Raw genomic sequence first — 230,686 nt, forward strand, 5'->3', positions numbered from 1 at the left:
CTGGGGCGGCAACGGCTTCATGTGGGACAACCCCGCGGGCCAGCTCTACCGCGACGGGCGCCTCGGCTCCATCGGCGGCGGCGCCGACGAGGTCATGCTGGGCATCATCTGCAAGACCATGGGCACGCTGCCCGGCCGCTGACGGTTCAGGGGCTCGGGAGCAGGCTCATCACGAAGATGTCCGAGGGGCCGCTGGGGGTCTGCCCCGCGAACTCGGCCCCGGCGTTCCCCACCAGGTAGATCTTGCCGCGCGGGTCGAACGCCACGTCGCGGGCGACGTCGGTCCCTGTGGAGCCGAACTGGCGCACGCCGACCAGCGCCCCGTCCACGTCGAGTTCGGCCAGGAAGGCGTCCGCGCCGCCGGCGGAGATCTCGCCGGAGAACGTGCCTTGGGTGACGCCCACCGCGAACACCCGCCCGTCGGGCGCTGCGCTAATGGACATGCTGTCGTCGATGCCGCTGGTCCCGAACTGCGTGGTGTACAGCACGGCGCCGTCGGCGTCGTAGGCGCGCACGATCACGTCGTTGCTGCCGGCGCTCGTGGCCATGGGGTACGTGCCCTGCGTGCGCCCCAGGAAGTACGCGTTGCCCGCGGCGTCGGTGGCGATGCTGACTCCGAATTCGATCGCCGCCGTGCCGTGCTGGTCCTGCCAGAGCAGCGCACCGTCGGCGTCGAACGCCATGGCGAACGAGTCGTAGCCGCCCGTCCCCGTCTGACCGGGGAGCGTGCCGGTCACGTAGCCGCTCACCACGACGTGCCCGTCCGAGGTGATCGCCACCCAGGTTGCCTGGTCGTAGCCCGCGGTCCCGAACTGCCGGGTCCACAGCAGCGCGCCGGTCGGGTCGTACTTCTGCAGCACGCCATCCGCGTCGCCGAGGGCCGTCTGGTCGCCTAGCGCGGCGCGCACCTGGCCGGCCACGTACACGTTCCCGGCCGTGTCCACGGCCAGCGAGCCCGACACGTCCTGCGTGTTGGTGCCGAACTGCACCGTGCGCTCCACCGTCCCGTCGGGAGCGTAGTGCCGAGAGACGAAGTCGAAGCTGCCGAGCTGGCTCGCGCCGATCAGGCCCTGCGCGGTGAGCAGCACGTGGACACGACCGTCAGCCCCGCGCGCGAGGCCGCTGACCACGTCGTACAGAGTGCTGCCGAGCTGGTCGACGGCACCCCCCGCCCCGTCGCCATCGAAGTGCAGCACCGCCACGTCCGTGTTGCCGGCGAGCGTCTGGCCAGGGAACGCAGCGGTCGCGTTGGCGCCCACGTGGACCCCGCCGTCGCCATCGAGCGCGAGCACGTATCCATCGTCCGTGCCCGTGGTGCCCATGAGCACGGTCCACTCGGCCAGGTCGCAGCGCCGGTCGCTCGTGGGCGTGGGGGCCACCGCCTCGAGCTCGGTGGCCTCGCACACGGTGGCCGGCGTGCAGCTCGCGGCGTTCACCGTCAGCGAGTAGCTGTCCACGCCGCACGCCGTGCAGCCCCGGTCCTCCGTTGCGGTGGGTGCGCTCGACACGAACGTCCCCGGCTCACAGTCCGAGACCGCGACGCACACGGTGGCAGGGTCCGCGTCGTGATCCCACGTGAGCGCGGCGCAGGCCACCGGCATGGCGTCGCCACCCGCGCAGTAGGTGCCGCCCAGGCAGGCCCCGCACACCCGGTCGGTGGTGGCGGTGGGCGGCGTGGTGGCGACCGACCCCACGGCACAGACCGTCCAGGGGATGCAGACCCCCGAGCCATCCGTCGCGAACGAGCCGTCGTCGCACATCAATTCGGTGTCGGCGCCGCGGCAGCCCATGCACGACAAGACCAGCGCGGCCGCGACCGCGAGGAGGGGGGAGGGCTTCATCCCGCCGTTGTACCAGGACACGCTCGCGGTGGCTCTCCTGTTGACCGGCCCGCGCCTGCGCCTCAGAACAGGCGCCATGTCCGAGCTCACGCAAGCCGCCCTCGAGTCCGCCCTCGCCGCCGTCGTCGACCCCACCTTCGGGAGGCCGCTCGGCGAGCTGGGCACGCTGTCCGGCGTCACGCTGTCGGGCACCGTGGGTGCCGCGCACGTGCAGCTCTCCTCGCCGGCCGAGGAAGTGAAGCTGGCGGTGAAGCAGGCCATCGACAAGGCCGCGGGCGCCATCGGCGTGACGCTGGTGGAGGTGACCTTCAGCGTGAAGGTGCCCACGCGCGACGCCACCAGCGAAGACCCGCTGCCGGGCGTGAAGAACGTCATCCTGGTGATGAGCGGCAAGGGCGGCGTGGGCAAGAGCACGGTGGCCACCAACCTGGCGCTGGCGCTGCGCCGCATGGGCACGCGCGTGGGGCTCCTGGACGCCGACCTCTACGGGCCCTCGCTGCCCACCATGCTGGGCATCACGGGCCGCCCGCACAGCACGGACGGCAAGCGCATCGAGCCGCTGCAGCGCTTCGGGCTCAAGCTCATGAGCATCGGCTTCCTGCTGGACGAGCCGAAGCAAGCCGTCATCTGGCGCGGGCCCATGCTGCACGGCGCGCTCCAGCAGTTCGTGAACGACGTGGACTGGGGCGACCTCGACTACCTGGTGCTGGACCTGCCGCCCGGCACGGGCGACGTGGCGCTCACGCTGGCGCAGAAGGTCAAGGTCACCGGCGCCGTGGTGGTGACCACCCCGCAAGAGGTGGCGCTGGCCGACGTGTACAAGGGCGTCTCGCTCTGCCAGAAGGTCAACATCCCCATCCTGGGCGTGGTGGAGAACATGAGCTTCTTCATCGACAGCGCGGGCGTGAAGCAGGAGATCTTCGGCTCGGGCGGCGGCCTCAAGGTGGCGGAGTACGCGAAGGCGCCGCTGCTCGGGCAGATCCCCATCGACAGCCTGGTGCGCGAGTGGGGCGACAAGGGCACGCCGGTGGTGCAGTCCGCGCCCGAGTCGTCGGCCGGGCAGGCGTTCGCGGCCGTGGCCGACGCGCTGGCCACGCTCATCGCCAAGCAGCACTTCGACCGCACGGGCAAGAGCACGGCGCCGGCCACCGAGGGCCGCAAGCGCCTGAAGATCATGCGCTGACGGGGCGCGGGACCCGACGGAAAGTGTGCAGCACCTGTGAAGCGCCTGTGTAGGAGGTTGCACAGGTGTGCCAGGCGCAGCGCGCAGCCCGCTGCGCGCTTCGTGGCTTTCTTGAAGCATTTCGAGACAAGCTGCCGTGGTACGTGCTTTGCTTCGGTGCGGAGGCACCATGAGCAGCAACAAGGTGGGATTCGGAGGGGAGGAGCTGGAGCGGCGCGGCTTCTTGCGCGCCATGGCGCTGGGCGGCGCGGCCCTGTCGAGCGGCGGGGTGACGGGCTGCGTAGGGTCCGCGCTGCAACCCGCCCCCGTGAGCCTCGACCAGGCCGAGCGGGAGGCCGCGCGCGTGGCCAGCGCGCTGGTGCAGCTGGACACCCGGGTGGAGGGGCGCCGGGGCGTGTACTCGGCGCAGGGCTTCGGCGTGGATGACGCGTTCAGCCCGCGCGCGCTGCGAGCGCTCACCTACACGGGGCTGGTGCTGGACCTGCCCCAAGAGGTGCGCCGCAGCCAGCCGCTGGTGCAGCTGAGCAGTCAGCTGGAGGCGGAGCTGGACCAGACCATGATGGACGGGCTGTGGGTGCTGGCGCACTCGGGGGACGACGCCCGCGAGCGCCTCGACCGCGCGGTGCGCAACAACCCGGGCTTCGTGATGGACTTCGTGGAGCGGCTGGACCTGGGCGCCTCCGAGCAGGGGCTCGGCACCGGCAGCCGCATGCGGCTGCGGCGCGTGGCTGCCGAGATCAACAGCCGGCTGCGGGTGGAGTCGCTCGACTCGCTGCTGGGCGACGTGACGTCCAAGATGGCACGCGTGATGGAGGTCTCGGGCAGCGAAGCGGCGCACAAGCGCCTGGCCGTGACCCAGGCCACGCTGGACATGTTCGCCACGCAGGAAGGGGCGCTGGAGCTGGCGGCGGCGGAGATGCCCACGAGTCGGGGCGCACCGCTGACGCGCGCCGACCAGCACGTCGTGCAGTACTCGGTTCCATACCTGGAGCAGCGCCATCGGCGGCGGCGCACCACCGCCTTGGCCATGGCGGGCATCGGCGCCATCACCTTGGGCATCGGAGTGGCCGCGGTGGCTGTCTCGGGCGAGATCGGCGGCGCCGCAGCCATCACCATCGGCTCCATCCTGCTGGTGCTCTCCCTCGTGATGGGCTGCTTGGCGGCGCGCTCCCGCCGTCAGCTGCGCCGCCGCAGGGAGCTCGAGCCCACGCCGCTCCCATGAGCGAGGCGGTCGCCATCACCGGCTGGGGTGCGGTGTCGGCGCTCGGGGTGGGGCGCGCGGCGCTCTGGCCGGCGCTGCGCGACGGGCGCACGGGCATCCGCGCCATCGAGCGCTTCTCCACGGAGGCGCTCACGGTGCACCGCGGGGGCTGCGTGCCGGGCTACGACGCGCCCGATGAGTCGCCCGCGGCGCTGTGCGACACGTTCTCGTGGCTGGCCGCCGAGGAGGCGCTGCGGCACGCGGGGCGCTGGGGCTGTCCGCTGTCGCGCGCCGACGGTGCACGGGCGGCGCTCGTCTTCGGGACCAGCATCATCGTGGACACCACGCTCGAGCGCCCGGCTGCGCGCTTGGCCGAGAAGCTGGGGCTCGGCGGCCCTGTCTTTACGGTCAGCACGGCGTGCACCTCGTCCACCTATGCCATCGGGCTCGCACGCGACTTGCTGCTGGACGAGCGCCAGGGCGTGGACCTGGTGCTGGCGGGCGGCGCCGACGTGCTCACCATCGAGCTGCAGGCGGGCTTCCATGCCCTCGGCGTGCTCACGCGCGAGACCTGCCAGCCGTTCGGGCGGGTGAAGGGCACCAGCCTCGGCGAGGGCGCCGGCTTCGTGGTGCTGGAGCGCCGCGCGCAGGCCAAAGAGCGCACCCGCGCCACGCTGCTGGGCTACGGGCTGAGCGGCGACGCCTACCACGAGACGTCGCCCGAGCCGCGCGGGCGAGGCGTGCTGCAGGCCACGCGCGCTGCGCTGCGTGACGCGCGCGTGGACGTGGGCAGCGTGCGCTACGTGAACCTGCACGGCACCGGCACCGAGGCCAACGACCCGGCCGAGTGCATGGCCATGCGCGAGGTGTTCGGTGCGGAAGGCGTGGAGCGCGCGCTCTTCAGCTCGACCAAGGGGCACCTCGGTCACGCCCAGGGAGCGGCCGGGGTGCTGGAGCTGGTGGCCACGCTCGAGGCGCTGGAGCACGGACACTTCCCGGGCACGGCGGGACTCGATGCGCTGCGGCCTTCGGTCAACTTGCCGGTGCTGAGTGGCGCGCGTGTCGCGGTGGATCCGAGCGCTCCCTTCGTGTCGTGCAATTCGGCCTTTGCGGGGTCGAACGCGGCGCTGGTGGTGGCGCACGGATCGCCCTTGGGTGCTGGAGAGAGCGCCTCTCCAGCGCCCGCTCACCCCAGGCTGCCACCGCTCTTCGTGCACGGCGTGTTCGTGGACGTGGCGGAGCGGCATCTCACCGAGCTGCGCGCACCCGCGCGCGCCGACACGCGCGGCCACGACCGGGCCACGCAGCCTTGCTGCACGGCGTCTGGGCGCGCTCGCCCACACCGGGCTCGTGCTGCGCGGCGCCGCCCGCGAGCGCACCGGGCTGTTCGTGGGCATGCTGCGGCCGTCGCCCGAGAGCAGCGCCGCGTTCCGTGACAGCATCGATGAGCGCGGTGCAGCGCGCCCCGACGTGAGCGCCTTCGCGCGCGTGGTGCTGAACGCCGCGCTCGGTGCGGTGGCGAAGACGCTGGACGTGCGCGGGCCCGAGAGCAGCCTGGTGTCGGGCGAGGGCAGCGGCCTCGCCGCGCTGTACGCCGCCGCGCGCGTGCTCGAGACGCAGAACGACGTGGATCAAATCGTAGTCGCCGCGGTGGACGTGCTCGATGCCGCGCCCTCTCCGCCGGGGCAGCGAGGACTCCCCATGCGCGACGCGGTGGTGGCGCTGGTGCTGAGCAAGCAGCCGCCTGCGCACGGAGAAGTGGCCGTGCGCCTCGCGGGGCTGGGCATCGCGGGCGGGGGGCAGGGCGGGCTGGCCAGCACGCGTGCAGGCTGGGACGCCGGCACGTGCGCGCCCGTTGGCCCCCGAGCTGCCCGCGAGCGGCGGTCTGGTTGCGTTCGCCGCCGCCGTGAAAGGCATGGTGGCGGGAGAAGCGCAGCGCGCGTGCGTGTCGTCTGCGGGAGGCACCGTCAGCGTCGCCGCCCTGCTCGAAAGGATGAAGACATGAGGCCCGAGACCGAGAGCTACCTCGCCACCCGCAACGCCCTCCTCGCGGAGGTGTGCGCCATGCTGGTGAGCGCCCTCAAGCTGGACGCTGACCCGCATGACATCGACCCCGACGCACCGCTCTTCGGGACGGGCTCGGGCTCGACTCGGTGGACGCGGTGGAGCTGGTGGTGCAGCTCGAGACCCGCTAAGGCCCCACGCCCGCGGGCACGCAACACGTGGCGGCGATCCTGCGCACACCCAACATCCTGGTGGACACCGTCTTGTCCGCGCGCATGGGGGCGGCGTCATGAGCGCGACCGCCGCAGGGAGCCGCGCGCTGCGCGAGCACGTGGGCATCTCACGCTCCACGCAGACACTGCCCGTGCGCGTCACGGGCGCGGACACCTTCACGCTGCTCGAGCAGCTGTGCTCGTCGGACCTCAGCGTGCGCGACGGCCGCACGTTGCACTCGCTCATCCTCACGCCCGACGGGACGCCGGCCGCAGACCTCTTCGTGTGCGCCGACGACGAGGACGCGCTCTTGTTGGTGGAGGGCATGACGTTCGCCCAGCTGAGCGCCGCAGCAGCCGAGACGCCCTGCGACGACGTGCGTCTCGACGACCTCTCCCTCACCCACGCCGTGCTGGCGGCAGACGGCCCCTATGCGTTCGAGCTGCTGGCCGACGTGGTGACGCCGGACGTGCTGGGGCTGCCCTACGGGAGCTTCTTCGCCATCCCGGGGGGGCACTGCTTCCGCGCCGGGAAGACGGGGGAGTACGGCTACCTGCTGCTGCTCGAGCACCGCGCCGCCGAGCGCACCTGGCAGGGCTTGCAAGCGGGGCTGCCGCGCTTCGAGGGGGCCGAACTCACGCTCGCCGACCTCGACCTCGCGGCGCTGGAGAACGGGTTCTTCTCGCTTCGGCATGCACCGGACGCGTCGCTCGGCCCCCTCGAGCTGCAGCTCTCGTGGCGCTTGTCCCGGCACAACGGCTTCCGGGGCGCGGCGGCGGCGCTGCACCCCGCGAGCCACCGCACCGTGCACTTCGTTGCGCCTCACGCCGTTCCTCGTGGCGCTGAGGTCACGCTGGATGGCGAGCCGGTGGGCACCGTGCACGCCAGCGCTCTCTCGCACGTGCTGGGCGCGCACGTGGGGCTTCTGCATGTCCAGAAGAACGTGGCGCACCCGGGCCTGTTCCTGCTCGCCACAGCCGATGCGTCGAGCGTCCCGCTGGCCACGTGCTCGGTGCCCTGGCTCAAGAACCGCAGCCTGTACGTGAACCCGCGCGAGTCTCGCTACGTGGGCCGCCACGAGCGGGTGTTCCCGCCGCTGGTGCCCGAGCCGCTGCAGCAGTTGGTGCATGCCCTCGCGGAACAGGGGCTCCCATGACGGCCACGCCGCGGCGCTTCGAGGGCCGCACCGCGCTCGTCACGGGGGCATCCCGCGGGCTCGGTCACGCCATCGCCGTGCGCCTCGCCCAGGAGGGCGCGCACGTGCACGTGGGCTATCGCCTGTCGCCCGAGCCGGCCGCTGCGGTGGTGGCGGCGTGCTCGCGGCGGGGGGCAGCGCCTGCGTGCGCCCGCTCGACGTGCGTGACGCGGACAGCGTGCGCGTGGCCGTCGAGGCCATCGGCGCGCTGGACATCCTGGTGAACAACGCGGGCATCACGCGCCCCCAGCCTTTCATGATGGGCACCCACGAAGACGACGCCGAGGTGGTGGACGTCAACCTGCTGGGCGCCATGCGCTGCACGCGCGCCGCCATTCGCGGGCTCACGCAGGCGGCTCGCTCGGGCCGCCCACCGAGCGGAGTCAGCGTGGTGAACGTGGCGTCGGTCGCCGGTGTTCGCAGCAGCCCCGGGCAGGCCAGTTACGCCGCGTCGAAGGCGGGCCTGATAGGGCTCACGTCCACCCTGTCGCGCGAGCTGGCCTCGCTCTCCATCCGAGTCAACGCGGTGGTCCCCGGCCTGTTCGACGCGGGCATGGCGCGCACCCTCGACCACCACAAGAAGCGCGCGCTCGTCGGCTCCATCGCGCTCGCCCGCATGGGAGAGGCCGCAGAGCTCGCGGCCGCGGTCGCGTTCTTGGCGTCGAGCGAGGCGTCCTACATCACGGGGCACGCCCTGGTGGTGGACGGAGGCATGACGGTGTGATCGCGTTCCTCGCACCGGGCCAGGGCGCCGAGTGCCGCGGCATGGGGCTCTCAGTGGCGGGAGTTTCCCGCGCGGCGACGGCGGTGCTGGACGAGGCGTCGAGCGTGCTCGGGCAGGACGTGGCCGCGCTGCTCACACGCGGCGGCCGCGAGCTGCTGCGCCCCGACGTGGCCCAGGTGGCAGTGGCGGCGGTGGCCCTTGGCGCCGCGGCGGCCTTGCGTGAACACGGGGTCACCCCGGGAGTGTGCGCGGGGCACTCGGCGGGAGAGCTGGCCGCCGCCTCCACCGCAGGGCACTTCGGTGTGCGCCACGCGCTCACGGCCTACGCGGTGCGCGCGCGCGCCATGGCCGCAGCCGCCAAGGCACGCCGCTCTGGGATGGCCACGCTGGACGGCAGCCCGGAAGACCTCGGCCGCGCGCTCGCGCTGGGTGGGGAGCACGGCACGCTGGTGGACGCGGGGAGCCTGGCCCCCGGCCGCTGGTTGCTGTCGGGTGATGAAGCCGCCCTGCGGTTCGCCAGCGCCCACGCGCCGCTGGTGCCGCTCGAGGTGTCCGGGGCCTGGCACAGCCCGCTCATGGAGCCCGGCATCGCGCCGTTCCGCGCCGCCCTGCAGGCCGCGCCCTCGGAGCCCACGCCGCTGCCCCACGCGCTCTTCCTGTCGAACGACGACGCCCAGCTCACCCCGCCCGCCGTCGTCGTCTCCCGTTTGTGTGCACAGCTCACGCGGCCCATGCGCTTCGCGGGCACCCTGCAGACGCTCGCCAGCCTGGCTCCCACCCACGTGGTGCTGCTGGGACCGGGTCGCACCCTGCGTGCGCTGCTGCGGCTGAACTTCGGCAGCGCGCTCCCATTCACCCTCCACGGCACCGAGTCTGCGGACGAGCTCGCGGACACCCTCCGGCATCTCACATGACCACACGCACCAAGCGACGGGGGCTGGGCCCCGACATCCTGCGCCTCTTGCTCCCGCACGGGCGCCCCTTCTTGTTCGTGGACCGCGTGCTCGGCTACCAGCTTGGCGACGCGCCGGAGCTGCACGCCTGCCGGCACATCTCGCAGAACGAGGCCCGTCTTCGAGGGCCACTTCCCCGGGTGGTCGCTGTGGCCCGTGTGTCTACACCATCGAGGGCATGGGGCAGGCCGCGCAGCTGCTCTCCATCTTGCTGGCCATCGAGCGGGCCGGCGAGCGCGCGGGCGACCCGGAGCTGGGCCTGCGCGCGCTCGAGGCCATGGACGCCGAGCGCAGCGGGCGGCCCACCACGGCCCCCGAGCCTGCGGGCATGACGCTGCTGCGCGAGCTGCGCGACCTGCGCTCCCTGGGCGTGGCCACGCGCGTGGACGTGCGGCTCACCGAGCCCGTGCTGGCGGGCTCCATGCTGGAGTATCGGGTGGCCATCGTGCGTGAGCAGGACGGCCTGGTGACGTACAGCGTGCGCGCCGAGGTGCGCGGCGGCGTGGTGGCGCGTGGCGAGCTGGGGGCCTCCGGAAACCTGGCGCTGCCGAGGACCGAGTGACGCCTGCGCGCGCCTGCGCCCACACGTCGGCGCGCGTGGAGAAGGCGTGCGCGCTGGTGGCGCTCGCGCTCACCGTCACGGCGCTCTCGGGCTGCAGGCCCATCGTGGCGTGGTTCGGGCGTGACCCCGGGCGCGTCACGCTGGTGGAGGTGCTGGACCGCCGCGGCCGCCAGCGCGTGGTGGTCGATGGCGTGGAGGGCCCCTGGTACGACGCCGTGGGCGTGGCCTCGCTCGTGTTCACGGCGGACGGCCACGTGGCCTACCCGGCGCGCGTGGGCAGCCACTGGCACATGGTCCACGACGGGCGCGTGGGCCCCGCCCACGACGGGGTGGGCGAAGCGGTGTTGAGCCCCGACGGGACGCACCTGATCTACGCGGCCGCCCGCGGCGAGCGCTGGACCGTGGTGGTGGACGGGCACGAGCAGGGCGAGTGGAGCGCGCTGCAGAGCGGCAGCCTGCGCCTCACGCCAGGCCCTTCTGCGGGCCCAGCTCGGCGCGCGTTGCGTTGGTCGTTCATCGGCTACCGCGGCGAGGACGCCTTCGTGGTGGTGGATGGCAACGTGGCCGGGCCCTTCGACGCCGCGAGCCCTGCGCTGCTGGATCCGCGGCGCAGCGCCTTTGCCACCGTGCGCCACGAGCGCGCGCGCGTGTTCATCGACGGCGCCGCGGGGGTGCCGTTCGCCCAGGTGCGCGACCTCCAGCTGGTGGAGGGCGCGTGATTCCTGGGTCACTCTTCTGCAGGCAGTGTCGTGATGGTCGAGGGCGTGGCCGGCGGCGAGCACCCCGCGCTGCGCCACCTGCGGCTCCACCGAGCGGGCGCTGGTTCGCCATCCGCTCGGGAGGCCACCGGGAGACGCGGCGGGGCGATCGTGCTGGAGAACAACGCCTCCCGTCGTGGGCGCAGTGCAGCAGGCGGCCTTCCTGAGCGACGCGCGGGTGGTCTGGATCGGCGTCACGGCCACGCACGCTCAGGTCCACGTGGAAGGCGAGGCCCAGGCGCTGCACGCCTCCATCTCGGCGCTGGTCACGCACGGCGCGCACTACGCCTACGTGGGCGAGCGCGAGGGCCAGCACCACGTCACGGTCGACGGAGTCCCCACCGCGCGGGAAGACGAGCCCATCGACTCGCTGGTGCTGAGCGCCACCGGCGACGTGGCCTACCACACGTGGCGCGTGCTCGACCCACGGGCGCCCCCCGCCGACGTGATCGTCGCGCCCAGCGGTCCGTGGCCCGCGCCCGGCTTCGTCGAAGGCTCGCTGGTGTGCCTGAGTGACTCGCCGCACTGCGCGCACCTCGCCGTGGTGGACGAGGAGCTCCAGATCGTCATCGACGGCACGCGTCACGTTCCGTTCGACCTCGAGGAGGCGGTGGCCAGCGCGGCGCGCAGCGTGAACCGTCCCGTGCTCGGCGACGACGCCTGGCTGCGAGAGTGGTTGCTGGGTGAGCTGCGCTGGTTCCTGGGCACCGCCGGCGGCTGACGCGGCAGCCCCAGCCAGCTCGCACCCCACGCGAGCTGCCGGTGGTCATCTTCACGCGTGGCGCGGGCTGAGCAGCCGCCTTCCCAGCGGCTCGGACCTCACCCGCCCCACGTGCCGTCCCGCCGCGCGGTGGCCCCACCCAGGGCCGCGATGCGCGCCTCGAGCGGGGGGTGCGTGGCGAACAGCGCGCCCACGTTCCCGGCGATGCCCATGGCCTGCATGCTGGCCGGCAGCTCGGGCGGGGCGCTGGTCTTGAGGCGCCGCAGCGCGCTGATCATGTGCGGAGCGCCCTCCAGCTTGGCGGCGCCCGCGTCGGCCTTGAACTCACGGTAGCGGCTGAACCAGCGCACGATGATGGTGGCCAGGATGCCCAGCGCGAACTGCATGACCATCACGATCATGAAGTAGGCCGGCCCGCGCCCGTGGCGCCGCTCCCCGCGCGACATGGCGGTGTCGATGACGTCGCCCAGCACGCGCGGAAGAAAGTAGACGAAGGTGTTGGTGACGCCCTGCACCAGCGTGAGCGTGGTCATGTCGCCGTTGGCGGCGTGCGAGATCTCGTGCGCAAGCACCGCCTCCACCTCTTCGCGCGTCATGCTGTTCAAGAGCCCGGTGCTCACGGCCACCAGCGAGCTGTTCTTGCTCATGCCGGTGGCGAACGCGTTCATGTCCGGCGACGGGTAGATGGCCACCTCGGGCATGCCGATGCCGGCCGCCTGCGCCTGGCGCTGCACGGTGGCCAGCAGCCAGCGCTCCACCTCACTGCGCGGCTGCGTGATGACCTGCGCGCCCACGGAGCGCTTGGCGATGCTCTTGGACATGGCCAGCGAGAGGAACGCGCCGCCGAAGCCCATGACCATGGAGAGCACGAGCATGCCCGCGTAGCTGCCGAGGCCGAAGTCGGGCGGGATGACCCCCAGCACGCGCAGCACCGCCAGCAGCGCGCTCAGCATCATGAGCACGGCGAAGTTGGTGAGGACCAGCAGGGTGACTTGCTTCATGGTGAGGCAATGTGTGTCGCCACTACCGCTCGCGCTAGGTCTGTGGCGGGGCCCACGGGGCGCAGGGCCAGCGCCAGCCCTCCCACGCCCGAGCGGGCCACCAACGCCGTGAGCAGCTCCCGCGCTCGCACTTCGTCTCCCTCGGCTGCCAGCGCGTGGGCCTCGATGGTGTCGCGCTGCGTGGCCAGCGCGGGGTCCGCCTGGGCCAGGTCGCTGCGCGCCGCCACCAGCTGCCTGGCGCTGCTCACCCCGCCACAGACCACCTGGCCCAGCGCGCGCGTCAGGTCTATCCACGCGTCCACCGCCGGCGTGGTGGGATACGGAGCCGCGTCCAGCGCCTCCGTGGCGTCCTCGAGCGCGCCCTCGTGCAGGAAGGTCATGGCGCGTAGCTGCGCCCGCAGCGCCGCCTCGGGGGGCAAGAGCACGTCCGCCGGGATGCGCTCCAGCTGACGGCGCGCCTGCGCTCCGAGCGCGTGCCGGGTCAGCGGGCCTGCCGCGAACAGGGTCAGCAGCGCGTGCTGGCGTGCATCACCCGCCGCCAGCCGCTCGAGCCGCGCGTCGATGCGGGCGGCCGCCACGTCGCGCCGGTCGGGCAGCCCCAGCTGGGTGGTCAGCACGTGCAGGCCCCGCAGCGCTCGGTCGCGCCGGGCGCTGGCCAGCGCCACCAGCGCCCCGAAGCACAGCGCCACGCCGCCTGCCGCGAGCGCCGTGGCGCGCACGTCCACGCTGGCCTGCGAGAGCGCGAGCCACGCGAGCCCGCCCGCCAACAGCGTCACCACGCCGGCGCTCAGGAAGGTGCGCGCCATGCGTGCCAGCGGCACGTAGCTCACCGGCACCCCCCACGCGCGTGCCTCGAACCACGGTGCGAGCGCGGCCACCAAGAGCGCGGCGCTGAAGACGGCGTTCATCGCCCTCAGCTTACGCTGGGCGTGGACGAGCGTCGCGGCCCGCGTTCGACTTCGCCGCTCTCGCGCGGCAGCTCGGCCGCCTGTCGCTCGAAGTGCGCGCGGTACGCCGCGAGCGCGCGGCGACGCTCGCGCCAGCCTCCGTTCGGCACGAAGCCGAAGGTCTCACCGGTGAGCTGCTTGAGCTCCTCGGCCGCCAGCGTGCGCTCTTTCACGCGCAGGCTGCGTGCCGCCTCGAGCAGCCACTCCGCGCGAGTGCGCTTCTCGCGGCGCTTGTACCAAGACCGCCAGCGGGCCGGCTTCTGACCCAGGTCGCGCGCGGTGATGGCCTGGAGCACGCGCTCGGTGGACTGCACCACGCTCGGGTCCGCGTGCTGCAGCAGCGTGGCGATGTGCGGCACGCAGCCCGGGTCGCGCAGCACGCCGAACGTGCGCAGCAGCGCCACGATGGGTGGGTCTGCCTCGTTCAGGGAGCCATAGAGCGCCGCCATGGCGCGCTTGCGCGAGAGCAGCCCGCGGTGCGCCCTCATGGCCAGGATGGCGATGTTGGAGACGCCGGGGTCCGCGTCGCCCACGAGCGGCGCCGCGTGCTCGGGCAGGTTCTCGGGGTCCAGCTCGGCGAACACCAGCAGCGCGAAGTAGCGGATGTCCGCGTCCGGATCGCGCAGCAGCCGCTCCACGTGCGGGACGGCCAGCGCGCCGAAGTCCACCAGCGCCGAGGCCACCCCCGACACCCCGCGCCCCTTGGGCAGGCGCGTGGCGGTCTGTTGCCGGTTGAACCACACGGAGCCCGGGAACGCGCGCACCAGCTCCACCAGGGCCGGCTCGCCGAAGCGCAGCAAGCCCTGCACGGCAGGCCCCTCGGCGCCGGGCGTGGCGACGGACAGCTCCACCACGAGACGCGTGATGCGGTCGATCTCGGTGGAGATGCGGCCCTTGGGCGCGGGCGGCCGCTCGGTGGCGCTGCCCACGGCGCTCAGCCCGGTGACGCCCACGAAGTCCTCGGTGACCGCGTTGCGACCGGACAGGCTGTCGCGGTTGCGAGGCGAGCTGCGATCCGCCGTGATGTCGACGCCCAGCTCACGCGCCGGCACGGCACGGGTCTCGACGCGCCCGATCACGGGGCGCGAGGGTCGTCGCTTCTCATCCATCAGAGTTCCCACAACATACCTCTGCCACCGGAAAATTATAAGGGGTTTGCGCACGAGCGGCCACTGCGCCATCACACCGGCGTGAGCGCATCGAAGGAGCTCGAGCTGGATGTGACCCTGCGTGCGGAAGACGTGCGCGCCGGGTTGCTGCGCACGGTGCTCCGCCAGACGCGTCTCGCGCGCCTCTGGCCCATCTGGCTGGGCCTCACCGCGGGCATGGCGGTGTACGCGCTGCAGACGGCCATCGCCTTCCACAACGTGCCCGTCCCGCTGCTCGTCTTCGCGCTGTCGCTGGCGGGCGTGGGGTTGGGCGGCCTGTGGCTGGTGGGCCGGCTGGGCGACCGCATGTTCGAGAGCCTGCCCAGCCCCGGCGCCAACTGGCGCTTCTCCACACGCGGCATCGCCCTGCGCAGCGGTGGCGTGAGCCAGCTGCTGGCCTGGCCCGAGCTGCGCTACGAGCTGCGCGAGGAGCGGCTGCTGCTGCACCCCACGCCCAGCACCTTTCACGTGCTGCCCTTTGCGGGCCTCAGCGTGGCGCAGCGCACCGACGTGCAGGCCTGGCTCGAGGCCAACGCCAAGCCCGTGCCGCAGCCGCGCCGCCCCTGGCTGCCGCCGCTCATCGCGCTGACGCTGGGCATCCTGACGGCCCTCTTCCTGCGCACGCGTTGAATCTCCGAACGGCGCTGCTAGAAACCGGCCCATGTTAGAGCTGCAGAAGGTGTTGGTCACCGTGATCGGGCCGGACACACCCGGCATCACCGCCGCCATGAGCGGGGTGCTGGCCGAGAACCACGCGCGCCTCCTCGACATCGAGCAGGTGGTCGTGCAGGGGCAGCTCACGCTCTGCATGCTCATCGGCGTCTCCCCCGCCACCGCCGTGGGTGAGCCCGTGATCAAGGACCTGCTGTTCCGGGCCAAGTCCATGGGCCTCGACCTGCAGTTCAAGATCATCGACCAGCGCGTGGGGGCGTTGCCCGCGGCCACCACCGAGGGGCACCTGCGCTACGCCGTGACCGCCATCGGTGACAGCCTGGACGCCGAGGGGGTGCACATCCTCACGCGCGAGCTGGCCGCGCTGGGCGCCAACATCGAGTCCATCCGCAAGCTCAGCGGGCCGCACCTCATCTCGCTCGAGGTCATCGTCTCGCTGCCCGGTGGGGATTGCCGCGCGGCGGAGCTGCGGCGCGCGCTCATGCAGGGGCTCGAGCCCACCAACATCGACGTGGGCGTGCAGCGCGAGCGCCTGACGCGGCGGGCCAAGCGCCTGATCGTCATGGACATGGACTCCACGCTCATCCAGATCGAGGTCATCGACGAGCTGGCGCGCATGCACGGGGTGGTGGACCGCGTGGGCGACATCACGCGCCGCGCCATGGCCGGTGAGCTGGACTTCGCCGCCAGCCTCACCGAGCGCGTGGGCCTGCTGAAGGGCCTGCCGTATGCGCGCGCCCTCGAGCTGGCCACCCGGCTCCCGCTCACGCAGGGCGCCCCCGAGCTGCTCAAGGTGCTGCAGCGCCTGGGCTACAAGACCGCCGTCATCTCGGGCGGCTTCAGCTTCGCGGCCAACGTGCTCAAGGAGCAGCTGGGCCTCGACTACGCGTTCTCGAACGAGCTCGAGGTGGTGGACGGGCTGCTCACCGGCCGCGTGGTGGGCGCCATCGTCACCCCCGAGCGCAAGGCCGAGCTGCTGCGCGAGATCGCCGAGCGCGAGGGCATCGCCCTCGACCAGACCATCGCCATCGGCGACGGCGCCAACGACCTGGGCATGCTCACGGCGGCGGGCCTGGGCATTGCCTTCCACGCGAAGCCCAAGCTGAAGGCCGCGGCCGACACGGCGGTGAGCGCCGGCGGGCTGGACCGCATGCTGTACCTGCTGGGCCTGCCGTGGCGGGATGTGGAAGAGCTGCTGGCCGAGACGCCGCAGGGGTGAGCCGTCCGGGTGGCTCGGATGCCACCTTCGGCCAAAGGCTGGCCCCATCTGGGTCTTCTGCGGAGCGTAGCAGGTGGCTGCACGTCGGGGTGGTTTGGTTTGGGGTTGAATGTCGGTACACTGCGGCGCGACATAGCGTGGGTTCCGTACGGAGGCAGAGATGAGAGCCAGCGATTTCGGGTTGTTTTGTGTGACTTTGGGCGTGTTCACCCTTGGAGGGGCGTCCGCGACCCAGGCTCAGGCATGTCCCGAACCCGACCCAACGTGGACGCTGGCAGACTATCAGACGATCGGCTGCGCTGGCTTCATGGCCATTTTTAGTGGAACCAACTTGCCGAATAATTTCCCCGGTACCGGTGCAGACGAGTGCTTCATCGGGCTCGGCGGCAACGACATCATCACTGGCGGTGGTGGGGATGACTGCATCTACGGGGGGCCGGCAACGATACCATCAACGGCGGGCGGCGCAACGACACCGTCTGGGGTGGGCGGGGATGACAACATCTTCGGCCAACGCAACAGCGACGACCGGCAGGGGGCGACGGCGACGACACTATCTTCGGTGGTGATGGGGGACCACCATCCACGGAAACGACGGAAACGACATCATCAATGGTGAGGGCGGTGCGGACTCCCTCTTTGGTGATGGCGGGAACGACAACCTCTACGGTGGCGCCGGCAACGACAGGCTCCGCGGTGGCGACGGCAACGACACGCTCCACGGAGAGGCGGACAATGACGACCTGTTCGGCGAAGCGGGCGCGACAACTTGTTCGGTGGTGCCGGACAGGATGATCTGGATGGTGGCGCAGAAGACGACTACTGCAACAGCGGCGCATCGTGGTCTCCATGGGGTTGCCAGCCATCACCCGGGCGGTGGCCTTCCCCACCTGCGGCAGCCGAAGGGGTGGTTCGTTCAGCGCCTGCGAGAACCTGGCGACATATGCCCTTCTCGGCGTCGTGGACGGCGTGACCACGGCAGGTGGCCGCCCTGCGTTGCGCTTCACCACGCTTGGCGAGGTTGGCACTCAGGGCTTCGAGATCCTGCGCGTCGAGGGCAGCCGCCTCGTGGCCGTGGGGCCCGCGCTGGTGCCGGCGCTGCCGGATGCCCCTCAGGGCGGCACGTACTTCGTCGCCGACCCGGGCCTGCGACCTGGCGCGACCTACCGCATCATGGAGGTCGAGGTGAACGGGCAGCGGCACGACCTGGGCGAGCACCGCGTGGCCCGCCGGCGCGGCGAGCGTGACGCTGACGGGTGGGTCGCCGCGGTGCCGCACGCGCGTGACCTCACCGCGTGGCGCTGCCCAAGGCTGGCGACGAGCCCGACGGTCCGCCCGTGGCGCTCTACCTGGGCGTGGCCGAGAGCGGCATCTACCGCGTGACCATGACGCAGGTGGCGGCGGCGCTCGAGCTAAGCCTCTCCGCCGCGCAGGCGCACCTGGCGTCGCACGGCTTGGCGCTCACTGTGGCGGGCCAGCCCGTGGCGTGGTGGGGCGACGTGTCGCGACTCGCTCTACTTCTACGGCGAGTCGCGCGACAGCATGTACCTGGCGGACAACCTGTACCGGTTGACATTGAGCCAGGGCGTGCGCGCGACCACCCGCAGCGGGGCTGCGGCCTCGGGCGGCGAGGGCGCCACGTCGGAGCAGCGTGTGCGCGCCGAGGTGGACGTGTCGCCGCCGTGACCGTCATGAACCCCAGCGCCGCCAACGACTTCTGGTTCTGGCAGTACTTGGGGCCCGGCCACAACGCGGACTTCCCCATCACGCTCGCCCTCGCCCAGCGGCACCAGGACGGTTCAGCTGGCCATCGAAGCTGCACGGCGCCACCACGCGCGCGCCACGGGCGAGCACAGCGCCATGGTGCGGGTCAACGGCGTTGTGGTCGGCACGTTCGCCTTTCGAGGGCATCGTTCCGCGCGTCATCACCTTGGACGTCCCGGCGTCCCTGCTGGGACCATGGGCCAACACGGTCCGCCTCGCGGGCGGCGGCGCAGCGCACAGCATCGTGTGGGTGGACGCCGTGAGCGTCCTCTACACGCGGACTCTGGACCAGGTGGGTGGCAGCTTGGGGTTCACAGCGAGCGCCGCCGGGTCCATCTTGCTGCAAGACCTGGCAGACACCGCCGTGACCGTGTTGGACGTCACCAACCCACGCAGCCCGGTGCTCCTCGAGGGCCTCCAGGTGGCTGACGAGGGAGGCGACCTCTCGCTCCGGCTCAACGGTGAGGCGGGCCACCGCTACCTGGCGGCCGCCAACGGGGTGCGCGTGCCAAGCCTCAGCGTGGACTACCCGTCCGACCTGCGGAGCGCCGCGGGCGCGGAGTACCTGATGATCGCCCGCGTGCCCTCTTCTCGGGGGCCAAGGCGCTGGTGGACTACCGCGCGGCCCAGGGCCTCACCACGCCGCTGGTGGACGTCACCGACGTGTTCGACGAGTTCGCGTACGGCACGCCCGACCCGCACGCGATCCGCGCGTTCCTGCAGCACGCCAGCGAGCACTGGGCCACGCCCCCGCGCTACGTGGTGCTGGCTGGCGCCGGCTCCTACGACTACCTCAACATCCGCGGCCTCAACGGCAACTTGATGCCGCCGCTCATGGTCAACACCGCGAGCGGCCTCTTCGCCAGCGACACCACCATCGCCGATGTCGACGACGACGGGCAGCCGGACCTGCTCCTGGGGCGTCTGCCCGTGACCGACAACGTTGCGCTCGAAGCGTTCGTGGCGCGGCTCACGGAGTATGAGACGAGCCTCGACGTGCAAACCGACCGCACGCTCTTCCTGTCCGACGCGTCGCACCCTTCCTTCGACACCGGAACCGATGCACTCTCCGCGCTGGTCAACGCGCTCTCGGACGCGGGCCTGGTCGAGCAACTGTACCGCTCGGACCTCACCCTCGAGCTGGCCCGCACACGCCTCTTCGAGGCGCTCGGCGAGGGCGTCTTCTGGGTGAACTACACCGGACACGGTGCGCTCAACTCGCTGACCAGCGACGGCCTGCTGACGGCCACCGACGTGCCCACGCTGACCGCGGGCGAGCCGGCCATCTTCACCACGATGACCTGCACCACCTCGCGCTTCGAGGTGCCCGGCTTCGAGAGCTTCGGCGAGACGCTCAGCAACTCCAACCTGGCGATTGGCGTCTGGGGCGCCACGGGCCTCAGCGCGGATGACCTGGCTCAGCCCATGCTGCAGGGCTTCGCGCGGGGCCTCTACGGCGACGCGCGCACGCTGGGCGAGGCCATCGACGGCGCGTACGACACGCTGGCCACGGAGAACCCGGCCGGCGCGCGCGACATGCTGGCCATCTACCACCTGCTGGGTGACCCGGCGACGCGGCTCAAGGACCGCGGCCCCGAGGACATCATCATCCCCGAAGCCGACATGGGCGTGCCCCCGATGGGCGACGCGGGCACCATGATGGAGCGACACGGGCGTGGACCTGGCCGGGACGCCGGCGAGGCGCCCCGGCGGCGGCAACAGCGGCTGCAGCGCGGGCTCCCAGAGCAGCCACGGCGCCGCCCTGTTCGGGCTGGTGCTGGCTCTGGTGGGGCTCCGGGTTCGCCGCCGGCAGCGCTGAGCGCTCGACGGCATCCCACCATCGCAGTCGAGGCCCCGTGAGGGGCCTCTTCTCGTGGTGCCATTGACCTGGGTTCTTGCCCGAACGCCGCGAGCGGCGTACGAAGGAAGGGCCATGCTTCGCTTCCGAGCCGACGTTCGGCCGCTCCTGTTCAACGCGGTCTACTTTGGGTTGCTCACGTGGGCGTTCGTCTCCGTGCCCCTCGGCAACCTGTGGGTGTCGCTGCCGCTCTTCGCGGCGCTCTGCCTGACGTCCTTCATGGGCGCCGTGCAGACCCACAACGCGGTGCACTGCCCCATCTGGAAGCAGCGCTGGCTGAACAAGATCTACCAGGTGGTGCTCACCTGCACCTACGGTCACCCCGTCAGCAGCCTGGTGCCGGGCCACACGCTGAGCCACCACAAGCACACGCAGTCGCGCAAAGACGTCATGCGCACCACCAAGGCGCAGTTCCGCTGGCACCTGCTCAACGGCCTGTTCTTCCTGTTCATCGTGGCGCCCTACACCATGAAGGCCGACGCCGCGTACACGAAGATGATGCGCACGCGGCACCCGCGCTGGTTCCGCCAGATGGTGTTGGAGCTGAGCGTGCTGTGGGCCGCGCAGATCGCGCTCTTCGTGGTGGACTGGCAGAAGGCGCTGGTCTTCTGGTTCATCCCGCACATCTACGCGCAGTGGGGCCTGGTGGGCATGAACATGCTGCAGCACGACGGCACCGACCCGGACCACCCCTACAACCACTCGCGCAACTTCGTGGGCAAGGCCGTGAACTGGTGGGCCTACAACAACGGCTTCCACGGCCTGCACCACATGCAGCCGGGGCTGCACTGGTCGGTGCTCCCCGAGAAGCACGCCGAGCTGGTGGCGCCGTACATCCACCCCAACCTCGACCAGAAGTCGCTGCTGGTCTACCTCTTCAAGACGTTCGGGCTCAACCAGCGCCTCGACTACCTGGGCAACCCCATCCCGCTGCCGGAGTCCGGCCCGGACGAAGAGTGGATCCCGGATCCGCGCACCACGGCGCAGGACCTCGGCGCCGAGGGCATCGAGCCCGCGCTCGCGGGCACCTGAGCCCGAGGCTCGCGCAGTCGTTGCGCGCCGCCGCGCGGGTCGCGCAACGGGCCGATCGCAGCGCGACCGGAACGTCCGTGTTCGCGCTTGCTATCGGTTGGTCCATGGGTTGCAATCGAAGGCACCATGACCGACACCACCGAGACCGAGACCCCCATCCGCCGCATCGTCGTCGGCACCGACTTCTCCGAGCCGTCCTACCCCGCGCTCAAGGCAGCCGCGTCCACCGCGCGGCGTGAAGGGCGCCACGGTCTTCCTGGCGCACGTCATCGACCCGCTCCCGCACATCGGGCCCGGCCTCGACGCGGTCATGGGCACGGACGCGCTGCGCGAGGGCATGGAGGAGTACGCCAAGCAGCACCTCAAGGAGCTGCGCGAGTCGCACTTCGCGGGCCTGTCGGTGGAGACCCACATCCTCTACAGCCCCAACGCGGGCATGGCCATGACCGACTTCGCCGAGCGCGTGAACGCCGACCTGATCGTGGTGGGCACGCATGGCCGCAGCGGCATCCAGCGCATCATGCTGGGCAGCGTGGCCGAGAAGGTGACGCGCCTGGCGCCGTGCTCGGTGTTGGTGGTGCGCGCCTGACGGTTGCCCGCTGCGACGCTGGGCCTCGTCAGTGCCGCCAGGGCTCCACGCGCATCACCGCGAACTCGGCCTGCGGCGTGAGCACCTGCTGCCCCACCCGCAGGCGGAAGCGCGCCGCGAAGTGGTTGTTCCAGGACTGGTAGGCGTCCTGCGCCGTGAACCCCACCTCGAGCTCGCTCTCGCCGGGCGGCAGGCTGGTCACCTGGCTGCTGACGCTCGGCAGCGGAGCCTCGAGGGCGTTGTTGATGAAGACGCCGTCCAGCACTTCGAGGGGCAGCGCCGCCCCACTGTCGTTCCACACATGGAAGCGGGCCCAGGCGATGCGCGCGGGCTCGCCGCCGTGCGTGTGCCGCCGGTGTTCGGTCTCCCCAGGATGGCCACCTGCCGGCCCACCGCCCAGCGATTGCCGGACACCACCACCTGGTGCGCCGTGTCGTTCTGCGTGTCCACGTTGACGTGCAGTTCCCCCGGCGCACCGGTCGCCGCCCGCGGCACCACCGTCACGCGGAAGCCCCACTCCTCCGGCATGAGCTGGGTGGTGCAGGCCGCGCGGGTCGGCGCCGGGATCGTGCCGCATGCCACCACCCGACGACAGCCAGCCACCGCCGCGCGCGCCGCCGGGTCGGCCTCGCTCAGGGCGACGAACGCACGCCGCAGCGCCGCGGTGACACGTGCCGGATCGGCGCACAGGTCGGGCACCGTCTGGGCATGAACAGGCAGCGCGCCCAGGGCGCAGAGCAGCAGCAACGAGCAGAGTGGGCGCATGGGGGAGCTATACGCACCAGCGCGCCATTCGCGCTAGCGCGGCGTCAGCGGAGCGCGGCCGCCACCCGCTCGCGCAGGGTCTCCGGGCTCCAGTAGGGGAGGGCGCCCGTGCCCAGCTGTGCCTCGAGCTCGTGGACGCCACGCGTGATCAGCGCGTTGATGGGCGCCTGCCTGCCGTGCGCGCGTGCGAGCGCCGTGATGGCGCCGTTGAGCTCGTCGATCTCCGTGAGCCGGCCGCGCTCGAGGTCCTGGAGCGTGCTGGTCTTGGCGGCCGGGTCCACGGCCAGCATGGCGCGCGAGACGCGGAAGAAGGCAGCGTCCGGCAGGCCCAGCGCGAGCGCCACGAGGCGCGGAGAGAGCACCCCCAGCTGGCCCACCGGGCGGCCTGCCGCGCGCGCCACCTCGAGCCCCTCGCGAATGGCCGCCGCAAAGACGGTGCGCGTGGTGCGATTGGCGAGCATGGCCGCGAGCGGCAGCCCCGTCAGCGCGCACAGCCCGTTGTTGAGGTTGAGCAGCAGCTTCCCCAGCTGCACGGCCGGCATGTCCGCGCGCACGCGGGCGTCGAAGCCCCGCGCACGCACGCTCTCGCGCAGCTGCTGGACGCGGCGCTGGCTGTCGGGGCGCTCCCCCGGCCCGAACACCAAGGGGCCAGCGGTGGCCTGGCGGAAGCCCGCCTCGGTGGGGATCACGTTGAACGTCATCATGCCGGGCCACGTCGGGGCCAGCGCGGCGCGGCGCCACGTTGTCAGGCCGTTCTGGAGCGACGGTGCGGGGCAGCGCGCACGGCCGGGGCGCGGTGTGCGCGACTTCACCGCCACGAGGCACACTCCACCGGGAGCCGGCCGCGGACCGGGGCGGCCTGCGATCCGGCAGCGCCCCCAGCCCCACCTCGGCCCGCGCGGCCGCCCCATGAAGCCCGCCCCGGCGCCGACGATCACGCATGCATGCCGGCAGCCTGCCGCCGGCGCGGGGGGGGGGCCCCCGCCCCCCCCCGCCGCCGGCGCCGGAGGCACAACCCCGCCCCCGCCGCCGTGGCGCACGTCCACGCCGTCCACCAGGAAGATGACCATCTCCGCGATGTTGGTGGCGTGGTCGCCGATGCGCTCCAGGTACTTGGCGCAGTTGCTCACGCGCATGCCGTCGTCGATGGCGGTCGGGTCGGCGCGCATGAAGGCGATGCTGCCGCGCAGGATCTCCCCGTAGATGGCGTCCACCTCGTCGTCTTCGGCCAGCACCAAGCGCGCCTTGGCCGAGTCCTCCTCCACGAAGGAGTCGAGCGCGTGGCGCAGCATGGTCTTCGACAGCATGGCCATCTCGGAGAGCCGCTTGGTGGGCTCCGGCAGCGACCCGCGCGCCGCCAGCTCGCTCGCGCGCTCGGCCAGGTTCACGGCCTCGTCGCCGATGCGCTCGAGGTCGGTCACCACCTTCACGGCCGTGATCGCAAAGCGCAGGTCGCGCCCCACGGGCTGACGCAGCGCGAGCATGCGCATGGTCATCTCGTCCACGGCCATCTCGTCTTCGTTCATCTGCCGGTCGGCGCGCATGACGTCCTCGGCCAGCTGCACGTTCTGCTCTTCGAGCGCGCTGACGGCCCAGATGATCATCTGCTCACAGCGGCCGCCCATGGCCAACAGGCGACCCTTGAGCTGCCGCAGCTCGGCCTCGAACTCGTGACTGGTGTGGGAGAGCAATGCCATCAGCCGAATCTACCGGTGATGTACTCTTCCGTCTTCTTTTGTGACGGCCGAGTGAACATTGTTTCGGTGTCGCCGTATTCGATGAGCTCGCCCATGTAGAAAAACGCCGTGAAGTCGCTGACGCGCGCGGCCTGCTGCATGGAGTGAGTGACGATCACGATGGTGTACTTCTGCTTGAGCTCGCGCAGCAGCTCTTCGATGCGCGCCGTGGCGATGGGGTCGAGCGCGCTGGTGGGCTCGTCCATGAGGATGACGTCCGGGCGCACCGCCAGGGTGCGCGCGATGCAGAGCCGCTGCTGCTGACCGCCGCTGAGCCCCAGCGCCGACTCGGGCAGGCGGTCCTTGAGCTCGTCCCAGAGCGCCGCGCCCTTGAGCGACTCTTCCACGCGCTGGGCGATCTGGTCCTTGTCCTTCATCCCCGCGATGCGCAGGCCGAAGGCCACGTTCTCGAAGATGGACTTGGGGAACGGGTTCGACTTCTGGAACACCATGCCCACGCGGCGGCGCACCTCGACCGGGTCCACCTGCTTGCCGTACACGTTGTACCCGTCGAGCTGGATGTCGCCCTTCACGCGGCACGACTCGATGGTGTCGTTCATGCGGTTGAGCGCCCGCAGGAACGTGCTCTTGCCGCAGCCCGAGGGCCCGATGAACGCAGTGACCGTCTTGTCGTAGATGTCGAGGTCGACGTTCTTGATGGCCTGGGTCTCACCATAGAAGATGTTGACGCCACGCGTCTGCATCTTCACGGTGCGCGGCAGCGCGATGGACGCCGATTTCGAGGAGTGGGGCAGTGGGCTCACGCGCGTGTCGCTCGGGTTCGGCTACGGATCACGATAGCCAGGAAGTTGAGGGTGAACGTCAGCGTCAGCAAGACGAGCACGGTCCCGAAGAGGGTGGGCTTGGCGGCGTCGACGTTGGGAGACTGGGTGGCCAGCGCGTACACGTGGTAGCCCAAGTGCATGAACATGTCCCGCAGGTCGGTGGGCAGGTAGGGCAGGAAGTTGGCGGCGCCCACGAAGATGATGGGGGCCACCTCGCCCGCGCCGCGGCTCACGGCCAGGATGACGCCGGTGAGGATGCCGCCCACGGCGTTGGGCAGGACCACCTTGTAGACCGTCTGGAACTTGGTGGCGCCGAGCGCGAGCGACGCCTCACGCAGCTCGCGCGGGACCTGCCGCAGCGCCTCTTCGGTGGTGACGATGACCACCGGCAGCGTGAGCACCGCCAGGGTGAGCGAGGCCCACAGGATGGAGGGCTTGCCCCACACCGGCGTGGTGGTGTTGTCGTACAGGAGCGAGTCCATGGACGAGCCGATGAACAGCACGAAGAAGCCGAGCCCGAAGAGGCCGAACACGATGGAGGGCACGCCCGCCAGGTTGTTCACGGCGATGCGCACCGCCTGCGCCATGCGGCTGCGCGACGAGGCGTACTCGCTCAGGTAGACCGCCGTGGCGATGCCCACCGGCACACCGGCCAACGTCATGAGCAGGGTCATGAACACGGTGCCGTAGATGGCCGGCCAGATGCCGCCGCCGGTCATGTCGGCCGTGGGGCTGCCGGTCAGGAACTCGCCCGAGATCACGGGCGCGCCGTGGAAGACGATCTGCCCGAGCAGCACCACCAGCAACGTGAGGATCACCAGCAGCGCCGCTGCGCTGAGGCCTGCCAGGAGCCAGTCTTTGCGCGTGTAGTTCATGGGGTCAGGCCGCCGTCAGCCGCTTCTGGAGGCGGCGAATGGCGAGGTCGCCGATGACGTTGAGCACGAAGGTGACCGCGAACAGCAGCACCCCCAGCATGAAGAGCACCCGCCAGTGCGGGTCGCCCACCGCGATCTCGCCCAGCTCGGCGGCGATGCTGGCCGTGACCGTGCGCACGCTGGTGGCGAAGTTGAACGGCTCCATGATGGCGGCGTTGCCCGAGGCCATCAGCACGATCATGGTCTCGCCGATGGCGCGGCCGAAGCCCAGCACCACGCCGGCTGCGATGCCGGGGATGGCGGCCGGAACCACCACGCGCAGCGCCACCTGATACTTGCGGGCGCCGAGCGCCAGGGCGGCCTCCGAGAGCGAGCGCGGCACCGCCTGGAGCGCGTCCTCGGCGATGGTGAAGATGACCGGCACGATGGTGAGCGAGAGCGCGATGGCGGCCACCACCGCGTTCAGCCGGAAGCGGAAGCCGAACAGGTCTTGCGCCCAGGTGGCCACCAGCATGAGCGCGAAGAAGCCGAGCACCACGGACGGGATGCCGGCCAGCAGCTCCACCATGGGCTTCACCACCTCGCGCACCTTGCGCGGGGCGTAGAGCGCCACGAACAGCGCCGCGCCGATGCCGAGCGGGACGCTCATCATCATGGCCAGCAGGGTGACCTTCAGCGCGCCCACGAAGAGCGGCAGGATGTTGTACTTGGGCGGCGTGCCGACCGGCTGCCAGATGTAGACGGGCTCGTCGTAGCCGTTCCACTGACGCGCGAACACCAGGTCTTGCAGGCTCACCTCGTGCGCGAACTCCGCCTCCCAGAACATGGGGACGGCCTCACGCCCGATGAACACGAAGATGAGCACGATGGCCGCCACCGCGGTGAGGGCCATGAAGGTGATCACCTTCTCGGCCACGCGGTGCCACATGGGCGTCTTGAAGGTGGTCCCGAGGGGGGGCGCCTTGCGCTCCGCTATGTCCGTCGGGACACCCGACGGGGTGGCGTCGGCGCCGTGGGACTTCGCGGAGGTCAGAGGAGACATGGCAGGGTCGGCTGTGCTCATCGTGGGGGATCCCTCGGGACCGGGGTTCACTAGGGAGCGGCAGGGGCGGCGGCGGCAGGCACGGCGGCCGCAGGGGCTGCGGCGGGCTCGGCAGCGGCAGGCTCGGCTGGGGCAGCGGCGGCCTCGGGGGCGGCGACAGCGGCAGCGGCGCCCTCACGCGGGAGCGGGTAGTAGCCCACGCCCTCCACGATGGACTGGCCGGCCTCCGAAAGCACGAACTCGATGTACCGCTGCGCGATGCCCGTGGGCGCGCCCGCCGTGTACACATAGAGGAAGCGGCTGAGCGGGTAGGCGCCGCTGGTGGCGTTGGCCATGTTGGGCTCCACCGGCTCGCCGCCCTCGGCCGCCACGCGGATGGCGCGGGCGCCCTCGGAGTAGGCGATGCCGCCGTAGCCGATGCCGTACGGGTCGCGGCTGATGGCGTTGATGACTGCCGCGGTGCCCGGCAGGGTCTGCACGTTGGCTGCGAAGTCCATCTCCTCGAGCACGTGCTCCTTGAAGTAGGCGTAGGTGCCCGAGTTGTTCTCGCGGCTGTAGAGGATGATCTCGTGGTCGGGCCCGCCCACCTGGTTCCAGTTGGTGATCTGCCCGCGGAAGATGCCGCGGATCTGCGGGATGGTGAGCGACTGGATCGGGCTCGCGGTCTGCACGTAGACGGCCAGGGCGTCGAGCGCGACGCGCGTCTCGTGAGCTTCCCCGCCACGGCGCTCGAGCACCTGCGCGCGCTCGCGGTCCTTCATGGGGCGGCTGGCGTTCGCCACGTCGGCGGTGCCGTTGATGAGCGCGGCGATGCCGGTGCCGCTGCCGCCGCCGGAGACCTGCAGGGTCATGCCGGCGTTGGCGGCCATGAAGCCCTCGGCCCAGCGCTGGGCGAGGATGACCATGGTGTCCGAGCCCTTGATCGTGAGCGTGGTGGACTCGGGAGCGGCGGTTGCCCCCGTGGCGCCGGGCTCATCAGGCTGGGCCTCGGTGGGCTCGTGACGGCCGCTACAGGCGCCGAGGCTGGCCAGCACGACCAGCGTGCCGGCGAGGGTGGCGCTGGCCAGGGCACAGCCCATGGACCGCTCGAGACAGGGAGGAACTCTGAAAAGATGAATGATTTCGCATATAATCTGAGTTGAAAGGCGCTTGCTGGATGTGAACCCAAACGTGGGGGTGGATTGCAACAGCTGTGTGACAAGCGCGCGACGAGCCGGGGTCAATGACCCCGCGCTAGCGCCCATCGGGGGGCGGTTGGTAGGCTCGGGGCGTGTTCAAGCTGTTCACGAACCACAAGGCCGGGCTGGCGGTGACCGCTCGGACGCTGGGGCTCTCCCACGACGGGGGCCATTCGCTGAGCGGCGAGCACGACGGCATCCCCGTGGGGGTGCGCCTCTGGACGCAGAGCAACGGCGACAACACCAGCTATTACACGACGGTGCACGCAGGCCACCCCGTGCCGCTGCGCATGAGCCTCTCGGCCAGCCGGGTGGGTGCGGTGGGGCGCTTCGTCCGGTCCGCCCTCGGGGGCGAGGACATCGTCACGGGGCATCCCGAGTTCGACACGCACTTCCACGTGCGCGCCAGTGACCCGCAGCGTGCGGTCACCTTGCTCACCCAGCCGGCGCTGCGCGACGCCATGCTTTCTGTCCTGGGAGCGCGGCGCAACAACCTCATCGTGTCGGACCTGACCAGCAGCATCACCCTCAACGGCTGGCACTCCGATGTCGAGGAGCTGCGCGCCATCCTCAATAGCACCTATCCCGTGGCGTCTGCCGTGCGGCACGCCCGCGAGGTGGTGCCCCTCAGCGACGCCGAGCGGCGCGCCCTGGACTCGCTGGCCGGCACCGCCACGGCGACGGGCCTGGCCCTGAACCCGCAGCAGCTCACGGTCACGGGCGCGCGGGGGCGCCGGCAGCTGGCGGTGCGCACCATCTATCAACCCGACGCGGGCTGGATCACCGAGTTCGAGGCGCGCTTCCCCGAGTCCCTCGGCGTGGGGCTGCGCCTGCTGCCGCAGCGGGGCCTGTTCAGCGCCATCGGTGAGCTCTTCGGCACGCAGGACATCGAGGTGGGCCACGCGCTCTTCGACTCCACCTTCAAGGTGAAGGGTCAGCCCGAGGCCAAGGTGGCGGAGCTGCTGAGCGGGACCGTGGCGGACCGCATCCTGCACCTCAGCCAGGTGGCTCGCGAGCTCCACGTGGGCGACGAGGGGGTGCGCGCCATCGCGGCGGGCCTGATGGACGAGACCGCCTCGCAGGTGCGCTCGATCGACGTGGTGGATGGGCTGGCCGGTGCCATCTCGGAGCGAGCCTGGGGCGGCGCGTCGGCGCCCTACCGGTGATGGCCACGTGAGCCACTGGATCGACGAGGACCTCGCCGAGGTGAAGACGCTGACGCTCGAGTCGGGCGGGGTGCGCGTGGGCAAGTGCCTGGTGCCCTGGGATGCCGTGCTGGGCGCGTTGGCGCTGCCCGCCGAGGAGCCCAAGCAGCTCCACGTCCTGGCGCCACGGCGCCCTCCTGCGCCGCCATGGTTCACGGTCACTGCGGAGCAGCTGCCGGCCGAGCTGCGTGAAGGGGGCCTCGGTGGCCTCGCCCAGCGCATCGAGGCGCGCGCGCGCGTCGGGTCCTACCGTGATCATGCCGGGCAGCGGCCCGTCCTCGGCCCCAGCGACCTGCTGGCGCGGGTGCTCTCGCACGACGACCTGCCGGGCGCGCTCGAGGTCCCGGTGGGTCACGGGCCGGGCGCGGGCTTCAACCGCTTTCTGGCCTCGGCCGCCAGCGCCACGGCAGGCACCGCCACGGCACTGGTGGCGGGGCTCACGCTGTTCCCCTCGCTGGCAGGGGTGATGGGCGGCGTGGGGATGCTCATGGGGGCGGCGGCGCCAGCGGGCTGGCACCTCCTGCAGCGCCGCATGCGACGCAAGCCCCGTGTCTTGGTGCTGGCGCCGGACGGCTGCGTCATCGGCTTCCCGAGCGGCGTGCGCGCGTTCGCGTGGGGCGAGATCGAGGGCTTTGGCGAGACCGCGGCGGCCCTGCCGGGGCGCTTGCGGCCGCTCTACCCGCACCTCGAGGTCACGCTGCGCGCGGCGGAGCCCTTGGGCAGCGACCCCGCACAACCCACCGCGCGCACGTCGCGTGGGCGGCTCGCGGCCGCGTGGTTCGATGCCCCCTCCCGCTCATCATTCGGGTGGCCGAGGCGTACCGGGTGCGGCAGAGCCGCGCGCGATGATCACCCTGCGCTTCATGGGCGGCACGCTCGAGGTGCAGGGTCTCGCCGAGGACGCGGCGCCGCCCACCAAGGCTTTCGTGTGGGACGCGCGCTCGGCCAGCTTCCGCGCGCCGGCGCTGCACTACGCGGACGCGGTGCGGGCGCTGCACCACGCGGGCACGCCCTATGACGACCAGGCGCGCAGCTACCCCGAGCTGACCCAGACGCTGCGCGTGCACCGCGAGCCGCGCCCCTACCAGGCCGAGGCGCACGAGGCCTTCCTGCGCGCGCGGGCGCGGGGCGTGGTGGTGTTGCCCACGGGGGCCGGTAAGAGCCACGTGGCGGTCATGGCCATCGCGGCCAAGGCGCGCGCCACGCTGGTGGTGGCCCCCACGCTCGACCTGGTGCGCCAGTGGTACGACCTGCTGCGCGCGTCGTTCGGAGGCGAGGTGGGCGTGGTGGGCGGAGGCGATCACCGCGTGCTGCCGCTGACCGTCACCACCTACGACTCGGCGCACCTGCACATGCCGCACCTCGGGGCGCGCTTCGGGCTGGTGGTCTACGACGAGGTGCACCACCTGCCGGGCGAGAGCTATGCGCTCGCGGCGCGCGGCTACCTGGCGCCCTTCCGGCTGGGGCTCACGGCCACGCTCGAGCGGGCCGACGGGCGGCACGCGGAGCTCACCGACCTGGTGGGACCGGTGGTCTACCGCAAGGACATCGTGGAGCTGTCGGGGGACTACCTGGCGGGCTACGAGACCGAGCGCGTGAGCATCGACCTCAGCCCCGACGAGCGCGCGCGCTACGAGAAGGCGCGCGGCATCTACCGCGGCTTCGTCATGGCGCAGGGCATCCGCATGAGCTCGCCGCACGGCTGGGGCGAGTTCGTGCAGCGCTCGGCGTGGTCCGACGAAGGGCAGCGCGCCATGGCCGCGTACCAGGAGCAGCGTCACATCGCGTTCGCCGCGGAGGCCAAGCTCGAGATGGTGGAGCACCTGCTGCACCGCCACCGCGCGGACCGCACGCTGCTCTTCACACAGGACAACGCCACCGCCTACGACATCTCGCGGCGCTTCCTGGTGCCGGCGATCACGCATCAGACGCGCGTCACGGAGCGCAGCGAGATCCTCGAGGGGCTGTCGGCGGGCCGCTACCGCGCGGTGGTCACCTCGAAGGTGCTGAACGAGGGCGTGGACGTGCCCGACGCCAACGTGGCCATCATCGTGTCGGGCAGCGGCTCGGTGCGCGAGCACGTGCAGCGCCTGGGGCGCGTGCTGCGCAAGGTGGGCGACAAGCGCGCGGTGCTCTACGAGCTGGTCACCGCCGACACCCACGAGACGTTCACCAGCGAGCGGAGGCGCGAGCACAGTGCTTACCGCTGACATGGTGCGCGCCCGTCGGAAGGGCACCACGCTCACGCTGGTGCCGCTCCTGCCGCCCGGGCAGAAGGGCGAGCTGGCGCGCCAAGAGCTGCTCGAGCTGGCCGAGCGCACGCTCACCACGCTGCGCCGGTTCGTGGGGCACACGCGCGAGGAAGTGGACGCCGCGCTCGACGCCATCGCGGTGCGCGCGCAGCTCAAGAAGGTGCGCGACGGGCTGGTGAAGCTGGCGTTGGACGCGTGCGAGTTCTCCGCCGAGGCCGGTGACGACGCGCGCGCGCTGCGGGCCGAGCTGTTTGCGGAAGCGGCCGCCCGCCGCATGGCCGCCAGCGCGCAGAGCGACTTCTCGGTGGCGGCCACGTTGAGCGATTTCGCGGCGCGCCATGGCACGGACGCCGACGCCCTGCGGGTGCGGCTGTACGCGGACCTGCGCGGCCAGCACGAGCTGCTCGCAGGCCCAGCCATGAGCGCGCAGGGCTGCTCTCCGCCTACGAGCTGGGGCAGGCGCAGGCCGTGCTGCTGCGCGCCAGCGAGGTGCGCGTGACCGTGTCGGACCCGCACGCCCCCACGCTGCGCTACCTGTTCCACAAGCTGAAGTTCCACGGGCTGATGCACACCATCACGCCGGTGGCGGGCACCGAGGTGCAGACCACAGCGAGCGCGTCGGCCGCCGATGCGTCGGCCACAGCCCCTGCCGCGCCCCCGAAGGCGAAGAAGTCCGCGAAGGCCCTTGCCACGAAGGTCGCCAAGACCACCAAGCGCTCGAAGGTCACCGCCGCCACGCCGGCCCCGCTGGCCACGCGCTACGCCATCACGCTGAGCGGCCCGCTCAGCCTGTTTCAGGCCTCCACCAAGTACGGCCTGGCGCTGGCGCTGGTGCTGCCCGCGCTGCGCGCTTGTGCGGCGTTCGAGCTCGAAGCCGACGTACTCTGGGGACCGACGCGCGACCCGTTGGTGTTCTCGCTCAGCGGCGGACGCAGCACCGCGCGGGATGCCGGAGGCGGCGACGTAGAGCGCGCTGGCGACGGTGACACCGAGCTCGACGTGGGCCCGCGCACAGCGAGCGCCGTGACCCCTGCGGAGCGCCCCGAGGTGGAGGCCCTGCTGGCCTCGTTCGACAAGCAGGACTGCGGCTGGACGGCCGCCCGCGCGGGCGAGATCCTGAACGTGCCGGGCCTCGGCGTGTGCGTGCCCGACCTGACCTTCACGCACACCGAGACGGGCCAGGTGGTGCACCTCGAGGTGCTCGGCTTCTGGAGCCGCGACGCGGTGTGGAAGCGGGTCGAGCTGGTGCGCGCCGGCCTCGCCGCGCCCATGATCTTTGCTGTCCCGGCCCGTCTACGGGTCAGCGAAGAGGTGCTCGAGGATGACCTCCCGGGGTCGCTCTACGTGTTCAAGAGCGTGCTGTCGCGGAAGGCGATCCTGGAGCGGCTGGAGGCGCTTCGGAGCCAGAGCTGACCTGTGACGGTCCCGTTCATCGTTGTCGTTGTCGCGGTCGTTGTCGTTGTCGACTGCGGCGACGGCGACGTCACCGTCTGCGCTCAGGGCATCTAGTCCGCTCGCCATTCGCCCTCGCACGAGCGGAACGGCTGGCGGTTGGACCGTCGCCGACATCGGCCACGTCGCCGTCGCCGTCGCCGTCAAGGACCACGCCCACGACCACGTCCACGCCCACGTGGACGACACCGGAATGCCACGTCCGGGTGGGGCGGATCCTGCCGTCCATGGGCTCGAAATGGACCTGGTCGGCCGGGCGGCCTGTTCGCGCGCAGCACAGGAATTGCGCCGTATTTTCGACCACTTACGACCGCAGCTTACGGTTGCTCGCGGACCCCGCAAAGAGTACACTGCGGCCGACTTCGCGGGCCTGTGTCCCGCTCGATCCAAGGGCTCCATGGCCAACGACGAAAACGCACCCGAGGGCACCCCGCCCCCGGCCCCCTCCTCCGACTACGATCAATCCGCCATCCAGGTCCTCGAGGGCCTCGAGGCCGTGCGTAAGCGGCCGGGCATGTACATCGGCGACCCGCACGACGGCTCCGGTCTGCACCACCTCGTGTGGGAGGTCGTGGACAACGCCGTGGACGAGCACCTCGCGGGCCACTGCGACCACATCTCCGTCACCATGCACCCCGACGGGAGCATCACCGTCATCGACAACGGGCGCGGCATCCCGGTGGGCATGCACTCGAAGGGCGTCAGCGCGGCCGAGGTCGTCATGACCCAGCTGCACGCGGGCGGTAAGTTCGACAACGAGAGCTACAAGGTCTCGGCCGGCCTCCATGGCGTGGGCGTGTCGGCCGTGAACGCCGTCAGCGAGTGGCTGCGCCTCGAGATCCGCCGCGAGGGCCGCATCTGGTACCAGGAGTACCGGAAGGGCGTGCCGCAGGCCCCCATCGAGCCCATTGGCGAGAGCAAGACCACGGGCACCAAGGTGTCGTTCATCCCGGACACCGAGATCTTCTCCATGACCACGTTCAGCTTCGACACGCTGAGCAACCGTCTGCGCGAGATCTCGTTCCTGAACGCGGGCTTCGAGATCACCATCACGGACGAGCGCCCCGAGGGCAAGACGGTGCTGCACCGCTTCGACGGCGGCATCCGCGAGTTCGTGGAGACGCTCAACAAGAACCGCACGCCGCTGCACGAAGACGTCATCTACTTCCAGGCCGAGAAAGACGGCATCAGCGTCGAGATCGCCATGCAGTGGAGCGACGCCTACAGCGAGTCGATCTACCCGTACACCAACAACGTCCGGAACAAGGACGGCGGCACGCACCTCACCGGTCTGCGCACGGCCATCACGCGCGTCATCAACAACTACGGCACGCAAGAGAAGCTGCTCAAGGACCTCAAGAACCCGCTCGCGGGCGAAGACGTGCGCGAGGGCCTGACCTGCATCATCAGCGTCAAGCACCCGGACCCGTCGTTCTCCTCGCAGACCAAGGACAAGCTGGTCTCGAGCGAGGTGCGCGGCATCGTGGAGAGCATCGTCGGCGACGAGTTCGCGGCGTACCTGCAGGAGAACCCGCGCTCGGCCAAGCGCATCGTGGAGAAGACGGTGCTCGCGGCCCGCGCCCGCGAGGCGGCCCGCAAGGCGCGCGAGATGGTGCAGCGCAAGGGCGCGCTCGACCCGAGCAACCTGCCCGGCAAGCTGGCCGACTGTCAGAGCAAAGACCCGATGGAGAGCGAGATCTACATCGTGGAGGGTGACTCGGCCGGTGGCTCGGCCAAGCAGGGCCGCAACCGGCGCTTCCAGGCCATCTTGCCCCTGCGCGGCAAGATCCTGAACGTGGAGCGCGCGCGCTTCGAGAAGATGCTGGGCAGCGCCGAGATCGGCACGCTCATCACGGCCCTCGGCTGCGGTGTTCGCGGCGGCGAGAACTTCGAGATCGACAAGCTCCGCTACCACCAGGTGGTCATCATGACCGACGCCGACGTGGACGGTTCGCACATCCGCACGCTGCTGCTCACGTTCTTCTATCGGCAGATGCCGGAGATCATCGAGAAGGGCTACCTCTACATCGCGCAGCCGCCGCTCTACAAGGTCACCAAGAACAAGAAGGTGCGCTACCTGAAGGACGATCCGGCCCTCAACGCGCACCTCATCGACAGCGGCGCGGACAACCTGCTGGTGCGCGCCGGCAGCGGCTCGGTGCCCCTCATGGGCGACCCACTCAAGGGGCTCTTGCGTGACCTCGAGCGCTTCCGCGGCCTCATCGCCAACGCGCGCAGGCGCGCCGAGGGAGCCGTGCTCCAGGCGCTGGTGCGCGCCACCAACCTGAGCGCCGGCAGCCTGAAGGACCGCGATCACGTGGAGGCCGCCTCGGCCGCGCTGCGCCGGTACATCGACACGCACCACGACGACCTGGCGCCGCTCAAGACCGTGTTGGTGCGCGACGAAGAGCACGAGCGCTTTTCGCTGCACGTCACCACGCGCGCGGGCATCGCCGAGCGCCTCACCGTGCTGGACTTCGACCTGCTGAGCGGCGGCGACATCGCCGAGCTGCGGCGTATTCAAGAGGGCATCGTGGCCATCGGCGCCGCGCCCTACAGCGCGGTCACGCTCGACAAGAACGGCAACGAGACCAGCGACGCCATCACGCTGCCCACCATCGACGAGCTGTGGGACTACATCGACACCCGCGCGCGCAAGGGCACCAGCATCCAGCGCTACAAGGGCCTCGGCGAGATGAACCCGGGTGAGCTGTGGGAGACCACCATGGACCCGGACGCGCGCACGCTGCTGCAGGTGCGCATCGACGACGCCGTGGAAGCCGAAGAGATCTTCAGCGTGCTGATGGGCGACCAGGTGGAGCCGCGTCGCGCCTTCATCGAAGACAACGCCCTCAACGTCACCAACCTGGACATCTGATGTTCTACGACCTCGGCGAGCGCCGCGTGACCGTCCTGGGAGATGTGTTCGTGGCCCCCACGGCGGCCGTGATCGGCAGCGTGGTGCTGCACCAAGACAGCAGCGTGTGGTGGGGCGCCGTCCTCCGCGGCGACTCGGACATCATCACCGTCGGCCCCGAGACCAACGTGCAGGACAACGCCGTGCTGCACGCCGACCCGGGCTTCCCGCTCACGCTGGGGCGCGGCGTCACCATCGGGCACCACGCCATGGTGCACGGCTGCACCGTGGGCGACCACAGCCTCATCGGCATCCACGCGGTCATCCTGAACGGCGCGGTCATCGGCAAGCACTGCGTCATCGGCGCCAACGCGCTCATCGCCGAGGGCAAGGTCATCCCCGACGGCTCGCTGGTGATGGGCTCGCCCGGCAAGATCGTGCGCACGCTGGACGAGAGCGCGTGGGCGGGCCTGCACCGCTCGGCCGCCGTCTACGTGGCCAACGGGCGGCGCTATCGCGAGCAGCTCACCATGCGCGGCGCATGAAATCGCATGCAGGCGGCCCACACCGCCGCGGACCCGCATTGACACCAGCGCGCTCCCCTCTACACTCGGCCACCTATGTCCAGCTCCGACCAGCTCCTCGACAAGCGCATCCTCGACCGCAACATGGCCAAGGGCCTCGTGACCCAGAAGGAGGTGGACAAGCACCTCGCCGCGCTGCCGGACAAGAGCACCAACGCGGAGTACGTGGATCCGGCCGCCAGCCTGGCCGAGGAGCTCGAGGCCATCGAGGGTCTGCTCACCCAGCAGGCTGCCCGTCAGAGCGCGGCCGCGGCCGCCAGCGCCGCCCGCCGCAGCGCGAGCGAAGACTCCGGCGATGATGACGACGACGACCTCGACGACGACGACCTCGATGACGAGGACGACGAAGACGAAGACGAAGCGGACGACGAAGCCACCGAGGCCTGAGCGCCGACCGAGGGAGCAACCATGAGCGGCCCCGAGAGCAACGACGACCTCGAAGACAACGACGCCCCGGCGATCGACTTCAACACCTTCGTGCTCTCGCTGAGCGCCTCGGCGCTGGTGGACATGGGCGCCATCGCGGTGGATGGCGTGAAGGCCGAGAAGAACCTGCCGCTCGCCCGCCACACCATCGAGTGCTTGGTGCTGCTGGAGCGCAAGACGGCGGGGAACCTCACCGGCGAGGAAGAGCGCCTGTTGGCTCAGGTGCTGGACGACCTGCGGGCGAAGTACCGCGCCGCTGGCGGCTGAGTTCGCGGCTAGGCAAGGGTGCCTGCATGGCAGCCACCGCGCCATGGGCCAAGCTGGGCCTGTGAGCCACGCGTCATGACCTTCGCGCATCCCCTGCCCCCCATTGCCATCGAGCACGTGCTGAGCGATCCGGGCGAGGTGCACACGCTCATCGCGAACGGCTCACCGTACTACTCGGTGCAGCGCTACGTGGAGAGCCTGGACCAGCTCCGCGCGCTCTCGGAGGCCGGCCAAGACGACCGCAGGGCGCCGCACAAGCCCATGCTGGTGGCCCCCTGGTTCCGCGGCGACTGGTGTGTGCCCGGCCGGCCGCACGTGCCTGGCGTGGCGCGCTTCCTCGAGCACCCCGCCTTCCACTCGGCCGCGCAGCAGCTGTTCGGCGCTGCCGTGGTGCGGCCCGAGCACGTGTACGTGAACCTCAACCCGCCGCTGCCCAAGGTGGACCCGGGCCACGTGGACGTGCCGTCCTTTCGCGGCGCCACGCGCGCGCGCCTGCCCGTGTGGCTGCTGCAGGTCATGCACAAGTCGGAGCTGTTCGGCGCGTGGTACGTGCCCACGGCCACGGCCGTCTCGTGGTTCTATGCCGGGCAGGGCGGGGGCTTCACCTACTGGCCCGACGGGCCGGACGCGCCGCCGCGCTCGCGCCCGTGCATGAGCAACACCGCGCTCATGGGCGACAACGACCACATGTTCCACGCCGTGGAGGCGGTGGGCGGGAGCGACCGCGAGGTGCCCATGGGCCTCACGCTGGACGCCACGCTGCGCGTCACGGACGAGGGCTACGCGCTCGAGGACCGTGTGCGCGACGCCGCGGGCAAGCCCACCGGCGAGGTGGTCACGCGCAAGTCCTACACGCGCGACGAGGTGCGCATCAGCGTGTCCTGGAAGGCGCTCTGCTTCGCCACCGAGCAGGAGGCCGCGCGCTACGACGCGGGGGAAGACGCGCTCAGCGACGAGCGCATCTTGCAGACCTTCGTGGACGACCTGCGCGCCCGCGGGGCCAGCTTCGAGGAGCCCACCGACCTGCACTCGAGCCCGGAGTTCACCGCGCTCCTCACGCGCACCTACCGCCGCGCGCCACGGGTGTTCAGCGCATGAGCGGCGAGACCCCGAGCGGCCCCGAGAGCGCCATCCCCACGGTGCTCGAGCGCGAGGCCACCCAGACCTCGGTCTACGTGCACTTCCCCTACTGCGCGCGGAAGTGCCCGTACTGCGACTTCGCCACGCGCGGTCTCCCGGCCAGCAGCATCCCGCACGTGGAGTACGCGGACGCGGTGCTGGCCGAGCTGCGCGAGCGCGCTGAACAGCTGCGCGGGGCGCACGCTGCGCTCCGTGTTCTTCGGCGGCGGCACCCCATCGCTGTGGGACACGGCGCAGCTGGGGCGCACCCTTGCCGGCATCTTGGAAGCGTTCCCCGACCGGGCCAGCGACCTCGAGATCACCGTGGAGTGCAACCCCAGCAGCTTCAGCGACGACAAGGCGCGCGCGCTCGCCGACGCGGGCGTCAACCGCGTGTCGCTGGGCGTGCAGTCCATGAACGACGAGCGCCTGCGCTTCCTGGGGCGGCTGCACGACAGCGAGCAAGCGCTCGCGGCGCTGCGCGTGGCCACCTGGAACTTCAAGCGGGTGAGCGCGGACTTCATGTTCGGCATGCCGGATCAAGAGAGCGCCGCCCTGCGCGACGAGCTGGCGCGCGTGCTGGACCTCGGGGTGCACCACGTCTCTTGCTACGCGCTGACCATCGAGCCCGACACGCACTTCGGCGCGCTGCACCGCGAGGGCAAGCTGCGCGTGGCCAGCGAGGACCACTACGCCGACATGTTCCAGGCCGCCGAGCGCGCCTTCGCGGGGCAGGGCCTGGCCCACTACGAGGTGAGCAACTACGCGGTGCCCGGCGAGGAGAGCCGCCACAACCTGCACTACTGGCGCGGCGGCGACTACCTGGGCCTGGGCGCGGCGGCGGTGGGCTGCTTGCGATCGGCGCCGGGGCACGCGGAGCGCTACAAGAACCTCACCGACGGCCACGCCTACGTGCGCCGCGAAGCCGAGCGAGACGGCCCGCGCGAGGCCGAGCGCGAGGTGCTGGACGGGGCCACCCTGCTGCGGGAGTCGCTCATGCTGGGGCTGCGCACGGCGGAGGGCGTGGACGTGGACTTCGCCGAGGCGCGCGCCGGCATCCCGCTCGCCACCGGGCGTGAGCAGGCGCTCGCGCGGGCCACGCGGCTGGGCCAGGTGCAGCTGCGCGATGGGCGGCTGCGTGTGCCCCGTGAACAATGGCTCGCGCTCGACGGCATCGTCGCGTCACTCTTCTAGCGGAACGCCCCCATGACCGAGCGCCCCGCCCCGACCCCCACGCCGCCCGTGCGCGCCGAGAAGCTCACCAAGCTCTACGGCACCACGCGCGCTCTCTTGGACTTCGACGGCAGCTTCGCGCCCGGCGCGGTGACCGTGGTGGAGGGCCCCAACGGCTCGGGCAAGAGCACGCTGCTGGCGTTGCTGGCGCAGACCGCGCGGCCCACCAGCGGCCAGGTGCACTACGGCGCGGAGCTCGCGTCGCCCACCGCGCTGCGCGCCGCCGTGGGCATGGTGGCGCACGACGCCATGCTCTACCCGGACCTCACGGGCCTCGAGAACCTGGCGCTCTATGCAGAGCTCTACTCGGTGCCCACGTCGCAGCAGCGCATCGAGGAGCTGCGCGCGCGCTTCGGCGTGGGCGGCTTCGCCGAGCGGCCGGTGCGCACGTACTCGCGTGGCCAGCAGCAGCGCGTGGCGCTCTGCCGTGCGCTGCTGCACGCGCCCAGCATCCTGCTGCTGGACGAGCCCACCAACGGCCTCGACACCGACTCGGTGAAGCGCCTGGTAGACGCCGTGGTGGTCGAGCGCGCGCGTGGGGCCATCCAGATCCTGGTCACGCATGACCGCGCCTTCGCCGACCGCGTGGCCGACGCCCGCATCGCGCTGCGCGCAGGGCGCCGCATCACCGTGGACCCTGCGTCGAGCGCTCCCTATCGCGCCGAGCCAGGGGTCACGGCATGAGCGCTCGCGCTCCCATCGGGCTCTTGGCAGGCGCCCTGATCATCGCCAAGAAAGACTTGCGCATCGAGGCCCGCACGCGCGAGGTCACGGCCACCACGGGGCTCTTCGCGCTGCTGGTGGTGGTCATGGCGGCGCTGTCGTTCTACCTCACGCAGGACCTCGCGCGGCAGGTGGCCCCGGGGGTGCTGTTCGTCTCGCTCAGCTTCGCGGGCGTGCTGGGCATGGGCCGCAGCTGGGCCCGCGAGCGCGAGCTGGGCGCCCTGCGCGGCCTGCTCATGAGCCCCATCCCGCGCGCCTCCATCTACCTGGGCAAGCTGGTCTCCACCACGCTGTTCCTCGGGCTCATCGCGCTCCTGCTGCTGCCCATCGTGGGCGTCTTCTTCCACCTCGAGCCGGACCTCACGCTGCTGGTGGTGGCGGGCATCACGCTGCTCACCTGCTTCGGCTTCGCCGCCGCCGGCACGCTCTTCGCGGCGCTCACCGTGCAGACTCGCGCGCGCGACCTGATGCTGAGCGTGGTGGTCTTCCCGCTGGTCACGCCCACCTTGCTGGCCGGCGTGCTGGGCGCCCGCGAGGTGCTGGGCGGCGCGCCCATCAGCGAGGCGCTCGACTGGATGCTGCTGCTCGGCGCGTGCGACCTGCTGTTCCTGTCGGCGGGCGTGCTGCTGTTCGACACGCTGCTGTCGGACTGAGGGGCGTCAGCCCGCCGCGAGCCCCGACCACTCGAGCACCCACTCGGTGGCCAGCGCGCAGCCCACGGCCCACGGGATGAGCCCGATGAACGAGCCGATGACGTACTCGCGCAGGCGCACGCTCGACATGCCCAGCGCGTAATTCAGCACCGGCGAGAACGCGAACACCATGCGCAGCACGGTGACCACGGCGATGGGCCGCTCGCCCAGCAGCTCCATGACCTTGCGCATGATGGGCCACTTGATCTCGCCGAGCGGCTGACCGCCCACGCGCCGCACCAGCACGAACGTGAAGGTGACGGAGATGACGCCGCCCACGAAGCCCGCCACGCCGCCGCCCACGGAGCCATAGGCCACCACGGCGGCCAGCATGAACACCAGGCCCGGGATGTGGACCAGCTCGCCCACGCAGAAGACCACCAGGAAGAGCAGGAAGCCCAGCACGCCGAGCTCGCTCATGAACGCCCGGATCTTGGGGACGGTCAGGTGATCGGTGAGCCCGGTGACCTTCCCGAGGACCACCAGGCCCACCAGCACCACGGCGAGCACGATGAGCCGCCACGTCTTCTTCGGTTCTGCGGGCGGGTGCACCACCACGTCGTCGTTGGACACGGCGCGCACCATAGCAGGCCCCGGTCCACTTGCCGTGCGACACCAGCGGGGTACACCCCCAGCTGTGTCCGCGGACGACGACCTCGTGGTTGACCCCGGCGCGCTCCGCATGCGAGTGGCCGACGTCACCGCCACGGAGAACCTCGCCCGCCTGCGCACGCTGGGTCCGCTGCTGGTGCTGGTGCACATCGCCCACGTCGTGGTCTTCCTCTCATTTCAGCCCCTCGTCGACAACGCGCTCACCAGCCCAGAGCGGGCCGAGACCTGGCGGGTGGCGGTGGCCGGGTCGCACGCGGCGGCGGCGCTCTTCAGCGTGCTCTGCTCCGTGGCCATCTGGCGCATCGGCTCGGGCATGAGCGTCCTCGGGCAGCTGCTGCCGCTGGTGGCAGGCCTCGGCTACCTCCTGCTCGGCGCGCTCCTCACCAGCATCGACCAGCTGGTCACCAACTCGATCAGCGCATACCTGGTGGTGGCGCTGGGCGTGGCCATGGCCATTCGCGCCACGCTGGCGCAGACGCTAGTCGGCTATACGCTGGCTTTCGTGGCCATGCTGGTGGGCTGCACGCTGCTGCAGGACGACGTGCCGCAGCGGCTCTCCGTCACGGTGAACGGCCTGACGGCCACCGCCCTGGGCGTGGGCCTGGCGCTGTACGCCAACCGCTCCACGCGCAGGCGCACGCACCAGCGCGTGCTGATCGAGTCGCAGCGGCGCGCGCTGACCGAGACCAACGCGCGCCTGGAGGACGAAATCAAGGAGCGTCGCCGCGCCGAGGCCGAGCTCATGCACCTGGCCACTCACGACGTGCTGACCGGCCTGCCCAACCGGCGCGCCTTTGGTCCCATGCTCGAGCGAGCGGTGCGCGCCGCGCGTGAGGGCTCGCCCAGCACGCTGGCACTGCTGGACCTCGACCACTTCAAGACCGTGAACGACCGGCACGGTCACACGCAGGGCGACGAGGTGCTGCGCGACACGGCGCGTGCGCTGCGAGCAGCGCTGCGCACCGACGACGAGGCCGCGCGCCTGGGCGGCGAGGAGTTCGGGGTCATCCTGCGGGGCACCAACGCGGCCGACGCGGGCGTCTTGCTGGACCGCCTCCGTCACGAGATCGCGGAGCAGCGCTGGGACATCCCCGACCTGCGCGTCACCACCAGCATCGGCTACACCGAGCTGCTCGCCGACGAGAGCGTGGACGCGCGCAGCGCCCTCCGCCGCGCCGACGCCGCGCTCTACGAGGCGAAGGAGCACGGGCGAGACCGCATCGTGGCGGGGTAGCTTCTGGGCTACGGAGCAGGCGAGGGCGCCATGCTGGCCCCCGACGCGACCGGCAGGTAGACGCGCAGCTCGGTGCCCTGGCCCGGCGCGCTGGTCAGGCGCAGCGAGCCCGAGGCGGCCGAGACCGCGCCGTACACGGTGGCCAGCCCGAGGCCCGTTCCCTGCGTGGCGTCGCGCGTGGTGAAGAACGGCTCGAAGATGCGGTCGTGCAGCTCGGCCGGGATGCCGTGGCCCGTGTCGCGCACGCTCAGCAACGTGTAACGCCCCGGATCGAGGCGGTCTCCCAGCACCAGCGCGGCGTCCGAGTCGAGCGTGCGCAGCTGCAGGGCCAGCTGGCCGCCGTCGGGCATGGCGTCGCGCGCGTTCGAGACCAGGTTCAGGATGATCTGCTCGAGCTGCGCTGGGGCGATGCGCACGGACTCGACGTCGGCGGGCGCGTCCACCGCGACCTCGACCTCGTGCCCGGCGATCTGCCGCAGCACCCCCTCGATCTCACCCAGCGTCTCGGTGGGCGCCGTCACCGGGGCGCGGCTGTTGCGACGGCTGCTGAACGTGAGCAGCTGGCGCGTGAGGCGAGCCGCTTGTGAGGTGGCCTGGTCCAGCACCGCCAGCTGCGCCCGGGCCCGCTCCATGGGCACCGCGTCCAGCTCGCGCTTCAGCAGCGTGACAGTGCCACCCATGACGGTGAGCAGGTTGTTGAAGTCGTGCGCCACGCCGCCGGCCATCCGGCCGAGGGCGTCCATCTTGTAGGCGCTGCGGCTCTCGGCCTCGCGTGCCTCGAGCGCCAGCGCCGTGCCGCACACGTGCGCCGCGATCCGCAGGGTGTCCACCTCGACGGCGTCCCAGGAGCGCTTGGTCTCACACGCGTCGAAGCCCATGAAGCCCCACCAATAGGTGCCCGAGAAGATGGGCTGCACCAGGAGCGACTGGATGCCCTGCATCTCGAGCACGGGCTGCTCGCTCTCCGGGAACTGGTCCACGTCACCATAGATGGCACGACCGGCGCGCAGCTCGGCCACCCAGCGCGCAAAGCCCAACTCGGCGAGGTCGGCCTCCTGCAGGTCCGGGTTGTCGATCTGCGGCTCGACACCGGGCGCACACCACTCGAATCGCTGACACATGCGCGCGTCGTTCAGCGAGTGCGGGATGTGCTCGAAGACGTAGACGCGGCTCACCTGCGTGGCACGCCCGAGGATGCCCAGCACCTGTGGCATGGCCTCGCGCACGGACTGCGTCGCGTGGATGCGGTCCGCCACGCGGGCCACCGCGTCCAGGATGGCTCGCCAGTGCGACTCGGTGGGCAACGTATCGGTCATGATCGCTCGCGATGATAGACGTAGTGCCCTGGCAGCCGCCAGGGGCTCAAAGGCCTCGCCCCGAGCGAGGCGAAAAGCCTCTTCTTCACTCGTGGCGATGAGGATTCCGCCGCCCTCCTGGCTCGAGAGGCGCCGCGTCTGGAGTGCCCCCGCCATGGTGGCCACCAGTGTCACGAAGCGCGTGGCGCGCTTGGCCACGGTGCGGCGCAGCTCCGTGGTGGCGCGCTCGAAGCTCTCGTCGTTGCGCCCCATCACCGCGCGCACGTCCAAGATGAACGCGAGCGGCCCGAGGTGGCTGGTGTCCACGGCCAGCGAGGCGCGCATGCTGGCGAGCACATCTTCTGCGCTCGCCGCGCTGGCTTTGCGAACGCCGACCAGGACGCGGTCGAGCGGGTGGTGTTCGATCCGGATGTTCGCGTCTTCGAAGAGCACGTTCATGACGGCCAACAGCCTATCACCGCGCGCCAGGCCGTGGCGCAACTACACCAGCGGCTCGGGCTCCGCGAACTGATCCGGGAAGCTGCGCGTGAGGAGCGCGTGGCGCGCGGCGGCCAGGGGGTCGCTGGGCAGCCGGCAGAAGTAGCGCATGGCGTTGGGCACCGTGCCGAAGGTGCGCGCGATGGCCTTGAAGCGGTCGGAGTCCGCCACGTTCTCGCGGATGGGCGCCTGCGCGTCACGCGCCACGCGGAAGGCCCGCACGTACTCCAGCAGCTTCCCGTGATAGGCGGGGTCCTCGATGATCGCCGAGATGGAGCGCGTGCGCGGGTGCGTGCCCGCCAGCATCTGCTCGACCTGCTTCTCGAGCTCCTCGAGCCCGCCCTCGTGCGCGTCCAGCAGCTGCAGGTCGTAGCAGGGGTTGGCGTGGGTCACCTGCATGAGGTGCCCGATGATGTTGTCCGTGGTGCTCAGCAGGCCCGTGGGGTCCACCATGGACGACGGGTCGTCGAGGAAGCGCAGCAGCTGGTGGAAGTTGAAGTTGATGCCCTTGCTGTCGTAGTAGTCCGCCGCCGCCGGGGCGATGAAGAAGCGCAGCATGTCGTACGCGCCGATGGCCAGCTGCACGCGGCTCGGGAGCTCGTCCACGTAGCCCAGGCGCTTCAGCCGAGCGAGGCGCTCGTCGATCACCACAGGGTGCGCGTACTGGCGCAGCGCTTTCGCGAGGCGCGCGAGCTTCTGGGCCATCTCGGCCGGCGAGCCTGCCGCTTGGGTCATCAGGGTGAGCGGGGACTGGGTGAGGCGTGCGACGTCGTTCATGTTGTGAACCTTCGGTCAGTATATATTGGCACGGAGTGCCTCGAGGTCAAGCCCCACCCCACGATTTCTGAGACTGGTATCGTGCCGCGGTGCGCTCCACCCTGATTGCCATCGTCGTCGAGGACGCCGGACAGCTCAAGCTCCGTGATCCCTTCGAGCCCGACCGTCCCTCGTTGATGCTGGTCCCCAAGCAGGACACGCCGCTCGCCGCGGGCGACTGGGTGCGCGCGCGCCTGGATCACGAGGCCAGCCACGTGCCGCGCGCCTTCTTCGAGGAGCGCTGCGCCACGGCCGGCTCCGCGCGCGCCCATCTCTATGGGATAGCCGCCGACCACGGGTTGGACCCGGTCTTCCCAGACACCGTGCTGGCCGAGGCGCATGCGCTCGTGGCCCAGCCCGGGCTCGACGACCCGGCGTTGCGGGACTACCGCGCGCTGCGCTTCGTGACCATCGACGGGGCCACGTCGCGCGACCTCGATCAGGCCGTGCACCTCGAGGCCGAGGGCAGCGGCTTCCTGCTGCGCTACGCGTTGGCCGACGCGGCCTACTACGTGCGCCCGGGCACCACCCTGTTCGAAGAGGCCGTGAAGCGCGGCGCCAGCTACTACCTGCCGGGCTTCATGATCCCCATGCTGCCGCGGCCGCTGAGCGAAGGCATCATCTCGCTGAACCCCGACGTGGAGCGCCGCGCGCTGGTGTTCGAGATGCACCTCGACGCGGCGGGCCAGTGCCTGCGCACGGAGGTGGTGCGCGCCCTCGTCCGGAGCCACGCGAAGCTGTCGTTCGAGCGGGCGCAGGCCTACCTGGACGACCCGGTGGCGCAGGCCTTCGACGACCCGGCCATCAACAGCAGCCTCACGCTGCTGGCGCACGTGGGCCGCCTGCTCATGCGCGACGCCGAGCGACGCGACGTGGTGCGCTACCGCCGCGAGGAGCTGGGCATCAACGTGGGCGCCGAGGGGCTGACGATGTCGGTGCACCTGCACCCGCGCCTCGAGATCGAGCGCTACAACGAGCAGTGCTCACTGCTGTGCAACGTGGAGGGCGCGAAGCTGCTGCGTGACGGGGTCACCGCGGCGGGCGCCGAGATCCAGCCCATCTACCGTGTGCATCCGTCCCCGGAGCCCGAGAAGGTGCGGCGCTTCGAGGCGCTGCTGGCGGCCATGGTGCGGCTCCACGAGCTCGACGCCAGGGTGTTCGGCTGGCGTGCGGACGGCGACGTGGCGCTCAACGACTTCCTGGACGGGCTCCCGAGCGATGGGCCCCACGCGCGCTTGGCCCAGGCCATCCACCGCCAGGCCGTCATGGTCAACGTGCGCAGCGAGTTCACCGAGGACCCGGGCCAACATCACGGCGTGGGCGCCGAGGTCTACGCGCGCTTCTCTGCCCCCATGCGCGAGATCGTGGGCGTGTTCCTGCACAAGGAGACCTGGGAGCTGCTCTCGGGCGACGTCCCGAGCGCCGACGTGATCGCGCGCGACGAGGCCCTGCGCGACCGCGTGGTGGAGCGCTCCAACGAGGCGAAGCGGATCCAGGGCCGCATCAACCAGCTGGCCCACCTCTACGTGCTGGATCAGCTCTTCGACAACGACCTCGCCCGCCCCGACGAGGAGCGCACGCGCTGGCACGGCACGGTCATGGGGCTGACGCGCGACAAGGTGCACGTGACCTTCGAGGAGCCACCCGTGGACGTGAAGCTCTACATCGACGACCTCGAGGAGCAGCTGCGCACCAAGGTGGAGCTGAGCGACGACGGCGCCTCGTTGCGCCGCGCGAGCGGGCGTGGGGTGTGCCGCATCGGTGAGCCCGTCAGCGTGCGGGTGGCCCGCTGGGACCCGTCTCGCAAGCGCTTCGTGCTGCGCATGGACGTGGACTGAGCAGAGCTCGCGTCAGCCCGCGAACCCACGTGGCAGGCCTGGGCGCGGGACCAGGCTGGGGAGCAGCGCGCCGGGGGAGTCCGCGCTGCGCACGCCCGCTGTGGGGCGATAGGCCCCGAGGTGGATGTCCCGGGCGCGCTTGGCGAGCGCCGCCGCCTCCACCGCGCTGAGGTCGCCCACTCGCCCGAGCCAGGCGAAGAAGAACGGCAGCCCGCGCGTGGCCGCCGCCCGCAGGCCGTCGAAGCCGTAGAGCTCGCCCGGCAGGTGCACCCCCGCGAAGGCCTCCACCGGGAAGTCGCTCCAAGCGGACAGGCCCAGGCGCTCGAAGTACTCGATGGCGAACACCGCCACCGCGTGGAGCGCGTCCTCGGGCACGTCCACGAAGGCGTGGGCCAGCACGAAGGCGTCGGCGCGCGAGGAGCGATCAGAGCCGAGCACGCGCGGCAGGGCACAGACGGTCGGTGGTTCGGATGGGCGGCGGGTCACGCCTCCTTGTCGACGCTCCGCGGGCCGACTTGCGTGCGAAATGCAGAGGCGCTCAGGCCACCCGCAGCGACGTGGCCATCTCGCTGGCGGCCGCGCGCGCGCCCTCGAACGTGGCCTCGGGCCCCTGCACGGTGAGCACGAACACGTGCCCGCCGGCCTCGAAGCGTGTGTGCTGCTGGCGGTGCGGCGCCCCGCGGTGCTCGTAGGCCACCTCCACGATGCCCTGATTGTCCGCGACGGCCCGGCCAACCTCGACCTGACCGTCCCCAATCAGGGCGTCCACGCTGGGGCAGAGCTCTTGGGTGTAGGGGCCGGCCACGAAGATCAGGCATCCGAAGCCCGGCTCACCCTCCCCGGCCTCGGGCACCAGGTCGAACAAGAACGGGCCGTCACGGTCGGGCGACGCCAGGTGGAAGCCCACGGGCCAGGCACAGAGGAAGTGGCTGGTCTCGAGACGGAAGTCCCCGCGGTAGTCCGTGTCCACGGCCACCATGAGGTCGTGCAAGCCGCGCGCGCCCCCGTCCACGATGTAGCGCAGGGACTCGCCCACCACGCGGACGTTGGCCAGGAACGCGCCGTGTGTGACGCGCACGCCGTCTTCGTGGCGGCACAGCACGAACGGGGCCCGAGGCACCAGGGCCACGCGGTGACCGGCGATGCGGACGTGCGCCTGCAGGGGCTCGCCAGACCCGCTCACGGGCTGGCCTGGGTGGCGAGGCGCTGTGCGAGCACGCGCTCCACGGTGTGGACGATGGCCACCGTGCGCGGGTCCAGCTCGATGTTCACCAGGTCGCCCACGTGGCGAGACCCGAAGTTGGTGAGCCGGAGCGTCTCGGGGATGAGGTGCAGCGTGAAGCCGTCCGGATAGGTGCGCCCCACGGTCAGGCTGGAGCCGTCCACCGCGATGAAGCCCTTGGGCAGGATGTACGGCATGAACGCCTCCGGCACGCGCACCCGCATGGCCACGTCGTGGCCCTCGAGCCGCACCTCGGCGATCTCGCCGCGCCCCACCACGTGCCCCGCCACCTCGTGACCGCCCAGCTCGTCGCCCACGCGCAGGCTGCGCTCCACGCTGACCAGGCGGCCCACCTCGAGCGTGTCGAGCGTGGTGAGGTTCAGCGTCTCTTGGATGGCGTCGAAGCCCACCCGGGTGCCGTCGAGCGATGCCACCGTCTGGCACACACCGTCGATGGCCACGCTGGCCCCGAGAGCCAAGCCGGCGGAGAGCTCGGCGCCGAAGTCCACCACGTAGCTCAGCAGCCCCGGCGCGCGGCTGACCTGCACCACCGGAAAGAGGCCCCGTGTGATTCCGCTGTACATGCCGCCGTCATAGCAGGACCGCGCGCGTGGGTCACCTCAGGACCCCGCGCGCAGCCTCGCCCAGGTGGCCACGTTCACGCAGCGCTGACCGCGATCTTGCGGGGGCTCGGGGCATCCCGCTTCGGGAGCGTCACGCGCAGCACGCCATCCGAGAGTTTCGCGTCGATGTGCTCGGCGTCGACCGTCTCGGGGAGCGTGAACGCGCGCCGGAAGGTCCCGCGGACCCGCTCCACGTGGCGGAAGCCGGTCTTCTCGTCCGTGGTGTCGGTGCTCTCGTTGCGCTGGGCCTCGATGGTCAGCACGTTCTTCTCCACGTTGACGCTCACGTTCTCCATGGCCACGCCGGGCAGCTCGGCCAAGATCTCGTAGGCCTCGGGGCGCTCGTGGATGTCCACGGCCGGGCGCAGGTAGCCGTCCGTGACGGCGGCCGGGCGACGCCGGGCGGGGACGGTGCGGTAGAAGTCGGCGAAGGGGTCGAAGAGGGTCAACATGGCGTGGTTCTCCATGGCCGCGTCGCATTTGCGCAGCCGACAGTAGGGGTTGGTCAGATGAGTCCCAAGTGGCCTGTTTATGGGCCGAAAGGGTCTTTTCGGTGACTCGCGGGGCAAGCTAAACACGGCTCCCGGCGTGTCAACGGGGCACCTCGATCCGCCGCGCGGTCGCGAACGGCCTCCCGGTCACGTATGCTCCTGGGAATGAATCCTGCGGGCGCCGTTCGCGTCCAAGGCTCATTCCCGCGCTCGCTCGCACTCGGAGTCTCCATGAAGCACCTTCCTTCTTCCCTCAATCTCCTGTCGCTGGCCGCTGCCTCCCTCCTCACCACGGGCTGCATCACCGTCACCGACGGGACGCCGACGCCCACCACGCCCTTCGGCAGTGACGTCTCCCTGGATGGCCTCTGGGACGTGAACGGGGCCGAGCCCACCGCCCAGTCCTGCGGAGACATCGCCACGGTGCGCGTCGTCGTCTGTTGGGATGCTGCCGCGACCGAGTGCTTCACCACGCAGTCGCTCACCTTTGCCTGCGCCAACGGCGGGTTCGACACGCGGCCCACGCGCGTGCTGGCTGCGGGCGCGTACTACTCCCTCTGGGAGGCGCTCGACTCGTCGGGCAACGTGCTCCAGGAGACCAACCCGCTGCCGCTGGTGGTGACCTCGGTGGGTCACGCCACGCTGGCCACCCCGGACTTCGACGGGGCGCTGCCGTCCACCACGCTCACGGTGCAGGTGCGCTTCCAGAACGCGGCCTTGGGCCCGTTCCTGACCTGTACGGCGGCGAACATCGCCACCAACGAGTTCGACTACACGTTCCACGAGGGCACCGAGTTCACGGACCCGATCATCGCCGGCCCCACCACGCAGAACTGCGGCACGGGCAGCGACGTGCTCTTCACCGAGAACGCGAGCTTCCAGTTCGACAACGGGTCCTACACGTTCTTCGCGAGCGCCGAAGAGACGGTGAACAACTGCACCAGCCTGTGGGACGCGAAGTGCACCTTCACCCTGACGCTGAACACGTCCAACGTGGTGACCTGCAACGCGGCAGTCGTCTCCTCGGGCCCCGGCTGCTGAGCCGGCTGGGTTCCTGGCGCCTTCCCGCGGCTTTGCACCTCGGGAGGCGCGTGCTTACATCCTCTCCGTGTTTCAACTTCCACGCCTGATGCCGCTCACGCGGGGTCTGCTGATCGCCACGGGCGTCAGCTTCCTCCTCCACACGGTCATGCAGGTGTGGGTGCAGTTCCCGCTGGGCTCGTTCACGGCGCTCACCACGGGGCGCCTCACGGTGTGGACGGCGCTCCAGCTGGTCACCCACCCGCTCGGGTGGATCATCATGCCGCGCTCGGCGCTCACGCTGATGTTCGCGCTGCTGATGCTGTGGTGGTCGCTCGGGCCCTTCGAGGAGCGCTACGGCGGCAAGGCCACCCTGCAGCTGGTGATCGGCAGTACGCTGCTGTCCGGGGTGCTCTCCATGCTGGTGGGCCTGCTGGTGAGCCCCGACATCGTCCTGGGTCCCAACACGTGGGTGCTCGCGGGCTGGGGTGCCCTCGGCTGGAGCCTGCGCTACGCGCCCATGAACATCCTCGGGCTGCCGACGCGGGGTGAGGCCTACGTGTGGTTCGCGCTGGTCTTCGTGGCGCTCAACTTCCTGACCGACCCGCGCGTGCCCACGCTGGTGGCGGAGCTGGCGGCCATCGGTGCCGGGGTCGGGTTCGTGGCCTGGCGGCGGCGTCGGCTGCCCCCCGCGCGCGTGTCGTCGGTGATCTCCATTGACTCGGCACGCAAGGGGCGTGACGGGAAGAACAAGCCGGAGTGGCTGAATTGAAGGCCGCGCGGCCGCGCAGGGCGCTGGGGTGGCTGCTCCTGAGTCTCTCGCTCGGGGCCTCGGGCTGCGAGGGCTGCTCCTGCCAGGGGGACCGGCTGGTGACCTTCGGGCTCGACGCGGGCGCGCGCCCTGGGCAGTCGGCGCCCGTGGCCAACGTGCCAGGAGTGAGCGGACCAGACGCAGGCGTGGGCGCCGTGGCGGGCGTGCGCGCGCGTGCGCTGCCGGCCGGCACGCGCCGCGTGGAGCTCAGCGGGCACCCCCTGCAGCGCGACGACGGTGACCTGCGCGCCATCCTCATGGTGGACGTGGACGCCGACGGCGACCAAGACGCCTACGTGCTGCACACGCGCGGCGCGGCACCGGCAGCAGGGGCGGCGGCACCCGCTGCGGGGAGCCCGGGCAGCACGCCCACCGTGGTGCTCTCGCTCGCCCGCGTCGCGCCGGGCGGGGTCACGCTCGCCGAGCTGGGGCACACCCTGGCACCGGCCGACTGCGAGCTGTCCGAGGGCAGCGGCGAGACGCTGGGACCCACGCTGGTGGTGTTGAGCGCGGCCTTTACCTGCGCCACCGGGCCGGCATCGGTGGCGCTCATTGCCAGCCTGGAAGCCCAGCCACGGCTCGAGGAGCGGCTGACCCTGCTGGCCCCTGCACCGGCGGCAAGCACGGACACGCCGGAGCCCGATGCGGCGGCAGCGACGCCCGCCAGCCCTTCGGCACCCTTGCCGGGCGCGACCACGCCAGACCCGAGCGCGCTGCCGCTGGGGCTCGCGCTCCGCGCCGAGGACAAGAACCAGGACGGCACGCCGGACCTGGTGGCGCGCGTCTCCCTGGGCGAGGGCGACGACGCGGTCAGCGTGGACCTCGCTTGGATCGAAGGGGCGAGCGGGCTGGCGCGCGACCGGGCCGAGCCCGAGGCCACGCTGCGCACGCTGGCCAACGCCGCCGCCGACCCGCTCACGCGGCAGCCCGAGGTGGCGCTGCGCAGCGCGCTGCGGGTGCTGGCGCTCTACACCGCGCTGTGTGCCGAGGGCGGCGCCGAGCGCGTGCGGCTGGGTGACGCGCAGGGCCTGCCGTGTGGGCGCTCACGGGGGGCAGGCAAGGCCGCGGCGGTGGTGGCTGCGGCCCACGCGCAGGCGGGTGACGTGTTCGCTGCGGCGCAGGCCCTGGCGCGCCTCGACTCTTCGGCGCTCACGGTCAGCGAGGCCGAGCGCCGCATGGTGACGCGCGCCTACGGGCGTGCTCCCACGCCGCGTGGCCTCGTCATGCGGAAGCTGGCCGACGTGACGGGGCGCGGTGGGCTGTCGTTCCTGGACGACCAGCACGTGCAGCTGCCGGGTGGGCGGGTGATGTCCATCCGCGAGCCTGTGCCCACCGCTGCGCCCCCACCGGCGGCCAGCCCCGAAGACTGCGGGGTCGCGGCTACGGGCAACCAGGCGACCACCAGCCCGGGGGGCGTGCCCACCTCCAATCTGCCGCCGCCGCGCCTCAACGCGGGCTTGGTGGTGGACCCGAGCGGGCGCTTCAGGACGTCGCGCGTGGGGCGCAGCTGCGCGGCCTACGTGGTGGAGCTGTCCGCGCTCGACCCCATTCTGCATGGGCCGCCACGCCTGGCGGTCATCGCCGCGCTCCCCACGCCGCGCTGCGCCGCTGGGGCCCCGGGTGCCATCGAAGCCGCCGAAGACGGGGGCTTCGTTCCTCTCGGCTGGGCGCCCCAGGGCCTGCTCCTGGCGCGTCGCGACGAGCTCTGGGTGGTGCCGCTCACCGACGAGGCGCGCCCGGCGGGCGAGCCCTTCCGCGTGGCCACGGGCGCGCTGCCGCCTGCCCCGGTGAACGGGCCGGCCATCCAGCGCGACGGCTCGCGTTACGTCACCACCCTCGATGCGGGCGTGGTGCTGCACACGCTGGGGCCCGAGCCCAGCCTGACTCTGCTGCGCCCCCCCGGTTGGGGCGAGGTGAGCGGAGACACCGCGGTGCGCGGCGTGGCGCTGGCCCCCGGAGGCAACGCGGTGGTGGTGCAGCGCGGGGCCGCCGTGTATTTGCTGACGTGGTGAACGGCATGCGGCATCCTCTCCCCCACTCGCGCCACACCCTCCGCGCGGAGAAGAACTTGCCCCACGTGCGTCCAGCTCCACGGCCCTCCGCCGCCTCTCGGCTCCTCGCAGGCCTGGGCTCCCTGTTCCTTGCGAGCCCGCGCTCGCTCCGTCTCGCGAGTCCGTTGCTGGCCGTTCTGCTGCTCGTCAGCTGTGGAGGCCGCGAGCCTCGGCCCGCCACCCCGTGCATGTCGGACCGCGAGTGCAACGGGTCCGAGCGCATCTGCCACGAGGGGCGCTGCCGCTTCATCGCCGAGGTCACGGCGGAGCTCCAGGCGCAGCCGGAGCCAGCGCCCACATCCGACGCCGGGCCTGCGGTGGGCGAGACCAGCGATGCCGGGGTGAGCCTGCCCGCTGGGCCGGTGGCGCTCGGCCTGCCCATGTTCATGGGCGATCCGCGGCACACGGGCCGCAGCCCGCACAGCGGTCCCGAGCGCACCCCCACCGAGGCCTACTCCTACGCGAGCACCGGGCGCGTCTTCGCCAGCATCGTGCTGCACCAGGACATCGCCTACGTGGCGTCACTCGGGCGCACCCTGTCGGCGGTGGGCGCGGACGGCAGCCTGCTGTGGCGGTACAGCGCGAGCGGCCGCATCTACGGGACCCCGGCGGTGGCGCCCAATGGCACCGTCTACCTGGCGAGCGACGATGGCTGGCTGACCGCGCTGCGCCCGTCGGGCCAGCCCGCGTTCCGGGTCCAGCTGGGCGACACGCTGGATGGCAGCATCACCATCGGCCCCGACGGCACCCTCTATGTCGCAGGCGACGGGGTGTTCGCGGTCACGCCGCAGGGGCAGATCGCATGGCAGGTGGCCACCGCCGGCCACATCCGAAGCAGCCCTGCGCTGCACCCCGACGGCTTCCTGGTGGTGGGCACCCCCGACGGTTTCGTGCGCGCCATCAACCTGGATGGGCGCCCGCGCTGGGAGGCCCAAGTAGGCGCCAGCATTGACGGAAGCGCTGCGGTGGGGGACGACGGAACCGTCTACATCGGAAATGACGCGGGGTACTTAATCGCGCTGACCCCTGGCGGCGGCGTCCGATGGCGCTATGAAACCGGCGCGGACATTCGAGCGACCCCGGCTGTCTTTCCTGACGGCACCGTGATCGTCGGCTCCTATGACCAACACGTTTACGCCATCCGCCCGGATGGTTCCCTCCGCTGGCGCGTCCCCACTTCTGGGCGCGTGCGCAGCTCTGCCCTCCTGGATGCGAACGGTCGCATCTACGTGGGCTCTCAAGATGACTCCATCTACTGCCTCTCGCCCAACGGCGAGGTCCTCTGGCAGCACAACATCGGCCAGGACGTGGACGCCACGCCGGCGCTCGGACCCGACGGAACTCTGTTCGTCGGCGCCGACGACGGACGCCTCCACGCGCTGCGCTGAACGCTCGCACGGCGAGCCGAGATTTCAATGACGACACTTCATCCCGACGACGTACTGCGCGTCCTCCGCACGCGTGCACCGCGGGCCCTCCAGTTAGGCGAGATCCAGACCCGCCTGTTCGACAACCCCGATGACGCCAAGGCCGCCCGCGGCGAGCTGCTGGCCGTGCTGGACACGCTCTGCGTGCAGGGCTCGGCGCAAGAGATGCCCGGCCTGCGCTTCCGCTTCCAGACCGTGCCCGTGCAGGTGGAGCCTCCGGCGCCGCCCGAGGTGAGCGGGCCCGTGAAGCCGCGCAAGCCCAAGAACAAGTTCGTGGTGCAAGACCGCCACGGCGTCCGGCGCGACGAGCAGCCGACCGACACCCGGGCGCTCGCGCCCATCCCGGCTCTGGCCCCCGTCGTGCCGGACTTCGAGAGCCCGCCCGACAAGCGCGTGGACCTGCGCCCCGCCAACCGGAACGACGGCCGGCCGGCCAATCGGCAAAACGGGCGCAACGACGGCCGCAGTGACAAGCGCAGCGACCGCCCCGACTGGCGCGAGGCCCGTGAGCCGCGTGAGCCCGTGGTGGAAGCGCCGCGCTCGCCCTGGCAGCGCCCCGCTCAGCGCGCCGCCACCGTGGCGGGCTACCTGACTGTGACGCCGCGCGCGTTCGGCTTCGTGGCGGCCGAAGACGGCGGCCCCGACGTGTTCGTGGGCCCCACGTCCATGGGCGCCGCGCTGCACGGCGACAAGGTGGAGGTCGTGGCGCAGCCCTCCGCCAAGGGCCGCGAGGGCTACGTGGTGGGCATCCTGTCCCGCCGCGCCCCGCGCATCACCGGCACGCTGCGCCGCATGGGCAACCAGACCTTCCTCGAGCCCGACGACGTGCGCCTGCGCGGCCCCATGGAGCTGGTGCAGGCCGTGCCCGCCGAAGCCAAGGTGGGTGACGTGGTGGACGCCCGCATCGTGCGCTTCCCGCAGGACGCCAACGAGCGCCCCGGCGTGGTGGTCGAAGGCATCCTCGGCGTGCAGGGCATCACCGCCGTGGAGGTGGCCAAGATCAAGATCCGCGAGAACGTGGTGGAGGAGTTCCCGCCGGCCGTGCTGGCCGAGGCGGCGAACATCCCGCAGCGCGTGGCGCCCGCCGACAAGGTGGGCCGCGAGGACCTGCGCGAGCTCGACCTCTGCACCATCGACCCGGCCGACGCGCGCGACCACGACGACGCGCTCTTCATCGAGCGCAAGAAGGGCGGCGGCTTCCACGTGGTGGTGGCCATCGCCGACGTCTCGCACTACGTGCGGCTCGGCACCGCCATCGACGACGAGGCGCAGGCGCGTTGCACCAGCATCTACCTGCCCGACCGCGTGATCCCCATGCTGCCGCACGAGATCAGCAGCAACCTCGCGTCGCTCGTGCCCAAGAAGGACCGGCTGTGCCTGGCGGTGGACATCACGCTGGACGCCACGGGGCGCGTCACGCACCACCGCTACATCGAAGGCATCATGCGCTCCACCGCGAAGCTCACCTACGAGGGTGTGGCCGACGCGCTGGGGCTCACCACCGAGGGCGGCGTGAAGCAGGCCGCCGCACGCGAGCGGGTGCCCATGCTGCAGGCCCTGCTGGACCTGTCGCGCATCCTGCGGCAGCGGCGCCTCGAGCGCGGCGCGCTCGACTTCGACCTGCCCGAGCCGCGCGTGAAGCTGGACGAGCAGGGCGAGCCCATCGACGTGGTGCGCTCGCGTCAGGACCCCGGCGTGCGCGAGGCCTATCGCGTGGTCGAAGAGATGATGCTGCTGGCCAACGAGACCGTGGCGAGCGACTTGTCGCAGCGCGGCATCCCGGCCATCTACCGCACGCACGGCGCGCCCGCGGCCGAGAAGCTCGAGACCTTCTGCGAGCTGGCGACCTCGCTCGGCGAGCCGCTGGACGCCGAGGCGGCGCAGGACCCGAAGCAGCTCACGGAGTTCCTCGCGCGCATCGAGGGCGAGCCCGCCGCGCCCGTGCTGCGCTACCTGTTGCTGCGCGCCATGCAGCAGGCCATCTACGGCACCGACGACGTGGGCCACTTCGGCCTGGCGGCCAAGCACTACCTGCACTTCACCTCGCCCATTCGGCGCTATCCGGACTTGGCGGTGCACCGCGTGGTGCGCGCCCTGGCCCGCGGCGAGTTCGTGGACGGCGCGCTGCTGCTGCCCATGCTGCGCAAGATGGCGGCCCGCAGCAGCCAGCTCGAGCGCCGCGCCATGACCGTGGAGCGCGACGTGGTGAGCCTCTACCGCTGCCTGGTCATGCGCGACAAGGTGGGCGAAGAGATGAACGCGACCATCAGCGGGCTCGACGAGACTGGCTTCTACGCGAGCATCGACAGCCCCTTCGTGGACGTGTTCGTGCCCTGCGAGCGGCTGACGGATGACTACTACGCGGTGGACCGCCTGGGCGTGCGCCTGGTGGGTCAGCGCGGCGGGCGCGTGTTCGAGATGGGGCAGCCCGTCACCATCCGCGTGGTGAGCGTGGGCCTCGAGCGGCGCCGCGTGGAGGCCGAGCTGGTGGGTGTGCTGGAAGAGCGCCGTCAGCCCGGTGGACGTGGGCGCTCACGCGACGACGGCGGCGGCAAGCCGCGCGGCGAGTGGCAGGGCAAGCGCGGCAAGCCCAAGTCGGCCGAGCGCGGGGACGCGCCCAGCAAGTCGGGCAGCAAGCCCGGCAAGTCCGGTGGCAAGGCGGGCGGCAAGGCGGGTGGTGGCAAGTCGGGTGGGAAGCCCAGCGCGGCCAGCAAGCCCGGCGAGGGCAAGCGCAGCCGCAAGCGCTGAGACGTGCGCACGCTGGCGACTCAGCCGCGCAGTTTGGACCAGTTCTCCACCTCGACACCCTTGAAGCGGGTGAAGTCCTTCACGTTAGGTCCGCGCAGCTGGTCAAGGCAGGGGGCCGCGACGAAGGGCCGGCTTTCCCACCCGGGGGCGGGGGGGGGGGGGTGCTTCGAGATGGGCGATGAGACGATGTTGGTGTCCAGCAGGAAGCGGGCGGTCAAAGCGCGACCTTCCGACCAGGGTCACGATCGCGCGCCGATGCGAACACGTCGTCGTCCAAGCCCAACTCCTGCGGCGGGTGTACGGCGGTGAACCGACGAAAGGCGTCGCCGAAGGGCACGCGCCCACCACGTAGCCGCTCGAATTCGTGCACGGACATCACGACGGCCACGGGCTTACCGCGCCGTGTGAGTTCGATCTCCTCACCGGCCTCTGCTTGGTCCACGATGCTGGGCAAGCTCGAACGAGCTTCGGCGATGGAGTACTGCTTTGCCACGAAATGAATGTACATCTAGATGTACACCTCCGCAAGGGTGCCGAAAGTGATGTCGACTCCGTGCGTGGCTGTCTTGGTGCAGAGTGACATTTGGCGCGACGGTGGGTCGCTGTCTGCGACTGTCCTCGATGGGGACCGACATCGCTCGTTCTGGTTGCAGAGATCGATGGGACCACCCGCGCGACAGTGGCCATGAGAACCTGTTCGTATCGGAAGGGGAACGCCCCGAGTCGAAGGATGTGATGATTGGCATCGCTTCAACGGAGGAATCGCGGTGGCTGACCTATCTCGAGCGGGTTGACGACGCGTCTGCTGAACCCGAGTCGAGACTGCGATTCCGCCAGATCGTCGATGCCCTCCGGGTGCGTCACAGCGCGACACCCACCTGAAGCGCGACACGCAGCCGTGCCTCGCGCGACCGCCTCAGCGCGTGATGCGCTCGATGACCAGCGGCAGCCGTGTGGCGGGCTTGGGGCCCAGCACGAACGCATCGCGCACGCGCGCCACGTGCAGCGTGTGGCCCTTGCGCTCGTTCACGTGCAGGTAGGCCAGCGGCTGACCGGCCTCCACGCGCTCGCCCACGGTGGCGGCCAGCTCGATGCCCACGCGCGGGTCCACCACGTCGTCGGTCTTGGTGCGGCCGGCGCCGAGCGACACCCCCACCAGGCCAAGCTCCAGTGAGTCGAGCGCCTGCACCACGCCGTGCTTCTCCGCCTTGATCACCAGCCGGTGCTCGGCGCTCGGTAGGCGGTCGGGCTCGCTGACCACGCGCGGATCACCGCCCTGCGCGCGCACCATCTTCTCGGTCAGGCGCACCGCGCTCCCGTCGCGCATCACCGCGCGCAGCTGCCGCTCGGCATCGGCGCGGCCCTGGGCCACACCGCCCAGCTGCAGCATCTCCACGCCCAGCGCGAGCGTCAGCTCGAGCAAGTCGGCCGGCCCCTCGCCGCGCAGCGTGAGGAACGCCTCGCGCACCTCGAGCGCGTTGCCGATCATCTTGCCGAGCGGGTCGTCCATGCGCGTGAGCAGCGCGCGCACGTCTTTCCCGGCGCCGCGCCCCACGCGCACTAGGCTCTTGGCCAGCACGCGCGCGTCGTCCACGTTCTTCATGAAGGCGCCGCGCCCCACCTTCACGTCCATCACCAGGCCGTCCAAGCCCTCGGCCAGCTTCTTGGACAGGATGCTGCCCGTGATGAGCGGCACCGACTCGATGGTGGCCGTCACGTCGCGCAGCGCATAGAGGCGCTTGTCGGCCGGGGCCAGGTCCGCCGTCTGCCCGATGATGGCGCAGCCCAGCTTGGCCAGCTGCCGCTGGAACTGCTTGGGCGTGAGGTCCACGTGGAAGCCCGGAATCGCTTCGAGCTTGTCGAGCGTGCCGCCCGTGTGCCCGAGCCCGCGCCCCGCCATCATGGGCACCGGCACCCCGCAGGCTGCCACGATGGGCGCGAGCGACAGGCTGATCTTGTCGCCCACGCCGCCCGTGGAGTGCTTGTCGACCTTCTTTCCGGGGATGGCCGACAGGTCCATCACGCGCCCGCTGTCGCGCATGGCCAGCGTGTAGGCGGTGGTCTCGCGCGGGGTCATGCCGCGGAAGAAGACGGCCATCGCGAGCGCCGCCATCTGGTAGTCGGGCAGCTCGCCCGTGGCGTAGCGGTTCACCAGGGAGCGCAGCTCCACGTCGGTGAGCTCACCCCCGTCACGCTTGTGGGCAATCAGCTCGGGGACCGTGCGGAGCTCGGGGGAGGCGTTCATGCCGGGAGCCTATCGCCAACTGCCCGGTCTCAGAAGCGCAGCGTGGCGGTGGCGCCGTAGTGTCCCGCGCGGGGGTCGGCCTGCGGGACGAGCGAGAGCTGATAGTCACGCTCCGCTGCGCGGTGGCGTCGCCGCGCCCGGACCTTGCGGGGCAGCAGAAACGTGGCCGACAGGATGACGAGGGGCAGGCTGAGCCCCATCAGGGCGATGCCGCCCACCTGCTGCGGGTTGGGGCCGCTGCAGTCCCCGTAGTACGAGTCGCAGTAGTAGTAGGACGAGTTCATCAGCAGCATGGTCCCCGAGACGAAGGCCACGGCGGACCCCGCGAAGGTCATCATGGGCCAGAACAGGCTCGGCCGGCGACCCGGGGGCGGCTGCCGCGCGGGCTCCTGCAGTGAATAGCCCTGCGGAGCGTGCACGTAAGGCGTCCCGCTCCCCGCGTAGCCCGGAACGATGACGTAGGTGGCGCCCGGCGGGGCCTCGAGATCTGCGGGAGCAGACGGCATGGGCTGCGGAGCGGGCGAACGGGGCAACGGGGCCACGGGCCGCGACGGGCTGATCTGCAGCTCCGTGAGCTCGCGGATGTCGAGCGCCAGCACCTCACCCGAGTCCGTGCGGATGACCACCCGCTCGCCGGGGATGTAGACCTCGATCTCACCCGTGACGACACCCCCCGAGACGAGGCGGGCCGTGCCGCGGTCGGCGTGGGCACAGAGTGGGAGCGCGAGCACGGCGGCCAGCGTGGAGATCACCAGCGCACACGCCGCCGCACGCCGTCTCAGGATGGAGAGTGTCATGCGGGACCACCAATGCAGTGCCCGTGCCACGGCGTTCGCCACAGCATTCTCGCGGTCCAGGACGCTCTTGCAGGGGTGTCAACGCGCCTTCCGTGTCGCCCCGGCGCACCGCGCTTGGCACAGTCTGGCCCGGCGGCACACTCGGCGCCGTGGCCCGGCAGCACAGCCCGCTACTCGAAGTCCACCCGCTCCACGAGGCGCATGGGAACCTGCGTGGGCGCGCCGCCCTGGCCGTGCACGGTGATGGACTGCCTCGGGAGGTACTCGACGATCACGCCGCGCACCGCACCACCGGCGCGATAGTGCACCGTGGCGATGGCCGGGCTGCGTGGAAAGGGTTGGCGCCCAGCGTGGAGGGTGCGCTGCCCGCGGGCGCTCGTGCCCATTCGGAGGAAGCGCTCTCGTGCCTCCGCGTGCGCGGCGTGCAGCGCGGCCCCGCGCTCGTTCGAGTAGCGAGCCGCCAGCGGCCGATTGCAGTCGACCCGGCGTAGCGACGTGAGCCAGTTGGCCACCTGGGCCCAGTGCGCGCTTCCGGCCTCCAGCACCTCGACATCGAGCTCCGCCGGCGCGTAGCGCACCACGTAGACGCGACCTGCGGCCACTTCGCCCGTGAGCAGCTCGGGCACCGGTCGGGGGACGCGTGACGACTGGCGGTGTCCCGGCGCGAAGTACAGCTCCACCTCGCCCGCCGGCACGTCGATGACCGTCCACTCACCCGCATCGAGCTGCGCTTGGACCTGGTGTGTGTCCGCGGCGACGACGTTGACCGAATAGCCGCCGCCTTCTTCAGAGGGCCACATGAGCACGATGGAGGCGCGCTCGCTCGTCACCTCGGGGAGAGCTCCCTGGGAGGTAGACGGGACCGAGAGCAGCCACGGGTTGGAGCAGCTCGCGAGCGTGACTGCGACCAGCGACATGATGACCAGCTGGGGGCGGCCAGCCACCCCTCTCCCTGCGACGCACGGCTTCATGCGGCGAAGGGTACACCATTCGTCGGCGCGGGGAGGCGACGGAGAGTCTCCGGTTGAAACGCTCGCGGCACTTGCGCGACCCCACCCCGGACGCACGGGCGACCAGCCCGCCCCAATGACGTAAGGTGAGACCATGACCGCCGCTCCCCGGGTGCTCGCCGCGCCCGCCCTGCTCCTGACCACCTTCGCCCTGCTGGCCACCTCCTGTGCGGGCACGCCGCGCACGCTCACGTACCACCAGGTGCGCAGCGACCGCATGAGCGGCGCGCGGCTGAGCTACTCGGTGTGGGTGCCGCCCGACTTCCGTGACGACGAGCGGCTGCCGCTGATCACCTTCCTGCACGGCGGCGGCGACGACCCGGCCACCTTCGACGACCAGGGCCTCCCTGCGGAATTCCGCGCGGCCAGCGAACGCGGCGAGCTGCCGCGGGCCGTCATCTTCTTCCCGCAGGGCGACAACGGCTTCTGGGCCAACTGGTACGACGGCACGCGCCTCTACCAGGACTGGATCCTGGAGGAGCTCATCCCCGAGGTGTCGCGTCGCTACCACACGCTGCCGTGCCCCGAGGACTGCCACGTGATGGGCGTGTCCATGGGCGGCTACGGCTCGCTGCGCCTGGTGATGGACCGCCCCGGGCGCTTCGCGTCGCTCACCGCCATCAGCGCCCCCATCTTCGACACCGAGCAGATGATGACGTTCGCGACCGACCGCATGACGTCGCTGTTCATCCCGGTGCACCGCGTGTGGGGGCCGGCCAACGAGGCCGAGATCCGCGGGCGCGACCCCTTCCTGGTGTGGCGTAGCGTGGCCGACCTGCACGGCACGCGCGTGGCCATCCACTGGGGCAGCGACGACCGCGAAGGCATCAAGGAGACCAACGAGCGGCTGCACGAGCACTTCGAGCAGCAGGGCATCCCGCACACGGCCGTGGAGTACACCGGCAACCACAGCTGGCGCAGCTGGAGCCCGGTGATCCAGGGCGCCATGCGCGAGCAGCTGGGTACGGCCGCGGAGTAGCGCCGCTGGGCAGGGGGAGGGGGCGCAGGGCCGCTGGCCAAGCCGGCGCCCTCCGGTCAGAGTGCAGCCCGATGGAAGCAACTGCAGCAGGCGGCGCTCAGGCAGCGCCCAAGAAGCCGTGGGCATTGGTCACCGGAGGGAGCCGCGGCATCGGCGCGGCCATCAGCAAGGCGCTGGCGGCGGCGGGCCACCCCATCCTGCTGAACTACCGCAGCAACGACGCGGCGGCGCAGGCGGTGAAGGCCGAGATCGAGGCGGCGGGCGGGCACGTGCGCCTGCTGCGCTTCGACGTGGTGGACCGCGAGGCCACCTTCGCGGCCATCGATGCGCTCATCGCCGAGGGCCTGCCCATCGGCGTGCTGGTGAACAACGCGGGCGTCTCGGCGGACAACGCCTTCCCCATGATGACCCCCGAGCAGTGGGACCCCGTCATGCGCGTGAACCTGGACGGCTTCTACAACGTCACGCAGAAGCTGGTCATGCCCATGATCCGCTTGCGCAAGGGCCGCATCATCACCGTGTCCAGCGTGAGCGGCGTCATCGGCAACCGCGGGCAGGTGAACTACAGCGCCGCCAAGGCCGGGCTGATCGGCGCCACCAAGGCGCTGGCCATCGAGTGCGCCAAGCGCGGCGTCACCGTCAATGCCGTGGCCCCCGGGCTCATCGAGACCGACATGGTGGTGGACGCGCCGCTCGACATCATCAAGAAGCACATCCCCATGCGCCGCTTCGGGCAGCCCGAAGAGGTGGCCGCGCTGGTGGCGTTCTTGGCCAGCGACGCGGCCGGCTACATCACGGGGCAGTGCGTGTCCATCAGCGGCGGGCTCTAGCGGCAGGTGTTGCGCGTCGTCCTGACCATCCTGAACGTGGTGCTGGCGGTGACCTACCCGCTGGCCGTGTGGTGGTCGCTCACGCACACCAGCGCGCGCAACACGGGGCTGCTGGTCATGCTGGTGCTCATCCCCGGCATCGCGCTGCGCCTGCGCGGCAAGACCCGCAGCGAGCTGTGGCCCGTGCTGCGGGTGCCCCTGGTGGTGCTGGGCGTGCTGCTGCTGGGCGTGCTGCTGAACGACCCGCGCTTCGTGTTTGCCATGCCGGTGCTCATCAACGTGGGGCTCCTGATCACGTTCGGGAGCACGCTGCGCACGGACCTGCCCATGATCGAGCGCTTCGCGCGCATGCAGGACCCCAACCTGAGCGAGGCACAGCGCGCCCACTGCCGGCGCTGGACGGTGCGCTGGTGCGTGTTCTTCGTGGTCAACGGCAGCGTGGCGCTCGCGCTCGCGCTGCTGGCCGACGTGCGCAGCTGGGCCACCTACACGGGCGGCATCGCCTATGCGCTGATGGGCGGCATGTTCACGGCCGAGTTCCTGGAGCGGCGCTACCGCTTCCGCGAGTACGGCCCGGGCCGGCTCCTGCCGCACGACTGGCTGCTGAAGAAGGTGTGGCCCCCGCATGCCTGAGACCGACCCGCAGGTGCCGGCGCCCGTGACGGCACCCACCGATGTCGCCGCGCAGCGCCGCTGGCGAGACGTGTCCGAGCACGGCACGCGCGTGGGCATCAAGGCGGTGGTGGTGCTGGCCACGCTCTTCGGCCGCGGCCCCACACGCTTGCTCGGCTTCTTCCTGGCGCTCTACTACACGCTGCGCTCGCGTGTGGCGCGCGAGTCCGGCGACGAGCTGCGGCGCCGCCTGGGGCTGCCGCTCGGCTTCCGGCCGGCGTTCCACCACGTGCTGCGCTTCGTGCAGACCACCATGGACGCGTTGTTCTTCTTGCGCGGCAAGACCCGCTGGTTCCGGGTGAGCCGCAACGGCAAGGAGCACCTGCAGCGCCTGCGCGACACCAAGCAGGGCGCGGTGCTCCTGGGCGCGCACCTGGGCAGCTTCTACGCCATGCGCATGCAGAGCACCGAAGAGGCCCTGCCGCTGTACCCGGTGGTCTACACGCAGCACGCGCGGCGCATCAACGACGTGCTCGAGGACCTGGACCCCGGCGGCAAGACGCGCCTCATCGAGATGGGCGGCGGCGACCAGCTGGACTTCATGCTCAAGATCCGCGAGCGCGTGGAAGAGGGGGGCCTCGTGGCCATCCTGGGGGACCGCCCGCCGCCCGATGGCAAGACGGTGGAGGTGGACTTCCTGGGTGGGCGCGTGCTGCTGCCGGCCGGCCCCTACATCCTCGCCGCGTCGCTGCGCTGCCCGGTGTACTTCACGGCCGGCCTCTACCGCGGCGGCAACCACTACGAGCTGTTCTGCATCCCGTTCGCCGAGCAGATCGTGCTGCCGCGCGGCGAGCGCCAAGAGGCCATCGCGCGCTACGCTCAGCAGTACGCGGACCTGCTGGCCGAGTTCGTGCGCAAGGCCCCCGACAACTGGTTCAACTTCTTCGACTTCTGGAAGCCCGACGCGAACGAGCCGGGGCCCCGTGAAGAAAAGCCCTGAGGCCACGTCCATGCAGCTCTCCATGCGCCGCCCCCTGCTCGCCCTCTCGCTCGCCCTCTGCTGCGTCACCCTCGCCGGTGCCAGCCCCACGTCTTCGCAGGCGCAGCCCGCGGCCCCCACTCTCGAGCGCCTGCTGGCCGGCTTCGCGTCCATGACGGGCATGTCGGCGCGCTTCGTGGAGGAGAAGCAGATCGCCCTCCTGGTACGGCCCATCCGCAGCGAGGGCGTCCTGTACTTCACGGCTCCCGGGCGGCTGATGCGGCGCGTGACCTCGCCCACGGTGTCGGCCGCGCTCATCGAGGGCGACACGCTCACGTTCGTGGGCGACGGGCGCCGCGAAGAGATCCCCATCAGCAGCAACGCGGTGGTGGGCGGCTTCGTGTCGTCGTTCCGGCACGTGCTGGCGGGCGACCGTGCCGCGCTCGAGCGTGCCTTCACGTTGCGCTTCGAGGCCCTCGGCGGTCAGCGCTGGCGCCTGCGGCTGCTGCCGCGCAACGCGGACCTGCGCCGCTTCCTCACCGAGATGGAGCTGGTGGGTGAAGGAGCGCGCGTCGAAACGATGGTGATGCGCGAGGCGAGCGGCGACCTGACCACCACCACGTTCAGCGAGGTGGACACGGCACGTCGGTTCAGTGCCGCCGAGACGCGGGACCTGTTCCGCCTCTAGGGGAAGGCTATAACGGATCACGGGTGAGCCATGGTGGAGCACAGCGGCCCGCGTGGAACCGCCTGGTGCGCCCCGATCTCTGACTGGCTTGGTTATTGCTGACCTTGCGAGCCAATGACGACGAACGTGGATGGCGAGCAAGGACGCACCAAGGGCACCATCGAGCTGGTGCTGGGTTCCCTGGTGAACGAGGACGTGGCGGCCATCATCGCGCCCGCTGGGCAGGCTTGTGGGAGCTTCGGCCGCACGCAGCTCGCCATCCATCGGGCCGCTGGGCCGGGCCTCGCCCAGGAGTACCAAGACTGCGTCGGCAAGCTGCCTGGCGGCCGGCTCAACCCGTTCGACCACATCGTGACCGCCGGCCATGCGCTGCGCGCCCGATACGTGGTGCACTGCGGCCTCCTCGAGGCGCGGGAGGCGGGCGAGCACGCCGAGGCCGCGCTGGCCAGCTGCCTAGAGGACGTGTTCGAGACCTGCCGCTCGCTGGGGGTGGACTCCGTGGCGCTGCCCGCGCTGGGCACTGGGGCCTGTGGCTATCGCACCAGCATGGTGGCGCGCGTTTCCATGCGCTGCGCGGTGGCCGCCCAGCGTCACTTGGCAGGCCCGTCGCGCATCCGCTTCCTGCTGGCGGGCCCGGCCACGTTGGAGAGTTTCCTCCACGCGCTGTCGTCCACGGAGTGAGTCAAAATGACACAGACGTCACGCTGCGGGCGCGTGAGTGTGCGTTTTGTCATGTGGCGTCACATAGCTGACACCAAACCGGCGTGAGGGCGACACATGGGCCTCGTATCCCCGGCGCCATGTCACAGACGACGTGCTCACGCGCCCTGGCGCTAACCCTGTTGCTGACGGCCGCCACGGCCGAGGCGCAGCCCACCCCCATCGCTCCACCGGACGACACGCCCGAGTCACAGGCGGTGGCCACTCCCATCGCGGGGCCCCCAGTGAACCCGGCCGACGTGGATGTCTCGGCCGTCGAAGCCGAAGAGGTGGAGGCCGAAGAGGCGCCTGTCGACGACACCGGCCGCGTGACGGCCTCGCTCGGGCGCGGCGTTCGCATCGAGAGCACCGATGGCCGCTTCATGCTGAACATCCGCGCGCGCGCCCAGCTGCTGGCCACGGCGCTGAGCGACACGGATGCGGGCGGCGACGGCTCCATCACCTTCCAGGCGCGCCGCGCGCGTCTGCTCTTCCAGGGCCATCTGTTCGGGCCCGAGTGGACGTACTACCTGCAGCTCGGCTTCTCCAACCGCGACACCGAGTCCGACCTGCGCCTGCCGCTGCGCGACGCCTACATGAACTGGTCGGGCCTGCGCGACATGAACATCCGCTTCGGCCAGATGAAGGTGCCGCACGACCGCCAGCGCGTGAACTCGTCGAGCGCACTCCAGATGGTGGACCGCTCCATCGTCACGGGCGAGTTCAACTTGGACCGCGACGTGGGCATCCAGCTGTTCTCCACCGACGTGGGCGGCCTCGACGGGCGCCTGGCGTATGCGGTGGGTGTCTTCGGCGGCGACGGCCGCAACCGCATCACGGGGGACTTCGGCCTGCTCTACGTGGGGCGCGTGTCGTATCTGCCCTTCGGCGGCTTCGAGGACTACGTGGAGAGCGACCACGGCCGCGCCCCCGAGCCACGCCTCGCGCTGACGGCGGGCTTTGCCTACAACCAGAATTCGGTGCGCGAGCGCAGCACCTTCCAGGGGACGTACCAGCTCGGCAGCTTCGACTTCATGCACGCCAACTTCGACGCGGTCTTCAAGATGAGCGGCTTCTCGCTCTCGGCGCAGGCGTTCATGCGTCAGGCCCGCGGCGCCAACGTGCTCACGGACCCCATGGACCCGGCCAACACCGAGACCGCGCGCGTGGGCTACGGCGCCTTCGTGCAGGCCGGCTACCTGTTCACCGACAACCTCGAGCTGGTCGCGCGCTTCGGTGAGATCCGCCCGTCACGCAACGGCGTGAGCGCGCTCGGCCGCCAGGGCGAGCTGGGCGGCGGCTTGAACTGGTACTTCCAGAAGCACGACTTCAAGATCCAGCTCGACTACTTCTGGCTCTACGGCGACGGCTTCGACGAGGGCCGCCACCAGGTGCGCATCCAGTCGCAGTTCTTCTTGTGAGGCCGGGCGAGCAGGCTGCGGCTCAGGGCACGACCTCGAGCTGCAGCGTCTGCCAGGTCGTTCCGCCGCGCTCGTCGCGCAGCACCACGTAGAGCGACAGCACGCCCGGCGTGGTCGGCGCGAGGAAGCGGTTGCGGCTCTCGGTGGCGGTGTCGTCTGCGGCCACGCCCGTGCGCGGCTGCACCAGACCCGGCTGCGTGGCCAGCCAGGACACGCGCATCGACTCGCGTCGCGTGACAACCTCGCGCTCGAGGGGGTCGAACGCGACATACGTCTCGGCGCCCTCGCACGTGCGCAAGAGGCGGCAGTCGTCGCTGCAGTCCTCGGCGTTCTCGTCGGGCAAGCAGACGCCATCGCCGCAGACGGCCTCGGTGGGGCACTCGGGCCAGCGCACCACCAGCTCGATCTCCTCGCCCGGCGCCAGGGTGACCAGGTCGTTGTTGCGCACTTCCTCCTCCGTCGCGTCCGCCCGAACGATGAGCATCTGGTCGATGTCGGGGTTCCGGTTGCGGCGCGTGCGCCGACGAAAGTCGGCCGACTGCTCTTGCGACGCTCCCGCGAGGCCGCAGGAGATGCGGTGCTCGTAGAACGAGACGGAGTCCCCGAGCGCCACGCGCACGGGCTGTCGGTAGCCACCCGTCACGTCGGGGTCCGCTGGGCGTCCGGCTTCGCCCGTGCTGGTGGGCGGTGAGTCCGGACCGTAGTAGCGGCAAGCGTCGATGGGCATGGTGGCAGAGACCGGTTCGGCCGCCGAGATGGGCAGCGTGGCCTCCGGATCGCCCTGCACGCAGCGCGCGCTGACGGGACCCAGCTCCGCCTGCGGCTTGATGTCTTGGCAGTGCTTCCAGTCCAACCGTGCGTCCGTGATGGTTCCGTCCGGGGACACGACGAGTGCGCGGTAGACCACGGGATCGTTCGGTGCCGCCTCGGGAGGCGTGGCGCTCACCGCGATGACCTGCTGATCGACGATGACTGTCTCGTCCACGTCGAAGTCCGGGACGCAGCCCGTGAGCACGGCGACGGAGAGGACGGCGAGAGCGCTGGGGCGCGTTAGAAGTTCCATTGGAGTCCGACCACGGGGAGGATGGGCAGACCACGGATGGTCTGACGGGTACTGAAGTCCGGCGAGTAGATGTACTCCTCGACGTTCTTGCGGTTGGTGACGTTCTGCACCTCGAGGTAGACCGACAGCTCGGTCCCGTGCACGTCGGCTTGGTATCCGACGCGGAGGTCGAGCTGATAGAACGGGTCGAGGCGGATGCCGTTGTGCCGGCCGAAGAGCGGCTGGTAGCGGTCGCGCGAGGCGTCGAAGTAAGACCCCAGGACTTGGGTGCGCGGGAAGCCCGACGCGTAGCGAAAGCGCCCCGACAGTTCCAGCCCGAACGACGCGGTCCAGCCGAGCACCGCTGTGGCGACGTGCGTTTGGTCGTAGTCGAACAGGCGCCAGTCCTCGCCGGGAGCGGCGCGGCGCTCGGCGCGCGAGAGCGTGTAGCTCACCCAGCCGAAGACCCCGTGCGGAAGCTGAGCGCGCAGCATGGCCTGGCCACCGAACACGCGTCCGTCGCCCGTCGCGGTCAGCGCGCCCGCGACCTCCGCCGGCTCCTGCGTGGAGCGCATGGCCAGCGCGCTCGACAGGCTCACGAACCCGGTGAGCTCGAGCTCCAGCGCCTCGATGGGCTGGACGGCGACGCTCATCAGCGCCTGAGTGGCGCGCGCCCGCGGCAGAGCGGGATTGCCGAACTGCGCCGAGCGATCCTCGCCGGCGGCGATGCGGCCATAGCGACCGATCGAGCCGCGGATGGCCAGCCCGTCCATCACGTTCACGGCGACGGCGATGCGCGGCTCGAGCGTCAGGTCCTGCGTGAAGGCGCCCGACGCGGGGGTGTTGCCCTCCGCGGGGAGGCGCTTCGAGACACTGTAGGCGTAGGTGTCGAGGCGCAGACCGGGGATGATCTCGAGGCGGTCGCCGAAGAACGAAGCGCTGGCCTCCACGAATGGCGCGATGCCGACCTCGGTCGTGTCGTAGCGGTCGGCCGAGAGCGAGTCAGGGGGCGGCTGACCGAAGGCGCGGATGTCCCCTTCACGCGCGGGCAAGCCCACCGAGCCACGTCGCTCGTGCTGCCCGAGCACCAGCTCGGCGTCGATGCCCGTTCGCAGCGTGAGCCACGTGGCCGCGCGCGTGGAGTAGCTGGCGCGCAGACCGATGCGCACGGAGTCGAGCGCGGCCTCCGCCGAGATGGGGCCGAACGAGCTCGAGCGGCTGGTCTGATCGTAGCCCACGAAGGGCACCACCTCGACCGTGTCACCGCTGCTCGCCTCGTGGCGGTAGCGCAGATAGAAGCGGTTGTAGTCGAGCGAGCGGCTCTCGGTGGTGCGCAGCGCCGGGTCGGCGTTCTCGCGAACGCGCGTGAAGCGGTCGCCGCCCATCAGGCCCACGATGTCGAGCGTGCCGCCGTTGGCGAGGACCAAGCCCGCGCGCGCCTGGCCGTCCCAGAACTGCGGGATGGGGATGAACTCGTCCACGTCCTCGTCCACCGCCTGCGCGATGCGGTCGAGGATGCCGTAGCGCGCCGCGGCGCCCGCGTAGCTGCCGTTCTCCGCGCGGTAGGTCAGCGTGGCCGACACGTCGAAGATGTCGAACCCGACGCTGCCGTGGAGCCCGTCCTCCGTGGGGCCGCGCGACTCCACCAGCACCACACCACCAAGACCGCGTCCGTAGGCCGCGCCCGCACCGCCGGGGATCAGGGTCAGGCCCTGCACGAAGGCTGGGTGCACCGTCGAGCGGATGCCGCCTTCGTGATAGAGGCGAGGGAGCGGCACGCCGTCGATGTAGACGCGTGTGTCTTCGGGGGACGCGCCCCACACGATCAGCTGGCCCGTTCCCGCGCCCGAGCGACCCACGCCGGGCAGGCTCTCGACGACGCGCACGACGTCGCCCCCGGTGCCGGGCACCGAGCGCGCCTGCTCGGCGTCGATGCGCGTGGACACCACCTCGCGGCGCAGCGCGGGCGCGACGACCACGATCTCGAGGTCATCGGTCTCTTCGCCCTCCGCGGCGGGAGGCGCCCGCAGCGCGATCTCGTAGGTGACCTCGAGGCGCTCGCCAGCCACCAGCTCCTCGCGCACCTGCACCGAGTCGATGGTGTCTCCGGTGAGCGTCAGCAGCACCTCGCCGGGCTCGATGCCCTCGAGCACGAAGCGGCCGCGCTCGTCGGTGGTGACGTTGGGGCCCTCGGTGATGCTCAGGGTGACACCCGGAAGCGGCTCGCCCGTGGCGCGGTCGCGCACGGCGCCGGCCAGCGTTGCCGTGGTGATGACCGGCGGCGGTGGCGCGGGCGGCGTGAAGCGGTAGCGATACTGGATGCGGATGGCCGCGGGCACGCCGTCGATCTCGGCGGGGCTGAACCGGAACTGCCGGGCCGCCGCGAGGGCCGCCTCGTCGAACGCGGCGCCGCCGGACTCGATCACCGAGACCGCGTCGACACCACCCGTGGCGTTGATGGTGATGTCCAGCAGGACGTTCACCTCACCCGCGATGTCCACCTGGTCGGCCGGGTAGGTGGCCTCGACGAATTGCAGCAGCTCGGGGGCACGGGTCAACGTGGGGCCAGGCTGCGCCAGCGCGGTGCCGGCCGCGATCAACACCGAGAGCGCGGCCAAGGGGGGAGTGAGGCGTGTCATAGCGTGAATCGAATGGAGACGACGAAGCTGGCGGCCACGGCACGGCCACACTCGAGCGCGGGCTCGAAGCGGCTGGCGAGGGCAGCCTGGACGGCGGCGTCATCGAGCCCGTGTCCGAGCGGCGAGATCACGGTGGCGTTCGTGACGGCGCCCGTGGCGTCCACCTCGAGGCGGACGCGCACACGCCCCTCGATGGCGGCGGCGCGCGCGCCGTCGGTGTAGCGCGGGTGCGCCATGGAGACGGGGCGTGGGCGCGCCGTCTCGCCCCCGCAGGCCTCGGCTTCGCTGCCCGCAGGGGCAGGGGCGGCCGCGACGAGATCCTGAGCAGCCCGAACGCGCGTGCGGGTGGTGCCGGTGCCGCCCACCACGCCGCCCGGGTCACCCACGGCGACCGCGATGCCGCCGGGGCCGGTGTTGCCCAGCACCACGCCGAACGCCATGGGGGGTGGGGGCGCGCCGTCGGTCGGAGCGGGCGCATCGGCGACGGGGTCCGCAGCGACCGCGCGCTCGGTGGTCCGAGTGCGAGCCACGGGCTCCGTGACCGGCACCTCGATGGGGGGCGGCGGTGGCGGCGGCTCCACCTCGTCGGGTGTTGCCGGGTCCTGCACGAACACCTCGTAGCGCTCGGGCGGCGCCGGCGCGCGCTCGATGCGAGACATCACGACGGCCGCTGACGCATGGCCGACGAACGAGAGGACGTAGAAGGACAGAAGGATGCGACGGGACACGGCGTTCTCCTCAGCGCACTTGCTCGACCTGCACGGCGAAGCGCGTGACGTGCTCCTGCCGGGCGAGGTCCATCACGTGCACGATGTCGCCGTGCACGGCCGCACGGTCACCACTGATCACCAGGGTCAGCTCGGGGTTGCCCGCCGCGGCCGTGCGCAGGCGTTGTGAGAACTGGGCCTCCGTGACGGGCTGATCGTTGAAGACCAGCACCCCGCCCGGACGCACGGCCACGATGGCCGTGGATGGCGCGGCGCTGTCGGAGCTGGCGCTGCTGGGCAAGTCCACGTGCAGCGACTGCGCCACCACGTACGTGGCGGACACCATCATGATGACGAGCAGCACGAGCACCACGTCCACCATGGGCGTCACGTTGATGCCGACGATCATGCCGCCGCCGCGACGACGGCCACCGCCGCTGGGCGTGGTACCGGCCATGGCTCAGCGGCTCCCTTCGAAGGCGAGGCAGAGGTGCCGCTCGGCTCGGCTTCGGCGTCAGCCCAGGCTCGCCTTCTCGGCTCGAGCTTGCCGAGCGAGAGCGTCTCGCCCTCGATGTCCGACGCGCGCTTCTGGCCCACGTTGAACGCCACGACGGCGGGGAGAGCCACGAAGATGCCGACGCCCGTGGCGATCAAGGCCTCGGCGATGCCGGCCATGACGTTGTCCATGCCCGCGCCGTTGCCAGCGCTCAGGTGCTGGAAGGCCTCGATGACACCGATGACGGTGCCGAACAGCCCCACGAACGGCGCGTTGTTCCCGAGCGTTCCGAGGAAGGTCATGCTGTTCTCGAGGCGAGCGCGCTCACGCTCGATGCGCGCGTCCACCGCTTCGAGGAAGGCATCCGGGCCACCGCGACGGTAGTCGAGTGCGCCACGCAGCACGTCCACCTCGACCGACTGGAACTTGGCCAGCGTGGTCTCGAGATCCGCGATGCTGCGGCCACGCAGGGCCTGGTCGATGCCCTCGCGCAAGCCGGCGGCTCCGCGCCGGTTGCGGCGGAAGAAGAGCGCGCGCTCGAGGATCGCCCCGATCGAGATGATCGAGAGGCCGAAGAGGAGGTAGAGCACCCAGGCGCTGCCCAGCAGCGCGACGTGCATCAGTTGTTCGACGATGTTCATGGTGGGGCCTGTCTGTGTTCGTGACTAAGGGAAGGTCAGTGTGGTGAGGTAGGTCCCGAGCTCGGTCCCGCCGTTGGCAGAGAGGTCGAGGAGCTGACCCGGGTACTCGTCGGTCAGCTCGAGGGAGTAGGTGCCGTCGCCATGGTCGACGCGGCGGTAGATCTCGACGACGTACGTGACCGCGGGCTGGCCACAGGCGTCGAACAGGTTCACGAAGATGTCCCAGCTGCCTTCGCTCGGGTCCTCTGCGAAGACCACGGTCTCGCGCAGGAGACCGTCGGACACGCAGTTGGCCAGCGCGTTGCGCCCGAAGCGCGGGAAGACGGGGTTGGTCAGGTCCTCCGCCGTCACCGGTCCAGCGCCGGCGCCCGTGGGGCGGCGCGCGTCCACGATCTCGCCGTCGGGCCCGGCCAGCGCCAGGTCCACGTTGGCCTCCGCGGAGAAGCGCAGCGAGACGATGGTGGCGGGCGGGCGCTGGGTCGCGTCGCACGCGTTGCGGTTGTCCGGCACCGGGCTGCGAATGCAGATGGGCAAGTCGACCTGGCGGCCGCCGCGACCTTCTTCGTCCACGGCGACGAAGCGCAGCGCGTGTCGGCCGGGCTCGATCTCGCCGAAGTCCAGGTTGAACGAGAACACCAGCTGGCCCACCACGAACGGGTCGCGCCCGAGCACGGGCCTGCTCCACCAGGTGTCGCCATAGCCCACCAGCTGGACACCGATCGCCCAGGCGTCATCGGTCACGGTGCCGCCGAAGGACCGAGCGCGCTGGCCGGGGTTGAACTCGGTGTTCAGCACGTCGATGGCGACGACGCGCGGACCCGTGGCGTCTGTGGTGTCGGGTGGGAAGCCCGGCAGCGCTTCGCGCCGCAATCGCCCGCCGTTCATGTAGATCGGCTCGTCCACGCCGATGGGCTGCACGTCGCCACACGCCGCGAGCAGTGTGGCACCGGTGAGCAGCAGCAGGGTTGCGGACTTCATCAGAAGACCCCCTGCAGGCGCACCGTGAGGCGGTTGTTCTTGAGGTCCGCCGGGCGACCGTTCGCGCCACGCGCCAGGTGGTCGATGATGAAGTCGTACTGCGCCGTGACGCGGCCGATGCCGGGCCAGCGCACGCCACCGGTCAGCGCGAGCGTGTGCACCGACGAGGGGATGGGCGAGACCAAGCCACGCTGCGAGATCAAGAGGTCGATGTTCGGGTCGTAGAAGTCGTACCGCGCGCCGAAGATGCCGTAGCGCGTGATGTCCTGGACCACCGCGACATACGCGCTGAGGTGGCGCAGGTCCGAACCCGCGGTGATGGGGTCCGCCACCGCGAAGCCTCGGTCGAGGTTGTTGGCCATGCTGACCTCGCCGTAGATGCGCGTGGCCCCGGCGGGGGTGTGGATGGCGAGAGCGACGTCCACACCGAGCGCCCAGCGGTCGAAGGTCTGCGAGGGCGTGGCGCCACGGCCAGGCAGGGAGAAGAGCTCGTCCTGCGAGATGGTGCCGTCCTCGTTGAGGTCGATCCATTGCAGCGAGTTGCTCGTCGCGTCGCGGCCCGGGTGGAAGCCCTTGCCCGAGAGGAAGCTGAAGCCCGAGAGGAACTCGTAGCGCTGCTCGGGGCCCCCACCGAGCTGTACCCCGAGGCGGCCGATCACGTCGGGTGCGCGCGTGGGATCGCTGCGCAGCGTGCCGGCCCGGTCGTCGATGGGGGTGCCGTTCATCACCGCCACCTCGAGGCGCAGTGGGCCATAGGCGCCGCTGACCACCGCGCCCACGTCGGTGGGACCGGGGAAGAGCGCCAGCGAGCCGAGCGAGCGCTCCATGAAGAGCTGCTCGTCCTGACCGAGCTGCAGCTCCACGCCATAGGGCAGCTCGGTGAGACCCACCGTCAGCGCGGCGTGCGGAGGCGCCGAGGCATCTTCTTCATTGCGCAGGAGCAGCGCGACGTTGGCGCGGCGCACCGAGACGGTGGGCCCGTTGGTGGTGCTCCCGTCGATCTCGAGCTCGGCCGCCACCCACTCGTGCGCGGCGCGCAGGCGCAAGCGACCACGCCGGATGCTGAAGCGGTCCTCGTTGAGCGGCGCACCACCCGGCGCTAGCTGGTCCTCGGACAGGTCGGTGCGCTCGTACTGCACCTGCATGTAGCCCGAGAGGCTGAGGCCGATGGGTGCCCGGACGGTGCGCGCGCGTGTGTTCACCGCCAGCGGGGTGCGGGTCTCGGCCAAGATGCCGGGCGGCGCCAGCACCACACCCGCACGTGGCGGGGCGGTGGAAGCCGTCGCGGGAGGAGTGCCTTCGGGTTCCTCTTCTTCGGTGCGCTCCACCTGGGCGAGGCGGGCGCGCAGTCGCGCGAGCTCGTCTTCGAGGGCCGCGAGGCGAGCCTCCCGAGCTTCGTCCGCCGCGTTCACTGTCGGCGGAGGTGGCGTGGGTGGGGGCTCGCTCGGAGGCGAGTCCGAGGCTTCGAATTCGAATTCGACCTCCTCGTCGTCCCCCTCGGAGGCCGGCTGCGCGCTGACGGCGAGAGGGGAGCAGAGGGTGAGCGAGAGCAGGAGTACGCGCGCGGGGAGATGAGGCGAGGAATGGATCATTCGAGGTGCTCGGTAGCGCGGTCTTGGCGGCTACGAACGAGCCCCTGTGCAAGCACGGTGCCAGTCGCGAAAGCTCTTGTATGGAGAAGTTCCCGTCCAGCCTCCTGGCTCAAACCAGCAAATGCTCCGGCACGCACAGAAAGCCCGTGATCCGTGCTGGCGGTGTTCTGGTTCCTCTGTGTGCAGCTCTCTTTGCGGACAATTAGGAACGCCGCCACCGAGGGTTCGATGACGGCGCTTGTCGTGGAACAGCGAGGTCTCAGGGTAGTGGCGGAAGCTCTCCGTTGTCTCCCAGCAGCGGCAGCCGGGCTTCGTTGTCGAAGGGAGCGCACCCCGTGAGGGGACACGCGTTGATCAGCTCGAGCGACGTGCTGGGGGTGCCGGTGAAGCAGCCCGCGTCCACGCCGGCATCCGTGCCCAGGTCCTCGTCGCCTTGGTCGACGGGCGGTCCCAGGTCCACGGGGCCTTGGTCGGGGTTGTTGTTGTCACCGTCACCACCACAGCCGACGACGCCGAGCGCGGCCGCGAGGAAAGTGAGGGTGAGCACGAGTCGAGCGCCGGGGATGCGGATGTTCTTTGTCGTCATGATGTTCACCAAGCCTCGCAGTAGCCGCTGCGGCACACGTCGGTTGCGTTCGGACACTCGCTGTCTTGCGTGCACTCTTCGCAGGTGGTCTCACCTGTCGCGAGGAAGTCGAAGACGCAGTTGCAGGGGGCGGTCGGGGCGTACGAGGCGAGAGCACCGTAGTCCTCCACGCGCGAGACCTGCATCGCGCAGTCGGGCACCGTGCCATCGGCGATGATCAGCTCGAGGTTCGGCACCTGGGCCGTCGGCGCGGCCACACCCGTGATGGCGTTGACGAAGCGAGCCACGCGCGCGTTGGTGATCGCACCCGTGGTGGGGTTCACGGGCGCAAAGAAGCGGTGGTTGGTCCACAGCCAGTACTTGCCGATGCGGACGTTGCGCTTGTCGAAGGCCGTGGGTGTGGAGTCCGCCCAGTAGCCACAGTTCTGGTCGAAGTGCTGGTAGGCCAGCGCCTTGACCGTGCCACGGTTTGCCTGGGCCACTTCCACGCTCACGAAGCCCAAGAGGGACGCGTAGTCGGTGGTCGTTGCGTTGGTGATCGGATTGGTGCCGGTCGAGACGCCGGCGATCATGGCCTGGTTGGTCACGACGTCGGTGCCGAGGAAGCGGGCCGGCGGCAATGTGATCGCCGCCGCGATGGCCAAGAGCGCCGCCGAGGTCGGGCTGCGGGAGAGGAGGAAGGCCTCGTCATCCCAGGGCGCCGCCTGACTCTCGTCACCAAAGCCATAGGCCAGGAAGGCCGCTTCGGCGCTGATGACGGACTGATTGGAGTCCGGGTGCGTGATGAACTGCCAACCCGTGACCGGCCCGACGAAGTTGCCGATAGTGTTCGGGAGTCCCGCCGAGTAGCCCACGCAGGCCTCGGGCTGCGCGGCCATGTAACCGAAGTCGGCCGCGACACCCGCACCCGAGTGGATGCACTGATGCTCGGTGCCGTCCGCGTCCCAGTAGCGGGCCGTGCCGGTGATGTTGACGGGCGTACCCGAGGGCCCGACGAGGGCCGCCATGGCGTTGCAGGCACCGGGGTCGGACCACACGATGGTGATCGGGTCCGCTTCACCACGGAGCGCGACGGCGAAGCTCCCGATCAGCGGGCGCGCGGCGCTGCCGCCGGTGCCGTAGATGGGGTTGACGAACGAGATGGTGGAACAGTCGGGCGTCTGCGCGGCCGCCGAGCGCACGTCGAGCGTACAGACGGTCAGAGCGGCGAGGCCGATCCAAGCCAGTCCTGGGCTCCTACGAGTAAGGTTCATGGGTTTCTCCAGCGTCTCCAAAAGGACAAGTCGAGGGGGCCGAAAAGTCGGCGCGCACCCGCCCTGAGCACGGTGCGTGCCAGCATGTCGACGCGTGCTGATGCACCACTTCAAACCCCTGATATGGCTCACATTTCGAGCACGACTCAGTGCTGGTGCGCGCGTCTCGAGCCCCGCCCCGCCTAGCGATCGCCACGGGCCACACAGCTCCATCACGGGCTTGCCAGCTTACTTCACGGGCACTCGTCGACAGGGCCCACGGTCCGGCGGTGAGCCCCCAACCGGAGCGCGATCACGACGTTTCCGTGAAATGTCACGGGCTGTGGTATTTGCTGGATTTACCGTTGCCAGAGCGGGTGCCCTGAGGATGTCTCCAGTGGACCCCTGAAATCACACGGGATTCTCGGCGCATCTCGCTGGCACAAGCCGTGCTTAGCGCCCGGCCATGCCAACCGCTTCGTTTAGTCTATCCGGCGCTCCCGCGGGTGTCCTCCCCTTCCTGCTGACCCTGGGCGCCCTCGCTTTCGGCTGCTCCGGCTCGAGCAGCAGCGAGGCCGCTGCCACCGAGGGCAACACCATCACCCTCGGCGCGTACACGACGCCCCGCGAAGCCTACGGCGACATCCTGCCCGCGTTCCGTGCGCACCACCGCGCAGCCGGTGGCGCCGACGTGACCATCCGCGAGTCCTATCTCGGCAGCGGCGCCCAAGCGCGCGCCATCCTTGGTGGCTTCGAAGCCGACGTCGCGGCGCTCTCGCTCGAGCCCGACATCGAGCTGCTGCGTGAGGGTGGGCTCATCCGCCACGACTGGCATGCGGGCGAGCACGACGGGATGGTCACGCGCTCCGTCGTCGTCATCGGTGTGCGCCCCGGCAACCCCAAGAACATCCGCACATGGCAGGACCTGGCGCGCCCCGGCATCGAGGTGCTCACGCCAAACGTGCGCACCAGCGGTGGCGCCATGTGGAACGTGCTCGCCATCTACGGCGCTGCGATCCGCGGGCATGCTGGCGTGCCTGCGGGAGACCGCGCCGCCGCCATCGGCCTCTTGGCGGACATCCTGCGCAACGTGAAGATCATGGACCGCGGCGCGCGCGACTCCATGCTCACCTTCGAGCGCGGCGTGGGCGACGCCATCATCACGTACGAGAACGAGATCCTGGTGGGCCGCGCCGACGGCCGCGACTACGAGTACGTGACCGGCGGCTCCACCATCCTCATCGAGAACCCGGTGGCCATCGTCGACGCGAACGTGGACCGCCACGGGACGCGTGAGGTGGCGCAGGCGTTCATCGACTACCTGACCACGCCCGAGGCGCAGCGCGTGTTCGCGCAGCACGGCCTGCGCCCCGTGGTGGAGAGCGTGGCCACCGAGACGCAAGCACGCTTTGCCGCGGTGGAAGACCTCTTCACCATCCGTGACCTGGGCGGCTGGGCCGAGGCGCAGCGCCTGCTGTTCGCCGAGAACGGCGTCTACGACCAAGCGCTCGCGCGCGGGCAGCAGGAGAACCGATGAGCACCCCCAGCCACGCGCTCCATCCGAGTGGCGGTGAGCGCGCGCTGCGCCTCGGCGTCGCGTCCTACGCCATCGCGTTGGTGGCCATCCCGCTGGTGGTGATCGTGCACGTCGCGTTCGCCGACGGCTTCGACGCCTTCTGGCAGCATGTCACGGCGCCCGTCGCGAAAGCGGCGCTGTGGCTCACCTTGTGGACCGCCGTGCTGGTGGGCGTGCTCAACACCTTCCTCGGCACCGCCACGGCTTGGGTGCTGGTGCGCTACCCCCTGCCGGGTCGCGCGCTGCTCTCGGCCCTGGTGGACCTCCCGCTGGCCGTCCCCACGCTCGTTGCCGGCGTCATGCTGGCCATCCTGTACGGCCCCTCCTCGGTGGCGGGCGAGCGCTTCGAGGCCTGGGGCTTCGAGGTGATCTTCGCGCCCCCCGGCATCGTCATCGCGCTGCTGTTCGTGACGCTGCCCTTCGTGGTGCGCGCGGTGGAGCCGCTGCTCGCCGAGATCGACCCCGCCGAAGAAGAGGCCGCCATCGTGCTCGGCGCCGGTCCGTGGCGAACCTTCCGCACGGTGTTCCTGCCGGCCATCATGCCCGCCGCCATCTCGGGCGGCATCCGCTCGCTGGGCCGCGCGCTCGGTGAGTTCGGCTCCATCGTGGTGGTGGCCGGCAACATCCCGTTCGAGACGCTCACGGCGCCGGTCTTCCTCTTCGGCGAGATCGAGAGCGGCGCCCCCAAGGCGGCCGCCGCCGTGTCCACGGTGCTGCTGGTGTTCGCGCTCTCGCTGCACGGCGTGGCGCGCTACCTCGAAGAGCACACGGGAGCTCGCGATGCAGCGCGTTGATGCAGAGCCCCTGCGCATGACGCCCGTGCCCACGACGGCCGCCCTGCCCACGGTGTCGCGGCCGCGCACCATCCTGGGTCAGCTCACGCTGGCTGCGGTGGTGCTCGCGTACCTCGGCGTCATCCTGTTGGCGCCCATCGTGGCGCTGGTGGTCGAGACCGCGAAGGTGGGCTTCGGTCCCGCCTTCGAGGCCGTCATGACGCCCGACGCGCTCTCGGCGCTCGAACGCTCGTTCCTGCTCGTGGTCATCGCGCTGGCCGTCAACACCGTGGTGGGCACGCTCGGCGCCATCGTGATCGTGCGGCACCGCTTCCCGGGCCGGCGCTTGCTGAGCGCCCTCTTCGACCTGCCGCTGGCCGTGTCGCCCGTCATGATCGGGCTCGGCTTCCTGCTGCTGGTGGGGCGCGACGGCCTCTTCGAGCCGGCGCTCACCACGCTGGGCCTGAAGGTGGTGTTCTCGCTGCCCGGCCTGGTCATCGGCACGCTGTTCGTGACGCTGCCCTACACGGTGCGCGAGATCGCCTACGTGCTCGAGGAGATCGGCACGAGCGAAGAGGAGGCCGCCACCACGCTGGGCGCGTCTCCGTGGCAGACCTTCTTCCGCGTCACGTTGCCCAACATCCGGCTCGCGCTCGGCTACGGGCTGCTGATGACGGCCGCGCGCACGCTGGGCGAGTTCGGCGCCGTGCTGGTCTTGGGCGGCAGCATCTCGGGGCAGACCCAGACCGCCACCACCTTCATCCACGACGCCATCGAAGAGCGCCACCTCGCGGGCGCCTACGGCATGGCGATGGTCCTGGCGGTGGTCAGCGTCGCCCTCTTGTTGGTGTTGGAGTTCGCAAAGAGTCGTAGGCAGCCGGCGACGGCAGGCAAGGCAGGCACATGAGGATCCGAGTCGAAAATCTCTCGAAGCGCTTCGGCAGCTTCGTGGCCGTCAACAACGTCAGCTTCGAGGTGGAGAGCGGCTCGCTGGTCGCGCTGCTGGGCCCCTCGGGCAGCGGCAAGAGCACCATCCTGCGCATCCTGGCGGGGCTCGAGTCCGCCGACTCGGGGCGCGTCTGGTTCGACGACGAGGAGGCCACGCACGTGCACGCGCGCAGCCGCGGCATCGGCTTCGTGTTCCAGCACTATGCGCTCTTCCGGCACCTCACCGTGGGCGACAACGTGGCGTTCGGGCTGGACGTGCGAAAGGTCCCCAAAGAGATCTCCGCCAAGCGCGCCAGCGAGCTCTTGCAGCTGGTGGGCCTCGGCGGCCTCGAGCACCGCTACCCCGCGCAGCTCTCCGGTGGTCAGCGGCAGCGCGTGGCGCTCGCGCGTGCCCTCGCCCCCGAGCCCAAGCTCCTGCTGCTGGACGAACCCTTCGGGGCCGTGGACGCCAAGGTGCGCGAGGAGCTGCGCCAGTGGCTGCGACGCCTGCACGACGAGGTGGGCGTCACGTCCATCTTCGTGACGCACGACCAGGACGAGGCCTTCGCCGTGTCGGACCGTGTGCTGGTCATTCATCAGGGCGGGCTCGAGCAGAGCGGCACGCCCACCGAGATCCTGGACGAGCCGGCCACCGAGTTCGTGGCCAGCTTCGTGGGCGAGGTGAACGTGTTCGCGTCCGTGGTGGAAGACGGCAAGGCGGTGGTGGGCGAGCTGCACGCACCGCTGCGTGGCCAGCACGCCGAGGGGCCCGTGCGCCTGGTGATCCGGTCGTACGACCTCAAGTTCTGGCGTGACGACCAGGGCATCGCGACGGTGGAGCGCGTGGTCACGCTGGGCGACCGCGTCCGCATCCACGCCACCCTCGACGGGGCCGGGCCGATCGTCGCGCAGTTCCCCCGACGCAGCAGCTTGCTCAAGGGGATCGAGCCTGGCTCGCGGATTGCTGTGGAGGTCACCAGCGCCCGCACCTATCCCGTGGAAACCGCGCAAGCCCAGGTGTAGCCGTGAAATATGATGGAAAATCCAGCGCCCGAGTGTCACGTTTCCGTGAATGGGCGCTCGCAAGCCAGGAAAGCCGGACATGAGTCTCGAGTCCCAGCTGTGGCGCGAGGTCTGCCAGCACCTCGAGCTCGAGGAGTCCGTTCAGCGCGTGTTCGACATCCTGGCCGAGCACGTGCCGGTGGTGGCGCTGGTCATTCGGCGGCTCGACCTGGACCCACTGCGGCTCACCACGGTGGCCATGGGCACGGCCGAGCACGGTGACGCGCAGGCCGACGCCCGCAAGCGCTGGCCCTCGCGCACGGACCTCGACCGCGTGGCCGCGCGCGAGCTGACGCACCTGCTGGACCAGAAGCGCTTGGCCATCGTGTCGCGCCGGGAGCCCTTCCTGGCCGAGGCGCTGGTGCCCAAGACGGTGGTGGGCACGGTCATCGCCATGCCGCTCGCGGCGGGCGGCAAGCCGGTGGGCGTGGCGTTGCTGCTGGTGGACCCGGAGGTGAACGTCGGCCACGACCACCTCGACATCCTCGCGCCGGCCGCGTGGCCGCTGGGCGTGGCGTTCGAGAACGACCTGCGCCTGCACGAGCTGGCACGCATGCGCGAGGCCCTCGAGGCGGACCGCGAGGCGCTGTTGTCGCGCCTCGAGCGGCAGGACATCAGCGAGGTGGTGATCGGCGAGCTGGGCGGCCTGTCCAACGTCATGCAGCGCGTGGAGCAGGTGGCCAAGACCGATGCGCCCGTGCTGGTGCTGGGCGAGACGGGCTCCGGCAAGGAGGTCATCGCGCGCGCCATCCACTCGCGCTCGCGGCGGTCCAAGGGGCCCGTGGTGCGCATCAACTGCGGCGCCATCCCCTCGGAGCTGGTGGACTCGGAGCTGTTCGGCCACGAGCGCGGCTCGTTCACGGGCGCGGTAGCCACGCGCAAGGGCTGGTTCGAGCGCGCCGACGGCGGGACGTTGTTCCTGGACGAGATCGGCGAGCTGCCGCTGGCCGCCCAGGTGCGCCTGCTGCGCGTGCTGCAAGACGGCACGCTCGAGCGCGTGGGCGGCACGCAGACCATCAGCGTGGACGTGCGCATCGTGGCCGCCACGCACCGGCACCTCGAGACCATGGTGGCCGAGGGCACGTTCCGTGAAGACCTCTGGTATCGCCTGAGCGTGTTCCCCGTGCGCCTGCCCGCCCTGCGCGAGCGCACCGAGGACATCCAAGTGCTGGCCTCGCACTTCGCCGACCGCGCGGGCAAGCGCCTGGGCGGAGCCCCGCTCACGCTGACGGCGTCGGACATCGAGCTGCTGCACACCTATCAGTGGCCTGGCAACGTGCGCGAGCTGGCGGCCGTCATCGAGCGTGCCGCCATCCTGGGCAACGGCCGCCGCCTCGAGCTGCGCACCGCCCTCGGGTCCTCCACGGAGGCGCCGCCCGCGCGGCCCACGCCGGGGCGCACCGACACGTCACGCCCACCCGCACAGCAAGCCGCTCCGCCCGGCAAGATCACCAGCTTGGACGACGCCATGGCCAAGCACATCGAGCGCGCGCTCGAAGCCTGCCACGGCCGCATCGAGGGCCCCTTCGGCGCCGCCAAGGTGCTGGGCATCAACCCGCACACGCTGCGCGCGCGCATGCGCAAGCTGGGCCTCGAGTGGCAGAAGTACCGCGGGGCCGACGGGCAGCCGGCGCAGGAGTAGTCAGACGGGTCAGAGCGTCGCTCCACGGTCGTGAACGTGGAGGTTGACGGCGACGGCGACGGTGACGAAACCGCTAGGAGATCACGGTGACGGGCGCGCTCGGGTACACGTGCTCGCGCGCGCCGTCGTAGCGCACGCGCACCACGTTGCCGGGCGCTAGCTTCGCGAAGGTCGGCGAGCCCACGAAGAGCGTCTCTTGGTCCATGAAGGCGGCGCTGCCGTCGTCGGGGGTGACCTCGAACAGGACCACGATGTAGTACTCGTCGCGCTCCTTGCGCTCACGCACCACCGCGCGCCGCAGCACCCGCCCACGCCCGAGCGCGCCGAATTCGGAGGTGTACGTGGCCCGCAGGTGGCGCAGGAGCATGTAGATTCGATACAGCGCGAGCAGCCCAGTGAGGACGCCGAGCACGGCGTATCGCCACGACTCGCTCGCGTTCGCCGCCCCCCACCCGGAGAGCCCTGCGGCGAGCCCGATCCAGACGAGGTGGAAGGCCACACCCGAGAGCCCAATCGGCAGGTGGCGGACGAGCTCGAGGTGGCTCGAGAGGAGCAGGTTCGAGACCGCCCGCTCCGCTTCGTCGCGCGGCACGGACGCCAGCTGGGCGTAGAGCGCGATGGCTTCGTCGCGCTTGTCGTCGAACACCAGCTGCTTGACCCGCTCGATCTCCTCGCCCGCCACGGCTTGCGCTTCGAAGGTCGCGGGTGCGAGCTCTGCCGCCGCGGAGGTGAGCGTCAGGCTCACGTTGCAGTAGATGCAGATGGCATGTCGGGCCGGCTCTTTGCCAGAGACGGGCGCACCGCAGTTGGGGCAAGTGGACATCGAGACCAGCATGCCCAGGGTTGTCGCTCCGCCTACAGCGTGATGTCCAGCTGCAGGTGCACCACGTGGTCGGCGCGGCCGAACTCGGCGCCCGGAGGCATGCGCGCAATCCAGTCGGCCTGCAGCTTCAGCTTGTGGTCGTTGAAGTAGTAGTTGGCGCCGGCTGCGATCTCGAGGCCGCGGGTGTCCACCTCGCTGATGTACGCGGGCGCCGTGCCGCTCAGCGCGTACAAGCGTGAGACGCGCCCCACCAGCTCGAAGGGCGGGTCGAACACATAGGACCCTTGCAGGATCCAGCCGTGGCCCGAACGCGTGTACTCCACCACGGGGTTGCCGTCGTCGTCGGTGGACAGGATCTGGTCGTTGGAAGCGCCGCGGTAGATGTACTCGGCTTGCAGCGCGAAACCGCGCCACTTGAACACCAGGTCGAGGGCGGCCTGCACGTAGTCCGTGGTGCCGCCCGTGAAGGTGGTGCCCGTGGTGCTGCGCGAGCGGTTGGTGTTGAGGTTGGCGGCGAAGGCGGCGCCGAGCGCGAGGCCCGGCTGCGCGCGACGCTTCAGGTCGCCCTCCGTGTCGTCGTCGATGTCGCCGAGCGGGCGCAGCTCCACGCGCGCCACCAGCAGGGCGCCGGGCTCGCGACCGAGGCTCAGGTTGGTGCCGCCGCCGCCGAAGACGCCCACGCGCCAGGCCACGGGTGACTCGTCGCCCAGGAAGTGGTCCGAGTAGAGCATCACGCCCACGTCGCGATCGAGCGTGAGCTCCAGCACGGGGCGCGGCCGGTCGGCCATCTGCAGGCCCGACTCGCGCACGGTGCGCAGCCGGTCGAAGGGCACGAAGAACTGGCCCGCGCGCAGGCTGAAGTCGCGGTGCACCTTCCAGTCCAGGTAGGCATCGAAGATGGGCGAGATGGCGCCATCGCGGAAGTCGCGCCCGGCCACGGCCAGCTGGATCATGTAGGTCAGCTCGGGCACGCGGATGTGCCCCGAGAACCACAGGCGCGCCGTGCCGATGTTGACGAGCTGGTCGAGGTCTCGATCGCCCATCGCGTCCTCGTTCGGGATGCTCAGCTGGTAGCGCAGCTGGATGCGGCTGCGGACGTTCAGTGAGAACACGTCGCCCACGGTCAGCGTGACGCCCGACCCCTGCGCGCCGGTCAGCGTGTAGGCAGGCACCTCGGCTTCAGCGGCCGGCTCCGACGCGAGCTGGACAGGCGGGACGTCCGCCACCGGAGCCGGCGCACCGGACTCTGCAGCAGGCTCGGCCGCGCCCCCCGTGACGGAGGGCTCGGCCGTGTCGCCCCCCGCGGGTTGGGCGCTGACCGGAGCCGTCAGGAGCGAGTAGAGCAACGCCACGATGGACGCTGCCGAAGCACGCCTCGAAGGCGCAACTGAGCAAGGGATGGGCATGGGTTGGAAAGTCCTCGCGGCCGCCAGAGCAGGGAACGTGCCAGCGAATTCGTCGGTTTTTCCAGACACCAGCCAGCAAGCATCCGTTACCCGACACGGATTATCGCGCAACCAGCAAATACGCTGGCGAGGCCGTGAGGCGTGGTCAGGGCACCAGGCTCAGCCCGCCGGCGTGAGCGTGCACGTGGCGGCGGGGGGACCCGTGACCACCGGGCGGCGCGTTCCGTCCGAGGGGCTCCGTGCGGCCCCCCGGACGCACGTACTCACGGCGCAGCGCAGGCCCGCTCGCCGGCACCACGTACTCCATCCCCACGCCGAGGCCCCACCAGAAGTAGTGCCGGCCGTCAGCCTCGTCCCAGCTGTTCGAGATCAGGAAACCGTCCTCGCCGGGGTTGCGTTGCAGCAGCTCGGGCCCCGCCTCGCCCGGGATGATGTGATAGGTGACCGCGGCCGCGGTGTCGGAGACCTCGAGCGGCGCGCCTTCCCCGTCGACGCAGCCTGCCAGCGTGTAGCTGGCCGTCTGACGGTCGAGCGGGAGGTCGGCACCGACCGTGCGACCTCCGTGGATCATGGACCCGCCGCACCCGGCGACGAGCGCGAGACCAGCGAACGCAGAGCAACCGAACAGATTGACTAGACGCATGATATCCCCCTGGTAAAAGGTGATTCAAAGTACGCTTGCTGTTCGGCCAGATCTAGGGGGGTCGAGCGCATCACGGCACTCACGCCGGGAATCACTGGAAAGGCTGAGGTTCGGCCGTGAAGTTGCCGCTCATGTTCAGCGCCACGCCCCCGCAGCCGAGCGGGTAGGCGTCCAGCAGGTAGGCCACGCGCGCGGGCCCGGGCGGTGGGGCGGCGTCCAGCTCGAGGTCCGCCACCAGCGTGATGGCCTCCCCCGGCGACAGCAGCACGCCCTCGAGGTAGTCGCACACGCTCGGGCCGAGGCCGGGCCCACAATGAGGGCACCCGAACGACGTGCCGCGCCCGATCAAGGGGAACATGTCGCCCTCGCCGAAGTCGGCCGCCGCGTGCAGCAGCCCGAAGAGCGGCACCACCACGGGCGCGCTGCCCCGGTTCGCGAGGCGCACGCCGGCGAAGTAGACGTGCTCCGCCGACACCAGGACCACCGGCTCCTGCACCACCAGCCCCGCGGCGTTGGCGTCCACCGGCAGCGGCGCCATGGGGCCCCCCAGCTCCGGGGCCGTTCCGGTGAGAGGCACTTCGAAGCGCACGCGTCGGACGATGATGGGGCGCACGCCACCCGGCCGCGTGACGTGCAGCTCGAACTCGCCCCGCGCGGCCACCTGCGGGACGGACTCCTCGAAGGCGCGCGTGAGGCGCAGCTCCTCTCCGGACCGCAGCAGCACACCGTCCATGGGCATGCACGACGTGTCCGCCGGCGGGGCGTCGTCGGCCGTGCCGAGGCGCAGGGTCTCCTCTCCCTCGGAGTCCACGAACGTGGCCGCTCGCAACGCCGACTCGCCGGTGAGCACCACCCGGTCGCTCGGGCCCACGTTGCGCACGCGGACGCCCACCATGTACCCGCCCGCGAGGGCCTCCATGAAGCCCTGCACCTCGAGCCCGCGCTCGATGTGGACCGCCTCGGTGGTGGCTTCCGTGACGTCCCGCTCTTCTGGGGCCACCGCCATGGGCGGCGTGGCCGCGCACCCCAGCGCGCTGCCCATGGAGACCAGGATGCACGCGCGGGACAGCCACAGGGACGCGCGACGAATGGAAGAGGTGATGGTCACTCGATCGGCAGTGTATCTGCGGTGAACTCGCCCCGCAGCCATGTGTCGCCCTGGCAAGGCAGGCCAGGCGCCCCGAACTCGTAGCCGACTTCGATCGGTCCGAGGCCGTCCTGCTCACACAGGTTCGCCTCGGCCAGCAGCGTCGCGGCCTCGCCGGGGGCCAACATGACGCCCGCGAGTCCCGTGCACATGGTCGGTGTGGGGCGCCAGGAGCAGGTGTACCCACGGCCTCGCATGGTCAGGGTGAACGATCCGTCGGGGAAGCTCATGGACGTCGCCAAGAGCCAGCTCTCGAAGGACAGCACGACCGGAGCCGCGGTGGTGTTGCGAACCCGGACCCCGATGGCGTGCTGCCCATTGGACTCGAAGACGTAGCCCGCTTCCACGCGCGGCGACCCGGAGGCAGCTGGGCCCACTGCGGCCCCCTTGTCGTGAGGCAGGGGAACCTCGACGCGGAAGCGCCGCAGCGTGACGGCCGATGGCCGCGCAGCGGGGAAGAGAAACATCCCCAGCGTGCCCTCGAGCGCCACCAAGTCGGGCGTGGTGACGACCACCGAGACCAGTCGCGTGTCCTCGCCGGGGCGCAGCAGTACGCCTCTCAGCTCCTCTTCCGATTCGCTGACGTCGAGTGGCGCGGATGGCAGCTCTTCCCAGCGCAACGCGTCGATGGACGCCGCACCGCCGTCGCCTGCGCGGAACACGTCCAGCTCGTGGAAGCCGAAGCTCGGCGCGATCACGAACGCGCGCAGGGCGCGGTTGTGGACGTGGAGCCCCACGACGTACCCGCCTGGAACAGGCTTGCTGAAGACCTCTACGTGAACGCGGGGCAGACGCGGCACCTGTCTCCCATCTCCTTCGGGTGCACGCGTGCTCGATGCTGCGGGTCGCACAGGATGGGCTGCCGGCCCGCAGCCGAGCGCGCAGAAGGTCGTGAGCACGCAGAGAGCGCGCATGCGGGGTCCCGAGACTTGCATCCCCCGTCAGACCCCAGCCAGCGCGAAAAGTTCGCGGGCACCCACGCCCTCCAACGAGAAACGGCGGACCCCAAGCTGGGACCCGCCGTTCTCCTGTCACTCGCCCATCAGGCGAGCACTACGCTCACTCGGTCTCTTCGAATTCCGCGTCGATGACGTCGTCGTCCGCGCCCGCGCTGGCACCGGCCGCCGCGCCGCCGGCACCGGGAGGGGCACCGCTCGGGCCGTAGGCCGTCTGCGCGATGTCGCTCATGGCCGCCTCGAGGGCCGTGATGCCCGACGTGATGCGGTCGTTGTCGGACGCCTCGATGGCGCTGCGCAGGCTGGCCACCTTGCTCTCGATGTCCGCCAGCTTGTCGGCCGGGACCTTGTCCTTGAGGTCCACCAGCGCCTTCTCGACGCCGTAGCAGAGCTGGTCCGCCTTGTTGCGGTTCTCCACCGCGTTGCGGCGCTTCTTGTCTTCCTCTTCGTTCGCGGCGGCCTCGGTGACCATGCGCTCGATGTCGTTCTCGCTCAGGCCGGAGTTGGCCGTGATGGTGATGGCCGTGTCCTTGCCGGTGGCCTCGTCCTTGGCCGCCACGCTCAAGATGCCGTTCGCGTCGATGTCGAACGTGACCTTGATCTTGGGCATGCCGCGCGGGGCCGGCATGATGTCCGAGAGCTTGAAGCGCCCGAGCGTGCGGTTCTGCTTGGCCTCCGCGCGCTCACCCTGGAGCACGTGGATCTCCACCTGGGTCTGGTTGTCGTCCGCGGTGGAGTAGGTCTCCTCCTTGCGGGTGGGGATGGTGGTGTTGCGCGGGATCATGACCGTCATCACGCCGCCGAGCGTCTCGACGCCGAGGCTGAGCGGGGTCACGTCGAGCAGCACCATCTCCTTCACGTCGCCGGAGAGCACGCCGGCCTGGACCGCCGCGCCGAGGGCCACGACCTCGTCCGGGTTCACGCCCTTGTTGGGCTCCTTGCCGAAGAACTTCTTCACGGTCTCCTGCACGAGCGGGATACGCGTGGAGCCACCGACCAGGACGACCTCCTGGATGTCGGCTGCGGTCTTGTTGGCGTCCGCCAGCGCCTTCTTGACGGGCGTGAGCGTGCGCTGGATGAGGTCCTCGATCATCTGCTCGAGCTTGGCGCGCGTGATGCGGATGTTGAGGTGCTTCGGACCCGAGGCGTCGGCCGTGAGGAACGGCAGGTTGACCGTGGTCTCGAGCTTGTTGGAGAGCTCGATCTTGGCCTTCTCCGCCGCGTCCTTGAGGCGCTGGAGCACCATCTTGTCGGAGCTCGCGTCGATGCCGGTGTCCTTCTTGAACTCGGCGATGAGGTAGTCGATGATCTTGTCGTCGACGTCGTCGCCGCCCAGGTGGGTATCACCGTTGGTGCTGATGACGTCCACCACGTTCTCGCCCACCTCGAGGATGGAGATGTCGAACGTGCCGCCACCGAAGTCGTAGACCGCGATGATGTGGTCCGTCTTCTTGTCGAGGCCGTAGGCCAGGGCGGCCGCGGTGGGCTCGTTGACGATACGCTTGACGTCCAGACCGGCGATGCGGCCCGCGTCCTTGGTGGCCTGGCGCTGCGAGTCGTTGAAGTACGCGGGGACCGTGATGACGGCCTCGGTGACGGTCTCGCCCAGGTAGTTCTCGGCGGCCCGCTTCAGCTTGCGCAGCACGTGCGCCGAGATCTCGGGGGGAGCCAGCTCCTTGTCACGGATCTGGACGCCCACGCCGCCGTCCTTGCGGCGCAGCACCTTGTAGGGGATGCGGTTGGTGTCCGCGGAGGCCAGCTCCTCGAAGCGGCGCCCGATGAAGCGCTTGGCCGAGTAGACCGTGTTCTCGGGGTTGGTGACGGACTGGCGCTTCGCGATCTGCCCGACGAGGATCTCGCCTTGGTCGTCCCAAGCCACCACCGAGGGCGTGATGCGATCTCCCTCTTCGTTGACGATGACCTTGGGCTCGCCGCCCTCCATCACCGCGACGACGGAGTTGGTCGTGCCGAGGTCGATGCCGATGATCTTGCCCATTGTCGCTAACTCCTCTGATTTGTTTGGTAAAGGGCCGCGCGCCTCGGGGGTCCGAGGGGCAGCCAGCAGCCACGGCGCACCTTAACCACGTCGCCCCCGCGGTCAACCGTGAGCGGCCTCAGCCCGCGAAATGCGTGAGGACGTTGCGGTCGAGGGCGTCGTGCAGGAGGGTCAGCGCGCCCTCGTCGGCCAGCACCACGATGCCGCTGCCCTTGACGATGACCATGTCGCCCTTGGGGTTGTAGACGTAGGTGCCGTCCGGCTGGTGGACGGCCAGCACCAGGGCCCCCGTGTTGCGGATGCGGGTCTGCGACAGGGTGCGCCCGAAGATGCTGGACCCCTCGGGGATGGCGATCTCCTCGATGCGCAGTTGGTTGCCGTCGCGGTCCTGGAGGATGCGGTCCAGGAACTCCACCGTCTTCGGGCGGATCATCTCGTTGGCCAGGCGCATGCCGCCGATGTAGTTGGGGGACACCACCGAGTCGGCGCCGGCGCGGTAGAGCTTGCGCTCGGTGCTGGCCTCCACGGCCTTGGCCACGATGCGGGCGGTCTTGTTCAGCGCCCGGGCCGAGATGGTGACGAAGAGGTTGCTGCGGTCGTCGCTGAGCGCCGCGATGATGCCGTGGCACTGGGTGATGCCCGCGCGCTCCATGACCGCGTCGTCGGTGGCGTCACCCAGGATGTAGAGCAGCTCACCGTCCATGTGCTCGACCATCTCTTCGATGCGCTCGCGGTTGGTGTCCACCACCACGAAGCGGGTGCCCGCCGTGCTGAGCTCCCGGACGATGTGCCGCCCGGTGGTGCCGATGCCGCAGACGATGACGTGGTTCTGGAGGTGTTCGATCGCGCGTTCCATGCGTCGCCTGCGGAGGAGGCCCTGGAGATCGCCTTCGACGATCAGGGCGGTGAGGTTGGAGATGAAGTAGAGCAGGGTGCCGCTGCCGGCCACGATCAGGGCGAGCGTGATCAGGCGGGCCTCGTGCACCCCGGCCATGCCCGGCAGCGTCTCGCCGAAGCCCACGGTCGAGAGCGTGATGACCGTCATGTAGAAGCAGTCGAAGTACGACCAGCGGCCCGCGCCCACCTCGTGATAGGAGGTGGTGCCCGCGATGATCACGAAGGTCAGCACGCCGGCCGCGACGATGATGCGCTTGTAGACGTCGGGAAGCTTCGAGAGCGCCGTCACGGGCCGCACCATAAGTCCTCCCGGCAAGAAAGGGATAGGAACTCGGGCGCGGCGCAGATCTGCTAGATCTCCCGCCGCATGGACCCAAAGGCGCCACCCTCGCGACGCGACCGCCTCCTGGCCGTCGCTCCCTACGTGGTGATCGCCGGGCTGACGGCCGTGTTCATCGTCCCCATCTGGACCGCGGTTTTCCCGCCCATGACCGACTTCGGCGCCCAGCTCATCATGGCGGACGTCTGGGCGCGCTACGACGAGCTGCCGAATGCGGCCACGAACTTCGTGCTCCACACCGAGTGGTCGGCCCAGCGGGCGCCGGCTCGGCTCGCGGCCTGGCTGTACCCCACGGTCACGCCGTTGATCACGCTCAAGATCTACCTGAGCGTGGCCCTCGCGCTCTGCTCGCTGGGCCTGTGCTTGGTGGCCCGCGCGTTCGACCGGTCGCCGTGGCTGGTGGTGCTGTGCCTCCCTGGGCTGTGGGGCGGGATGATGGCCCTCGGCGTGCTCCACTACGTGTTCTCGTATGGCTTCATCCTGGCGAGCGCCGCGTTCGGCCGTTGGGCCGCTGTGCGGGAGGACCGCTGGCCGCTGCTCGGGATCCTGCTGGCGAACCTGGGGGCCTGCATGGTGCACGGGGTGGGGTTCGTGTTCGCCATGCTGTTCGGCGCGGTGGCGTTCGTGGCGTCGGCGCCTCGGCTGCGCCAGTGGGTGGCGGTGCTGGCGTTCCTGCCGCCGCTCGCCATCTGGTTGTCGTGGACCACGGAACACACGGGCCAGGGCGAGATGTTCAGCGGCGGCCTGCTGACCGTGGTGCAGGAGCACGCCACGTGGGCGTCGGCCACGGGCCGGATCACGTGGTTCATTCATCAGGGACACGACATCCTGACCGACGGCACGGACACGTACCTGGCGCTGGTCCTGGGCGCGCTCTGGCTGGTGCTCATGGCCACGGCGGCGCCGAGCGAGCCCGTGAGCGCGGGGGCTCCGCTGCGCGAGAGGGTGCGGGAGCACGCGCTCCTGACCCTGGTCATCGTGGTGGGGGTCACGGCGTTCCTGCTCCCCAGCAACATCAAGAACACCGAGATCAACTCGCGGCTGATCACGCCTTTCCTCTTCTTGGTGGCGCTGCTCCCGCGCGTGAAGGTGCTGAGCCGCACCGGCGCTGGGGTGCTGGTGTGCGCCGTGCTCGCGGTGCTGGCCTATGGGGTGCACCTGCGCGAGGAGGTGGCGCGCTTTCAGGCCGAGGAGCTGGACCCGCTGATGGAGCTGCTGGAGCAGGTGCCCATGGGGTCGCGCGTGGACTGCCTGCGCGTGTGCGAGCACTCGGTCGCCCCGCACTTCGTGCGCCGTCCCGTGTGCAGCGCGTGCAACGGGCTGGTGCAGACGCAGCGTGACGGCTTCTCGGGGGGTGGCTTCGCCATGTACTCCGTGAATCCAATTGGATACGCCCCGGGGCGTGGCTATCCCACGGTGCGCACGGCCCGCTGGTGGATGCACTCCAACCTGCGGTCGTGGGACTACGTGATCATTCGAAACGGGGGCGCCCCGCCGCCGAGCCCCACCGTGTCGCGCATCGCTCACGTGGACCCGCGCGCCGAGGGCGCCGGAGCGTGGTCGCTCTACGAGGTGCGCACCCCCGAGTGACCCGCGTTCGCCACACACGGGGCCAGAACCCATGTGGTAGCCTGTGGGCTGCACGTGAAAAAAACCTACGTCCTCGACACCAATGTCGTCCTCCATGATCCCCTGGCCATCTACAAGTTCGAGGAGAACGAGGTGGTCATCCCGATCTTCGTGATCGAGGAGGTGGACCAGTTCAAGAAGGAGCTGAGTGAGCTGGGCCGCAACGCCCGCACCATCGTCCGCATCCTGGACGAGCTGCGAGCGCAGGAGGGGGCCTCCCTGCAAGCCGGTGTGGTGCTGCGCGAGACCGGGGGCCTGCTGCGCGTGTCCGTGCCCAAGGTGGAGCCGCGCCGCGGTGGCCACGGGGCCATGGACAACGCCATCCTGCAGGCCGCGCTCGACCTGCGGGATGCCTCGCCGGACCAGCCCGTGGTGTTCATCACCATGGACTCCAACCTGCGCATCCGCGCAGACGTGCTGGGCCTGCGCGCCGAGAACTACGAGGGCGGGCGCATCGACATCGACGAGCTGTACAGCGGCATCGTCACGGTGGACACCTCGGCCGACCTGGTGAACGCGCTGGCCGCGCGCGAGAACGTGGACATCACGCGGCTGAGCGACGACACGGACATCACGCGGCTGCATCCGAACGCGGGCGTGGTGCTGCGCGAGCGCGGTCAGCCCAAGCACACGGCGCTGGGCGTGCACGACGCCAAGCTGGGCGCGCTCACGCCGCTGCGCGTGGGCAAGCAGGGCTGCTGGGGTGTGCGCCCGCGCAACCTCGAGCAGTACTTTGCGCTCGACCTCTTGCTGCGCCCCGAGGTGCACCTGGTCACGCTGGTGGGCAAGGCCGGCACGGGCAAGACGCTGCTGGCCATCGCGGCGGGGCTGCAGTCCGTGGTGGACGACGGGGCCTTCAGCCGCATGCTGGTGAGCCGCCCCATCTTCCCTCTCGGGCGTGACCTCGGCTTCCTGCCGGGCACCGTGGAGGAAAAGCTCAATCCGTGGATGCAGCCCATCTACGACAACCTCGAGTACATCTTCACGTCCGGGCGCGGGCGCATGACCGACGGTCGCGACTACACGGAGCTGGTGGCCGCGGGCGTCATCCAGGTGGAGGCCCTCACCTACATCCGCGGGCGCTCGCTGCCCAGCCAGTACCTGATCGTGGACGAGGCGCAGAACCTCACGCCGCACCAGGTGAAGACGGTCATCACGCGCGCGGGGGCCAACACCAAGGTGGTGCTCACGGGCGACCCCTACCAGATCGACAACCCCTACGTGGACGCCGCCAGCAACGGCCTCACCATCGTGGCCCAGCGCTTCCAGGACGAGCGCATCGGCGCGCACGTGACGCTGACCAAGGGGGAGCGCAGTGAGCTCGCCGAGCGTGCCACGCAGCTGCTCTAGGGCGCGCACCGTGGAGGCGCCGTGACGGCCGCCAACGTGGGCCGGGCCGCGCTGCGCACGCGTGACGCCCGCCAGGTGGAGCTGGACGACGAGCTGGGGCGCGTGCTGCGCGAGAACCGCCTGCTGGCCTTCGTGACCCCGGTGAACGCGGCCTCGGAGCGCGAGCGCCTGACCGAGGCGCTGGCGGCTGGGAAGCCCGCGGAGCCCAAGTGGGAGCTGCCTCCCGCCGTGAGCCCTGAGTCACGCGTGGACGCGCGCCGCCGCGTGGAGCGCCTCACGCGCTTGGCCGAAGACGTGCCCGCCGCCGGCATGTACCAGCGGCGCCTGAGCGAGCTGGCGCTGGACCTGCAGCTGCTCGAGAACGTGGGGGTGCCCCGGCGCCTGCGGCCCATCGCGCGGCAGCGCTACGGCGACGGTCGCGAGCCGGCCTTCGCCGAGCTGCCCGGGGGGCCCACGCTGCGGGAGCTGGCCGAGCGGCTGCTGGCCGACACGCCCCCCGAGCCCGAGGAGAAGGTGGTGCCCGCCACCGGGCGTGGGAGCCTGGCCGAGCTGGCCCGGCGCGCGGCGCGCTTGCTGGACCTCGACATCCGCATCCGCGTGGAGAAGCACCTGGTGTCCGGCGCGGCCGCGGGCGAGCGCACCATGTTCATCGCCGACCGCGCGTTTGGCGAGCGCGAGGCCCGCCGCCTGGTGGTGCACGAGGTCATGGGCCACCTGGTGGCTGCGTTCAACGGCCGCGCGCAGCCGCTGGGCATCTTCGCGCTGGGCACCGGTGGCGCCTATGCGGACCAAGAGGGCATGTGCATCACGCTCGAAGAGGAGGCCGGCCTGCTGGACAGTAACCGCCTGCGGGCGCTCGCGGCGCGCGTGCTGACCACCGACTGGGTGCACGAGGGTGCCAGCTTCGCCGAGGCCGCGCGGCGCCTGCACCATGACCACGGCTTCTCGCCGGACCGCGCCGTGGTGCTGTGCGAGCGGGCCTACCGCGGCGGCGGCGTGGCCCGCGACGTGGTCTACCTGCGCAGCTGGCTGCGGGTGCGGCGGGCCCTGCGCACGGCACCGCGCACCATCGAGCGCATGCGCATCGGCAAGGTGGGCCTCGACGACCTGCCCGAGCTCGAGTGGCTGGCGCGCGAGCGCTGGGTGGACCTGCAGCCGCCCTACTTGCCGGGCTTGAGCTTGGCCAGGAGCCTCGCGTCCACCGGCGGCGGCACCAGCTTGGACACGTCGCCGCCCAACCTGCACACCTCTTTGCAGAGGTTCGACGAGACGTAGAAGTACGCGTCGTTCGCATGCCTCGAGCGTATGCTGACGCGCATGGCGTTCCGAGACGACCGCGAAGCGCTGCGCGCACACAAAGAGGTCCTGGAGAGGGAGCTCGCCGCGACGAGGGAGAAGCTCGAGACGAGCGAGCGGAAGGACGAACGCGACGAGGCTGAGCTCGAGCAGCTGCGGCGCGAGGTGACGCGGCTTCGTCGCCTCGCGGGGGATGCCGAGGCCCGACCGCAGCCCAACCGAGTGGCGCTGACGGCAGCACTCGGTGCGGCGTGCGTCATCGCCATGGGCGCTGGGATGTTCGTGACTCTTTCGCACGACACCACGCCGTCGCAGGTCGCGGTGCAAGCTGCGCCCGCGCCCGCCAGCCCGCCCCACGCATTGCCGCCTCCGATCCCGTCTCTCGCGGTGCGTCTCGCCGCCACGGTCTTGTCGAGCGTTGGCCGCCCGGACGTGCCAGCGGGGTCGGGCTGCGTCGTCGAAGCCAATGTTCGCGGCACCGAGGTGGACGGCCTGCGCGTGCGCTGCCTCGAGGCCCTGGTCTACGATTCGCGGGCAGAGCTCGGCGTTGCGGCGACCTCGTTCTCCGCGCAGGCGAGCATGCGATCCACGGCGGTCGGCGAGGTCTACCTCGTTCAGTACTCGGAGACGGGACAGCGTACGGGTCCGCGCGCGCAGATCACCTTGGACGCGCGACGTGGCCACCTCCGCGTGTGGTCCGAAGGAGCCGCGCCCTTCGATCTCCGCATGGCCGTGGATGATCGAGGCATCCCGAACACCGTGGACGCGAGCGTCCGTACCCAGGCCCCCGAGGCGCGCTGGCGGCTGGCGGCGACGCTGGCGAGCCACGCGGGCGCGTTGCCGTTCACGGCGCGCGAGTGCGAGCTGGTGGTCCTCCCGGAGACTCTCGGAGGCGCGGGGCACTCCTGTCGCGTCCAGCTCCGCTGCGGCGAGGTGCTGGTCTACGGCGCGGAGACCAGTGGCTACAACCGCTGCGACACGGTCATCCGCGGGGAGCGCGCCTTTCCGAGCGTGCACGACAGCAACAGTTCGCTGGAGGACACGGATCCCGTGTTCGAGCTCGATGTGGCGGGCGAGAGACTGCGCGTGGCGGACTCTCTGGGCGGCAGTGTCTGGGAGGCCACGTTCGTCATCGGAGAGTCGCCGCGCTGCACGCTCACGGGCGCCTGGGTCGGTACGCTTGGTTACGCGGCGCTGCGGCTCGACGGCCAACGTGAGTCACTCCAGCTCGGTGGCGCGCTCACGAACGCTGCACGCGCCGAACTCCGGTGCATGCAGGGCGAAGGCGCCATCACGCTCGACGCGGCCGCCAACGAGCCGGGCACACTCGGAACCATCCATGGCCGCTTCGGACCGGACTTCACCACCTTCCTCGGTGTGACTCGCCATGGACGGCCGCTGACCCTGATGCGGGTGCTGCCATGATGGCTCGCGCCCCGTGGACCTGCAGCCGCCCTACTTGCCGGGCTTGAGCTTGGCCAGGAGCCTCGCGTCCACGGGCGGCGGCACCAGCTTGGAGACGTCGCCGCCCAACCTGCACACCTCTTTGCAGAGGTTCGACGAGACGTAGAAGTACGCGTCGTTGGCCATGATGAACGTGGTCACGATCTCGTCGTTCAGGTGGCGGTTCATGTTGGCCATCTGCAGCTCGTACTCGAAGTCGGCCACGGCGCGCAGGCCGCGCAGGATGACGGTGGCGTTCTTGCGCTGGCAGTAGTTGACCAGCAGGCCATCGAACGAGTCGATCTCGATGCGCGAGGTGTCGAGGCCGCGCATCTCGATGGCGGAGCGGGTGATCTCGATGCGCTCTTCCACGGAGAACAGCGGCTGCTTCTTCTCGTTGTTGAGCACCGCAACGGTGATGCGCTCGAACGACACCAGCCCGCTCTCGAGGATGGACATGTGCCCGTTGGTGATCGGGTCGAACGAGCCGGGGTAGATGGCGTGGGTCATGCGTCAGAGAGCCTTGCGAAGGGGGTGGTGACCTAGGTCACCGTCAGGAGGCGCACACCGGTGTCACCATAGCGGTAGACCGCCGCAGACGCGAGTAGCGTGCAAGGGCCGGGGGGCTGGGCGTGCCGGTGCTCGAGCACCACGGTCGCGTCACGGGTCAGCAGGTCACGCTCTACCAGGGCGTCCAGCAGCGCGGGCACTCGCTCGATGTCGGCATACGGCGGGTCCGCGAACACCAGGCCGAACGGGCCGCGCGCGCGCAGCGTGGCGAACAGGCTGCGCTCGAGGGAGGCGAGCGGGGCGCCCAGGTCGGCCCGGACCACCACGCAGCGCTCGCCCAGGCCCAGCGCCGCGATGCTCTGCTGCGCGGCCTTCACCACGCGCGGGTCACGCTCCACCAGGCAGGCGTCGGTGGCCCCACGCGAGAGCGCCTCGAAGGCCAGCGCGCCGGTGCCCGCGAACAGGTCCAGCACGCGCACATCACGGATGGCGTCACGCGCGTCGAGGGCGGACGCCAGCGCCTCGCGCACCCGCTCCGACGTGGGCCGGGTCAGGTCCGACGGCGGGCCGTCGAAGCGTCGACCACCGAGCGTGCCACCCACGATGCGCACGGCTCAGAGCCCCCAGAGCGCCCGCAGCCAGTCCAGCATGCGGCCCTCGGAGTCCCCGATGTTGCCGTCGGCGGCGGCCATGCCCATGAGCACCTCGTAGATCCACTCGCGGATGGGCTGCCGCTCCACGTTGCGCGCCGCGTCGCTCAGGTCCTCCATGTCGGGCAGGGCCTGCTGGGCCTCGGTCATGCAGCGCCAGAAGCGCATGCTGCCCACCTCGCGCGCCAGCGTGCTGAGGGCCGCGCTCTCCGCGGGGGACAGCACCCCGTCGGCGCGCACCATCATGCGCACCAGGCCTGCGAAGGCGAGGCGCTCGTGGGGCTCGAGATCGTCCAGCGTCACGTTGCGGCCAGCCTATCAGGCTTCGCCGGGGGTGGTCTCAATTCCAGGCGCGGGGCCCGTCTTGACCAGCCAGAGGAAGGCCTCTTGGTTGCCCTTGGGCCCCTTGATGGGCGCGTCCACACGGCCGCGCTCCTCGAAGCCGAGCGCCCGGGCGGCGCGCGCCACGGCCTCCACGGCGGCGGCACGCAGCGCCGGGTCGCGCACCACGCCGCCCTTGCCCAGCTGGTCGCGCCCCACCTGGAACTGGGGCTTCACCATGGCCAGCACGTCGCCCCCATCGCGCAGCAGCGCGTGCGCCGCGGGCAGCAGCTTCTCGAGCCCGATGAAGCTGGCGTCGATGACCACCAGCGAGACGGGCTCGGGCAGCGCCCCCGCCACCAGGTGCCGCGCGTTCACGCGCTCCATCACCACCACGCGCGGGTCCTCGCGCAGCTTGTGGTGCAGCTGCCCGTAGCCCACGTCGATGGCGTACACGCGCGTGGCGCCGCGCTGCAGCAGGCAGTCGGTGAAGCCGCCGGTGGACGCTCCGAAGTCGGCCGCCACGTGCCCCGCGGGGTCGAAGGCGAAGGCGTCGAGCGCGCCCGTGAGCTTCACCCCGCCGCGCGACACGAAGGGGTGGTCCTCGCCCTTCACGCTCAGCGGGGCTTCGTCATCGAGCTTCTCGCCGGCTTTGTCCATGCGGCGGTCGCCCGAGAACACCACACCCGCCAGGATGAGGGCCTGCGCCTTCTGGCGCGTGGGAGCGAGCCCACGCTGCTCCAGCAAGACGTCGACGCGGGTCTTCGGCACGGCCGCCTGGGCTCAGGCCGAGCCTTCGCGGAACTCGCGCGGGACGACGGCGAGCGCGGCGAGGCCGAGCCAGATGAGCGTGAAGGCCAGCACCAGCGCCAGCGCCACCGACAGCCGCACCACGGGCTCGAGGTCCGGGTTGGCGCCGCTCAGCAGCAGCGTGTGGTGGTGCAGCGTGAGCAGCGGCAAGTGGCCGGGCCCGAGCGTGGCGGTGATGAACTCGATGATGGCGAGGTAGAGGCCACCCACCAGGCCCGCCGCCGAGGGGATGAGCGCGCCGAAGAACATGGTGAGCGCGCAGTAGCCGGCCGACAGCAGCGTGAGCGCGCCGATGGTGCGGCCCAGCAGCGGCAGCTCGTCTACGAACAGCGTGGGGGACGACGCCAGCGCGCTGATGTGCATGAGGATGGCCGCGCCGCCCAGCAGGGTGGCCGAGAAGGCCACGCCCGTGAGCCACTTGCCGAACACCATGCCCAGGCGGCTGGCCGGGCGAGAGGCCAGGTAGGTGAACGTGCGGGACTCCACCTCTTCCGAGATGGCGCCCGACGCGAACAAGAACGGCAGCAGGTACCCCAGCAGGCCGAAGAGCGCGAGGCGGTAGCCGCTGCGCAGCGTGTCGAGCGCGTCGTCGCCCAGGTTGGCGGCGATGCCCACCGCCGCGACCATGGGCAGCGTGGCGGCCAGCGCCAGCTTGAGCTTGGCGCCGCGCAGCAAGCGCAGGGCTTGCAGGCGCGCGTGGATGGTGATGGACGCACCCAGCGAGGGCACCGGCGGCACCACGTGGCGCGGCTTCTGCTCGGTGTTGGCGGTGCTCACGCGCCCACCGCCTTGGCGGCGCCCACGGCGGCGTCGGCGCCGGTGCCGGCTCCCGCGGAGCCGCGCTCCACCAGGTAGTGGAAGAGCGCCTCGAGCGTGGCGTCCGGGCTGGTGATGCTCTCGATGGGGTGCTTGTGCTCGAGCGCCACCTCCGCGATCTTGGCGTAGGTCTGGTCGGGCGTGGCCGTGCGGAAGGTGACCGCGTCCGAGTGCATCTGGATGCTGGCCACGGAGGCGTCGGCGCGCAGCACCAGGCTCGCGAACTCCCGCGGGCGCTCGCAGCGCACGTGCACGTGGTGCGGGTGCTCGTGCAGCAGGTCGCGGATCTCGGCGACCTCACCCTGCGCCACCAGCTGGCCGCGCGCGATGAGCATGACGCGGTCGGTGAGGGCCTCCACCTCGTGCAGCACGTGGGTGGAGAACAGCACCACGGCGCCAGCGGCCGCGCGGTCGCGCAGGGCCTCGAGGATGACCTGCTTGCTGCGCGGGTCCGTGCCGGTGAGCGGCTCGTCCAGGATCAGCACGTCCGGCTCGTGCACGATGCTCTGCGCCAGCTTGGTGCGCTGCCGCATGCCGCGGCTGTAGCCCCCCACGCGGCGCTCCATGGCGTCGGTCAGGCCGAACACGCCGAGCGCATAGGCGGCACGCTCACGCGCTTCCTTCGGGGTGTAGCCGCTCAGCTCCGCCATGGCGGACACCTGCTCGAGGGCGGTGAGCTCGTCGTACATGGCGTCGGCTTCGGGGCAGAGGCCCACGCGGCGCAGCACCTCGGGGTTGGCGAACGGAGCGGCGCCGCACACGCGCACGCTGCCGAGGCTGGGGCGCAGCTGGCCCGCCGCCAAGCGCAGGAAGGTGGTCTTGCCCGAGCCGTTGGGCCCCAGCAGGCCCCAGATGCCGGGCCCCAGGTGCAAGGACACGTCTTGCAGCGCGGTGACCTGCCCGTACCACTTGGTGAGCTGCACGGCGCGGATGCTGGGGGCGTCGCTCGGCACGTTGGCCTCGGCGGTGCGCGTGGCGCTGGTCTTCTGGGCGGTCACGCGATGACCTCCACGTTGCGGATGCGGTTGTACGCGATGGCCACGGAGCCGACCGTGAGCGCGATGGCGATGGGGGCGGCGTGGTACCAGCGCACGATCTCTTCCTCGGTGGTCTGGTCGAGCACGGCGTCCACCAGGTCGCTGACCAGCAGGGGGAACGCGGCCAGGCGCAGCCACGGCCACTCCGACACGAGCTGCACCAGCGTGGCCAGGCCCCACGGCACGAAGAACAGCAGCACCCACGCGCTGAAGGTGAAGGCGCGGCTGCGGTTGAGCGCCGAGAAGCCCACCGAGCACACGCCCATCATGACCGAGATGATGACCGCTCCGCCGGTGGCACGCGCGAACGACACCAGGTTGTCCTTCACGGTGCCTTCGCCCAGCGCGAGCATGGCTGCGGTGAACAGGCCGGCGGGCATGAGCGTGACCAGCAGGCACAGCACCACCACGGCGCCCATGCGCCCCACCAGGTACTGCGCGGCCGTGACCGGCTTCGAGAAGAAGTACGCGAAGGCGTTGTGGTTCAGGTCATAGGCGATGGCGCCGGCCCCGCTGGCGAGCGCGATGACGAACGCGGCGCTGAGCCACTGCACGTGCAGCAGCCAGTCGTGCCAGGGGTTGGGGTCGAACACCACGTCGGGCCCGCCGTCCGCGAAGAGGCTGGCGGCGCGGCTGGCCAGGATGAAGCCCATGACCGGGATCCACGAGAACAGCAGGGTGAGCTTGATGATCCACGAGCGCCAAGCGCGGCCCAGCGAGTGCCGCAGGATGACCCACGTGTTCTTCTCTGCAGGGTGGCGCTCGCCGTCGTAGGGGCGGTATCCGAGGTCGCGAATGGACATGCGTGGTCAGCGAGCTTGTGTGGCGGGGGTCAGAGGTAGAGGCAGCGGTAGTTCACGTCGGAGCCCGGAATCTTGTCGTCGATCAGCTCGTAGCGCACCCCGGTGATGGCGCCCAGCTCGGCCTGCGCCGCCCCGGTGACCAGGATTTCGTTGGGCCCCGCGGTGTCCTCGCCCAGCTTGCTGGCGGCGTTGACCTCGCGACCCCACACGTCGTGGTCCCCCACGCGTAGCACGTCGCCGTACCCAATGCCGAGGCACAGGATGATCTGCTCCTCCGGGAGGCGCCGCTCGTTGGTGAGCTGGCAGCGGCGCTGCATCTCGATGGCGCACTGGAGCGCGCGGTCGGGGCGCCGGAAGATGATCAGGAAGCTGTCGGCTTCGACCTTGAGAAGGATGCCGTCGTGCGCCGCCACGATGGGCAGCAGCATCTTCTTCTTCTCGTGGATGATCTGCAGGAAGTGCGTGATGCCGAACTTGGCCGCGTGCCGCGAGAAGCCGCTCAGGTCCGTGAACATGATGGCCCAGCGCTCGCCGAACAGGTCCCAGATGCGCCGGTCGACGGCGTCCGTGTCGGCGTCCGGCTTGGTGCGGAGCTCGATCAGGTCCCACAAGCGCGCGTCGCTGCCCTTGAGTAGGTCGTAGTTGGTCATGAGCGGTTCCGGCTCCTTTGGGGGAGGGGTGTACCGTGGTTCTCGTGGGCGCGGCAACTGTCTCCGGCTGGGTGGCGTTGCTGGAGGCGCGATGGACCTCTCCAGCGCCGACCATGTCCAGGCTTGCGGCCGTCCTTGCGGCGCAACGCCCTGACCCGTAGCATCGAAGCATGACGTCGCCCGCCAAGCGTCGCGCCACGTACGACGATCTATGCGCGCTGCCCGAGGACGTGACGGGCGAGATCATCGCGGGCGAGCTCTACACGCAGCCTCGTCCGGGCGGACCGCATGCCCTGGTCACGTCTGGTTTGGGGATGGACCTCGGCGCGCCCTTCGATCGCGGTCGCGGCGGGCCTGGTGGGTGGTTCTTCGTGGATGAACCCGAGCTTCACCTGGAAGGTGATGTCTTGGTACCCGACCTCGCCGCGTGGCGAGTCGAGCGCCTGCCCGCCGAGGCCCGCACAGGGAATAGCTTCAGCGTGGTCCCCGACTGGGTCGCCGAGGTGGCGTCGCCATCGACCACCCAGCGCGACCGCCTCATCAAGGTGCCTGTCTACGCGTCACACGGCGTTGCGCACCTGTGGCTCGTCGAGCCCGTCGAAGGTCGCGTTGAAGCCTATGAGCTCAACGCAGGCCGCTGGGTGTGGCTGGGTACCTGGGCGGACGAGCTCGCTGCCGCCATCCCGCCCTTCGATGCGGTCCCGCTCGATCTCGTCCGTTTGTGGAACAGCACGGGGTTGCGGGGTTAGCGCGAGCGCGTCGGCGGCTCCAGCCGTGCGCGTGGTACGGGGCGATTCGAGGCCTGGCGCCTCACCCGCTAGCGCGCGCCCGCAGCTCCTCCAGGCTCCTCGCCGGGTTCAGATAGTCCTCCAGCTTGCCCTCCACGTACTTCCGGCCGCCGAGCTTCTCGGCCAGGAAGCCGGCGTCCACGTCGGCGCGCACCAGCCCGCCGGTCACGGTGACGCGGGCGTCGAACTTCACGCCCTTGACCTTGCCGTGCACGTGGCAGGCGCTGCCGGTCCAGGTGGCGGTCAGCCCGTAGTTGCGGTGCCAGTAGTCGGTGAGGGCGACCAGGCGCGCCACGGCTTGGTCATCTTGGAAGGAATAGCGGCGCTCGAGGTTCATCATGGGTGTTGGTTCTCGTTGTTTCCCGACCGGGCCCCCCGTGTCAATGTGCCGGCCGATGAGCGCTCCTTCTCCACGGCCCTGGGCCCGCCGCTTCGCGCGTGTGGGCCGGCTGGTGCGCCGCGTGCGCGACTGGACGCCGTTCACGGCGCTCGGGCTGTGTGTGGGGCTGGCGGCGGCGGTGGGGCTGCGGGTGTTCGCGTTTGCGCGGCTGGACCTGGTGTGGCTGGTGGTGGCGTATGCGCTCTTGGGGCTGCTGGCGTTCGACCTGCTGCTGGTGGTGGTGGCCACGGTGGTGCTCAAGGTGCGGCTGCGCGCGCCCGAGGGGCAGGTGCTGGTGACGCAGACCGAGACGCCCACGCTCACGGGCTTCGTGCTGCCGCGCTGGACGTTCGTGCCGCTCATCCGGGTGCAGCACGAGCTGGTGGCGCCGGTGCATGCATCGCTGGTGGAGTCGCCTTGGGCGGGGCGCCCGCGGGAGCTGCAGGACGAGGGGCCGCTGCGCGACGCGGAGTGGGTGCGCTTTGCGCGGCGCGGTGAGGCCAGCGTGATCGAGCGGCGCGTGGTGGTGTCCGACGTGCTGGGGCTTTCGCAGCTCGCGTTCCGGCTGCGGCAGGAGCTGTCGCTTGCCGTGCGGCCGCACCCCGGGGCGCTCGAGCGCATGCCGGTGCTCACGTCGCTCGCGGCGGGGGACGAGCAGGCTCACCCGCTCGGCGCGGCGGACGGTGACCGCATCGAGCTGCGGCGCTACCAGCCGGGCGACCCGGCGCGCTTCATCCACTGGAAGATCTACGCGCGCACCGGGAAGCTGCTGGTGCGCCAGCCCGAGCGGTCGCTCACGCAGACCACGCGCACGGTGGCGTACCTGATCGCGGGCCCGCGTGACGAAGCCAGCGCGGCGGCGGCGCGGGTGGCTCTCGAGCAGGGGGCGCTGGGCGCGGACTGGCTGTTCGGCGCGGACGGGACACCCACCCCAGCGAGCGACCTGCCGGCGGCGCTCGAGGCGATCGTCCGTTCGGGGGACACCCACGCGAAGCCTGCTGGGGACGCCTCCGGGGACACCCACCCGAGCCTGCTCGAGCCGTTCATCCAAGAGGCCGAGCTGCGCGGCCCGGCGCGCATCGTGGTGTTCGCTCCCCCCACCCCGGGCGAGTGGGTGTCCTCGCTCGGGTCCCTGCTGGAGCTCGCCGCCGCCCGGCCTGGGCGGGTGCACGTGGTCATCGGCGTGGATGGAGTGTCCCGCCACACGCCCCACCCGCTGGCTGTCCGCTTGTTGCGCACCCCAGCCCCTCAATTGAATGACGACCTGGCCGCCCTCGACGCGCTGCGCGCCACGCTCCAGGCCGCGGGCGTGGACAGCGTGGTGGTGGACCGCCGCTCGGGGCAGGTGCTGTCCGACGCTCACCTGCACGCTGCGCTGGAGGCCGCATGAGCGAGCCCACCGCCCCGCCGGCGCGAGCGCGCTTCCACCTGCCCACGGCGCTGCGCGTGCTCATGTACGCCGTGGTGGGCGCGGTGCTGGCCGTCCCGCTGGCCCGCGCGCCCGCCGTGGTGAGCGCTGCCCTCGGAGCCGGCCTCGGCGCGGCGCTCGGGGCTCGCGCGGCCCGGGGCGCGTACCGGAGCGTGCCGCTGCTGGCCTTCGCGCTGGGGGTCATGCTGCTCACTGGCGTGCTTCACACGCTGCTGCTCGGGTCCACCACACTCGCGGGCCTGCTCGGGCCCACCGGCGCCTACCGCGCGGCGGACGCCCTGCTTGCGATGGGTGTCCTCACAGGCGCCGCCTTCGGGCTGCGCGCCCTGTCCTCGCGGCGGCCGCTGTTTGCCGCGCTCGAGGTGCTGCTGGCGGTGTTCGCGTTCACGCAGCTGGTGGTGGCGCACCGCGACGGGGCCATCAACCGGCCGTTCGAGATCGCGGACCCCATCCTGGCCACGGGCGGCGACCCGTCGCTGGTGTTCATTGGGGTGGGCGTGGCTGCTGCGCTGGTGGTGGCGCTCACGCTGCTGGCCGAGGAGCGCGCCGGGCGGCTGGTGCTGCACGTGGCGGTGGTGGGTGTCCTCCTCGCGCTGCTGGCGTTCACCACGCGCATGGTGGGCATGCCCACGCCGCCCGAGAGCGGGGGAGGGCTGGGCCTGCGCGAGGACGAGGGCGGCCCCGGTGGCGACCAGGAGCGCGAAGGCCAAGGCGGGCAGAGCGGTGGCAGCGGTTCTGGGAGCCCCGACTCGCCGGAGTTCCGCGACAACTACGAGGGCGACCAGAGCGACGTGCCGGTGGGCGTGGTGATCTTCCGCGACGACTACTCGGCCCCGGCCGGTGTGTACTACTTCCGGCAGGGCGCGTTCAGCCAGTGGAACGGGAGGCGCCTGGTGGCGAGCACGCTGGCCGACGTGGACCGCGACCTGGTGCAGGGCTTCCCGGTGGAGTCCACGCCGGTGCGTGATCCACCACCGCTGAACGCCACGCGCCGCGAGGTGGAGACCACGGTGGCGCTGCTGGCGGACCACACGCTGCCCTTCGCGCTCGAGTCGGCGGTGCGCCTGCGGCCGGCGCCCAACCCGGACCCGTCGCGCTTCCGCGTGGCCTACCACGTGACCTCCGCGGCCATGATCGCGGACTACTTCTCGCTGCTGGAAGCCGACACGGGCGCGCGCACCTGGAGCAGCGAGGCGCTCGACGAGTACACGCAGGCGCCGGCCGACCCGCGCTATCGGGAGCTGGCCGAGCAGATCATCGCGGAGCGCGTGCCCGCGGACATGCGCGACCAAGACGCCGCCAAGGTGTTCGCCATCACCGAGTGGCTGGGGGAGCACGGCATCTACAGCCAGCGCAGCCAGCACGCGAGCGCCGACGACCCCACCGCGCACTTCCTGTTCGGCGACCGCACGGGCTACTGCGTGCACTTCTCGCACGCGGCCGCGTTCCTGTTCCGGTCCATCGGACTGCCCGCGCGCGTGGCCACGGGCTACGCCATCCCGGAGTCCAACCGCCAGGGCGGCAGTGCGCTGCTGGTCACGGGGCAGAGCTCGCACGCGTGGCCCGAGGTGTACTTCGAGGGCTTCGGCTGGGTGGTCACCGACGTGTCGCCGCAGCAGACGCTGGACCCACCCGCGCCCCCGCCCGACCCGGACCTGCAGCGCTTGCTGGGCGAGCTGGCGCGCGGCCAGACGCTGGCCCCGCCCGACGCCGAAGACGACGTGGCCGACGCGGTGGCGTGGCTCCGGGAGTTCCTGCCCGCGCTGGGCTGGGGTGCGCTCGCCACCCTGATCGCGCTGCTGGTGAGCCTCTATCTCACAAAGCTGTGGCGCCGCCTGGCCCCGCGCTTCGCCAGCGACCCGCAGCTGGCGCTCGTGCTGCACCGCGCGGCGCTCGACCGGCTGAGCGACGTGGCCGTTCGCCGCATGCCCGGCGAGACCCGCGAGGCCTTTGCGGCGCGCGTGGCGGCGCAGGTCCCGAGCCTCGCCCAGCTGGCGGCTGTCACCGAGGGCCGCGCGCTCGGCAGCACGCGCGCGCAGCAGGTGCCCCGCGCCGAGCTGCTGAGCGTGGCCCAGCGCGTGCGCAGCGAGCACGCCCGCGCGTTCCCTCTCGGCCGGCGCCTGCTCGGCTGGCTCGTCCCCTGGTCCTTCCTGCGCACCCGCTGAGTGCTGCCCCTCTCTCATCGCCCCTCGCGCCCACGAACTCACTCATGACCACCGACACCACTCCCGCTTCTCCCGCCTCGGCCAACCTCGACCGCGCGCACGCCGTCATCACCACGCTGCGCCATCGCCTGCGCGCCGCCGTGAAGGGCCGCGACGAGATCGTGGACCTGGTGCTGGTGGCGCTGCTCGCCGACGGCCACGTGCTGCTCGAGGACTACCCCGGCTCCGGCAAGACCACGCTGGCGCGCGCGCTCGGTGAGGGCATCGCGGACGACGACCTCGCCGAGGGCATCGCGCCCTTCCGGCGCATCCAGTTCACGCCGGACCTCCTGCCCAGCGACATCACGGGCACCAACATCTTCGACATGGAGTCGCAGCGCTTCGTGTTCCGCCCGGGGCCGCTGTTCGCGCACGTGGTGCTGGCCGACGAGATCAACCGCACCTCGCCGAAGGTGCAGGCCGCCATGCTCGAGGCCATGGGCGAGAAGCAGGTGACCGCCGACAACACCAGCCACGCGCTCGACGCGCTCTTCTTCGTGATCGCCACGCAGAACCCGCTGGACCTCGCGGGCACCTACCCGCTGCCCACGCCGCAGCTCGACCGCTTCCTGTTCAAGCTGGTCATGAAGCACATCGCGCGCGACGCCGAGATCGAGGTGCTGGCTTCGTATCCCACCCCCACGCTCGCGCGGGCCGGTGCCACGGCGCAGGTGCGCCGCAGTGAGCTGCTGGCGGCGCGCGAGACCATGCGCTCGGCGGTCACGATCCACCCGCTGTTCCGCGACTGCCTGGTGGACCTGGCGCGGGCGCTGCGCGCGGACCCACGCACGCTGCAGGGCGCCTCCACGCGCTCGCTGGTGCTCATGCTGCCGGCGCTCCAGGCGCGCGCGCTGCTCGAGGGGCGTGACTACGTGTCGCCCGACGACCTCGCCGCCATCGCGCCGCACGTGTTCGGGCACCGCTTGGTGGTGGCCCCCGGCGCGGCCAACGTGGAGAGCATCCTGCGCGACGCGCTGACCCCGCAGCTCGAGCGCCTGGCGCGGGTGACTCGCTGACATGCTGCGCGCCCGCCACGCTCGCATCGCCGCCCTCGCGCTCGCCTCGCTGATCCTGGTCAGCGGCCTGTGCGCGCTGGGCGAGCACGCGCGTGCGCAGGGCACCCCCACCCCGTGGACCCAGCTCAGCCCGGCCGAGGAGGAGGCGTTCCTCATGGTCGAGCAGAACCAGATGATCCGCGCGCGCGAGCTGGGCGAGGCGCTCGTGGCCGACGACCCCACCTCGTTCATCGGGCACCTGGTGCTGGCCTACGCGCAGCACTTCGCCGAGGCCAACTTCCCGCGCGCGCTCTATCACGCGAACCTGGCGCGCCAGCACTTCGAGGCGCGCTTCGGGCCGGAGCCGCAGACCCCGGCGCCGTGGATCTGGCACGCGCGCATCATCCAAGAGCTGGCCAACGTGCACGGTGACCTGGGCCACCACGCGGAGCGCATCGCGCTGATCGAGCGCTTCAACCGCAGCTACCAGCCGCGCATGGTGGCCGAGGTGGCTTGGTCGCTCATGAAGCTGGGGCGCTACGACGAGGCGCGCGCCGCCGCACGAGCCGGGCTCGCGGAGGACGGCCCCGGGCAGGTCATGGTGGCGCTCAACGCGCTCTGCGCCATCGAGTTCGAGGCCGGCCGTGACGGCGCCAGCTACGACGCCTGCGGCCAAGCGCTGGCCCACTCGCGCCAGACGGGCAGCGTCACCGTGGTGGACCTCACGAACTTCGCCGAGGCCGCGCGCACCATGTTCCAGCTGGCCGAGGCCGAGCGCGCGCTGCTCGAGGCCACCGAGGCGTCTTCCTCGCTCTACGGCAACCCCTGGCTCGACCTGGCCGAGCTCTACACGCGCGCCGGGCGCTTCGCCGAGGCGGGGCAAGCGCTGAGCGAGATCGCGGCGTGGCGGGGCAAGCGGCCGCCCCACGCGCGCGACGCAGACCGCAACGAGAGCCGGCGCGGCATCGCGGAGTTCATGCTGGTCACGGGCATGCACGAGCAGGCGCTCGGGCTCACCGACAAGGCCATGGTCACGCCCGACCGGCGCGCGCACAACAGCCGCAACCCGGCGCAGGACCGCAGCCTGACGGCGCTGCTGGACCGGCGCGCGCGGCGCATGGCGGCCGAGAGCCGCGTGGAGGGCGCCACCGCCAAGCCCTGGTACGAGCGGCTGCTGGCGCAGGGCGAGGCGTGGGTGCTCGAGGCCCAGGCCTTCCTGAGCGGGCGCGCCGTCACGCGCATCCTCACCGAAGACGACGACCTGCTGGTGGGGCTGCTGCGCTTCGGCACCGCGTCGAGCGGCGTGCAGCCGCCGTGGCTCACGGGTGACCTCGTGGAGCTGTTCGGGCCCGGTGTGATGCACGAGGCCATCGTGCGCGCCGACGCGGGCGACGGGCGCGCGGCCGCCGACCCGTACTACGCCGCGCTGCACGCCGAGGTGGCGCTGGCGGAGGGTGACGAAGAGGCCGTGCAGCGCTACGCCGCGCGCGCCCTGGCGGGGCTCGGCACGGGAGAAGCGCTGCTGCGTGCGCGCGTGATGGCGCTGCAGGCGCAGGCCGGCCTCGACGTGAACTACGACGCGGTGCTGGGCACCGACCCGGGCGTGTTCCGCCGGCTCGAGGCCGCCATCCCGGTGCGCTTGCGTGTGCAGGGTGATGCCGTGGCCGAGGAGGTGGCAGACGCGGTCCGCCGCAGCCCGCGCTTCCACGTGACGTCCGACGCGCCGCTGACGGTGTCCGTCGACGTGCGCGCGGCGGGTGGTCGCGTCTGCTTGCTCGGAGGCGCCGAGCGCGTGTTCGGCTGCGGCGAGGCCAGCGTGACCAACGACGCCGACAGCGTGCAGACGCTCGCGCAGCGCCTGGTGGACGCGTTCCACACCGACGTCTTCGCGCCGCGCGTGGACATGTCGCAGGCCGAGATCAACTCGCTCGACGGCAGCAGCCAGAGCACGCGCAACCCGCTCGAGACGCTGTTCGGGCCCGCGCCCGAGATCACCCTTCCGTGATCAACACGTGCTCGCGCATGAGCATCACCCGCAGCGTGCTCATGTCCAGGAACGAGCGCACGTCTTCGTAGATGCGGCCCATGTTCGCGTCGTCGCCGCCGTAGAGGCGCTTCGGGTCCGTGGCGTCGGCCAGCTCGCGGAAGTGCAGCGCCACGATGCCCGCGAGCGAGGGCGTGTGCTCCGTCAGGCCGTTGAGCACCGCGTTCCGGTCGTAGCGCCAGATGGGGTGGATCTCGAGGGCCAGCGGGCCGTGCTTGCCGTGCCAGTGCTCCATGAAGTCGGCCTGCGCGAGGCCGGGCTTGGGCCGCAGGAACGTGACCTGCCGCACGCCGGGGGACGCGGTGCCCAGCTCCCACGTGCGCTCGTAGTCGCGCGGGATGTCCTGCGACACGGCGTAGCCGTCCACGTACTTCCCGGTGGGGTCCAGCACGCTCATCATGGCCAGCGCATCGCCGCGCTCGGCGAGGGTGGCGCTCACGAGGCCACTCAAGATGGCGCCGTCCCCGTCGCGCTTCGCGTTCAGCGCCGCGCCGCTGTCGGGCGGCAGCGCCACGTCGATGCTGAGCGAAAGCGGACGAAAGCGCTCGAGGGCCTTGGCCGTGGGACCGAGCAGCGCCTGCGAGAACGCCTCGAGGGAGGCGCCCACCGGGCGAGAGAGCACGAAGCAGTAGCGTTGGGTCATCACAAGTCCGGGATGTCGAAGGGGGTGTTGCTGATCTCGATCCCGCCATCCACGGCGATGATCCGCCCAGTGGTATAGCTGCCCGCGTCGGAGGCCAGGTAGAGCGCCGTGCAGGCCACGTCTTCCACCTTGCCCACGGCGCGCAGCGGGGTGCGCTTGATCAGACCATCTCGTACGGCCGGGTTCGCCAGGAACTTCCCGAGCGCCTCGGTCTCGATGGCGCCACAGCAGATGGCGTTGACGCGCACCTTGGGGGCCAGCTCGTTGGCCATCAGGCGGGTCATGTGCTGGAGGGCCGCCTTGGCGGTGCCGTAGGCCACGAAGCCGCGCCCCACGATGCGCCCGAGCGAGCTCGAGATGTTCACGATGGAGCCCCGGCCCGTGGCCAAGAGGTGCGGCGCGGCCAGGCGCGAGAGCAGGAACGCCTGCGTGACGTTGAAGCGCAGCGCGTCCTCGAAGACCTGCTCGCTGGTGCGCAGGAGCGGCACGTGCGGCGCGCCGCCGGCGTTGTTCACCAGCACGTCCAGGTGGTCGTGGTCCCGGATGGTCTGCGCCACCAGCGCCTCCAGCTGGCTGCGGTCGGTCACGTCGCAGGCAATGGCCGTGGCGCGGCGGCCCAGCGCGCGGGCGGCCTCGGCCACCTCTTCCACGTCGGCCAGCGTGCGCGCGGCCACCACCACGTCGGCGCCCGCCTCTGCATACGCCAGCGCGATGCCGCGTCCGATGCCCTTGCCAGCGCCCGTGATGAGCGCCACGCGCCCGTCCATCCGAAATCGGTCGAGAATCATGCGCGGGAGTGTACCGCCCTTTTCCCGGCAGCGAGCCCAACCTGTCCAGCGAGGACACCCATCGGGCGCGCCCTGTAACGTCCGGGCCCGCGCGCTCCGAGGACACTCACTCGAAGCCCCCACCGGAGCTCCGCCGTCTGGTATCTTCGGCGGATGTTCGACCGTGTGAAAGAGATCCAGAAGCGCTGGGACGGGCTCCCGGTGGGCCCGTGGCGCGTGGACGGCGGTGACCCGCGCTGGGTGGTCCGCGATGCACACGGGCGCGCCCTGCTCGAGACGGCGGACAAGCAGGTCGCCCGCGAGCTCGCGGCCAGCTACGAGGACGTGGCGTTTCTCATCGGCGAGGTCCAGCGCGCGCGCCGCGAGGCCAAGGAAGCCCGCGAGAAGAGCGGCGACTTTCTGGGCAAGGGGCACGACGGGCGCATCACGCTGGCCACCTACACCATCGAGTCGGACGACTCGGAGGGGTAGGCACGCGCAGGGGATGGGCATCAACCGCCCGAGCAGTGTCCCACGTAGACGTAGACGTGGTCGTACTCGTGCTCGTTGACGTGCTCGTGCTCGTGCTCGCGTCCCTACCACCCCCACCGGCTACCGAGACAGCTTCGACACCATCCGCCCCAGCAGCTCGACCGCCTGGCGACGCTGCTTGTCCGTCCCGACGTCCCAAAGGCGAACGAAGTCGAGCACTGCCGCCCACTGCATCACCCAGCCGCATGCGGCTGCGACGCGACGCGCCCTGTCAGCCGCGGCGACTCGACCGGTTCCCTCGGCGGAGTGGAGCGGGCGAGTACGAGCACGAGCACGAGCACGTCAACGAGCACGAGTACGCCTACGACCACGTCAACGCGCGACTCGGCGACGCCGGAGCGACGGGCCGCTTCCGCACCGGTGGCGCCACGGGCACCTCTTCCACCACCTCGCGCGGCAGCCGCTGGGCCGGCAGCAGACCCGCGAGAGGCGGCCGCGCCACGTGCAGCGGCACGCCGTGCGGCGTCTGGGGCACGGGGGCCAGGTCGAGGGCGCTGCGCAGCACCGTCTTGCCCAGGCTGTCGAGGGTGTCGTGTTGCAGCACACGGAGCAGCTGGCGCACGCGCGTCTTGAGCGTGTTCGGCGAGACGCCCAGGCCGCGCAGGATGTCGTCGCGGCCCTGCGGCAGCGTGGAGATGGCCGTCAGCTCCATCTGGCGCGCGGTCAGCTCGTGCTCGCGACCCAGGTTCTCGACGGCGGCCGCCACCAGGCCGCGCCCGCTGACCTCGTAGGCCAGGCAGTAGCCCAGGAAGTAGCGCTCCTCGGCGCGGGGGGCGCTCTTGGGAAGCCAGCGGTGAGGAAGCGCTGCGGCGTCCAGCTCGGGGCGGGTGTCGCCGATCAGCAGCACCGGAGGCGGCGGCGCCCCGGGGGCACGGGAGCGCCAGAGCGCGAGCAGGGCGTCGTGGTCACGCAGCCCCTCCACCCACCAGCCCAGCCAGCGCTCGTGGGTGCGCAGCAGCGCGCGCGCCTCCGTCACGGAGGAGACCACCTCGGTCAGCGCATGGGTGGACAGGCGCGCTCCGAGTCGCCGGGCACTACTGCGGGTCGCAACAACGAGAAAGGCAGGCTTGTGAGTCATGGTTTACCGTGGTGATTGCCGTTTCGGGGGCGATTGACACCATCTGACGGCATGCTGACACCCTAAATGATTCCTATCAAGGGACTCGTATACCTAATTTAGGGACGGTAAGGCAAGGTGGGCGATCGCATTTTCAGTCGGCATAATGCCCGAGACCATGCGCGCGGCCGTTGCCCTCTCCTGCTTCCTGTCCTGTCAGCTCCTGCTCGGCTGTGGCGCGCGCACCCTCCTCGACGACGGGGTGGACTCGAGCGTCACCGAGCGGGTGCCCGAGGACGAGCGCTGCGATGGGCTCGACCAGGACTTCGATGGGAACGTGGACGAGGACTTCCGTGACGAGCTGGGGCGCTACATCACCCCGCGGCACTGCGGCGCCTGCGGGACCGAGTGCGTGGTCCCCAACGGGCTGACGCTCGAGATGGATTGCCTGCTGGTGGACGAGAACCCCGTGTGTGGCGCCACGCGCTGTGTGCCCGGCTTCTGGCCCTCGCGCACCGGCACGTGCGTGCCCGCCTATGACTACCTGTGCCTGCCGTGCACGGTGGACGAAGACTGCGGGCCCGGCGCGCTGGCCCGCTGCGCAGACGTGGGTGGCGAGCTGCGCTGCGCGGTGGACTGCGAAGTGAGCTGCCCCAGCGGGTATGCCTGCCAAGAGGACGGCACGTGTGTTCCTTCCGGCGGGAGCTGCCGCTGTGAGCCGGGCGACTTCTTCGAGCTGGCCTGCGTGGTGCCCGGCCCCGACGCCGGTGCGCCTGCCCCCGAAGACCCGCTGCCCCCGCCCGACATGGTGCGCTGCCCGGGCCGCGCGGTGTGCAGCGCGGGCGTGCTGTCCGAGTGCGTGGCGCCCGCCGAGGCCTGCAACGAGAGCGACGACGACTGCGACGGCGAGGTGGACGAAGACTTCCGCAACGCGGTCGGCGGCTATGCTGATTTGCACCACTGCGGCGCGTGCGGCGTGGACTGCTCGCTCTCGCCGGTGCCCGAGGGCGACCTGGTGTGCGGTGGCGACCCGTTCGCGCCCACCTGTGTGTTGAGCTGCCCGGACACGCTCGACGGCATCCAGCCGGGAGACCGCGTGGACGGCGACCGCGACGTGGCCACCGGCTGCGAGTGCACCGTGAGCGCGCTGAATGACGTGCCCGGCCCCGTGGGCGCCGTGGGCCAGGCGCTGGACGTCAACTGCGACGGCGCCGACGGCGAAGTGCCGCGCAGCTTCTACGTGGCCACCGACGGCAGCGACACCGGCCCGGGCTCACCCACACGGCCGCTCGCCACGGTGGGCGCCGCGCTGCTGCGCGCGCTCGACGAGGGCCGCGCAGACGTGTTCATCGCGAGCGGCACCTACGTGGAGGCGCTGGCGCTGCCGAGCGGGGTGCGCCTGCACGGTGGCTACCGGCGCGACTTCTTGGCGCTCGACCCCGAGGGCTTCACCACCATCTTGCGCGCGCCGCTCGACTCGCCGCTGCCCGGCGGTGCGGCCCTGGCGTCCACCGACTGCGCGAGCGGGGACACCGTGGTGGAGTGGCTGAGCGTGCGCGGGCGCGACGCCATCGCGCCGTCCTCGCCCACCGTGGCCATCTGGCTCGCGTGCACGGCGGGCGGCCGCAGCGTGCGTCTCGACACGTTGGACATTCGCCCGGGCGTTCCAGGCAGCGGCGCGAGCGGCGTCGCTGGACAAGCCGGCGCCTCGCCCTCCGCGTCACCCCTCGCTGGCGACCCACCACGCGGGGCCGTCGAGAGCAGCCGCACCTGCACACGCGGCAGCGAGAACCTCGTGGATGGCGGTAACGGTGGGCGCCACTCCTGCAACGGCCAGAGCACCGCTGGTGGGGACGGCGCCTCGGCGAGCTGCCCGTCGTTCGCGGCGTTCCAGCCGCGCGGCGCGAGCGGTCAGGGCCGTTCGCCCGGCCAGGGTGGCGACGGCGGCCAAGACTCGCGCGGCCCGGTGGTGGGCTCGAGCTGCCCCACGGCGGTGTGCTGCGGGCTGGCCGACTTCGTGGTCCCCACGGAGTTCACGGGCCCGAGTCCCGGCTCGGCGGGCGGCAATGGCTCGGCCGGCATGGCTGGGCGCGGCTGCACCAACGCGCTCGGGCGCTTCGAGGATGGCGTGTGGGTGCCTGACACCTCCACCAATGGCACCGCGGGCGCGGCGGCCTCGGGCGGCGGTGGCGGAGGCGCGGGCGGCGGCGCCGAGATGGAGTACTTCCCCAACCAGTGCGAGTTCGCGGACGGACTGGGCGGTGGCGGCGGTGGCGGTGGCGCCGGAGGCTGCGGCGGCGGTGCCGGCACGGCGGCCACCAGCGGCGGCCCGGCCATCGCCATCTACATCGACGACGCGAGCGCCCCCAACGTGGTGGTGCGCGGCTCGCGGGTGGCTTCCCCAGACGGCGGGCGCGGCGGCGATGGCGGCGCGGGCGGCGGTGGCGGTGCCGGCAGCCCGGGCGCCACGGGCGGCTCCATCCCGCTCGCCCAGCGCGTCACCCCCACGTTGGCCGGGCCCTTCTCGGGTGGCCGCGGCGGCTCGGGTGGGCGCGGCGGTGACGGCGGAGGCGGTGGTGGCGGCTGTGGCGGGCCCAGCGTGGGCATCTGGGGCGGCAGCAGCGCGGACGCGGCGCGCTTCCGGCCGCTCAACACCTTCGCGGTGGGCATGGGAGGCCGCGCGGGCCGCGGCGGAGGCGGCGCCGCCATGGGCGGTGACGGGGCCACAGGAGGGTCGTTCGATGTTCTCCCGCGCTGACTTGGGTTTCGCGCCACGCGGTGTCTCGGCATGGGCGCTGGGCTTGTGCATGCTCTCGCTCGGCGCGCTCGCGTCGGGCTGCTTTCGGGCTCACCGCTGCGGCGACGAGACCTGCGACTACGGCGACGACGACTGCGACGGCCGCGTGGACGAGGGCTTCCTGGACGAAGGGCTGTACGTCAGCGCCGAGCACTGCGGGGGCTGCGGCGTGAGCTGCGCGGCCGTGTTCCCCACGGCCCTCGAGACCGCCTGTGATGTGATGGAGGGCGTGCCCACCTGCGTGCTGGTGAGCTGCCCGCCGGGCTTCCACCGCGCCGACGCGGGCAGCTGCGTGCCGGACGTGCCGGTGGCCTGTGCGCCGTGCACGGCAGACACCGACTGCGCGCTGCGCTTGCCGGGCTCCGTGTGCCGCACGCTGGGCAGTGGCGACGCGCGCTGCTTCGAGCCCTGCGCCGAGGGCTGCGCTCCGGGCCTCGCGTGCCAGGACGGGGCCTGCATCCCCAACTCGGGCACCTGCGAGTGCGCCGACGTGGACGTGGACGCGCGCTTCGCGTGCCTGCTCACCAGCCCGAGCGGCGACGTGTGCGCGGGCGAGCAGCCGTGCGAACCGGGCGGCCTCGGGCAGTGCGTGGCGGTGCTGGCCGAGTCCTGCAACGCCGAGGACGAAGACTGCGACGGGCGGGTGGACGAGGACTTCCTGGACGAGCTCGGGCGCTTTGCGCGTGACCCGCTCCACTGCGGTGCCTGCAACACGCCTTGCGCGCCGCCCGGGCCGAACATGGTGGCCATGTGTGTGGGGCTGCCCTCGCCGGGCCCCGATGGCCTCGACGCGCGGTGCGACGTGGCCTGTGAAGAGGGCTTCGTGGATGTGGACGGACTGGTGGCCAACGGCTGCGAGTGCGAGCGCTGGGACGGCCAGGGGCCGCCGCCGGTGGTGGGCGGCGACGCGGACTGCGACGGCGTGACCGACGACGACGACACGTTCATCCACGTGACGCCCACGGGCAACGACGCCAACCCCGGGACGCTGGTGCAGCCCATGCGCACGGTGGGCGCAGCGCTCCAGCGCGGCGCCATGGCCAACAAGGACGTGCTCGTGGCAGGCGGCGTGTACGCGGGCCTGGTGACCATGGTGCCCGGCGTGGACGTGTTCGGCGGCTACCGCGTGGACTTCCGCGACCGTGACCTGGGGCTCTACCCCGTGACCCTCGAGCGCCCGGACGCGCCGGGGCAGCCCGTGCTGCTCTGCCAGAACGTGCGCACGGCCACGCGCGTGGAGGGCTTCACGGTGCGCGGCTCCGACGCGAGCGGGCCCGGCCAGGGCAGCACGGCGGTGTACCTCGACGGCTGCGGCCCCGAGGTGGTCTTCAGCAACCTGAGCGTGATCGCCGGGCGCGGCGAAGATGGCGTGGAGGGCGACGACTCGAGCGACAACCTCCCGGAGCTGGATCCGGGCCTGGCCTCGCTCGCAGAGCTCGAAGGCGCAGACGGCGCGACCGGTGGGCGGGGCACGGGAGACGGCACGTGCCGGCCCGTGAGCGGCGGCGCGGCCGGGCTGCAGCGCTGCGGCGCCTCCGACGTGTCGGGCGGGCGCGGCGCGGACGAGAGCTGCGTGGGGCTGGCGTGCACCAACGGCTTCCCGTGCGCGAACGCGGGCTGCACGGACTTCACCAGCGGCGGCGTGTGCGACATCGCCACGGTGCTGGCGCTGGCGTCCCCCAACCCGGCGGCGCAGGCCGGTCGCGGGCCTGGCGCGGGTGCAGCCGGAGCCACCACCTATGACGCGCCCACCAACCGCGCGGCGTGCAACTTCTGCGACGACAACCCCACGCTGCAGCGCGACGGCGACGACGGCCGCGACGGCGCGCACGGGGCGGACGGCAGCGGCGGACCGGGCTGCGGCGGAGCGCCGGAGTTCGACGCGGTGACCGGGCGCCTGCGTGGCCGCTCGGGCGCGGACGGCACGCCCGGGACCCATGGCGCGGGCGGCGGCGGCGGGTCTTCTGGCGGGGGCTACGCCGTCATCGGCGGGACCGGCTTCTGCTTCGGCGGGGACCGCGCAGGCGGCGGCGGCGGCGGTGGTGGCAGCGGCGGCTGCGGCTCACCCCGCGCCGAGGGCGGCTCCGGCGGCGGCGCTTCCGTTGGCATCCTGCTGCGGCTGGGTGCTGGCCTGGCGCAGGGGCCCCGCTTCGAGCAGCTGCGCGTGCAGACCGAGAGCGGCGGCGAAGGCGGCGACGGCGGTGTGGGCGCGCGCGGCGGTCAGGGCGGCGACGGCTTGGCGGGCGGCGTGGCCCCGTTCTGGTGCGCGCGCAACGGCGGGCGTGGCGGTGACGGCGGAGACGGCGGCGCAGGCGGCGGCGGCGGTGGCGGCTGTGGCGGCGGCGCGCACGCGTTCGCGCTCACGGGCAGCGGCGTGGACCCGGCGTACGTGCAGCTCCTGCGCGACGGAACGATGGTGGACGAGGCGGGTGTGGCTGGCAGTGGCGGCCGCGGTGGCTTCTCGCCCGGCATGCCCGGCGGCGCGGGCGGGAGCGGCAGCGAGGACGTGGTGCTGGTCTTCTGACGGGGTGCCCCTTCCGCGTGAGCGGCTCCGTGCTGCCGCGCACCCGCTCCGTGGCTCAGCCGCAGCCCTCACCCGGAGGGGCCGGTGAATGCCGACTTGTGTCGGCGCGTCTGCGCCCGGCTCTCTCGGCTCTCGGCCCCGGGGGCGCCGCTCGAATACCCAGCGGCGCCCCCGGGCATTGGATGCGCGCCCGAACTTGGAGTATCTCCCCCGCGATGCACTCTCTCGCACGACCCCTCTCCGCGCTGCTGCTCCTGGCCGGCGCCACTGGCTTCTGCTTCGGCTACGGGCAAGCGCACGGGCAGACTCGGCGCCCCACGCCTGCGCCCATCCCGGCCGCGGTGCCGCCGCGCCCCGCGAACACCACGGCGTGCAACTACCAGGACCCGCAGGACTTCATGATCCGCAGCAACTGGGCCACCACGCGCGAGATGCCCGAGGCCGAGCGCCGTGAGCGCCGCCAGATGGCGCAGCGCTCGGTGAACTTCCGCACGGAGCAGTACGGTTACTTCACGGGCTTCGGGAGCCGCTCGCTCAACCGCACCACGCCCATGGACAACGCCGTGCGTGCCGACTTCATGGGGCTGCGCGTGCGCCTCAACAGCAAGATCGTCCCGGCGCTGGCGTGCGTGGAGCAGCAGATCCGCGCGGAGTGCACCGAGCCGGCCTACACGCCGCGGCGCCTCTCGGGCATTCGCGACCGCAACACCTATCACAACGGTGAGGTCAGCAACCACGTGTACGGCATCGCCATCGACATCGATCCCACCGAGAACACGTGCTGCATGTGCGTGGCCGAGTGGGGCGACCACCCGCTGTGTCAGCGCCCGGTCGACTCCATCTACGAGCGCATGGCCATGCCCGAGTGCTGGGTGCACGTCTTCGAGCGCTTCGGCTTCTACTGGCTGGGTCGCGACCGCCTGCAGGACACCATGCACTTCGAGTTCCTGGGCGACCCGGCCCTGATCGCGCGGTCGTCCGGTGCGGCCGCGCCCGCAGCTCCCGCGCCCGCGCCCTGAGTCAGTCCGTGCACACGGCCCCGCTTGCCGAGCGCCGGTGGGTGTGCTGAAGCGAGACCCATGTCCGACCACGCTCACCTCGATGATCTCGCGCACGCCTGCGTGGCTGCCGTCCAACGTTCCCTCGGGATCGAGCTGGACTTCACGCAGGACACCCTGCCCATCCTCGACCACTACGTGAGCATGGCGCAGGGCACCAAGGCCGAGGTCATCGAGCTGCTGGCGCCCATGGCGGGGGCCTACTTCGGCGAGGTGGTGCGCCGCTCTGTGGGGGCGGCTCGCTGGCACGCGCCGGGCACGGACTACCACCAGTACCGGCTCGAGTTCGAGAACGCGTTCCTGCACTTCAACCCGCTGGGCATGGTGGTGGAGTCCATCCTGAAGGCGCCGGCCGAGGGCTGGATGGCGCACCTGCAGATGCTGCCGCGCGACCGCGAGCCGGTGCAGGCGTCGCTGGAGGCTCTTGGCGGGGTGCGCGACGACGACTACTTCCGGCTGACCGTGCGCTTCGAGACCATCGAGCAGGTCCACCTGGTGCTCAGCCACTTGGCGCTGTCGGCGGGGGAGGACACGCCGTTCTTCAGCCACGAGGTCTACGAAGCGACGCTGAGCACCGGGGTGCTGCCCAGCGACGGTCAGCTGCACTGAACACCACACATGTGGGCCGACGTGGTAGCGTGCCGCTGACGTGACTCAACGCGATGCCGAAGGACCTCTCGGGCGCTCTCGGATCGAGCGCGTGCACCTGCGACGAGCGCTCGACTCGGAGAGCCTCGAGCCCTTCGATCTGGTGCGCGTCGTAGACGCCGACGGCGACCCGGAGCTGGCCGGCATGGCGCTCTCGGGCACGCTGCACCGCCTGCCCGACGGGTCCGACCTGGCGGAGCCCTACGTCTATCATTCACGCGCGGCTCAGGCGCTGGTGCTGGTGGTGCCTCCTGCGGCTCGCCACCGCGAGATCACGGCCCGTCACGCGCTGATGAGCGAGCTCGAGGCCATGGACAGCGTGCCCGCCTACGCGTTCGACTTCCGCGTGGTGGTGGACCCCACCGCGCTGCGCACGGCGCTCGCGTGGCACAGGCCCACCCTCCCGCCGCCGCTGGTGGAGAGCGTGACCGACGACGAGCTGGACGAGCTCGCCGAGACGGGCCCGGAGCTGACCCCCGAGCTGCTCAGCCACCTGGCCACGGACGTGGTCGACGACGCCGAGGCCGCGTCGCTCGAAGAGGTGGAAGAGCTCGACTCCGAGGCCAGCGTGCAGGATGTCGAGGAGGTCTTCGAGGACGCCCACCCGGAGGTCTCCGCCGCCGAGGTCGTCGACGCGGACGCGGTGGAGTACCTGGACGATGACCCGGCGCCCCAGGTCCAGTCGTTCCTCGACGGATCTTCGGGGGAGTTCGCCCTGGTCGACGCCGACTGGGTGACCACCTACCAAGACGACGACTCCGACGACGACGAGCCGCTCACCCTCGACGACGACGATCTGGTGGCTGTCCCCGAGTCGTACTCCACGCTCGCCGAGCTGCCCCGCGAGCTCCCTCCGGGCGTGGCCCCGCCGGCCGACTTCGAGCGTGACGCGCGGCGCCTGCGTGCCGGTCTCTTCAAGGGTCGCGTCTGGCTCTTCGCGCGCACGCGGGCGGGCGTGTTCGAGCGCGACGGCATCGACGCGGCGGTCCAGCACGCCACCGTCGGGGGCCGCTCGGTGGCGCTGGTCTCGCTCGCCGACCTCACGGCCGACCGCGCCGAGGCCGTGCGTCTGGCCACCGACCTCGCGTCTCCGTCGCCCCGCGCCCTCCTCGGGGCGCTGGCGAAGGACTTCGTGCTCTCGGTGGCGTTCTTCCACGAAGGTCGCGTCCCGGTCCGCTGCGTGGAGCTGCGCTCCGCCCGCGAGGCCAACGTGGCGCGCGTGCTGGCCCTTCCCACGGCGCCCGCCGCCAACGCCGTGGACGTGGAGACCGCCGTCGCGCGTGCCCTGGCTGCGCCGCCCCCGCTCGACTCGACCGAGCACCCGTTCCAGGTGCGCCGCACGTCCACCAGCGCCGCCGAGCTGCGCACCGAGATCCGCAGCATTGCCCGTTGGCTCGAGCCCGCTCGCCGCGACCGGGTGCGCCTGGGCCTGGGTGTCCCCGAGCCCGTCATCCAGCAGGTGTGTCAGGCCGTGGTCGAGGCTGCGCTCGCGAAAGGCATCGCGCTGCCGCCTGTGCTCATGCAGTGGGCCGTCTCCTGCGACCTGGCGAAGGGGCCCGCCGAGATCGTCGCGAAGCAGCTCACGGCGTTCTTGGCGCTCACCTCGGAGCCAGATCGCGGCGGGCTGCGCGACGCCGACGTGGTCAGCAACTGGAACGCGCTGCGAGGCGCCGCATCGGCCTTCGCCGTGGAGATTCCGCCAGCGATCGCGGACGTGCTCCACGCCATGGACGAAGAAGACGTGGCGCACGACCCCGGGGCCCTCGAGGCCCTCAACATCGCTGCGCTGCTGGAGCTCACCCGCCACGCGAACCATCGTTGCGCGGCCACGGCGGAGCTGCTGCGCCGCGACCCGGCGCTGCACACCGAGGCCATCGGGATGGCGCTGCGCGACATGCGCCGCGAGGAGGTGGTGACGCTGGTTCCCGCGCTCGTGCGCGCGGGCGAGCTCATCGTGCCCACGCTGCTCGAGACGCTGTCCGCCAAGAAGACCTTCGTGCGACAGGCGGCCGCGCTGACACTCGCGTCCCTGCAGGCCGAGGCGGCCATCCCGGGTCTGCTCGAGCTCGTGGCCAGTGAGAGCACCTCGCTGTGGGAGGAGTTCGCGCGCGCGCTGGCAGCCTTCGGCGAGCTGGCCGAAGCGGTGGTCGTGGACGCGTTGGCCCGCGATGCGATCCCGCCCGACCGTGCGGCGCTGGTCCTGGCCTACCTCGCCAAGGGTGGCTTCGCGTCCAGTGTGGACGAGCTCACACGGTCCCCGGACCCCAAGATCGCCGCCGTGGCGGGCAAGGTGGGGCCGCGAATGGCCACGATCGAGCGCCACCTGCGCGAGTTCTACGACGCCTCGACGACGCCGACAGGCCCCCGCGAGTTCGGGAAGAAGCTGTTTCGTGCGCTTCACCCGGACAGCCCGCGGTGAACACAGCGGCATCCGCGCTTCCGTCTGGATTCTGCGGCTGAACTGACGTACCGTCAGGGGAGCCCCTGGAGTCACCCACTTCGGGGCACGGAACGCTCTCACGCATGCGCATCGGAATTTTCAGCGACGTCCACGCCAACATCGAGGCCCTCTCGGCCGTGATGGAAGCGTTCACCAACGAGTCCATCGACCAGTTCTACTGCCTGGGGGACGTGGTGGGCTACGGCGCCAGTCCCAACGAGTGCGCGGACATCGTGCGTGACGTCACGGTAGCCACCATCCTCGGCAACCACGACGCGGCGGTCGCCGGGCGCATGGACTACTCGTACTACTACGAGGCGGCACGCCAGGCGCTCGACTACCACGCGGGCATCTTGAGCCCCGCGAACATGGCTTGGCTCAAGGCGCTTCCGTACAAGCAGGAGCGCAACGACATCGGTTTGCACCTGTGCCACGGGTCACCGCTGCGGCTCGAGGAGTTCGAGTACATCTTCGCGCCCGAGCAGGCGCGCGAGTGCCTGGCCATCTTCGAGCAGCTGGGCGACATCACGCTCATCGGCCACTCGCACCTGTGCAAGGTGTTCGGCCTGCGTCCGGGCGAAGTGCAGGAGCTGCCCGCCACCAAGTTCAAGCTGGAGAAGGGCACGCGCTACATCGTCAGCGTCGGGTCCGTGGGCCAGCCGCGCGACTACGACAACCGCGCCAGCTACACCATCTACGACTCCGACGCGCGCACGTTCGAGTTCAAGCGCGTGGAGTACGACATCGAGTCGGCGGCATCGAAGATCTTCGACAGCAGCCTCGAGCGGAACTTCGGCAACCGCCTGTTCATCGGCGTCTGAGGTCCGAGGCCGTTCAGCGGCCGCGCCTCAACGAGCCTGGTAGCGCACCAGCCCGTGCCACGCGGGCAGCCCGTCCCACACGCACGTGAAGGGCGGCGTCTGCATCTGCCCTGGGGGGCACACGCGCGGCGCCACGGACGGTGGCAGGTCGCTCGCGAACCGCTTCCGGGCGTCTGAGTCTCCCGCGTGGCCCACCACCTTGAGGTGACGGCCCAGGGAGGCCAGCTTGGACCTCAGCGCCGCCGGCTCCGAGTAGCTGTGCACCGCGATGTTGCGAAAGCCCGGCGTCGGACGCGCGCTCAGCTCACCCTCGTAGGTGACCGACCAGCCGTCGCCCTCGAACAGGCGCCCCAGCGCCGCGCCCACCCCGCGGTACTGCAGCTGCTGCGCGCCGAGGTGGTGATCGATTGGCCCGCGGGGCAGGGTGACTGCCACCTGGCGGAGCGCGTGGTGCAGGCGCTCGGCGAAGCGCTGCGGGGACACCCACCCGTTCTCCTGCACGTACAGGACCTGCGGCGAGAGGCAGCCGCGCTGGTCGTACGCGGCCACGTCCAACGCGAAAGCGGCCGCGAGGGCGTCCACGGAGTCGTCGTCCGCGTTGGCGCTCGCTGCGAGGACACCCACCCCAAGCCCATGACCATGCTCGATACCCTGGACGCCGGGGGGAAGCTGGCGGCGGACCTCCGCACAGGTGTGGTCGCTGCCGTACGTGGAGACCACGTCTACCGCACCCAGCAGCGCTTGGAGCGCATGCGCGCCATCGGTCGTGGTGGGGTCGATGGCCACGAGCGCGAGGCCCCGTGCGAGTGACTGCATGGAGGGACACCCACCCGAGAGCAGGTCGTGGAGAAGCACGGCGAACGCCTGCTCACGGGAGGAGACGCGCGCCACGACGGGGACACCCATCAGAAGCGGCAGCAGCAGGGCGCGCGCCGGCGCGGTCAGCACGTTGCCGCTCAGCAAGACCGCAGCCAGCCCGACCGGCACCGTGCGGTGCCCCGGAAGCTCGGCGCTTGCCAGGAACGCGGTCAGCGCGGCAGGGGTGACGCTCTCGAACGTGGTGCGCAGCGCCCAGCGGGTCATCTCCGCCGAGAGGCCGCCGCTGATGGCGAGCGACTGGACGTCGCCATGGTTCGCGAGCTCGAGGACGCCGCGCGCCAGGCCCGTCAGCGCGTCGATGCGCACGGCGGCGGGCAACGTGTGGAGCCCCGAGTCGCGCAGCAAGTCCGTCGCGTCTGGTTTCCGACCTCGTACTAGGACCATCGTCATGGCGCCTCCCCCAGCTCGCGAAGCAGCGCCGTCACCACCGCATCCGCGAGCCAGAACCCGTCGACACGCAGCTCGGCGATGACGGGGCCGGCCGACTCGATCAGACCGCGGCGCCTAGCGCCCGCGACGATTCCGAGCGTCCCGATCACAGCGATGCCCCGTGAGCTGGCGACCGCGCGGCCCCGCCGCTCGTCGATGAGCAGCGCATCCGCTGACATCGCCTCCGCGAGGAGAATCGCAGCTGTCTCGCCGGGGGCCAGCTTCAGGTCATGGATTTCAGGGTCTGCTGCCAACTCGAGCCAGGACGCTGACTGGACCGCATGCAGCACCGGCGACGTGTCCGCGATGACTATCAACGGTGCTGTTCGTGGAGCTTGTGAAGCTTGTTCAGAGTGTCGAGGTCGTCCGTGACGTCGGCCGGCTCGTACCGCACCACCGCGATCCCGTGATCGCGAGCCAGGTCGAGGAGACGGTCCGGCGCGACATCGAGCGCGCGCGCCGCGGCGCGCCAGGTCATCCGCTCCGAGCGCACCGCGTCGAGGATGAGAAGCAGGCGCGCCAGGTCAGCCGTGCTCGCGTCGGCGAGCGCCGAAGGAACGCTGATGGTGAGGCTGACCGACGCGGCATCCATGTCGCCATGCTAAGGCCCGGAATCCTGAGTGGCAACCGCGCCAGGGACCCACCTCTTCACACGGAGGTGTCCTCGGAGGTGGCCTCAGTCACGCCCACGAGCACTCAGCGCCTCCTCGACGGCCAGTGAACAGCCCCGCAGCGTGGCACCCGACGCCCGCCCGTGGAGGTCCACCCCGCGAGCACCGTCTCGCGCGGCGGACGCGAGGTCCGAGGTCAGGATGGCCGACACCGAGTCCAGGTTGGCGGCGTCGTCGATACGGAGGACACCCACCTGACCCTGTGGGACGGGCGCCAGGGTCTCGGGGTCCACGGGCGTGGCGCGCACCCAGGGCGGCGGGACCAAGTGGCGACGAGGCTGCGGGTGGCCCGCGACGCGGTCGCTCAGGGAGGCCTCGTACAGCTGTGAGCTGAGCTCGGTCATGCCGTACTCCGCCACGATGAAGTCCTCCGGGATGGCGTAGCGCGCGCTCAGGAGCTGCCGCAGCGTGGCGGGCTCGACCTCGCGCGAGCGCCCCTTGTAGCCCCCCGTCTGCATGATGCGGCTGCCCGCGGGAAGCTCGAAGCGGTGGGTGTCGAGCGCGTCCTCGGCGAACACGAACGCGAACGAGGTGCCCAGCAGCGCGACGGGGGTTCCCGCTTGCTGAGCCGTCAGCAGGGCGGCTGTCAGCGCGGCGTGGTCGAGGGTGTCGTCGCGCATGCACCAGGTGGCGGGACCGGTCCCGAACCACGTCTCGAAGCGCTCGAGCATGTAGGAGAGGGAGCTCTCGGGGACACGCACCGGATGGGCGGCCAGCATCACCAGCGCCATGCGTGGCACGTCGGGGAAGAGCATGCGGCGCGCGTGCGCCTCGGCGGCCGCGTCATAGAGCGCGAGATCGCGGAAGGCGTGGGTGCCCCGGGCGCCACTGGTGGTCCCGGAGGTGCGGAACAGGTGGGTGTCCTCGGAGGACGGATGTGCCGCCACGCGGGTGTAGCGGAACACGTCGGTGGGCATGGCCGGCGCCCAACCGAGCGGGTGAGGGCGGCCGTCTTGTGCCTGACAGAGGCGCTGGTACGGCTCGACGTGCTCGGCTTGGAAGGCCGCCAGGTCGCGGAGGAGGGAGTCCAGGTGGGTGTCCTGCGAGGCCACCTTCGCGCCCGTTGGGTGGGTGTCCCCCGAGGTGCCCGAGGCGCCCGACGCGATGAAGGCGGAGATTCGCCCGGCCAGCTCGGCTCGTGCGGTCTCGTGGGTGGGGCTCACGGTGCTCAAGGGGCACCCATCACGGTGGCGAGGGTCTCGACCAGCCCTGCGAGCTGCTCGTCCGTGACGGTGAGCGGCGGAACGAACTGCAGCACCGACGCATCTGCGCCCGCGGGCAGCACCAGGTACCCGCGCTGCAGGAGGGCGTGCACCAGCGCGAGCGTTCGCTTGGCGGGGCCGATGTGGAGCGCCAGCAGCAGCCCGGCACCGCGCACCGGGCCGAGGCCACGCTCACTCAGCATCTCGGTCAGGCGGACCCCTGCCGCCGCACCACGCGCGATCAGGTCTTCACTGTCGAGCACGTCGAGCACCGCCAGCGCGGCTGCCGCACCCAGGGGGTGTCCAAAGAACGTCCCCGTGTGCAGTGCCTCGCCTTCGGGCGCGCCCCAGGCCTGCATGACGGCGGCGTCGCCGAGGCAAGCGGACACCGGGAGACCGCCTCCCAGCGCCTTCCCGATGCAGATGATGTGCGGCTCCGTCTCGCGCAGGCTGTACAGCAGCTCGCCGCAGCGGCCCAGGCCCGTCAGGATCTCGTCGGCGATCAGGAGCGCGCCGTGCTGCTCACACACGCCCTGGAGGGCTTCCAAGAAGCCGCGGGGCGGGATGCGCACGCCGCCGCGACCTTGGATGGGCTCCACCAAGATGGCGCCGGGCCGCTCGGATGGGTGTCCCTCGAAGAGGCGCCGCACGGGCGCGAGCGCGTCTTCGAGCGGGCAGGACTCTGCGGGCCACGGAACGATGTGCGCGTGCGGGTTGAGCTGCGCCGCGAAGGGACGCCGGAAGCCCTCCGAGTAGCCACACAGCGCGAGTGGGCCGTGGGCCAGGCCGTGGTACCCGCCCTCGAAGCCGACGACGCCGGGCCGACCCGTGGCGAGCGCAGCGGTCTTGAGCGCGGCCTCGATGGCGTCACTGCCCGAGAGCCCGAGGATGACGCGCGACTCGCGCCAGGGACCGAGCTTGGCCAGGCGCTCCAGCAACGTGATCTTCACGTCCGATGGGTAAACGTCGCCGAGGCCATGGATGAGCCGCTGGGACTGCGCGGTGATCGCCTCGACCACACGCGGGTGCCGATGGCCCACGGCCGCCACACCGAAGCCGCTGGTGAAGTCCACGTAGCGGTTCCCGTCGGCGTCTTCCACGTTGGCTCCGACGGCCGCGGTCCACACGATGGGGTCTGTCGGGGCGCCGCTCAGCTCCGCACGTCGGGCTCGCCTCGCGGTGAAGGCGGGGCACTCCGAGCGCGCGAGCGCGTCTACCCAGGCAAGACCGCGGCGGCCGGGCACGGCGCTGACGATGCCAGGCAGCCGCAGGCCTTCGCACGTGCTCGAGCTCACCTCGGGCTCGTCTGCGCCAGGGGTGCGATGAAGATGGCCGAGTTGTGCTCGTTCTCACGGCACTCGACCGACACGATCCAGACGCGACCACGCGTCGCTTCGTGAATCCACGCTGCTGCGTGCTCGTACACGAAGTGCGCCGTGCCCTCGCAGCTGACATCGGGCAGCAGGTTCAAGCGGGCGCCACCTCGCGCTTCGATGTCCCGGAACTGCGGGATCAACGGGTCGCTCGTGTCCAACAGGAGGGTGTGGTCGAACTGCTGGTCGAGCCACGCCTTGAGCGGCTTGAGCGCGCCGAACTCCATGACGAAGCCGTTCTCGTCGCGGGTGCTGGACTCGAACCAGAACGTGAACTCGCGGCTGTAGCCGTGCACGTGGGCGCAGTGTCCGGTGTGTCGCCACTTGCGATGGGCGCACGAGAAGCCACGAAACGTCTTGGAAGAGCGGTACACGCGGCAACGATATCAGGCGCGGCCGTCCTTGCCAGAGGCCGCCCGTTTGCGCACCCTCGGGGCATGATCGTCGTCACCAATCGCATCCCCGTGGCCGAGGGCCACGAGATCGACTTCGAGGACCGCTTCCGCAAGCGCGTCCACCTGGTCGACCAGAGCCCGGGCTTCGTCCGCAACGAGGTGCATCGCCCGCGCCCCGTGAAGTTCTCGCACGAGACGGGCGGCTTCGAGCCCGACCCGGAGGCCGCCGGCTACTACGAGGTCAAGACCTGGTGGCGCTCGCTCGCCGATTTCACCGCCTGGACCAAGAGCGAGGCGTTCCGCGAGGCCCACCGCAACCGTGCGCCGCAGGAGATGTTCCGCGGGCCCAACGTGCTGGAGGTGCACGAGTGCTTCCTGAGCACGGACCTCGAGGTCTAGTCGACCAGCGGAGCCCACTCCTGAAACCTGCGCTCTTCCGCCTCGTCGAACACACCGGCTGCGCGCGACAGCTCGGGGCACGCCACACGCAGCGCGGGGGTCCGAGCCAGCGCGCTGTCGAGGGCCTTCCGCAACTCGGCAGGGGGAATGTCCCGGGGAGCCATCAGCGCACCCACCACGTTGGTGTGCTGTTCTGTGTGCGAGTACAAGACGGCATCGCCCGGCAGGAGCTTGCTCGCGACCATGTCCTGCTGCGGCTCCCGTTGCTCTCCGGCGAAGGGATAGCGCTGATAGTGACGGCGCTCGAGTGTCATGAGGTGCGGAAACACGGGCACCTCCCGACCGCCCACCTCGTGTCGTTCGATGGGTGCCCCGTCGAAGACGACCACGTCACCGTAGTCCACGCCCAGGTCTCGAGTGAGAACGCTTCGAACGATGCCGTGGGCCGCCCCGATGCGCTCGAGCCACACCGTCTCCTCTCCGCCGGGGTCGTCCTGCTGGGAGTCCCGCTCCGCGACGGGCCGTTCTGCCACACGAAACATGCAGGTCGGAAACGTCCCCTCGGCGCGTCCAGCGGGCGAGAGCTCGAGCTTCAGTCCGAGTCCCCGAAAGGTCTCGAGCGCGAGCGCGCCCTGAGCGCTGGCCGTCGCGGCGATGCCTACGTTCCACTTCGCTCCGTCGTTCTGCATTCCCAACGCGAGGGCCTGGCGGTTGTCCTCCACGGACTCCTCGAACCGCCCTCGTGTCTTGTAGAACAGGCCACGGTTGTAGCGGTGGTTGGGGTTGTCCGGCTCGAGGGAGATGGCAGCGGCGAAGGCGCCTTCCGCGACCTCGTCGAATGACCGCCCGCCCCGATGGGCGGCGCTCGCGAGCGCTGCGGCCAGCTGCGCGTTCGACGGTTCGAGCGCGCAGCATTGCTGCAGCCGACCGACGAGGTCGGTGAAGAATCTCGGAGCGACCGGCGCCGCGTTCAGGTCGTCGATGTTCACCACGGCGGCCGCGGCGCGCCCGATCTGCGCGAGGAGCTCGTGGTCTGCCTGCGCGAGGAGGTCGCTCAGGAGCTTCTCCGACTCCTCGAAGTCGAACAACGACTCTCCGACGAGGTCCACCAAGGCCACCGCGGCTGCGCTGTGGTGTTGGGCCTCTGCGATGAGCGGGGCAGCGAGCGTGAGCGCCTCGGCGCAGCTGGTCGCGGCGCGCACGGCGGCAGAGTAGCGTTCGATGTCGGCGTTCGAGGTCATTCGGCTCGTCTTCCTCCGTGGGGTCAGCGCTGGGCGTGCCACGGTATCAGTTCGTTCTATCACTGCAGACTTCGCGCGCGCCGCTTGAACCGCACCAGCGCTGCGCTCAGCAGCAAGGCGATGCACAACCCGGCCACCCACGGGAGCACCAGCACTACCTGCTCTTGCAACCGGCGGGGACGCTCGGGCACGCGCACGCGCACCATGAACTCCCCCGGAAGCGGCATCCCGCGATGCACCGACGCATGCTCGAGGGCTTCCGTCGCTTCCTCACCGAGCCCGCTCGCCACCAGCACGGCCCCATCACGGGCGCGGAACGAATAGTCCGTGCGGTCGAAGGGGTCGGTGGGCATCCCGTCGCGGATGACCACCGTCTGCTCACCCCCATCGAGGTCGAACGTCCCGATCATCTCCACGGCACCGTCGGTCGCCACGATCGGACCGATGGGCTGCATGAAGGGCTCGGCGTACTCGACGGGCACGCGCCTCCCGTCGACCTCCACGGTGAGCTCCTCGCGAAGCCCGGCCCCCCACAGCGCCATGTAGGCGTCGCGCTCCTCGGGGGACACGAGCCCGTTCCCGTCCTCGTCCGCCTCCTGCATCAAGCGGGAGGTCTCGCGCGCTCCGAGGGTCAGCGACACCACGAGCCGCACCCGGTACCCGGACACGTCCACCTTCAGGTAGCGCTCCGCCTGCTGCACCAAGTGACCGAGGTGCGCGTGCGCGACGGAAGCGTCCAAGAGCAGCAGGGTCATGCACGCCACCCGCAGGCTCCGGCCCAGCCATGGGTGGGGGCTCAAGCGCTTGGCGGCTCAGCGGCGAGCCGCTCCAGGAAGCTCACGCCCGTGGCGATGCCGAAGCCCGTGCCGCCCTTCGGGTAGCGCCCGTGCGCGTGGTCCACGTAGGCCGGTCCGGCGATGTCGAGGTGCAGCCACTTGGTCTTGCCGATGAACTCCTGCAGGAACAGCGCGGCCGTGATCGACCCGCCGTACCGCGAGCCCGTGTGCTTGAGGTCCGCGATGTCGCTCTTGAGCGAGCTCTTCAGGTCCGCATCGAGCGGCATGCGCCAATACTGCTCGCCGCTGGTCTTGGCCGCGCCCATGTAGCCCTCGGCGAGCTCGTCGTCGTTGCCGTAGAGCCCCGCCCGGTACTGTCCGAGCGCCACCATGCACGCGCCCGTCAGCGTGGCGTGGTCGATCAGGTAGTCCGGCTCGAGCTCGGTGGCCCAGTGCAGGATGTCCGCCAGCACCAAGCGGCCCTCGGCGTCCGTGTTGATGATCTCCACCGTCTTGCCCTCGCGCGACGTGTACACATCGCTCGGACGGAAGGCCGACGCGCCGAGCAGGTTCTCGGTGGTCCCGATGACCCCGTGCACCTCGATGGGCAGCCCCATGCGCGCCGCCGCGACCACGATGCCGATGGTCACCGCCGCGCCCGCCATGTCGCACTTCATGTCGCCCATGGACGCCGCAGGCTTGATGCACAGACCACCCGCGTCGAACGTGAGGCCCTTGCCCACGAACACCACGCGCTTCTTCGCGTTGGCCGGCTTGTACACCATGTGCGCCACCCGCGGCGGCGTCGTCGAGCCCATGTTGACCGCCAGGAACAGCGCCATGCGTTCCTTGGTCATCCACTTCTCGTCGTACACCTTGCAGGTCAGCGTGCCGTCCTTGACCTCTTCGGCGGCTGCCGCGCACGCGCTCTTCGCCGCGTCCGCCAGCGCCACGGGGTGGATGTCGTTCGGCGGCCCGTTCACCAGGTCACGCGCGAGGTTGACCGCCTCACCCAGCGCCTTGCCGTCGCGCAGCGCGTCGCGCAGGTCCGCGCGCTTCTTGTCGGCGGTCAGGATCAACGCCGACTTCACGCCACCCTTCGCGCGGCGGCTGCCGGTCTTGTAGGTCTCGTACAAGTAGGCTGCGCTGAGCAGCCCTTCCACCGCCAGGCGAGCCTCTTCGGCCGTGTCGTTGGGCAGCACGATGGCCACGCTCTTCTGCTGCTTCGCCGCGCGCACCGCACGGATGCCCAGCGTCCGCGCGTCCTCGGCGCTGGCCTTGCCGTCGAGCCCAACCAGCACCACCCAGCCGGCCTTGAGGCGACCGCCGACGGCCAGCTTCAGCGACTGCCCGGACTTCGCCTCGAAGCCCTCGTCCTTGATGGCGCGCGCGATCAACGTGCCCCCGGCCGCCTTCTCGACCTTGTCGAGCAGAGCGTCCTTCTTGGGGTTGGTCGAGCGCACGCCGACCACCAAGATGTCGACCGGGGCTTGCTGGAGCGAGACGTCGGAGAGCGAGATGCGCATGGGTACCTTCTGTTCCTGGGGGCAGCACCAGGGGGTGCGGACGCGCCATGGTCCACCAAGGCAGGGGTTCGGGCAAGAACCCGCAAGTCGCACAAGGCGCGAAAGGAGGAATGAACCGGGGGCGGAGGGTAGTAGTCTGGGTGGGTGTCCTCGCAACCTTCCCCCCAGCGCGTGTCCGCAAACCCCTCGTCCGCCGCGAGCGCGGCCACGTTGTCCACGCGTCGGCTGATCCAGCACGTCGGCACGGTCCTGCGCGGGAAGGACGACGTGGTGCGCTTGGCGGTGACCGCCCTCCTCGCAGGGGGTCACGTGCTGGTCGAGGACGTGCCCGGTGTGGGCAAGACCACGCTGGCCCGGGCGCTCGCGGCTTCCCTCGGGCTCGAGTTCCGGCGGCTGCAGTTCACGAGCGACCTGATGCCGGCCGATGTCCTCGGGGGCAACGTGTACGACCCGACCTCGGGCACGTTTCGCTTCCGCCCAGGGCCCGTGTTCACGCAGCTGCTGTTGGCGGACGAGATCAACCGCACCACGCCCAAGACGCAGAGCGCACTGTTGGAGGTCATGGACGAGCGCCAGGTGTCCGTGGAGGGTGAGACGCATCGCCTGGGTGAGCCCTTCTTCGTGCTGGCCACACAGAACCCCGACGACTTCTACGGCACCTACCCGCTGCCCGAGTCCCAGCTGGACCGCTTCCTGGTGCGGCTGCGCATCGGCTACCCCGCGCCCGAGGTAGAGCGTGCGCTGCTGCGCGAGCGCGACGGGAGTGACCCGGTGGCTCGCCTCGGACGCTGCTGGAGCCTCGAGGACCTCACGGTCGCGCGCGCTGCCGTGGACGAGGTGCGTGTGGACGACGCCGTGCTGGACTACCTCCATGCCGTGGTGCTCGCTACGCGCGAGGCCCCCCGGCTGACGCTCGGCGCCAGCACCCGCGCGGCGCTGGCCCTCGAGCGAGCGGTGCGCGCCCACGCGTTGGTGCAGTCGCGCGACTACGCCACCCCGGACGACGTTCAGACACTCGCGGTGCCCGTGCTGGCCCACCGCGTGCGCACCACTGGCGATCCACTCGATCGTACGCTGGCCGAGGCCGCCATCCGGGAGCTCCTGCAGACCATCCCCGTCCCGGTATGAGCCAGCGCGCCCCACGACGCAGGCGCTTCTCCCTCACCCGGCAGGGCAAGGGCTACGTGTTCGTCACGATCGGGGTGGGCATCGCGGCGGTCAACACGGGCAACAACCTGCTCTACTTGATCCTGGGCCTGCTCCTGAGCTTGTTGCTGGTGAGCGGCACGCTCAGTGACCTCGCGCTGTACCAGCTGCGCGCCAAGCGGCGGCTCCCCGTGCGGCTCTACGTCGGTCGCTCCCACGACGTGGAGGTCACGCTCGAGAACCAGAAGCGTGTGCTGCCCAGCTTTTCGCTCGAGGTCCGCGAGGAGGCCGTCGGAGGACACCCACCCGAGCCGTCGCCACCCCTCGGCCGCCGAGGACACCCAACCGAGCCGCCCCCGCCCTTCCACGGCCGCGGCGCCTACGTGGTCCGCGTCCCCGCTGGCACGCGCGTCACCGTCACCACCACGCTGACCCCCGAGCGCCGCGGCCTCCACGTGCTCGGCAGACTCCTGGTCACCACGCGCTACCCCTTTGGCCTGATCGAGAAGGTCAGCCGGCGCGGTCACGCCGAGGAGGTGCTCGTCTACCCCGAGGTCCGCGAGGTGTCGCTGCCGGCGTTCCCGCCCCATCAGCTGGGCCTGGCGGACGCCACCACCCGCCGCGGTCACGGGCCAGACACCCTCGGCCTCCGTGCGCACCGCGTGGAAGACGAGGCCCGCGACATCCACTGGCGCCGCAGCGCCAGCTTCGGGCGCCTGGTCTCGCGCGAGCGCGCCGCCGAGGCCGACCGCTCGCTCACCCTGGCCCTCGACGAGCGCCCTCCCACGGACCCCGCTCAGCGCGCCCTGTGGGACGCCGCGTTCGAGGTCGCCGTGTCGGAGTGCGCGTCCCTCGCCGTCGCGTCGCTCGCGCACGGCATCTCGGTGGCTGTCCGCGCCGAGGGCTCCGAGAGCCCGCGCGTGGATGCGGGTGGCGTGCCGGACCCCCTGCTCCGCTACCTCGCCCTGCTCCAGCCCCTCGACGCAGCGGGACAGTCACCCGTGGGCGCCGCGGGACACCCTGCCCGGCGTGATGCTGGCATCCTGCTCCGAATCCCCATCGAGCCAGCCGAGCGGCCTGCGGCCCCGGCGGTGCCAGCACTCGAACCCGGACCCACGCGGGGAGGCCGCGCGGCGTGAGCTTCATCCGCCTCCACAAGCTCATCACGTACATCGTCGCGAGCGTGGGCCTCTTCGCGCTCACGCTGGGCGGGGTCATGCGCCCGCCGCTCGTCGCGCTGATGGGTGTCCTCGTCGTGGCCAGCTGGTTCGTGGACGAGCGCCGCTTCCTCCCCGCGCGCTGGTCGCGCACCATCACCGCCATGATGGCCGCCCTGGCCGTGGTGCAGGTGGCGCGCGGCTTCACGGACGTCTCCATCCTCACCCTCTCGGTCGAGTTCGTCGGGGCGCTGCAGGTGTCCCGCCTCTACCACCGCCGCTCTGCGCTCGACTACCAGCACATCGCGGTCTTGGCCATCATCCACCTCCTCGCGGCGACCATCCTCTCGAGCGGGCTCGACTACGCGGTCATCTTCTTCCTGTACGTGATCGCCACGCCCTGGATCCTGGCGCTCAACCACCTGCGCGGCGAGATCGAGAGTCAACACGCGCTGCCCGGCGCCACCATCACGGATGGCCCGTCACCCGAGGCCGTGGGGTGGATGCAACGTCCCCTCGTGGGTGGGGGGTTCCTCGCGGGCACAGCGCTGCTCTCGCTGCCGCTGTTCATCGTCACGGCGCTGTTCTTCTTGCTCTTCCCGCGCGTCGGCATCGGGTTCCTCTCGCTGGGCGACGGCGACTCCGAGACCGTGGTCGGCTTCGGCGGGGACGTGGAGCTCGGCGGCTTCGGGGTGATTCGCGACGATCCCACGGTGGTCATGCGGGTGACCCCGCAGCCGCTGCCGACGAATCCCCCAGCCTACTGGCCGCTGCGCATGCGCGGGACGTCGTTCGATCACTACGAGGCAGGTCACTGGACCCGGCGGCTCGATGTGCGTGAGCGCCTGGTCGACATCGGCGAGCGCTTCATGCTGCGGCGCCGGCCGCTCGACGGGGACATCCACCTGAGCGTCATCGTCGACCCGCTGGACGAGCCCGTGGTGTTCCTGCCCGAGCGTACCGTCGCCGTCGACGTCGCCCCGCGCGTGTCCAACGGGGTGATCGTCTTTCGCAGCCTCGAGCTGCGTACAGGGCTCGATTTGCGCTACCTCGAGCCGGACGGCCTGCCGTTCGCGTACGAGGCCATTGCCGCGCCGGACGATGCTTCGAACGCCGCCCGCGATAGCATCTGGGTCCGACCCGGGCTGGGACTCCAGCTGAGTGAGCGCGAGGCCCCCGCTTACCTGCAGCTCCCGGCGGGCCAAGAGCGCATCGAGGCCCTGGCGCGCGAGGTGGTGGGCGACGCGACCACGCCCGCGGCGATGGCGCGCCGGGTGGAGCGCTACCTGCGTGACTCGGGCACGTTCGCCTACACGCTGACGCAGCCCGACACCACGGGGCGCGACCCACTCCACGTCTTCCTCTTCGAGGCGCGTGCCGGCCACTGCGAGTACTTCTCGACCGCCATGGCCGTGATGCTCCGAACGGTGGGGGTCCCCACACGGAACGTCACCGGCTTCGTGGGCGGGCAGTACAACCGCTTCGGGCAGTACTACGGGATTCGCAATGGTGACGCCCACAGCTGGGTCGAGGCGTACATCGACGGCGACTGGCGGACGTTCGACCCCACGCCGGTGGCGCGTGGGCTGAGCGGCCCTACCGAGGTCCCCGTCCTGACGCCCCTGCGCGAGATGATGGATGCGCTTCGCACGGCCTGGCAGCGGCGCATCGTCGGCTACGACCTGCGCTCGCAGGTGGCGGGGCTACGCGCCATCGGGCGCTTCTTCCGCTCGATGGGTGTCCTCGGAGGCGACGACGACCAAGCGTCCCGCGACCCCGAGCTGTCGGCGCTCTCCTCCCGTTCGCGCGGAGCCACGCTCTTGGCCACCGCGTCCCTCGCGTTGATCGCCCTGGTCATCGGGCTGACCTGGCGGCAGCGGTCCCGAACGCGCACCAACCCGCTGTCCCCCGATGCGCTGCGCGCGCAGGCCTTGTACCGGGTCATGGAGCGCCGCCTGGCTCGCGTGGGTGTCCCCCGACCCCCTGCGAGGACACCCACCCGACACGCCGAGAGCCTGGTCCGGGAAGGGCGCGCAGGCGCGGACGTGGTCACCGCCATCACCGAGGCTTACGTGGCGGCCCGCTTCGGCACGGCCGGACTCAGCGCGAGCGACGCCAAGCGTTGGAGGCGCAGGCTGCACGAGGTGCGCTGAAGCGGCTCAGGTCACGACTCAGCGGCTGGCCAGAATCAAGACTGAGTCAGCAGGAACGCCGCCGCGCCACCGACGGCCAGCAGCACCAGCCCGACCACCAGCCACTTGCCGCCGCCGCCCCCGGACGTGGTCGTCTGGGTGGACGCTGGGGTGGGTGTCCCCGCAGCCCCTGCCGCCCCGGCTCCGGTGGGTGTCCCCGGCCCTGCGGCGGGTGTCGCCCCAGCCTTGCCCGACGGCTTGCTGGCTGGGGTGGGTGTCCCTGCAGCGGCCCCGAGGTTGACGCTCTGCGACTCCAGCTTGGCGATGCCTTCGTCTACACCGGACTCGCGCCAGCCGGGCTGTGCGCCACCGCTGTTGGCGCCCGCGCCGTCGCCGAAGCCGAGGCCCGCGTCGCCGTCGTCCGAGAACCACGAGGAGGGGTCCTCGAAGGAGCCCGCGTCCAGGGGCTTGGCCCCGCCGTCATCGGAGTCGGACGAGGGCGCGTGGCCGTGGGTCACCCCGTCGCTACCCAGCGAGGTGAAGCGCACCAGCTCTTCCTGGATGAGCTTGTCGATGATGGACTGCTGCCCGGCGGCGCCGCGCGGCTTGTCCTCGTTCTCGACCGCGTTCTTCACCAGCGCCGCGATGTCGTACGACGTCACCTTCATCTGGTGGCTGAAGAGGAACCCCGCCAGCGCGTCGCTCATCTCGCGCGCCGTCTGGTAGCGGTCCGCGGGGTGCTTTGCCAGCGCCTTCGCCAACACGCGCTCGAGGCTGTCGTCGGCCTCTGGGTTGACCGAAGACAACTTCGGCACGTTGGCCTGCTGCACCAGCTTAACGGTCTGGTAGTCCGAGTCGCCCAGGAACAGGCGCTTCCCGGCGATCATCTCCCAGAGCACGATGCCCATGGCGAAGAGGTCCGCGCGCTCGTCCACGGCGTCGCCCAGCGCGGCCTCGGGCGCCAGGTAGCTGAACTTGCCCTTCACCACGCCCGGGTCGGTCTTCTCGAGCTGCGTGCTGGCCTTGGCCAGACCGAAGTCCGTGACCTTCACCTCACCGCGCTTGCTGATGAGGATGTTGGGCGGCGAGATGTCGCGGTGCACGATGTCGAGGTCGTTGCCGTCGTCGTCGCACAGCTCGTGCGCGTAGCTCAGCCCGCGACAGGCCTCCATGGCGATGTAGACCGCTTCCTTCATGGGCACCGGGCGGCCCTGCTTCAGGAGCACCTCGATGATGGTCTTGAGGTTGGCCCCGTCCACGTACTCCATGACGATGAAGTACGTGTTGTCCGCCGCGCCGATGTCCAAGACGGACACGATGTTGGCGTGGTTCATGCGGGCGCCCAAGCGCGCCTCGTCCAGGAACATGCCGATGAAGTTCTCGTTGGAGGCGAGGTGCGGCAAGACGCGCTTGATGGCCACGCGCTTCTTGAAGCCCTGCACGCTCATGGCGTCGCCGACGAAGACCTCCGCCATGCCACCGGCGGCGAGGCGCTCCACTACGCGATATCGCTGTTCGGCCATGTTCGGTCAGTACCTCAGACGCTCTCTAACGGGGTGCCCATGCGACGGTTGTCGCGCCCGAAAGTGCGACGTTTGGGCGCCAATAGCAAGTCTTGTGCGCACCCCTCTGGGGGGTCAGGCGTCACGCAGCAGCGTGCGCGCGATCTGCGAGATCTGGATCTCGTCCGTTCCCCCATAGATCTGGAGCACTTTGGCGTCCCGGCAGAGCTGCTCCACGCGGTACTCGGCCATGTAGCCGTTGCCCCCGAAGAGCTGCACGGCCTCGAGGCACACCTCCATCGCGCTCTGGGCGCTGTAGAGCTTGGCGGCGGACGCCTCGGCCAGGTCCATGTGCTTCCCGTGCCCGGCCAGCTCGATCTGCCGGAACACCAGGTTCTGCACGTTCATGCGGGCCACCTCCATCTTCGCCAGCTTCAGCTGGATGAGCTGGAACTCCCCGATGGCCTTGCCGAACTGGACGCGCGTCTTGGCGTACTCCTTACACAGCTCGAGGCAGCGCTCGATGATGCCGAGGGCCATGGCCGCCACACCCGTGCGCTCGCTGCCGAACGTGTCCTTGGCGCTCTTGCGGGCGCCGCCCTCTTCGCTCTCGCCCAGCAGGCGCGATTTGGGCACGCGCACGTCGTCGAGGAACAGCTGCCCCGTGGGCGAGCTGTGCATGCCCATCTTGCGCAGCGGCTTGCTCTGCTCGAGCCCCTTCGTGCCCCGGTCGAGGATGAAGCTCACGATGGGCAGCTCGCCGTCGGGCCCCGCGGCGCCTTCCAGCCGGCAGATGAACACGATGGTGTCCGCGAAGGGCCCGTTGGTGATGAAGGTCTTGCTGCCGTTCAGGATGTAGTCGTCGCCGTCGCGCCGCGCGCTGGCCCGCATGGAGCCGAACGCGTCCGAGCCGCTGCCGGGCTCGGTGATGGCCCACGCGCCCACCTTCTCGAGGGTGAGCAGCGGCGGCACGAACTCCTCCTGCTGCGCGAGCGTGCCCTTGCGCTCGATGGCGCCGGCCGTGAGCCCGATGCTGACGCCGAGCGCGGTCACCATGCCCGGGCTGTGCCGGCAGAGCTCGATGATGGGGATGAGCTGCATGGCCATCGCGTCGGCCGACGGACCGTGGAAGCCCTCGCGCTCCTTCTTCTCGCGCACCTCGCCCTTCTTCTTGCGCTCGAGGTCGGCCAGGAACTTCCCCTTCGCCATGTCCCCGATGCCGAAGGTCTTGAGCATCTTGCGCAGCACCTCGTAAGGCGGCGTGTCGCCGTGCTCGAGCGCGTCGATCTGCGGGACGATCTCGGCCTCCACGAAGCGTCGCACCATGGACCGGATCTGCTTGTGTTGTTCGCTCCACTCGATCATCGGGCGCTCTCCTGTGCGACTCACCACGTGGTGAACGGTGTCGATAGACTACTGACTGAGCGTTCATTCACAAGTGGGAACGTACGGAAGCCCAGCCGGCGCTGACGTCCGGGCGCGTTCCGTCTATGCTTCGCTCGATGGCCCAAGCAGCGCGCCGACTCGCGACCTACGACGACTTGCTCGCGCTCCCGGACCACGTCGTTGGTGAGCTCATCCATGGAGTGCTCGACGTGCAGCCTCGCCCTTCGCTGCCGCATGCGCGCGCAGCCTCGCGAATGGGTGACGTTCTCGGTGGACCCTTCGACCGTGGGTTGGGCGGTCCTGGAGGATGGATCGTCCTCGACGAGCCCGAGCTTCATCTCGGCCCGCACGTTCTCGTTCCCGACCTCGCGGGCTGGCGACGAGAGCGCCTTCCCGAAGTGCCCGAGACCGCCGCGACCGACGTCGCTCCGAACTGGGTCGCCGAGATTCTCTCGCCTTCGACTGCGGCCAAGGATCGCGTCGACAAGATGCGGCTCTACTTCGAGTTCGACGTCGAGCATGTGTGGCTCGTCGATCCCAGCGCGCGCACGCTCGAGGTCTTTCGTCGTGAACCCAAGGGGTTCGTGCTCGTCGGTTCGCACCGCGACGACGCCGTGGTTCGCGCGGAGCCATTCGACGCGATCGAGCTGCAGCTCGCGTGGCTCTGGGAGCGCTGACCGAGACCGAGCCACGCCCCGAAGCTGCGTCAGCGAGCTGTCCGTGCCCAAGCTCAGCGCAGCCCAGGCGGCCCGAAGCTCTCGTGGCCCCGCGTGCGCAGCTGCTCGAGGCGCCGCACCAGGGAGTCGCGCACGTCTCGGAAGCGATCCAGCAGCACGTCGCGGCGCACGTCGAAGCTCACCAGTGTCGGGTCCTCGGTGTGCCAGTGCAGCCGCTCGAGGCCGCGCGGCAGGCTGGCCAGCACCTCGGGGCCGGCCAGCGAGACCACCAGGTCCACCTGCGCGAGGTCCACGCTGCCGAGGTGCCGGGGGCGATGCGGGCGGATGTCCAGGCTGTCCTCGTCGCGCAGCGTCTCCACCGCCAACGCGTGCACGGCCTCGCTCGGCACCAGGCCTGCGCTGCTCACGTGCAGGGCAGGAAAGCGCTTCCGCGCCAGCGCCTCGGCCATGGGGCTGCGCGCCGAGTTGTGCATGCACACGAAGAGCAGCCCGCGCGCGGGCAGGACGCCCGAGCCCACCCCGCTCACCCGTCCGCCTCGGCGTCGTCGCGCGTGCCCCCACTGAGCCGCTCGCTCACGAAGCTGGCCGTGTAGCGCACCAGCGGCACCACCTGGGCGTAGTCCATGCGTGTGGGCCCCACCACGCTGAGCGTGCCGTGCGCGTGCTGCCCGGCGTCGTAGCGCGTGGCGATGAGCGAGATGTCCTCCACCGGGTGCAGGTTGGCCTCCGTGCCGATCAGCACCTGCACGCCGCCCGCCAGCAGCGTCTCGTCCAGCAGCCCCAGCAGCCGCTCGCGGTCTTCGAAGGCGCGCAGGTACCCGCGGATCTTGCCGGCGTCGCCGAACTCGGGCCGGTCGAACAGGCGCTGCTGCCCCTCGATGACCACGGTTGCCACGGTGCTGGGCGCGCTGTCAGCGGCGGCCTCGATGAGCGCGCTGGCGTGCACGCGCAGGGCGTCGTACTCGCCACGCCGGTCCTCTTGGCGCGCGGCCAGGAAGTCACGCAGCTGCCGCAGGGACTTGCCGGGCGCGTGCTCCGCCAGGAAGTTGTTCAGGCGCTCGAGCTCGCTGGCCTCGACTCCCTCGGGCAGCGCCAGCACGCGGTTCTGCACGGTGCCCGCGCGCGTGACCAGCACGGCCAGCACCTGGCCCGCGCGCAGCAGCATGAAGCGCAGCTGGTCCAGCTCCTCTTCTTCGGGCCGCGGGCGCGTGATGACCGAGACCGCGCCCGTCAGCGAGCTGAGCAGCTCACCGGCTTCTTGCACCAGGTCGGCGTGCGGGCCGAGCGTGCCCAGGCGCCGGCCCACGGCGCGCCGGTGCGCGGTGGAGACGGCCTTGATGCTGACCAGCGCGTCCACGAAGGCGCGGAAACCCGTCTCCGAGGGGATGCGCCCCGAGCTGGTGTGGGGCTGCACCAGGTAGCCTGCCTCCTCGAGGTCCGAGAGCACGTTGCGGATGGTCGCCGGGGAGAGGTCGATCTCGTAGGCCTTCTGCAGGCGGCGTGACGCCACCGGCTCACCGGTCGCGATGTACTCCGTGACCGCGGCGAAGAGGATGCGACGTTGACGTTCGGAGAGGGCAGGGGGCACGTGTCCACACCTTGTCACAAACGCGGAGCGGATGCGCCCACGAAAAGAGCGGGCCGCGCGCTGCTCGACCGCGCGCGCGGCCCTTGCGCCGTCCATCGCTGGGCGGCATCTTGAGGCCGTCATGAACCACGTCGCCTGACCTCGAACCGCGAGCCGCGCCGTCCCATGGGTGGACACGCAACGGCTCGTCGCGATGGACTCTCCGTGTGCGGGTGTGGCGATGGGTAGACTTCAATTGGATGACGTGGCGTTCGCGTTCGGCGAAGGCGACAGCGTGTTTCAGGGTGTGAGCCTGTCGCTCGAGCCGGGCTGGACGGGCATCGTGGGACCGAACGGTGGCGGCAAGAGCACGCTGCTGCGCCTGCTGGCCGGGCAGCTGCGGCCGAGCGCCGGGGTTCGCAGCGGGCCGCTCCCCGAGGACGTGGTGCTTTGTCCGCAGCGTGTGGACGAGCCCACCGCCGAGGTGCACGCGCTGGCCGCCTCGACCGAGCGGCGCGCGCTGCGCTGGCAGGGACAGCTGAGCCTCGAGCCCGCGCAGCTCGAGCGCTGGGAGACCCTCAGCCCCGGTGAACGCCGTCGCTTCCAGCTGGGCGCGGCGCTGACATCCGAGCCGGAGGTGCTGCTGCTGGACGAGCCGACCAACCACGTGGACACGGAGGCGCGCGAGCTGATCCTGGCCGCGCTGCGGCGCTTCCGCGGGGTGGGGGTCCTCGTATCGCACGACCGGGCGCTGCTCGATGGGCTGGTGCAGCAGATCGTGTGGCTCGAGGGAGGTGAGGCGCGTGTGTACCGCGGTGGCTATGGCGAAGCGCGGGCGCAGCGCGAGCGTGAGCATGCGAGTGCGCGGGCTGTGCAAGACGGCCTGCGCGCGCAGAAGCGCGAGCTCGACCGGCGGGTGACGGAGGAGCGTCGTGCCGCCGAGGCGGCCACCCGCGGGATTGGCGCGCGCAACCGCATCAAGGGTCCGCGTGACAGCGACGCCCGCGGGGCGCTGGCCAAGGGGCGGGTCATCCAGGCCGCCAAGACGCTCTCGCAGCGGGTGACGCGCACAGCCAGCGAGCAGGAGCGTGTGGAGCGCGCGTTGGGGGCCACGTTCGTGCGCAAGCGGCTCGGGCGCTCACTGTTCGTGGCCTTCGAGCCGGCGCCCAAGGGCCGCTTGGTGACCCTCACGCGCGCTGCGCTTCCGTCTGCCGAGCGGCCGGTGCTGCGCGACGTGTCGCTGGTCATCGAGCGGGACACGCGCCTGCACCTGCGCGGTCCCAACGGTGCAGGGAAGAGCACGCTCCTGCGGGCGTTGCGCGAGGCGAGCGGGCTGTCCTCTGAGCGGGTGCTCTGGCTGCCGCAGAACCGCGACGCGCGCGACGCAAGCACGCTGCTGCGTGAGGTAAAGGGGCTGCCGAACACGGACCGCGGCCGCGTCTACGAGGTGCTGGCTGCGCTCGGGACGCCGCCCGAGGCGCTCATGCGCACACCAGCGCCGTCACCCGGTGAGGCCAAGAAGCTGGAGCTGGCCCTGGGGCTCGCGCGCAACGTGTGGCTGGTGATGTTGGACGAACCCACCAACCACCTGGACCTGCCGAGCGTGGAGCTCCTCTCGGCCGCGCTGGTGGACTACCCGGGCGCGCTGGTGCTGGCCACGCACGATGACGCGTTCGCGCAGGCCACGTGCACCAGCAGCTTGCAGATCGACGCGGGGCGTGTGCGCTGAGGAACCGTCATGGACTCCCGAGCCCTCGCCTGCGTCAGCCGCTTGCGCGCGTCGGCCGCAGCGTGGTCACGGCGTCGTTCCGTCGATGCGCACGCGCTCGCGTGTGACGTCTTCGTCCCACTCGGCGTCCCAGCCCACGTAGTGCACGCGCACAGTGTCGCTGCCGAAGGGGGCGTCCAGGATCTCGGCGAGGTACCAGCTGCCGCGCCACTCCACGTGCACGCGCAGGCCGGCCGGCAGGGGTGACTCGGGGGTGGGCGTGTACCCACCCGGGTCGTCCTGCGTGCCGGTGTTCTCGATGGCTTGGCCGCTGTCGTCCACGAACACTTGCGGCGCGATGAGCTCAGACGGCGGCGCGATCACCTCGCCCTCGGTGCGGATGCGCAAGGCGTCCACGGCCTCGTCCCACTCGTCACCCCAGCCGTCGTAGTGGATGTGGTACTGCCCGCCGTCCAGCACGGCCACGATGGTGGCGGCGTACCAGCTGCCGCGCCACTCCACCTGCACGGACTGGCCGGGCTGGTAGTTGGCGGCCGCGATGGTCTGCGCCTCGCCCGCGGTCGTGTAGGTGGCCCCACCGCAGCCCGCGCTGGCGGTGGCGATCACGAAGCTGGCGAGCAGCAGGAGACGGGCTCGAAGGAGCACGCGCCGAGGGGTGGACGATGTGCGAACCATGACGGTACGGTGTCATACGGGAGCGAACCTCGATAGCTTCCCGCCCGAGCCAGCGTGTACCGCACTCCCCAACGACCCGAGCTGCCACGCGACGAGATCGAGCGGCTCTCAATCGCCCGCTACACCAAGGCGTGGCGGCTGTTCACGTTGGTGCTCTCGATCGTGTTCGTGCTGCCTCTCGGGCCCGTGCTGGTGCTCGAGCTCACGCCGTATCGCTTCGGTGCCGCCGCGTTCGCCGCCACCGGCTTCACCCTGCTCGTGATGGCCCTCACGCTCATGCAGCAGCAGGTCGTGGTCGAAGCCAACTACACCCGCGGAGAGCTGACCGTGACCCCTCCACACGGGCAGCCGCGACGGGTCCTCTTCGTAGACATCGAGGACGTCGACACGGACTCCATCAGCGACTCGGAGCTGATCCGGGTGACGCTGACCACTCGCTCCGGGCCCGTTCGGGTGGTGGATGGGATGGCGGTCGATGAGCCGGTCCGGCGCATCAAGGCCATGCGCCAGAAGGCCGCGCGGCTTGCGAAAGAAGCCGCCGAAAACCGCGCGAAGGGGTGACGGCAGCCCGTTGGGGCGCACGCCGGGCCTGGACGATGACCCGGGCTTGGCGTTACGGTGCTCCGTCAGCGTGTACCGCGATCCTCAACGACCCGAGGCCCCGCCCGAAGAGATCGAGCGCTTCGTGCTGGCCCGCTACAGCACCCGGTGGCAGTGGGTCACCGTGGCGACGGGTATCCTGTTGATGCTGCCGCTGGCGCGCGCGCTCGTGCTGGGGATGTCCGAGGGCTACGCGGGGTTTGGGGCCATCGCCGCGGCGGGGGCCATCCTCATCGTCATGGTGCAGGTGATGATGCGCCCGAAGGTGACTCTCGAGGCCAACTACACCCGCGGTGAGCTGGTGGTCCAGCCGTGGCGTGGTGCAGAGCAGCGCGTGCGCTTCGAGCACATCGAGTACGTGGACATCAACGCGATCCCGCGCTCGGAGATGATGCGGCTCGAGCTGGTGACCGGCGCGGGTAGGGTGCTGATCATGGACACCATGGTGGTGGATGCGACCACCGAGTGGCTGGAAGGGGTGCGCGCCAACGCCGCGCAACGGAGCGAAGCGCCCGAGGCCGGAGTGGCCGGCTGACTTTGCCATGGGTCGGTACTCCGGTTGCCGCGGCGGGCGCTTCGGGATCATGCTGGGCCGGTGAGTGCGACAGAACGTGAGAGCGAGGCCCAGCGCGCCCTGCGGGGGGACATCGAGGCGCTCTCCCTCGCGCTCGAGAAACTCGGCGTGCTGGTGCGCGAGGAGCCTCTGCCCGAGCCGTCGCCGGGTGGCTTGGCGCGCGTGGGTACCCAGCGGCTCTGCTTCGTGCCACGGGACGCCAGCCTCGATGTGAAGCGCAACACGCTGCTGGACGCGCTGCGCCGGCTCCCCACCGAGGAGCTGTTCCTGCATCCGCGGCTGCGCGCGCTGCTGGCGCAGTAGCCCGATCGGCTGGCGGCTGGGGTGGGTGTCCCCACACGGAGAAGGGGCTTCCCGCTCGGCCGGCAGCGTGGGACGCTCGGCCACGTTTCCTCAAATATCCCCGGGCGTTCGGTGGGCCCTGGGGTCGAGCCAAGGAATCCGATGCGCGAGGCGTCGGAACTTCTCTCGATGGCGGGCGTCTGCCCCCCTTCTGCCCTGGAGTCTCATGCCCGTCAGCAGCTCTCCATCCCGCTTGCCCCGCTTCTTCTCGCCGGCGCTCTTCACGCCGCTGCTCGCGCTCTGCCTCGGGGCTTGCGGGGGCGGACCCGAGGACACCCACGCCACCACCGCCACCGCGCGGGCCGTGCGCGGGTCGCTGGGAGAGGGCTCGCCCACGCTGCGCCGCTTGGCCCCGGGCGAGGCGCTCACCATCGCCGACGACGGCGTGGCCTGGGTGGAGCTGGATTCCGGCCCGCGCGTGCTGGTGTCTGCGGGCGCGCAGCTCTCGGTGGACGCCGAGGGGGTGCTCCAGGTGGACGGCGGGCGCGTGTACGTGGAGGTGGCCCCGCGCGACGCCCTGACCGTGCGCTTCGGCACCGAGACGGAGGGTCTCGAGCTGCGGCTCAGCGACGCCGCCGTGTCTCTCGAGAGCGCGCCAGCGCGCAACGTCTACGTGGTGCGCGGCGAGGTGACCTACAGCACCCTCGGTGGGGAACGCAGCGGGCCGCTGGCTACGGGCGAGCGCTACACGCAGGGGGCGGAGGCGCCCGTGCCGGCCACGCTCTGGGAAGACTGGACCGGTGGCCTGGCCGAGCCCGGCGGCGCGCGCGAGCAGGGCAGCGGGGTGGGTGTCCTCGAAGCCCGCGTGCCGGACGAGTTGGGCCTCGCGCGCTGGCCGCTGGTGGTGCGCCGCTTGAGCGTGCACGTGCGCATCGAGGGGGACCTGGCCATCACCGAGGTGGAGCAGGAGTTCTTCAACCCCGCCAGCGAGATGGTGGAGGGGCTCTACCGCATCTCGGTGCCCGAGCAGGCCGTGCTGCAGCGCTTCGCGGTGGACCGCCGCGGGCGCCTGGTGGACGGCTACATCAAGGAGAAGGCGCAGGCCGCGCGCCAGTACCAGGCGCAGGTCTACGCGGGCTCCACCCTGGATCCGGCCCTGCTCGAATGGGACGCGCCGGGCCGCTATCGCGCGCGCATCTATCCCATTCAGCCGGGGGCCACGCGCCGCATCGCCATCCGCTACGTGGAGTGGCTGCGCCGCCCTGCCGAGGGGCAGCCACGCGTCTACCGCTTCCCCATGGGCGCGGGCGGTGATGCGCCGCTGGTGTCCGAGTTCGAGTTCTCGGCCGACCTGAGCGGGGCGCTGGCGGGCGAGGTGCGCGCAGGGCACGGGGCGCGTGTGGAAGACGGCCGGGTGGTGCTGCGCCGCAGCGACTTCAGCCCGCGCAGCGACCTGTTCCTCGAGCTGGTGGACGGCGACGAGACGCCCACCGGGCACCGGGCCTTTCGCGCAGAGCACCAGGCCCCGCCGCGTGACCCGAGCGCGGGGCCGGCCACGGCCGAAGAGGAGAGCGACTACTGGTACCTGCCGCTGGTGCTCCCGCGCGACCTCATGGAGGGCGACGCACCCGCCGAGGGCATCGACCTGGTGCTGGTGGCGGACGTCTCGGCGGCCACCGAGACCACCCAGCTCGAGCTGGGTCGTGGCGTGATCGAGGCCCTGGCCGCGCACCTCTCGCCGAGCGACCGCGTGGCCATCGTGGCCAGCGACCTGCGCTTGCGCGGGGTGACCAACGAGGCCGTGGCCCTCGGGCCCGCTAGCCCGGAGCGCGTGGAGGCCCTGCTGGACGGGCTCGCGCGCGTCCCGAGCGGCGGCGCCAGCGATCTCGGCGCCACCCTGGCGGAGGCCGCCGCGCTCCTGGACCCGGCGCGCCCCGGCGTGGTGATCTACGTGGGCGACGGCGCCCCCACCGTGGGTGAGCTGGAGGCCGACGCGCTGCTCGAGCGTGTGGCGCGCCTGCCGCGTCCGCTGCGCGCCTATGCGGTTGCCGTGGGTGCGACGGCGGAGCTCGGTCTGCTCGAGACGCTGACGCGTGGCTCGGGCCTGGCCCGTCGTGTGGAGACCCGCGCCGAAGGGGCGCGCGTGGCCATCGAGCTGCTGGGGCATGCTCGCCGCCCCGTGCTGCAGCGCGTGGAGGTGGAGGTCGGCAGCGGCATCGAGCAGCTCTTCCCGCGCCGCCCGGTAGACGTGGTGCTGGGCGATCCGATCAGCATCGTGGGCCGCGTGGACGGCTCGCCGCCCACCTCGGTGACCGTGCGCGGCGAGCTGCGCGGGCAGCCCTTCGAGCGCAGCTTCGAGGTGGAGACCGAGACCGTCTCGGACAACGGCGACCTGCGCCTGCGCTGGGCCGCCGAGCGCCTGCACCAGCTGCTGCTGTCGGGTGAAGGGCGCCAGGAGATCGCGGACCTCGGGACGCGCTATGGGCTGATCACGCCCTTCACCAGCTTCTACGTGCCGAGCGAGGCCGAGCTGAGCCAGCTGGGGCCGCGCGCCGCCGAGCTGATGGAGGACGTGCAGTACGCGAGCGCCGGGGACACCCACCCGCTGGGCGCGCTGCTCCTGCCCTTGGCGCTGGCGGGCTGCTCGCTGGACAGCGCGCCGGAGGCTTCGCCCGCGCCGCAAGAGGAGTACGCGCCCAGCGCCGAGTCGGCCGAGGCGTCCGGCGTGGTGGGAGCGTTCGCTCCTCAGCCGCCCCCACCGCCGGGGGCCATGCCCACGGGCGCGCCCATGCCCATGCCGTCGTCGCCCACGGCGGCCACCACGGCGCCGTCGGACGATGCGGTGAGGCGTGCCCCCTCGGAGCCCGAGCCCCAGGCCGCTGCGAACGTGTACGGCGCCGATGCACCCGTCGCGGAGGCTGCGCCCGTCGTGGCCCAGCCCCAGGGCATTTCTCCAGACGTCGCCGTGCAATTGCAGCAACTGGGGTACGCCGTGGGCGATGGGCACGGCTCGGACGGCTCCCCCATGACTGGCACGGGCGCGGGTGGCGGCGGCGTCGGAATCGGCACCATCGGAATGGGACGCGCGTCGTCGGGAAGCCCACCCGCTCCGCCCCGCACCATGTCCCCCCGACGGGGTGCCTCTCAGGGGCCGGTTGCGGAGGAGTCCCGCAACCGCCGCGCCGAGGCGAGCGAGCGTGACCTCCAAGGGGTGCTCGCCGGACTGGACGAGGACACCCTCCGCGGGGGCCGCCTGGTGATCACCACCACCGTCGAGATGGAGCGCGGCCCCGAGCACGAGCGCAGCCGCTGCTCCGACGCGTCGCGCGCCTCGCTCGAGGACCGCGAGGCCCTCTGGCGCGAGCGCCTCTCTGCGCAGAGCAACGCCTACGGCTGGCTGCAGGTCTACCAGCAGGCCGTTCTGCGCTGCGAGGCCACCCGCTGGCAAGAGCGCCGCCGCCTGCTGGACCTCATGCTGTCGCGCGCCGGCAGCGTGGCCGAGATGCTGCCGCTCTACCATGCGTCCAGCAGCACCAGCGTCCGCAGCTACCTGCGCAACGCCATCGTGCGGCGCGTGCGCACCCCCGAGGACCTGCGCCTGGTGCGCCGCACCTTCGGGGCGAGCGTGGACGCCCAGATGATCGAGCGCGCCCTCGCAGGCGCCACCACCGACGCGGCCAAGGTGCGCGTGCTGCGCCGGCTCATCACGCAGTTCCCCACGCACATGGAGCTGCAGCTCTCGCTGCTGGAGCTGCTGGAGCGCATGGGGCAGGCGGCCGAGGTCCGGCGCCTGGCGCGCGTCATGCGCCAGAACCCGCTGGCCGACGCGGGCGTGCGCACGGCCATCGGCGAGCTGTACCTGCGCCTCGACGACGAAGCCGAGGCGCGCCGTGTGTTCAGCGAGATCGTGGAGTTCGCCCCGCGTGACGAGCTGGCGCGCCGGCGCCTGGGCGACCTCTACCGCGCCCACGGCTGGTTCGACGAGGCTTACCGGCAGTACCAGACCCTGGCGGCCATTCGCCCCGACGACACCAGCGTGAACCTGCTGCTGGCGCAGGCGGCCGCGGGGGCGGGCCGCGTGGACGAAGCGCTGCGCCTCGAGCAGGCGCTCGCGCAGACGGGCCAGCCCGGTGAGGCCGTGGGCCTGGCGCGCACCGCGCTCTTGTGGTCCTCGGTGCGCTTCGCCGAGCTGCGCGCGGCGGCGCGGGCAGCCAACGACACGGACGGCCTCGCGGCGCTCGTGGCCCGCATGCGGCGCAGCGGCGTCATGGGTCAGGCGTCGCCCCTGCGCGCCTCCCTGGTGTGGTCGCACCCGGACGCCAACCTGGGCCTGTGGGCGGGCTATCCAGGCCTCGGGCTGTCGCGGCCCGTGGACCTCACGCCCGAGTACGGCATCGAGGTGTTCGACGTGCGCGAGGTGGAGGACGGCACCTACCGCGTGGAGGTGCGCCGCCAGGGCGAGCGTCACCTCACAACCGTGGAGGCCAAGCTCGTGGTGGTCTGGCGCGAGGGCGCCGCCGACGAGCGCGTGGAGGTCCGCAACCTGCGCTTCACGGCGGAGCAGCGCTCGTTCGGCTTCACCATCGCGGGCGACACGCTGAGCGAGGCGCCGGTCACCGCGCCCACGGGCGGAAGGCCGCCACCCACCGGAGGGCCCCGTCCCCCCCTACGCACGCCCATGCGCACGGACGGGGGGCGCTGAGCCATGACCCTCACTCATCCCATGTTTCAGGGGCGCTCCATGCACGGCCGCACGTCACTCCACACTCTCGCGCACATCCAGGCGCTGGTCATCGCGCTCGGCTCGCTGCACGCGTGCGGCGGCGGTGAGCCTCCACCCGCAGCCACGGTCGGCCTCGTTCAGCCCGTGCGCGGCGCCGTGACGCTCACTCGCCTGGAACACGACACCGCAGCGCGTGGGCCCACGCGGGTGGAGACCGGCGCCACCATCGCCACGCCGGATGGTGCGCGGGCCACGTTCACGCACGACGCCGGCCCGTGGTTCCTGTTGGACCGCAGCACCCGCGTCAGCGCCACGTTGGAGGCCGTGCGTGTGGAGGCCGGCCGCGTGTTCGTGGACGCGCGCGTGGACCAGGGGCTGAGCGTGGAGTCGCCGCACGGCACCGTCAGCGTTCAGAACGGCGCCATGGCCGTGCATGTCACCGAGGCGCGCACGGAGATCTACTGCGCCAGCGGCGAGGTGGTCTATCGCAGCGAGGGTGGCGAGGGGCGATTTGCCCAGGGTGAGACGCTGATCCTCACCAGCACCACCGCCGAGGCCGCTCCGGCCGCGCTGTGGGACGACTGGACCGGCGGCCTAGCCGACCCGAGCCCACGCCCGCCGCCCGCCGCGGGCTACATCGGCCAGCTCACGGGCCGCCGCATGGAAGAGCGCGGCGTGGCCCGCCGGCCGCTCAGCATGCGCTCGCACGAGGTGCAGGTGACGCTGGACGGCGAGCTCGCGCGCACCGAGGTGATCCAGACGTTCTTCAACGGCTACGACGACGCGCTCGAGGCCGAGTACCGCCTGCGCTTGCCGGAGGGCGCCGTGGTGGAGGCCTTCGAGGTGGACCAGGGCGCGGGCTTCGTGCCCTCGGCCGTGCAGCAGCTGCCCATGGGCGACGGGTTCTCGCCCCCGGTGGCGGTCTACGGCTTGCCCAGCGCGCGCCTCTCGTACGACGGCCCGCAGCGCGTTCGTGCGCGTGTCTACCCCATCACGCCGGGCGCCGTGGTGCGCGTGAAGGTGGCCTACACGGAGTGGCTGACCCGCACGGCCGACATGCGCACCTACGTGTACCCGATGCGCACCGAGGGCGAGCCGCCGCTGGTGGGTGAGCTGCACCTGGCCGTGGATCTCGGCGCCTCGAGCGGGGCGCCGACGCGCGCCGGCATGGGTGCGCTCACCGAGGGGGGCCGCGTGGTCCTGCGGCGCAGCGACTTCAGGCCGCGCGCCGACTTCACGCTCGACATCCTGGACCCGCAGGAGACCACCGAGACCGCGCAGGCGCCACGCGTGTACACGTACCGAGCGCCGTCCAATGACGTGAACCCCATCACCGGCGAGCGCGCCCCGGACGAGACGTTCGTGGCCGTGGACATCCCCACGCACGAGCTCGCGCCCTCCGACGAAGATGTGCCGCTCTCGTTGGTGCTCTTGGTGGACACGTCCGGGGCGACCGAGCCCGAGGAGCTGGAGCTGGCGCGCGGCCTGGTGGAGCACGTGCTCCAACAGCTGGCGCCCACCGACCGCGTGGCGTTGCGCTTCGGCGACCTGGTCACGCGTGCGCCGGAGGGCGAGGCCGCCGCGCTGCAGCCGGCCAGCGCCGAGCACGCCGAGCGCCTGCTGGGCGCGTTGGGTAGCGCGACGCTAGGTGGTGCCACCGACCTCGGCACCATGCTGCGTGGCGCGGCCAGCGTGCTCGAGGGGGCCCCGCGCGCTGCGGTGCTCTACCTGGGAGACGGGCGGCCCACCACGGGCGCGCTCGACGCCACCAGCATCCGCACCGCCCTCTCGCAGCTGCCGCGCGCGCCACGCTTCTTCGCTCTCGGCCTCGGCGACGAAGCCAACGTGGACCTGCTGCGCGCCGTGATGGGCGAGAGCAGCGCCCGCGCGGTGGGCTCGCGCGACGAGATCTCGGCGGCCGTGCTCGCCACCCTCACCGACGCGGCGCGCCCCATGCTGCGCGGTGTGACGGTGGACCTCGGGCCCACCGTGGAGCGCATCTACCCGCGCGGCGCGCTCACCGTGCCGGACAGCGGGCGCCTGCGTCTGTTCGGCCGACTGGTGGACGAGGTCCCTCCGGCGGCGCGCGTGCGCGGCTCGCGTGACGGCGTGGACTTCGACGAGACGCTGCCGCTCAGCGTGGCCAGCGTGACCGCGCCCGACGTGCGCAGGCGCTGGGCGGTGGCACGCCTGAACGAGCTGCTCGACGAGGACGCGGGCCGTGAGGCGCTGGTGGCCATCGGCCTCGAGCACGACCTGCTCACCCCGTGGACCTCGCTGGTGGTGGGCGGTGGCAAGGGCGAGGCCTACGGTCTGGTGGCCGACTTCGACATCAACCCGCTCGACTTCAGCTGGCAGCTGGGTGGGCGCGCTCCCTCCGTGCCCGTTCTGGAAGAGGGCTGGCGGCGGCGGGGGCCGGTGTCCGCGCCCGTGGCCACGGAGAGCGCCGCAGAGCGCACCTGGGTGCCGCGTGTCTCTTCCGGTGCAGCCGACGAATCCGCCCCGGCTCCCACGGGGGATGGCGGCTACGCCCAGGCGGCCGTCGGTCGTGCCCTGCGCCTCGGCGCGCGCGGCCCCAACGCTTGCTACGAGCGCAAGCTGCTGCTGCGGCCCGATCTCGAGGGCGCCGTCACCGTGGCGGTCACCGTGGATGGCGCTGGGACGGTCAGCGCGGTCACGCTGGTGCGCTCCACGCTCGGCGAAGAGGACGTGGACGCCTGCGTGGTCCAAGAGGTGCGCGGCCTGCGCTTCCCCGTCACCGAGGGCGGCAGCGTCAGCATCCAGCACACCTTCGTGTTCAGCGCGGCCGATCGCGCCATCGGGACCCGCCGGACCTGCAGCGACGCCTCGCGCCAGGATCTCACCGTGCGCCGCGCGCTGTGGCGCGAGCGTCTGGCGGCCAGCGGCGGCGTCGGCGGTGCGCTGGCCGTCTACCGGGACGCGAGCTCGCAGTGCGAGCTGGGCGACTTCCGCGCACGCCGCGCGCTCTTGGACATGATGCTCACCCACGTGGGCGGACAGCGCGTGCAGCTGGCGGCCGCGTTCCCGTCGGACAGCGCGGCGGGCAGCTACCTGCGCGCCGTGGTGCTGCGCTCGCTCGGCAGCGCCGCCCAGGTGGAGGCCGCCCGGCGACTGCTGGGGCTCGACGACGCCAGCATCGACTGGAGCGTGTTCGACCGCCTCTACCGGCGTGCCCCGAACCCTGCGGCCAAGCTGCGCCTCGTGCGGCGCTGGCTGGAGATCGCCCCCGACGAGATGGACCTCCGGCTGCGCCTCTTGCAGCTGCTGGAGGAGACCAACGCCCTGCCCGAGGCGCGCCGCTTGGCCTGGGCGCTGCGCGCCGACCCGCTGGCCGACGCGGCGGTGCGCACAGCCGTGGGGGAGTTCTGGCTGCGCCAAGAGCGGCCCGACGAGGCCCGCCGCGTGTTCAGCGAGATCGTGGAGCGTGCACCTCTCGACCCGTGGGCGCGCCGCCGCCTGGGGGATCTCTACCGCGCGCACGCCTGGCCGGACGACGCCTACCGCGAGTACCGCGCGCTCGGGCAGCTGCGCCAGGGCGACCCCGAGGTGAACCTGCTGCTGGCTCGCGCCGCCGCCGATGCAGGCCGCGTGGACGAGGCCCTGCGGCTGGAGCAGCGCGTGGCCGAAGCCGCCGATGGCGACGCGAGCGAAGGCGAGGCAGCCATCGCCCAGGCGTGGACGCGCGTGCGGCTCGCGCTGCTGCGCTCGGAGAGCCAGGACCCGGCCATCGACGCGGCGGTGCTGCGCCGCCTGCGGCACTCGGGGGCGCTGCGCTCGCCGCCCGCGCTCTTCGCGGCGCTGACCTGGGCCCACCCGGATGACGTCATCAGCATGACGGTGGCCTACCCGGACGCGGCAGACCGGTTCGAGCCCGTGCAGCTGAACAGCCCCGCGCACGGGATCGACGCCCTCACGCTAGCCGACCTCGATGAGGGCGCGCTGCGCCTGGCCTTCGAGCGCGGTGGGCGCGAGGACCTGCGCGCCACCGAGGCCACGCTCACCATCGTGCTGGGCCTGGGCACCGAGCAGGAGCGTATCCTGCGCGAGACCGTGCGCCTCGATCGTGAGACGCGGCGCGTGGTGATGCGCCTCGAAGCGGGCGCGCTGACTACCGAGCCCCCGCGCGCCACCCCTGCGACCCCCTGACGCGACAAGGTCTTTCACGGCGGGCGGCATCGGCCTATGCTGCCGGCCGCCGTGCCCACGAACGCTCCACCGCCCGTGTCTCTCGGTCGCTACCGGGTGCTGCGCCGTCTAGGGAAGGGCGGCATGGCCGAGGTGTTCCTGGCCAAGACCACGGGCGCGGAGGGCATCGAGAAGGTGCTGGTGGTCAAGCGCGTGCTGCCCCAATTCGCCCGCAACGAGCACTTCCTCACCATGTTCGTGGACGAGGCCAAGGTGGCCACCCGCCTGAACCACCCCAACATCGTGCAGGTCTACGCGTTCGAGCGCGTGGAGGGCGAGTTCCTGCTGGCCATGGAGTTCGTGGACGGCGTGGACCTCGGGCGCCTCAGCGCCGCGGCGAAGCGCCTGGGCGAGCGGCTGCCTTACGGGCTCTCGGCCTACATCGTCCACGAGGTCACCAAGGGGCTCGATTACGCGCACAAGCGCAAGGACTCGCACGGCGAGTCCATGGACATCGTCCACCGCGATGTGTCCCCCCAGAACGTGCTGCTGGGCTACGACGGCATCGTGAAGGTCGCCGACTTCGGCATCGCCAAGGCGAAGCTGGTGTCCGAGGACGACGGCGTCATCAAGGGCAAGTTCAGTTACATGTCGCCGGAGCAGGCCAAGGGGCAGGCCGTGGACCGGCGCAGCGACGTGTACTCGCTGGGCGTGCTGCTGGCCGAGCTGCTGATGGGCCGCCCCATGTTCCCGGGCCTGCAGGGCATGGAGGCGCTCGAGCCGGCGCGCGAGGGCCGCGTGACCTTCCCGCAGGACGTGGACCCGGACGTGCCGGACGCGCTCGATCGCATCGTGCGGCGCGCCCTGCACCCGGACCCCGAGCAGCGCTTTCAGACGGCCCGCTCGCTGGGCAGCTCGCTCGCGCAGTTCCTGCACGACTCGTCGGTGCTGTGGGACGCCGAGGCCCTCGAGCAGCAGCTCGTGCGCCTGGTGCCACGCGCCCACGCCAGTGTGGAGGACCCGCGCATCCGCGACGCCATGACCTTCGCGGGCTTCACCATCAACGCGGGCTCGCTGGCCGTGGAGCGCGAGCTGCGTGAGCGGCGCCGTGTAGTGGTGGTGGCCGGCCGGGTGCGGGACTCCAGCTCGCTCACGGACCCAGGGCAGCTCCCCAGCGTGGACCAGGCGGCGGCACGCATCCTGGCGGACATCGCCTACAAGAACGACGCCGTGCTCTCCTGGGAGGACGGCGTCGAGAAGTCTCACTTTCGATATGTGATCGGGCTCGGGCGCACCACCCCCCAAGACGCGCTGCGCGGGGTCTCGCTGGCCTTCGACGTGGTGGAGGCGCTGCACGGCCTCTCGGCCGACCTCTTCGCGCCCATCACGGCGTCGCTCGCCGTGTCGTCGGGCATCGTCACCACGGTGCGCGACGGGTCGGGTCGCCTGCTGCGTTACGCCCCCGTCGAGTCTGCCTTGGCCGTGGCCGAGCACCTGGCCAACGAGGGCAACGCCGGCGCGGTGCGCGTCACGGGCGATGTCTACCGGCTGGTGCGCCGCGACTTCCGCATGGACGAGGAGCACTCCGAGGAGGTGCTCCTGGACGGCGGCATCCGCATGCGCGCCTATCGCGCCCTGGGAGCGCGCACCCGGGAGGAGCGCGCGGTGGACACCCGCCACCACCTGGGGGCCGAGGGCCTGGTCGGCCGTGCGGCCGAGCAAGAGACCATCCGCGCCCTCTACCGTGAGGCCGAGACCACCGGTAAGGCGGTCTTCGCGGCCGTGGTGGGCGAGCTGGGCGTGGGCAAGTCTGCGCTGGTGTCGGCCGCCCTCGACTCGCTCGAGCCCATGCCCGGCATCCTGTCCACCGAGTGCGGCTTCGGCACCAGCGACGTGCCTTTCTCCAGCCTGGCGGCGCTCATCCGCGACATCTTCTTCATCTCCGATGACGCCGAGCGCTCCGTGGTGCGCGAGCAGATCCGGTCTTCGCTGCAGGCGGTCGTCATGGACGGCGACCGCCGAGACCTCATCGAGCGCGGCGTGCTGACCCTGCTGGGGAGCGCCGACGAGCGCTCGGCCGACCTCGGCCACGAAGAGCGCACCCGCGAGGTGGTGCATGCCATCGAGCTCCTGCTGCGCCACCTGGCCAAGGGCGGGCCCATCGTGGTGTGGCTGGACTCGCTGCAGTGGGCCGACAGCGCGTCCCTGGACCTGCTGCGCACCATGAGCCAGGGCGTGCACCGCAGCCCGGTGCTGATCCTGATGGCCACCCGCCCCGAGGTCCGCACGGCGGCTGCGCTGCGCGGGGTGCCCGTCATCGAGCTGGGCGAGCTCGACACGGCGGAGCGCCGGGTGATCGTGCGGCGCTGTTTTCGCGGGGCGGAGGTGCCGGAAGATGTCGTGCGCGCCATCGTGGAGCGCGCCGGCGGCAACCCGTTCCACATCCAGGAGCTGGCCGACGCGCTGCTGGAGCGTGGCGTGGTCCGTGTCGTGGAGGATACACAGGGCGTATCAACAGTGGTCCGCGATAGCAGCGTGCCCATCTCCCTACCCAGCTCGCTCGAGGGGGTGGTGGCCTCGCGCCTCGACGAGCTCCCGGAGCCCACGCGCCGTGCGCTGCGCTGGCTGGCGGTGGCCGGCTCTGGGCTCGAGGAGCGGCAGCTGGTGAACATTGCCGGCACGGACGTGCAGGCCAGCATCCAGGAGCTGCTCGAGCGCGGTTTCCTCGTGCGTCGCACCAACGGCACGCTGTCCTTCGCCAGCGGGGTGGTGCGTCAGGTGGCCTACGAAGGCGCCGAGCCCGACGACCGGCGGCGCATGCACCGGCGCGTGGCGGACTTCTTCCAGTCGCTCCCAGACGCGCCCGCCGCGCGCATCGCCCACCACCTCGAGCAGGCTGGGGAGCTTGGCGCCGCCGCGCACGCCTACCTGGAAGCGGCCGAGCTGGCGAGCGGGGTCTTCGCCAACGCCAGCGCGCTTGGACTGTACGCGCGCGCCCTGCAGCTGTTCGTGAACGACCCCGAGGCTCGCTTCGCCGCCCACGCGGGCCGCGAGCGCATCTTGCGGTTCCTGGGTCAGCAGGAGGAGCAAGTGCGCGAGCTGGACAGGCTGGATGCGCTCTCACGCGATCCTGAAATGCCACGGGCGCTGCGGGCCTTCGCGCTCAACCGGCGTGCGCGCTTCGAGATCGACCGCGGCGCGCTCACGGACGCCCAGCGGCACCTCGAAGAGGCTCGCTCCCGAGCCATCGCCGAGGGTGATCGGGGCGCCGAGATCGACACGATCCGAATGCTGGCCGAGGTGGCCCGCGACCGGGGTGCGTCCGCGCGAGCGCTGGCGCTCTGCGACGAGGCGCTAGGGCGCGCTGGCGTGCTGCCCGACTTCCTCCCGGCCCGCGGCCTGGTGCTCATTCAGAAGGGCATCGTGCTCGAGCGGGCAGGGCACGCGCGCAAGGCCCTCGAGACCTACGCCGAGGCCACCGTCGTGTTCCGCCGCCTGGGTATCAAGCGCCACGAGGCGCTCGCGCTCGACCACCTGGGGGCCGCGCTGGCGTGCCTCGGCAACTATCAGGACGCGGTGGCCGTCACCCGTGCTTCGCTCAGCTTCGACCGTGAGACCGGCGACCGCCTGCGGCTGGGGCGCAAGCTGGCGCTCTTGGCGCTGCATTACGACACGCTGGGGGACGCTCAGCGGGCGAGCGACTTCCTCAGCCACTCGCTCAACGTGTTGGGCGCCATGGTGGCCATCGAGGCCACGCCCGGCCGCAAAGAGGCGCAGTGCGCCATGATCGAGCTGCACTTGCGCCGCGCCGAGCCCCAGCGCGCGGCGGAGCTGCTGAGCGAGCTGCGCGTGCAGGTGGCGCAGCACGGGCCGTATCTCGAAGCACGCGAGCGCATCCTCACGGCGCGCGTGCTGCTGGCCGCTGCGGGTGCCGCCGGCTCGGAGGAGGCCGAGCAAGCGGCCGAGGCCGCCCGCGTGCTCTGCCTGGCCCACGACTTCATCAGCCTCGAGGTGGAGGCACTGGCGCTCTTGGGCTGGCTGCGCGCCACGCGCGGAGCGCTCGCCGAAGCCAGCGCCGCGGTCGATGCCGCCAGCGCGCGTCTCAACGCCGACGTCACGGTAGAGCGCCCCGCCGCCGTTCGCATGCTGCTGGCTCGCTGCTACGAACGGCTGGGGGCGCCCGAAGACGCCGCGCGCGCGTGGGAAGCCGCACGCGATGCGGTGGTGGGGCAGGCCGAGCGGGTGCGTGGAGAAGCGGCACGCGAGCGCTTCCGCGCCACCACCGACGTCGCCGAGTTGCTGGCGCGCTGAGGGTCGGGCGGTACCGCATCCCCAGTGATGCGGCGGTCATCAACAGGGTCTTCGCGTACAGCTGGCAAAGCTGTGGACAAATGATGCTAAGATTCTGAAATCAAAGGTGAATTGCAGCCTGTTCTGGCTGTGCTACATTTGTGGACACGCGTATCAACCATGCCGACCCTGAGACCCTCCGCGCCACCTCCGGACTCGACCCCCGAGCAAGCCTTGCTCGCGGCGCTCCGGTCTAGTCGGCCGGAGCAGCGTCAGCAGGCCGCCGAACGTGGCCTCGCCCTGGGGCCCGGCGTCACGCGGGATACCCAGGTGTTGCTGCTGCGTCAGCTCTACCTGGCGCACGTGGAGCTCCGGCAGCTGCGCCGCGCCGCGGAGATCGCCACACGGGCCGCCGCGCTGGGGCCGCTCCAAGACATCGCCTGGCACGACGCCAGCCGAGCCCTCTCAGCGCTCGGGGAGGGCCACGAGGCGCTGCTCACCCAACGTCGGGCCGCGCGCAGCGCTCCGCCCGAGCGGCGCAGTTTCCAGCTCTGGGGGTTGGCCACGTTGCAGCATCACGCGGGCGACGTCGACGCCGCCCTGGCCACGCTCCAGAAGGCCATGCGCAGCGCGCAGCGCGACCGCGCGCTCCTGCGGGCCCACGCCGCGTACATCCGCCTCGACGCGGGGCGCCCGGCCCGCAACTTGCGCCGCACCCTCGATACCTTGCGCGCCTCGCCCAACGCCGAGGGCTACGGTCGGTTCCTCCTCGGTATGATCGCGCACCTCATGGGAGACCAGCGCGAGGCCATCGTGCACCTGCAGGCCTTCTTGCGCCGCAACGCCGACGCGGGGCTGGCCAAGGAGCTCACGCTGCGCGAAGAGCTGCGGCGTGCGCGCGCCGTGCTGGCGAAAATCGACAGCCACTGAGCGGCCCGCTCGCCGAAACAGTCTGGTATCTTCGGCGGGATGAGCCAAGCCACCCCGGTTGACGCGGCCAGCCCCTACGCCGCTTTGTTTGCAGGAGACGAGGAAGGGGCGCTGCGCTCCGCCATGGCCGCGCTGAGTGCCGAGCCCCTGGACCTCGCGTCACTCGCGTTGCTCGCACGCGTGCTCGGTGAGCGCGGCCGTCGAGACGCGGCTGCCGCAGCTCACAAGCGCGTGGTCACACAGCTCATCAACCGAGGCGACCTCCCTGGTGCCACGGCCGCTGCACTCGATGCGCAGGCGGCCGGTGAGGCCGGTGCCGGAGAGGCATTCGAGAAGATCGCGCAGGCGTTCGGCAAAGGCAGCAAGCGCATCGCGGACGTGTCGCCCTCACCGCCCCCGCTGCCCACGCGCAAGACCATCGCGCCCGACGTCATGAAGGCCAGCGGCGATGCGCTGCTGGACCAGGCCGAAGAAGCATTGCTCAACGCCGCCGACGCACCGGACCCCGTGGCCGCCGGGAAGGTGCCCGAGCTGCCGCTCTTCTCCGCGCTCACTCCGCCGGCACTGCGTGAGCTGCTGGAGGCGTTCGAGCTGCGTGACGTGACGCGTGGGGAAGAGGTCATCGCGCAGCACGAAGAGGGCACCGAGGCCTATGTGGTGGTGCGCGGGCTGCTCGAGGTGGCGCGCACCGAAGACGGCGAGACGCTCGCGCTGGCGCACCTCGGGCCCGGCGCCATCTTCGGCGAGATGGCGCTGGTGAGCGACGCCCCGCGCGCCGCGCTGGTGCGCGCTCTCGAGACCAGCCAGCTGCTGTGTGTGCGCCGCGAGACGCTCGAGGCGCTGGCCGCCACCACGCCGGCCATCGGGGAGCAGCTGGGCGAGTTCTGCCGTGCGCGCATGCTCGCCAACCTGGTCCGCTCGAGCGCCATCCTGAGCGCCGTGGGCCCCGAGGAGCGCAACCAGATCATCGACCTCTTCGGCACCCGCTCGTTCGACCGTGGCGAGACGCTGGTAACGGAGGGCGACGAGGCCGCCGGGCTCTTCCTCATCGCGAGCGGTGGCGTGAGCGTCATCGGCAAGGACGGCGACGGCGACGACATCGTGCTCGCCGAGCTAGGGCCCGGCGACGTGGTGGGCGAGATCTCGCTGGTGCTGCGGCGCCCGGCCACGGCCACCGTGGTGGCGGCCCACCCCACCATCGCGCTCGAGCTCACGCGCGACCGCTTCCAGGCGGCCATCCGGCAGCACCCCATGCTGCTCACCGAGCTCTACGACGTGGCGGTGAAGCGCGAAGAAGAGACCCGCAGCGTGGTGGCCCAGGAGGCGCTGGACGTGTCGGACGTGGTGCTCATCTGAGCCTCTCGTCGTTGTCGTTGTCGTTGTCGTTGTCGTTGTCGTTGTCGTACGCGTACTCGTGGTCGTTGACGTGCTCGTGCTCGTGCTCGTACTCCTACCCCCCACCACCCCACCGCGCACTCCATCGCCGAGCCGCATGCGATTGGTGACTTCGCGTGGCCGCAGGGAATCGTCTTGGACCAGTCTGTGGCCATAGCCGCGGAGTCGATGGAGCTGGAGTCGGCTTGGGGCGGCGGGGAGTGGCTGTCGGTCGACTTCGATGTCGGCGAGTACGAGCACGAGCACGAGCACGTCAACGAGCACGAGTACGGCTACGACCACGTCAACGTCAACGCCAACGCCAACGCCAACGCGGAGCAATGTCCGTCTCTCTGAGGGCCCAAAAGAAAAAGACCCCCGCCGAAGCAGGGGTCTGGTGCCGATGAGTGGAATCGAACCACTGACCTAGCGCGTATGAAACGCCCGCTCTAGCCATCTGAGCTACATCGGCAACGGGACGCGGATTATAGGGGGCGCGAGAACGCTGTCAACGTCGGATCGGCGTTGCCCTCGCGAGCGGCTCAGGCCGGGGTGATCTCGATGTAGGCGTGGTCGGAGCCGGGGCGGATGCGGCCGAAGAACTCGCCGGTGATGAAGCTCAGGCCGTACTTCTTCTTGAAGGCGTGCTTGGCCACGGCGGTCTCGCCCGGCTGGAGGACGCGGGCCTTGCCGGCCACGGTGGCGCCCAGGTTCTTCTTGCCGTTCACGTTGCACGGCGTCATCTCGCACGAGGGGTTGGCCAGCAAGCGCTTCACCTTCCACGTGTCGCGCTGCGTCCACACGTAGGCGCGGCCCTCGCTCACGGCCACCCAGATGGGCGTGGCCTTGCGCTCCCCGTTCTTCCGAAACGTGGTGAGGTTGATGTACTGCGCGCTGGCGATCGGGTCGAAGGGGTGCGTCATGGCGCGACCAGGCTAGCACCGCGGCGAGCGGCCCGCATGAGGTTGGCGCGTGGCTCGGCGGGCCCGCTCAGCGAAGCTGCCAGCCTGCGACCGTGAGCGCGGCCCAGCCCACCAGGAACGCGAGCCCGCCGAGCGGCGTGACCGCTCCCAGCCCGCGGATGCCGGTCAGCGTCATCGTGTAGAGGCTGCCCGAGAACACCACCGCGCCCACCGAGAAGGCCACACCAGCCACCGCAGCAGGCCCTGGGGCCCGTGCCATCAGGAGGGCGGCCACGCCGATCGCCAGCGCGTGCACGAGGTGATACTGAGCAGCAGTGCTCCACCACTCGAGGCGCCGCGCACCATCTTCCAGCTCCGCCAGGCTCGCGCGCAGCCCGTGGGCCCCAAACGCGCCCAGCGCCACCGCGAGGAAGCCATGCACCCCAGCCATCATCATCAGTGCGCGTTCCATGCCGGCGAGCTTGACCCCCGCTCTGTCACCCCGCCAGCCCCTTCGAGGGACACCCACCCGAGAGCCCCGATGGGTGTCCTCGCAGCGGGGCTCGCGCTGGGTGTCCTCGCAGGCGGGTGTGCTGGGAGGGCGCCCGTGACCGGGCCGGGGGAGACCGACCCGCTCATGGGCCTGAACGCCGACGCCCAGGCGGGCGCGGTGACCGACGTGCTGCACGGTGTGCCGGTGCCGGACCCCTTCCGCTCGCTCGAGCTGGACACCGAGGACACCCACCGCTGGGTGGAAGCGCAGAACGCACACACCCTCGCCACGCTTGCACCGCACCAGCGCGCCGAGCGCGAGGCGCGCCTGCGTGAGCTGCTGTCCATCGACGCTCTGGGCGAGGCCCAGCTCGAGGGGGACACGCTCCTCTTCTACCGCCGCTCCGGCGCCGAGGAGCAGGGCGCCTACTTCGTGGCCCACGCGCCCGACTTCGTCCCCGTCGCCGCCCCGGTGCTGAGGGCCGAGGCGTTCGGCGAGCGCGCGTCCATCGACTACACCTACCTCTCGCCGGGCGGTCGCTTCGTGGCGTTCGGGGTCTCGCAGAACGGCGACGAGCGCTCCACGCTGCGCGTCCTCGACGTCCAGACCCGCGCGCTGCTCCCCGACACCATCACCCACGCCAAGTGGAGCCGCGTGTCCTGGCTGGGCGACGACAGCGGCTTCTACTACACGCGCTACCCCGCCGAGCACGACGCCGACTTCCCGCACGACGACCCGGCGCGCGTGGACACCTATGGCTCGCGTGTGTACCGGCACCGGCTGGGTGAGGCCCCCACCGCCGACCCGCTCATCTTCGCGGCCAGCGACCCCACCGAGTTCCCGAGCGTGGGCGTGACGCCGGATGGACAGCACCTGATCCTGGCCGTCTCGCGCGGCTGGTCCGCCAACGACCTGTGGCTCGCCCGCCGCGGTCCCAACGACCACCCCGTGGACGTCACCCCCATCATCGTGGGCGAAGAGGCCCGCACCGCCGCGACGGTCCACGCGGGCCAGCTGCTGTTGGTGACCAACCGCGAAGCTCCGCGCTACAAGGTGCTGCGCACCCCCGTGGCGTTGAACAGCCCCGCGCTCGCCGACGCCGCGCGCTGGCAGGTGCTGGTCCCCGAGTCCGACGCCGTGCTCAACGAGTGGGTGGTGCAGGGCGACTCGCTACTCCTGGCCTACACGCGCGGCCTCGACGCGGCGCTCGTGGAGTTTCCGCTCGGGGCTGGCCTCTCCAGCATTCCGCCGCTCCCGCGTGACCTGCCGCTGCCGCCCGGCGGTGAGCTGGGCGAGCTGACCACCGACCGCGCGGGCCGCCACGCGCTCTTCTCGTTCAGCGGCTATCGCACTCCGCCGGCCATCTTCCTGCGCAGCGGCGCAGCCGACCCCGCGCCCATCGTGCGCGTGACCACCGACGTGGACCTCGAGGGCTTCGACTACGAGGTGGTGCAGGTGCGCTCCGCCGACGGCACCGAGGTGCCCATGCAGCTGCTCTCGCGCCGAGGCATGGCACGCGACGGCAACAACCCCGTGCTGCTCTACGGCTACGGCGGCTTCAACGTGTCGCTGCTGCCCGCGTTCCAACGCAACCTGCTCTACTGGCTCGAGCGCGGCGGCGTCTACGCGGTGGCCAACCTGCGCGGCGGCGGGGAGCTGGGCGAGGCCTGGCACCGCGCGGGCAGCCGGGAGAACAAGCAGCGCGTGTTCGAGGACTTCGAGGCCTGCATCCGCTACCTGCGCACGTCTGGGATCAGCCGCCCCGCGCGCATCGCCATCACGGGCGGCAGCAACGGCGGTCTGCTGATGGGCGCCATGCTCACGCGCGTGCCGAGCGAGGTGGGCGCGGTGGTCTCCTACGTGGGCCTCTACGACATGCTGCGCTACCACCACTTCCCGCCCGCCGAGATCTGGGAACCCGAGTACATGAGCAGCGACTCACCCGAGGGCTTCGCCGTCCTCCACGCCTACAGCCCGTACCACCGCATCCCAGACGCCGTGGCGCTGCCGGCCACGTTGATCGAGACCGCCGATCACGACAGCCGCGTGTACTGGGGCCACTCCACCAAGTTCGCGGCGCGCCTGCAGGTGAGCAACACCTCGGCCGCGTCGGTGCTCTTCTACATGGAGCGCGAGCAGGGCCACGGCGCCGGTCGCCGCCTGAGCGACACGGTGGCCCGCTACACGCGCTTCTACACGTTCATCGAGCACGCGCTGGGGGTCGAGTGAGCGTTCCGCTGCTCGCGGGACCGTTGGACTCGGGCCTCTCGCGAGCCCATGTGGCAGGCTGAAGCTGCTCTCGAGGCAACGTGAACCTGCGCACTTCCCGACTGACCACACGCGGCTCGCTCCGCGTGGCTGCCTCCCTCCTGCTCCTCGGCGCGCTGCTCCCGGTGCCCGCCGCGCGGGGGCGCACGCCCTCGGTGACCGAGGCAACACCGCCGTTGCGCACGGGGGACGCCGATCTGCGCTCCGGCACCTGCACGCCGGGCCCCACCCACGTGGACCGCGGCGACGACTACGTGGAGCGCCTCCTGCGTGCGCACCCCGAGCAGTTCGCCGAGGTGCTGGCCAACGCCGAGGACCTGCGCGCGCAGATCCTGGTGAGCGAGGTGGTGCGCGACGCTGCCGGCCGCCCCTGCATCCGCAGCTACGGCTACCGCCTGAACGCGGAGTACTTCTACCCCGCCAGCGCCATCAAGACGGTGGCCGCCGTGGGGTCGCTGCTCACGTTCCAGGCGCACTCGGAGGCACCCGAGCTCGTGACCGCGCCGCTCTCGCTCTCGGCCCGCACGGCGCGGCTGACCAACGGCGAGACGGTGGAGACCAGCGCGCGCAAGGGCAACACCACGCTGCGCGCGGAGATCGAGCGCACGCTGGTGGTGTCCAACAACCGCGGCTTCAACGTGCTGTTCGACGTGGCCGGCATGGAGCTCATGAACCGCGCCATGTGGGGCGCCGGCCTCACCAGCGTGCGCATGCAGCACCGCCTCGAGGTCACCGAGCTGCCCTCGGACTCGCATCGCTTCGCGCCCGAGGTGCGCGTGGGCCGCGGCAGCGCGCGGCAGGTGGTGGCGCGCGAGCGCACGGCGTCGGTGGCCTTCCGCAACAGCCTGCAGCTGGACATGCCGCGCACGGGCGTGGGCGTGGCGCACCTCGACTCGGACACGCGCCAGCGCATCGAGCACCCGCTCGACTTCCGGCGCAAGAACTACATCTCGCTGCGTGATCTCCAGCGCATCGTGCTGGACGTGGTGGACCCCCGCCTCGACGGCGCGGACACCGACCTCCCGCTGACCGCCGCGAACCGTGCGCTGCTGCGCGAGATCATGGGCAGCCGCCCGCCCGCCGCGCGGCGCACCACCGTCGAAGACGCCGAGGCGCGCTTCAAGCCGCTCACGCCGGGTATCAGCCGCGTGGTCCCGCGCGCCGACTACGAGTACGTCAACAAAGCCGGCCGCGCGTGGGGCTTCCACCTCGAGAGCGCCTACGTGCACCACCTCGTCACGGGCCGCGCCTTCTTCGTGGCCGTCACGCTCTACGTGGACCGGGACGGGCTCATGAACGACAACCGCGCCGACTACGACCGCGTCTCGTTCCCCTTCTGCGTGAACCTGGGCGAGCTGCTGGCGCGTGAGCTGCTGCTCGACCCGTAGCTCCCCTTCTTCTAGCTCGGTGCGCGGCTCCGCGTGCCCAGGGCGAAGATGCCGGTCGCGACCACGCCGAGGCCCGTCAGCGCCAAGAAGCTGAGCGCGGCGTCGTGCTCGTAGAGCGCCAGCAACACGGGCGGCCCCACCAGCATGCCCAAGTCGGTCACGGCGTGCATGGCGCCGAACACCTTGCCGTGGTCGTCCTGCGCCTCGTGGTAGGTCTCCCCCACGAGGCCGGAGTTCGCCGCGAAGAGCAGCGAGCCGAACACCACGTAGGCGAGGTAGCTGCCCACGAAGCCCAGCTTTCCGAGCCAGAACGCCATCGCCACGAAGGCCAGCGCGGCGAGCGCCGCAAACGCCGCCGTCATGCCTCGGGCGGAGAAGCGCCTGCGCACCACGCCAGCGACCGGCTGCATGAGGGCGAAGAGCACGCCCGTGGCGCCGAACAGCGCAGCCACCTCGAGATCCGTGAGCGCGATGCGCTCGGCATGCAACGGCAGCAGCGGTTGGAGCAGCCCGAACGCCAGCTTCCCGAACGCGAGCGGCAGCACGAGGATGACGAAGACCCCCGAGCGCGCGTACCCCAGCAGCTCGCGTGCGAGGGACACCGGTCCCGCCGAACTCGCCCGCACGTGGGCCGCGAGCTTGGGCACCAGCCACGCGGCCAGCAGCGTCACACCGGCGGTCGCCAACATCGCGGGGCGAACGCTCTCGCGGCCCACCGCGAACCCCACCAGCGGACCCACCACCATGCCGGCGCCGCCCACGCCCAGCACGATGCCGTGCCGTCGCGTGAAGTCCGGTGCGTCGCCCGTGGAGAGCACGATGGCCGAGACCGCTGGCACCACCACGCCCACGGCCAGCCCCTCCACGGCCCGGAAGACCAGCACGCTGCTCACGCTGTCTGCCCAGCCGAGACCAGCGAGGGACACCGCATAGGCCACCACGCCCCACCGCAAGACGCGCTCTGCCCCGACGCGGTCGGCCGCCGCACCCCCGATCAGCAGCGCGACTAGCTTCGCCGCCGAGAAGATGGAGTACATGAAGCCCACGTCCACGGGGGTGGCGTGCGCCAACGTGGGCAGCACCGGCAGCACGATGCCGTAGCCGAGGTTCACCAGGAAGGAGAGGACGCAGAGGCTGGTGAGGGTGCGCATTGGCGAGGCTCCGAAGAGCGGTCGGTGCTTGACATGCGTGACACGTGACCGCAAATCCGGCCCATGACTGCGAACGAAGCCGTGGGGCGGCTGCGATCGATCCTGGAGTCCGACTTCCAGGTGCCTGCCGATCGGATCACCGAGGACGCTCACCTCCGCACGGACTGCGGCCTCGACAGCCTCGCGCTGACGGACCTGGCGTTCCTCGTGCAGTCGGACTTCGGCTTCAAGGCCGAGCCGGACGACTTCCGCGGCGTCACCACCGTGGGCGCTCTCGCGGAGTTCGTCGCCAAGCATGCCCCCTGAGGTGCGCGCGCGTCGGCTCGGGCGCCTGAGCACCGAGGAGCGTGTCCGGGCCGTGTTCGACGACGGCGTGTGCGCGGAGTGCGCGCTCGGCTTCACGGCCGAAGACCGTGAGGCGCTCGCAAAGGACGGCTTCTACGCCGTGTCGGGTCGCGTCGGGGGGCGCGAGGCGCTGGTGCTCGCCACCGACTATCGCGTGGACCGCGGTACGCTCGGGGTCAGCGTGTGTCGCGCGTCGGTGGAGGCGCTCACGCGTGCGGCCCAGCTCGGCACGCCCACCGTCTTGCTGTTGGACTCCGACGGCGTTCGTCTGTCCGAGGGCGAGCCCGCCATGCTCGGCGTGGCAGACCTCCTCGGCACGCTGGCGGAGGTCGCGGGTCGCATGCCCGTGGTGGCGGTGGTGTTCGCGGTCGCGAGCGGGGCAGCCGCCTATGCCGCCGCGCTCGCCGACTTCACCATCGCGGTGGACGAGCGCGCGTTCGCTTTCGTGGCGGGCCCAGGGGTGGTGCGCGTTGCGCTCGGCCGCGAGCCCAGCCTGTCCGAGCTCGGCGGCACGCGCTTGCACATGGAGCAGTCCGGGCTCGTCCAGCTCGCGGCGCGTGACGACCGCCACGCCATCGACCTCGCACGCGGCGTGCTGGGCTACGTGCCGGAGCAGCGCGTGGGCGCCGCCCGAGAAGCGCGCGTTCACGCACCGCGTGAGCCCGCTGTGCGGCTGGCTGCCGGGCTCCTGCCGAGTGACCGATCGCGCCCGTACGACGTGCACCCGCTGATCCATGCGTTGGTGGACGAAGGCAGCTTCCTCGAGCTCGGCGAGCGCTTCGGCCCTTCCGTGCGCACGGGGTTCGCGCGCCTGCAGGGGGCTCCGGTGGGCCTCGTGGCGTCGCAGCCGGCTTGCCTCTCGGGCGCCATCGACGCGGACGCGTCGCAGAAGCTGGCTCGCTTCGTGCGCTACTGCGCGGCCTTCGGCCTGCCGGTCGTCACGCTGGCGGACACGCCGGGGTTCCTGCCCGGGCCGGCCTCCGAGCGCGCGCGCATCCTGATTCACGGCGCAAAGGTCATCGCAGCGTATGCAGAGGCCCGGGGCCAGGTGCCACTCGTCGCGCTCATCGTCCGTCGCGCTGCGGGTGGCGGTGCCGTCCTCGCGCTGGGCGCCGACACCATCTTGGGGCTGCCGGGCTACGAGCTCATCAGCATGAGCGAGCGCGCGGCGGCCACGCTGGGAGAACCGGCTGGTGATGCTTCCATGGACGCTGGCGTCACCAACACGCGGCGCGTTCACGAGGTCTCCCTGGCCGACGCGCGTGCTGCGGTCTTGAAAGCGTTGGCGGCTGACCCCACCCCGCCTCCCACCTCGCGCGGGCCGCGCCGGGTGCGGCTGACGCCGCTCTAGCCGTCGAGCGCTTGCATGCTGCCATTCCCAGAACCCCGTACGCTCTTTGCGCTGCTGTCGCGTGCTGCCACAGCCCCAGGCGGCACCGCCGGCATCCGCTTCGTGGCACGGGGTGCCGAGGAGCGACTGACATATGTGCAGCTGCTCGAGCGCACCCTTGCGCGGGCCAGCACGCTCGAGGCGCGTGGGCGCGGCGACCAGTGCATCTTGCTCGTGCTCGGCAATGGCGTGGACGTGGTGGAGCTGCTCTTCGCGGCGCTGTCTCTCGGGCGAGTGGCGGCCATCCTTCCTCCGCTCCCTCCCTTCGGGGACGTCGAAGTCTTCGCCCAGCGCCTGGCGCGGACCGCCGCGAAGGCTGACCATGCCTTGGTGGTGACCACTCCTGCGCTCGCGCGTGTCCTCCGCGGCTCGGCCACGGGCGCCGCGCTGGACCTCGTGACGACCGAGGAGCTCGCCCCGGGCGCGCGTCGCGAGCCCACGCCCACCTCCGGCCGGGCTACGGCGCTCATGCAGATGACGTCGGGGTCGCTCTCGCACCCCAAAGGCGTGCGCCTCTCGCACGACGCGCTGCTCGCCGACGCGCTGGCCATCGCCGGGCGGCTCGGCATCACGCCCACCGACGTGGGCTGCGCGTGGGTGCCGCTCGCGCACGACATGGCGCTCATCTCGCTCCTCATGGTGCTCTCTGCGGGCGCCGAGCACATCCTCATGACCACGGAGAGCTTTGCGGCCGACCCGGGGGGCTGGCTGAGCCTCTGCCACCAGCATGGCGTCAGCGTCACCGTCGGGCCGCCCTATGCCTTCGCCACGGCGGCGCAGCGGCTGCAGCGCAGCAAGCGCACGCCGGACCTCTCCGGGCTGCGGGCGGCCGTGGTGGGCGCCGAGCCCATCTCCGCCACGCTCCTGCGCGGGGTGCACCAGACGCTCGCGCCGCTCGGCCTGCGTGAGCCCCTGTTCGTGCCAGCCTACGGGCTGGCCGAAGACACCTGCGTGGCCACCATGGGCACCCCCGGCACGGCGTTCCCCACGCGGGCTTTCCGTGCTCCGCTCGTGCCGTTCCAGTCGGCGGGCGAGTCCAGGCCCGACGACCCGCGCGCCCTGCTGCTCGTGGGCCATGGACCCGTGCTGTCCGAGCAGTCTCTGCGCATCGTGGATGGCGACGGTGAGCCGCTCCCGGACGGGCACGTGGGCCTCGTGGAGATTGGGGGTGCCGCGCGCATGACCGGGTATCACGGAGATCCGGAGCAGACGGCGCTCGCCTTCCATGGGGAGTGGCTGCGAACGTTCGACTACGGCGTGCTCGTCGACGGCTTTCTCTACGTCGCCGGGAGGGCGAAGGACGTCATCGTGCTGCGCGGCCGGAACGTGCTGCCGGAGGAGATCGAGGCCGTCGCGCTGGAGCTCGAGGGACTATTCGGGCGTGGCGCGGTGGCGTTCGGGACCGTGGACGCCACGGGTGGGCCCGAGCAGATCACGTTGGTGGTCGAGGCCAGCGGCGACGCCGATGCGGCGGGGCTCGAGCGCGCGCTGCAGCGGCACATCGCCGACCGTCTGGACGTGCGCGTGGACCGTGTGGTGTTCGTGGGCCGCGGAGAGATTCCGCGCACCACGAGCGGCAAGCCCAAGCGCGGGGTCGCGCGTGAACGGTGGAGCGCATGTTGACGTCGCTGCCGGCCCCAACGCTCACGCTCGGGATGGTGCCCGTGCGCATCCTGGGGAGCGGGGTGGCGTTTCCGCCCCACGCCGAGACCACGGCAGAGCTGCTGGGGCGGCTCGCTCCCGAGGTCCCTGCGCCGCGTCGCGATGCGCTGGCGCGGCACTTCGACGCCGACATCGGCGTGCTGCGACGCGCACACCTCACGCAGGGGCGCGCCGTGGACCTGGCCGTCACGGCCGCGCGCGCCGCGCTCGAAGACAGCCACACGCCACGCCCCATCGCCGTGCTCGTGGCCACCTCCACGCCCAGCCGCTGGACGGCCGCCGAGTCCGCCATCCTCGCGCGCGAGCTCGGCCTCGCGTGCGCGTTCTTCGACGTGCGGTCGGGCTGCACCGGTGGGCTCCACGCGTTGGTGCAGGGGGCTCGGCTGGCCCGGGACGCTGGTGGGCCCGTCCTCGTCGTGGGTGCCGATGCGTTCTCGCTCGCGTTCGGGCCGGAGCGTCTGCTCCCGGTGAGCATGGGCGACGGCGCGGGGGCGCTGGTGCTCGGCCCCTCGGGCGACGCCACGGTCGGCATCACGCGCGCGGTCTTCGGCGGCGCCCCCAGCTTGGTGGACCTGGCCACGGTGCCCGACCTCTTGCCTCCGTCCGCCGACGTGATGGCGCGTGACGTTGAGTCACGCTTCCGCCTCGACGGCGACCCCGAGGCGTTCAGCGAGGCCGCCGAGGCGGCGCTCGGCATCGCCCTCGATGCGTTGCTCGCGGGCGTGCTCTCCTCCTCGGACCAGCCGACCGCGCTGGTGGTCCAGACGGGTCGCGCGTCTTGTGCCCGGCGCGTCGCGGCGCGCGCTGGCCACGAGCCCTACCTGGGTGTCCTCGAGAACCACGGCAACCTCGGCGCCGGCACGTTGCTGGTCGCGCTTCACGCGCTTTCTCGGTCGCCCGAGATCTCGCGTGTGCTGCTCGTGTCCGCAGGCGGCGGTCTCTCGTTCGGCGCGGCGTCGCTACGGATGCGCGCATGACGGCCGGCCTCGTCGAGCTGCTGAGTCCGCGCTTCATGCTGCACATCGGCGAACACGCGCTCGGGCTCGACGCCATCGCCCGGCACGCGCGCGAGACCACCCTGCCCGCGAACATCGCCGGCCGTGTGGTCACCACCCCCGCGCGCGATCCGCTCGAGGCGCTCCGCTACATCGAGGCCTGCATCCAGGCGGACGCACTGCCCGTTCCGAGCGCGCTCTGCAGCACGCCCACCGTGCTCGACGCGCGCTTCACCGCAATCGCCGGGGACGTGCTGGTCTTGCGCACGTCGGGGTCCACTGGGGCCCCGCGCCATGCCGTGTTCCATCGCGACGCGCTCGCCCGCTCCGCCGCGCTCATCGCGGCCGACCTCGCGCTCCAGCCCGACGACGTGGTGGGCTTGGTGCTGCCGTGCGATCACGGCTTCGGTCTCGTGGGGCAGCTGCTGGCGGCCGCCATGGTGGGCGCGCGCGTGCAGTGGGCGCCGGGGGCTTTCGCGCAGCAGCGCATCGCCGCGCTCGCGGCGGGTGGGGCCACGGTGCTCGCCGCGGTCCCGTTCGGGCTTGCCCAGCTCTTGGCGGCGCTTCCGGGCTGCGCCAGCCTGCCGCCGCTCCGGCAGGTCGGAGTCGCCGGGGGCGCGCTCCCGCGCGGGCTCGCCGAGGCTGCGCTGCGGACCTTCCCCCGCGTGGAGCTGGTGCATCAGTACGGCTGCACCGAGGCCGGCCCGCGCCTCACCTCCATCTCCTCACGCAACCCGGCCTTCTGGACCGGCAGCGTGGGCCGGGCGCTTCCCGGCGTGAGCATCGCGGTCCTCGACCCCGACGATGCCGGAGAGGGTGAGCTCACCTTCGCGAGCCCCTCGGCCATGACGCGCTACCTCGAAGGCGCGGTCGAGTCTGCCCAGGCAGGCACGCCCAGCGCGTCGGGCCGCTGGCTCCGCACGGGCGACCGCGGCTCCGTGACGGCCGATGGGCTGGTGTTCGTCACCGGCCGCACCGACGACGTGGTCAAGCTGCGCGGCGAGAAGGTCTCGCTCGCGTCCGTGGCGCGTGCCACCGAGGAAGCCGGCGCCGAGGACGCCATCGCGTGTTGCTTGCCCAGCGAGTCGAGCGATCCCGACGGAATCCTGGCTGTGCTCTACGCGGGCGACGTCAGCCTCTCCCCGCGGGATCTCGCGCGTTCCCTCCCGCGAGGGGTCGTCGTCAAGCGCCTGCGTCACGTCTCCCAGCTGCCACGCACCCTCTCCGGCAAGGTCGATCGCGTCGCCGCCGCACAGCTGCTCACGCGAACCGCAGACGACCACCCGGCTCACCGATCATGACCTCTCCCACCGCCCTCTCCGCCATGCTCGCGGCCCTCGAGCCCGTCCTCGCGGCGGCCCTCGAGCCCGACACCGTGCTGCCCGACGCGCCCGACGCGCTCATGGACCTCCGCTCCATCGAGGTGGTCACCCTGGTCGACCTACTGGAGGCCGAGTTCGATGTCGTGTTCGGAAGCGACGACGTCCGCCCCGAGCACTTTGCGACGCGCCGTGCCATCGCCGAGCGCCTGCTCGCGCTGGGGGCCCCGTGCGGCTGACGCGCTTCGCCGGCCCCTGTGTCGTGGGTACGGGACACTTCCTGCCGGGCCCACCTCGCGCCACCGTGGACCTCGGCTTTCCGAACCCGGAGGAGCTCATCCGGCTCACCGGCATCGTGTCGCGGCACATCGCAGACGCCTCGCTCGCCACCTCGGATCTGGTGGTGGAGGCTAGCCGCGCGCTCGTCGCGGCGCATCGCAGCGACATCGACCGCGTGCTCGTGGCCACGGTGACACCCGATCATCCGTCCCCCGCCACGGCGCCGCTGGTGCAGCACCGCCTGGGCCTCGAGCAGGTGCCCTCGCTGGACGTCGGCGCGGCCTGCGCTGGCTACGTCTACGCGCTGGACCTCGCGGCTCGCGCGGTGGCCACCGGGGACCGCATGGTGCTGGTGGGTGCTGGTGAGTGCCGCGTGCGCACGCTCCATCACGCCACGGACGGCGTGCGCGTGTTGTTCGGCGATGGCGCCGCCGCGGCGCTGGTGGCGGGCGCCGACGCGCCAACCGTGGATACCCCGGTGCGGCTGCGGCTGTTGGTCACGTGCCTGGGTGCCGACGGACGTCATCACTCCGCCATCCGCGTGCCCGCGGGCGGTTCGCGGGTGCCCACCAGCGCCGAGACGGTGGCCGCCGGGCAACACGCACTCATGCTCGAGGACGGGCCACACGTCTTCTATCAGGCTGTGGAGGGATTCATGGACATCGCCAAGGCCACCCTGGGCCCGCTCGGGCTAGTCCCCAGCGACGTGGACCTGATCGTGCCGCACCAGCCCAACGTGCGCATCCTCGAGCGTGTGGCGCGTCTGCTGCGTGTGCCTCTCGAGCGGTTTGCCATCGAGGTGGATCGGGTTGGCAACGTAGGCGGCGCCTCGGTGGGCATCGCGCTCGATCGGGCCGTTCGCGCAGGCCGCGTGAAGCCGGGCATGCGCGTGCTGCTGCTGACCGCGGGCGCAGGCTACACGGCGGGCGCCGCGCTGCTCGAGGTGGCGTCATGAAGGCGCTCATCCAGCGGGCCATGCAGTTTCGCCGCGCCCGCGCCTTCGCGCGCTACGAGCACGCGTGCCACGACCCGGCGGCCGCGCAAGAGACCGCGCTGCGCTGGCTCGTCGAGCGCTCGGGCCACACCGCGCTCGCGCGCCGTCTGGGGGCCACGCCCGGGCAGGTGCGCAGCATCGACGACCTGCGGCGCCGCGTGCCGCTCACGTCCTACGACGAGATCGCCCCCGAGATCGACGCGGCGTTGCGGGGCCAGCCCGACCAGCTGATCCCCGGGCGGCCGTCGTTCTTCGCGCTGACCTCGGGCACCACCGGGCGCTCCAAGTACATCCCCATCGACGACGCGTACCGCCGCGCCTTCCAGACTCCGATGCAGCACTACCTCTACGGGGTGGTGCGCGACCACCCGCGCGCCTTCTCGGCGAAGGTGCTGTACATGGTGGGGCCCCCCGAGGTGGAGCACACACCGGGAGGCGCGGTGGCCGGAACCATCTCCGGCTACAACTACCGCGCCCTTCCGAAGCTGCTGGCCAGCGTGGGCGCGGTGCCCTGGCAGGTCTTCGCCGTGCGCGATCCCCTCGCGCAGGTCCACGCCACCGCCCGGCTCGCGCTGCGCCATGACGTGTCGTTCGCGGTCGCCATCACCACGGCGCCGCTGGCCGCGTTGGGCACTGCCATGCGCGACCACGCCGACCTGCTGCTGCGAGACCTGCACGACGGCACGCTCACCATCCCCACGGGTGCGCTCTCGCGGGCCGAGCGCGACATGCTGCAGCCGTTCGCCACGCGTGACCCTCGCCGCGCGCGTGCGCTCACACAGGCCTGCTCGCGCGCCGGTGGCCTGACCCCGCGGGTGGCGTGGCCCAACCTCGCGCTGCTCTCCTGCTGGGCACACGCCGGGGCGGCCACTCACCTGCACCTCTTCGACGAGCTCTATGGCCCGGGCCCGCTGCGCAGCGCGGTCTACTCGGCCACGGAGGGCTGGATCAACATCCCGCTGCGCGACCATGACCCCTCGGGCGCGCTGTCCATCGAGAGCGGCGTCTACGAGTTCGAGGTGTTGGACGAGCGCGGCGAGCCCACGGGCGACACGCTCCTGCCTCATGAGACGGTGGTCGGCGCCGAGTACGGCATCGTGCTCTCGTCGGGCTGCGGCCTCTTCCGCTATCGCCTCGGGGACCGCGTGCGAGTCACGGGCTTCTTCCACCGCACGCCCGAGATCATGTTCGTGCGCAAGCTGGGCGCGGTGCTCTCGCTCGCGCACGACATGACCACCGAAGACCACGTCGCCACCGCGGTTGCGGCGGTGGCGGCCAGCGGCGTGCCCCTCGCGCGCTGGGTGTTCGGCCCTTGTGACGGTTTTCCGCCGCGCTACCGCCTAGTCGTGGCCAGCGACGGGGGCATGTCCGCCGAGGCCATCGCCGCCCGATTCGATGCTGCGTTGGGCCACGCGAACCTGGGCTACGAAGCCGACCGGGAAGCAGCCATCCTCGCTCCGGTCGAAGTCACGCTGCTCGGCCGGGCGGAATTCGATGCTTGGGAGGCGGCCCGCCGCGCCGCGGTGGGTCACCAGTCCAAGCCCGTGCGCTTCGTGCTCACCGCGGCCGAGCTGCCGGGTGCGCCGCGCGGCGAGGGGGCGGCGTGAGCGGCCGTCGTCGCGCGCTGGTCACGGGCGCCACCTCGCACATCGGGCGCGCCGTGGCGCGCGCGCTCGCCGCCGACGGACACGAACTCGTCCTCACGGGGCGCCGCGCCGACGTCCTCGCCGAGCTGGCGGCCGAGCTGGGGGCCGAGCACGTGGCGGGCGACCTGTGCGAAGGCGCGCTCCGTGAGCGCCTCGCGGAGGGGCCCGCTTGCACCGCACTCGTGCACACCGCCGGGCATGCCTTCGCTTACGCCCGCCACCACGACTTCGCGCCCGCCGACGCGGAAGCGCTCTACGAGGTGGACTTTCGCGCGGGTGCCGAGCTGGCCCGGCTGCTCGCCCCCGGCATGATGCGGCAGCGCTCCGGTCGCTTCGTGTTCATCGGCTCGCTGGCGGCCACCTTCGCGGGCGGCGGCAGCGCGCCCTATGCGGCGGTGAAGGCGGCCATCGAGGGACTCACGCGCGGGTTGGCCACCGACTACGGTCGGTTCGGCATCACCAGCAACGTGGTGGCGCTGGGCGTCATCGAGACGGAGCGGACGGCGCTCCGCATGACCGACGAGAGTCGTCGGAAGTTCGCCGCCGCCACCAGCCTGCGCCGCATCGGTCAGCCGGCCGACGTGGCCGGGCCAGTTCGCTTCTTGTGCTCCGACGAGGCGGCCTACATCACGGGCAGCACCCTGGTCGTCTCGGGTGGCCTCCACCTCAACCAAGGCTGGTGACATGCTCTTCGCGCTGATTGCCATGGATCTGGTCTGGGCGCTGGCCTTGGTGGGGGTCGCCACCCCCGCGTCGTTCGCCGCCTATCGTGCGTACGCGCTCGCGAGCATCGCTACGGAGAGCGCGCCGCTCGGCTTCGTGGCCGCCGTGGTCGTCTTCGTGCTCACGTACGGTGCTGGCGCCTGCGCCCTGAGCTTCGTCATCCCCAAGCCGCGGCCGGGCCGGTACACGCTCTTGAAGGGCCGGGACTTCTATCTCTGGTCCCTCGGGCTCATCGTGCGGCGCGTCATCGACATCCCGCCCATCTCCACCTTGGTGCGGCAATCGGCGCTGGGTCGCACCCTCGCCCTGCGCGCCGCCGGTGGGCGGGTGTCGTTCCTTGCGAACATGTCGTCCGACGTGGTGGTGCTGGACCCCAACCAGTTCACCCTCGAGGCGGGGGCCATGCTGGGCTCCGGCGTGATGGTGTCGGGTCACTACATCGTGGACGGTGTCCTCACACTAGCGCCCGTGATCATCGAGTCGGGCGCCGAGGTGGGGGCCGACGGTCGCATCGCCCCGGGGGTCCGGCTGCGGAAGAAAGCGATGGTCCAGTCGGGGGCCGCCATCGGGCCGTTCAGCGACGTGGGGGAGGGCGCGGTGGTGGGCCTGCGCGCGGTGGTGGGCGCGCGCGTGCAGATCGGCGCCGGCGCCAGCGTCGCGCCCAACGCGTACGTGCCCAACGGGCAGGTCATCGCGCCCGGCGAGACCTTCGGCTAGCGCACCACCGCTACCTGCCCGCAGGCACTTTGCGCACGCGGAAGCGCTCGAGCTGGTACTCCGCTGCGGGCGAGATGCGCGCCTTCATGCGCGCGATGTTCACCTGCTGCTCGGCGCTGTCCACGCCCTCGATGTCCGGGAGCAGCACGCCCCGCAGCTGCCCGCTGTGCACCACCACACCGTAGTGCTTCGGGTCCAGGTCCTGCAGCCCGCGCGCAGGCTCGGGGGGCTCGAGCAGGCTGATCTCCATGGTCAGGCCGTCCAGCTCCCCGCGCGAGACGGGCAGGAAGCGCGGGTCCTCGAGCGCCGCCGAGATGGCCGACTCGGCGATCTCGTGCGCCAGCGACGTGCGTGAGGGCTCGAGCCTCCCGACGCAGCCGCGCAGCTCGCCGCCCGGCTGGCGTAGCGTGACGAACACCGCGCGTGCTGTGTCGCCGAAGCTCGCGGGCAGGTGAGGTGGCACGAACGTCCGGCCCTCGAGGCGTGCCGCGATGGCGTCACGAGCCACGTTCAGGAGGGCCTGCTCGTCGGGGGTCGCGGTCGCTCTCGTCATGAACGGGCCTCGCTCTCGGCCGAATTCGAGTACAGCACGGCCTCGCAGTAACCCACGCCGAAGGGGCCCTCGTAGGCCAGCACCCGGGCGCCGCGCGCCTCGAAGCCCACGGCTGCGGCAGCCACGCAGGTGGACTGCACCACGTCCTCGCCCGCCAGCTCTTGAAGCGCGGGGTCGGGGGCCACGGCGCGCGCGTAGTCGCGCGAGCGCAGCGCCGCCACGAACCCGCTGTCGAACTCGATCGCGCGCGGGTGGAAGCCCGCCGGCGCGTCCGGCCGCAGGCGGTGGCTCATGTCGCCCGAGGCCACCACCGCCCAGCGCTCGCCGCGGGCCTCTGCCACGTCCCGCAGCAACCGGCCGAAGCGCGCCTCGCTGCCGGCCCCTGGGTAGGGCAGCGCCACCACCAGCGTGCGCCCGGCATAGCCCGCCTCCGCCAAGAACCAGAGCGGCACCACCGCGCCGTGGTCGAGCGCGTGCCCCGCGATGCCTTCGACCGCGACACCCTGGCCCGCCCCTGCTGCGGCGAGGGACTGCGCCACGTCCGCTGCGCCCGGCAGCGCCACGCCCACCGCGGCGTGACCAAAGCGCCCGAAGTCGCCCTGCACGTGGGCGTCGGCGCACACCCCCCAGGCACGTGGCCGGCGCGGCGCGTGCGGCGTGATCAGCACCAGCACCTCGGGCGCGTGCCGCACCACCTCGGCGGCCACGTCACGCATGGCCCGCGTGGTGGCGGCGCACTCCACCGCTCGCTCCGCCCCGATGGCGGGCACGACGATGGGCGCGTGGCACATCAACGCGGCGACGACGACGCTCATGCGGGCGCTCCCGGGGCGATGGGCAGACGCATGCGTTTCGCTCCCCAGCTGCCGGGTGCCTCCGCAAAGCGCCCCGCCAGCGCCGCCCCACACGCCATGCACTCACCTTCGGGCGTGAGCCGATACGCCCCCAGCGTGTACCAGTCGCGCTCGATGACCACGGCCTCGCACGACGCGCAGTAGGTGCTCTGCCCCGCCACGTCGTGCACGTTGCCCGTGTACACGTGCCGTAGCCCCGCCCGCAGCGCCTGCTGCCGCGCCCGCAGCAGCGTGGCCCGCGGCGTGGGCGGGTGCGCGTCCAGCTTGAAGTCCGGGTGGAAGCCCGAGAAGTGCAGCGGCGTCTCGGGCCCCAGGTGCTCCACGAACCAACCCACCAGGGCGTCCACCTCGGCCTCGCTGTCGTTCTCGCCCGGGATCAGCAGCGTGGTCACCTCCAGCCACACGTCGGTCTCGCGCTTCAGCCAGGCCAGCGTGTCCAGCACGGGGCCCAGGTGCGCGAAGCACAGCTTGTCGTAGAAGCGCTCCGTGAAGGCCTTGAGGTCCACGTTGGCGGCATCCATGGGCGCGAAGAAGCGCTCGCGCGCCCGTTCTGTGATGTAGCCGGCGGTCACGGCCACCGTGCTGAGCCCGCGCTCGTGCGCTGCGTGCGCCGTGTCGGTGGCGTACTCCCCCCAGATCACCGGGTCGTTGTAGGTGAAGGCCACGCTCTTGCAGCCCGCGCGGGCGGCGGCCGCCGCGATGTCCTCGGGCATGGCGGCGTCGGTCAGCCGGTCGAACTCACGCGCCTTCGAGATGTCCCAGTTCTGGCAGAAGCGGCAGCCCAGGTTGCAGCCCGCCGTGCCGAACGAGAGCACGCTGGACCCCGGGTAGAAGTGGTTGAGCGGCTTCTTCTCGATGGGGTCCACGCAGAACCCCGAGGCGCGCCCGTAGCTGGTCATGACCACCTCACCGCCGCGGGCCTCGCGCACGAAGCAGAAACCGGCCTGCCCCTCCCGCATGGTGCAGGCGCGCGGGCACACGTCGCAGCGCACGCGCCCGTCGGCCAGCACGTGCGTGTGCTCGCCGACGACGGTGTGCGGAGCGATGAGCGGGCGTGGGGTCACGGCGGCAAACCTAACCATGGGTCTTCGTCGCGCACGCACGCGCCTCGAGCGCGTCCAGCACGCGGGCCAGCTGCCCCAGCGCCAGCACCAGCGCGTCGCGCGGGCACGCTGCCGGCTGGGACCCGAACTTCATGTGGTAGAGCGACACGCGCTCGGGCGACTCGTCCGAGATCTCGATGGCCACCTCCTGCGCCAGCTGGCGGCCACCCCCACGTGCCAGGGCTGCGGACAGCTCGCGGACATCGTCCCCGCTCGTGAGCGCTCCCTCCTCCACCACCGCCGCGATCACCTGCCACGCTTCCCGCACCTCGGCGTCGACCAGCTCCTCCAGCATGCCCAGCGCCGCGTCGCGACGAGCCGCGGCCAGCACCACGGCCGAGTGCCGTGCAGCGCGCTGCCGTGCATCGTGGCGCGCGGCGTTGACCACCGCGGCGACCACCAGCAGCAGCACGGTCCCCCAGCCCAGCGCGTATCCGAGCTCTGCGTTCACGCGGCACCTCGAGCTTGTGTATGGAAGCTCACTCCGATAGGGTGAACCAATGCAAGGACGGAGGACACTGGGTGTGCGTTGGGGCGTGTTGCTTCTCGTGTTGGGGCTGGCTCCCGGCTGCAGCTGCGGCGAGCGTGTCCACCCGTCGGACGGTGGCTCGCTCGATGGCGACATGACCGTGGGCGACATGGCCGTGGATGCCATGGATGGCGCGGACATCGGGCCCGACCCCATTCCGTGCACCCTCTCGGGGCGCAGCGTGGCGGTGCGGCTCGAGGAGGTGGACTCCATCGACGTCCTGTTCATGGTCGACAACTCGGTCTCCATGCGCGAGGAGCAGGTGGCCCTGCTCGAGGAGATCCCGCTCATCGTGGAGGTGCTCGCGGATGGCGACCGCGATGGTGACGGCGCCCAGGACTTCACGCCGCTCGCCAGCATCCACGTGGGGGTCATCACCAGCGACATGGGCATCGGAGGCGTGCCGATCAACGCAGCGGCCCACTGCGACGTGCTGCTCGGCGACGACGGAGTCCTCTTGACGGTGCCGCGCGGCAGCGACCCCTCGTGCGAGCTCAGCTACCCCCCGTTCCTCGAGTTCAACGGAGACACCGACAACCCGGCGCTCTTCGCGGCCGACGTGGGCTGCCTGGCCGCGACGGGGCCCAACGGCTGTGCCTTCGAGCAGCAGCTCGAGGCCGTGCTGAAGGCGTTGACCCCCGCCGGCTCCGACGTGGTCTTCGAGCAGGCGCGCGGAAGCACGCTGGTGCGCACCACGCAGGGGCACGGGGGCGGCGGTGTCAACGGCGGGTTCCTGCGCGACACGTCCATGCTGGCCATCATCATGGTGACCGACGAGGACGACTGCTCCAGCCGCGACATCGACCTGTACGACTTGGACGCCTCCACTGCGCGCTATCCAGTGCCCACGAGCGCCCTCGGCAGTATCGCGCCCAATCGACAGTGCGCCGCCTACCGTGACGTCCAATATGACGTCGCCAAGCGCTACGTCACGGGACTCCTCGCCGTGCGGCCCGACTTCTACGACCTGCTGGTGTTCGCCGTCATCGCTGGCGTCGCGCCCGACGTCATCGCCGCGAACACCACCACCGAGACGGTGGACGACCAGACGCGAACCGTCACCGACTACGCGGCCATCCTGGCCAGCGCCTCCATGCAGGAGCTCTCCAACGCCGAAGCCGACAACCTGGTGCCCGGCTGCGTGCGGCCCAACCCCGACGACCCCACCAACGCAGCACTGAACAACGTGGCCTTCCCGCCGCGTCGCCTCGTGGAAGTGGCCGAGGGCCTCGACCGCCTGGGCGCACACGGCGTGGTCGCGTCCATCTGCGAAGCCCGCGACCCCGAGAACGGCGACTTCCAAGCGGATTTCTCGCCGGCCGTGGACGAGATCCTGCTGGCCATCGAGAACGCGCTGCCCCCGGGCTGCATCGACGACGAGCTCGAGCAGCGGGCATCCGGCGAGGTGCAGTGCGAGGTGCTGGAGACGCTGCCGCCCGGCGTGACGTGTGCGTCGCAAGCATCCCGCGGCCGCGACCCGCTGCCGGTGCGCGTGGAAGGCACGGGACCCTCCGCCCGCCAGGTGTGCCGCGTGCAGCAGCGGGTACCGAGCGCCGCCGACCGCAGCGCGCAGACGGGCCCCAGCGGCGAGGGCTGGTTCTACGACGACTACACCACCCTGCTGCCCACGCGCTGCCCCCCGAGCCATCAGGCCATCGTGTTCAGCGCAGGCGGCGGCCTCACCGTGGACGCCGAGATGACCATGGAGTGCTTGGTCGCTCCGCCCGCGGACCTGGCTCGCGCCGATGTGGGCACCGGCTGCCGCGTGAACCCCAACGCGTGCGCCCTGGTGGGCGAAGACCTGGACAGCCTCCGCACCCAGTACCGCCGCCCTAGCACCACGCTGGTCTGTGCGGCCTCGGGCAACTGCCACCTCTCGTGTGTGGCCGACTCCGACTGCCCGGCGCTCCAGCGCTGCGTGGCCGAATCCGGCCAGTCCATCTGCCAAGACCCGGTGTGCGGCAGCTGACCCCTGAGCTGAGGTCGCCCTTCCAGGGTGGGCTCAGCAGTCGTCGAAGACCACCTCGCCCACCACGCGGGTCTCGTCTTCGAGCGTGCAGTCCACCCGCACGTAGCCGCGCACCAGCCGCACGTCGTTGACGGTGGTGCTGGTGGGCTCCACGGACACCTCGAAGCGCGTGCAGCGCTCGCGGTCCACCCGAAACACGGTGCAGTCGGTGCCGTTGGCGTTGCGGCAGGTACCGGGCACCTCGATGTCGAGGCGCGTCCCCTCGAGCGGATCCACCGTGGGGTAGATGGCGCCGTCGTTGTGTCGGTTGCCGTGCAGGTTGGCGCCCATGCGCCCGAACGGCTGCATCGAATCGCACTCCGTGGGTGTGAGCGTGAAGGGAGTGCGCGGCCCTCCGTCCACGCGCACGCTGCCCTCCGGCTCGCCGCAGTCCTTGCCCACCAGCAACACCAGCGGCACCGCCAGCAGGATCACCGCCATGATCTTCGCGCCGCGAAGGTTCGCCTGCTGGTTGGGCAGCGGGGGCGGGGTCGTCTCGGGAGGCGCGGCGTCGGGCATGGTGCGCAAGGGTCGCAGAGCCGCAGCCGTCTGCCTACCTCCGGCGTGCGGGTTCGCCTAGAGGCTGCTTCCCCGCGAGGCGGCGGCCGTGCCATCCTCTCGCCGAAAGCATACGGACGAGTCAGGGAAGGGATACCGCTCATGAGTGACACCACGGATTCGAGAGGGGAGTGCACGCACGCCGCGTCCTGCGCGATGTACAGCCTCTTCAAGCATGCGGGGACCCTCAGCGTCTTCAAGATCCGCTACTGTAACGGCGCCTTCGAGACGTGTGCGCGCTACGAGCTCGCCAGCAAGGGTCGCACGGTGCCGCTGCGACTCATGCCCAACGGACAGACGCTGAGGGCACCGGAGCAACCATGACGTACTGGCCCGCCTGGTTGAGCGGCCTCGCCCTCGCCCTCGTCGCCCTGACCCATTGGCTCGCGGTGCGGCGCATGCTGGCCGTCTCGGGCCGCTTCACGCACCTGGTCAACCGCCTGCGTGAGGGGCCGCCTGTCGAAGGTGAAGACGACGCGATGAGCGAAGCGGAGCTGCTGGCCGCGGTGCAGGCCATGGCGCTCGCCGAGTTCGGCGCCGAAGCCATCAACGCCGCTGAAGCCGCCGAAGCCAGCGCCGCTCCCGAAGCCCTCGACGCCATCGCGGAGCCCACCGCGGTGGTGTCCGCGGGCCCTCAGCCGCTCTGGCTGCACGCCGCCTTCCTCGCCGCGCTCCTCGTTGGTGGGGTGCTCTCGGCCCTCGCTGCGGGCGGCCTCACGGTGGACTCGGGTTTGGCCAGTGCGGGCTTCGAGGCCACCTTCGGCAGCGGGGCGCCCTCGTACGCGGTGCTCCTGCTGGGGGGCGTGCTCATCGGCTGGGGCACCCGCATGTCGGGCGGCTGCACCTCGGGCCACGGCCTGTGCGGCGTCAGCCGCGCGCAGCCGGGCTCGTTCGTGGCCACCTGCGCCTTCTTCGGCACGGGCATCGTGGTCAGCTTCCTGCTGGAGGCGGTGCTGTGAAGTCGCACCTCATCACCATCGCGCTCGGCGTCGCCTTCGGGTTCTGCCTGAGCCGCATCGGCTTCACCAGCTGGGACGAGGTGCACGCCATGTTCACCTTCAGTGACCTGCGCCTGGTCATCGCCTTCGGCACCGCCGTCGCCCTGCTCAGCGTCGGCTGGGTGGTCGTGCGGCGCCTCCGCCCCAGCGACCCCGCGTTCTCGCCTCGTCCCATCCACAAGGGCACGCTCGTGGGCGGTGTGCTGTTCGGCGCGGGCTGGGCCCTCACGGGGGCCTGTCCCAGCATTGCCTTGGTCCAGCTCGGCGAAGGCAAGCTGGGCGCGCTGGTCACGCTCGTGGGCATCTTCGCGGGCAATGCGCTCTATGCGGCCGTGCACGAGCGCTACTTCCGCTTCAGCGTGGGCAGCTGCGAGGGCTGAGCCCGAGGTTCGCCCTCCGCTCAGGCCTCATGATTCTACACATCTCGCGCGGGGGCCGATTCTGCTTGCAGCAAGGCATGGGCACCCCCGGCTGGAAGCCGGGGCAGAGACCAGGCCTGGGCGACCTGAAAGCCGCCCTCTGGGCGGACTAAATGGCGGTGAAGTGGGGGCCGCCGGACTGTTGGCGGCGGGGGGGTCGACAAGGGGTGGCCGGGGGGGACGCGGGCCCGGTGGGCAACCTGGTGCCGCTCTGGACCATGCCCATCAAGGCTGGTTTGCTGCCCTCGGCTTCCAGCCGGGGGTGCCCATTGAACCTTGCTGCAAGGCCAATCGGCCTCCTCGTGAGATGTGTGGAATCCGCAGGCTCAGCTGCGCCCCACCGCGTGCTTGGCCGCCAAGTACCCAAACGTCATGGACGCGCCGATGGTGATGCCGGCGCCCGGATAGCCCGGGCCGCCCACGCTGGCCGCGGCGTTGCCCACGGCATACAGCCCCGGGACCACGCCGCCCTCGGCGAGCAACACGCGCCCGTTTTCGTCGGTCTTGGGGCCGCCCTTGGTGCCCATGGCGCCGGGGTGCAGCTGCACCGCATAGAAGGGCGCCTTCTCGAGCGTGCCCAGGCTCGGGTTGCCGCCCTCCTGCTCGAGCTGCCTCGGGTCTCCGTAGAAGCGGTCGAAGGCGCTCTCGCCGCGTCGGAAGTCCGCGTCCACACCCGTGCGCGCGAAGCCGTTGAAGCGCTCTACCGTGGCCGCCAGCCCCGCCGCGTCGACGCCGATCTTCTCGGCCAGCTCCGTCAACGAGTCGGCCACCACCAGCCACTCGGGCAGCGGGCGCCCCTTCACGGCGGTGATGAGCACGTACTTGTCGAGGTACTGCTGGTCCGTGATGAGCCAGCCCGGCACGTTGGGTCGGTCGTACGCCACCGGGTCGTGGTGGAAGTACGGCTTGGTCATGTCGTTGTAGTTGTGCGACTCGTTGGTGAAGCGCTGGCCCTTGCGGTTCACCAGCAGCGTGTGCGGCAGGCAGCGCACCGAGAACTCGCTGCGGTAGAGCGGCGCTCCGTCATAGGTCTCCCCGGGCAGGGCCACGGCGGGCGTCCACCACGCCTCGCCCATGTTGCCGAGCTCGGCGCCCACGCTCATGGCCATGCGCAGGCCGTCGCCGGTGTTGTGCGGCGGGCTCACCGGGTGCGTCATCTCGAGCGGCAAGAACGCCTTGCGGTAGGTCTCGTTCCACTCGAAGCCACCGCTGGCCAGGATGACGCCCTTCTTCGCGCGCAGCCGGAGCGGTGCGCCTGCGTGCGTGACGTCGAGGCCTACCACCGCGCCGTCTTCCACCACCAGGCGCTCGCCGGGCGTCTCCAGCAGCGGCGTGACACCGGCCGCCAAGAGCGCCTTCAGCAGCTTGCCGCACAGCCCCGCGCCGCCGTGCACCATGCCGGCCTTGGCGCGCGCCGAGACCTCTTGATAGGGCGCGCCGAAGGGGTTCCAGAACACCCCCCAGCCCATGGCCTCGGGGATGGTGATGGGCATGCGCCCCGTGATGGGGTTCTTGCGCAGCTTGCTCTGCCACTCGCCGAGCGTGGTGGTGTCGAACAGCCCGTTGTCGAGCGAGCGCCCGCCCATGGACCCACCCGGAAACTCGGGGTGGTAGTCCGGGTACTTGGGCATGGCCGTGAACTGGATCTCGGTCTCGGCCTCCACGAAGCGCACCATCTCGGGGCCCACGTCCAGGTAGCGTTCGATCAGCGCGCTGGGCACGCGCCCATCGGCGATGCGCGTCATGTACGTGAGCGCCTGCTCGCGGGAGTCCGTGACGCCGGCCTCGGCCATGCGGTGGTTGCAGGGGATCCAGATGACGCCGCCCGACACCGCCGTGGTGCCGCCGATGGTGCTGGCCTTCTCCACCAGCACCACGTCGGCTCCGGCGCGCGCCGCCGTGAGCGCCGCCAGGAGGCCTCCGCCCCCGCTGCCCATCACGACCAGGTCGACGTCGCGTTGCTCCATCAGCGAACCAGCGTGATGGCCTGCACGGGGCAGATGTCGGCGGCGTCTTCGGCGGCCACCCACAGATCGGGCGGCGGCTCCTCGATGAGCACCTTCAGGTGGCCCGCGTCGTCGAAGGCAAAGAGCTCGGGCGCCACGCTGGCGCACTGTCCGTGGCACGCGCACGCATCGGCATCAAAAACGATCTTCATGGCTGGGCTCTCCGGGTTGGGGCGCGGCTCGGCTTGCTCCGCGCCGCAGACTAGAACATGTTTCACTTTGTACCGCAACACGCTCACGAGGGCCAGCCCGATGACGTGGCGCGCCACCGTTGAGCGACATCAACGCCAGGAGCCAGCGTGCTTGATTCGGTCGTCATCGTAGGAGCTTCGTTGGGTGGGCTGAGGGCCGCCGAGCTGCTGCGCCGCAAGGGGTACACGGGCTCGCTGACGTTGGTGGGCGACGAGCTGCACCTGCCCTATGACCGCCCGCCGCTGTCGAAGCAGCTGCTCACCGGCGCGTTCTCGGAGGAGCAGCTGGCCCTGCGTCGCAAGCCGTACGACGAGCTCGCCCTCGACCTGCGCCTGGGCGTGCGGGCCACGGCCCTCGATGTCGCTCAGCGCCAGCTGACCCTCGCGGACGGCACGCCGCTGACCTATGGCGCGCTCGTGCTGGCCACCGGCGCGCGGGCCCGGCGCCTGCCCGACCAGCCCGAGCTGCAGGGCCTGTTCGAGCTGCGCACGCTCGACCACGCCCGCGCGCTGCGCGACGCATTGGCCGGCAAGCCGCGGGTCTGCGTCATCGGCGCGGGCTTCATTGGCGCCGAGGTGGCCAGCAGCGCTCGCACCGTCGGCTGCGAAGTGACCGTGCTCGAGGCTGCGGAAGTGCCGCTCCAGCGTGGCCTCGGCAACGTGCTGGGCGAGGCCCTGGGCCAGCGCATGCGCGACCACGGCGTGGCCCTGCGCTGCTCGGTGGCCATCGCCGGGTTCGAGGCCAGCGGCGAGGGCAGCGCTCGCACGCTCACGGGTGTGCGCCTCACGACCGGCGAGGTGATCCCCGCCGAGGTCTGCGTGGTGGGCATCGGCGCCGTGCCCAACGTGGAGTGGCTGGCGGGCTCGGGCCTGACGCTCTCCGACGGTGTGGTGACCGACGCGCACTGCCGCGCCGCCGAGGGGGTCTACGCCATCGGCGACGTGGCGCGCTTCCACAACCCGCTGTTCGACGAGAGCATGCGCCTCGAGCACTGGAGCAACGCCGTGGAAGGCGCGCGCGCCGCGGTGGACCACCTGCTCAACCCCGCCGAGGCGGCTCCCTACGCCCACGTGCCCAGCTTCTGGTCCGACCAGTTCGGCGTGAAGCTGCAGGGGGCCGGGCGCCCGCGTGGCGACGACGAGCTGGTGTTCGCGGCCGGCTCGGCCGATACGGAAAAGTTCTGCGCCATCTACGGCCGCAACGGAAAGCTGACGGGCGTGGTCGGCGCGTCCATGCCGCCGCTGGTCATTCAGTACCAGAAACTCCTGGCCGCAGGGGCCTCCTGGGAGTCGGCCCTGGCCCAGAGACCCCCCGGAACTGAGCAATAACTCAGCAATCTTTCTTGGAGCGATCGGGGAGAGGCCTGCTATCTTTTCGTCAGTCTCCCCGAGGTCTCATGCCCCAGATCAGAACTTCCCATGCCACTGCGCTGCTGGCTGCGCTGTTGCTCGCCGCGTGCGAGACGAGCGGCGTCATCGGTGGCGCGCCCGCCGACGACGTGCAGCCCGACCCGCCGCTGCCCCCGCCCCCGTTCCAGGCGGCGGACTCGGCGCTGCTGCGCCTCACGCAGGAGCAGTACCGCAACACCGTGACCGACGTGTTCGGCGAGCACGTGGTGGTCGCCGGTGGCCTCGAGAACGACAACCGCGTGAGCCACTCGTACGCCGTGGGCGCGGCGTTCGGCGGCGTGTCTGCGCGTGGCACCGAGCAGTACGAGGCCATGGCCGTCACGGTGGCTGCCCAGGTGCTCTCCACCGGGCCCGAGCGCGACGCGCTGATGCCGTGCACGCCCTCCGGCACGACCGACGCCACCTGCGCGCGCGCCTTTCTATCCGAGTATGGGCAGCGGCTGTGGCGCCGGGCGCTGACCGAAGAGGAGCTGGGGCCGTTGGTCGCCATCTCCGGCACGGCCGCCACCACCCTGAACGACTTCTACGACGGCCTCGAGTTCGGCATGGTGGGGCTGCTGACCTCGCCCAACTTCATCTACCGCGTGGAGCTGGGTGAGCCCAACCCCGCCGCGGGCAGCAGCGAGGAAGAGGCCGCGCTGCGCTTCTCCAGCATGGAGATGGCCTCACGCCTCAGCTACTTCTTGTGGAACTCCACGCCCGACGACACGCTGCTGGCCGCCGCCGAGGCGGGTGAGCTGGTGGACGACGCGGCCCTCGAAGCGCAGGTGCGCCGCATGGTGGAAGACCCGCGGGCTCGTGAGGGGGTGCGCGCGTTCTTCACCGAGCTCTTCGAGCTGGACCGCCTCAGCAAGCTGGTGAAGGACCCCGAGGTGTTCGTGCACATCGACGGCGACGTCGGGCCGAGCGCGCGCGAGGAGACCCTGCTCACCCTCGAGAACAACATCTTCGAAGAAGAGGGCGACTACCGTCAGGTGTTCACCACGCGCACCACCTTCCTCAACCGCAAGATGGCGTCCATCTACAGCGTGCCCACGCCCACGCGTGACGGCTTCGGGCCCTACACCTTCCCGGACGACGCTCCGCGTGCCGGCATCCTGACGCAGGCATCGTTCTTGGCGTTGCACAGCCACGCCACGGCCACCTCGGCCACCGCGCGCGGCAAGTTCATTCGCGTGAACATCCTGTGTGGCGAGATCCCGCCCCCGCCCGCCGACGTGGATACCTCCATTCCAGAGCCGTCGGTCACCGCCACCACGCTGCGCGAGCGCTTGGCGGAACACCGCGAGAACCCCGTGTGCGCCAGCTGTCACTCGGTCATGGACCCCATCGGCCTCGGCTTCGAGAACTTCGACGCGCTGGGCCGCTTCCGGCGGCTCGAGGCCGGCGCCATCATCGACGCCAGCAGCGACCTGGACGGCGTTCCCTTCGCAGACGCCGTGGCGCTGGGCTCGCTCATCGCCAATCACCCCGACGTGCCGCTCTGCCTGGCACGCAACGTCTACAAGTATGCGACCGGACACGTCCCCGAAGAGGGCGAGCAGATCCAGATCGAGGAGCTGACCGAGGCCTTCGCGGCGTCGGGCTACCGCGTGAAGGAGCTGCTGGTGGCCGTCGCTCTCAGCGAGGGCTTCCGCACCTCGCGCGGCCAGCGTGTGGCCGTGGTCATGGAGGTGAACTGATGGCTTTCTTTCGACCCAAGCAGCTGCTCGACCGGCGCACCGTCCTGAAGGGACTGCTCGGCGGGGCCGCCGTGGGCGTCAGCCTGCCGCTGCTCGACGTCTTCCTGAACACCAACGGCACCGCGCTCGCGGACGGCAGTGCGCTCCCGCGGCGCTTTGGTTGGTGGATCTGGGGTAACGGCGTCATCCCCGAGCGTTGGTTCCCCACCGAGGTGGGCGCCGGCTTCGCCATGAGCCCCGAGCTGCAGCCCTTCGCGGACGCCGGGCTCGCCGGCGAGATCAGCATCGTGTCCGGCATGAAGGTCTTCGGTGAGAACCTCGAAGCGCACTTCGCCGGGCCCGCCGGCTTGCTGTCCGGCCACCCGCTCGCCACCAACGGGCAGACCACGTTCGGTTCGCCCACCGTGGACGTGCGCATCCGTGAGGCCATCGGCGGCTCCACCCGCTTCCGCTCCATCGAAGCGGGTGTGCAGCGCGGTGTGCGGTCGTTCAGCGTCAACGGACCCAACAACGACAACCCGGTGGAGTCCAACCCGATGGCGCTGTTCACGCGCATCTTCGGCGAGGGCTTCACGCTGCCGGGCGAGGAGCCCATCATCGATCCGCGCTGGGCGCTGCGCCGCAGCGTCCTCTCGGCGGTGCAGGGCGACATCACGCGCCTCGAGTCACGTCTCGGCTCGCACGACAAGGCGCGCCTCGACCAGCACTTCACCAACGTGCGCGAGCTGGAGCTGCAGCTCCTGCGGCTCGAGGACGACCCGCCGGACCTCGCCGCGTGCGAGGTGGCTCCGTCGCCGCTCATGGACTACCCGGACGTCAACGGGCGCGAGCAAATGTTCGCGAAGCACCGCGCCGTGGCGGACATCCTGACCTACGCGCTGGCCTGCGATCAGACCCGCGTGTTCAGCGTGATGTTCTCGGGCCCGGTGTCCAACATCTGGTTCCCCAACACCACGATGGAGCACCACAACCTCACGCACAACGAGCCCGGCAACCAGCCGCAGGTGGACGGCATCCTCACCAGCATCATGGACCAGCTCGCGTACTTCGTGGGCAAGCTGGCCAGCGTGCAGGAGGGCGACGCGCGCCTGCTGGACAACCTGGTGTGCATGGGCACCACCGACTGCGCCCGTGGCCGCGACCACAGCATCGAGAACTACCCCATCCTGCTCGCCGGCAGTGCGTGCAATCGCCTCAAGATGGGCGTCCATCACAAGGGCAACGGCGAGAACACGAGCCAGGTCATCCTCTCGCTCATCCGCGCCATGGGCATCAACGCGGCGGAGTTCGGCATCGGCCCGGCGCGCGCCACCGACAGCCTCTCGGCCATCGAGGTCTGACGCATGCGCACCTCACTCTCCTTGTGGGCCTCGTTGCTCGGCCTCTCGTTCGTGTCGTCGTGTGGTGGCGAAGGCGGCGAGGGCATGACTTACACCTACGTCTTGGCGGAGGTGGCGCTGATCGCCGAGGCCAACGAAGACGGATCCGTCATCGGCCTCAACCTGGACGACCGCGTGGACGACATGCCGGCGCCCGAGAGCTGCAACAAGCTCGACTTCACGGGCCCCAACGGCGAACCGGGCGTGGACAATCAGCTGTCGCTCTTCGGCCCCATCCTGGGGCTCTTCGGGGGTGACCCGGCCGCGCTCATCCAGGGCGCCATCAACGAGGGCTCGCTGCTCATCCTCATGGAGTTCGAGGGCCTCGACAGCTTCGAGAACGACAACAACGTGACCGTGCGCATCCACTTCGGCACGGGGCCCACGGACGTGGGCAACGACGGTCTGCTGGTGCCCGGCCAGTCGTTCGACATCAAGCCCGACACCGTCTCGGTGGAGATGCGCAACATGCGCATCGTGGACGGGCACATGGACGCCGACACGTTCGAGACCGTGCTGCCGGTCGCCATCCTGGACCAGCGCTTCAACCTCCCCATCTTCTCGGGGCACGTCTCCGTCGACTTCGACACCGAAACGGGCGAGATCACTGGCCTGCTGGGCGGCGGCATCCCCACCCAGACGCTCATCGACGACCTCATCCTCATGATCCCGGGTGGGCAGGACATCGCCCCCATCGCGTCGCTGTCGCTGAGCCGCCTGGCGGACCTCGAGCCCAACGACATCGGGGGCTGCTTGCACCTCTCCACCGCCATGACCATCCACGGCGTGACGGCGTTCCTCCTCCCGCCGTCCGAGCCCGTCAGCGAGTAACCCGCCCGAAAAGCGAACATCTCTTCCGTCTGTGGGGCGGAAAGTGGTACCCATGTGGCCACTTCACCGGCCCGTGGGCCCATCTCCGAGCGACCTCTCCCCTCCATGCAGCCGAGCGTCCCCCTAGTCCCACCGCTGCGCGCTGCGCTGCGGGCACCGCGCACCACGCGTCGACCCCTCGCCCTCTGGCTGTGCTGCGTGGGTCTGCTGGGCGCCTCGGGCTGCGTCGGCTCCATCGACAACGCGGACGAGTTCGGCCCGGCACCCGAGTGCCGCATCAACCTCGACGTGGAGGACATGTTTCGCCAGCGCTGCGGCACGGGCACCTGCCACGGCAACGAGACGGCTGACCCGGCTGCGGGTCTCGACCTGGTGTCGCCGGACCCGGGCCCGCGCATCGTGGGCACCATGTCCACCGAGTGTGATGGCCGTCAGCGCATCAACATCGCGCGCCCCGACGACAGCTTCCTGTTGGAGAAGCTGACTGGCCCGCGTGAGGGCTGTGGCGACCGCATGCCGCTGGTGGGCTTCTTGGACCAGGCCGAGATCGCGTGCGTGCGCGACTGGGTGCGCGAGCAGGCGCGCCTGGCGCAAACCCGGGACGCGGGCGTGCGCGACATGTCGCTGGACGTGAGCCAGCCGTCGGACGCCAACACCAGCGAAGACGCCGACACCGACGGAGGTGCGCCATGAACCGCCGTGTGTCGTGGTGGCTGTGCGTCGGGGTGCTGGGCGGCCTGCTGGGCGTTTTGCCCAGCGCCCGGGCGCAGAGCGGCGACCCCGCGGACCTCGAAGCCCCCGAGTGGGAAGAGGGCGAAGACTACCCCGCGGCGCTCGATCCGGTCGAGCCGGTGCAGCCCGAGGCCGAGTCGGTCCCGAGCGAGCCACAGCCCGAGTACCAAGGGCCCGTGGGTGATGACGAGCGCATGGCCCCCCGGCCGGCGACCGCCGCCGAGCCCGCGAGCGACGAGCCCGCCGCACCGGTCTCCGAGCGCCGCGTCGAGCCGTTCCTCTTCGAGGTGGGCGCCATCGGTGGCCTGCTCTATCACCGGCTCACGTACCGAGACGACCTGTACGGCTTCATGAACCCGTACAGCCTGGCCAACGCCAAAGAGGTGGGTGGCTACCTCTCCGCCTACCCGCTGGCGCGTGCCGACATGGGCGTGCTGGGCCAGCTGGGCGTGGAGCTGCGCTACACGCACATGATCACCTTCGACTCGCAGCGCAGCGATGGGAGCTCCTTCCCCACGCGCTCGCGCGAGCTCGTGGCCGGCCTGCGCTTCCGCTTGGCCTGCGATGCACTGCTCAACCGGGGCATCGACGCCAGCGTGGGCTTCGGTGGCGGTGGTCAGACCTTCGACATCGGCTCCGCCGTGGCGCTGCCCAACGTGGACAACCGCGCCGCGGTCCCGAGCCGCCACTACCGCTTCCTGCGGGTGGACGCCGCCACGCGCATCGCGCTCGACCTCGGCTTCTTCGTGGCCATGCACATTGGCGTGCGCATGATCACCAGCGCGGGCGACGTGGACCGCGAAGAGTGGTTCCCGCACGGCCGCCGCTGGGGCCTCGAGTCAGGCCTCCAGCTCGGCTACGTGTTGCCCAAGGACCTCGAGCTCAGCGTGGGCTTCGAGGCCCAGCGCTACATGTACCGCCTGCGCCCGCAGCCGGGCGACTCCAATGTGGTGGGCGGCCTGCTCGACCGCTACGTCCACGCGCAGGTGCGCGCGGGCTGGCGGTTCTGAGCGGACGGCATATCCTTCTTGGATGCCTCCGGATGAGAAGCCCGAAAGACCCGCGACAGCAGCGGTGCAGTTCGCCCTGTTGACGAAGGGCGACCGAGTGGTGCTGGTCCGCGTGCCGGCGCTCGAGGATCTCGTTGGCATGGCGGAGGGCGCGAAGCACGAGGGATATCGCGACCGCGAGGACCGCTACTGATCGCGGGCGCGAGCGGGGCTGCAGCCTGAAGAGCGTACAGCTCTCGCTCGCGGGCGGATTCGCTTTGCTGCAGGGCACAATGGGCACCCACGGCTGAAGCCGTGGGCAGCAAACCACGTGTTCGTACTGCCACGTAGTCCCCCGCCTATCGGCGGCGGACTACGTGGCGGCCAGCAGGGTTTGCCCTACCCAGGGTACTCGGACACTGTGTCCGGCCACCCTTGGTAGAACACACCCCGTTCTCAATCGCGTAGTCCGCCTGAAGGGCGGACTTTCGGTAGGTCCAGACCTGGTTTGCTGCCCACCGCTTCAGCGGTGGGTGCCCAATCACACGGCTCCCAGCCCCTTCAAGCCGGGCGCAGAAAGCTCGCCTTCAGCTTCTTCGTCACGCCGTCCGCCTCGAAGTACACGGTGACGGCCGGGTCGTGCTGGCTGCCCTCCACGGTGCGCACGCGGCCGATGCCGAACTTGGGGTGGATGACGCGCGCGCCGGGGCGGAGGGCTTCGCTCGGGTCGAGGTCCACGCCCTCGCTGGTGTCCAGGTAGCTCTCGTTGCTGGCGGCGCTGCTCTTGGCGCGGTGGCTGCGGAAGCTGGCGTAGGGGTCGTCGTGGGGGTCTTCGCCGTGGGCGTGGCTCACGGGGTCGTGGTCGTCGTGGCTGCCGCGAGGGGCGGGGCTCGAGCGCTGGAAACCGAGGGCCGGGCCGCGCGCGGGTGCCCCTGCGCCTGAGCCGCCCGCAGCGCGCGCTGCGCCGCCAGCAAAGCCACCCGGGCCGCGTGCTGCGCCACCGAAGCCACCTGCGCCGCCGCGAGAGGCGCCGCCCCCGAAGCCTCCGCGCGCTGCGCCGCCGCCGTAGCCCCCGCGTGACGCACCGTAGCCTCCCGACGCGCTGTGGCTGAAGCCGCCATGGCCGGCCAGGCCGAAGCTGCGCTGCACGTCGTCGCCGTGCAGGTCTCCCAGGAAGCGCGACGGCATGGCCGTCTCGGTGCGCCCGAAGGTCATGCGCGACGCGGCGTGGAACAGCACCAGCTGCTCCTCGGCGCGCGTGAAGGCCACGTAGGCCAGGCGGCGCTCCTCCTCGAGCTCCTCCGCGTCGGCGCCGTACACTTGGTCCACGCGGGGGAAGAGCCCCTCTTCGAGGCCCGTCACGTACACCACCGGGAACTCGAGGCCCTTCGCGGCGTGCACCGTCATGAGCGTGAGCTTGCTCTCGCTGCCGTGCTCGTCGGCCTGCGTCTCGAGCGCCACGCGCTCCAAGAACGCCGCCAGAGTGGCTTCCTCGGCTTCGCGCTCGAAGTTGGCCACGCTGGTCAAGAGCTCGCCCAGGTTCTCCACGCGCGCCTCGGCCTCGGCGGTGTCCTGCTCGCGCAGCGACGCGATGTAGCCCGAGCGGTCCAGCGTCTGGCTGGCGAGGTCGTACAGCCCCGCGCCGCCCTTGTGCGCCGTGCGCAGCGCCTCGATGAGCACCACGAACTCCGCCACCCGCTTCCCCGCCGCGCGCCCCAACAGCGCCGGGTCCGCGGCGATGCGACGCAGCGCGCCGTACACCCCCTCACCGTGCTGCGAGGCCAGGTTCAGGATGCGGTCCTCGCTGGTCTTGCCGATGCCGCGCGCCGGCACGTTGAGCACGCGCAGCACGCTCACGTCATCTTCCGGGTTGTGCAGCACGCGCAGGTACGCCAGCAGGTCCTTCACCTCGGCGCGGTCGTAGAAGCGCACGCCTCCGATGATGCGGTACCCCAGGTTCACGGCGCGCAGCGCCTCTTCCAGGGCGCGCGACTGCGCGTGCGTGCGGTACAGCACGGCCATGTCCTCGAGGTCGAGGTCGCCGTCGCGCAGGCGCTCGAGCAGGTCGTAGGTGAGCGTGTTGGCTTCGTCGCTGGCGTCCGCGCAGGTGTAGAGGCGCAGCAGGTTGCCCTCTTCGTTCTCCGTGAACAGCTGCTTCGGCTCGCGGTCCTCGTTGCGCGAGATGATGTCGTGCGCGGCCCGCAGGATGCGCTGCGTGGAGCGGTAGTTCTGCTCCAGCTTGATGACGCGCGCGTCCGGGTAGCGCCGCTTGAAGTCGAGGATGTTGCGGCGGTCGGCGCCTCGCCAGCGGTAGATGCCCTGGTCGTCGTCACCCACCACGCAGATGTTGCCGTGCACCGACACCAGCGCGTCCACCAGCCGCAGCTGCGCGTGGTTGGTGTCCTGGAACTCGTCCACCATGGTGTAGCGGAACTTGCCCGCCACCTCCTGGCGAAGCTCGGCGTTGCGCTCGAGGGCGCGCACCGTCTGGTAGATGAGGTCGCCGAAGTCGAGCGCCGATGCGCGCCGCAGGGCTACCTCGTAGGCCTCGTACACGTCGGTCAGGATGCGGTCCTGGTACATGGAGCTGCGCGGCTCCTCCGGCCCGTGCATCTCCTGCTTCTCGCGGTTGATGCGGTTGGCCAGCTGCTTCGGCGGGTGCTCTTTCGCGTCGAGATCCAGGTCCTTCAGCACGCGCTTGATCATCGCTTGCTGGTCCTGGTCGTCGTAGATGGTGAAGTCCTTCTTGATGCCGATGGCGTCGGCGTAGCGCCGCAAGAGCCGCGCGCAGATGGCGTGGAAGGTGCCCACCCACATGCCGCCCACGCCGCCCGGCACCAGCTTCCCGAGCCGGGCCCGCATCTCGCCGGCCGCCTTGTTGGTGAAGGTCACCGCGAGGATGCGCGACGGGAACACGTTCTGGTCCACGATCAGGTGCGCCACGCGGTGCGTGATCACGCGCGTCTTGCCGCTGCCCGCGCCCGCGAAGACCACCAGCGGGCCCTCGGTGTGGAGCACGGCCTCGCGCTGCGGCGGGTTCATGCCCTCGAGGTCGATCACTGCGCCTCGCTGCGCTCGTAGCCCCGCACGTGGACTTCGCAGGCCGGGCTGCCGGCGGCTTGGAACACCCCGCGCTCGTCCAGCAGCATCGCCACGCAGGGGCGCGCGGGGCTCACGTCGGCGAGCGCGCTGCTCAGCCCTGCACCGAGGTCACAGGTGGCCACAACCACCTGCAGCAGCGCGAACGCCGCGGCCGTGTCGTCTCCCGCGGCGGCCACCAAGAGGGCAGGGCGGTCGGCGCGCACCAGCACCAGCGGGAAGCCCGCGCGACACAGCGCCGCACCGCCCACGGCCGCGTCCAGCACCAGCAGCGCCTCGGGCGCGCCCAGCGTGCTCGCGGGGAGCTGCAGCGTGGCGCTCAGCGCCACCGGGTCGGCTGCCAGGAAGTCGTCCACGGCGGCGAGCGAGAGGCGCTGCGCGAGCGGCGTGTGGCGCGCCTCTTCACGCACCGCGTGGGCCACGGCGGCCGAGCACATGGTGGCGCGCGCGGCCGCGTCCATGTCCGACAGCGGGTCCTCTTCCAGCAGGCGCAGCGCGTGCACCAGCACGCGGCCGGCGGCGTGGTTGGGCACGTGCACGGGGTGCCCGCGGTAACCGCCCACCAGCGTGGCGTCGGTCTCGCTCGGGGGTGCGTCGTCGGCGTCTGCCGCGCTGCCCACGGGCACGTACACGCGGGCCAGGCCCGACAGCACGGACGCTTCCACCGCAGCGCTGAGCGTGCCGCCGGCGGCGAGGGCCTGCCACACGCCGTCGGCGTCATCGGCGCTGGTGGCTACGATGGCGCGCGGCGCCCGGGCGAGGGGCGTGGCGTCGGCGCCGGCGCGGTCCACGAGATCGGTGATGCGACTCACGGGCGGAGCGTGCGAAGCGGTGGGAGCGCGGTCAAGGCGGCCCGGTCAGGGCGCAGGGGCAGCCACCGGCGCGGCGATCTCCGGGCACCGTAGGCGCTCCACGTAGATCTCGCGCAGGCCCGTGTAGGCCACCATCACCGTGCCGTCGGCCAAGCGTGCCAGCCGCCCCGCGCGGGCGGTTCCATCCGGGCTGCGCAGGCTCAGCGGCTCGCCGAACGACTGTCCGTCCACCAGGCGCACCACCAGCTCTCGAGGGGAGGTGTCCGGGTCGGCCAGCGGCGAGTCCACCACGAAGAGCGCGCCGTGGGGCAGGCCGAGGGCGTCCAGGTCCAGCACGCCGTAGCCGCGGTTCTGGATGAGCGGGCGCGGGTTGCTGGGGCCGTTGCTGAAGAGGTGGCCCACCGCGGTGGCGCCGCGTGCGTCCACGGCCGTGAAGCCCACGTGCAGACGCCGGGTGTCGCGCGCCTCGGCCATGACCACACGGGCCGGGTCGGTCAGCTGGCTGACCACCGACACAGTGACTGGCTCGCCGCTCGGCACCCCGTCGGGACCCAGCGTGGCCAGCAGCAGCGTGGACAGCCCGCGGCGCGGGTCGGCGAAGGCCACGCGGTGCGCGCTGCCGTCGGGCTCGCGCACCAAGAACGGTGCCGTGCCGCCCATGTAGTCTGGGTGCAGCACGTGCTCGGCCACGCGCCCCAGCTCGGCGTTCAGGCGCACCAGGATCGCACGCGGCGTGGGCCCGCTCGAGTCCGTGAAGGTCACCGCATAGCCCCCCGCCACCTTCGCCAGGGTGGGCGAGAGGCGGATGTCCGCCAGCTCCGAGATGAGCGTGGGCGCGCCGCCCAACGCCGCCACGAAGAGCTTCCCGCGCCCGTCGGTGTAGGCCAGAAGCGTGCGCGTGCCGTCGTGCAGCAGGCCGGGCGCCGCGTGCCGCCCCTGCGTGAGCGGCGGGTCCACCTGAAGCTCGCCCTCCAGCACCGCGCGACCCGCGCTCACGCGCATGACCTGCACGCGCTCGCGGCCCTCGTCGAAGCGATAGCCCGCCACCCACAGCGTGGTGCCCTCGGTGGCCAGGCCCGGGGCGCCGCGCTCGGGCATGACCTCGAGCGGCACGCGGTCCTCGCGCGTGCAGGCGCCGGGTGCGCCGGCTGCCGTGGCGTCCGCCGGGGTGGTGCCGGGCGGGCTGCCAGCAGTGCCACCGGGCGGTGTGGGAGCGGCGCCGTCGGCCGTGGTGTCGGGCGGCGTGCCGGGGTCTGCGGCGGCCCCGTCGGACGCGGGCTGCCCCGGCGGCGTGGGCGCGGGGTCACCGGGCGGGCGGGGCGTGGGCGGTATGGGCGTCGGCTGCGCGGCCGGCTGCTGCGGCGGTGTGTCCGTGAGCGCGGGCGCCGTGGTCGCGGGGGTGCTGGCGGCGTCGTCGCCGCAGCCCAGCAGGAGGCTGGTGAGCAGCGCCCAGCGGAGGGCGGCGTGCCGGGGTGAGCGCCTCACGAGCACGGGCCTGCGGGGGAGCAGCGGGGTGTCTTCACGCTGGGCAGCGTCGCCGTTCTCCCCGAGCCGCGCAAGCGCCGACATGGGCTCGCGCGGCTAGCGCTCCCCGTACTTGGTCACGAGCTCGATCCCAATGCTCGAGAGCAGCTGCGACGGGGGCGTGCCCCCCACCTGGATGATCAGCGCGTCGCACGGCACGGTCTTCGTGCGCCGCCCGGAAGGCCCATCCACCGTGAGGTCGAGCGTGCCCGCGTGGATGGCGAGCACTTGCGACGGCGCGTGGGCCGTCACGCGACCCTGCTCGATGGCGCGCTCGATGGCCTGGCGGTTGTCGCCGCGCGCCCGCAAGAAGCGCTCCTTGCGGTACGAGATGGCCACCGATGCGCAGCCGCCGGCGTTGGCCAGCATGAGCGCGGACTCGACCGCCGAGTTGCCGCCCCCCACCACCACCACGTGCTTGCCCGCGAAGGCGTCCGCTTCGTGCAGCCGGTACGACACGTGCGGGGCCTGTTCGCCCGGGACGCCCAGCTTCTGCGGAGCCCCGCTGCGCCCCAGCGCCAGCAGCACGTTCGCGGCGCGCCACTCGCGGTCAGCCGAGCGCACGCGCACGTCGAACGGGGTGACCTCCACGCCCGTGACCAGCACGCCGCCCGTGGGGCGCACCCCGGTCTTCTCCGCGATGGCGTGCCAGAGCGTCAGCAGCTCCTCCTTGTGCATGGTGCGCTTCTTGACCGTGCCGTACAGCGCCAGCTCCATGGCCCCGGTCATGACCACCTTGGCGCGCGGGTACTGCAAGATGGTGCCGCCCAGCTCCTCCTCGCGCTCGAGCCACGCATAGCGCAGTCCTGCTTCGTGGAGCGCGAGCGCCGCGCTCAGCCCCGCGGGGCCCGCGCCCACCACCACGGCGTCCAGCACCTCCCCCGCGCCACGCTTACCGCCGGCCACGATGTGCGCCGCCGCCTGCCGCCCCTGCTCCACGGCGTTGCGAATGAGCCCCATGCCGCCCAGCTCGCCGATGATGAAGACGCCCTCTTGGTTGGTCTCGAAGTGCGCGTCGATGGCGGGCAGCTCGAGGCCGCGCTTGGCCGTCCCGAACACCAGCTGGATGGCGTTGGTGGGGCACGCCGCCGCGCAGGCCCCGTGACCCACGCACGCCAGCGGGTTGATCAGCTCCGCGCGCCGGTTGACCACCCGCAGGATCTGCTTCTCCGGGCAAGCCTGCACGCACGAGCCCGAGCCGATGCACCGAAGCGGGTCCACCACCGGGTGCAGGCTGGGCGGCACCACGTCACCCAGCTCGCTCAACACCTCTAGCTGCGCGCGTCCGTCGTGCGTGAGCTGGCGCTCCCGGTAGCTCCACCACCACGTGATCAGGAGCGAGACCGCCACGAGCATGAGCAAGATCAACGTGGGGGACATGGGAGAGTGCTATACCTCACGCAGCTCTCTCAAGCTCCCCATGGCCACGCACCTTCCCCCGCAGCTCGCGCGCCGCAATCGCCGGGCGGACGCAGGCATCGCCTTGGTGCTGCTGGCGCTGTGGGTGGGGCTCGCGCTGGTGGGCTGGGACTTCTACGGGCACGACCTCGACGCGCGCCTCGACCACCCGGCCTATGAGCTGCTCCGCCCGAGCGGCCTCGTGGGCCACGGCTACGGCATCGTCGGGACCGCGCTGATCCTGTCCAACCTGCTCTACCTGGCGCGCCGTCGCTTCGCGCGGGCGCAGCTCGGGTCCATGCGGCTGTGGCTCGACATCCACGTCTTCTCCGGGCTGGCGGGCGGGGCGCTGGTGCTGTTCCACAGCGCCTTCCAGTTCCGCACCGGCATCGCGCTCATGACCGGCGTGAGCCTAACCCTCGTGGTCTGGACCGGGCTCGTGGGGCGCTACCTCTACGCGCTCAGCCCCGTGGCCGACATGCCGCGGTTCATCGCGTTGGTGGAGGAGTTCGACCAGGCGCGGCCCGGCCTCGGCACACAGCTGCACGCGGTGCTGCGCGCCCACCAACCGCTGGTGGTGGACAACGACGCCTCGCTCCTTCGCAAGCTGCTGCACGTGCCCGGGTGGTGGCGCGTGGCGCGCCAACGTCGCGCCGGCCTCTCGGCGCTGCTCGCGGGGGCTCAGGACGTCCCGCCCGTGGTGGTGTTCGGCGAGAGCGTGGTGGCCATCGGCGTGCAGGACGCGCTCGCGGTGGGCTTCACGTCGCTGCTGCAGTCGTGGCGTGCGTTCCACCGCATGTTGGCGGTGCTCTTGATCCTGCTCGTCCCCATTCACGTGGGAGTCGCTTGGCTCTACGGGTACCGATGGATCTTCGAGTAGCGCCGGTTCGACGCGGCCTCGCGGCGCTGCTGCTGGGGTCCTACGCCGCCGTCGCAGCGCTGTGCGTCTCGGGCGTGCTCGCGGGGTCTCCGTCGCCCGGGGCGGCGCAGCTGCTGAGCCCGGGCCCGCTTTCGCGCGCGCACCACGAGCTCGAGGGGGACGACAACTGCATCCGCTGTCACGCGTCCGGTCGTCAGGTGCCCGCGCAGCGCTGCCTCGGGTGCCACGACGACCTCGCCAGCCGCATCCGCGCCGGCCAGGGGCTGCACGGCACCACCTACCGCGGTCAGGCGTGCGCGGGGCGCTGCCACGTGGAGCATCGTGGCCGCGACGCGCGCTTGGTGCGCTGGCCGGCGGGCGGCATGAACAGCTTCGACCACCGCGACACGGGCTGGCCGCTCGAGGGAGCCCACGTGGCGGCAAGCTGCCGGGACTGCCACCGCGGGGCCAACGAGCGCGGCAACCCCACGTTCCTGAACGCCAGCCCGCGGTGCGCGTCGTGCCACCAAGACGTGCACCAAGGCCGGCTCGGGACGGCCTGTCAGTCGTGCCACGACCAGACGGACTTCGAGCGCGCCAACCGCGCCGCCTTCAGCCACGCACAGACCCGCTTCCCGCTGCGCGGTGGCCACACCAGCGTGGCGTGCGCGGCCTGCCACGGCACACCTCCCGAGTGGCTGGGCATCGAGTTCTCCACCTGCGCGTCGTGCCACCAGGACCCGCACGAGGGGCGCCTCGGGGCGCAGTGCGTGTCGTGCCACAACGAGTTCAGCTGGGCCGACACCACGCGCGGCTTCGCGCACCCCGGCCTCAGCCTGGGCGGCGGCCACCGCGGCGTGGCCTGCGCGTCCTGCCACGACCAGGGCAACACCGAGGCGCCCAGCGGCGGCGCGCGCTGCGTGAGCTGCCACCGCCCCGTGCACGAGGCGCCGCTCGGCAACCGCTGCGAGACCTGCCACCGCAGCATCGAGTGGCTGGGGCTGCCGCGCCGCGTGGGCCTCGAGGCGCACCCGCTCACCGCGTTCCCGCTGGTGGCGCAGCACGCCGACGTGGCCTGCGCCGAGTGCCACGAGCTGAGCATGCCGCGGCCGGAGCGCTACCGCGGGCTCGAGTTCGACCAGTGCGCCGACTGCCACGCGGACGTGCACGCCGGCGAGTTCGCGGGGCGCGCCCAAGCGGACTGCGCCAGCTGCCACACGCCGCACGGCTTTCACCCCACCACGTTCGGCGTGGCGGCCCACGCGTCCACGGACTTCCCGCTCACCGGGCTGCACACCGCGGTGCCCTGCGCCGGCTGTCACGGCGCCGAGCGCCCGCGGCATGACCTGCGGGTGCCCGAGCAGGCCTGCGCCTCGTGCCACGAGAACCCACACGGCAACCAGTTCCGGCGCGAGATGGCGCAGGGGGGCTGCGCGTCGTGTCACCAGACCACGGGCTGGAGCAGCGCCACCGGGGCCCGCGTTCCGCACACCACCTGGCCGCTGACGGGCGCCCACGCGCAAGCCGCCTGCGAGGGCTGTCACGCACCCAGCGCCGCCGAGCGCGCCGCCGGGGTCACGCAGCCCCGCTACCGGGGTGTGCCGCGTGACTGCGAGGGCTGCCACGAGGACACCCACGCCGGGCAGTTCCGCAGCAGCGAGCCCCTGCGTGGGTGCGCGGACTGCCACGAGACCACGGCCTTCACGCTGCCCGACTGGGACCACGCGGCCATGACCACGTTCCCCATCGACGGAAGGCACCAAGACGTCTCGTGCGCGGGCTGCCACGCGAGCGTGACGCTGCGCAATGGGGCTTCGTCCGTGCGCTACCGCCTGGGCTACCGTGAGTGCCGTGACTGCCACGCCGACCCCCACGCCACGCCCGAAGCCCCCGCGCCCCGCGACGTGTCGGCCGAGACGCTGGGCGTGTGCCCCATGGGCGGGGACAGTGGCGCCGTGACCCAGGCGAGCGGGGGCACCCCCACGCTGGCGGAGCTAGCCGAGTGGGTGTGGCCATGACGCAGTCGCAGGCGCTCGCGTTCCTGCTGGTCTCCGCCGCGCTGTCGGCGGCGCTCGGGATCGCAGTGGCGCAGCGCCCAGCGCCCGAGCGCCCCGGCGGCGCACACACGCGTCGCTCACCGAGGGCCTGGCCTGCACCGCCTGCCACACCACCGAGGGCTGGTCGCTGGCCGTGGGCAGCGGCGGGCAGGGGTTCGACCACTCCACCACCGGCTTCCCGCTCACGGGCCAGCACCAGAACACCGCGTGCGCGCAGTGCCATGTGGACGGCCAGCGCACGGTGCGCGCCTGCGTGTCCTGCCACGAAGACACGGAGCACCAGGGGCGCCTCGGCCGCGAGTGCGCGCAGTGCCACAACGCCGTCTCCTGGCAGCAGACCGACGCCATCGCGCTGCACCGCCAGACGCGGCTCCCGCTCACGGGCATGCACGTGCTGGCCGACTGCACGGGCTGCCATCGCCGCACGGGCGAGCGGCAGTGGACCGACGTGCCCTCCGACTGCTTCGGCTGCCACGCGCGGGACTACTTCAACCTGGGCACGCACCCGCTGCACAGCGGCCACGGCGGCGGCACCCCGTTCCCGCGGGACTGCGCGCTGTGTCACCGGCCCAGCAGTTGGAGCCCGGCCTTCGCGTCGCCCTCCGCGGTGGACGGCTCGAGCGCGGCGCTCCGGCAGGTGGACCACGACGCCTTCTTCCGCATCAGCACCGGCAGCCACCGCGACGCGCCCTGCGAGTCGTGCCACGCGAGCGCCTCGCTGCCCCAGCGCCTGCGCTGCGCCGACGGCTGCCACGCGCACCGCCTCTCGGCCATCACCGCGCAGCACAGCCGCCCGGTGGGCTTGCAGGCGGCCAGCTGTCTCTCGTGCCACCCCGGGGGGGCCGTGCCATGAGGCGCGTAGGGCAACTCACGCGCGCGCTGCGCGGGGCCCTCCTCGTGGGCGCCTTCGTGCTGGCGGGCCTCTCGAGCAGCCCTCCTGCGCGCGCGCAGCTTCCCGAACACCCCGCGGGCAGCGTGGCCGTGCGCGTCACCGCCGTGGCCGGCGAGCACGCCTTCATCGAGCCCGGGGCCAGCGCCGGCCTCTACCCCGGGGCCACCGTGGTGTTCGGCGACGCGCGCTACGAGGTGGAGCAAGTGGCGCGCGGCTCGGCCAGCGTGCGCATCGGAAGCAGCCTGCCGGCCCCGCTCGCCATCGGCGCCGAGGGCGTGCTCGACGGCGCGCCGCAGGCCCACGCCCAGCAGCAGATGCAGCCCGAGACCATCACGCGCCGCGAGGCCCGGCCGCTCGCTGCCTACCGAGGCCAGTGGCCCGAGGCGCGCCCCCCGGCGGAGGATCAGCACCCGCAGCACGTCCCGCTCGGCCCCGCGCAGCGCACCAACCAGCGCCTCCAGCTGGTGCTCTCGGGCAGCCAGCTGGTGCAGGTGCCCATCGGCAGCACCCAGCGCGCCTACGGCCGCACCGTGCTGCGCGCCCAGCTGCGGGCGCAGCCCACGGACTTGCCGCTGGTGTTCGACGTGGACGCCGCGCTGCAGCTCTACCTGGGCGGCGGCATGGACATGCGCGCCGGCAGCGCCTCGCGGCCCATCGTGCGGGTGCGCGCGCTGCAGGCCGTGTACGGCGAGCGTGGCTCGTTCTACGCGGCGGTGGGGCGCCTGCGCTACGCGGCCCCGCTGATCGGCACGCTGGACGGCGCTTCCGTGCTGTCTCCCGCGTGGCGCGGCCTCCAGATCGGCGCGTTTGGTGGCTTCCCGCCGGACCCGCGCTCGTCGGCGCCCAGCATCGCTGCCGCACGCTTTGGTGTGGTGGCGCAGTACGAAGACGCCGAGTCGGCGCTGCGGCCGAGCGGCACGCTGGTGGTGCACGGCTCGGTGTTCGGCGGCCAGCTGGACGAGCGTCGCCTCAACCTGGCCGGCTCCATCTTTCCGGGCACCACCCGCGTGGGCGCGCACCTCGAGCTCTCGCTCTACGACTTCATCGAGCGCTTCACCACCAAGCGCCTCGAGGTGAGCGCGGCGGGCGCGGACTTCAGCACTCGCTTCGGCGACCTGGACCTGAGCGCGCGCTTCGACATGCGCAAGCCCGACCGCTCACGCTGGCTGGACGCCCAGCTGCCGCCGGGCTGGCTGTGCCTCGCGGTGCCCAGCGCCCGCACGCTGAGCGACGCCGAGGACGAGAACTGCAACGGCAACGACGCGCGCTACGTGGGGGCGCTGACCGCCCGCCTCGCCCTGGGCCGCACGAGGCTCGCGCTCGGGGGCTCGCTGGTGCACACACAGGGCGCGGCCGGCCTCGAGCGCGCCACCGCGTTTGCCACGCTGCGCCAGCCGCTGGGCGCCGAGGGCACCACGTTCGTGGAGGCCACGCTGTCGGCGGGGGGCGGGCTGCTGCTGGCCAGCTACGCCGGAGGCATCGCCGCGGGCGGCCTGCTGCTCAACCAGACCCTCGAGCTCTCGGGGCGCTATCGCGGCACGGTGGGGCGCTACCGGGCGGACCTGGGCTACTGGAACCAGCAGCGCGTGGGCATGACGGCCGAGTGGCGCGGCCCGGCCACGCTGCGCCTCGACGTGGACGCCTGGCTCGCGCTCGACGTGCGCGGCGTGTCGGTGTTCCTCACCGCCGTCTGGCGCGTGCTGTAGCGCGGCTCAGGGCGCGCCGGCGGCCTGCGGGCAGCTGGGGTTCCCGTCCAGCTGGAGGCGGTCGTTCTCGGGGTCATCGCGCCCCGACCAGTGGCACGACACGCAGAAGTTCTGGCGCCCGTTGGCCGTGGCCAGCTCGTACGCCGCGTCGTAGTTGCGCTCTTCGTCATGCTCGCCCGCCGAGCCCCGGTAGCTGTGGCAGCTGGACGACGTGCACGTGGTGTTCAGCCCGCTGGCCGATGGACCGATGCTCGGGTCGTGGCAGTTCTGGCAGCTGACGTCGTGCGCACCCCGCAGGCGGAAGCAGTCTTCGGGGTGCTCGCCCGCCTCGAGCGCCGGGCACCACGAGAACTCCTGGTGGCAGTTGCCGCAGGCCACATCGAGGCGCAGCGCCGGGTGGTCGGGCCGCATGGGGCTGCACAGCGGTGTCAGGTCCGCGCGCGCCGTGAGGTCGTAGTCCGACTGGTGGCAGGTCACGCACTCGTCCTGCCCAATGACCTGCCGGTCCGAGTCGTGCGGCCCCGTGGTGCATCCCGCTAGGGCTACCAGACACCACAGCAGCCGACGGGCGATTCGCATGGGCACAGTGTCCTCCCGGAACGGGACGCGCGCCACTGCGTGTGGGCTCACAGCTGGATGCCGGCCCAGAGCACAGAGAGGTCCAGCTCGATCGCGTCGAACGGCTCGGCGCGCACCCGTTGGTCGTCGTGGTGAGTGGCGAGCGTGACCCAGCGCCCGTGCTCGAGGCGCAGCACCTCCAGCGTGTGCAGCAGGGGATTCACCAGCCAAGCGTGGCCCACGCCTTCACGCGCGTAGATGGGCAGCTTGAGCGTGCGGTCCACCTTTTCGGTGGAGGGTGAGAGCACCTCGCAGACCCAATCGGGACGAGTCTCGACGTAGGCCTCGTTGCTGAAGTGGCTCACCGTGGTGAGGCGCCAGCCCCCGAGGTCAGGAACGAGGATGTCGCCGCCCAGGTGCAGCTCCGGCTCGGCCACGATGAACCAGCCGCCGGGGCCGCCCTTGCCACGCTTGAACGGCGGGCCCAGCTCCTCCGCGAGCCCAGTCGCCGCTGCGGCGTGCGGCATGGCAGGCCGTGGGTGGACGTACAGCGAACCGGCGAGCACCTCAGCCACCTTGTTCTCGGGCGCGTCTAGAACGTCCTCGTAGGTGGCAAAGCGGCGAGCAGGGTCGGTCATGACCTGGCCAGGATAGCGGACCGGGCGGCGGTCCGCATCGGCGTCACCTCCGCGGGCCTCCCGCGCCCGAGAGCGCGAGGACTACGAGCCCGGCTTCGGCGCGATGACCTTGGGGCGCAGCTTGTCGCTCACCGGCCGGCGCGTGACCGCGATGGTGGGCTCGGCGCGCGAGCGCTCGAACACCGGTGGGCCACCCGGGCGCTTCTTGTCCGGCTTCCGACCGCCACCCATGGGCTTGGCGGGCACGCGCGGGCCAGCCAGCGTCTCCATGCGCCCCTCGAGGGCCGCCTGCCAGCGCGCCGCCGTGGTGGGGCTGGGGAAGATGCCGCCCATGAGCTGGTGCAGGCGCACGCGCGCGGTGCGGCTGCCGATGCCCTCGGGGCGTGTGGCTTGCTGCAGCAGCTCGATGGCCGCCTTCAGCTGCTTTGCGGTCTGCGGGATCTGCGGCGGCTCCGCCGGCTCCCCACCCGCGGCCCGCAAGCGCCCGAGCGCCTCGGTCAGCACGGGATACCAGGCTTCGGCCTCTTCCACGGAGGGAAGCGCGCCGAGCGACTCGGTCAGATGAACCTCACCGTCGGCGTTGAGCCGACCGGGGATGGTGCGAGCCTTCAACAAGTTGATGGCTCTCGTGAGCTCCTCGAAGGTCTCGGGGGTGCGCGGTGGCTGCGATGACATGACGCCCTCCATATACACCAGAGTGGGCATATGTCTCGCCGAGGGGGTGACGTTGGTACGGAATGCCGTTCGGGCGGGGCAATACGGGCTACCGCTGCGGTCCCACCACCCCGGGGACGACCTGCGCCTCACGGCCGCGCGTTCAACGCCCAGTCATACGGCGTGTACGCGATCCGCATGCGCTCGTCCGCCACCTGCACCCGCGTGGCCTCGTGCTCCGTGTGCGCCACCAAGAACGCGCGCACGCCGCCCGCGGCCTGGAAGTCGCCCGCGAACCACTCGAAGATCTGGCTGACCACCACGCGCCGGCGCCGGCTGTCGACGCTGGTGGACTGGCCCACGAACTGCCGCGTGAGGCGGGTCAGCGAGGCGTCCAGGTTCTCGGCGGTGAAGGGCGTGCGGTCCAGCCAAGGGCAGCCCACGCTGGCGCAGTTCACGGCGAAGTGGATGCGCGGCTCGCTGAACTGCGCGCGGATGATGTCGTTCTCGAGCGCGTTCAGCGTGCGCGGGTTGCCGGCCACGGTGTGCGTGATGGTGTCGAAGAAGCCGGGCACGCTCATCACGCTGTCGATGGGGAAGCGCTCCACCACCGCGCTCACGGTCAGGATGTTGTAGGCGTTGATGTAGAACGCCAGCTGCGCGCTGCGCTCGGGGTAGGCCACGGGGCTGGCGTTGGCCACGGCCTCCACCACTTGCCGCAGCGTGGCCTGGTCGCCCGCGTTGGCCAGCAGCGCGGCATACCGGAAGCCGCCGTCCTCGGTGGCATAGGTGCTCAGCAGCCCGGCCCAGGCCGTCACGTCGAACGACGTGGGCGCCGGCATCGCGGCGTTGGGCGCCGGCTCGGGATCTACTGTGGGCGGCGTGAGCGCGGCCTCGCCCTCGGGCTCCGCCGGCGTGGTGCGCGTGGCCACGGGCGCGCTGCCCTCGCTGCCCTCGGCGCTGGTGGCGCCTCCGTTGCCTCCGCCGCAAGCGCTGAGGACCAGAGACAAACAGACCAGGGTACGCCGCGTGGTGGAGAGCATGCCGCAGCGTACTCCCAAGCGGCCGAGACGTTAGCCGCGTTCATCGCTCCGGGGAAGGGGGGGGGGGTCCCGGGGGGCGAGGGGGGGGGCGGCGACGAACAAAACCGAGCGCGGGCGGGCCGCGCCGGCCCCCCGCCAGCCCACGCCCACGCCCACGTGGGAGAGCGTCCCTCGAGCGGCGCCGCCCGGATGTGTGATATCCCGCCCCCGTCTGCATGGCCGCCACCAAGAAACCCCGAGGCCCCGGTCGCCCGCGCACCGGGCAGGCCCCTGCCATCGACACCGACGAGTGCCTGCGGGTGGCCCTGCGCGAGTTCGCGGACACCGGCTTCGAGGCGGCTAGCGTGCGGGAGATCGCGCGGCGCCTGGGGGTGACACACGCGCTCCTGCGGCACCACTTCGGGTCCAAGCAGGAGCTGTGGGAGGCCACCGTGGACTGGAGCTTCGGCTCCATGAACCGCGAGCTCACGGCGCGGCTCGAGCACGTGCTGCGCTCGGGGGACCTGCGCCTCGGGCTGCGCAGCCTGATCGTGGAGTACGTGAAGCTGTCCGCCACGTTCTCGGACAACCTCAGCATCGTCACGCGCGAAGGGGCGCTCGGTGGCCCGCGCATGGACTACATCGTGGAGCGCCACGTGCGCGTGTTCGTGCAGGTGGCGCGCAGCATGGTGCAGCAGGCCCAGGGGCAGGGGCAGCTGCGCGACGTCCCATGGCAGGCCATCTTCTTCTTGGTGTTCAGCGGAGGGCCGGCGGTGTTCGCCATGAGCGCCTTCAACAGCGCGCTCGACGACACGCAGCCCTCACCCGCCGATGACGTGGAGCGTTACGCAAACGCCATCGCCACCATCGTGCTGGACGGCCTGTTGCGCACGCCGCCCCTGCCCGGTCAGAGCGCGTAGAAGCGGCGCGCCGTGGTGGCCAGCACCGCCTGCCGCGCGGTGGGGCTGAGCCCCGCGTCCTGCATGGTGCGCTCCAGCATGCCCACAATCGCGCCGTAGGGCGCGGACACCGCGTCCATGGGGAAGTTGCTGCCAAACATGCAGCGCTCGGGGCCAAACGCGTCCAGCACAAAGCGCACGTGCGGGCCCAGCCGCTCGAACAGCTCGCTCGCCGCCGGCGGCTCGGCTCGCTGGTGAAACCCAAAGCCCACCACGGGCATGAGCATGCCGCTCAGCTTCACGTGCACGTGAGGCAGGCTGGCCAGGCGCAAGAGTCCGTCGCGCCAGCGCGCGGCAATGTCCGCCCGCGCGGCCGGCGTGGTGCCGCAGCCCCCAAAGGGCCCCTCGAGCGCCACGGGCGTGCCCATGTGGCAGAGCACCGAGCGGCGTCTCGGGGTGCGCCTCGGCCAGCTGCGCCAGCTCGTGCAGCTGCGTGCTGTAGATGAAAGCGTCGAAGCGGAGGCCCCGCTCGCCCAGCAGCGCGTAGCCGCGCCGGAACGCCGGCCGGTGCGTGCGGGCCGCGGCGCGCGCCCAGCTCATGACGCCCGGCGCGCTCGAGTGGGCCAGCTTGTCGCGCACGCCACGGAAGCGCGGCGTGGCCGCCCGGTGCGCGTCCAGCAGCTGGGCGAGCTGCGGCGACTCCAGGTTCACGGCGCCCACCACGCCCCGCGGGCCGTCACGCAGGCCAGCCAGCCAGCGGCTCTCGCCGGCCAGGCCCAGCGGGCGCAGCGCCACGTAGCCAGCCTCCACGTGCACGTAGTCCCCCACGCGCAGGCCCGCGTGCCCGCGGTGGTCGGCCGGCAGGTAGGGGTTCAGCACGAAGCGCGGGTCGCCCAAGAAGTCTTGCACCGAGCGCGGCATCACCGCCTGCGCCACGCGCCGCAGCACGGCAGGGTGCGCGCCCAGCGCTCGCACGAAGGGAGAAACCGCGCGCGGGGTGGTGCGCGGGTCCCACAGGTGCATGTGCGCGTCCACGATGTCCGGCACCTCCGCGCCGCTGGCGCGGTTGTCGTTGAAGGGGGAGGTCATGCGGTCTCGGCTAGGTGAATGTGCTTCTCGCAGAAGTCGAACAGCGCCGGGATGGCGTACTCGAGCGCGGCAAAGCGCGGGTCGCGTGTCTCGCCCCGCAGGAAGCGCGCATACAGCTGCTGCGCCACCACGCCCAGCTTCACCAGCCCGAACACGTGGAACGCCCGCCACGCTGCTGTGTCGTGGCCCGAGAGCGTGCCGTACAGCGCGGCCAGCTCGGCGCGCGTGGGCATGCCGGGCAGGTTGGTGGGGCCGAGGCGCATGAGCTGCACGGGCACAGGGTCGCTCACCTCCACCCAGGCCGCCAGCACCGTGCCCAGGTCCATCAGCGGGTGGCCGCGCGTGGCCAGCTCCCAGTCCAGCACGCCAATCAGCCGCGTGGACGCGCCCTCGAACACCACGTTGTCGAACTTCCAGTCGTTGTGGATCACGCAGTCCGCGTCCTCGCGCGGCAGGTGCGCGGTGAGCCACGCGAGCGCCTGCGTGGCCTTCGGCAGCGGGCGCGTGGCGCTGTCGTCGAAGCGCTTGGCCCAGCCGCTCAGCTGCCGCTCCGTGTAGCCCACCGGGTTGCCGATGGCGCGCAGCGCGGGGCTGTCGGTGGCCGTCTGGTGCAGCAACGCCAGGGCTCGGATCAGGGCGCTCGCATATTCCCGACGCGTGTCCTCCGTGGGCTTCATGTCCGCCGGGAAGTCCTTGCGGAGGATGGTCCCCTCGATGTGCTCCATGAGATAGAACGGCGCGCCCAGCACCGCCGGGTCGTCCTCGGTGGCCACCACGCGCGGGGCCAGCGGAAACTCGGGGGCCACAGCTTCCAGCACGCGGCACTCGCGCGAGACGTCGTGCGCGCCCTTGGCCACGGCGCCTGTGGGCGGGAGGCGCAGCACCCAGCGGCCCGCCGGAGACGTCACGCCGTAGGTGCGGTTCGAGTGTCCGCCACGAAAGCGCACGAGCGTGAGGTCATGGGCCGTGACGTCCAGCCCTAGGTGGTCACCCATCCACTCGGCAAGGCGCGTCGGGTCCACGTCGTCGTACTCGGGCTTGCTCTCGCCCGCGGGCTTCCGGTCGCTCACTTCGCACCTCCGAAGCGGCGCAGCTCGTGCCGCGCGATGGTGGTCATGTGCACCTCGTCGGGGCCATCGTAGATGCGCGCGGCCCGCTCGTGCCGGTAGAGATACGCCAGGATGGTGTCGTCGGTCATGCCCAGCGCGCCCAGCGCCTGCACCGCGCGGTCCATCACGCGGTCGAGCGCGCGCGCCACGTGCAGCTTGATGGCCGCGATGGGCACTCGCGCGCCCTCGGTGCCGTGCGCCTCGATCTGCCGCACCGCGTCCAGCACCAGCAGCCGCGACGTGTCGATGTCCACGCGCGACTCCGCCACCCAGGCCTGAGCCAGCTGTCGGCTGGCCAGCGGCTTGCCGCCGCCGATGTCGCGCGACACCAGCCGCGCGCACATGATGTCGTAGCAACGCTCGGCCACGCCCACCCAGCGCATGCAGTGGTGCACGCGCCCGGGTCCGAGCCGTGCTTGCGCCAAGAGGAAACCGCCGCCCTCGGGGCCCAGGCGATGCTCGGCGCTCACGCGGCAGCCCTCGAACGCCAGCTCGCTGTGGCTGGCGTAGCCCGCGCCCTCGTCGCCCATCACGGACACGCGGCGCACGTGACGAAAGCCCGGCGTGCCGCACGGCACGATGAACAAGCTGGCCCGCCCATAGACCGGGCCCGTGGGGTTGGTGACGGCCATCACCACGCAGAAGTCGGCGCCGTGCGCGCTGGTGGCAAACCACTTGCTGCCGTCCAGCACCCAGCCGTCGCCGTCGCGCCGAGCGATAGTGGACATCTCCGTGGGGTTGCTGCCCGCGTGCCCCGGCTCGGTCATGGCAAAGCACGAGCGCAGCTCCCCGGCCACCAACCCGCGCAGGTACTGCTCCTTCTGCGCGGGCGTGCCGAACGCGTGCAGCAGCTCGATGTTGGCGGCGTCGGGAGCCTGCGCGCCGAACGCGTGGTGACCCAGCGGCGAGCGCCCCAAGATGGCGCCCAGGTGCGCCTGCGTGGTGAGCGGCAGCCCGAGACCGCCCACGTCACGCGGGGCCATGGGGGCCCACGCGCCGCGCGCCTTCACGTCCTGTCGCACCTCTGCGATGCCGGCGGCGAGCTCCTCGTGGCGGCCCGCCGAGAGCAGCGCCTCCAGCGGGAACACGTGTGTCTCGAGGTACGCCGTGAGCTCCTTGGCGGACAGCGGGAACCCGTGCTGGGAGAAATCGGCGAGGGGGTCTTGCATTCGTTCGGGCATGCTCGCTAGTATTAGCCGCATGGATAATAAGTCAACGTCCAGGTCAACGTCCGTGCTGCTGGTGGTGATGACGCTATTGGGCGCTGTCAGCTGTGGGGAAGCACCCAGCGACCCGCGCGCCCCCACACAGCTGGGCGTGATTCGCGTGGTGCCGGAGGAGCGCGTGCAGGACCCGAGCGAGTGGGGGGCCGAGCCTCGAGCTGGCCCTCGAGGCCGAGTACTGGGACCTCATCACCAACTCGGACCACGAGGCCTACCCCGCCTGGGACGAGAAGGTGCTGGCCTATCAGATGGCCAACGCGGCGGCGTCACCGCGCCTCGAGCTGCTGCGCACGGCGGGCGCCGTGTTCCAGGTGTCGCAGGCCTTCAGCGGGGACAACGTGAACCTGCGCTTGGTGCTGCAGCACCTCGACCAGATCATCGGTGGGGCCAGCAGCCTGCAGACCTCGCTCCCCAACCACCTGCCGGCGCAGGTCTTCTATCACAACAACTCGTCCATGCGCGGGCTCATGCTGGGGCCCGCCGAGGAGGGCATCGAGCACCTGGCGCAGCTCACGGCCATCGCCGGCAGCGAGGGTCGCGCCGCGGCGCCCTTCACCTACGGGATGATCCACGACGACGTGGCCGTGCAGTACGCCATCGACTTGAACGAGGGCTGCGACACGTTCGTGTGCATGTGGACCTCGCAGATCGCGCCCTTCAAGCCCATTGGCCAGCTCATGATGCTGGCCGAGCTGTACGCGGTGTCCGGCGACATGGAGGCCATGACGCGCACGCTCGACCGCGCGGACGCGCTGGCGGTGGAGCGCGGCTGGCCCTTCCGCGAGCGCATTACGGCGCTGCGCGAGGAGCTGCCCACGCGCACCTACGAGTCGGGCCAGAGCCACGGCGTGGGCGTCTTTCGCTGGCCCATGCCGGTGTACTCCAACGAGGTGAACTGCTCGAACTGCCACGTGGGCGGCCGCGCCGGCACCTCGGGCCAGAGCGTGGACCCGCCCTACGAGGGCCACTACGTGACCACCCCGTCGCCCGACCCGGTGGACCTCAGCCACCTCACGGCGCCCTGAGCGTCCCGCTCGGGGACGGAGGCGAGCACCCGCGGGAACCGGCATACTGGCGGCACCGCAACATTCTCACCCCGCACCCGTACGGACTCTCATGCGCAAGATCACGCTCGCTGTCTTCCTCCTCGGCTGCCTCACCGGCGCGCTGGCCACCAAGCTGGGCGCCTTCTCCCAAGCGGCCTCCGCCCAGACCGGCCCGGCCGCCACGCAGGCGGTGCTGGGGCCCGGCCTCTACGTCTTCCAGAACCGCCTCGACCGCGCCACCTGCGGCGACGCCAGCGGCTCGGGCTTCGTGAACTCCTACGTGGCCGCCGTGAATGGCATCCCCGGCAGCGTGACCATGCACATGGACCTACCGGACTCTCAGTTCTGGCCCGACTGGGAGCTGAACGTCACGTCCACCGGCCACGTGCTCGGCGTCTCGGCACAGGCCGGCGTGGCGCCCGGGCCCGACCGCGGCGACTCGCACTTCGACCTCACGTTCACCAACGGCCAGTTCACGGGCCGCGGCGCCCGCAGCTACATGTCCACGGTCAACGGCCAGCGGCGCCGCTGCACGGTGGAGTTCGACACGCTGCTGCGCCGCCTGGACCGCTGAGGGAGCGGCGCCTGCGGGCTCACCTCACGGCAGCACGCACACCTGCCGGCGCACCCGGTCGAGCCCGCCACGGCCGTCGCGCACGGCGAACTCGAAGCGCACGCGGGTGCCGTCGGCCGGGGTGCCCTCGAGGGGTGGCAGCCACTCCACGTCGGCCACGTCGTCCGCTTCGTCGATGAACGTGAACGTGCGCTGCATCTCGCCTGCGGTGGCGAGGCCCGTCACCTGCAGGGACTCGCGCACGTTCATGAGCTCGTCGTCCACCAGCGCGTCATAGCTCTCGCGCGCGTTGCCGGCGGGGGTCAGCACGATGACCAGCGGCTCGCCACCCTGGCGCGCCTCGGGCAGGCCCATGCCCATGCAGCCGGTGGCCGTGTCGGTGGGGGCGGGCACGCTGTCCCAGTCCTCGCCCTCGAGCGTGAGCCCCGCGATGCCCGGGTTGGCGTTCACCTGCACGTCACCACGCAGCAGCGTCAGCGTGGTGGACAGGATGGCGCCGTCGTCGTCCTCGCTGCTGCACGGGTTCACGCTCTCGCTCTCGAAGAGGTTGCCGAGGCCCGTGAGCGAGGCCAGGCGCCCCTGACACACGGCGCCCATCATCAGCAGCGAGTCGGTCACGCCCAGCGCGTCCAGCTCTTCGTCGCTGGGGATGTCCAGCTGGAAGGTGGGGTCGCCGGCCACGTCGTTGCCGCTGCGGATGCCCCCCACCAGGAGCGGCTCGCCTTCGTCATCGGTCTCGCAGAAGGGCACGCCGATGGTGGACTCGGCCGGCACGCAGAACACCGCGAAGAAGCTGACGGGCAGCTCCTCGGCGGCGTGCCCCATGAGCAGCGTGAGGTTCAGCGTCTCGCCCGGCTCGGGGCGGGTGCGGGCGGGGTCACCTTCCACGTTGAGGCGCACGCCGAGAGGCCGCGTCTTGTTCAGCAGCGATGCCGGGTCCAGCGTCTCACCGCAGCCCAACAACAGGAGACAGCCGACGAGCGTGGTGAGGGCCCGGTTCATGGTGGCGTTGGTCAGCATCAGAGCTCCCCCCGAATGCCGAGCGCCGGGATGATCGGCAGGCCGTTGATGGGCGTGGACTGGCTGTAGTCGAAGTTGTAGATGAGGCCCTCTTGGTTGGCCTGGTTGTAGGCGTTCTGGATGTCGATGAAGAACGCGAGGGTGAAGCTGGTCCAGATCCACTTCTTCTCGAGGCGCACGTCCAGGCGGTGGAACAGCGGGTTGCGCTGCGAGTTGGTGCGGCCGTCGATGGGCACGTACACGTCGTTCATGGCGTCGTAGACCGAGCCGATGATGGGCGTGCTGGGGTTGCCGCTCACGATGCGCACCGTGCCACCCAGGCTCCAGTTGCGCGGCAAGTTGTAGGTGAAAGACAGCGTGAGGATGTGGGTCTGGTCGAAGTCGAACAGGCGCCACTCGTCGTCCGGGTCGCTCGGCTGGTCCAGGCGCTCGCTGCGCGAGAGCGTGTAGCTCAGGTACCCCACGTAGGTGCCGTGGTCCGGGTTGATGCGCGCGCTCAGCTCCATGCCGTAGATGCGCCCGCGGCCGCCGTTCTCGAAGTACGGCTCGACGCCGCCCTGGATGGCCACCACGCGGTTCCACAGCGGCTTGTAGAAGCCCTCCACGCCCATGGTCATGCCGGGGTGGAAGTCCCAGTCCACGCCGGCACCGAAGTGCGCCGAGTGGATGGGCTCGAGGTCCTCGTTGCCGATGACGTCGTTGGACTCGTTGAACTCGGGCGGCTGGCTGTAGAGGCCGGCGGCGGCCTTCAGGCGCAGCGTCTCCGTGACGGCGCCCATGACCGAGAGGCGTGGGTTGAAGACCCACTGGTTGATCTCGCCGAAGTAGTCCACGCGGGTTCCCAGCACCACGCGCATGGGGCCCGCGTCGACGTTGGTCTCGAGGTAGAAGCCCGGGCGCACCACCACGGTGTCGAGCGCCACGTTGACCGTGTCGCGCCCGGCGAGCGGGCCCGCGTCCGAGCCGCCGCCCTCGGTCTGCCCCAGCTGCGGGCCATTGTAGGTCAGCTTCACGGGCGTGATGAACAGGTCGGTGCCCACCAGCAGGCGCACGTGTTCGCTGATCTGCATGCGGCGCTCGTAGCGCGAGTAGATCTGCCGGAACCTGCCGTCGAAGCCGAGCGACCCCAGGCTGAAGCGCGCCTGGATGGGGCCGAACGTGACGGCCAGCTCTTGCTCGGTGTCGGCGTCCACCTGGCGGTCCCAGATGAACTGCTGGTTGAAGAAGCGGCTGGTCAGGCTGGCGTTGCCGCGCGCGGCCGGGTCGTCACCGAACGAGTCCTCGATGTTCAGCGCGAAGCGGTCGCTCGAGCCGTAGAACAGCAGGCGCAGGCGGTCACGCGAGTTGGGGCGCCACGTCGCGAAGAGCTGGTAGTCGTAGTACACGGGCGCGGCCGTGACGCCGATGTCCTCGGGGACGATGGACTCGAACACCAGGTCGATGAGGCTGCGCCGCGCCGCCACCGCGATGGCGAAGTTCTCGGTGATGGGGCCCTCGGCGATGATGGAGATGTCGATGGCGCTGGCCTCGAGCACGCCATGGAATCCGTCGGTGGCCGGGTCGCGCAGGCTCACCTCGAGGATGCCGCCCGTGCGGCGCCCGTAGCGCGACGAGAAGTTGCCCGGGTAGAAGTCGATGCTCTCCAGCAGGCGTGAGTTGACGACGCTCTTGAGGCCGCCGAAGTGATAGAGGAGCGGCACCGAGACGCCCTCGAAGAACACCTCGCTGTCGCCCGGGGCCGAACCACGCACGATGAGCGCGCCAGAGCCGAAGGGGGGGCGCGCCACGCCGGGCAGGATCTCCACGGCGCGCAGGGCGTCGCCACCCGTGCCCGGGATGATGCGCAGCTGCTCGCCGCGGATGGTGCGGCGCGTGATCTCGCGCGGCGGGGCGTCCACCACGGCCACGGCGCCAAAGACCTCTTCCTCTTCGTCTTCCACCGGGGCAGCGGGCGCCGGCAGGCGGTACACCAGGTCGGTGGATTCGTTCTCCACCACGCTCTCCTGGTACGCCAGCGGTTCGCCCTCGCTGAGCGTCACGCGCACGTCGTAGAGGCCCGGCTGCAGCTCCTCGAAGGCGAAGCGCCCCTCCGCGTCGGTGCTGGCGCGCCGCACCACGGCCTCGTCCGTGCTCACGATCATGACCTGCGCGCTGGCCACGGGGGCGTCTTCGTGCGTGCGGATGACGCCCGTCATGCTGCCCAGCGGCGGCGCTTCAGGCCCCTCGCCACCCACGGCTGGCGCCGTGAACGGGTACGCATAGCGGATGCGCGCGGCCATGGGCTCGAGGTTCCGGCGCGCCGGCTCGAACACGAAGCGCTGCATGGCGGCGAGCGCGGCGGCGTCTAGCGTCTCGCTCAGCCCCTCCACCACGCGGGCCTCGCTGACGGTGCCGTCCACCCCCACGATGAGCTCGATGAGCACCGCCGGTGCCGTGAGCCCCTCGAGGGCACCGGGCGGCAGCTCGGCATCCACGAAGCGCAGCACGCGCGGCGGCGTGACCACGGGCGCGGGCGCGGTGGGGGCGTCGGCGGGCGCAGGCTGCGCGAGCGACACGGAGGGCGCGATCAGCGCGACGGCGAGGCACCCCGTCGTGGCGACCAAGCAGGCGAGCGCGTGGGAGCGGTGGGTCAGCACCCGCGCAGGATAAACGCTGCTGGTCTGCCGACAAGTCGCCAGATGTGACGGATGCGTGGGGACCCGTGGGCGTGGGCGTGGGCGTGGGCGTGGGCGTGGGCGTTGTCGGCGACGGCGACGGCGACGGGAGCGGATCTTCGTCGCCGTCGCCGACAACGACAACGACAACGACAACGACAACGACAACGTTCACGAGGACGGCGGACCCAGGCTGCCGAGGGTCAGGACCGGCCCGCCCACCTGCCGCTGCCACCACTCGCGCTCGTCGGGGCGGTGCGTCACGAAAAGCACGGTGCTCGCCGTCTGCGTACACAGCGAGCCCACCAACGCCAAGACGTGGGCACGGTTGTCGGCGTCGAGCCCCGCCGTGGGCTCGTCCAGCACCACCAGGGGCGGCACCTTGATGGCGGCGCGCGCCACCAGCACCAGCCGCTGCGCGCCGAACGACAGCTCGCGGAAGGCGTCGTCCGGGTGCAGCCCGAGGCCCAGCCAGGCGAGCCAGCGGCGGGCCCGAGTGCGCGCGCGAGGCCCCGGGGTCTCGTAGAGGCCGATGCTGTCGAACAGGCCGCTCATCAGCACGGTCTCCACACTGGCGCTGACGCGGTAGTCGCGGTGCAGTCGGCCGCTCACCAGGCCCACGCTGCGCTTGATGTCCCAGACGCTCTCGCCGGTGCCGCGGCGGCGCCCGAACAGCGTGAGGTCGTTGGCATAGGCCTGCGGGTGGTCGCCCGTGAACAGCTCCAGCAGGCTGGACTTGCCGGATCCGTTGGGACCCTCGATCAACGTGTGCTCGCCGGCGCGCACGGTGAGGTTCAGCCCGTCGAAGACCACCTGCTCGCCATACGCGATGCGTCCGTTCCACAAGGTGATCAGCGGTGTGCCGGGTGAAGAGCGCGGGTCGGTCTCGTGCCACGGGCCGTCGTCCACGGGCGGGCGCGGGTCGGGCGGTGGTCGCTTCCGCCGCGTGGGCCAGCCATGCGTCCGCGTCGCTGCAGGACACCGTGCCCCCGTGGGCACCGAGCAGCGTGACCTCGCGGAGCAGGTGCAAGGGCAAGAGGCGCGCCGTGTCGGGGTGCGTGGGCGAGAACGTGCCGGCTACCACCACGGGCATCCTCTCCGCCAGGTGCTCGAGCGCGTGGCGCAGCTCGCCACAGGCGGCGTGGTCCAGCCCCTCGAACGGCTCGTCGAACACCAGCAGGCTGGGCTGCTCCAGCAGCGCCCGCAGCAGCAGCACCTTGCGCGACTCCCCCGTGGACAGCTGCCGATAGCCACGCGCGAGCAGCCCATCCAAGCGGAACGCACGGCACAACGGATGCGCGACTCCTGCGTCACCCAGCAGCTGCCGCACCGTCCGGCCCAGGTCCGCACCGCCGCGGAAGTTGCTCTCGTCCTCGGCCAGCTCGCGCTCATAGAACGCCTGCTGTGTCTCGGCGGACAGCAGCCGTGCGCCAGGAGTGATCTCCGCCAAGCGCCGCGCCTCGTGGGATTTGCCGCTGCCGTTGGGCCCGGTCACCAGGTACAAGCCAGGGAGCATGGCGCGAGTGTGCGAGCCCAGGCCCGAGCGTCAACCGCTGCGGCCGAGCGCGTTCCTTGATACAACCTCGTCTCATGAGCTACCGAGACGAGCTGGAGGCCGCTCACGCGCGCATCGAGGGGTTGGAGCGGCAGCTGGCCAGCGGGGAGCCGCTGCGCGAGACCGAGACGGTGCGCGCGCTGCGTGACGAGGTGGACGTGCTGCAACAGCAGCTCGCGGCCCATCGCTCCATCGCGACCCACAGCCAAGCCAGCCTCGACGCGCAGCTCCGCTCGCAGCGGGAGGTCGCAGCGGCACACGCCGCGAGGGCCGAGGACCTGCTGGAGGCCACCAAGCAAGCGCTCGAGGGCCGCGTCCGAGCGGCCGAGCTAGAGCGCACCCAGGCCGAGCTGAGCCTCGAAGAGCTGGCGGGCCTCTCCCGCCCCACCGCGCTGCGCCTCTACCAGGAGCGCCTCGCGGCCGTGGTCGCGGAGCGCGCGCGGCTCGCTGCCAGTAGCGCCGCAGCGTTGGTTCCGCAGCCTGCCGCTGGTGCGCCCATGGAGGAACAAGTCCGCTTCGCCATGGCGCAGAACGTCATCAAGGTGAACCAGACGCAGGACGTCCGACTGGCCGAAAGCGAGGCACGCCTCACCCGGCTCTGCACCCTCCTCGAGCAACCACCGAGGGCCTAGCCACCCCTAGCGCCGCTCGTTGTCCAACAAACAGCTGTTGGCCGGGCACGTGTCCACCACGGTGCCGCCCGGCCGCGCGAACTGCTCGATCTGGTCGAGCACTGGCGTCTGGTAGCGCAGGTCGCCGTGGGCGCTGTTGTCGCTGTTCAGTTGCACGCTCCCGAGCGGCAGCGGCAGCACGTCGTCCAGCCAGAAGCTCACGAAGGCGCTCGGAACGCTGTTCTCCGTGATCACGGGCACGCTCCACGGCAGGTAGGCGCTCGAGTCGAGCGCGCCGAGGCCCATGTCCCGCGCGGCCATGTCCGACGCCGCGTTGGACACCTCGGTGTCGTAGCGCGACACCTGGAACAGCACGCGCCGGTTGGTGATGTCCACGCCGGGCAGCGCGTCACGCAGGATGTGGCTCACGTACTCGGTGGGCTCTGCCAGCGACCACACGGGCTGCGACGACACCACCAGCCAGTCGCGGTCCAGCTTGCGGCGGTAGGAGAAGCCCATCAGCACGTCGTAGCGCACGAAGTCGAGGCTGCGGCGCACCAGCGTGGCGTAGTTCACGGCGCCCACCTGCAGCACGTACGCGTCGATGCTGTCGGACAGCGCCGCGAGCGTGCCGCCCATGATGCCGCCCTGGCTGATGCCGTAGTAGTAGCGCGGGTCGGCATCGAGCGTCGGTCGCAGGTCGCCCGCTACGTCGATCTGCAGCTCGGCCAGGTCGGCGCAGGGCCCCCCGGGTGCGAACGCCTTCATGAGCACCAGTGAGTTGATGGTGCCCTGCATCAAGCGCTCTCCCATGGCGTCGAAGTCGCCGAAGTCGGTGAGCACGCCGCTCAGCAGGAAGGTCAGGTCGCCCTCGCTCAGGCCCCAGTAGTCGGTGCCGAAGCCCACCATGGCGCTGCGCTCCAACAGCACGCGCACGCCGCCGCTGCTGGTCTGGTCGCCGGCGCCCAGGAGGCCATGCCCGTGCATGATTCCGCGCGCCGGGCCGCTGCCCGCCATCACCCGGTCGCGCACGCTCGGCGGGATGGCCACCTCGAAGGGCGCCTGCGTGGTGCCGTTGAACATCACCTGCCCGCTCGCGTCCCGCGTGGCGCGCGAGCCCGCCTCGGCCGTGTCCATGTAGAGCGGCACCGTGAACGTGCCCCGCACGCGCCGGTAGAGCGTGTCGTTGACGTCGTTCTCCACGCCCGTGACCGTGCACTCGCCGAGGTCGTCGGTGCCTGCCGTCCAGCGCGCCTTGGCGTCGGCCCACATGCGCAGCAGGTCCCCGCGCAGGGAGTCGCCGCTCGCCGTGTGGAACTCCCACGCCAGCAAGAGCTCGCCGCGCGGCACGCCCGCCGTGTTCAGCCGCGTGAAGATGTCCTCCATGCTGGCGCGCCGCGCCTCCACTTCCGGCACGCTGGTGGGCTCCTGATCCCGCAACACGCGGAAGTATTCGCTGGGCAGCACCGTGGTGCCGTCCATCAGGCGCAGCCCCGTGCGAATGGCCACGATGTAACGGTGGTCTTCCCGCAGGCGCGTGGCGGGGCGCATGTAGAACGTGGTGGTGTCGCGGTCCTGGGCGTCCCACTTGTCGATCTCGGCGAAGTGCGCCACCAGCTCGCCGGTGGTGACGTCCAGCAGCAGCGTCTGCGAGGCGGGCAGCAGCGTGTCCGCGATGTGCAGCTCGTCGGACAGGTTGGCGTCGTCCAGCTTGCCCGCGAAGCCGGCCATGATGGACGTGCTCGGGCTGAAGCCGTCGAAGCGCTCCCACGTCTCCGTGCGCGTGATGCGGTTGCCGCGCCGGTCGCTGGGCATCTGATCGTCGGGCAGGTCCACGCGGAAGCCCGTGGCGGTCTCGGGGTCTTCCGTGAGGAACTGGCTCGAGGGCCACGGGAGGAGGCAGTGCAGCGGGTCCACGTTCTCGCAGCCGTCCACCACGGGGATGGTCCCCATGTCGTCTGGACCGGCGTCCACCGTCACGTTCACGTGGGCGTCGTTGCAGCCCGTCAACATCACGGCGGAGCACAGCAGGGTCGTGAAGAGGGGCTTCGGGGTCACGTTCGGCATGGTCATGGATTTCACGGTTCCTGCGCTCATGGGGTGAGCCGCACGGGCTCGACGATGCTCACCGGCGGGCCGTCCCACGCGGAGTCGAGGAAGCCGAACCAGGCGTCTGCGCCCGTGGGGTTGTCGGCGATGTCGGCGTGCGTGGCGGCCTCGGCGCCCGCGCCGTCCTGCATCCACTCCACCTGCACGGCGCCGGCCACCAGCGGGCCGCTCATGCTGCTCACGGAGGAGATGCCCAGGTCGGGCCGCAGCACGTCGCCCACCATGGGGATGTCCAGCGCGCGGATCAGCGCGAACTGCGACGAGTTGGGCACCACGTTGTCGCGCACCACCATGCCCAGCACCAGGCTCGGCACGTCTCCGCGCAGCCGCTCGCCCAGCACGCGCGGCGCCCAGCTGGCGCCGTCGCCGCGGTCCATCGCGGTCTGGAACATCTCGGCCACCAGCAGGCCGAGGCGCGGGTCACGGCCCTGCCCCGGCAAGAAGATGCCGAGCGCGCTCTGAATGATGCTCTCGCCGTTGATCACCACGTCGGACAGCCGGCCGCCCGGCACCACCAGCACAGCCGCGCTGAAGGCGTCCGACTGCGCCAGCAGCTGCGGCCCCATGATGCCGCCCAGCGAGACGCCGATGTAGGTGAGGCGCGCGGGGTCCACGTCGGGCTCGCCGTCGCCGTCCACGTCGGGGCCGCTGGCCAGCCAGCGCATCACCTGCAGGCGGTCGAAGTTGGTCTGGCGAAAGTTGTCGCGCACGCGCCGCGCGCTCACCGCGCCGTCTTCGAAGCCCAAGAAGCCCAGCACCGCGGCGATCTCGTCGTTGCCGGTGGAGGTGGGGTGGTCCTCGTGACCCAGCGCGCTGGTGGCCACCATCACGAAGCGGTGCTCGGGGATAAAGGCCGCCAGCCGCTCGCCGTGCCCCACGGCGCCGCCGCCGATGCCGTGCGCGAACAGGACGGTGGGCAGACGCTCCCCCGGTGTGGCGTCGGCCGGCAGCCAGGTGTGCACGGGCACGTCCCAGCGCGCGGTGCCTTCATAGGGCGCGCGCACCACGCCGTCGGCGTCGCGGTAGTCCCACAGGGAGGCGCTGGCGATGCAGTGCCGCAGCGCGCCCTCGGTGGTGCAGGTGGGCGTGCCGGGGGTCAGCTCGCTCACGGACAGCGCGCGGATGTCGGCCGCGATGACCTCGGCGTCGGTGGTGATGGACTGCGTGGGGAGGGTGTGCAGCGCGGCCAGCTCGTCTGCGCTCTCGATGACGCCGAGCTGCTGCAGCGCCGCGATGGCCGCCGCGTCGTGTTCATCGGGGCGAGTCAGGCGCGCGTGCATGGACGCGCTGCGCGCCACACACGGGGCCGCGTCCAGCCGCACGAAGTGGGCCACCCAGCGCTGCTCGGGAAGCGGGGTGAGCGGCAATGTGCGCAGCACACCGTCGGTGGGCTGCTGCACGTCCACGGGCCACAGCGTGGGGTCGCCCGGCTCGTCGCCTGCCAACACCACGATGCCCACGGGCGCCGCGGGGTCGGGCGCGCCCGTGAACGCCTGCACGCTGGTGAAGGGCAACGACCACTCGGTGTGCATGCTGGCGTTCACGCTCGCGCCGTCCACGTCCTCGAGGTCGCTGCTGGCCACCGAGCGGAACGCACGGAAGTTCTCGGCCTCGGGGTAGCCCTCGAGCGTGAGGCCAAAGCGGTAGCCCGTGGCCATGAGCGGGTCTTCCACCAGCTGGTCGCGGGTGGGGAACGCGTGCAGCGTGCCCGGCTCGTGGAGGTCCACGGCGCACGTGAGCGGGTCGGGCGGCACGTACGGTGCGCCGTCTCCGGAGCCGCAGGCGGTCAGCAACGTGGCGAGCGCCAGGGATCTTGCAGCGTGGTCTCTCATGCGGGCTCTCTCGTGTCTCACTCGGCTCATGGCGGACCGGGGGGGCCCACGCGTGAGCCGTGGTTGTCGTAGGCGTCCGTCACCTGCACTGCCAGGATGGGTGCGCCGGGCGCGTCGAACGTCACCTGTCCCAGCGCGTCCGTGGTCAGCGTGAGCACCGTGTCGGGCGATGGCGCGTGCGTGAGCACCACACGCAGCGCAGCGTTGCGCAGCGGTACCGGCCGATTGGAGGGCAACTCGAGGTCCATCAAGCGGTAGCCCTGCGGCGCGTTCAGCGCGACGGTGAGCGTCACGCGACCCGTATCCATGTCGCGCGTGGCGCGGAGGTCCAGCGTGGCCGGCACCACCTCGAAGGGGTCGCTCACGATGTCGAACGCGGCACCCTCCACGTGGAAGCGATAGCGGCCCAGCGGCAGCGCCGCTCGCGTGTCCAGCGTGTCCAGCGAGGCGCCAACGTCGTCGCGCGCGCCCAGCCACGGGACGGGCTGCCACTCCACCGCCCAGTAGTGCGTCTGTGCTTCGCCGGGGACGCGCACCAGAGGCATGGGCGTGTAGGTGACCACCACCTCGCTGTCGCTCACGGGTCGCCCTGAGCGACGCAGCGCCGGCGCGAAGACCCCGGCCGACACCTCGCGCTCGAGCGTCACGCGGGGGGTGTGGTGCAGTGGGTCGTCGCCCCGCCATACGAAGCGCGCCAGGCCACTGACGCGGGGCACCTCGGCGTTGGGCTGCGCGCTCGTCGCAGGACCGCTGCGCAGCCACACGTTGGCGGGCACCACGGGAGGGATGGTTCCCGCCATGGGGGGCGCGACGTCGGCCGGGAACGTCTCGCTCGGCATGGCCTGCACCACGCGTGGCGCGGCGCCGCGGGTGGCGTCCTCACGCTCGGGCGACATCACCAGCGGCCAGAGCGCAGCCAGCTGCTCGGCGAGGTACTCGCCCTCGAGCGGGCCCCAGAAGCCCACCGTGGGTTCGAAGCCGCCGCGCAGCCAGTCCTCGGGCCGCAGCAAGTAGCCGGTGTGACCCTGCGCGTACCCCACCACGATCGTGTGATCCGGCGCGACCGGCGACTGCTCTCGGACCAGGTCCGCGATCATGACCGTGGGCTCTCCCGGTAGCGTCCCCAGCACGTACTCGCCGAGACGCAGCGCCGAGACCACGGTGCGGGTCGACTCGCACACGGGGTGCGTCGCGTCGGTCTCGAAGTCGATGCCGAAGCCGGCGCCGATGAAGCGCGCGGCGACGTCCACGCGCAGGCACGAGCCGTAGGGCGCGAGCCCAGTCGTGCCCGGCATGGCGCCCGCACGCACCAGGGGAAGGCCGGTCTCACACAGCGCCGCGCCCACCGGCGCGTTGAACTCGTCGATGGGCGACAGCACGGATCCGTCGTCGTCGTACACGTATCCGTCGGCCACGCGTGTCACGTCGAAGGGCGCATAGCGCAGCGCGCCATCGCGGATGGTGAACGTCTCGGCGTCCGGCCCGAGCGCGATGGAGCGCGTCACCATCTCGAGCTCCAGCTCCGACACGAGCGCATCACCGGCTCGCTCCCAGGCGGCCATCATGACAGGCGCCGCCACGCGCCCGTAGCCCTCCTCGGCGAGCCACTCGTGGCACGCGTCGTCGGGCAGACCGGGCGACAGGCCGCAGTCGAGGCTTCCGTATCCCCGCGGCGACACGTCGCCAGCCGCGCCCTGGAGGTGCATCACCACCACCGGGTCGTCGAACTGCTCCTGCAACACACGCTCGAGTCCACCGGTCACGTCCGTGGAGGCCAGGTGGTTGTCCGAGTCGTTCAGGGTGCCGTGCACACCATAGATGGGCAGCACCGCGATGGGGTTTCCGTCGGCGCCGTCCACGCGGATCATCACCAGCGTGTCGTCTTTGCGCGGGCCACCCATCAGCTCGTCGTTCTCCGAGCGACGGTCCCGCGACAGCGCGTCGGTGGGGTCGAACGCACGGTCCACGAACACGCCCAGCTGGGCCGGTCGCTGCGCGTCGAGCGCCTCCCGCGCGGTCGCCTCGAGCACGCTCAGGAAGGCGTCGTACACCTCTCGGCGGAAGGGCGCGTTGCCGATCTCGAGGCCCGAGTGGCCGCTCTGCTGGCCCCACGCCGAGTGCGAGTGCGAGGCCGCGAGGATCACCTTGCCCGCGAAGTCGCGGCCCAGTCGCTCCTCCAGGTCGAAGAGCAGCTCTTCGACCATGAGACCCACGTCCACCTTCACGATCAGCACGGTCTCGCCGCCCGCGGTCAGCGCCAGGGCCTTGACGCGCGGCGCGGCCTCGATGCCCACCGACGGGGCGAAGGCCCCCGCGAACGGCACCTCGCGCTCGTCGGTCTGGCCCACCCGGAAGCCAACGCGCGTGTAGGCACCCAGCGCCGTGCCCACCGGCACATCCAGCACCTGCTCCGCCGCCCCGGCCGTCAACAGGCCCGCTTGCACCTGACCGCCTTCGTTCGCCGTCGGTGTCATGGGTCGAAACGTGCAGGCATCGAGTGTCACGGCGTTCGGATCGACCGGCGTGGGTTGGTCGCACGACAGCAACAGGAGCAACGATATGGACGCGAAGACGGCATGAAACGGGGTGCGATGGAGCATGGGGGAACCACTCCATAGCAATCAAGGTATCTGTGAACCTAGCGCGATTCGTGATTTCTTCTGCCAACAGAATGTTAGTTGGCTGACACGGCGTCCCGGCCCGTGTCCCCGCGCAGGGTTGACGCCCACCCCGTCCCCAAGGAAGCTAGCGGTCCACTGAACTTTATTCAGGAGCGAGGACCGAAGCATGCGCGACAAAGTGATCCGACAGGCCATGGACACCAGCCTCCGCGCGCTGACGCGCGTGGCGACGTCCGACTGGGTGGAAGAGCGCGGCCTGCGAGAGCCCGCTCAGCGGCTGGTGCAGGCGGGCGCGCGCAACGGCATCATGGCCGCGGGCAAGCTCATGGACGCGGTCAAGAAGCGCGGGCCGGCGCCCAAGCCGCGGGCGCCGCAGCAGCCGTTCGACCTGAACCCCACCGAAGATCAGCAGATGATCCTCGACATGTTGAAGCGGGTCTCGAACGACCTGCTGCTGCCCATGGCGCAGGAGGCCGACGAGGCCTGTGCCCCGCCCGAAGACGTGCTGGCGGTGGGGGCGGACCTCGGCCTCGGCAACTCCGCCATCCCCGAGGCGCTGGGTGGCGGTGGCGACCGCAGCCCCATGACCACCACGCTGGTGGCGGAGGCGCTGGGGCGCGGCGACATGGGACTCGCGCTGGCGCTGCTGGCCCCCGTGGGCGTGGTGAACACCATCGTGGACCAGGGCACCGACGATCAGCGCGCGGCCTGGCTGCCGCCGTTCAACGCGGACACGTTCACGCCCGCCGCGCTCGCCCTCATGGAGAACGCGGTCATGGCCAACCCGGCGCTGCCGCTCACCCGCGCTCGCAAGAAGGGCAGCGGCTACGTGCTCAAGGGTCAGAAGGGCAGCGTGCCGCTCATCAGTACGGCGCGCTTCTTCCTGGTATCGGCGAAGTTGGACGACACGGTGCGCCTGTTCCGCGTGGACCGCAGCGCCGACGGCGTGACCTGTGAAGCGGCCCCCAGCATGGGCCTGCGCGCGGCGGACCTGGGCACCCTCTCGCTGCACGAGGTGAGCGTGGAGGGCTCGGCGCTGCTGGGCAACGACAGCTACGACCACGCGCGCGTGCTGGACCTCGGCCGCATCGCGCTGTGTGCCCTGGGCGTGGGGCAGGCGCAGGCCGTGTTCGACTACGTGAAGGAGTACGTGAACGACCGTGAGGCCTTCGGGGAGCCCATCAGCCACCGTCAGTCCGTGGCGTTCATGGTGGCCGACATGGCCATCGAAATCGAGAGCATGCGCCTGCTCACGTGGCGCGCCGCGAGCCGCGCGGCGGCGGGGCTCGACTTCGCCGAGCAGACCTACCTGGCGAAGCTGCTGTGCTCCGAGAAGGCCATGAAGGTGGGCACCGACGGGGTGCAGCTGCTCGGCGGGCACGGCTACATCAAGGACCACCCCGTGGAGCGCTGGTACCGGCACCTGCGCGCCGTGGCTGTCTTGGAGGGCGCGCTCAGCGCGTGAAGGAGCGACCATGATCAACCTAGAGATCCCCAGCAAGCTCAAGCCCCTCGTCGAGCAGGCGCACGTCGTCGCCTCCGCGGTCTTCCGCCCCATCTCGCGCAAGTACGACACGGCCGAGCACACCTACCCGAAGGAGCTGGACATGCTGGCCGCCGTCATGGACGGCTTCAGCGAGGCCGGCGCCGGCGGCGGCGTGAGCAACGTGAAGCAGGGCACCCGCGACAAGGGCGACAAGAGCGTCCGCAACGGCGCCAACATGAGCACCGTGCTCGGCATGGTGGAGCTCTGCTGGGGCGACATCGGCCTGGCGCTGAGCATCCCGCGGCAGGGCCTCGGCAACGCGGCCGTGGCGGCCGTGGCCACGCCCGAGCAGAAGGCGCGCTGGGGGCAGGTGTGGGCCGCCATGGCCATCACCGAGCCAGGCGCGGGCAGCGACAGCGCCGCCATCCGCACCACCGCTCGGCTCGAGGGCAACGAGTGGGTCATCAACGGCGAGAAGATCTACGTGACCGCTGGCGAGCGCGCCACGGCCGTGGTGGTGTGGGCCACGCTCGACCGCAACATGGGCCGCGCGGCCATCAAGAGCTTCTTCGTGCCGCAGGGCTCGCCGGGCATGTCGCTGGTGCGCCTCGACAAGAAGCTGGGCATCCGCGCGAGCGACACGGCGGTGCTGTCCTTCAACGACTGCCGCATCCCCAAGGACAACATCCTGGGCAGCCCCGAGATCGATCCGAAGAAGGGCTTCGGCGGGGTCATGCAGACCTTCGACAACACGCGCCCCATCGTGGCGGCCATGGCCCTCGGCGTGGCGCGCGCGTCGCTCGAGGTGACCGAGACGTTCTTGAAGGAAGCCGGCGTGGACACGCGCATGCGCGGCTCCCGCTGGACGCAGCACGCGGCGGCGGCCGAGCTGCACCGCATGAAGGCGGAGCTCGAAGCGGCGCGCCTGCTCACGCTCAAGGCGGCCTGGATGGCCGACAACGGCATACCCAACTCGGTGGAGGCCAGTATGGCCAAGGCCAAGGCGGGGCGCACGGCCAACGAGGTCACGCTGCGCTGCGTGGAGCTGTGCGGCAGCACC

At 71.3% G+C, this 230,686-nt stretch carries 200 protein-coding genes, 1 tRNA gene and 5 pseudogenes (1 of these 206 cut by a window edge); 113 read left to right on the forward strand and 93 right to left on the reverse strand.

The window, feature by feature from the left end:
• Nucleotides 1–142, forward strand: a 142-nt coding sequence (locus IPI43_03490) for an acyl-CoA dehydrogenase (GenBank protein ID MBK7773190.1), incomplete at its 5' end; no start/stop codon positions are given.
• A 4-nt stretch (nt 143–146) separates the two neighbouring features.
• On the opposite strand, the gene IPI43_03495 is transcribed toward IPI43_03490, so the two are convergent.
• Nucleotides 147–1,841, reverse strand: coding sequence for a hypothetical protein (locus IPI43_03495; GenBank protein ID MBK7773191.1), 1,695 nt, complete (start codon nt 1,839–1,841; stop codon nt 147–149).
• Nucleotides 1,842–1,917: 76 nt separating this feature from the next.
• Here IPI43_03495 and IPI43_03500 point away from each other — a divergent pair, with 76 nt between their 5' ends.
• From IPI43_03500 to IPI43_03545, 10 genes and pseudogenes are all read left to right on the forward strand, one after another.
• Nucleotides 1,918–3,024, forward strand: a complete 1,107-nt coding sequence (locus IPI43_03500; protein MBK7773192.1) for an Mrp/NBP35 family ATP-binding protein — start codon at nt 1,918–1,920, stop codon at nt 3,022–3,024.
• 169 nt (nt 3,025–3,193) lie between these two features.
• Nucleotides 3,194–4,246: a hypothetical protein gene (locus IPI43_03505; GenBank protein ID MBK7773193.1), complete on the forward strand. Its 1,053-nt coding sequence runs from the start codon at nt 3,194–3,196 to the stop codon at nt 4,244–4,246.
• Entirely contained in the window at nt 4,243–5,661 is a 1,419-nt protein-coding gene (locus IPI43_03510; GenBank protein ID MBK7773194.1) for a beta-ketoacyl-[acyl-carrier-protein] synthase family protein, read from the forward strand. The genes IPI43_03505 and IPI43_03510 overlap by 4 nt, the downstream gene beginning before the upstream one ends.
• 687 nt (nt 5,662–6,348) lie before the next feature.
• A pseudogene (locus IPI43_03515) lies at nt 6,349–6,420 on the forward strand (hypothetical protein).
• Nucleotides 6,421–6,518: 98 nt separating this feature from the next.
• Nucleotides 6,519–7,598 carry an aminomethyl transferase family protein gene (locus tag IPI43_03520; GenBank protein ID MBK7773195.1) on the forward strand — a complete coding sequence of 360 codons (1,080 nt, stop codon included), beginning with the start codon at nt 6,519–6,521 and terminating at the stop codon, nt 7,596–7,598.
• Nucleotides 7,595–8,361, forward strand: a pseudogene (locus tag IPI43_03525) (SDR family oxidoreductase). The gene IPI43_03520 and the pseudogene IPI43_03525 overlap by 4 nt, the downstream one beginning before the upstream one ends.
• Entirely contained in the window at nt 8,358–9,275 is a 918-nt protein-coding gene (locus IPI43_03530; GenBank protein MBK7773196.1) for an acyltransferase domain-containing protein, read from the forward strand. The pseudogene IPI43_03525 and the gene IPI43_03530 overlap by 4 nt, the downstream one beginning before the upstream one ends.
• A 217-nt stretch (nt 9,276–9,492) precedes the next feature.
• A complete protein-coding gene (locus tag IPI43_03535; GenBank protein MBK7773197.1) occupies nt 9,493–9,876 on the forward strand; it encodes a hypothetical protein in 384 nt (127 codons plus the stop codon).
• Entirely contained in the window at nt 9,873–10,595 is a 723-nt protein-coding gene (locus tag IPI43_03540) for a hypothetical protein (GenBank protein MBK7773198.1), read from the forward strand. The genes IPI43_03535 and IPI43_03540 overlap by 4 nt, the downstream gene beginning before the upstream one ends.
• A gap of 175 nt (nt 10,596–10,770) precedes the next feature.
• On the forward strand, nt 10,771–11,355 hold the full coding sequence (locus tag IPI43_03545; GenBank protein MBK7773199.1) for a hypothetical protein: 585 nt from the start codon (nt 10,771–10,773) through the stop codon (nt 11,353–11,355).
• A gap of 98 nt (nt 11,356–11,453) precedes the next feature.
• On the opposite strand, the gene htpX is transcribed toward IPI43_03545, so the two are convergent.
• From htpX to IPI43_03560, 3 genes are read right to left on the reverse strand one after another with little or no spacing between them, the layout of a single operon-like run.
• On the reverse strand, nt 11,454–12,356 hold the full coding sequence (gene htpX, locus IPI43_03550; protein MBK7773200.1) for a protease HtpX: 903 nt from the start codon (nt 12,354–12,356) through the stop codon (nt 11,454–11,456).
• Nucleotides 12,353–13,264: a hypothetical protein gene (locus tag IPI43_03555; GenBank protein MBK7773201.1), complete on the reverse strand. Its 912-nt coding sequence runs from the start codon at nt 13,262–13,264 to the stop codon at nt 12,353–12,355. The genes htpX and IPI43_03555 overlap by 4 nt, the downstream gene beginning before the upstream one ends.
• 5 nt (nt 13,265–13,269) lie before the next feature.
• Nucleotides 13,270–14,412 (reverse strand): hypothetical protein, encoded by a 1,143-nt coding sequence (locus tag IPI43_03560; GenBank protein MBK7773202.1) that lies wholly within the window; start codon nt 14,410–14,412, stop codon nt 13,270–13,272.
• Nucleotides 14,413–14,493: 81 nt separating this feature from the next.
• Here IPI43_03560 and IPI43_03565 point away from each other — a divergent pair, with 81 nt between their 5' ends.
• The 7 genes and pseudogenes from IPI43_03565 to IPI43_03595 all read left to right on the forward strand — a co-directional run bounded on the left by IPI43_03565 (nt 14,494) and on the right by IPI43_03595 (nt 21,585).
• Complete coding sequence (locus tag IPI43_03565) at nt 14,494–15,081, forward strand: hypothetical protein (GenBank protein MBK7773203.1); 588 nt, start codon at nt 14,494–14,496, stop codon at nt 15,079–15,081.
• Nucleotides 15,082–15,112: 31 nt separating this feature from the next.
• Nucleotides 15,113–16,342 (forward strand): phosphoserine phosphatase SerB, encoded by a 1,230-nt coding sequence (serB, locus tag IPI43_03570; protein MBK7773204.1) that lies wholly within the window; start codon nt 15,113–15,115, stop codon nt 16,340–16,342.
• Nucleotides 16,343–16,502: 160 nt separating this feature from the next.
• Nucleotides 16,503–16,840 (forward strand): annotated as a pseudogene (locus tag IPI43_03575) (hypothetical protein).
• 83 nt (nt 16,841–16,923) lie between these two features.
• Nucleotides 16,924–17,589: a hypothetical protein gene (locus IPI43_03580; GenBank protein MBK7773205.1), complete on the forward strand. Its 666-nt coding sequence runs from the start codon at nt 16,924–16,926 to the stop codon at nt 17,587–17,589.
• Between the two features lie 1,126 nt (nt 17,590–18,715).
• On the forward strand, nt 18,716–19,966 hold the full coding sequence (locus IPI43_03585) for a hypothetical protein (protein ID MBK7773206.1): 1,251 nt from the start codon (nt 18,716–18,718) through the stop codon (nt 19,964–19,966).
• A 73-nt stretch (nt 19,967–20,039) separates the two neighbouring features.
• On the forward strand, nt 20,040–20,996 hold the full coding sequence (locus tag IPI43_03590; GenBank protein MBK7773207.1) for a fatty acid desaturase: 957 nt from the start codon (nt 20,040–20,042) through the stop codon (nt 20,994–20,996).
• A 235-nt stretch (nt 20,997–21,231) separates the two neighbouring features.
• Nucleotides 21,232–21,585, forward strand: coding sequence for a universal stress protein (locus IPI43_03595; GenBank protein MBK7773208.1), 354 nt, complete (start codon nt 21,232–21,234; stop codon nt 21,583–21,585).
• A gap of 28 nt (nt 21,586–21,613) precedes the next feature.
• On the opposite strand, the gene IPI43_03600 is transcribed toward IPI43_03595, so the two are convergent.
• The 6 genes from IPI43_03600 to IPI43_03625 form a co-directional block, all read right to left on the reverse strand.
• The gene (locus IPI43_03600) at nt 21,614–21,886 is read right to left on the reverse strand and encodes a hypothetical protein (GenBank protein ID MBK7773209.1); all 273 of its coding nucleotides are present in this window, start codon (nt 21,884–21,886) and stop codon (nt 21,614–21,616) included.
• A gap of 508 nt (nt 21,887–22,394) precedes the next feature.
• Entirely contained in the window at nt 22,395–24,047 is a 1,653-nt protein-coding gene (phoU, locus tag IPI43_03605) for a phosphate signaling complex protein PhoU (GenBank protein MBK7773210.1), read from the reverse strand.
• Complete coding sequence (locus tag IPI43_03610) at nt 24,047–24,808, reverse strand: phosphate ABC transporter ATP-binding protein (GenBank protein MBK7773211.1); 762 nt, start codon at nt 24,806–24,808, stop codon at nt 24,047–24,049. Before IPI43_03610 ends, phoU begins: the two co-directional genes overlap by 1 nt.
• A 38-nt stretch (nt 24,809–24,846) precedes the next feature.
• Nucleotides 24,847–25,746 (reverse strand): phosphate ABC transporter permease PstA, encoded by a 900-nt coding sequence (gene pstA / locus IPI43_03615; protein MBK7773212.1) that lies wholly within the window; start codon nt 25,744–25,746, stop codon nt 24,847–24,849.
• A 4-nt stretch (nt 25,747–25,750) separates the two neighbouring features.
• Complete coding sequence (gene pstC, locus IPI43_03620) at nt 25,751–26,674, reverse strand: phosphate ABC transporter permease subunit PstC (GenBank protein ID MBK7773213.1); 924 nt, start codon at nt 26,672–26,674, stop codon at nt 25,751–25,753.
• 164 nt (nt 26,675–26,838) lie between these two features.
• The gene (locus IPI43_03625) at nt 26,839–27,867 is read right to left on the reverse strand and encodes a phosphate ABC transporter substrate-binding protein (GenBank protein MBK7773214.1); all 1,029 of its coding nucleotides are present in this window, start codon (nt 27,865–27,867) and stop codon (nt 26,839–26,841) included.
• Nucleotides 27,868–28,058: 191 nt separating this feature from the next.
• Here IPI43_03625 and IPI43_03630 point away from each other — a divergent pair, with 191 nt between their 5' ends.
• From IPI43_03630 to IPI43_03685, 12 genes and pseudogenes are all read left to right on the forward strand, one after another.
• Entirely contained in the window at nt 28,059–29,132 is a 1,074-nt protein-coding gene (locus tag IPI43_03630; protein MBK7773215.1) for a hypothetical protein, read from the forward strand.
• 821 nt (nt 29,133–29,953) lie between these two features.
• Entirely contained in the window at nt 29,954–31,381 is a 1,428-nt protein-coding gene (locus tag IPI43_03635; GenBank protein MBK7773216.1) for a DEAD/DEAH box helicase family protein, read from the forward strand.
• 1 nt (nt 31,382) lies between these two features.
• Nucleotides 31,383–31,922 (forward strand): DUF790 family protein, encoded by a 540-nt coding sequence (locus IPI43_03640; GenBank protein ID MBK7773217.1) that lies wholly within the window; start codon nt 31,383–31,385, stop codon nt 31,920–31,922.
• Nucleotides 31,856–32,836: a DUF790 family protein gene (locus tag IPI43_03645; protein MBK7773218.1), complete on the forward strand. Its 981-nt coding sequence runs from the start codon at nt 31,856–31,858 to the stop codon at nt 32,834–32,836. Before IPI43_03640 ends, IPI43_03645 begins: the two co-directional genes overlap by 67 nt.
• 436 nt (nt 32,837–33,272) lie before the next feature.
• Nucleotides 33,273–35,753 (forward strand): DNA topoisomerase (ATP-hydrolyzing) subunit B, encoded by a 2,481-nt coding sequence (gene gyrB / locus IPI43_03650; protein ID MBK7773219.1) that lies wholly within the window; start codon nt 33,273–33,275, stop codon nt 35,751–35,753.
• Nucleotides 35,753–36,277 carry a gamma carbonic anhydrase family protein gene (locus IPI43_03655; GenBank protein ID MBK7773220.1) on the forward strand — a complete coding sequence of 175 codons (525 nt, stop codon included), beginning with the start codon at nt 35,753–35,755 and terminating at the stop codon, nt 36,275–36,277. Before gyrB ends, IPI43_03655 begins: the two co-directional genes overlap by 1 nt.
• Before the next feature lie 75 nt (nt 36,278–36,352).
• Nucleotides 36,353–36,703 (forward strand): hypothetical protein, encoded by a 351-nt coding sequence (locus IPI43_03660; protein ID MBK7773221.1) that lies wholly within the window; start codon nt 36,353–36,355, stop codon nt 36,701–36,703.
• Nucleotides 36,704–36,724: 21 nt separating this feature from the next.
• Nucleotides 36,725–37,009: a DUF1844 domain-containing protein gene (locus tag IPI43_03665; GenBank protein ID MBK7773222.1), complete on the forward strand. Its 285-nt coding sequence runs from the start codon at nt 36,725–36,727 to the stop codon at nt 37,007–37,009.
• Nucleotides 37,010–37,084: 75 nt separating this feature from the next.
• Nucleotides 37,085–38,107 (forward strand): hypothetical protein, encoded by a 1,023-nt coding sequence (locus tag IPI43_03670; GenBank protein MBK7773223.1) that lies wholly within the window; start codon nt 37,085–37,087, stop codon nt 38,105–38,107.
• Nucleotides 38,104–39,322 (forward strand): annotated as a pseudogene (gene hemW / locus IPI43_03675) (radical SAM family heme chaperone HemW). The gene IPI43_03670 and the pseudogene hemW overlap by 4 nt, the downstream one beginning before the upstream one ends.
• 12 nt (nt 39,323–39,334) lie before the next feature.
• A complete protein-coding gene (locus IPI43_03680; protein MBK7773224.1) occupies nt 39,335–40,045 on the forward strand; it encodes an ABC transporter ATP-binding protein in 711 nt (236 codons plus the stop codon).
• On the forward strand, nt 40,042–40,737 hold the full coding sequence (locus IPI43_03685) for a heme exporter protein CcmB (protein ID MBK7773225.1): 696 nt from the start codon (nt 40,042–40,044) through the stop codon (nt 40,735–40,737). Before IPI43_03680 ends, IPI43_03685 begins: the two co-directional genes overlap by 4 nt.
• A gap of 6 nt (nt 40,738–40,743) precedes the next feature.
• Here IPI43_03685 and IPI43_03690 read toward each other — a convergent pair whose 3' ends face one another.
• Nucleotides 40,744–41,349, reverse strand: a complete 606-nt coding sequence (locus IPI43_03690) for a VTT domain-containing protein (GenBank protein ID MBK7773226.1) — start codon at nt 41,347–41,349, stop codon at nt 40,744–40,746.
• A 64-nt stretch (nt 41,350–41,413) separates the two neighbouring features.
• Between IPI43_03690 and IPI43_03695 the strand changes: the two genes are divergently transcribed.
• Nucleotides 41,414–42,622 carry a GGDEF domain-containing protein gene (locus IPI43_03695; protein MBK7773227.1) on the forward strand — a complete coding sequence of 403 codons (1,209 nt, stop codon included), beginning with the start codon at nt 41,414–41,416 and terminating at the stop codon, nt 42,620–42,622.
• A gap of 8 nt (nt 42,623–42,630) precedes the next feature.
• On the opposite strand, the gene IPI43_03700 is transcribed toward IPI43_03695, so the two are convergent.
• Together IPI43_03700 and IPI43_03705 are read right to left on the reverse strand one after the other, a co-directional pair.
• A complete protein-coding gene (locus tag IPI43_03700) occupies nt 42,631–44,376 on the reverse strand; it encodes a hypothetical protein (GenBank protein MBK7773228.1) in 1,746 nt (581 codons plus the stop codon).
• A 42-nt stretch (nt 44,377–44,418) separates the two neighbouring features.
• On the reverse strand, nt 44,419–45,192 hold the full coding sequence (locus IPI43_03705; GenBank protein ID MBK7773229.1) for a hypothetical protein: 774 nt from the start codon (nt 45,190–45,192) through the stop codon (nt 44,419–44,421).
• Nucleotides 45,193–45,281: 89 nt separating this feature from the next.
• Here IPI43_03705 and IPI43_03710 point away from each other — a divergent pair, with 89 nt between their 5' ends.
• Nucleotides 45,282–47,069 (forward strand): RNB domain-containing ribonuclease, encoded by a 1,788-nt coding sequence (locus tag IPI43_03710; GenBank protein MBK7773230.1) that lies wholly within the window; start codon nt 45,282–45,284, stop codon nt 47,067–47,069.
• 12 nt (nt 47,070–47,081) lie between these two features.
• Here the strand turns inward: IPI43_03710 and IPI43_03715 are convergent, their stop codons facing one another.
• The 4 genes from IPI43_03715 to IPI43_03730 all read right to left on the reverse strand — a co-directional run bounded on the left by IPI43_03715 (nt 47,082) and on the right by IPI43_03730 (nt 49,366).
• Complete coding sequence (locus IPI43_03715; protein ID MBK7773231.1) at nt 47,082–47,507, reverse strand: hypothetical protein; 426 nt, start codon at nt 47,505–47,507, stop codon at nt 47,082–47,084.
• A gap of 100 nt (nt 47,508–47,607) precedes the next feature.
• The gene (locus IPI43_03720) at nt 47,608–48,252 is read right to left on the reverse strand and encodes a hypothetical protein (GenBank protein MBK7773232.1); all 645 of its coding nucleotides are present in this window, start codon (nt 48,250–48,252) and stop codon (nt 47,608–47,610) included.
• Nucleotides 48,249–48,875: a riboflavin synthase subunit alpha gene (locus IPI43_03725; GenBank protein ID MBK7773233.1), complete on the reverse strand. Its 627-nt coding sequence runs from the start codon at nt 48,873–48,875 to the stop codon at nt 48,249–48,251. Before IPI43_03725 ends, IPI43_03720 begins: the two co-directional genes overlap by 4 nt.
• Nucleotides 48,876–48,949: 74 nt before the next feature.
• A complete protein-coding gene (locus IPI43_03730; protein MBK7773234.1) occupies nt 48,950–49,366 on the reverse strand; it encodes an Hsp20/alpha crystallin family protein in 417 nt (138 codons plus the stop codon).
• A gap of 270 nt (nt 49,367–49,636) precedes the next feature.
• Between IPI43_03730 and IPI43_03735 the strand changes: the two genes are divergently transcribed.
• The 5 genes from IPI43_03735 to rnr all read left to right on the forward strand — a co-directional run bounded on the left by IPI43_03735 (nt 49,637) and on the right by rnr (nt 57,462).
• The gene (locus IPI43_03735) at nt 49,637–50,446 is read left to right on the forward strand and encodes a hypothetical protein (GenBank protein ID MBK7773235.1); all 810 of its coding nucleotides are present in this window, start codon (nt 49,637–49,639) and stop codon (nt 50,444–50,446) included.
• A 67-nt stretch (nt 50,447–50,513) separates the two neighbouring features.
• Entirely contained in the window at nt 50,514–51,197 is a 684-nt protein-coding gene (locus tag IPI43_03740; GenBank protein MBK7773236.1) for a hypothetical protein, read from the forward strand.
• A complete protein-coding gene (locus tag IPI43_03745; protein MBK7773237.1) occupies nt 51,185–53,248 on the forward strand; it encodes a hypothetical protein in 2,064 nt (687 codons plus the stop codon). Before IPI43_03740 ends, IPI43_03745 begins: the two co-directional genes overlap by 13 nt.
• A gap of 227 nt (nt 53,249–53,475) precedes the next feature.
• On the forward strand, nt 53,476–54,675 hold the full coding sequence (locus IPI43_03750) for a PQQ-like beta-propeller repeat protein (protein ID MBK7773238.1): 1,200 nt from the start codon (nt 53,476–53,478) through the stop codon (nt 54,673–54,675).
• A 27-nt stretch (nt 54,676–54,702) separates the two neighbouring features.
• Entirely contained in the window at nt 54,703–57,462 is a 2,760-nt protein-coding gene (rnr, locus tag IPI43_03755) for a ribonuclease R (GenBank protein MBK7773239.1), read from the forward strand.
• Nucleotides 57,463–57,482: 20 nt separating this feature from the next.
• Here rnr and IPI43_03760 read toward each other — a convergent pair whose 3' ends face one another.
• The 5 genes from IPI43_03760 to IPI43_03780 all read right to left on the reverse strand — a co-directional run bounded on the left by IPI43_03760 (nt 57,483) and on the right by IPI43_03780 (nt 61,421).
• Nucleotides 57,483–57,680, reverse strand: coding sequence for a hypothetical protein (locus tag IPI43_03760; GenBank protein MBK7773240.1), 198 nt, complete (start codon nt 57,678–57,680; stop codon nt 57,483–57,485).
• Nucleotides 57,677–57,955: a type II toxin-antitoxin system Phd/YefM family antitoxin gene (locus tag IPI43_03765; protein ID MBK7773241.1), complete on the reverse strand. Its 279-nt coding sequence runs from the start codon at nt 57,953–57,955 to the stop codon at nt 57,677–57,679. Before IPI43_03765 ends, IPI43_03760 begins: the two co-directional genes overlap by 4 nt.
• 423 nt (nt 57,956–58,378) lie before the next feature.
• Nucleotides 58,379–59,707, reverse strand: coding sequence for a thymidine phosphorylase (locus tag IPI43_03770; protein ID MBK7773242.1), 1,329 nt, complete (start codon nt 59,705–59,707; stop codon nt 58,379–58,381).
• A 29-nt stretch (nt 59,708–59,736) separates the two neighbouring features.
• Nucleotides 59,737–60,504: a hypothetical protein gene (locus IPI43_03775; GenBank protein MBK7773243.1), complete on the reverse strand. Its 768-nt coding sequence runs from the start codon at nt 60,502–60,504 to the stop codon at nt 59,737–59,739.
• Between the two features lie 170 nt (nt 60,505–60,674).
• The gene (locus tag IPI43_03780) at nt 60,675–61,421 is read right to left on the reverse strand and encodes a hypothetical protein (GenBank protein ID MBK7773244.1); all 747 of its coding nucleotides are present in this window, start codon (nt 61,419–61,421) and stop codon (nt 60,675–60,677) included.
• Nucleotides 61,422–61,608: 187 nt separating this feature from the next.
• On the opposite strand from IPI43_03780, the gene IPI43_03785 reads away from it, so the two are divergent.
• The 7 genes from IPI43_03785 (at nt 61,609) to IPI43_03815 (ending at nt 67,722) form a co-directional block, all read left to right on the forward strand.
• Complete coding sequence (locus tag IPI43_03785) at nt 61,609–62,493, forward strand: hypothetical protein (protein MBK7773245.1); 885 nt, start codon at nt 61,609–61,611, stop codon at nt 62,491–62,493.
• A 71-nt stretch (nt 62,494–62,564) separates the two neighbouring features.
• On the forward strand, nt 62,565–63,323 hold the full coding sequence (gene fabG / locus IPI43_03790) for a 3-oxoacyl-ACP reductase FabG (GenBank protein ID MBK7773246.1): 759 nt from the start codon (nt 62,565–62,567) through the stop codon (nt 63,321–63,323).
• A 6-nt stretch (nt 63,324–63,329) separates the two neighbouring features.
• Nucleotides 63,330–63,956, forward strand: a complete 627-nt coding sequence (locus tag IPI43_03795; protein ID MBK7773247.1) for a hypothetical protein — start codon at nt 63,330–63,332, stop codon at nt 63,954–63,956.
• Entirely contained in the window at nt 63,949–64,935 is a 987-nt protein-coding gene (locus IPI43_03800) for a lipid A biosynthesis acyltransferase (GenBank protein MBK7773248.1), read from the forward strand. Before IPI43_03795 ends, IPI43_03800 begins: the two co-directional genes overlap by 8 nt.
• On the forward strand, nt 64,919–65,602 hold the full coding sequence (locus IPI43_03805) for an outer membrane lipoprotein carrier protein LolA (protein ID MBK7773249.1): 684 nt from the start codon (nt 64,919–64,921) through the stop codon (nt 65,600–65,602). Before IPI43_03800 ends, IPI43_03805 begins: the two co-directional genes overlap by 17 nt.
• A 114-nt stretch (nt 65,603–65,716) precedes the next feature.
• On the forward strand, nt 65,717–66,283 hold the full coding sequence (locus IPI43_03810; GenBank protein MBK7773250.1) for a macro domain-containing protein: 567 nt from the start codon (nt 65,717–65,719) through the stop codon (nt 66,281–66,283).
• Between the two features lie 119 nt (nt 66,284–66,402).
• The gene (locus tag IPI43_03815) at nt 66,403–67,722 is read left to right on the forward strand and encodes a porin (GenBank protein ID MBK7773251.1); all 1,320 of its coding nucleotides are present in this window, start codon (nt 66,403–66,405) and stop codon (nt 67,720–67,722) included.
• A 22-nt stretch (nt 67,723–67,744) separates the two neighbouring features.
• Here the strand turns inward: IPI43_03815 and IPI43_03820 are convergent, their stop codons facing one another.
• The 9 genes from IPI43_03820 to IPI43_03860 form a co-directional block, all read right to left on the reverse strand.
• The gene (locus tag IPI43_03820) at nt 67,745–68,785 is read right to left on the reverse strand and encodes a hypothetical protein (protein ID MBK7773252.1); all 1,041 of its coding nucleotides are present in this window, start codon (nt 68,783–68,785) and stop codon (nt 67,745–67,747) included.
• Nucleotides 68,773–71,403, reverse strand: a complete 2,631-nt coding sequence (locus IPI43_03825) for a TonB-dependent receptor (protein MBK7773253.1) — start codon at nt 71,401–71,403, stop codon at nt 68,773–68,775. Before IPI43_03825 ends, IPI43_03820 begins: the two co-directional genes overlap by 13 nt.
• Nucleotides 71,400–72,131 carry an energy transducer TonB gene (locus tag IPI43_03830; GenBank protein MBK7773254.1) on the reverse strand — a complete coding sequence of 244 codons (732 nt, stop codon included), beginning with the start codon at nt 72,129–72,131 and terminating at the stop codon, nt 71,400–71,402. Before IPI43_03830 ends, IPI43_03825 begins: the two co-directional genes overlap by 4 nt.
• A 10-nt stretch (nt 72,132–72,141) precedes the next feature.
• Entirely contained in the window at nt 72,142–72,567 is a 426-nt protein-coding gene (locus tag IPI43_03835; GenBank protein ID MBK7773255.1) for a biopolymer transporter ExbD, read from the reverse strand.
• Nucleotides 72,516–73,247: a MotA/TolQ/ExbB proton channel family protein gene (locus tag IPI43_03840; protein ID MBK7773256.1), complete on the reverse strand. Its 732-nt coding sequence runs from the start codon at nt 73,245–73,247 to the stop codon at nt 72,516–72,518. Before IPI43_03840 ends, IPI43_03835 begins: the two co-directional genes overlap by 52 nt.
• Nucleotides 73,248–73,271: 24 nt before the next feature.
• Nucleotides 73,272–74,225 carry a hypothetical protein gene (locus tag IPI43_03845; protein MBK7773257.1) on the reverse strand — a complete coding sequence of 318 codons (954 nt, stop codon included), beginning with the start codon at nt 74,223–74,225 and terminating at the stop codon, nt 73,272–73,274.
• Nucleotides 74,225–75,817, reverse strand: coding sequence for a hypothetical protein (locus tag IPI43_03850; protein MBK7773258.1), 1,593 nt, complete (start codon nt 75,815–75,817; stop codon nt 74,225–74,227). Before IPI43_03850 ends, IPI43_03845 begins: the two co-directional genes overlap by 1 nt.
• 259 nt (nt 75,818–76,076) lie before the next feature.
• On the reverse strand, nt 76,077–76,403 hold the full coding sequence (locus IPI43_03855; GenBank protein ID MBK7773259.1) for a hypothetical protein: 327 nt from the start codon (nt 76,401–76,403) through the stop codon (nt 76,077–76,079).
• A 5-nt stretch (nt 76,404–76,408) separates the two neighbouring features.
• The gene (locus tag IPI43_03860) at nt 76,409–77,656 is read right to left on the reverse strand and encodes a hypothetical protein (GenBank protein ID MBK7773260.1); all 1,248 of its coding nucleotides are present in this window, start codon (nt 77,654–77,656) and stop codon (nt 76,409–76,411) included.
• A gap of 445 nt (nt 77,657–78,101) precedes the next feature.
• Between IPI43_03860 and IPI43_03865 the strand changes: the two genes are divergently transcribed.
• The 5 genes from IPI43_03865 (at nt 78,102) to IPI43_03885 (ending at nt 83,615) form a co-directional block, all read left to right on the forward strand.
• Entirely contained in the window at nt 78,102–79,172 is a 1,071-nt protein-coding gene (locus tag IPI43_03865; protein ID MBK7773261.1) for a sulfate ABC transporter substrate-binding protein, read from the forward strand.
• Nucleotides 79,169–80,005 (forward strand): sulfate ABC transporter permease subunit, encoded by an 837-nt coding sequence (locus IPI43_03870; GenBank protein ID MBK7773262.1) that lies wholly within the window; start codon nt 79,169–79,171, stop codon nt 80,003–80,005. Before IPI43_03865 ends, IPI43_03870 begins: the two co-directional genes overlap by 4 nt.
• The gene (locus IPI43_03875; GenBank protein MBK7773263.1) at nt 79,992–80,891 is read left to right on the forward strand and encodes a sulfate ABC transporter permease subunit; all 900 of its coding nucleotides are present in this window, start codon (nt 79,992–79,994) and stop codon (nt 80,889–80,891) included. Before IPI43_03870 ends, IPI43_03875 begins: the two co-directional genes overlap by 14 nt.
• Entirely contained in the window at nt 80,888–81,934 is a 1,047-nt protein-coding gene (gene cysA, locus IPI43_03880; protein ID MBK7773264.1) for a sulfate ABC transporter ATP-binding protein, read from the forward strand. Before IPI43_03875 ends, cysA begins: the two co-directional genes overlap by 4 nt.
• Before the next feature lie 79 nt (nt 81,935–82,013).
• Nucleotides 82,014–83,615: a sigma 54-interacting transcriptional regulator gene (locus IPI43_03885; GenBank protein ID MBK7773265.1), complete on the forward strand. Its 1,602-nt coding sequence runs from the start codon at nt 82,014–82,016 to the stop codon at nt 83,613–83,615.
• 73 nt (nt 83,616–83,688) lie between these two features.
• Here the strand turns inward: IPI43_03885 and IPI43_03890 are convergent, their stop codons facing one another.
• The 7 genes from IPI43_03890 to IPI43_03920 form a co-directional block, all read right to left on the reverse strand.
• Nucleotides 83,689–84,438 carry a hypothetical protein gene (locus IPI43_03890; protein ID MBK7773266.1) on the reverse strand — a complete coding sequence of 250 codons (750 nt, stop codon included), beginning with the start codon at nt 84,436–84,438 and terminating at the stop codon, nt 83,689–83,691.
• A gap of 32 nt (nt 84,439–84,470) precedes the next feature.
• Nucleotides 84,471–85,790 (reverse strand): porin, encoded by a 1,320-nt coding sequence (locus IPI43_03895; protein ID MBK7773267.1) that lies wholly within the window; start codon nt 85,788–85,790, stop codon nt 84,471–84,473.
• Nucleotides 85,791–85,989: 199 nt separating this feature from the next.
• A complete protein-coding gene (locus tag IPI43_03900) occupies nt 85,990–86,487 on the reverse strand; it encodes a hypothetical protein (protein MBK7773268.1) in 498 nt (165 codons plus the stop codon).
• A gap of 91 nt (nt 86,488–86,578) precedes the next feature.
• A complete protein-coding gene (locus tag IPI43_03905; GenBank protein MBK7773269.1) occupies nt 86,579–87,595 on the reverse strand; it encodes a hypothetical protein in 1,017 nt (338 codons plus the stop codon).
• Complete coding sequence (locus IPI43_03910) at nt 87,592–88,434, reverse strand: hypothetical protein (GenBank protein MBK7773270.1); 843 nt, start codon at nt 88,432–88,434, stop codon at nt 87,592–87,594. The genes IPI43_03905 and IPI43_03910 overlap by 4 nt, the downstream gene beginning before the upstream one ends.
• 259 nt (nt 88,435–88,693) lie before the next feature.
• Nucleotides 88,694–90,586 (reverse strand): molecular chaperone DnaK, encoded by a 1,893-nt coding sequence (gene dnaK, locus IPI43_03915; GenBank protein MBK7773271.1) that lies wholly within the window; start codon nt 90,584–90,586, stop codon nt 88,694–88,696.
• A 118-nt stretch (nt 90,587–90,704) separates the two neighbouring features.
• Complete coding sequence (locus IPI43_03920) at nt 90,705–91,772, reverse strand: potassium channel protein (protein ID MBK7773272.1); 1,068 nt, start codon at nt 91,770–91,772, stop codon at nt 90,705–90,707.
• A gap of 78 nt (nt 91,773–91,850) precedes the next feature.
• Here IPI43_03920 and IPI43_03925 point away from each other — a divergent pair, with 78 nt between their 5' ends.
• From IPI43_03925 to IPI43_03940, 4 genes are read left to right on the forward strand one after another with little or no spacing between them, the layout of a single operon-like run.
• Complete coding sequence (locus IPI43_03925; protein MBK7773273.1) at nt 91,851–93,413, forward strand: hypothetical protein; 1,563 nt, start codon at nt 91,851–91,853, stop codon at nt 93,411–93,413.
• Between the two features lie 54 nt (nt 93,414–93,467).
• Complete coding sequence (locus IPI43_03930; GenBank protein ID MBK7773274.1) at nt 93,468–94,802, forward strand: PhoH family protein; 1,335 nt, start codon at nt 93,468–93,470, stop codon at nt 94,800–94,802.
• Between the two features lie 21 nt (nt 94,803–94,823).
• Complete coding sequence (locus IPI43_03935) at nt 94,824–96,077, forward strand: DUF1704 domain-containing protein (GenBank protein ID MBK7773275.1); 1,254 nt, start codon at nt 94,824–94,826, stop codon at nt 96,075–96,077.
• Between the two features lie 42 nt (nt 96,078–96,119).
• Nucleotides 96,120–97,523, forward strand: a complete 1,404-nt coding sequence (locus tag IPI43_03940; protein ID MBK7773276.1) for a hypothetical protein — start codon at nt 96,120–96,122, stop codon at nt 97,521–97,523.
• A gap of 30 nt (nt 97,524–97,553) precedes the next feature.
• Here the strand turns inward: IPI43_03940 and coaD are convergent, their stop codons facing one another.
• Genes coaD through IPI43_03980 form a run of 8 tightly spaced genes read right to left on the reverse strand, consistent with a single transcriptional unit; the run spans nt 97,554 to nt 103,138 of the window.
• Complete coding sequence (gene coaD, locus IPI43_03945) at nt 97,554–98,051, reverse strand: pantetheine-phosphate adenylyltransferase (GenBank protein ID MBK7773277.1); 498 nt, start codon at nt 98,049–98,051, stop codon at nt 97,554–97,556.
• Nucleotides 98,052–98,083: 32 nt separating this feature from the next.
• Entirely contained in the window at nt 98,084–98,662 is a 579-nt protein-coding gene (locus tag IPI43_03950) for an RsmD family RNA methyltransferase (GenBank protein ID MBK7773278.1), read from the reverse strand.
• A 3-nt stretch (nt 98,663–98,665) separates the two neighbouring features.
• A complete protein-coding gene (locus IPI43_03955) occupies nt 98,666–99,004 on the reverse strand; it encodes a TerB family tellurite resistance protein (protein ID MBK7773279.1) in 339 nt (112 codons plus the stop codon).
• 15 nt (nt 99,005–99,019) lie between these two features.
• The gene (locus IPI43_03960; GenBank protein MBK7773280.1) at nt 99,020–99,793 is read right to left on the reverse strand and encodes a TlyA family RNA methyltransferase; all 774 of its coding nucleotides are present in this window, start codon (nt 99,791–99,793) and stop codon (nt 99,020–99,022) included.
• A gap of 12 nt (nt 99,794–99,805) precedes the next feature.
• Nucleotides 99,806–100,609: an ABC transporter permease gene (locus IPI43_03965; protein MBK7773281.1), complete on the reverse strand. Its 804-nt coding sequence runs from the start codon at nt 100,607–100,609 to the stop codon at nt 99,806–99,808.
• Nucleotides 100,606–101,646: an ABC transporter ATP-binding protein gene (locus IPI43_03970; GenBank protein MBK7773282.1), complete on the reverse strand. Its 1,041-nt coding sequence runs from the start codon at nt 101,644–101,646 to the stop codon at nt 100,606–100,608. Before IPI43_03970 ends, IPI43_03965 begins: the two co-directional genes overlap by 4 nt.
• Nucleotides 101,643–102,488, reverse strand: a complete 846-nt coding sequence (locus tag IPI43_03975; GenBank protein MBK7773283.1) for a hypothetical protein — start codon at nt 102,486–102,488, stop codon at nt 101,643–101,645. The genes IPI43_03970 and IPI43_03975 overlap by 4 nt, the downstream gene beginning before the upstream one ends.
• Before the next feature lie 29 nt (nt 102,489–102,517).
• Nucleotides 102,518–103,138, reverse strand: coding sequence for an adenylate/guanylate cyclase domain-containing protein (locus tag IPI43_03980; protein ID MBK7773284.1), 621 nt, complete (start codon nt 103,136–103,138; stop codon nt 102,518–102,520).
• 170 nt (nt 103,139–103,308) lie between these two features.
• On the opposite strand from IPI43_03980, the gene IPI43_03985 reads away from it, so the two are divergent.
• On the forward strand, nt 103,309–103,887 hold the full coding sequence (locus IPI43_03985) for a Uma2 family endonuclease (GenBank protein ID MBK7773285.1): 579 nt from the start codon (nt 103,309–103,311) through the stop codon (nt 103,885–103,887).
• Between the two features lie 61 nt (nt 103,888–103,948).
• Here the strand turns inward: IPI43_03985 and IPI43_03990 are convergent, their stop codons facing one another.
• Complete coding sequence (locus IPI43_03990) at nt 103,949–104,266, reverse strand: polyhydroxyalkanoic acid system family protein (protein MBK7773286.1); 318 nt, start codon at nt 104,264–104,266, stop codon at nt 103,949–103,951.
• 55 nt (nt 104,267–104,321) lie between these two features.
• Here IPI43_03990 and IPI43_03995 point away from each other — a divergent pair, with 55 nt between their 5' ends.
• From IPI43_03995 to IPI43_04010, 4 genes are read left to right on the forward strand one after another with little or no spacing between them, the layout of a single operon-like run.
• Nucleotides 104,322–105,695, forward strand: coding sequence for a DUF58 domain-containing protein (locus IPI43_03995; protein ID MBK7773287.1), 1,374 nt, complete (start codon nt 104,322–104,324; stop codon nt 105,693–105,695).
• Nucleotides 105,692–107,899, forward strand: a complete 2,208-nt coding sequence (locus IPI43_04000; protein ID MBK7773288.1) for a transglutaminase domain-containing protein — start codon at nt 105,692–105,694, stop codon at nt 107,897–107,899. The genes IPI43_03995 and IPI43_04000 overlap by 4 nt, the downstream gene beginning before the upstream one ends.
• 44 nt (nt 107,900–107,943) lie before the next feature.
• Entirely contained in the window at nt 107,944–108,954 is a 1,011-nt protein-coding gene (locus IPI43_04005) for an AAA family ATPase (GenBank protein ID MBK7773289.1), read from the forward strand.
• A 1-nt stretch (nt 108,955) separates the two neighbouring features.
• Complete coding sequence (locus IPI43_04010) at nt 108,956–110,938, forward strand: hypothetical protein (protein MBK7773290.1); 1,983 nt, start codon at nt 108,956–108,958, stop codon at nt 110,936–110,938.
• Here IPI43_04010 and IPI43_04015 read toward each other — a convergent pair.
• Both IPI43_04015 and IPI43_04020 read right to left on the reverse strand, forming a co-directional pair.
• Entirely contained in the window at nt 110,925–111,620 is a 696-nt protein-coding gene (locus IPI43_04015; protein MBK7773291.1) for an EthD domain-containing protein, read from the reverse strand. The two genes, IPI43_04010 and IPI43_04015, sit on opposite strands and share 14 nt — an antisense overlap.
• Entirely contained in the window at nt 111,620–112,408 is a 789-nt protein-coding gene (locus IPI43_04020; protein ID MBK7773292.1) for a glucose 1-dehydrogenase, read from the reverse strand. Before IPI43_04020 ends, IPI43_04015 begins: the two co-directional genes overlap by 1 nt.
• A 153-nt stretch (nt 112,409–112,561) precedes the next feature.
• Between IPI43_04020 and IPI43_04025 the strand changes: the two genes are divergently transcribed.
• Entirely contained in the window at nt 112,562–112,879 is a 318-nt protein-coding gene (locus IPI43_04025; GenBank protein ID MBK7773293.1) for a hypothetical protein, read from the forward strand.
• A gap of 361 nt (nt 112,880–113,240) precedes the next feature.
• Here the strand turns inward: IPI43_04025 and IPI43_04030 are convergent, their stop codons facing one another.
• Nucleotides 113,241–113,927, reverse strand: a complete 687-nt coding sequence (locus tag IPI43_04030) for a hypothetical protein (protein MBK7773294.1) — start codon at nt 113,925–113,927, stop codon at nt 113,241–113,243.
• Between the two features lie 247 nt (nt 113,928–114,174).
• On the opposite strand from IPI43_04030, the gene IPI43_04035 reads away from it, so the two are divergent.
• The 6 genes from IPI43_04035 (at nt 114,175) to IPI43_04060 (ending at nt 124,284) form a co-directional block, all read left to right on the forward strand.
• On the forward strand, nt 114,175–116,754 hold the full coding sequence (locus tag IPI43_04035; protein MBK7773295.1) for a hypothetical protein: 2,580 nt from the start codon (nt 114,175–114,177) through the stop codon (nt 116,752–116,754).
• Nucleotides 116,738–119,317 (forward strand): hypothetical protein, encoded by a 2,580-nt coding sequence (locus tag IPI43_04040; protein ID MBK7773296.1) that lies wholly within the window; start codon nt 116,738–116,740, stop codon nt 119,315–119,317. Before IPI43_04035 ends, IPI43_04040 begins: the two co-directional genes overlap by 17 nt.
• Before the next feature lie 215 nt (nt 119,318–119,532).
• Entirely contained in the window at nt 119,533–120,336 is an 804-nt protein-coding gene (locus IPI43_04045; GenBank protein MBK7773297.1) for a M15 family metallopeptidase, read from the forward strand.
• A gap of 60 nt (nt 120,337–120,396) precedes the next feature.
• The gene (locus IPI43_04050; protein ID MBK7773298.1) at nt 120,397–120,984 is read left to right on the forward strand and encodes a hypothetical protein; all 588 of its coding nucleotides are present in this window, start codon (nt 120,397–120,399) and stop codon (nt 120,982–120,984) included.
• Between the two features lie 40 nt (nt 120,985–121,024).
• Entirely contained in the window at nt 121,025–123,442 is a 2,418-nt protein-coding gene (locus tag IPI43_04055; protein ID MBK7773299.1) for a hypothetical protein, read from the forward strand.
• Nucleotides 123,443–123,546: 104 nt separating this feature from the next.
• A complete protein-coding gene (locus IPI43_04060) occupies nt 123,547–124,284 on the forward strand; it encodes a metallophosphoesterase family protein (protein ID MBK7773300.1) in 738 nt (245 codons plus the stop codon).
• A gap of 27 nt (nt 124,285–124,311) precedes the next feature.
• On the opposite strand, the gene IPI43_04065 is transcribed toward IPI43_04060, so the two are convergent.
• From IPI43_04065 to IPI43_04090, 6 genes are all read right to left on the reverse strand, one after another.
• A complete protein-coding gene (locus IPI43_04065; protein MBK7773301.1) occupies nt 124,312–125,508 on the reverse strand; it encodes a hypothetical protein in 1,197 nt (398 codons plus the stop codon).
• 41 nt (nt 125,509–125,549) lie between these two features.
• On the reverse strand, nt 125,550–125,882 hold the full coding sequence (locus IPI43_04070; protein ID MBK7773302.1) for a DUF3368 domain-containing protein: 333 nt from the start codon (nt 125,880–125,882) through the stop codon (nt 125,550–125,552).
• A gap of 23 nt (nt 125,883–125,905) precedes the next feature.
• Complete coding sequence (locus tag IPI43_04075) at nt 125,906–126,184, reverse strand: hypothetical protein (GenBank protein ID MBK7773303.1); 279 nt, start codon at nt 126,182–126,184, stop codon at nt 125,906–125,908.
• 84 nt (nt 126,185–126,268) lie between these two features.
• Nucleotides 126,269–127,426, reverse strand: a complete 1,158-nt coding sequence (locus tag IPI43_04080) for an acyl-protein synthetase (GenBank protein ID MBK7773304.1) — start codon at nt 127,424–127,426, stop codon at nt 126,269–126,271.
• Nucleotides 127,427–127,431: 5 nt separating this feature from the next.
• Nucleotides 127,432–128,760 (reverse strand): aspartate aminotransferase family protein, encoded by a 1,329-nt coding sequence (locus IPI43_04085; GenBank protein ID MBK7773305.1) that lies wholly within the window; start codon nt 128,758–128,760, stop codon nt 127,432–127,434.
• The gene (locus IPI43_04090) at nt 128,757–129,212 is read right to left on the reverse strand and encodes a 6-carboxytetrahydropterin synthase (protein ID MBK7773306.1); all 456 of its coding nucleotides are present in this window, start codon (nt 129,210–129,212) and stop codon (nt 128,757–128,759) included. The genes IPI43_04085 and IPI43_04090 overlap by 4 nt, the downstream gene beginning before the upstream one ends.
• Before the next feature lie 63 nt (nt 129,213–129,275).
• On the opposite strand from IPI43_04090, the gene IPI43_04095 reads away from it, so the two are divergent.
• Nucleotides 129,276–129,632, forward strand: coding sequence for an antibiotic biosynthesis monooxygenase (locus tag IPI43_04095; GenBank protein ID MBK7773307.1), 357 nt, complete (start codon nt 129,276–129,278; stop codon nt 129,630–129,632).
• Here IPI43_04095 and IPI43_04100 read toward each other — a convergent pair.
• From IPI43_04100 to IPI43_04110, 3 genes are read right to left on the reverse strand one after another with little or no spacing between them, the layout of a single operon-like run.
• Nucleotides 129,629–130,873: a hypothetical protein gene (locus IPI43_04100; protein ID MBK7773308.1), complete on the reverse strand. Its 1,245-nt coding sequence runs from the start codon at nt 130,871–130,873 to the stop codon at nt 129,629–129,631. The two genes, IPI43_04095 and IPI43_04100, sit on opposite strands and share 4 nt — an antisense overlap.
• Nucleotides 130,874–130,932: 59 nt before the next feature.
• Entirely contained in the window at nt 130,933–131,673 is a 741-nt protein-coding gene (locus IPI43_04105; GenBank protein MBK7773309.1) for a hypothetical protein, read from the reverse strand.
• Nucleotides 131,670–133,175 carry a leucyl aminopeptidase gene (locus IPI43_04110; protein ID MBK7773310.1) on the reverse strand — a complete coding sequence of 502 codons (1,506 nt, stop codon included), beginning with the start codon at nt 133,173–133,175 and terminating at the stop codon, nt 131,670–131,672. The genes IPI43_04105 and IPI43_04110 overlap by 4 nt, the downstream gene beginning before the upstream one ends.
• Nucleotides 133,176–133,346: 171 nt before the next feature.
• On the opposite strand from IPI43_04110, the gene IPI43_04115 reads away from it, so the two are divergent.
• Genes IPI43_04115 through IPI43_04125 form a run of 3 tightly spaced genes read left to right on the forward strand, consistent with a single transcriptional unit; the run spans nt 133,347 to nt 137,631 of the window.
• Entirely contained in the window at nt 133,347–134,303 is a 957-nt protein-coding gene (locus tag IPI43_04115; protein MBK7773311.1) for a MoxR family ATPase, read from the forward strand.
• Nucleotides 134,300–135,460, forward strand: a complete 1,161-nt coding sequence (locus tag IPI43_04120; GenBank protein ID MBK7773312.1) for a DUF58 domain-containing protein — start codon at nt 134,300–134,302, stop codon at nt 135,458–135,460. Before IPI43_04115 ends, IPI43_04120 begins: the two co-directional genes overlap by 4 nt.
• Nucleotides 135,457–137,631 carry a DUF3488 domain-containing protein gene (locus IPI43_04125; protein MBK7773313.1) on the forward strand — a complete coding sequence of 725 codons (2,175 nt, stop codon included), beginning with the start codon at nt 135,457–135,459 and terminating at the stop codon, nt 137,629–137,631. The genes IPI43_04120 and IPI43_04125 overlap by 4 nt, the downstream gene beginning before the upstream one ends.
• A gap of 35 nt (nt 137,632–137,666) precedes the next feature.
• Here IPI43_04125 and IPI43_04130 read toward each other — a convergent pair whose 3' ends face one another.
• On the reverse strand, nt 137,667–139,133 hold the full coding sequence (locus tag IPI43_04130) for a serine/threonine protein kinase (protein ID MBK7773314.1): 1,467 nt from the start codon (nt 139,131–139,133) through the stop codon (nt 137,667–137,669).
• 114 nt (nt 139,134–139,247) lie between these two features.
• Complete coding sequence (locus tag IPI43_04135; protein MBK7773315.1) at nt 139,248–140,477, reverse strand: acyl-CoA dehydrogenase family protein; 1,230 nt, start codon at nt 140,475–140,477, stop codon at nt 139,248–139,250.
• A gap of 137 nt (nt 140,478–140,614) precedes the next feature.
• On the opposite strand from IPI43_04135, the gene IPI43_04140 reads away from it, so the two are divergent.
• On the forward strand, nt 140,615–141,175 hold the full coding sequence (locus tag IPI43_04140) for a Uma2 family endonuclease (protein ID MBK7773316.1): 561 nt from the start codon (nt 140,615–140,617) through the stop codon (nt 141,173–141,175).
• Nucleotides 141,176–141,228: 53 nt separating this feature from the next.
• Here the strand turns inward: IPI43_04140 and IPI43_04145 are convergent, their stop codons facing one another.
• The gene (locus tag IPI43_04145; protein ID MBK7773317.1) at nt 141,229–141,693 is read right to left on the reverse strand and encodes an arsenate reductase ArsC; all 465 of its coding nucleotides are present in this window, start codon (nt 141,691–141,693) and stop codon (nt 141,229–141,231) included.
• Between the two features lie 5 nt (nt 141,694–141,698).
• Nucleotides 141,699–142,763, reverse strand: a complete 1,065-nt coding sequence (gene hrcA, locus IPI43_04150; GenBank protein MBK7773318.1) for a heat-inducible transcription repressor HrcA — start codon at nt 142,761–142,763, stop codon at nt 141,699–141,701.
• Nucleotides 142,764–142,983: 220 nt separating this feature from the next.
• Here hrcA and IPI43_04155 point away from each other — a divergent pair, with 220 nt between their 5' ends.
• A complete protein-coding gene (locus IPI43_04155; GenBank protein ID MBK7773319.1) occupies nt 142,984–144,471 on the forward strand; it encodes an ABC-F family ATP-binding cassette domain-containing protein in 1,488 nt (495 codons plus the stop codon).
• Between the two features lie 66 nt (nt 144,472–144,537).
• Here IPI43_04155 and IPI43_04160 read toward each other — a convergent pair whose 3' ends face one another.
• On the reverse strand, nt 144,538–145,146 hold the full coding sequence (locus IPI43_04160) for a hypothetical protein (GenBank protein MBK7773320.1): 609 nt from the start codon (nt 145,144–145,146) through the stop codon (nt 144,538–144,540).
• A gap of 54 nt (nt 145,147–145,200) precedes the next feature.
• Between IPI43_04160 and IPI43_04165 the strand changes: the two genes are divergently transcribed.
• From IPI43_04165 to IPI43_04205, 9 genes are all read left to right on the forward strand, one after another.
• Nucleotides 145,201–145,707 carry a hypothetical protein gene (locus IPI43_04165; protein MBK7773321.1) on the forward strand — a complete coding sequence of 169 codons (507 nt, stop codon included), beginning with the start codon at nt 145,201–145,203 and terminating at the stop codon, nt 145,705–145,707.
• A gap of 70 nt (nt 145,708–145,777) precedes the next feature.
• On the forward strand, nt 145,778–146,281 hold the full coding sequence (locus IPI43_04170) for a hypothetical protein (GenBank protein ID MBK7773322.1): 504 nt from the start codon (nt 145,778–145,780) through the stop codon (nt 146,279–146,281).
• A gap of 60 nt (nt 146,282–146,341) precedes the next feature.
• Nucleotides 146,342–146,623 carry a hypothetical protein gene (locus tag IPI43_04175; GenBank protein ID MBK7773323.1) on the forward strand — a complete coding sequence of 94 codons (282 nt, stop codon included), beginning with the start codon at nt 146,342–146,344 and terminating at the stop codon, nt 146,621–146,623.
• A gap of 205 nt (nt 146,624–146,828) precedes the next feature.
• Nucleotides 146,829–151,304 (forward strand): hypothetical protein, encoded by a 4,476-nt coding sequence (locus tag IPI43_04180; GenBank protein MBK7773324.1) that lies wholly within the window; start codon nt 146,829–146,831, stop codon nt 151,302–151,304.
• Between the two features lie 3 nt (nt 151,305–151,307).
• Complete coding sequence (locus tag IPI43_04185) at nt 151,308–155,492, forward strand: AgmX/PglI C-terminal domain-containing protein (protein MBK7773325.1); 4,185 nt, start codon at nt 151,308–151,310, stop codon at nt 155,490–155,492.
• 51 nt (nt 155,493–155,543) lie between these two features.
• A complete protein-coding gene (locus IPI43_04190) occupies nt 155,544–159,782 on the forward strand; it encodes a protein kinase (GenBank protein MBK7773326.1) in 4,239 nt (1,412 codons plus the stop codon).
• A gap of 159 nt (nt 159,783–159,941) precedes the next feature.
• Nucleotides 159,942–160,691: a tetratricopeptide repeat protein gene (locus tag IPI43_04195; GenBank protein MBK7773327.1), complete on the forward strand. Its 750-nt coding sequence runs from the start codon at nt 159,942–159,944 to the stop codon at nt 160,689–160,691.
• A 39-nt stretch (nt 160,692–160,730) separates the two neighbouring features.
• Nucleotides 160,731–162,047, forward strand: a complete 1,317-nt coding sequence (locus tag IPI43_04200; protein ID MBK7773328.1) for a cyclic nucleotide-binding domain-containing protein — start codon at nt 160,731–160,733, stop codon at nt 162,045–162,047.
• Between the two features lie 207 nt (nt 162,048–162,254).
• On the forward strand, nt 162,255–162,422 hold the full coding sequence (locus tag IPI43_04205) for a hypothetical protein (protein MBK7773329.1): 168 nt from the start codon (nt 162,255–162,257) through the stop codon (nt 162,420–162,422).
• 38 nt (nt 162,423–162,460) lie between these two features.
• Here IPI43_04205 and IPI43_04210 read toward each other — a convergent pair.
• The 3 genes from IPI43_04210 to IPI43_04220 form a co-directional block, all read right to left on the reverse strand.
• A tRNA-Met gene (locus tag IPI43_04210) sits at nt 162,461–162,537 on the reverse strand.
• 70 nt (nt 162,538–162,607) lie between these two features.
• Nucleotides 162,608–162,988 (reverse strand): PPOX class F420-dependent oxidoreductase, encoded by a 381-nt coding sequence (locus IPI43_04215; protein ID MBK7773330.1) that lies wholly within the window; start codon nt 162,986–162,988, stop codon nt 162,608–162,610.
• 67 nt (nt 162,989–163,055) lie between these two features.
• Nucleotides 163,056–163,439 carry a DUF423 domain-containing protein gene (locus IPI43_04220; protein MBK7773331.1) on the reverse strand — a complete coding sequence of 128 codons (384 nt, stop codon included), beginning with the start codon at nt 163,437–163,439 and terminating at the stop codon, nt 163,056–163,058.
• Between the two features lie 135 nt (nt 163,440–163,574).
• On the opposite strand from IPI43_04220, the gene IPI43_04225 reads away from it, so the two are divergent.
• Both IPI43_04225 and IPI43_04230 read left to right on the forward strand, forming a co-directional pair.
• The gene (locus IPI43_04225) at nt 163,575–165,689 is read left to right on the forward strand and encodes a S9 family peptidase (GenBank protein ID MBK7773332.1); all 2,115 of its coding nucleotides are present in this window, start codon (nt 163,575–163,577) and stop codon (nt 165,687–165,689) included.
• 125 nt (nt 165,690–165,814) lie between these two features.
• Nucleotides 165,815–167,116, forward strand: a complete 1,302-nt coding sequence (locus tag IPI43_04230; GenBank protein MBK7773333.1) for a serine hydrolase — start codon at nt 165,815–165,817, stop codon at nt 167,114–167,116.
• Between the two features lie 11 nt (nt 167,117–167,127).
• On the opposite strand, the gene IPI43_04235 is transcribed toward IPI43_04230, so the two are convergent.
• The gene (locus IPI43_04235) at nt 167,128–168,267 is read right to left on the reverse strand and encodes an MFS transporter (protein MBK7773334.1); all 1,140 of its coding nucleotides are present in this window, start codon (nt 168,265–168,267) and stop codon (nt 167,128–167,130) included.
• Nucleotides 168,268–168,330: 63 nt separating this feature from the next.
• Here IPI43_04235 and IPI43_04240 point away from each other — a divergent pair, with 63 nt between their 5' ends.
• The 10 genes from IPI43_04240 to IPI43_04285 all read left to right on the forward strand — a co-directional run bounded on the left by IPI43_04240 (nt 168,331) and on the right by IPI43_04285 (nt 178,337).
• Nucleotides 168,331–168,573, forward strand: coding sequence for an acyl carrier protein (locus tag IPI43_04240; protein ID MBK7773335.1), 243 nt, complete (start codon nt 168,331–168,333; stop codon nt 168,571–168,573).
• Entirely contained in the window at nt 168,563–169,963 is a 1,401-nt protein-coding gene (locus IPI43_04245; protein MBK7773336.1) for a hypothetical protein, read from the forward strand. Before IPI43_04240 ends, IPI43_04245 begins: the two co-directional genes overlap by 11 nt.
• 15 nt (nt 169,964–169,978) lie before the next feature.
• Entirely contained in the window at nt 169,979–171,625 is a 1,647-nt protein-coding gene (locus tag IPI43_04250; GenBank protein ID MBK7773337.1) for an AMP-binding protein, read from the forward strand.
• Nucleotides 171,619–172,641 carry a hypothetical protein gene (locus IPI43_04255; GenBank protein MBK7773338.1) on the forward strand — a complete coding sequence of 341 codons (1,023 nt, stop codon included), beginning with the start codon at nt 171,619–171,621 and terminating at the stop codon, nt 172,639–172,641. The genes IPI43_04250 and IPI43_04255 overlap by 7 nt, the downstream gene beginning before the upstream one ends.
• On the forward strand, nt 172,638–173,960 hold the full coding sequence (locus IPI43_04260; protein ID MBK7773339.1) for an acyl--CoA ligase: 1,323 nt from the start codon (nt 172,638–172,640) through the stop codon (nt 173,958–173,960). Before IPI43_04255 ends, IPI43_04260 begins: the two co-directional genes overlap by 4 nt.
• Complete coding sequence (locus IPI43_04265; GenBank protein ID MBK7773340.1) at nt 173,957–174,217, forward strand: hypothetical protein; 261 nt, start codon at nt 173,957–173,959, stop codon at nt 174,215–174,217. Before IPI43_04260 ends, IPI43_04265 begins: the two co-directional genes overlap by 4 nt.
• 23 nt (nt 174,218–174,240) lie before the next feature.
• Entirely contained in the window at nt 174,241–175,212 is a 972-nt protein-coding gene (locus IPI43_04270) for a ketoacyl-ACP synthase III (protein ID MBK7773341.1), read from the forward strand.
• Nucleotides 175,209–176,858, forward strand: coding sequence for a GH3 auxin-responsive promoter family protein (locus IPI43_04275; GenBank protein MBK7773342.1), 1,650 nt, complete (start codon nt 175,209–175,211; stop codon nt 176,856–176,858). The genes IPI43_04270 and IPI43_04275 overlap by 4 nt, the downstream gene beginning before the upstream one ends.
• Nucleotides 176,855–177,580, forward strand: a complete 726-nt coding sequence (locus IPI43_04280) for an SDR family oxidoreductase (GenBank protein ID MBK7773343.1) — start codon at nt 176,855–176,857, stop codon at nt 177,578–177,580. The genes IPI43_04275 and IPI43_04280 overlap by 4 nt, the downstream gene beginning before the upstream one ends.
• Nucleotides 177,581–177,965: 385 nt before the next feature.
• Nucleotides 177,966–178,337 carry a hypothetical protein gene (locus IPI43_04285; GenBank protein ID MBK7773344.1) on the forward strand — a complete coding sequence of 124 codons (372 nt, stop codon included), beginning with the start codon at nt 177,966–177,968 and terminating at the stop codon, nt 178,335–178,337.
• Between the two features lie 10 nt (nt 178,338–178,347).
• On the opposite strand, the gene amrA is transcribed toward IPI43_04285, so the two are convergent.
• From amrA to IPI43_04305, 4 genes are read right to left on the reverse strand one after another with little or no spacing between them, the layout of a single operon-like run.
• Nucleotides 178,348–178,890: an AmmeMemoRadiSam system protein A gene (gene amrA, locus IPI43_04290; protein ID MBK7773345.1), complete on the reverse strand. Its 543-nt coding sequence runs from the start codon at nt 178,888–178,890 to the stop codon at nt 178,348–178,350.
• Entirely contained in the window at nt 178,887–179,705 is an 819-nt protein-coding gene (locus IPI43_04295; protein MBK7773346.1) for a hypothetical protein, read from the reverse strand. Before IPI43_04295 ends, amrA begins: the two co-directional genes overlap by 4 nt.
• Nucleotides 179,702–180,826: an AmmeMemoRadiSam system radical SAM enzyme gene (gene amrS, locus IPI43_04300; GenBank protein ID MBK7773347.1), complete on the reverse strand. Its 1,125-nt coding sequence runs from the start codon at nt 180,824–180,826 to the stop codon at nt 179,702–179,704. Before amrS ends, IPI43_04295 begins: the two co-directional genes overlap by 4 nt.
• Nucleotides 180,819–181,298 carry a hypothetical protein gene (locus tag IPI43_04305; GenBank protein ID MBK7773348.1) on the reverse strand — a complete coding sequence of 160 codons (480 nt, stop codon included), beginning with the start codon at nt 181,296–181,298 and terminating at the stop codon, nt 180,819–180,821. Before IPI43_04305 ends, amrS begins: the two co-directional genes overlap by 8 nt.
• Before the next feature lie 85 nt (nt 181,299–181,383).
• Here IPI43_04305 and IPI43_04310 point away from each other — a divergent pair, with 85 nt between their 5' ends.
• Nucleotides 181,384–183,345, forward strand: coding sequence for a hypothetical protein (locus tag IPI43_04310; protein ID MBK7773349.1), 1,962 nt, complete (start codon nt 181,384–181,386; stop codon nt 183,343–183,345).
• A 33-nt stretch (nt 183,346–183,378) separates the two neighbouring features.
• Here the strand turns inward: IPI43_04310 and IPI43_04315 are convergent, their stop codons facing one another.
• The gene (locus tag IPI43_04315) at nt 183,379–183,903 is read right to left on the reverse strand and encodes a hypothetical protein (protein MBK7773350.1); all 525 of its coding nucleotides are present in this window, start codon (nt 183,901–183,903) and stop codon (nt 183,379–183,381) included.
• Nucleotides 183,904–184,044: 141 nt separating this feature from the next.
• Between IPI43_04315 and IPI43_04320 the strand changes: the two genes are divergently transcribed.
• The 3 genes from IPI43_04320 to IPI43_04330 are packed head-to-tail and all read left to right on the forward strand — an operon-like array spanning nt 184,045 to nt 185,320.
• Complete coding sequence (locus tag IPI43_04320) at nt 184,045–184,266, forward strand: hypothetical protein (GenBank protein ID MBK7773351.1); 222 nt, start codon at nt 184,045–184,047, stop codon at nt 184,264–184,266.
• The gene (locus IPI43_04325) at nt 184,263–184,901 is read left to right on the forward strand and encodes a hypothetical protein (GenBank protein MBK7773352.1); all 639 of its coding nucleotides are present in this window, start codon (nt 184,263–184,265) and stop codon (nt 184,899–184,901) included. The genes IPI43_04320 and IPI43_04325 overlap by 4 nt, the downstream gene beginning before the upstream one ends.
• Entirely contained in the window at nt 184,898–185,320 is a 423-nt protein-coding gene (locus tag IPI43_04330; protein MBK7773353.1) for a YeeE/YedE family protein, read from the forward strand. Before IPI43_04325 ends, IPI43_04330 begins: the two co-directional genes overlap by 4 nt.
• Before the next feature lie 365 nt (nt 185,321–185,685).
• Here the strand turns inward: IPI43_04330 and IPI43_04335 are convergent, their stop codons facing one another.
• Together IPI43_04335 and IPI43_04340 are read right to left on the reverse strand one after the other, a co-directional pair.
• Nucleotides 185,686–187,326 carry an FAD-binding protein gene (locus IPI43_04335; protein ID MBK7773354.1) on the reverse strand — a complete coding sequence of 547 codons (1,641 nt, stop codon included), beginning with the start codon at nt 187,324–187,326 and terminating at the stop codon, nt 185,686–185,688.
• Complete coding sequence (locus tag IPI43_04340) at nt 187,326–187,517, reverse strand: ferredoxin (GenBank protein MBK7773355.1); 192 nt, start codon at nt 187,515–187,517, stop codon at nt 187,326–187,328. Before IPI43_04340 ends, IPI43_04335 begins: the two co-directional genes overlap by 1 nt.
• Before the next feature lie 147 nt (nt 187,518–187,664).
• On the opposite strand from IPI43_04340, the gene IPI43_04345 reads away from it, so the two are divergent.
• The 7 genes from IPI43_04345 to IPI43_04375 all read left to right on the forward strand — a co-directional run bounded on the left by IPI43_04345 (nt 187,665) and on the right by IPI43_04375 (nt 194,793).
• Complete coding sequence (locus tag IPI43_04345; GenBank protein ID MBK7773356.1) at nt 187,665–188,885, forward strand: FAD-dependent oxidoreductase; 1,221 nt, start codon at nt 187,665–187,667, stop codon at nt 188,883–188,885.
• Nucleotides 188,886–188,953: 68 nt separating this feature from the next.
• A complete protein-coding gene (locus IPI43_04350; GenBank protein ID MBK7773357.1) occupies nt 188,954–190,648 on the forward strand; it encodes a DUF1592 domain-containing protein in 1,695 nt (564 codons plus the stop codon).
• Nucleotides 190,648–191,988, forward strand: a complete 1,341-nt coding sequence (locus IPI43_04355; protein MBK7773358.1) for a DUF1552 domain-containing protein — start codon at nt 190,648–190,650, stop codon at nt 191,986–191,988. Before IPI43_04350 ends, IPI43_04355 begins: the two co-directional genes overlap by 1 nt.
• 3 nt (nt 191,989–191,991) lie before the next feature.
• On the forward strand, nt 191,992–192,858 hold the full coding sequence (locus IPI43_04360; protein MBK7773359.1) for a hypothetical protein: 867 nt from the start codon (nt 191,992–191,994) through the stop codon (nt 192,856–192,858).
• A gap of 105 nt (nt 192,859–192,963) precedes the next feature.
• On the forward strand, nt 192,964–193,551 hold the full coding sequence (locus tag IPI43_04365; protein MBK7773360.1) for a hypothetical protein: 588 nt from the start codon (nt 192,964–192,966) through the stop codon (nt 193,549–193,551).
• Complete coding sequence (locus tag IPI43_04370; protein MBK7773361.1) at nt 193,548–194,600, forward strand: hypothetical protein; 1,053 nt, start codon at nt 193,548–193,550, stop codon at nt 194,598–194,600. Before IPI43_04365 ends, IPI43_04370 begins: the two co-directional genes overlap by 4 nt.
• 22 nt (nt 194,601–194,622) lie before the next feature.
• On the forward strand, nt 194,623–194,793 hold the full coding sequence (locus IPI43_04375; protein MBK7773362.1) for an AbrB/MazE/SpoVT family DNA-binding domain-containing protein: 171 nt from the start codon (nt 194,623–194,625) through the stop codon (nt 194,791–194,793).
• Nucleotides 194,794–195,140: 347 nt separating this feature from the next.
• Here the strand turns inward: IPI43_04375 and IPI43_04380 are convergent, their stop codons facing one another.
• The 4 genes from IPI43_04380 to IPI43_04395 are packed head-to-tail and all read right to left on the reverse strand — an operon-like array spanning nt 195,141 to nt 201,394.
• Complete coding sequence (locus tag IPI43_04380; protein MBK7773363.1) at nt 195,141–197,639, reverse strand: UvrD-helicase domain-containing protein; 2,499 nt, start codon at nt 197,637–197,639, stop codon at nt 195,141–195,143.
• Nucleotides 197,636–198,490, reverse strand: a complete 855-nt coding sequence (locus IPI43_04385; protein ID MBK7773364.1) for a hypothetical protein — start codon at nt 198,488–198,490, stop codon at nt 197,636–197,638. Before IPI43_04385 ends, IPI43_04380 begins: the two co-directional genes overlap by 4 nt.
• 45 nt (nt 198,491–198,535) lie before the next feature.
• Nucleotides 198,536–200,059, reverse strand: coding sequence for a hypothetical protein (locus tag IPI43_04390; protein ID MBK7773365.1), 1,524 nt, complete (start codon nt 200,057–200,059; stop codon nt 198,536–198,538).
• A gap of 12 nt (nt 200,060–200,071) precedes the next feature.
• A complete protein-coding gene (locus IPI43_04395; protein MBK7773366.1) occupies nt 200,072–201,394 on the reverse strand; it encodes an NAD(P)-binding domain-containing protein in 1,323 nt (440 codons plus the stop codon).
• On the opposite strand from IPI43_04395, the gene IPI43_04400 reads away from it, so the two are divergent.
• The 4 genes from IPI43_04400 to IPI43_04415 all read left to right on the forward strand — a co-directional run bounded on the left by IPI43_04400 (nt 201,369) and on the right by IPI43_04415 (nt 206,926).
• The gene (locus IPI43_04400; GenBank protein MBK7773367.1) at nt 201,369–202,292 is read left to right on the forward strand and encodes a hypothetical protein; all 924 of its coding nucleotides are present in this window, start codon (nt 201,369–201,371) and stop codon (nt 202,290–202,292) included. The genes IPI43_04395 and IPI43_04400 overlap by 26 nt on opposite strands.
• Nucleotides 202,277–204,289, forward strand: coding sequence for a hypothetical protein (locus tag IPI43_04405; protein MBK7773368.1), 2,013 nt, complete (start codon nt 202,277–202,279; stop codon nt 204,287–204,289). Before IPI43_04400 ends, IPI43_04405 begins: the two co-directional genes overlap by 16 nt.
• Nucleotides 204,290–204,461: 172 nt before the next feature.
• A complete protein-coding gene (locus IPI43_04410) occupies nt 204,462–205,181 on the forward strand; it encodes a hypothetical protein (GenBank protein ID MBK7773369.1) in 720 nt (239 codons plus the stop codon).
• On the forward strand, nt 205,178–206,926 hold the full coding sequence (locus IPI43_04415) for a hypothetical protein (protein MBK7773370.1): 1,749 nt from the start codon (nt 205,178–205,180) through the stop codon (nt 206,924–206,926). Before IPI43_04410 ends, IPI43_04415 begins: the two co-directional genes overlap by 4 nt.
• 6 nt (nt 206,927–206,932) lie before the next feature.
• Here the strand turns inward: IPI43_04415 and IPI43_04420 are convergent, their stop codons facing one another.
• From IPI43_04420 to IPI43_04435, 4 genes are all read right to left on the reverse strand, one after another.
• Entirely contained in the window at nt 206,933–207,505 is a 573-nt protein-coding gene (locus IPI43_04420; GenBank protein ID MBK7773371.1) for a hypothetical protein, read from the reverse strand.
• A 47-nt stretch (nt 207,506–207,552) separates the two neighbouring features.
• A complete protein-coding gene (locus tag IPI43_04425; protein ID MBK7773372.1) occupies nt 207,553–208,122 on the reverse strand; it encodes a Uma2 family endonuclease in 570 nt (189 codons plus the stop codon).
• 81 nt (nt 208,123–208,203) lie between these two features.
• Nucleotides 208,204–208,797, reverse strand: a complete 594-nt coding sequence (locus tag IPI43_04430) for a hypothetical protein (GenBank protein MBK7773373.1) — start codon at nt 208,795–208,797, stop codon at nt 208,204–208,206.
• 128 nt (nt 208,798–208,925) lie between these two features.
• Nucleotides 208,926–209,819, reverse strand: coding sequence for a DUF547 domain-containing protein (locus IPI43_04435; protein MBK7773374.1), 894 nt, complete (start codon nt 209,817–209,819; stop codon nt 208,926–208,928).
• A gap of 215 nt (nt 209,820–210,034) precedes the next feature.
• Between IPI43_04435 and IPI43_04440 the strand changes: the two genes are divergently transcribed.
• Nucleotides 210,035–210,718: a TetR/AcrR family transcriptional regulator gene (locus IPI43_04440; GenBank protein MBK7773375.1), complete on the forward strand. Its 684-nt coding sequence runs from the start codon at nt 210,035–210,037 to the stop codon at nt 210,716–210,718.
• On the opposite strand, the gene IPI43_04445 is transcribed toward IPI43_04440, so the two are convergent.
• The 3 genes from IPI43_04445 to IPI43_04455 form a co-directional block, all read right to left on the reverse strand.
• Nucleotides 210,706–211,125, reverse strand: a complete 420-nt coding sequence (locus tag IPI43_04445; GenBank protein MBK7773376.1) for an amidohydrolase family protein — start codon at nt 211,123–211,125, stop codon at nt 210,706–210,708. The genes IPI43_04440 and IPI43_04445 overlap by 13 nt on opposite strands.
• Before the next feature lie 657 nt (nt 211,126–211,782).
• The gene (locus IPI43_04450) at nt 211,783–212,856 is read right to left on the reverse strand and encodes a phosphotransferase family protein (GenBank protein MBK7773377.1); all 1,074 of its coding nucleotides are present in this window, start codon (nt 212,854–212,856) and stop codon (nt 211,783–211,785) included.
• A complete protein-coding gene (locus IPI43_04455) occupies nt 212,853–214,064 on the reverse strand; it encodes an acyl-CoA dehydrogenase family protein (GenBank protein ID MBK7773378.1) in 1,212 nt (403 codons plus the stop codon). The genes IPI43_04450 and IPI43_04455 overlap by 4 nt, the downstream gene beginning before the upstream one ends.
• A 287-nt stretch (nt 214,065–214,351) precedes the next feature.
• On the opposite strand from IPI43_04455, the gene IPI43_04460 reads away from it, so the two are divergent.
• Together IPI43_04460 and IPI43_04465 are read left to right on the forward strand one after the other, a co-directional pair.
• Nucleotides 214,352–215,143, forward strand: coding sequence for a hypothetical protein (locus tag IPI43_04460; protein MBK7773379.1), 792 nt, complete (start codon nt 214,352–214,354; stop codon nt 215,141–215,143).
• Between the two features lie 91 nt (nt 215,144–215,234).
• Nucleotides 215,235–215,738 carry a hypothetical protein gene (locus IPI43_04465; GenBank protein MBK7773380.1) on the forward strand — a complete coding sequence of 168 codons (504 nt, stop codon included), beginning with the start codon at nt 215,235–215,237 and terminating at the stop codon, nt 215,736–215,738.
• Nucleotides 215,739–215,762: 24 nt separating this feature from the next.
• Here the strand turns inward: IPI43_04465 and IPI43_04470 are convergent, their stop codons facing one another.
• The 4 genes and pseudogenes from IPI43_04470 to IPI43_04485 form a co-directional block, all read right to left on the reverse strand.
• Nucleotides 215,763–216,758 (reverse strand): hypothetical protein, encoded by a 996-nt coding sequence (locus IPI43_04470; GenBank protein ID MBK7773381.1) that lies wholly within the window; start codon nt 216,756–216,758, stop codon nt 215,763–215,765.
• Entirely contained in the window at nt 216,758–219,394 is a 2,637-nt protein-coding gene (locus IPI43_04475) for a TonB-dependent receptor (GenBank protein MBK7773382.1), read from the reverse strand. Before IPI43_04475 ends, IPI43_04470 begins: the two co-directional genes overlap by 1 nt.
• A 189-nt stretch (nt 219,395–219,583) precedes the next feature.
• Nucleotides 219,584–220,321 (reverse strand): ATP-binding cassette domain-containing protein, encoded by a 738-nt coding sequence (locus tag IPI43_04480; GenBank protein MBK7773383.1) that lies wholly within the window; start codon nt 220,319–220,321, stop codon nt 219,584–219,586.
• A 247-nt stretch (nt 220,322–220,568) separates the two neighbouring features.
• Nucleotides 220,569–220,928: pseudogene (locus tag IPI43_04485) on the reverse strand (ATP-binding cassette domain-containing protein).
• A gap of 74 nt (nt 220,929–221,002) precedes the next feature.
• Between IPI43_04485 and IPI43_04490 the strand changes: the two are divergent.
• The gene (locus IPI43_04490; protein ID MBK7773384.1) at nt 221,003–221,599 is read left to right on the forward strand and encodes a hypothetical protein; all 597 of its coding nucleotides are present in this window, start codon (nt 221,003–221,005) and stop codon (nt 221,597–221,599) included.
• Between the two features lie 6 nt (nt 221,600–221,605).
• On the opposite strand, the gene IPI43_04495 is transcribed toward IPI43_04490, so the two are convergent.
• Genes IPI43_04495 through IPI43_04505 form a run of 3 tightly spaced genes read right to left on the reverse strand, consistent with a single transcriptional unit; the run spans nt 221,606 to nt 227,993 of the window.
• On the reverse strand, nt 221,606–223,651 hold the full coding sequence (locus IPI43_04495) for a hypothetical protein (protein ID MBK7773385.1): 2,046 nt from the start codon (nt 223,649–223,651) through the stop codon (nt 221,606–221,608).
• A 20-nt stretch (nt 223,652–223,671) separates the two neighbouring features.
• On the reverse strand, nt 223,672–225,519 hold the full coding sequence (locus tag IPI43_04500; GenBank protein ID MBK7773386.1) for a hypothetical protein: 1,848 nt from the start codon (nt 225,517–225,519) through the stop codon (nt 223,672–223,674).
• A gap of 26 nt (nt 225,520–225,545) precedes the next feature.
• Complete coding sequence (locus tag IPI43_04505; GenBank protein ID MBK7773387.1) at nt 225,546–227,993, reverse strand: neutral/alkaline non-lysosomal ceramidase N-terminal domain-containing protein; 2,448 nt, start codon at nt 227,991–227,993, stop codon at nt 225,546–225,548.
• Between the two features lie 313 nt (nt 227,994–228,306).
• Here IPI43_04505 and IPI43_04510 point away from each other — a divergent pair, with 313 nt between their 5' ends.
• Both IPI43_04510 and IPI43_04515 read left to right on the forward strand, forming a co-directional pair.
• Nucleotides 228,307–229,605: an acyl-CoA dehydrogenase family protein gene (locus IPI43_04510; protein ID MBK7773388.1), complete on the forward strand. Its 1,299-nt coding sequence runs from the start codon at nt 228,307–228,309 to the stop codon at nt 229,603–229,605.
• A gap of 10 nt (nt 229,606–229,615) precedes the next feature.
• Nucleotides 229,616–230,686 carry the 5' portion of an acyl-CoA dehydrogenase family protein gene (locus IPI43_04515; protein ID MBK7773389.1) on the forward strand. The gene runs 138 nt beyond the window's last position, so only the first 1,071 of its 1,209 coding nucleotides appear in the window; the start codon lies at nt 229,616–229,618; its stop codon lies beyond the right edge, outside the window.

It is taken from the genome of Sandaracinaceae bacterium (assembly GCA_016706685.1).
In the GTDB taxonomy this organism is placed as follows: Bacteria; Myxococcota_A; Polyangia; order Polyangiales; family Houyiibacteriaceae; genus JADJJE01.

What these genes read in the sequence shown, in the direction of transcription:
- IPI43_04120 (MBK7773312.1), top strand. Translation starts at nt 134,300, where the DNA reads ATGAGCCAGCGCGCCCCACGACGCAGGCGCTTCTCCCTCACCCGGCAG.
- IPI43_03845 (MBK7773257.1), bottom strand. Translation starts at nt 74,225, where the DNA reads ATGAAGTCCGCAACCCTGCTGCTGCTCACCGGTGCCACACTGCTCGCG.
- IPI43_04275 (MBK7773342.1), top strand. Translation starts at nt 175,209, where the DNA reads ATGAAGGCGCTCATCCAGCGGGCCATGCAGTTTCGCCGCGCCCGCGCC.
- IPI43_04470 (MBK7773381.1), bottom strand. Translation starts at nt 216,758, where the DNA reads ATGCTGACCAACGCCACCATGAACCGGGCCCTCACCACGCTCGTCGGC.
- IPI43_04010 (MBK7773290.1), top strand. Translation starts at nt 108,956, where the DNA reads ATGCTGCGCGCCCGCCACGCTCGCATCGCCGCCCTCGCGCTCGCCTCG.
- IPI43_03505 (MBK7773193.1), top strand. Translation starts at nt 3,194, where the DNA reads ATGAGCAGCAACAAGGTGGGATTCGGAGGGGAGGAGCTGGAGCGGCGC.
- IPI43_03810 (MBK7773250.1), top strand. Translation starts at nt 65,717, where the DNA reads ATGACGACGAACGTGGATGGCGAGCAAGGACGCACCAAGGGCACCATC.
- IPI43_03705 (MBK7773229.1), bottom strand. Translation starts at nt 45,192, where the DNA reads ATGAACGACGTCGCACGCCTCACCCAGTCCCCGCTCACCCTGATGACC.
- IPI43_04260 (MBK7773339.1), top strand. Translation starts at nt 172,638, where the DNA reads ATGACGGCCGGCCTCGTCGAGCTGCTGAGTCCGCGCTTCATGCTGCAC.
- IPI43_03670 (MBK7773223.1), top strand. Translation starts at nt 37,085, where the DNA reads ATGACCTTCGCGCATCCCCTGCCCCCCATTGCCATCGAGCACGTGCTG.
- IPI43_03900 (MBK7773268.1), bottom strand. Translation starts at nt 86,487, where the DNA reads ATGCGTCTAGTCAATCTGTTCGGTTGCTCTGCGTTCGCTGGTCTCGCG.
- IPI43_04465 (MBK7773380.1), top strand. Translation starts at nt 215,235, where the DNA reads ATGCGCAAGATCACGCTCGCTGTCTTCCTCCTCGGCTGCCTCACCGGC.
- IPI43_04435 (MBK7773374.1), bottom strand. Translation starts at nt 209,819, where the DNA reads ATGCTCTCCACCACGCGGCGTACCCTGGTCTGTTTGTCTCTGGTCCTC.
- IPI43_04390 (MBK7773365.1), bottom strand. Translation starts at nt 200,059, where the DNA reads ATGTCGGCGCTTGCGCGGCTCGGGGAGAACGGCGACGCTGCCCAGCGT.
- IPI43_04130 (MBK7773314.1), bottom strand. Translation starts at nt 139,133, where the DNA reads ATGGCCGAACAGCGATATCGCGTAGTGGAGCGCCTCGCCGCCGGTGGC.
- IPI43_04415 (MBK7773370.1), top strand. Translation starts at nt 205,178, where the DNA reads ATGAGGCGCGTAGGGCAACTCACGCGCGCGCTGCGCGGGGCCCTCCTC.
- IPI43_04490 (MBK7773384.1), top strand. Translation starts at nt 221,003, where the DNA reads ATGAGCTACCGAGACGAGCTGGAGGCCGCTCACGCGCGCATCGAGGGG.
- IPI43_04265 (MBK7773340.1), top strand. Translation starts at nt 173,957, where the DNA reads ATGACCTCTCCCACCGCCCTCTCCGCCATGCTCGCGGCCCTCGAGCCC.
- IPI43_04045 (MBK7773297.1), top strand. Translation starts at nt 119,533, where the DNA reads ATGCACTCTCTCGCACGACCCCTCTCCGCGCTGCTGCTCCTGGCCGGC.
- pstC (MBK7773213.1), bottom strand. Translation starts at nt 26,674, where the DNA reads ATGTGGCACCGCGTGGCCGAGAAGGTGATCACCTTCATGGCCCTCACC.
- IPI43_04195 (MBK7773327.1), top strand. Translation starts at nt 159,942, where the DNA reads ATGCCGACCCTGAGACCCTCCGCGCCACCTCCGGACTCGACCCCCGAG.
- IPI43_03815 (MBK7773251.1), top strand. Translation starts at nt 66,403, where the DNA reads ATGTCACAGACGACGTGCTCACGCGCCCTGGCGCTAACCCTGTTGCTG.
- phoU (MBK7773210.1), bottom strand. Translation starts at nt 24,047, where the DNA reads ATGGCATTGCTCTCCCACACCAGTCACGAGTTCGAGGCCGAGCTGCGG.
- IPI43_04440 (MBK7773375.1), top strand. Translation starts at nt 210,035, where the DNA reads ATGGCCGCCACCAAGAAACCCCGAGGCCCCGGTCGCCCGCGCACCGGG.
- IPI43_03495 (MBK7773191.1), bottom strand. Translation starts at nt 1,841, where the DNA reads ATGAAGCCCTCCCCCCTCCTCGCGGTCGCGGCCGCGCTGGTCTTGTCG.
- gyrB (MBK7773219.1), top strand. Translation starts at nt 33,273, where the DNA reads ATGGCCAACGACGAAAACGCACCCGAGGGCACCCCGCCCCCGGCCCCC.
- IPI43_03775 (MBK7773243.1), bottom strand. Translation starts at nt 60,504, where the DNA reads ATGACACTCTCCATCCTGAGACGGCGTGCGGCGGCGTGTGCGCTGGTG.
- IPI43_04500 (MBK7773386.1), bottom strand. Translation starts at nt 225,519, where the DNA reads ATGAGAGACCACGCTGCAAGATCCCTGGCGCTCGCCACGTTGCTGACC.
- IPI43_04020 (MBK7773292.1), bottom strand. Translation starts at nt 112,408, where the DNA reads ATGATTCTCGACCGATTTCGGATGGACGGGCGCGTGGCGCTCATCACG.
- IPI43_03680 (MBK7773224.1), top strand. Translation starts at nt 39,335, where the DNA reads ATGACCGAGCGCCCCGCCCCGACCCCCACGCCGCCCGTGCGCGCCGAG.
- IPI43_03990 (MBK7773286.1), bottom strand. Translation starts at nt 104,266, where the DNA reads ATGATGAACCTCGAGCGCCGCTATTCCTTCCAAGATGACCAAGCCGTG.
- IPI43_03700 (MBK7773228.1), bottom strand. Translation starts at nt 44,376, where the DNA reads ATGAACGTGCTCTTCGAAGACGCGAACATCCGGATCGAACACCACCCG.
- coaD (MBK7773277.1), bottom strand. Translation starts at nt 98,051, where the DNA reads ATGACCCACGCCATCTACCCCGGCTCGTTCGACCCGATCACCAACGGG.
- IPI43_03985 (MBK7773285.1), top strand. Translation starts at nt 103,309, where the DNA reads ATGACGTCGCCCGCCAAGCGTCGCGCCACGTACGACGATCTATGCGCG.
- IPI43_04110 (MBK7773310.1), bottom strand. Translation starts at nt 133,175, where the DNA reads ATGCGCATCTCGCTCTCCGACGTCTCGCTCCAGCAAGCCCCGGTCGAC.
- IPI43_03770 (MBK7773242.1), bottom strand. Translation starts at nt 59,707, where the DNA reads ATGAACGCCTCCCCCGAGCTCCGCACGGTCCCCGAGCTGATTGCCCAC.
- IPI43_03660 (MBK7773221.1), top strand. Translation starts at nt 36,353, where the DNA reads ATGTCCAGCTCCGACCAGCTCCTCGACAAGCGCATCCTCGACCGCAAC.
- IPI43_03520 (MBK7773195.1), top strand. Translation starts at nt 6,519, where the DNA reads ATGAGCGCGACCGCCGCAGGGAGCCGCGCGCTGCGCGAGCACGTGGGC.
- IPI43_04495 (MBK7773385.1), bottom strand. Translation starts at nt 223,651, where the DNA reads ATGACCATGCCGAACGTGACCCCGAAGCCCCTCTTCACGACCCTGCTG.
- IPI43_04005 (MBK7773289.1), top strand. Translation starts at nt 107,944, where the DNA reads ATGACCACCGACACCACTCCCGCTTCTCCCGCCTCGGCCAACCTCGAC.
- IPI43_03535 (MBK7773197.1), top strand. Translation starts at nt 9,493, where the DNA reads ATGGGGCAGGCCGCGCAGCTGCTCTCCATCTTGCTGGCCATCGAGCGG.
- IPI43_03865 (MBK7773261.1), top strand. Translation starts at nt 78,102, where the DNA reads ATGCCAACCGCTTCGTTTAGTCTATCCGGCGCTCCCGCGGGTGTCCTC.
- IPI43_04135 (MBK7773315.1), bottom strand. Translation starts at nt 140,477, where the DNA reads ATGATCGAGTGGAGCGAACAACACAAGCAGATCCGGTCCATGGTGCGA.
- IPI43_03635 (MBK7773216.1), top strand. Translation starts at nt 29,954, where the DNA reads ATGCCCCCTCCCGCTCATCATTCGGGTGGCCGAGGCGTACCGGGTGCG.
- IPI43_04240 (MBK7773335.1), top strand. Translation starts at nt 168,331, where the DNA reads ATGACTGCGAACGAAGCCGTGGGGCGGCTGCGATCGATCCTGGAGTCC.
- htpX (MBK7773200.1), bottom strand. Translation starts at nt 12,356, where the DNA reads ATGAAGCAAGTCACCCTGCTGGTCCTCACCAACTTCGCCGTGCTCATG.
- IPI43_04205 (MBK7773329.1), top strand. Translation starts at nt 162,255, where the DNA reads ATGGAGCTGGAGTCGGCTTGGGGCGGCGGGGAGTGGCTGTCGGTCGAC.
- IPI43_03855 (MBK7773259.1), bottom strand. Translation starts at nt 76,403, where the DNA reads ATGACGACAAAGAACATCCGCATCCCCGGCGCTCGACTCGTGCTCACC.
- IPI43_03785 (MBK7773245.1), top strand. Translation starts at nt 61,609, where the DNA reads ATGACCGCCGCTCCCCGGGTGCTCGCCGCGCCCGCCCTGCTCCTGACC.
- IPI43_03860 (MBK7773260.1), bottom strand. Translation starts at nt 77,656, where the DNA reads ATGAACCTTACTCGTAGGAGCCCAGGACTGGCTTGGATCGGCCTCGCC.
- IPI43_04355 (MBK7773358.1), top strand. Translation starts at nt 190,648, where the DNA reads ATGGCTTTCTTTCGACCCAAGCAGCTGCTCGACCGGCGCACCGTCCTG.
- IPI43_04425 (MBK7773372.1), bottom strand. Translation starts at nt 208,122, where the DNA reads ATGACCGACCCTGCTCGCCGCTTTGCCACCTACGAGGACGTTCTAGAC.
- dnaK (MBK7773271.1), bottom strand. Translation starts at nt 90,586, where the DNA reads ATGGGCAAGATCATCGGCATCGACCTCGGCACGACCAACTCCGTCGTC.
- IPI43_04420 (MBK7773371.1), bottom strand. Translation starts at nt 207,505, where the DNA reads ATGCGAATCGCCCGTCGGCTGCTGTGGTGTCTGGTAGCCCTAGCGGGA.
- IPI43_03560 (MBK7773202.1), bottom strand. Translation starts at nt 14,412, where the DNA reads ATGGATGAGAAGCGACGACCCTCGCGCCCCGTGATCGGGCGCGTCGAG.
- IPI43_04350 (MBK7773357.1), top strand. Translation starts at nt 188,954, where the DNA reads ATGCCCCAGATCAGAACTTCCCATGCCACTGCGCTGCTGGCTGCGCTG.
- IPI43_03780 (MBK7773244.1), bottom strand. Translation starts at nt 61,421, where the DNA reads ATGTCGCTGGTCGCAGTCACGCTCGCGAGCTGCTCCAACCCGTGGCTG.
- amrA (MBK7773345.1), bottom strand. Translation starts at nt 178,890, where the DNA reads ATGACGAGAGCGACCGCGACCCCCGACGAGCAGGCCCTCCTGAACGTG.
- IPI43_03850 (MBK7773258.1), bottom strand. Translation starts at nt 75,817, where the DNA reads ATGATCCATTCCTCGCCTCATCTCCCCGCGCGCGTACTCCTGCTCTCG.
- IPI43_03825 (MBK7773253.1), bottom strand. Translation starts at nt 71,403, where the DNA reads ATGACACGCCTCACTCCCCCCTTGGCCGCGCTCTCGGTGTTGATCGCG.
- IPI43_04050 (MBK7773298.1), top strand. Translation starts at nt 120,397, where the DNA reads ATGTCCGACCACGCTCACCTCGATGATCTCGCGCACGCCTGCGTGGCT.
- IPI43_04245 (MBK7773336.1), top strand. Translation starts at nt 168,563, where the DNA reads ATGCCCCCTGAGGTGCGCGCGCGTCGGCTCGGGCGCCTGAGCACCGAG.
- pstA (MBK7773212.1), bottom strand. Translation starts at nt 25,746, where the DNA reads ATGAACTACACGCGCAAAGACTGGCTCCTGGCAGGCCTCAGCGCAGCG.
- IPI43_04285 (MBK7773344.1), top strand. Translation starts at nt 177,966, where the DNA reads ATGTCGTCCGACGTGGTGGTGCTGGACCCCAACCAGTTCACCCTCGAG.
- IPI43_03995 (MBK7773287.1), top strand. Translation starts at nt 104,322, where the DNA reads ATGAGCGCTCCTTCTCCACGGCCCTGGGCCCGCCGCTTCGCGCGTGTG.
- IPI43_04095 (MBK7773307.1), top strand. Translation starts at nt 129,276, where the DNA reads ATGATCGTCGTCACCAATCGCATCCCCGTGGCCGAGGGCCACGAGATC.
- IPI43_04455 (MBK7773378.1), bottom strand. Translation starts at nt 214,064, where the DNA reads ATGCAAGACCCCCTCGCCGATTTCTCCCAGCACGGGTTCCCGCTGTCC.
- IPI43_04295 (MBK7773346.1), bottom strand. Translation starts at nt 179,705, where the DNA reads ATGAGCGTCGTCGTCGCCGCGTTGATGTGCCACGCGCCCATCGTCGTG.
- IPI43_04250 (MBK7773337.1), top strand. Translation starts at nt 169,979, where the DNA reads ATGCTGCCATTCCCAGAACCCCGTACGCTCTTTGCGCTGCTGTCGCGT.
- IPI43_03875 (MBK7773263.1), top strand. Translation starts at nt 79,992, where the DNA reads ATGCAGCGCGTTGATGCAGAGCCCCTGCGCATGACGCCCGTGCCCACG.
- IPI43_04340 (MBK7773355.1), bottom strand. Translation starts at nt 187,517, where the DNA reads ATGAAGATCGTTTTTGATGCCGATGCGTGCGCGTGCCACGGACAGTGC.
- IPI43_03500 (MBK7773192.1), top strand. Translation starts at nt 1,918, where the DNA reads ATGTCCGAGCTCACGCAAGCCGCCCTCGAGTCCGCCCTCGCCGCCGTC.
- IPI43_03590 (MBK7773207.1), top strand. Translation starts at nt 20,040, where the DNA reads ATGCTTCGCTTCCGAGCCGACGTTCGGCCGCTCCTGTTCAACGCGGTC.
- IPI43_04140 (MBK7773316.1), top strand. Translation starts at nt 140,615, where the DNA reads ATGGCCCAAGCAGCGCGCCGACTCGCGACCTACGACGACTTGCTCGCG.
- IPI43_04160 (MBK7773320.1), bottom strand. Translation starts at nt 145,146, where the DNA reads ATGGTTCGCACATCGTCCACCCCTCGGCGCGTGCTCCTTCGAGCCCGT.
- IPI43_04025 (MBK7773293.1), top strand. Translation starts at nt 112,562, where the DNA reads ATGTTCGACCGTGTGAAAGAGATCCAGAAGCGCTGGGACGGGCTCCCG.
- IPI43_03555 (MBK7773201.1), bottom strand. Translation starts at nt 13,264, where the DNA reads ATGAACGCCGTCTTCAGCGCCGCGCTCTTGGTGGCCGCGCTCGCACCG.
- IPI43_03980 (MBK7773284.1), bottom strand. Translation starts at nt 103,138, where the DNA reads ATGACCAACTACGACCTACTCAAGGGCAGCGACGCGCGCTTGTGGGAC.
- IPI43_03730 (MBK7773234.1), bottom strand. Translation starts at nt 49,366, where the DNA reads ATGTTGACCCTCTTCGACCCCTTCGCCGACTTCTACCGCACCGTCCCC.
- IPI43_04320 (MBK7773351.1), top strand. Translation starts at nt 184,045, where the DNA reads ATGAGTGACACCACGGATTCGAGAGGGGAGTGCACGCACGCCGCGTCC.
- IPI43_03975 (MBK7773283.1), bottom strand. Translation starts at nt 102,488, where the DNA reads ATGTCCATTCGCGACCTCGGATACCGCCCCTACGACGGCGAGCGCCAC.
- IPI43_04060 (MBK7773300.1), top strand. Translation starts at nt 123,547, where the DNA reads ATGCGCATCGGAATTTTCAGCGACGTCCACGCCAACATCGAGGCCCTC.
- IPI43_04335 (MBK7773354.1), bottom strand. Translation starts at nt 187,326, where the DNA reads ATGGAGCAACGCGACGTCGACCTGGTCGTGATGGGCAGCGGGGGCGGA.
- IPI43_03870 (MBK7773262.1), top strand. Translation starts at nt 79,169, where the DNA reads ATGAGCACCCCCAGCCACGCGCTCCATCCGAGTGGCGGTGAGCGCGCG.
- fabG (MBK7773246.1), top strand. Translation starts at nt 62,565, where the DNA reads ATGGAAGCAACTGCAGCAGGCGGCGCTCAGGCAGCGCCCAAGAAGCCG.
- IPI43_04365 (MBK7773360.1), top strand. Translation starts at nt 192,964, where the DNA reads ATGCAGCCGAGCGTCCCCCTAGTCCCACCGCTGCGCGCTGCGCTGCGG.
- IPI43_04100 (MBK7773308.1), bottom strand. Translation starts at nt 130,873, where the DNA reads ATGACCTCGAACGCCGACATCGAACGCTACTCTGCCGCCGTGCGCGCC.
- IPI43_04220 (MBK7773331.1), bottom strand. Translation starts at nt 163,439, where the DNA reads ATGGAACGCGCACTGATGATGATGGCTGGGGTGCATGGCTTCCTCGCG.
- IPI43_04405 (MBK7773368.1), top strand. Translation starts at nt 202,277, where the DNA reads ATGGATCTTCGAGTAGCGCCGGTTCGACGCGGCCTCGCGGCGCTGCTG.
- IPI43_04235 (MBK7773334.1), bottom strand. Translation starts at nt 168,267, where the DNA reads ATGCGCACCCTCACCAGCCTCTGCGTCCTCTCCTTCCTGGTGAACCTC.
- IPI43_03885 (MBK7773265.1), top strand. Translation starts at nt 82,014, where the DNA reads ATGAGTCTCGAGTCCCAGCTGTGGCGCGAGGTCTGCCAGCACCTCGAG.
- IPI43_03625 (MBK7773214.1), bottom strand. Translation starts at nt 27,867, where the DNA reads ATGGGCTGTGCCCTGGCCAGCGCCACCCTCGCCGGCACGCTGGTCGTG.
- cysA (MBK7773264.1), top strand. Translation starts at nt 80,888, where the DNA reads ATGAGGATCCGAGTCGAAAATCTCTCGAAGCGCTTCGGCAGCTTCGTG.
- IPI43_04255 (MBK7773338.1), top strand. Translation starts at nt 171,619, where the DNA reads ATGTTGACGTCGCTGCCGGCCCCAACGCTCACGCTCGGGATGGTGCCC.
- IPI43_04400 (MBK7773367.1), top strand. Translation starts at nt 201,369, where the DNA reads ATGAGCAAGATCAACGTGGGGGACATGGGAGAGTGCTATACCTCACGC.
- IPI43_04430 (MBK7773373.1), bottom strand. Translation starts at nt 208,797, where the DNA reads ATGTCATCGCAGCCACCGCGCACCCCCGAGACCTTCGAGGAGCTCACG.
- IPI43_04155 (MBK7773319.1), top strand. Translation starts at nt 142,984, where the DNA reads ATGGGTAGACTTCAATTGGATGACGTGGCGTTCGCGTTCGGCGAAGGC.
- IPI43_04375 (MBK7773362.1), top strand. Translation starts at nt 194,623, where the DNA reads ATGCCTCCGGATGAGAAGCCCGAAAGACCCGCGACAGCAGCGGTGCAG.
- IPI43_03800 (MBK7773248.1), top strand. Translation starts at nt 63,949, where the DNA reads ATGCCTGAGACCGACCCGCAGGTGCCGGCGCCCGTGACGGCACCCACC.
- IPI43_04510 (MBK7773388.1), top strand. Translation starts at nt 228,307, where the DNA reads ATGCGCGACAAAGTGATCCGACAGGCCATGGACACCAGCCTCCGCGCG.
- IPI43_04075 (MBK7773303.1), bottom strand. Translation starts at nt 126,184, where the DNA reads ATGGATGCCGCGTCGGTCAGCCTCACCATCAGCGTTCCTTCGGCGCTC.
- amrS (MBK7773347.1), bottom strand. Translation starts at nt 180,826, where the DNA reads ATGGTTAGGTTTGCCGCCGTGACCCCACGCCCGCTCATCGCTCCGCAC.
- IPI43_03820 (MBK7773252.1), bottom strand. Translation starts at nt 68,785, where the DNA reads ATGGAACTTCTAACGCGCCCCAGCGCTCTCGCCGTCCTCTCCGTCGCC.
- IPI43_04360 (MBK7773359.1), top strand. Translation starts at nt 191,992, where the DNA reads ATGCGCACCTCACTCTCCTTGTGGGCCTCGTTGCTCGGCCTCTCGTTC.
- rnr (MBK7773239.1), top strand. Translation starts at nt 54,703, where the DNA reads ATGACGACACTTCATCCCGACGACGTACTGCGCGTCCTCCGCACGCGT.
- IPI43_04325 (MBK7773352.1), top strand. Translation starts at nt 184,263, where the DNA reads ATGACGTACTGGCCCGCCTGGTTGAGCGGCCTCGCCCTCGCCCTCGTC.
- serB (MBK7773204.1), top strand. Translation starts at nt 15,113, where the DNA reads ATGTTAGAGCTGCAGAAGGTGTTGGTCACCGTGATCGGGCCGGACACA.
- IPI43_03940 (MBK7773276.1), top strand. Translation starts at nt 96,120, where the DNA reads ATGGCGTTCCGAGACGACCGCGAAGCGCTGCGCGCACACAAAGAGGTC.
- IPI43_04395 (MBK7773366.1), bottom strand. Translation starts at nt 201,394, where the DNA reads ATGTCCCCCACGTTGATCTTGCTCATGCTCGTGGCGGTCTCGCTCCTG.
- IPI43_04040 (MBK7773296.1), top strand. Translation starts at nt 116,738, where the DNA reads ATGTTCTCCCGCGCTGACTTGGGTTTCGCGCCACGCGGTGTCTCGGCA.
- IPI43_04505 (MBK7773387.1), bottom strand. Translation starts at nt 227,993, where the DNA reads ATGACACCGACGGCGAACGAAGGCGGTCAGGTGCAAGCGGGCCTGTTG.
- IPI43_04315 (MBK7773350.1), bottom strand. Translation starts at nt 183,903, where the DNA reads ATGCCCGACGCCGCGCCTCCCGAGACGACCCCGCCCCCGCTGCCCAAC.
- IPI43_04015 (MBK7773291.1), bottom strand. Translation starts at nt 111,620, where the DNA reads ATGACCCAACGCTACTGCTTCGTGCTCTCTCGCCCGGTGGGCGCCTCC.
- IPI43_04370 (MBK7773361.1), top strand. Translation starts at nt 193,548, where the DNA reads ATGAACCGCCGTGTGTCGTGGTGGCTGTGCGTCGGGGTGCTGGGCGGC.
- IPI43_03750 (MBK7773238.1), top strand. Translation starts at nt 53,476, where the DNA reads ATGTCGGACCGCGAGTGCAACGGGTCCGAGCGCATCTGCCACGAGGGG.
- IPI43_03725 (MBK7773233.1), bottom strand. Translation starts at nt 48,875, where the DNA reads ATGTACAGCGGAATCACACGGGGCCTCTTTCCGGTGGTGCAGGTCAGC.
- IPI43_03665 (MBK7773222.1), top strand. Translation starts at nt 36,725, where the DNA reads ATGAGCGGCCCCGAGAGCAACGACGACCTCGAAGACAACGACGCCCCG.
- IPI43_04035 (MBK7773295.1), top strand. Translation starts at nt 114,175, where the DNA reads ATGCGCGCGGCCGTTGCCCTCTCCTGCTTCCTGTCCTGTCAGCTCCTG.
- IPI43_04180 (MBK7773324.1), top strand. Translation starts at nt 146,829, where the DNA reads ATGCCCGTCAGCAGCTCTCCATCCCGCTTGCCCCGCTTCTTCTCGCCG.
- IPI43_03835 (MBK7773255.1), bottom strand. Translation starts at nt 72,567, where the DNA reads ATGGCCGGTACCACGCCCAGCGGCGGTGGCCGTCGTCGCGGCGGCGGC.
- IPI43_04200 (MBK7773328.1), top strand. Translation starts at nt 160,731, where the DNA reads ATGAGCCAAGCCACCCCGGTTGACGCGGCCAGCCCCTACGCCGCTTTG.
- IPI43_03510 (MBK7773194.1), top strand. Translation starts at nt 4,243, where the DNA reads ATGAGCGAGGCGGTCGCCATCACCGGCTGGGGTGCGGTGTCGGCGCTC.
- IPI43_03925 (MBK7773273.1), top strand. Translation starts at nt 91,851, where the DNA reads ATGGACCCAAAGGCGCCACCCTCGCGACGCGACCGCCTCCTGGCCGTC.
- IPI43_04215 (MBK7773330.1), bottom strand. Translation starts at nt 162,988, where the DNA reads ATGACGCACCCCTTCGACCCGATCGCCAGCGCGCAGTACATCAACCTC.
- IPI43_03655 (MBK7773220.1), top strand. Translation starts at nt 35,753, where the DNA reads ATGTTCTACGACCTCGGCGAGCGCCGCGTGACCGTCCTGGGAGATGTG.
- IPI43_03640 (MBK7773217.1), top strand. Translation starts at nt 31,383, where the DNA reads ATGGTGCGCGCCCGTCGGAAGGGCACCACGCTCACGCTGGTGCCGCTC.
- IPI43_03840 (MBK7773256.1), bottom strand. Translation starts at nt 73,247, where the DNA reads ATGAACATCGTCGAACAACTGATGCACGTCGCGCTGCTGGGCAGCGCC.
- IPI43_03890 (MBK7773266.1), bottom strand. Translation starts at nt 84,438, where the DNA reads ATGTCCACTTGCCCCAACTGCGGTGCGCCCGTCTCTGGCAAAGAGCCG.
- IPI43_04185 (MBK7773325.1), top strand. Translation starts at nt 151,308, where the DNA reads ATGACCCTCACTCATCCCATGTTTCAGGGGCGCTCCATGCACGGCCGC.
- IPI43_04445 (MBK7773376.1), bottom strand. Translation starts at nt 211,125, where the DNA reads ATGGGCACGCCCGTGGCGCTCGAGGGGCCCTTTGGGGGCTGCGGCACC.
- IPI43_03685 (MBK7773225.1), top strand. Translation starts at nt 40,042, where the DNA reads ATGAGCGCTCGCGCTCCCATCGGGCTCTTGGCAGGCGCCCTGATCATC.
- IPI43_04000 (MBK7773288.1), top strand. Translation starts at nt 105,692, where the DNA reads ATGAGCGAGCCCACCGCCCCGCCGGCGCGAGCGCGCTTCCACCTGCCC.
- IPI43_03735 (MBK7773235.1), top strand. Translation starts at nt 49,637, where the DNA reads ATGAAGCACCTTCCTTCTTCCCTCAATCTCCTGTCGCTGGCCGCTGCC.